Origin of the sequence: Pseudomonas sp. RC10-4-2 (assembly GCF_050433085.1) — a bacterium.
In the GTDB taxonomy this organism is placed as follows: domain Bacteria; phylum Pseudomonadota; class Gammaproteobacteria; order Pseudomonadales; family Pseudomonadaceae; genus Pseudomonas; species Pseudomonas aeruginosa.
Genome location: NZ_JBNPXX010000002.1, coordinates 571417 through 783018, shown reverse-complemented (window position 1 = coordinate 783018; position 211602 = coordinate 571417). Strand labels below are relative to the sequence as shown.

Here is a 211602-nt window from a genome sequence, read left to right as displayed (position 1 = left end):
TGGATGGTGGAGCCAAGGAGGATCGAACTCCTGACCTCCTGCGTGCAAAGCAGGCGCTCTCCCAGCTGAGCTATGGCCCCGTATCGGATCACGCAGCACACCAACAATTGGTGGGTCTGGGCAGATTCGAACTGCCGACCTCACCCTTATCAGGGGTGCGCTCTAACCAACTGAGCTACAGACCCAATCGTCTAACCAGTGAATCAAGCAATTCGTGTGGGAGCTTATGAAGAAGCTGAGATCTTCGATTAAGGAGGTGATCCAGCCGCAGGTTCCCCTACGGCTACCTTGTTACGACTTCACCCCAGTCATGAATCACTCCGTGGTAACCGTCCCCCTTGCGGTTAGACTAGCTACTTCTGGAGCAACCCACTCCCATGGTGTGACGGGCGGTGTGTACAAGGCCCGGGAACGTATTCACCGTGACATTCTGATTCACGATTACTAGCGATTCCGACTTCACGCAGTCGAGTTGCAGACTGCGATCCGGACTACGATCGGTTTTATGGGATTAGCTCCACCTCGCGGCTTGGCAACCCTTTGTACCGACCATTGTAGCACGTGTGTAGCCCTGGCCGTAAGGGCCATGATGACTTGACGTCATCCCCACCTTCCTCCGGTTTGTCACCGGCAGTCTCCTTAGAGTGCCCACCCGAGGTGCTGGTAACTAAGGACAAGGGTTGCGCTCGTTACGGGACTTAACCCAACATCTCACGACACGAGCTGACGACAGCCATGCAGCACCTGTGTCTGAGTTCCCGAAGGCACCAATCCATCTCTGGAAAGTTCTCAGCATGTCAAGGCCAGGTAAGGTTCTTCGCGTTGCTTCGAATTAAACCACATGCTCCACCGCTTGTGCGGGCCCCCGTCAATTCATTTGAGTTTTAACCTTGCGGCCGTACTCCCCAGGCGGTCGACTTATCGCGTTAGCTGCGCCACTAAGATCTCAAGGATCCCAACGGCTAGTCGACATCGTTTACGGCGTGGACTACCAGGGTATCTAATCCTGTTTGCTCCCCACGCTTTCGCACCTCAGTGTCAGTATCAGTCCAGGTGGTCGCCTTCGCCACTGGTGTTCCTTCCTATATCTACGCATTTCACCGCTACACAGGAAATTCCACCACCCTCTACCGTACTCTAGCTCAGTAGTTTTGGATGCAGTTCCCAGGTTGAGCCCGGGGATTTCACATCCAACTTGCTGAACCACCTACGCGCGCTTTACGCCCAGTAATTCCGATTAACGCTTGCACCCTTCGTATTACCGCGGCTGCTGGCACGAAGTTAGCCGGTGCTTATTCTGTTGGTAACGTCAAAACAGCAAGGTATTAACTTACTGCCCTTCCTCCCAACTTAAAGTGCTTTACAATCCGAAGACCTTCTTCACACACGCGGCATGGCTGGATCAGGCTTTCGCCCATTGTCCAATATTCCCCACTGCTGCCTCCCGTAGGAGTCTGGACCGTGTCTCAGTTCCAGTGTGACTGATCATCCTCTCAGACCAGTTACGGATCGTCGCCTTGGTAGGCCTTTACCCCACCAACTAGCTAATCCGACCTAGGCTCATCTGATAGCGTGAGGTCCGAAGATCCCCCACTTTCTCCCTCAGGACGTATGCGGTATTAGCGCCCGTTTCCGGACGTTATCCCCCACTACCAGGCAGATTCCTAGGCATTACTCACCCGTCCGCCGCTGAATCCAGGAGCAAGCTCCCTTCATCCGCTCGACTTGCATGTGTTAGGCCTGCCGCCAGCGTTCAATCTGAGCCATGATCAAACTCTTCAGTTCAATACTGCTTGGGTTTTGAGAAAACCCTAAACTTGGCTCAGCAATCGCATTCTCTTAAAAAGAGATAAAACTCTCGAATTCACGAGTGTTACTTGCGTTGCTGATAATCTTGCGATCACCAGTCTTACATCACAAGCACCCACACGAATTGCTTGATTCGACTTGTTAAAGAGCAGTTGGTCAAGGCTTTCGTCTCAACCGAGGCCGCGCATTCTACAGCAACCTCTCGTTCCGTCAAGCGTTATTTTCGAAAATTTTCTTTTCTACTCAACCGCTTGCGCCGACCTTCAAACCATCTTCCGATCAGCGGGAGGCGCATTCTACAGCGTTCAAATTCGCTGTCAAGCACCTCGGCGAAGCTTCGTTTCGAGCCCCTTTCGGGACCGAACCGCTGCGGCGAACAACCTGCCTAAGCGCTTCACCACCCCTGGGAGAGAATCCATAAATCCTTGATTTACAAGCATTTACTCTTCGTCGTCGCCGGGAGTGGTGCGCATTATAGGGAGATAGAAACTGGCGTCAACACTTATTTGAAACTTTTATTACGAAACACCGTGACGAGTTCGAAGCCTGGGCAGGCGGCGAGCGATCGAGGGTAGCCGCAGCAGCATGAGCGACGCACCAACCACAGCGTACAGGGTCCACTCCTCCAGGTCTGCCCGCACCACCCAGAGCATGTGCAACAAGCCGAGCCCAAGGGTCAGGTAGACCAGGCGATGCAGCTTCTTCCAGCGGCTACCGAGCTTGCGCATGGCGAAGCGGTTGGAAGTGATCGCCAACAGGAACAGGCAGACGAATCCAAGCATTCCCACGATGATGTAGGGACGCTTGCTCAACTCGATGCCCAACTGCCCCCAGTCCAACCCCAGGATGAACACGCAGTAAGCGCTCAGGTGCAGCAGCACATAGGTGAAGCACCACAACCCCAACTGGCGGCGCACGGCGATCCAGCCCGGCCAGCCGCTCAGCTTCTGCAGTGGCGTCATCGCCAGGGTGAGTAGCAGCAATACCAAGGCGCCCAGCCCCAGTCGATCGACCAGGGTCTTGCCCGGGTCAGGTCCGAGGGCAAAGATCCAGGCTTGGTACAACCACCAGGCCGGCACCGCCAACGCCCCCAGGAATACCGCAAGGCGCAGATACCAGTAGCGCATCAGTAGTACTTCCTCAGATCCATGCCGCTATAAAGGGAAGCGACCTCACTCCCGTAGCCATTGAACATCTGCGTATCCCGCACATTGGGACTGAACAACCCACTGGGCAGGCGCCGCTCGCGGGCCTGGGACCACCGCGGGTGGTCGACCTGCGGATTGACGTTGGCATAGAACCCGTACTCGTTGGCGGCAATGCTTTCCCAGGTGGTCTTCGGCTGCTCGCGGACCAGACTGATACGCACGATAGACTTGATGCTCTTGAAGCCATACTTCCACGGCACCACCAGGCGCAACGGCGCGCCATTCTGGTTGGGCAACAGCCGCCCGTACATGCCCACCGCCAGAATTGCCAGGGGATGCATCGCCTCGTCCATGCGCAAGCCTTCCATATAAGGCCAGTCGATCACCGAGAAACCGGAGCGTTGGCCGACCATCTGTTCCGGACGCTGCAGGGTTTCGAAACGGACGAACTTCGCCTGCCCATTGGGTTCGACCCGCTTGAGCAGGTCCGCCAAGGGAAAGCCCAGCCAAGGGATCACCATCGACCAGGCTTCCACGCAGCGCAGCCGATAGATGCGCTCTTCCAGTTGGTAGGGTTTGACGAAATCCTCGAGGGCATAGGTACCCGGCTTGCCGACCTCGCCGTCGATCACCACCGACCAGGGCTCGGTCTTCAGGGCCGAGGCGTTTTCCGCCGGGTCGCCCTTGTTCGGCCCGAACTCGTAGAAATTGTTGTAGTGGGTGGCGTCCTTGAATGGCGTGATCGCCTCCCCCTGGACATTCACCGCCTGCCAGCGGGTCTGCGGTAGCTTTTCGGCGAACCAGCCCGGCGCCGGTACCGACTCGACGCCGGCATAGCGCTGCTCGTCGGCAAAGCCCAGGCGTGGCAGGCCGCTGGCCAGCGCCAATCCGGCGAGGGAAGCGCCGAGCAGGCGCCGACGGGACAGGTAGAGGGTTTCGGACGTGACTTCCGACTCGGAACAGTCGGAACGGGAGGGAATCTTGATCAGCATGACGGGCTCCGCAATGACCAGCTTTGTGCCAGTAGACTACGGAGCCCGTTGGAAATTACATCAGCTCGGCTGCTTCCGGCGACGCAGTTGCAGCAGGTATTGCACAGGACCGGAGGCCGCGTAGGCAAGGAACAGCAACAGGAGGATGCGCGGCGGGTCGGTAAAGACCACGGCGAAGGCCAGCACCACGATAAGGATCGCCACGAACGGCACCCGGCCGCGCAGGTCGAGATCCTTGAAGCTGTGGTACTTGATGTTGCTGACCATCAGCACACCAGCGGCGGCGACCAGCAGGGCGACGAGGAAGGCAACCTTGGCGCCCTGGATCTCGAAATCGCTGAACGCCCATACCGTGCCCGCCACCAGCGCCGCGGCGGCCGGACTGGCCAGGCCGATGAAATAGCGCTTATCGGCCTTGCCGACCTGGGTGTTGAAACGAGCCAGACGCAGGGCTGCGCCCGCAACGTAGATGAAGGCGACCATCCAGCCGACCTTGCCGAGGCTGCCAAGCGCCCATTCGAAGGCGACCAGCGCCGGCGCCACACCGAAGGCGACCATGTCCGACAGCGAGTCGTACTCGGCGCCGAAGGCGCTCTGGGTGTTGGTCAGGCGAGCCACGCGGCCGTCCAGTCCATCGAGGACCATGGCCACGAAGATAGCGATGGCGGCGTTGGCGAACTGGCCGCTCATGCCATTGATGATGGCGTAGAAGCCGGAAAACAGGGCCGCCGTGGTGAACAGGTTGGGCAGCAGGTAGATACCGCGGTGACGAACCTTCCGCCCTTCGGCGTCGTGCCCTTCTTCTATATGTTCGTCGATGGGCAGCAGGCTTTCTTCGTCGGAGGCCTTGTTCGGCTCCTCGGGACGTTCACTCATGGACAATTCCTTGGGAACTGATGGGGTACGAATATGCCGACAGCACTTCTGACTAGGAAGACAACTCCGCCGGCCCAGGCTTTATACCAGATCGCCAGGCAAGAACGAAAAAACGCGGCCGGGGCCGCGTTTCTTCGTCTGTCGCCGGAGCCGCTTAGTTCTTGCTCTTGTCGACGATCTTGTTGGCTGCGATCCACGGCATCATCGCGCGCAGCTTCTCGCCGATCTGCTCGATCGGGTGAGCGGCGTTGTTGCGGCGGTAGGCAGTCATCGACGGGTAGTTGGCCGCACCTTCGGTAATGAACATCTTCGCGTACTCGCCGTCCTGGATGCGCTTCAGGGCGTTGCGCATGGCAGCACGGGACTCGGCGTTGATCACCTCCGGACCGGTTACGTACTCACCGTATTCGGCATTGTTGGAGATGGAGTAGTTCATGTTGGCGATGCCGCCTTCGTACATCAGGTCGACGATCAGCTTCAGCTCGTGCAGGCACTCGAAGTAGGCCATTTCCGGCGCGTAACCGGCTTCGACCAGGGTTTCGAAACCGGCCTTGACCAGCTCGACGCAACCACCGCAGAGAACGGCCTGCTCACCGAACAGGTCGGTTTCGGTCTCGTCCTTGAAGGTGGTTTCGATGATACCGGTACGACCGCCGCCGACGCCGCAGGCGTAGGACAGGGCGACGTTCTTGGCGTTGCCGGAAGCGTCCTGGTAGATGGCGATCAGGTCAGGGATGCCACCGCCCTTGACGAACTCGGAACGCACGGTGTGACCCGGGGCCTTCGGCGCGATCATGATCACGTCGAGGTCGGCGCGCGGGACGACCTGGTTGTAGTGGATGGAGAAGCCGTGAGCGAAGGCCAGGGTGGCGCCCTTCTTCAGGTTCGGCTCGATCTCTTCCTTGTACAGGCGGCCCTGGAACTCGTCCGGGGTGAGGATCATGACCACGTCGGCTGCGGCGACGGCGGTCTTCACGTCGGCAACCTTCAGACCGTGCGCTTCGGCCTTGGCCACGGTGGCGGAGCCGCTACGCAGGCCCACGGTGACGTCGACGCCGGAGTCCTTCAGGTTGCAGGCATGGGCGTGGCCCTGGGAGCCGTAGCCGATGATGGCAACTTTCTTGCCCTGGATGATCGAGAGGTCACAGTCTTTATCGTAGAAAACGCGCATGGGAATTCCCCTTCAGTAAGGCCTCGCGGGCCTGCTTTCAGTTCAGATGCTCAGAGTCTTGTCGCCACGGGCGATGCCGGTGACGCCACTGCGGACCACTTCCAGGATCGACGCAGTGCCGATGGCCTGGATGAAGCTGTCCAGTTTGTCGCTGGTACCCGCCAGTTGCACGGTATAGACGCTACTGGTGACGTCGACGATCTGCCCACGGAAGATATCGGTGGTGCGCTTGACCTCGGCGCGCTGGGCGCCCGTGGCCTTGACCTTCACCAGCATCAGCTCGCGCTCGATATGGGCGCTTTCCGACAGATCCACCAGCTTGACCACTTCGATCAGCTTGTTGAGGTTCTTGGTGATCTGCTCGATCACCTCATCGTGCCCCACGGTGGTCAGCGTCAGACGCGACAGGGTCGGGTCCTCGGTCGGCGCCACGGTAAGGCTTTCGATGTTGTAGTTGCGTTGGGAGAACAGGCCGACCACGCGGGACAATGCGCCTGGCTCGTTTTCCAGCAGCAGGGAAATGATGTGTCGCATGATCAGGTACGCTCCGTCTTGCTCAGCCACATGTCGCGCATCGCGCCGTCACGGATCTGCATCGGATAGACGTGTTCGCTGGCGTCCACCTGGATGTCGAGGAAGACCAGGCGATTCTTCATGGCGAACGCCTCCTCCATCTTCGGCTTCAGATCCTTCAGGTCGGTGATGCGCATGCCGACATGCCCGTAGGCTTCGGCAAGCTTGACGAAGTCCGGCAGGGATTCCATGTAGGAATGCGAATAACGGCTGTTGTACTGCATGTCCTGCCACTGGCGGACCATGCCCAGGGCACCATTGTTCAGGTTGACGATCTTCACCGGCAGGTCGTACTGCAGGCAGGTAGACAGTTCCTGGATATTCATCTGGATACTGCCCTCGCCGGTCACGCAGGCGACATCGTCGTCCGGGAAGTTGAGCTTGATGCCCATCGCCGCCGGGAAGCCGAAGCCCATGGTGCCGAGACCGCCGGAGTTGATCCAGCGATTGGGCTTGTTGAACTTGTAGTACTGCGAGGCGAACATCTGGTGCTGGCCGACATCGGAGGTGATGAAGGCATCGCCATGGGTAACCTCGTAGAGCGTCTCGATGACGGTCTGCGGCTTGATGATGCTGCCGTCGCCCTTGTCGTACGGGAACAACCCACGGTTACCACGCCACTCGTCGATCTGCTTCCACCAGGCAGCCTGGGCATCCTGGTTCGGGGTCTCGCCGATTTCCCTGACGATCGCGACCATTTCGGTGAGAACGCTGTCCACCGGGCCGACGATCGGGATGTCGGCCTTGATGGTCTTGGAAATCGACGCCGGATCGATGTCGATGTGGATGATCTTGGCGTTCGGGCAGAACTTCGCCGCACCGTTGATGACCCGGTCGTCGAAACGCGCGCCGACCGCGAGGATCACGTCGCTGTGATGCATCGCCAGGTTGGCGGTGAAGCTGCCATGCATCCCGAGCATGCCGAGGAACTGGCGGTCCGCGCCGGGATACCCGCCGAGGCCCATCAGGGTGTTGGTCACCGGCAGGTTGAGCATCTGCGCCAGCTCGGTCAGCGGCGCCGCGGCATTGCCCATGATCACGCCGCCGCCGGAATAGACCACCGGGCGCTTGGCGGCCAGGAGCATCTCGGCGGCCTTGCGGATCTGTCCCGAGTGACCGCGAACGGCCGGGCTGTACGAACGCAACTTGACCTTCTTCGGATAGGAATATTCGAATTTCTGCGTCGGGTCGCCCATGTCCTTCGGAATATCCACGACCACCGGCCCCGGACGACCGGACTGCGCCAGGTAGAAGGCCTTCTTGATCACCTCGGGAATTTCCGAGGGATGCTTGATGATGAAGCTGTGCTTCACGATCGGCCGGGAGATCCCGACCATGTCGGTTTCCTGGAACGCATCGGTACCGACCATGTTGCTCGGCACCTGGCCCGACAGGATCACCATCGGGATGGAGTCCATGTATGCGGTGGCGATACCGGTGATGGCGTTGGTCGCGCCCGGGCCGGAAGTCACCAGCACGACACCGGGCTTGCCGGTGGCGCGGGCGTAGCCGTCGGCCATATGGGTAGCCGCCTGTTCGTGGCGCACCAGGATGTGGGTCACGTCGTGCTCCTTGAAGAGCGCGTCGTAGATATGCAGGAGGGCACCACCCGGGTACCCGTAGATGTACTTAACGCCTTCGTCGCGCAACGAGCGGACGACCATTTCAGCGCCAGATAAAAGCTCCACGTTTTCACCTCTAGAACGCTATACGGCCACCCAGGGGCGGGCGACCGAAATTCGGTTGGCTGCCCGGCAGAGCATGGGTGACGGTAGTCACCGGCTACGTCAACTGCCGATTGAGCAAACTTGGAAGGGCGCCTGGTGTTACGGAGCTCTTCCACCCAGCGCGAGGTAACGCGAAGCAGGGTGTAACTTTCGGCGCGGGTAGGCACCTCATGGTCTGCCGGAGAGGGGACTGGGTTGCAGACGGCCCGCTACAGCGAGCTTGGATTCTTCGCATTCGTCGAACGCAAGTCAAGCTTTATTCTGAAAATTATCAAAAAAAATTCCAAGGAAGCTGCCATACCCTTCCATAAAAAAGCTGATCAATGACCAAAAACAGATTTTATGGCTAGAAAATTCCGATTTAGAGCAAACTTTTCCAAAATGCCCATGATTCCCGCGAGGACTTGCCACGGCGAGGCCGTCTCCGGCGGCGGTTGTGATGCCGTGCAGCATGCCGCGCTGGCGGATTTGGTTATAGTTAGCCGCAGTTAGCGCATTCCAAGGACTCCGCATGCGACGCATGATCCTCCCGGCCAGCTTGTTGCTCGCCCTTTCCTCTTTCGCCATGGCCGCCCCGATCTACAAATGGGTCGACGCCGAGGGCGTCACCCACTTCGGCGCACAACCGCCGCAAGGTGCGCAAGCGACCACGGTGAATACCCAGACCGCCCCGCCGCCGGACAACTTCCCCCTGCCCCCCTCGACCCCGGCACCGACCATCCAGCAGAAACCGGCCGATCCCGAGCAGAAGGCGATCGACGACAAGGTGAAGCAGCAAGTGGCGAAGGAAGAGGCCGAGCGCAAGCAGTTCTGCGAAGAGACCCGCAACAACCTCGCGCAACTGAAGAACAACCCGCGCGTAAGGGTCGACGAAGGCAAGGGCGAACTCCGTCGCCTCGGCGAGGAAGAACGCCAGGAGCGAATCGCCAAGGCCGAAAAGGCGATCCAGGAGAATTGCCGCTGAGGCGAACACAGCCCCGTCCCGCAGCTGGGGGCTGACCCGGCTCTCCGCCTTGCTTGAAGCAAAGAAAAACCCGGCCTGTAGCCGGGTTTTTCTTTACTGCCGAAGCTTCATGACGGCCCGCCGATCAGCCGGTCGAACTCGCCAAGCGCCGCCAGCAGACCGGCGACTTCCTCGCCACGCTGCGCATAGGCCACCTCGGCCATGGCCAGGATACCCGAGGCCTGCGGCAAGGCGCTGTCGCTTTCGAGAATCAGCTTCATCCGCGGCAGGAAGATCCATTGCAGCCATTGCTCGAGCGCCAGCGTATCCACGCAGAACGGCTCGGGGCTGGCCAGCGCTTCCGGGGCGGGGCGGCTTTCGCTCCACCAGCCGAGGGCACGCAACTCACGCTCGATCAGCAACAACTGGTCGGCCAGCGCATAGACCCGTCGATCCATCAGGAGCTGACCTTTGCCTTCTGCCGGGCCAGCGCAGCGCCGGCGGAGTCTCCCTGCTTCTCCCGCGCCTGGGCGATCAGTTCCCAGAGCCCGGCCTGCAAGGTCGGCCGGCCATTGGCGTAGCTCAAGCCACGGCGCGCGACCTGCTCGGCCTGAGCCGCATCGCCCTGGGCCAGGCGCACCTGGGCCAGGCGATAGAGCACCTGAGGCTCGCGCGGAGCGATGCGCTGGGCTCGCTCGAGGCTGGCGGCGGCACTGTTCAGGTCGCCGCTGCCCTGCTGTTGCTGGGCGGTTGTGAGCATCGCCAGGACCGGCCCGTCCAACTGCTCGTCGGCTGCCAGGCTGCCGGCCGAGCCGGAGGCCGGAATGCCGGTGGGCGCGGAACGACTGGCGCCGCTGGGCGGCATGTTGTAGCTGTCGCCCAGCGGTGGCGTGGAGGCGCTGCTGGGCGGAGCCTGGTACTGGGTGCCGGTGCCGAGCGGAGCGCTGCTGATCGGCGCGGCGCCGGACTGCGCCGGGAAAGTCTGGATCGGTGCGGAATTGGCGCCCTGCGGCACCATCACCACCACGCCGGAGTCGCCGCCCTGGGGAATGCCCTGGGTGGCGGCGCCTTGCTGGGTACGCGGTACCTGGGTACGGGTGATGCGGAAACCGCCGCTTTCCTGGTTGGAAACCGGAGTGCCGGAATCCACCACCGGGATCGCCCCATGCTGCGGGCTGGCACAGCCCGCGAGCAGGGCACTGCCGGCAAGCGCGGCGAATACGAAAATCTTCTTCACGTCAGGTCCTCTCGGATCAATTCAGCCAGCCACGTACCCAGTCCATCACCTCGCCGGCGGGGTTCTGGCTCCCGCAGCCTGGGCCCTGGGCGGGCTCGCTGCCACGAATATAGGGCATCTGTACGGCATTCGGGCAATCCGCCGCCGAGCCCTGCCCGGTCTGCGCGTCGACCCAGGCCATCACCACGTTCTCCGGCATCGGCATTTCCAGCGATTGCGGATGCGCCTTGCGCATGAAGCTGGCCCACACCTGCAAGGCACCGGTGGCGCCGGTAAGCGGCGTCTTGCCGTTGTCGTCGCGACCGAGCCAGACCACAGCCTGGAGGTCGCCGCCGAAACCGGAGAACCAGCTATCGCGCGAGTCGTTGCTGGTGCCGGTCTTGCCGGCGAGGGTCAGCGACGACGGCAATTGACTGTACACCGAACGCCCGGTGCCTTCGCGCATGACCCGTTGCATGGCGTTCTGCACCAGGTAGACGGCGCCCGAGTCGAAGCGCTGTTCGACCTGGAACGGATAGCGCTTGAGCGGCTGGCCGTCGGCAGTGAGGACGCTGCGGATCCCCCGCAACGGCGTGTTGAAGCCGCCGCTGGCGATGGTCTGGTACATGGTGGCGACCTCCATCGGACTGAGCGAACCGGCGCCCAGCAGCATCGAAGGATAGGCCGGCCAGTCACGGTTGATACCCAGCCGGGCGACGGTCTGCAGCACGTTGGGCACACCGACGTCGAGGCCGAGCTTGGCGGTGGACAGGTTGTAGGAGTTTGCCAGGCCCTGGTACAGGAAGATCGTGCCATGCGAGCGCCGGTCGTAGTTCTGCGGTCGCCAGACCTGGCCGTCCTGGCCTTTCACCGCGAAGGGCTCGTCCTGTACCCAGGTGGTCAGGGTGTACTTGCTCGGCCGCTCGAGAGCGGTCAGGTAGACCGCCGGCTTGATCAGCGAACCGATCGGCCGCACCGCGTCCAGGGCCCGGTTGAAGCCGGCGAAGCGCGGGTCGCGACTGCCGATCAGGGCCTGGATCTCACCGGTTTCCGGATTGGTCACGACCATCGCCGCCTCGACCTGGTCGACCCCCTTGCGCCCACTGAGACGCTTGAGCGTTTCGTTGACGGAGGTCTCGGCCTTCTCCTGCAGGATCGGATCGAAGCTGGTGAAGATGCGCAGCCCTTCCTCGGTCAGGTCCTCGTCGCGGTAGTCCTGGCGCAACTGGCGCTTGACCAGGTCGAGGAAGGCCGGATAGGAGCTGTCGGCCATGCTGCCCTGCCGGGTCACGCCGAGCGGGCGCTGCTTGGCGGCGTCGACTTCCTGCTGGGTCGCCACGCCCTGCTCGGCGAGCACGTCGAGCACCAGGTTGCGCCGCGCCAGCGCACGATCCGGGTAACGCCGCGGGTTGAAGTAGGACGGTCCCTTGACCATGCCGACCAGCAGCGCCACCTGGTCGAGCTTGAGCTCGGCCAGCGGCTGGCTGAAGAAATACTGGCTGGCCAGGCCGAAGCCATGGATCGCTCGTTGCCCATCCTGGCCGAGGAACACCTCGTTGAGATAGGACTCGAGGATGTCGCGCTTGTCGTAGTGCAGCTCCAGCAGCACCGCCATCATCGCTTCGTTGATCTTGCGGCTCAGGCTGCGTTCGTTGCTCAGGAAGAAGTTCTTCACCAACTGCTGGGTCAGGGTGCTGCCGCCCTGGCGCAACTGGCCGGCCGTGGTGTTGACCCACACCGCCCGCGCCACGGACTTCAGCGACACACCATGGTGGTTCCAGAAGTCGCGATCCTCGACCGCGACCAGGGTGTCGATCAGGTAGGTCGGCACCTGGTCGAGCTTGACCAGGATGCGATCCTCATGGTGCGCCGGATACAAGCCGCCGATCAGCAGCGGCTCAAGGCGCGCCACCGCCAGTTCCTTGCCGTTGGCCTGGCTCAGCCCGCTGACGTAGTTGCCGTTGAAGCGCACGCGCACGCGCTGGGCCGGTTCCGCGCCTTCGTAGAACTGGAAGCCACGGGTATTGAGTTCGACCGCGCTGGCCGCCACCGATACGGTTCCAGGGCCGCTCACGCTGGGCTCGCGACGGTAGCCGAGGGCGTCGAGTTCGCGCAGGAAGTCTTCCCTGCTCAGCTTCAGGCCGTTGAACAGCTCCAGCGGGCGGGCATAGACCTTCGCCGGGATGGTCCAGCGCCGGCCGGAGAATTTCTCCTGCACCACCGCATCAAGATAGATGGCGAAGCCGGCGAGGAGCACCAGGCCGACGAGGCCGAGCTTGAGAGCCCAGCTGAGCCATTTGTTCAGGCCGGGTGCCGGGCGTGCTTTGCTGTTACGGGAACGGGGGGATCGGGGACGCGTCATGGCGGCGCATTATACGTACTTTATCCACAGCGGACAGACACCGCATCGGCGGCATCCACGGTCTGCGCGGCCCCGGTGGATAGACGCGGCGGCAGCGCGGCGCATTCGACCGGCGATCCGGCAAATGGTTGCTATCCGCCAGCGAGGTTTGCACTGTCACCCCTTCCCGCCATAATGCGGGTTTTCGCATATTTCAGAGGCAAGGATATCCCGTGAGCCAGACCCTGATCGCCGCCCTGCAGAACCCGGCCCTCTACCCCCACCCGGTGGAGCGCTTCGAGGTCATCGAGACGCACATCTCCTGGGTCCTGTTGACCGGTCCCTACGCCTACAAGATCAAGAAGCCGATGGATTTCGGCTTTCTCGATTTCACCAGCCTGGACAAGCGCCGCTTCTATTGCAACGAAGAGCTGCGCCTGAACCAGCGCCTCACCGACGATCTCTACCTGGAGGTCCTGCCGATCACCGGCAGCGAAGAGGCGCCGCGGATCGGCGGCGACGGCGAGGCAATCGAATACCTGCTGAAGATGCGCCAGTTCCCGCAGGACAACCTGCTGGCGGCAATCCAGGGCCGCGGCGAACTGTCCAACCAGCATATTGACGAACTGGCCGAGCAGATCGCGCACTTCCACCAGAACACTCCGAAGGTGCCGCTGGAGCACCCGCTGGGCACCGCCGAGTCCTGCATGGCGCCGGTGCGGCAGAATTTCGAGCAGGTTCGCCCGCTGCTCAAGGACAAGGCCGACCTGCAACAGCTGGATGCCCTCGAAGCCTGGGCGGAAAGCAGCTTCGAACGCCTGCTGCCGGTGCTCCAGGAGCGCAAGGCGAAGGGCTTCATCCGCGAATGCCACGGCGACATCCACCTGGGCAACGCCGCGCTGATCGACGGCAGGGTAGTGCTGTTCGACTGCATCGAATTCAACGAACCGTTCCGCTTCACCGATGTCTGCGCCGACTTCGCCTTCCTCGCGATGGACCTGGAAGATCGCGGCCTGAAGTGCCACGCTCGACGCTTCGTCAGCCTCTATCTGGAACACACCGGCGACTACCAGGCCCTGGAACTGCTGAACTTCTACAAGGCCTACCGCGCCATGGTCCGCGCCAAGGTCGCGCTGTTCAGCCTCGGCTACCAGACCGATGCCGTGCAGCGCGCCGCGACCCTGCGCCAGTACCGCAACTACGCCAACCTGGCGGAAAGCTACAGCGCCATTCCCTCGCGCTTCCTGGCGGTCACCCATGGTGTCTCCGCGGTCGGCAAGAGCCAGGTGGCCATGCGTCTGGTGGAGGCTCTGGGCGCCGTGCGCCTGCGCTCGGATATCGAACGCAAGCGTCTGTTCGGCGAGCAGCCGGAACACGACAGGGGCCAGTTCGCCGCCGGCATCTATAGCAGCCAGGCCAGCGAAGCGACCTATGCGCACCTTCACCAGTTGGCCGCGAAGATCCTCCAGGCCGGCTATCCGGTGGTGATCGATGCCGCCTACCTGAAGCAGAATCAGCGCCAGGCCGCTTGCCACATCGCGGAAGAAACCGGCGTGCCGTTCCTGATCCTCGACTGCCAGGCGCCCGAAGCGGTGATCGCCGGCTGGCTTGCGCAACGCCAGGCGGAAGGCAAGGATCCGTCCGACGCGACTCTCGACGTGATCCGCACCCAGCAGGCTACCCGCGAGCCGCTGACAGCGGCGGAGACGGTCCAGAGCAAGCGCGTAGACACCCACGACGCGGCCAGCCTCGACGGGCTGGTCGACGGCATTCGCCAGCGCCTGCCCGGTCTCTGAACGAACTGCCATGGCGCCCGCCCCTCCAGGGCGGGCGCCGTGCCGCTGCTCTTCTATACTCACGGCGAGCCTTCTGCACAGGACGCCGCCCATGAACTCGCCCCGTCAGCTCGACTCGCCGCTCTACCAACTGCTCCACGCCGAAGACATCGAAGGCTTCAACCGACAGAAGCCGGCCAACGGCTGGATCGACCTGGCCGGCGGCGACTTCCGCGGCCTCGACCTGCGTCTGCTGGATGCCGCCCGCGTCGACTTCAGCGATGCCTATTTCCGCGGCGCCGACCTGCGCGGCGTGGATCTGCGCGAGGCGCGCCTGGAGGGCGCCAGCCTGGCCCATGCGCAGATATCCGGTACGTATTTCCCGTTGCGCCTGGCGCCGGACGAGATCCGCATGTCGGTGAACTTCGGCACCCGCCTGCGCTACCTGCCGGAGCCCTGAGAAGCGGAAGGACCACGCCAGGCCACGTTTTGCCGGGAGGCCGCTACACTTCTGGCAGGTACCCGGCCGGCTGAGGATCGGTCCCGGACCGCCTACGCCGGATCGTAAGGGCGAAGGCCGCTCGCGTCGGCCATCTCGCTCCATCGCGCCGGCCCTGTCGGCTCCGGACCGGTTCCAGGCAGTTCCGCGCCATCACGCTTCTGAGCGGCATCGCAAGGACCGACGATGAACGACGAACTGCTGAACCTGAAAAACCTCGGGAAAACCTCGACCCAATGGTTGCATGCCGTGGGTATCCACAGCGCCACCGATCTGCGTCGGCTCGGCTCGGTGGGAGCCTATCGCGCGGTCCGCGCGCGCGGCTTCCGAGCCTCGAAAGTCTTGCTCTATGCCATCGAAGGCGCACTCCTCGACGTTCACTGGAACGAGCTGTCCCCAGACCACAAGGCCGCACTGCTCGGCGAGCTGGAGACTTTCCCCGTGCGAAACAAGAGCTAGCTCACACCTGCCACGGGAAGATATTTACTCCCCCCGGGCGCCCACCTATCGTCTCGTGGACGTTCGTACCTCCTCTCCCGACCAGGCAGCTCAAGGAAATGGCCATGTATCTACTCGGCGAGCAACCGGCTTATGCCGACCAATTGATCAATCGCCTGCAGGGGATCCCTCACCGCTTGCTCGAAGGCCTGGCACCCAGCGGCCCCGCCCTGGAACTGGAACGTAGCGACGACCTGGAACGCGAGCTGCCCGCCGACCAGGTATTCCTGGTGGAAAGCGGCCTGCTGCATGCGCTGGTCGACGAACGCCCACTGTTCTACCTCCAGGAAGGCGACCTCCTCGGCCTTCGACGCGGACTCGAGCTCCCCGCCTGCCGGCATGCCAACGAAGAACCGATCCGCCTGCTGCCCTATTCGCGCGATGCGCTGCTCCAGCACATCCATGCTGACCAGGAACGTCAGGAACTGCTATTGCAGTACCTGATCGGACAGACTGCCCTGCTCGGCGATGCGCTGGCGCACCTGAAGCAGCCGGAAGTCCACCCGGCCACCGGCTTCCGCCACTTCGCCGCGGGCGAGGCGCTGATCCGCCAGGGCGACGATGCGGATCATGTGTTCATCATCATCGAGGGGCATGCCGAAGCGCTGGTGGACGGCCAGAAAGTCGGCGATGTGCAGAAGGACGAGATCTTCGGCGCCATGGCCGTGTTCACTCGCGAGAAACGCAGCGCCACGGTGGTCGCCAGCGAACCCTGCACGGTGATGGTGATTCCCAAGGAGCAGTTCCTCGGCCTTATGCAGAACAACCCGCGAATCGCCCATAGCCTGATCGAAGGCATGGCCCGGCGGATAGCCCTGCTTAACCGGGAAGTGACCCAGCTGCGCCTGCGCCGCAGCGCCTGAGGCCCATTCCAGAGGGCTCGCGACTAGCTAGCAGAAAAGTTTGGCGAAAGCGTTTGACATGGAAATGAGAATCATTATTATGTCACTCAACTGGTCGCGAGATCAGCCGGTAAGCTGAGAGACCCACGCAGTCGGACTCTTCAGATTATCTCCTCATCAGGCTAATCACGGTTTTTGACCCGGCACTTTGCCGGGTCTTTTTTTGCCTGCGATTCGGCCGGAGACGACCGTTCATCGGCTGGCGATGGAATGAATGAGAACCGGCTTGACCTGATAATGAGAATAGTTATTATTACAACAACTGGTCGCGAGGCCAGCAGGTAAGCTGAGAGACCAAGCAGTCGGACTCTTCAGATTATCTCCTCATCAGGCTAATCACGGTTTCGACCCGGCACTTTGCCGGGTCTTTTTTTGCCCGCGAAAACGTAGCGCGATACACGGCTCCAGGCCTCGCGCCCTTCCTTCAACGTGCCTTCTTCATCTCCGCGCAATAGTCCTTGTCCGGCTGTGCCGGCGTGTACCAGGCGTAGTCGGCCTCACGCGTCGTTACCGCCTGCCCGGCCTCGACCAGCATCAGTACCTGCGCACCCTTCTCCGCACCAAGGTCGCGCAGGTGGACCGGTACGCCGAGGTCGCGCCGGGCGTGGAAGCTGCCGGCGACGAGCATCGCCGGCAGTGGCGCATCGCGAAAACGCTCGGCCATACGGCGGTCACGTTGCTGCTGGACGGCGAGCATCGCCGGCAATTGATCGTCGGGAAGCATGCCGCAGTGGGATTCGCGAATCTGCGCAAGCAGCGGCAGGCGCACGCTGTCACGCCTGGAGGCCGTTCCGGGAAGCGGCGGACGCTCCCTGTAGATGCGCATGATCTCGCTCCGCTGGAGGTTCGCCGCCAGCAACGGCGCGGGTTGCGCAACCGCCCAGGACACCAGGGGTCCGTACTGCGTCCAGTCCCAACCTTTCTGCCAGTCCAGGGCCTGCTCCAGGTTCGCCATCGGCTTGCCGGTCCCGAGTTGTGCGCGGACCGCATCCACCCGTGGTTGCTGGCCGGGATCGAGCATTTCCAGCAGCAGGCTGCCCTGCGCCCGGTATTCGCCCAGGGCCTGCGCCAGCCACAGTTCCACGGCATGATGATCGGGATTGTCGTGCTTCTCGCCGACGATCACTCGCGGCGCGGCCGCCAGGCGTGCGACTAGTTGCTGCGGGCTCAGCATCACGCCGCTGCGCAATTCGACTATTCGTCCCGTCTGCGGATCGTCGCGCCCTTCCGCGCTCTGCCAATCAGGCAGCGGCGGCAGTTGGGACTGGCAGCCGCCCAGCAGCAGACAGAAAGCGAACAGGCGAATGCGCATGGCGACTCCTTCAACGGGCGACGATCAGCGGATGACCTCGCTCGGGATGACGCTGGACCAGGACCTCGAGGCCGAACACCGCGCGCAACGGCTCGGGGCGCAGGACTTCCTCGGGCGTACCGAGCAGGTGCGGGCGACCATTCTGCAACAGCAGCAGGCGGTCGCAATAGCGCGCGGCCAGGTTGAGATCGTGGAGGATCACCAGCACCGAGGCACCGCGGCGGGCGAAATCATGCACCGCCTGCAGGGTGGTGTGCTGGTGCAGCGGGTCGAGCGCCGAGGTCGGTTCGTCGAGCAGCAGCACCTGCCCCGGCTCGCCCGGCCACAGCTGCGCCAGCACCCGCGCCAGGTGCACGCGCTGGCGTTCGCCGCCGGACAGCGCCAGGTAGCTGCGCCCGGCCAGATGGCTGGCGTCGGCCGCCGCCAAGGCCTCGGCGACGATCTGCACATCGCGCTCGCGGCCGCTGGAATGGGGCAGCCGACCGAAGCCGACCACCGCCTCCACCGGAAAGGCGAAGCCCAGCGACGAACTCTGCGGCAGCACCGCCAGGCGCTGCGCGCGAGCGACGCCCGGCCAGTCGTCGAGGCCGCGCTCGTCGAGCAGCACCAGCCCTTCGGCCGGCTCCAGTTCGCCACAGAGAGCGCCAAGCAAGGTGCTCTTGCCAGCGCCGTTGGGGCCGAGTACGCCGAGCATCTCGCCAGGCCGCAGCTCCAGTTCGAGGCCTTCCAGTACAGTCTTTCCGCCACGGCGGATGGACAGGTTCTCCACGCGCAGCATCAGGCCCGCCCCCGCAATAGCAGATAAAGGAAGAACGGCGCGCCGATCAGTGCCGTGACGATGCCGATCGGCAACTCCGCCGGAGCCAGCGCCAGGCGCGCCAGCAGGTCGGCAAGCAGCAGGAGAATGGCGCCGGCCATCATCGAGGCCGGCAGCAACGTCCGATGATCCGGACCGGCAACCAGACGGATCAGGTGCGGCACCACCAGGCCGATGAAGCCGATCATCCCCGCCGCCGCCACTGCGGCGCCGACGCCGAGGGCAGTGCAAAGCACCAGTTCGGCCTTCAATCGCTCGACGTCGAAGCCCAGGTGACGGGCCTCGGACTCGCCGAGCAGCAGTGCGTTCAGCGCATCTGCCCGGCGCGGTAGCCAGCAGGCCACCAGCAGCGCCACCAGCAGCAGCGACCAGAGTCGTGGGTAGCTGGCGCCGTTCAGGCTGCCCAGGTTCCAGAAGGTCAGGGTACGCAAGGTGGCGTCATCGGCGAGATAGGTAAACAGTCCGATCACCGCGCCGGACAGCGCGGTCAAGGCGATCCCTGCCAACAACATGGTGGCCACGCTGGTCTGGCCATCGCGGCGGCCAAGTCGATAGACCAGCCAGGTCACCCCCAGGCCGCCGCCGAAGGCGCACAGCGACAGCAGGTAGGGCGCTAGGAACGCCGGCAAGCCACCCAGCGAGGCGCCGAACACGATGGCCAGCGCCGCGCCGAGGGCCGCGCCGCTGGACACCCCGACCAGCCCTGGATCGGCCAGCGGGTTGCGGAACAGGCCCTGCATCGCCACCCCGGACAGCGCCAGCACCGCGCCCACGGCCAGGCCGAGCAGGGTCCGCGGCAGGCGGATCTGGCCGAGGATCATTTCCGCCTGGGCCAGGCCCGTTCCATCGAGCGGCAGCCCGGCCAGGCGCAGCGCGGCGCGCAGGGTATCGCCCAGCGGCAGGCTGACGGGACCGAGGGCGAGGGACAACCAGAGGACCAACACGAGCGAAATCCCCAGCGCACCGAACAGTGCGCGGGGGCGAACAACCGATTTCAATGGGCGGCTTCCGTACTCAGCGGTTTCGCGGAAGGATAAAAGGCTGCGGAGAGAGCCGCCAGGCCATCCGGCAGGCGCGGACCGAGGCCGCCCACCAGGAGCGTCGGGTCAAGCACCAGCAGACGTCCGTCACGCGCCGCGCGAGTCGCGGCGAGGCCGGGGTTCTGCTTGAGCAGCGCGGCACGCGCCGCATCACCTTCGAGGCTGCGGTCGGCGATCACCACCGCGACCGGATCGAGCGCTGCCAGGGCTTCCACCGAGATCGGCTTGTAACCCTCATGGGTAGCCAGGTTGCGTGCTCCGGCTCGGTTCAGGACCCAATCGCCGCCGGTATTGCGCCCGGCTACCAGCAACTGACCCCCGGCGTTGCCGATCACCAGCAGGACGCCCGGGGCCGGCTGACTCTTCTGCGCGGCCGCGATCCAGTCCGCCTGGCGCCGCAGCCGCTGACGATAGTCAAGTTCGGCGGCCTCGGCGCGCTGGGGCACGCCGAGCCAGTCGCCGAGCTTCTTCAGATTGCTTTCCAGTGCCTCCAGATCCGGCTTGGCGGAGAGGGTCTCGACCCGCACGCCGGCGCCTTCGAGCTGCTTGAGTACCGGCGGAGGCCCCATTTCCTCGGTGCCGATGAGGATATCCGGGCGTAACGCCAGCACGCCCTCGGCAGCCAGTTGGCGCTGGTAGCCGACGCTCGGCAACTGTTTCAGCGCCTGCGGATGCTGGCTGGTGGTGTCCACCCCGACCAGCTTGCTCTCGCCGCCCAGCGCCACCACCCATTCGCTCAGCGAGCCGCCCGCGCTCACCCAGCGTTGCGGCAGCTCGGCGGCCTGGGCCATGCCGGTGCCGAGCAGGATGCCCAGCGCCAACCCGTTGAATAGTCGATCGATACGCATGATCTCTCCTCAGAGCGCCTTGAAGGATTCGGCCAGTTCGCGCCAGTCGTCGCGCTCGGGCTCGCCGGGCTTGCGTGCGCCGAACAGTTGCACGATCAGTTCGCCGTCGGCGTCGAAGGCCTCCCAGCTGGTTACGATGCCATCGGTGCTCGGCTTGCGCACCCGCCAAAGCTCGGCGATGCCGGTGGTCTTCAGGTGCAGGTTGAATTCCGGATCGAGCACGTTGAACCAGTCGTCCAGCCACTTCAGGTTGCACACAGGCCCGGTATGGATCTGGATGCAGTGGGCGTTGCCGACGAACACCATGATCGGCAATCCGCTTTCGGCCGCCGCTTCGAAGAGTTTCGCCAGGTCGCCCTTGTCTAGGCGCTCGGCCCATTCGCCGCCAGCCAGGCGCAGCGCCTGGGTGCGCTGCGCGCCATGCTTCTTCAGCAGGGCGTGGAAATGATGGGTGTCCTTCAACGCGGCCCAGCCTTCGCGCAAGGCGGCGGCATCGATCTGCGCATCGACGAGCGCCGCAGCCGGTGCGCGGGGTTCGTGCAGCGCCAGCACGGCATCCTGCTCGGCAGCCCGCAGGCGCTCGACCAGCGGTTCCCAGGCGCGGACGTCGCTGGCCTCGGTAAGGAACACCTTGTGCACCGCCACGCCCTGCTGGTCGAACACCTGGATGCTGCGCTGGGTACCCCGCGCTGTCTCCTCGGCAATGGCGAAGACGGCGTTCCACCCCCCCAGGAACAGGCGCAGGTCGATATCCGGCGAGACCACCAGGCCCATCTGCCCATTGGCAGAGACCGTCACTTCGCGATACGGCCCCTTGCGTTCGTGGACGCAATGCTCGTTGCGGGTCAGCGCCATGATCGGCCCCAGTTCGCCGAGCGCCGGCAGCAAGGCGGCCCAGTCCGGCCGCAGGCGCACGGCATCGATGCCGACCCGGCTGGCGACCAGCTCGCCTTCGCTGACCTGCAACAGCGCGGCGGCGTCGCGCGCGCGTAGCTGCGGTCGCTCGGCGCGCAGGTCCTGCCAGGCGCGGTAAAGCTCGGCAGGGGAATGGGAAAGGCTGGGAGTGCTGCTCATCGACGGTTCCTCGGGCATATCCGGTTCGGTCGCGCTACGCGCAAAAACAGGTGAACTTTGCCACAAAACGCATATCTGAATCCATTTGATAATTATTTGCATTAGCGTTTTTCTGGCAGTACCTTGTGCGCCCGACGTCCCCCTGGCTATTCGCCACCGGCCCGACCCAAGGAGTCCCACATGCCGCTCTCCCCGCCCTTCGCCCTGCGCCCCTGCCTGGCCCTGCTGTTGCTCAGCCCTTCCCTGGCCCTGGCGGGGAACGCCGTCCCGCTGACCCCGACCACCATCACCGCCACCCGTACCGAGCAGGCAGTGGATTCGGTGCCAAGCACCGTCAGCGTGCAGACCCGCGAACAACTGGACCGGCAGAACGTCAACAACATCAAGGAACTGGTGCGCTACGAACCGGGAGTCTCGGTCGGCGGCGCCGGCCAGCGTGCCGGGATCACCGGCTACAACATCCGCGGCATCGACGGGAACCGCATCCTTACGCAGATCGACGGGGTCGAACTGCCCAACGACTTCTTCAGCGGCCCCTACGCGCAGACCCACCGCAACTACGTCGATCCGGACATCGTAAAGCGCGTGGAAATCCTTCGCGGCCCGGCCTCGGCGCTGTACGGCAGCAACGCCATCGGCGGCGCGGTGAGCTACTTCACCCTCGACCCGTCGGACATCATCAAGGACGGCAAGGACGTCGGCGCCCGGCTGAAGGCCGGCTACGAGTCGGCCAGCCACTCCTGGTTGACCTCGGCCACCGTCGCCGGCCGCGCCGACGACTTCGACGGCCTGCTGCATTATGGCTACCGCCAGGGCCACGAGACCGAATCCAACGGCGGCCACGGCGGCACCGGGCTCTCGCGCAGCGAAGCCAACCCGGAAGACGCCGACAGCTACAGCCTGCTCGGCAAGCTGGGCTGGAACTACGCCGAGGGCAGCCGCTTCGGGCTGGTCTTCGAGAAGTACAAGAGCGACGTCGATACCGACCAGAAGAGCGCCTATGGCGGCCCGTACGACAAGGGCAAGCCGGCCATCCCGCCGAGCATGCTGCCGGGCGGCATGTACCAGTGGCGCAAGGGCAACGACACCCTGACTCGCGAGCGCTACGGCCTGGAGCACCATTTCCTGCTCGACAGCCCGGTCGCCGATCGCATCCAGTGGAGCCTGAACTACCAGTTGGCGAAGACCGACCAGGCGACCCGCGAGTTCTACTACCCGATCACCCGCAAGGTCCTGCGTACCCGCGACACTACCTACAAGGAACGCCTGTGGGTCTTCGACAGCCAGTTGGACAAGAGCTTCGCCATCGGCGAGACCGAGCACCTGCTGAGCTACGGGATCAATCTCAAGCACCAGAAGGTCACCGGCATGCGCAGCGGCACCGGCACCAACCTGGACACCGGCGCGGACAGCCCGCGCGATGCCCTGGAACGCAGCAGCGACTTTCCCGATCCGACGGTGAAGACCTACGCCCTGTTCGCCCAGGACAGCATCAGCTGGAACGACTGGACCTTCACTCCCGGCCTGCGTTACGACTACACGCGCATGGAGCCGCACATCACCGACGAGTTCCTGCGCACCATGAAGCAGAGCCAGAACACCGCGGTCGACGAGTCGGACAAGAAATGGCACCGGGTTTCGCCCAAGTTCGGCGTGACCTACGACTTCGCCCAGCACTACACCTGGTACGGCCAATACGCCCAGGGCTTCCGCACGCCCACCGCCAAGGCGCTGTACGGTCGATTCGAGAACCTGCAGGCGGGCTACCACATCGAGCCTAACCCCGACCTCAAGCCGGAAAAGAGCCAGAGCTTCGAGACCGGGTTGCGCGGCAAGTTCGACGAAGGCAGCTTCGGCGTAGCAGTGTTCTACAACAAATATCGCGACTTCATCGACGAAGACGCCCTGAATACCGATAGCACCGGCGGCAACGGCCAGACCTTCCAGTCCAACAACATCGAGCGGGCGGTGATCAAGGGCGTCGAGCTCAAGGGCCGCCTGGAGCTGGGCGCCTTCGGCGCGCCGCAGGGACTCTACACCCAGGGCAGCGTGGCCTACGCCTACGGTCGCAACAAGGACAACGGCGAGCCGATCAACAGCGTCAACCCACTTACCGGAGTGTTCGGCCTGGGCTACGACGAAGCAGACGGCAACTACGGCGGGCTGCTCAGCTGGACCCTGGTCAAACGCAAGGATCGCGTCGACGACAGCACCTTCCACACCCCGGATGGCACCGCCAGCCAGTTCAAGACCCCGGGCTTCGGCGCCCTCGACCTCAGCGCCTACTACAGGCTGAGCAAGGACCTGACCCTCAACGCCGGTCTCTACAACCTGACCGACAAGAAATACTGGCTGTGGGATGACGTGCGCGGCTACGACAGCGTCGGCGAGGCTTCGGCGCTGGCCCCGGCCAACATCGACCGACTGTCCCAGCCAGGCCGCAATTTCGCGGTCAACCTGGTCTGGGACATCTGACCCGTTACCCCTTCGCACACGGAAGTGCCCCCATACCCAGCGCCTGGCCATGCCGGGCGCTTTCCATGCCACAGGTGAAAGCCGTCCTCCGGATCAGGGATAATGATCCCGGCAAACGGAGCGCCCATGATCCACCTGTGCCCCTCTTCCCATCTCGCCGAAGGCAACAGCCGCGGCTTCCTCGTCGATGAGCGGCGGCTGTTCGCGGTGCGTCGCGACGGCCGCGCCTACATCTACCTGAACCGCTGCCCGCATCGCGGCATCCCGTTGGAGTGGCAGCCCGATGCCTTCCTCGACGACAGCGCCAGCCTGATCCGTTGCGCCAGCCACGGCGCGCTGTTCCTCATCGAGTCCGGCGAGTGCGTCGCCGGCCCCTGCGCTGGCGAGCGCTTGCGCGCCCTGCCCTGCCGGGAAGACGCCGAAGGCCTCTGGGTGGAGCTGGACGACTGACCCAACGGGGAATGGGCGGCAAGCCGCGAGGCAACGGCTAGGCTTGCGGCACAAAGATAAAAAAGAGGAAGGAACGCGCCATGCGCCGATTCAGCCTGCGCTTCGTCCTGCTGCTCCTGTTCGGCCTGCTGCTCTATGCCTGCCGCAATGAACCGGGCCCCGTACGGCTCGCCCCTGGCGTAACAGCGGCGGATTACCGGACTTTCTTCATCCAGGCGGTACGCGCCGAGGGGCACCGCATCGACTTCGAGGAGCGTTTCGATACGGCCGTGCGCCGCGCCCTGGAGGCCAAGGGCTATCGCTACCACGCGGAACACGGCGACCTGCGGGTGATCTACGCCCTCGGCCTGCAACGCCAGCCGGGCCTGGAAATGCGCCCGGTGATCACCCAGGATGGCGTCTTCACCCAGACCCAACTGACCGAAGACACCGAGGCCAGGCTGGCGCTGCGCATCCTTGACGAAAGCAACGGCAGGGTCCTTCTGGAAAGCGTGCTGAGCCGCCAACTGCACGATCCGGCGCTGACCCAGGAAGCGTTCGACCGCGGCGTCGCGCAGTTGCTGAAGGACTTCCCGAGTCGCAGTCAACCTTGAATGTCACAGGCCGTCGAAGTCGTCCTCGCGACGCTCGGCGCTCTCGCCGGGTGCCGACAGCCGGGGCGGCCGCCGTTGCAGCCACCACAGGGCGGCGATCCCCAGGGCAGCCATTGCGCCGCGGAACAGCAGGCCGAACAGGTTGCCGTCGGCCTCCATCCCGCCCTCGATCCAGGCAATCAATAGCCGCGACAGGGTCAGGATCGATTGCAGCAGCACTACCAGGATCAACGCCGGCTGCACCAGAGAAGCCCGGCGCAGGGCGAACAGCAGGAACAACGCCAGGGCGAACTGATGGCCGCCATAGAACACACGCGCATCGCTGACCGCCGAAGGCTCCATCAGCAGCATGCCACTGAGATTGGCCATCTCGTAGGGACGCACCCAGTACAGCACTCCCAGCGCGCCCCATACCAGCGCCTGAACCAGCAAAACCAAACGGGCGAAGAGCATCCCCTTTCTCCTCGGGCCTGTTGCCCCCAGCGGTCAGTTCGACACCGGCGGCGAACGCCCCGGCAACCCTAAGGACAGCAGACCCAAACCGCGCCGACGAGTTCGCTGCGACAATCCGTCCCTGCCCAACGGCAACCCGGCGCGGCGGGCAGCGCATCGCTTCGTCACAAGTGGATACAGCTCACCGGCTGGGTGGCGGCGGGTGCCAGCGGTATGCTCCCGGCATTCGCTCGCAGCAAGGAGAATCCCATGCGCCGCTTCGCACCCCTGGCCGTCCTGGCCGCCACCCTGCTCCACGGTTCCCTGGTCCAGGCCGCCGAACCGCTGGCCATCGACGTCCACCGCGACGCCAACTGCGGCTGCTGCAAGGACTGGATCAAGCACCTCGAAGCCAACGGTTTCGAGGTCACCGACCATGTGGAAGCAGACATGAGCGCAGTCAAGAGCCGTCTCGGCGTGCCCTACAGCATGGGCTCCTGTCATACCGGAGTGATCGACGGCAAGTTCGTCGAAGGCCACGTGCCGGCAGCCGACATCCTCAAGCTGCGCGAACGCGCCGACCTGGTCGGCGCCGCCGTACCGGGCATGCCGGTCGGCTCGCCGGGCATGGATATGGGCGACCGCCAGGACGCCTACCAGGTCGTCGGCCTGACCAGGAGCGGCCAGGCCTCGGTACTGGCGGAGTACCCGGGACGCTAACGAAAACGCCGTTTTCCCCAGGGAAAACGGCGTTTTTCCTTGTAGCAGGACGTGAGGATCACTCCGCCAGGCTATCGACCTTCCTCTGCGGCGACAGCAGCCCGTCGGCGCGGAACATCGCCTTGATCCCGCGCACCGCCTGGCGCAGGCGGTCGCGGTTCTCGATCAGGGCGAAACGCACATGATCGTCGCCGTAGTCGCCGAAGCCGATCCCCGGCGACACCGAGACCTTGGCGTCCTGCAACAGCTTCTTGGCGAACTCCAGCGAGCCCAGATGCGCGTAGGGCTCGGGGATCTTCGCCCAGACGTACATCGAGGCCTTCGGGTTCTCCACCATCCAGCCGGCCTCGCGCAGCCCCTTCACCAGGACGTCGCGGCGCTGCTGGTACTGCCGGGCGATATCGCGGACGCACTGCTGGTCGCCTTCCAGAGCGGCAATGGCCGCCACCTGCAGGGGCGTGAAGGTGCCGTAGTCGTGATAGCTCTTGATCCGCGCCAGGGCCGAGACCAGCTCGGGATTGCCGACCATGAAGCCGATCCGCCAGCCGGCCATGTTGTAGCTCTTCGACAGGGTGAAGAACTCCACGGCGATATCCTTGGCACCCGGTACCTGCATGATTGACGGCGCTTTCCAGCCGTCGTAGACGATGTCTGCATAGGCCAGGTCGTGCACGACCATCACGTCGTACTGCTTGGCCAGCGCCACCACGCGCTCGAAGAAGTCCAGCTCGACGCACTGCGCGGTAGGGTTGGAGGGGAAGCCGAGAATCATCATGCGCGGCTTGGGAATCGATTCGCGGATCGCCCGTTCCAGCTCGTTGAAGAAATCGATGCCCGGCACCAGCGGCACCGAGCGCACCTGAGCGCCGGCGATCACCGCACCGTAGATGTGGATCGGATAGCTCGGGTTGGGCACGAGGATGGTGTCGCCATGGTCGAGGGTCGCCAGCATCAGGTGCGCGAGGCCTTCCTTGGAGCCGATGGTGACGATGGCTTCGCTTTCCGGGTCGATCTGCACGTCGTAGCGGTCACGGTACCAGTGCGAGATGGCCCGGCGCAGGCGCGGGATGCCACGCGAGGTGGAGTAGCCATGGGTGTCTTCGCGCTGGGCGACGGTGCAGAGCTTCTCGACGATATGCGGCGGGGTCGGCCCGTCGGGATTGCCCATGCTCAGGTCGATGATGTCCTCGCCACGGCGACGAGCGGCCATCTTCAGTTCGGCGGTGATATTGAAAACGTAGGGGGGAAGGCGGTCGATGCGCGCGAAACGGCGCGCAGGGCGTGATTCAGCCATGCTGTCCTCGGAGTAACGTAAGCGCCCGGAACCGTCCGAGCGACGCCGACCGCTGCGGCGGCCTGGAAAGCGCCAGCCAGGCGCTTTCTTGTCGGCGAACATAAAGGCCGATAGGCTGCTTGTCGAGTCCCCCCTCGCGTTTTTCATTCCATTTCACAGGAAAAGGCCCATGTCCCGACGCTACTGGCAACTCGATGTGTTCGCCGAGCGTCCGCTCACCGGCAACGGCCTGGCCGTATTCGACGACGCCAGCGCCCTCGATGACGCCGCCATGCAGGCCTGGACCCGCGAACTGCGCCAGTTCGAGTCGATCTTCCTGCTGCCGGGCGACGACCCACGGGCCTTCCGCGCACGGATCTTCACCCTGGAGGAAGAACTGCCGTTCGCCGGCCACCCGCTGCTCGGCGCCGCCGCCCTGCTCCATCACCTGCGCGGCGGCGACAACGAACAGCACTGGACGCTGCACCTGGCCAGCAAGTCGGTGGCCCTGCGCAGCGTGCGGGCGGGCAGCGGTTTCTACGCCGAGATGGACCAGGGCCGCGCCGAATTCGGCGCCACCCCGGACGCCGGGACCTGCCGCTGGTTCGCCGAAGCCTTCTCGCTATCGGCCAACGACCTGTCCGGGCATCCGCCGCGGGTGGTGAGCACCGGCCTGCCCTACCTGCTCCTGCCGGTGACAGCCGAGGCACTGGGTCGAGCCCGTCAGGTCAACGATTTGCAAGAAGCCCTGGATAAACTCGGCGCGGCGTTTGTCTATCTGCTCGACGTCGACGGGCGCGAGGGCCGCACCTGGGACAACCTGGGGCTGGTGGAAGACGTGGCTACCGGCAGCGCTGCCGGTCCGGTCGCCGCCTACCTGGTGGAATACGGGCTTGCCGCGCGCGGCGAACCCTTCGTCCTGCACCAGGGACGCTTCCTCGACCGGCCGAGCCGGCTCGACGTCCAGGTCGCGACAGACGGCGGCGTCAGGGTCGGCGGCCACGTCCAACTGCTCGCCCGCGCCGAGCTGCTGACCTCGGCCTGACGGTCGGGGTGGCGCTGGCGGCGGACGACGACAACACTGAAGAAGCGAAACGTACAGGAGAACCGCCATGCTCTGGCGCAAAGGACGACGCAGTGACAACGTGATTGATGCCCGGGGCGAAGGAGGCGCAGGCGGCGGTGGCGGCATGCGCATCGGCGGCAAGGGCCTCAGCCTGGGTGGGGTGGCCATCGTGGTGGTGGTCGGCCTGCTGATGGGCCAGGACCCGATGCAGATCCTCGGGTCGCTGCTCGGCCAGATGGACAGCCCGGCGCCGGCCACCCAGCAGCAGGCCGGCGGTCGGGCCCCGGCGGCCAATGACGAGCAGAGCGAGTTCGTCCGCTCGATCCTCGGCGACACCGAGGACACCTGGGAACAGATCTTCGCCAGCGGCCAGGCACAATACCAACAGCCCAAGCTGGTGCTGTTCAGCAATGGGGTGAATTCCGCCTGCGGCTTCGCCTCGTCGGCCACCGGGCCGTTCTACTGTCCGGCCGACCGCCGAGTCTACCTCGACCTGGAGTTCTTCCGCGAGATGGAACAGCGCTTCTCCGCCGCCGGCGACTTCGCCCAGGCCTATGTGATCGCCCACGAGGTCGGCCACCACGTGCAGAACCTGATGGGCATCTCGGCCAAGATCAACGCAGCCCGCCAGCGCGGCGCGCGCATGGAGGGCGCCAACGGCCTGTTGGTACGCCAGGAACTGCAGGCGGACTGCTTCGCCGGGGTCTGGGCCAACCGTGCACAGCAGCGGCTGAACTGGCTGGAGCCGGGCGACATCGAGGAAGCCCTGAACGCCGCCAACGCCATCGGCGACGATCGCCTGCAACGCCAGGGCCGCGGCATGGTGGTGCCGGATTCCTTCACCCATGGCTCCTCGGCGCAACGCATGCGCTGGTTCAAGACCGGCTTCGAGAGCGGCTCGCCGGCCAGTTGCGATACCTTCAAGGCCCAGACGCTCTGAGCCTCGCCGCCAGCCGGGCGCTTAGCGCCCCGGCTGGCTTCCCAGCGCATTCAACTGATCGGCCAGTTCCCTGGCCTCGTAGACCGAAGCCAACCCGTCGAGATAGACCTTGCCGTTGCGGATCGGCTCGCGCACCCGCGGCGCCAGGCGCAGGCGCCCGTCCACCAGTACCGCGAGAGTGCGCCCCCGGGCCTCGCCGGTCAGCGCGGCCAGGCGGCGGGCGGCCGGTTCGGTGAAGGTGACTTCGACGCCGGGTCGACCGTTCTGGTCGTACAGGACCTCGGCGCGGAGTACGTCAGCCTGGGTCAGGCTGGGCTTCAGCGCCACCAGCATGGCCTTGCCCTGCGGGTCGGCCAGGGTGCGGAACGCCGCGGAAGGCGTGCTGGCGGTGGCATAGACCCCGAAGCTGTGCTGCGGGATCGGCAGCGGATCGCTGGCGCAGGCGGCCAGCAGCAGCGCCAGGCCCAGCGGAAGGAGTGCGAGTTTCGAGCGTTTCATGATGAGGTACTGCAGAAAACCTGGGCGGAGCGTCCGTCCGGACGCCAACGCCTATGTTAACGCCGACCGCGCCGGGCGGGCGAGCAGGCCCTTCCGCGAGGCGACGATCGACTAGACTGGCGGAAATTCACCCCTCTCCCGCGAACTGGTATGATGCGCGCCTTTTCGAGCCGTATGAACCCCACGCAGGCCGCCGCGAGGCCCCTGGCGTGCGTGGGTCGTTTCATGCGGCTCGCGCATTTTCGGGACTCAGCCGTCTGCCGGGATCGTTCGCGATACCGCGCCGACGAGACAGCGATGCAACGCCCGCCACGCGGAAATTCGGTTTTCCCTGGTCGGCGGCCGGCTCCGCGGCCGGCCACTTCTGCTGGCGCCATGGGGATCGTTGCAGAGCACATTCAGGGGAATCCAACATGCTGGAAAAGCTGTTTCAACTAAAGGCGCACAACACCACGGTGCGCACCGAGATCCTGGCGGGGATCACCACCTTCCTGACCATGGCCTACATCCTCTTCGTCAACCCGAGCATCCTCGGCGAGACCGGCATGGACAAGGGCGCGGTGTTCGTCGCCACCTGCCTGGCAGCGGCCATCGGCTCGACCATCATGGGCCTGATCGCCAACTACCCGATCGCCCTGGCCCCCGGCATGGGCCTCAACGCCTTCTTCACCTACACCGTGGTGCTGCACATGGGCCACAGCTGGCAGGTCGCGCTGGGCGCAGTGTTCATTTCCGCCACCATGTTCTTCCTGCTGTCGATCTTCCGCATCCGCGAATGGATCATCAACAGCATCCCCCTGCCGCTGCGCTCGGCGATCGCCGCCGGCATCGGCCTGTTCCTCGCACTGATCGCCCTGCAGAACGCCGGCATCGTGGTGGACAACCCGGCAACCCTGATCGGCATGGGCGACCTGACCAAGCCGGCGCCGATCCTCGCCACCCTCGGCTTCATCCTGATCGTCGCCCTGGAGGCGCGTAGCGTCACCGGCGCGGTGCTGATCGGTATCCTGGTGGTCACCGCCATCGCCATCCTGCTCGGCGTGACCCAGTTCGGCGGCGTGGTCTCGATGCCGCCGTCGCTGGCGCCGACCTTCCTCCAACTGGACATCAAGGGCGCGCTGGACATCGGTCTGGTCAGCGTGATCTTCGCCTTCCTCTTCGTCGACCTGTTCGACAACTCCGGCACCCTGATCGGCGTCGCCAAGCGCGCCGGACTGATGGGCAAGGACGGCCACATGCCGAAGATGGGCCGCGCGCTGATCGCCGACAGTACCGCCGCCATGGGCGGCTCGCTGCTGGGCACCTCGACCACCACCAGCTACATCGAGTCCGCCGCGGGCGTCAGCGCCGGCGGCCGCACCGGCCTGACCGCCATCGTCGTCGCCATCCTGTTCCTTCTCGCGCTGTTCTTCGCCCCGCTGGCCGGCAGCGTACCGGCCTTCGCCACCGCCCCGGCGCTGCTCTTCGTCGCCGTACTGATGGCCTCGGGCCTGGCAGAGATCGACTGGGAAGACATCACCGTCGCCGCGCCGGTGGTCGTCACCGCGCTGGCCATGCCGTTCACCTATTCGATCGCTACCGGCATCGCCTTCGGCTTCATTTCCTGGACCGCGATCAAGGTGCTGTCCGGGCGCTGGCGCGAACTGAACCCGGCGCTGGTGATCCTCTCCGTGCTGTTCGTGATCAAGCTGGGCTTCTTCAACGCATGAGCCGTCCACAGTTCGACCCCAGCGCCTACGCCGCGCAACTGGAAGACAAGAAGTCCCGCCTCGCCGGATTGCTGGCCCCGTTCGCGGCACCCGCGCCGGAGGTCTTCGAGTCGCCGCGCGAGCATTACCGGCTGCGCGCCGAATTCCGCCTGTGGCGGGAAACCGGCAACGAGAAGCGTCACTACGCGATGTTCGAGCAGGGCGACAAGCACACGCCGATCCTGATCGAGGATTTCCCCATCGCCAGCCGCCGCATCAACGAACTGATGCCGCGCCTGAAGGCGGCCTGGGCCGACCCGGCGCTGGGCTTCAAGCTGTTCCAGGTGGAGTTTCTCACCACCCTGGCCGGCGACGCGCTGATCACCCTCTGCTACCACCGGCCGATCGACGACGCCTGGCGACAGGCAGCGGAAAAGCTCGCGGCGGAACTGGGCGTGAACCTGGTGGGGCGTTCGCGCGGCAAGCGCATCGTCGTCGGACGCGACTATGTGGAGGAGGAACTGTCGGTCGCCGGCCGGCGCTTCCGCTACCGCCAGCCCGAGGGGGCTTTCACCCAGCCCAACGGCGAGGTCAACCAGAAGATGCTCGGCTGGGCCTACGAGGCGCTCGGCCAGCGCGACGACGACCTGCTCGAACTGTACTGCGGCAACGGCAACTTCACCCTGCCCCTGGCCACCCGGGTACGCAAGGTGCTGGCCACCGAGATCAGCAAGTCCTCGGTCAATGCGGCGCTGGCCAACCTGGCCGACAACGCGGTGGACAACGTCAGCCTGGTGCGCCTGTCGGCCGAAGAGCTGACCCAGGCGCTGAACGAGGTTCGCCCGTTCCGCCGCCTGGCCGACATCGACCTGAAGAGCTACGCCTTCGGCAGTGTCTTCGTCGATCCGCCACGAGCCGGCATGGATCCGGACACCTGCGAGCTGGCCCGACGCTTCGAGCGCATCCTGTACATTTCGTGCAACCCGGAAACCCTGGCGCAGAACATCGCCCAACTGCACGACACGCACCGGATCAGCCGCTGCGCGCTGTTCGACCAGTTCCCCTACACCCACCACATGGAAAGCGGCGTCCTGCTCGAACGCCGCTGAGAGTGGCCGCGCCCCACGGCGCGGCCGTGCCTCAGAGTCGCACCGGGAGGCGCCGCGCCAGGTGCAATCCTTCCGTCGTCACCTCGGCGCCATAGGCCAGCACCTCGACGCCCGCTTGCGCCGCCTCGCGCAACGCCTTGCCATAGGCTGGATCGATCTCGTCGGCGGGGCGCACCGCCTCGACCCCGGAAAGGTTCACGCAGTACAGCTGCACCGCGCGGATCCCCTCCCGCGCCAGCGCCGCCAGTTCGCGCAGGTGCTTGGCGCCGCGCAGCGTCACCGCGTCGGGAAAGGCCGCCACGGCGGTTTCGTCGAAGCCCAGGGTGACGCTCTTCACCTCGATGAACAGTGCGCCCGTGGGGTATTCCAGGCGAAAGTCGGCGCGACTGTTCTCCACGCCGTAGGCCACTTCCCGGCGCAGAGCGGTGAAACCGGCAAGCTCCGCGATGTCCCCGGCCAGCAGCGCCTCCTCTACCAGGCGGTTGGCCCGCGCCGTGTTGACGCAGGCCAGGCGGCCCTGCGGAGTCTCGCTCAGCTCCCAGGTCCCCGGCAGCTTGCGCTTGGGGTCGTTGGAGCGGCTGAACCAGACCCGGCAACCTTCGCTCATGCAATTGAGCATCGAACCGGTATTCGGACAGTGGATAGTCAGGCGCTCGCCGCCGGCGCTCTCGATATCGGCGAGGAAACGCTTGTAGCGACGCAGCAGGCGGCCTTCTTCCAGTGGCTGCTCGAAACGCATCAGGGCCGCCAGTTCTTCAGGCCGCGGGCGATCCGCTCCACCGCTTCCTGCAGGCGCGGCAGGTTCTGGGTATAGGCGAAACGCACGTGGTGGCCGGCCTGGTGGCGGCCGAAATCCAGCCCCGGAGTGAAGGCCACGTGCTCGGTCTCGATGAAGTGCTTGCAGAAGGCGTAGGCATCGCCGCCGAACGCACTGATATCGGCGTAGAGATAGAAGGCGCCTTCCGGCTCCACGGCGATTCCGAAACCCAGCTCGCGCAGGGCCGGCAGGAGGAAGTCGCGACGGCGGGCGAACTCTTCGCGACGCTCTTCGAGAATGGCGATGGTGGTCGGCGCGAAACAGGCCAGCGCGGCCTGCTGGGCCATGCTCGGCGCGCTGATGTAGAGGTTCTGAGCCAGCTTCTCCAGCTCAGGCACCGCCGCTGCCGGCGCCACCAGCCAGCCCAGGCGCCAGCCGGTCATGCCGAAATACTTGGAAAAACTATTCAGGACGAAAGCGTCGTCGTCGACTTCCAGCACCGACGCGGCGTCCACGCCATAGGTCAGCCCGTGATAGATCTCGTCCACCACCAGGTGCCCGCCGCGGGCCTTCAAGGCGCCCGACAGGCCGGCCAGTTCGTCGCGATCGAGCAGGGTCCCGGTCGGATTCGCCGGCGTCGCCACCAGAGCGCCTACACTGTCTGAATCCCAGTGCCGCTCGATGAGATCCGGTGTCAGTTGGTAACGGCTGTCCGGCCCCACCGGCACCAGTTGCGCGGCGCCTTCCACCAGGCGCAGGAAATGCCTGTTGCACGGGTAGCCCGGGTCGGCGAGCAACCAGTGGCGGCCGGGGTCGACCAGCAAGCTGCTGGCCAGCAGCAGGGCTCCGGAACCGCCCGGAGTGACCAGCACGCGCTGTGGGTCGAGGTCGACCCCGTAGCGTTCGCCGTAGAATTTCGCGATCGCCTCGCGCAGCGCCGGCAGGCCGCGGGCGGCGGTGTAGCGGGTATGCCCGGCGGCCAGGGCGGCGCGCCCGGCCTCGACGATCGGCTCGGCCGTGGTGAAGTCCGGCTCGCCGATCTCCAGGTGGATCACATCGTGGCCGGCGGCCTGCAACTCGTTGGCCCGCGCCAGCAGGGCCATGACATGGAAAGGCTCGATGGCCCGACTGCGCGCGCTATAGGAGGTAGCCATGGATATTCCGAACTTTGCGAGGAAAAACCGATTCTAACCAAGCCATTACGCGGGCGACACCAGCCTCGACAACCGGGAGTAGCGCCAAGGTTATCGTTCTGGTAAGTTCGCCCGCTTGCGACCGCGGGGCCGGAGAGCCGGCGAGGGAACCCTGCCGCGGACAGGATTAGCGAAAGTGAGAGGCGGCCATTCATGTCCACCAAAGCAAAACAACAGAGCAGCCAGCAGATGACCCGCGGCTTCGAACCCTATCAGGAAACCAAGGGCGAGGAGTACATGAGCGAGCGCATGCGCGCGCACTTCACCGCGATCCTGAACAAATGGAAACAGGAGCTGATGGAAGAAGTCGACCGTACCGTGCATCACATGCAGGACGAAGCGGCCAACTTCCCCGATCCGGCCGACCGCGCCAGCCAGGAAGAAGAATTCAGCCTGGAACTGCGCGCCCGCGACCGCGAGCGCAAGCTGATCAAGAAGATCGACGAGACCCTGCAACTGATCGAAGACGAAGAGTACGGCTGGTGCGACTCCTGCGGCGTCGAGATCGGCATCCGTCGCCTGGAGGCGCGCCCCACCGCGACCCTCTGCATCGACTGCAAGACCCTCGCGGAAATCCGCGAGAAGCAACTCGGCTCCTGAGCCGGACCGACGGGGCGCCAAGGCGCCCCGTTTCGTTTCCGCCGTTCCCCGCCGCACCGCCCGCGCCATGACCTTTTCCTATGTAGGCCGCTTCGCCCCGACGCCCAGCGGCTACCTGCACTTCGGTTCCCTGGTGGCGGCCGTCGCCTCCTACCTGGACGCACGTGCCGTCGGCGGCCGCTGGCTGGTGCGCATGGAGGACCTCGACCCGCCCCGCGAAGTCCCGGGCGCCCAGCAGGCGATCCTGGAAACCCTGGAGCGCTACGGCTTCGAATGGGACGGCGCGGTGGAGCGGCAGAGCGAACGCTTCCCGGACTACGCCGCAGTGGTCGAGCAACTGCTGCGCAGCGGCCTGGCCTACGCCTGCACTTGCTCGCGCAAGCAGCTTGAGGGATTCGCCGGGATCTACCCGGGCTTCTGCCGCGACGCCGGGCACGCCCGCGAGGATGCGGCGATCCGCCTGCGCGTGCCGGAGCTGGAATATCGCTTCGTCGACCGCGTGCAGGGCGAAGTCCACCAGCATCTCGGCCGCGAGGTCGGCGATTTCGTCATCCAGCGCCGCGATGGCTTCTACGCCTACCAACTGGCGGTGGTGCTGGACGACGCCTGGCAGGGCATCACCGACATCGTCCGCGGCGCCGACCTGCTCGACTCGACCCCGCGCCAGCTTTACCTCCAGGAATTGCTGGGGTTGAGCCAGCCGCGCTACCTGCACGTGCCGCTGATCGTCCAGCCGGACGGGCACAAGCTCGGCAAGTCCTACCGCTCCCCGCCACTGCCCGCCGAGCAGGCCGCCGCGCCGCTGACCCGCGCCCTGCGCGCGCTCGGCCAGCGGCCGCCGGCCGAACTGGCCCAGGCCAGCGCCAGCGAGGCGCTGGCCTGGGGCGTCGCGCACTGGGACGCCACGCGCATCCCGCGCTGCGCTACCCTTCCCGAGGAACGCCTGTAGCCCGCCCGGCGGCTTGCCGGCACCCACCCGCAGCCTGTAGCCTGCCGGCCCAAGCATGAGGGAAGCGGCATGTACATCTACCGACTGGTCCTGCTCCTGGTCGTGGGCATCTATCTCTTTTCCCCCGCCATCATGGACTGGTGGATCGACCCCAACGGCGCCTGGTACCGCCCGTACCTGCTGTGGCTGATCCTCATCGTGGTCACTTTCATCCTGCAGAGCCAGCGCGATGCTGACGAGCTTTAGCCTGACCCAGCTGATCCTGATCAGCGTCGCCTACCTCTCCACCCTCTTCGGCATCGCCTGGATCACCGAGCGCGGCTACGTGCCGCGCCGGCTGGTACGCCACCCGCTGGTCTACACCCTGTCGCTGGGCGTCTACGCCAGTGCCTGGGCGTTCTACGGCACGGTAGGCCTGGCCTACCAGTACGGCTACGGGTTCCTCGCCATCTACCTGGGGATTTCCGGGGCCTTCCTGCTCGCCCCAGTGCTGCTCTATCCGATCCTCAGGGTGACACGCGCCTACCAGCTGTCCTCGCTGGCCGACCTCTTCGCCTTCCGTTTCCGCAGTACCTGGGCCGGCGCCCTGACCACGCTGTTCATGCTGATCGGCGTGCTGCCGATGCTGGCCCTGCAGATCCAGGCGGTCACCGATTCGATCAGCATTCTCACCCGCGACCCGGCCCAGGAGCGGGTCGCGTTCGTCTTCTGCACCCTGATCACCCTGTTCGCGATCCTCTTCGGCGCTCGCCACATCGCCACCCGCGAACGCCACGAGGGACTGGTGTTCGCCATCGCCTTCGAGTCGCTGGTCAAGCTGGTGATGCTCGGCAGTATCGGCCTCTACGCCCTGTACGGCGTCTTCGGCGGGCCGGAAGGCCTGGAAGTCTGGCTGCTGCAGAACCAGACCGCGCTGACCACCCTGCACACGCCGCTGGCCGAGGGTCCATGGCGAACGCTGCTGCTGGTGTTCTTCGCCGCGGCCATCGTGATGCCGCACATGTTCCACATGATCTTCACCGAGAACCTCAACCCGCGCGCGCTGATTTCCGCCAGTTGGGGCCTGCCGCTGTTCCTGCTGCTGATGAGCCTTGCGGTACCGCCGATCCTCTGGGCCGGGCTGCGCCTCGGCGCCTCGACCACACCGGAGTACTACACCATCGGCCTCGGCCTGGCGGTGGACAGCCCGGCCCTGGCCCTGGCCGCCTTCATCGGCGGCATCTCCGCCGCCAGCGGGCTGACTATTGTGATGACCCTGGCGCTCTCGGGAATGGTCCTCAACCACCTGGTGCTGCCGCTCTACCAGCCGCCGGCGCAGGGCAACATCTACCGCTGGCTGAAATGGACCCGGCGCCTGCTGATCGTCGCCATCATCATGGCCAGCTACGCCTTCTACCTGCTGCTGGGCGCCGAACAGGACCTCTCCAACCTGGGCATAGTGTCCTTCGTCGCCACCCTGCAATTCCTTCCCGGCGCCCTCTCGGTGCTGTACTGGCCGACCGCCAACCGCCGTGGCTTCATCTCCGGGCTGATCGCCGGCATGCTGGTCTGGGCGATCACCATGCTGCTGCCCCTGATGGGGAACGTACAGGGCCTGTACCTGCCGCTGTTCGACGTGATCTACGTGCTGGACGATTCGAACTGGCACCTGGCGGCGCTGTCCTCGCTGGCGGCCAACGTGCTGGTATTCACCCTGGTGTCGCTGTTCACCGAGGCCAGCGACGAGGAAAAAGGCGCCGCCGAGGCCTGCGCGGTGGACAACGTACGCCGTCCGCAACGCCGCGAACTGTTCGCCGGTTCGCCGCAGGAGTTCGCCAGCCAGTTGGCCAAGCCGCTGGGCGCCAAGACCGCGCAGAAGGAGGTCGAGCAGGCCCTGCGCGATCTCCACCTGCCCTTCGACGAACGTCGCCCCTATGCCCTGCGTCGCTTGCGCGACCGCATCGAGGCGAACCTTTCCGGGCTGATGGGACCCAGTGTCGCCCAGGACATCGTGGAGACCTTCCTTCCCTACAAGACCAGCGAAGAAAGCTACGTCACCGAGGACATCCACTTCATCGAGAGCCGCCTGGAGGACTATCACTCCCGGCTGACTGGCCTGGCTGCCGAACTCGACACCTTGCGCCGCTACCACCGGCAGACCCTGCAAGACCTGCCGATGGGCGTCTGCTCCCTGGCCAAGGACCAGGAAGTGCTGATGTGGAACCGCGCCATCGAGGAACTCACCGGGGTCGGCGCGCAGAAGGTCGTCGGTTCGCGCCTGTCGGCCTTGCCCGAACCCTGGAAGGGCCTGCTGGAACGTTTCATCGACGCCCCCGACGAGCACCTGCACAAGCAGCGCCTGGTCTACGACGGCCACACCCGCTGGCTGAACCTGCACAAGGCGGCCATCGAGGAACCCCTGGCGCCGGGCAACAGCGGCCTGGTGCTACTGGTGGAAGACCTCACCGAAACCCAACTGTTGGAAGACAAGCTGGTCCACTCCGAGCGCCTGGCTTCCATCGGCCGCCTTGCCGCCGGGGTGGCCCACGAGATCGGCAATCCGATCACCGGCATCGCCTGCCTGGCGCAGAACCTGCGCGAGGAACGCGAAGGCGATGGCGAGCTGACCGAAATCAGCGAGCAGATCCTCGACCAGACCAAGCGCGTATCGCGCATCGTCCAGTCGTTGATGAGCTTCGCCCACTCCGGCAGCCACCTGCAGGCCCTGGAACCGGTGTGCCTGAGCGAAGTCGCCCAGGAGGCCATCGGACTGCTGTCGCTGAACCGGCGTAGCGTCGAAGTAGAGTTCTTCAACCTCTGCGATCCGGCGCACTGGGTCGAGGGAGACTCGCAGCGCCTGGCCCAGGTGCTGATCAACCTGCTCTCCAATGCTCGCGACGCCAGCCCGCCGGGCGGCGCGATCCGGGTCCGCAGCGAAGCCTCGGAACATACCGTGGACCTGGTCGTCGAGGACGAGGGCAGCGGCATTCCGAAGGCGATCATGGACCAGTTGTTCGAACCGTTCTTCACCACCAAGGACCCCGGCAAGGGGACCGGGCTCGGCCTCGCACTGGTCTATTCGATCGTGGAAGAGCATTATGGACAGATAACCATCGAGAGCCCGACGGATCACCAGCGAGAAGGCGGCACCCGCTTCCGCGTGACCCTGCCGCGGCACCCTGGCCCGACGGCCGAGCTGTAGACGAGCACGTCGAGAGAGCTGAATACATGGCACATATTCTGATCGTCGAAGACGAAACCATTATCCGATCTGCATTGCGACGCCTGCTGGAGCGCAACCAGTACCAGGTCAGCGAAGCCGGCTCGGTGCAGGAAGCCCAGGAGCGCTACACCATCCCCTCCTTCGACATGGTGGTCAGCGACCTGCGCCTGCCGGGCGCCCCCGGCACCGAACTGATCAAGCTCGCCGAAGGCATTCCGGTTCTGATCATGACCAGCTACGCCAGCCTGCGTTCGGCGGTGGATTCGATGAAGATGGGCGCGGTGGACTACATCGCCAAGCCTTTCGACCACGACGAAATGCTCCAGGCCGTGGCGCGCATCCTCAAGGACCGCCAGGAGAACCGCAGCGCGGCCCCGGTCTCCGCCAACGGCGGCAAGGCCGGCGGCGAGCGCGGCGCCAGCCCGGCGGCAGCCGACGGCGAGATAGGCATCATCGGCTCCTGTGCGCCGATGCAAGAGCTGTACAGCAAGATTCGCAAGGTCGCGCCGACCGACTCCACGGTACTGATCCAGGGCGAGTCCGGCACCGGCAAGGAACTGGTCGCCCGCGCCCTGCACAACCTGTCGAAGCGCGCCAAGGCGCCGCTGATCTCGGTGAACTGTGCGGCGATTCCGGAAACCCTGATCGAATCCGAGCTGTTCGGCCATGAAAAAGGCGCCTTCACCGGTGCCAGCGCCGGGCGCGCCGGGCTGGTCGAAGCGGCCGACGGCGGCACCCTGTTCCTCGACGAGATCGGCGAACTGCCGCTGGAGGCCCAGGCCCGCCTGCTGCGCGTATTGCAGGAAGGCGAGATCCGCCGGGTCGGCTCGGTGCAATCGCAGAAGGTCGACGTGCGCCTGATCGCCGCCACCCACCGCGACCTGAAAACCCTGGCCAAGACCGGGCAATTCCGCGAAGACCTCTATTACCGCCTGCATGTGATCTCGCTGAAGCTGCCCGCCCTGCGCGAGCGTGGCAACGACGTGATGGAGATCGCCCGCGCCTTTCTGGCTCGCCAGTGCACCCGGATGGGGCGCGCGCCGCTCAGCTTCGCCCACGACGCCGAACAGGCGATCCGCCATTACCCATGGCCGGGCAACGTGCGCGAACTGGAAAACGCCATCGAGCGGGCGGTGATCCTCAGCGAGAGCCAGGAAATCCACGCCGACCTGCTGGGTATCGACATCGAGCTGGACGACCTCGAGGACGACTTCGCCGCCGACCTCGGCCTCGGCCCGGCGGGCGCCGCGGCCAGCAACCACGAGCCCACCGAGGACCTTTCGCTGGAAGACTACTTCCAGCACTTCGTCCTCGAGCACCAGGACCACATGACCGAGACCGAGCTGGCCCGCAAGCTGGGCATCAGCCGCAAATGCCTGTGGGAACGCCGCCAGCGCCTGGGCATTCCGCGGCGTAAATCAGGGGCCTCGGCCGACTCGTAACACCCTGCAACCTGTTACCGCGGACGTACCGCGTAACAGAAACCGGGTTCATCGGTAACGGGAACCCGGTTTTTTTGTGCCCTCCGCCGACCCACCGAAAACCTCAACCCCTTGATTTTACTGGGTTTCGAAAAACTGGCACGGCATCTGCTTATGTATTGGCACAACAACAATAACAAGCAACGACGAAGACAATAAAAACAACACGTAACGACTCCAGCACAACAAAAACAAAATCGCGGAGGCGCAGCTAACTGATTCTTTTGGAGAGGAGTTGCTGTCGGGACCCGTCCCGCAGCCAGTCGGAAGAAGAATAAAACTGCCTCGAGGCAGCGCACAGACTGGTTGGATCGCTCGACGATCATGGCAGCATCAGCGACCAAAGCAATCCGTTTGCTATTGAACTCCCAGCCTGGGAGATATCCCTGAAGCGACTGGCTCAAGGGACGGGTCGACAAACAAAAACAACAAGCCCGAAATCATAATAAAAACAAAGCACGCACCTACTTGGGGGGGAGCTTCGGCTCCCCCAGTAGCTTCACCCCCTCCCTCCGTTTTCCCCGTTTTTCCTTCGCCTTACACCATTTCCCCATCCAATGCTAGAATCCGCGCAGACTATGCGGCCATCCGCATGCCTTGCCAGATTCACCGCAGCCTTCCCGGCCCTCTCCCGCTTCGCGGGAACAGGATGTACGGCCCCTGTTCGTTTCTGTCAGGATGCATGGCGCAGTCGGTTCCGGCGCCCGGGACGCCCTGTGCGTCGCGGGGCCAAACATTCAACGGGTACAGAACACGCCTCGCCCGAGAGGTCCTGATAATGCCGCAGCATTACCCGACGTCCGTCCTGTTTGAGCAACGCAGGCGTGCAATCACCCACATCGTGCTCCCGATAACACATCCATGCTGAAAAAGCTGATCCAGACCATTCGTTCCCCCCTGCGCCGTCCGCGCGCCGTCCGTACAACCCCGGAAGTCATCGGTAACAACCAGCACTCCCTGCGCCGGGACCAGTTCAGCCGGAACGCCGTCAAGGTCGTCGAGATTCTCCAGCGTGCCGGCTACCAGGCCTACGTGGTCGGGGGCTGCGTACGCGACCAGATGCTCGGCATCGCTCCCAAGGACTTCGATGTCGCCACCAGCGCCACGCCGGAGCAGGTCCGCGCCGAATTCCGCAACGCGCGGATCATCGGCCGCCGCTTCAAACTGGTACACGTGCACTTCGGCCGCGAGATCATCGAGGTCGCCACCTTCCGCGCCCATCATCCGGAAGGCCAGGACGATGGCGATAGCCGCGCGTCCAGCAACGAAAGCGGCCGCATCCTGCGCGACAACGTCTATGGCAGCCTGGAAGACGACGCCCAGCGCCGTGACTTCACCATCAATGCCCTGTACTTCGACGTCACCAGCGAGCGGCTGCTGGACTACGCCAATGGCGTTCACGACATCCGCAATCGCCTGATCCGCCTGATCGGCGATCCGGAGCAGCGTTATCTGGAAGACCCGGTGCGGATGCTGCGGGCGGTACGTTTCGCCGCCAAGCTCGACTTCGAGATCGAGAAGCACAGCGCCGCGCCGATTCGCCGGCTGGCCCCGCTGCTGCGGGAAATCCCTTCGGCGCGCCTGTTCGACGAGGTGCTCAAGCTGTTCCTCGCCGGCCGGGCCGAGCGCACTTTCGAACTGCTGGTCGAGTACGAACTGTTCGCGCCGCTGTTCCCGGCCAGCGCCAAGGCACTGCAGGCCAACCCCGACTACACCGGCAAGCTGATCCGCCAGGCCCTGGCCAATACCGATGCGCGCATTCGCCAGGGCAAGCCGGTAACCCCGGCCTTCCTCTTCGCCGCGCTGCTCTGGCCGGCCCTGCCGGCGCGCGTCGCGCAGTTGCAGGAGAAAGGCATGCCGGCTATCCCGGCGATGCAGGAAGCCGCCCACGAACTGATCAGCGAACAGTGCCAGCGGATTGCCATTCCCAAGCGTTTCACCCTGCCGATCCGCGAGATCTGGGATATGCAGGAACGTCTGCCGCGACGCCAGGGCAAGCGCGCCGACCTGCTCCTGGAAAACCCGCGCTTCCGCGCCGGCTACGACTTCCTCCTGCTGCGCGAAAGTGCCGGCGAGGAAACCGAAGGACTCGGCCAATGGTGGACCGATTACCAGGAAGTCAGCGACAGCGAGCGGCGCAACATGATCCGCGACCTGGTCAGCCAGGAAGACGGCAGCGCCCCGCGCAAGCGTCGCCGCGGCGGCAACAGCGGCCGTCGGCGCCGCGGGCCGCGCAAGGAAGGCAGCGGCGGAAGCGGCGAATGATCCAGCGCGTCTACGTGGCGCTGGGCAGCAACCTGGCCGAACCGCGCGAGCAGATCCAGGCTGCCCTCGATGCCTTCGAGCGGCTTCCCGAGACCCGCCTGGTCGCCGTCTCGCCGCTCTATATCAGCGACCCGCTCGGCCCCGCCGACCAGCCGCGCTTCGTCAACGGCGTGGCGGCCCTCGACACCAACCTGGCGCCGCTCGACCTGCTCGACGCCCTGCAGGCCATCGAACTGGAACAGGGGCGCGTCCGCGACCTGCGCTGGGGTCCGCGCACGCTCGACCTGGACATCCTGCTGTTCGGCGAACAATTGCTCGACCTGCCGCGCCTGAAGGTGCCGCACTACCACATGCAGGCGCGCGCTTTCGTGCTCTATCCCCTCGCCGATCTCGCCCCCGACCTGCGCCTGCCCGATGGCCGCCACCTGCCGGAGCTGCTCGCGGCCTGTCCGTTCGAGGGCATCGAACGCCTTCCGGGCGCCTGACCCTGCTTGCCCGCCGCTGCGCGGATACCTCGCGGCGGGCTCTTCACACTGTTACCGAAAAGCTGACGAAGGACGCCGCGGATGGGCGTACACTGCGCGCGCAACCGCAGGCGGCGCGGCGTTCGGCAGTGGCAGTAACGCCGTAACAATGCGGTAACACCTGCAATTGACTTCGAGCCACCCCATCCGGACTATAAGTGGCCGTTTGCCCCGCGCCGGCTCATCACCGGCCCAACGAGGAGCCTTTCCATGCCTGATGTAACCCTGACCACCCTGCAAGGGTTGAAGCAGAGCGGCGAGAAGATCGCCATGCTGACCTGCTACGACGCCACCTTCGCCCACACCGCCAGCCAGGCCGGCGTGGACGTGCTTCTGGTCGGAGATTCGCTCGGAATGGTATTGCAGGGTCACGACAGCACCCTGCCGGTCAGCAACGAGGAAATGGCCTATCACACGGCCTGCGTGAAACGCGGTAACAAAGGTTCCCTGATCGTCACCGACCTGGCCTTCGAATCCAGCCATTCCGTGGCCCAGACCCTTGCCGACGCGGTCCGCCTGATGCAGGCCGGCGCACACATGGTCAAGCTGGAGGGTGGGGCCTGGCTGGCGGAGCCGATCGCCCGCCTGGCACAGATGGGCGTGCCGGTCTGCGCGCATCTCGGCCTGACCCCGCAGGCGGTCAACCTGTTCGGCGGCTTCAAGGTCCAGGGCCGCCAGGAAACCCAGGCGCGCCAGTTGCGCGCCGATGCCATCGCCCTGGAGCAGGCCGGCGCCGCCATGCTGCTGCTGGAGTGCGTGCCCAGCGTGCTGGCCGAAGAGATCACCCAGGCGGTGAAGATCCCGGTGATCGGGATTGGCGCCGGTGCGGCGACCGATGGCCAGGTGCTGGTCATGCACGACATGCTCGGTCTCTCGCTGACCGGCCGCTCGCCCAAGTTCGTCAAGGATTTCATGCAAGGCCAGGAGAGCATCCCGGCCGCCATCGCGGCCTATGTCCGCGCCGTCAAGGACGTGTCCTTCCCCGCCGCCGAACACGGATTCAACGCATGAACACCGTCAAGACCGTCCGTGAACTGCGCGCCGCGGTGGCGCGCGCCCGCAGCGAAGGCAAGCGCATCGGCTTCGTGCCGACCATGGGCAACCTCCACGCCGGCCATGCCGCGCTGGTAAAGAAAGCCGGCGAACGCGCCGACTTCGTGGTCGTCAGCATCTTCGTCAACCCGCTGCAATTCGGCCCCAGCGAAGACCTCGACACATACCCGCGAACCCTCGCAGCCGACCAGGAACGCCTGCTCGAAGCCGGCTGCCACCTGCTGTTCACCCCGACCGTCGAGGAAATGTACCCCGACGGCATGGACGGGCAGACCCGCATCCATGTTCCCGGCGTCTCCGAAGGTCTTTGCGGCGCCAGTCGTCCCGGCCATTTCGAAGGCGTGGCGACCGTGGTCAGCAAGCTGCTGAACATGGTCCAGCCGGACCTCGCGCTGTTCGGCGAAAAGGATTTCCAGCAGTTGGCGGTGATCCGCAAGCTGGTCCGCGACCTCAACCTGCCGGTGCAGATCTTCGGCGAGCCGACGGTGCGCGCCGCCGATGGCCTCGCGTTGTCCTCGCGCAACGGTTACCTCGACGAGCAGCAGCGCGCCGCCGCCCCGGCGATCTACCGCACCCTGCGGCAGCTCGGCGAACGCATCCGCGCCGGCGCCGAGGACTTCCCGGCATTGCTCGCCGACGCCCGCCAGGCCCTGGAACAGGCCGGGCTGCGCCCCGACTACCTGGAAATCCGCGAGCCGATCAGCCTGCGCCCCGGGGTACCCGGCGACCGCCAACTGGTGATCCTGGTCGCCGCCTACCTGGGCAGTACGCGGCTGATCGACAACCTCTCAGTCCACCTCGATTGACGCATGCCGAGCCCCCGGTTCCCGGGGGCTTGAGCGCTCACCACGGACTCGCCATACTCTGCCGCCCCCCGCGGACCCGATAGGAGTCGCCCCATGCACGCCATCATGCTCAAAGCCAAGTTGCATCGCGCCGAAGTCACCCATGCCGTCCTCGACTACGAAGGCTCCTGCGCCATCGACGGCGATTGGCTGGACCTCTCCGGAATCCGCGAGTACGAACAGATCCAGATCTACAACGTCGACAACGGCGAGCGCTTCACCACCTATGCGATCCGCGCCGAGAACGGCTCGAAGATGATCTCGGTGAACGGCGCCGCGGCACACAAGGCCAAGGTCGGCGACCGCGTGATCATCTGCGCCTACGCACACTACAGCGAAGCCGAACTGGCCAGCCACAAGCCGCGCATGCTGTACATGGCGCCGGGCAACCAGCTCAGCCATACCAGCGAGGCGATTCCTATACAGGTCGCCTGACCTCGCCCCCTCTGGATAAAGCCCGGTTTCATCCGGGCTTTTTCATGTTCAAATAAGTGCGCCATCGAATTCCAACCAGAAGGTCAGCCATGAAGCACCACCTCACTCCGCTGGATGCCACGCAACTCGACAGTTGGCGCGCCCTGGCCGCCCATCGCCAGGAACTGCAGGACTTCAGGATGCGCCAGGCGTTCATCGACGATCCGGAGCGCTTCAAGCGGTTTTCCTTCAGCGCCTGTGGGCTGTTCCTCGACTTCTCGAAGAACCTGATTCGCCAGGACACCATCGACCTGCTGGTGAAGCTGGCCGAGGAAGCACGGCTGAGCGACGCGATCCGGGCGATGTTCGACGGCGAGGCGATCAATGCCTCCGAGCGCCGGCCGGTACTGCATACCGCGCTGCGTCGACCGATCGGCGACAAGGTGCTGGTCGATGGCGTCGACGTGATGCCGGAAGTCCACCGCGTCCTGCACCAGATGACCGAGCTGGTGGGCTACGTGCACAACGGCCTGTGGCGCGGCTATACCGAAAAGCCGATCACCGACGTGGTGAACATCGGCATCGGCGGCTCCTTCCTCGGCCCGCAACTGGTATCCGAAGCCTTGCTGCCGTTCGCCCAGAAAGGCGTGCGCTGCCACTACCTGGCGAACATCGACGGTAGCGAGTTCCATGAACTGGCCAGCCGCCTGAACGCCGAGACCACCCTGTTCATCGTTTCCTCCAAGTCCTTCGGGACCCTGGAAACCCTGAAGAACGCCCAGGCCGCACGCGCCTGGTACCTGGCCCAGGGCGGCACCGAGGAAGAGCTTTACCGCCATTTCATCGCCGTCTCCAGCAACAAGGAGGCCGCGATCGCCTTTGGCATCCGCGAGGAAAACATCTTCCCCATGTGGGACTGGGTCGGCGGCCGCTACTCGCTGTGGTCGGCCATCGGCCTGCCGATCGCCATGTCCATCGGCATCTCCAACTTCAAGGAGTTGCTGTCCGGTGCCTACAACATGGACCAGCACTTCCAGACCGCGCCGTTCGAACGCAACATCCCGGTGCTGCTCGGCCTGCTCGGCGTCTGGTACGGCGACTTCTGGGGCGCGAACAGCCACGCGATCCTGCCCTACGACTACTATCTGCGGAATATCACCGACCACCTGCAACAACTGGACATGGAATCCAACGGCAAGAGCGTGCGCCAGGACGGCACGCCGGTCACCAGCGGCACCGGGCCGGTGATCTGGGGTGGTGTCGGCTGCAACGGCCAGCACGCCTACCATCAGTTGCTGCACCAAGGCACCCAGTTGATCCCGGCGGACTTCATCGTCCCGGTGAGCAGCTACAACCCGGTGGCCGACCATCACCAGTGGCTGTACGCCAACTGCCTGTCGCAGAGCCAGGCGCTGATGCTCGGCAAGAGCCGCGAGGAGGCCGAGGCCGAACTGCGCGCCAAGGGCCTGCCGGAAGCCGAAGTGCAGCGCCTGGCGCCGCACAAGGTGATTCCGGGCAACCGACCGAGCAACACCCTGGTGGTCGAGCGCATCAGCGCCCGCCGCCTCGGCGCGCTGATCGCCATGTACGAGCACAAGGTCTACGTACAGAGCATCCTCTGGGGCATCAACGCCTTCGACCAATGGGGCGTGGAGCTTGGCAAGGAACTCGGCAAGGGTGTCTATTCGCGCCTGGTCGGCAGCGAGGAAACCCCGGCCGAGGACGCCTCGACCCAAGGCCTGATCGACTTCTTCCGCGGCCGCCATCGCGGCTGATCCGCCTCTCCCCAAAGCCCGGCCCTAGGCCGGGCTTTTTCATTCCGTCCGGCGATTGACCCCGGCGCCTTCCCCGCTCCCGCCTTTGGCACTTGAACATGGCTCTCGCCTGGCCCACCCTTGGTCGAACCTGGAGAGGGGCCGCGTGCGGTCTCTCGACACCTTGCGGAGCAGAAAAACAAAGGAAACCGCCATGTTCGAGATCAGCGTCCACCCGGTGCCGGACGCCGTCCGCCAGCGTGCCTACCTGAACGACGACGACTACCAGCGCCTGTACCGCCAATCCGTCGAGAACCCCGACGAGTTCTGGGGCGAGCAGGCCAAGGCCTTCCTCGATTGGTTCAAGCCCTGGCACAGCGTCCACCACGGCGACCTGAGGAAAGGCCAGGCCACCTGGTTCAAGGGCGGCCAGTTGAACGTCGCCTACAACTGCATCGATCGCCACCTGGAACGCCGCGGCGAACAGATCGCGATCGTCTGGGAAGGCGACAACCCCAGCGAATCCGCGCACATCACCTACCGCAAGCTGCACCACAACGTCTGCCGCCTGGCTAACGTGCTGAAGAGCCGCGGCGTGGAAAAGGGCGACCGGGTCTGCATCTACATGCCGATGATTCCCGAGGCCGCCTACGCCATGCTCGCCTGCGCCCGTATCGGGGCGGTGCACTCGGTGGTGTTCGGCGGCTTCTCGCCGGACTCGCTGCGCGACCGCATCCTCGATGCCGACTGCCGCACTGTGATCACCGCCGACGAGGGCGTGCGCGGCGGCAAGTACATCCCGCTGAAGCAGAATGTGGAAAAGGCACTGAAGGACTGCCCGGACGTCTCTACCGTGGTGGTGGTCGAGCGCACCCAGGGCGACATACCCTGGGTCGAAGGCCGCGACATCTGGTACCACGAGGCGCTCCACGCGGCCTCAGCCGACTGCCCGGCGGAAGCGATGGACGCCGAGGACCCGCTGTTCATCCTCTATACCTCCGGCAGCACCGGCAAGCCGAAGGGCGTGTTGCACACCACCGGGGGCTACCTGCTCGGCGCGGCGATGACCCACAAGTACGTGTTCGACTACCACGATGGCGACGTCTACTGGTGCACCGCCGACGTCGGCTGGGTCACCGGACACAGCTATATCGTCTACGGCCCGCTGGCCAACGGTGCCACCACCCTCATGTTCGAGGGCGTGCCCAACTACCCGGACGCCTCGCGCTTCTGGCAGGTGATCGACAAGCACCAGGTGAATATCTTCTACACCGCGCCGACCGCGATCCGCGCGCTGATGCGCGAAGGCGACGCCCCGGTCCGCCAGACCTCGCGCAGCAGCCTGCGCCTGCTCGGCTCGGTGGGCGAGCCGATCAACCCGGAGGCTTGGGAGTGGTACTACCAGGTGGTCGGCGAGAAGCGCTGCCCCATCGTCGATACCTGGTGGCAGACCGAGACCGGCAGCATCCTGATCACCCCGTTGCCCGGCGCCACTGCGCTAAAGCCAGGCTCGGCTACCCGCCCGTTCTTCGGCGTGCAACCCGTGCTGCTCGACGAGAAAGGCAAGGAAATCGACGGCGCGGGCAGCGGCGTACTGGCGATCAAGGCCAGTTGGCCGAGTCAGATCCGCAGCGTCTACGGCGACCACCAGCGGATGATCGACACCTACTTCAAGCCCTACCCCGGGTATTACTTCAGCGGCGACGGCGCGCGCCGCGACGAGGACGGCTACTACTGGATCACCGGCCGGGTCGACGACGTGATCAATGTCTCCGGACACCGGATCGGCACCGCCGAGGTCGAGAGCGCGCTGGTCCTGCACGATGCGGTGGCCGAGGCGGCAGTGGTCGGCTGCCCGCATGACGTGAAGGGCCAGGCCATCTACGCGTTCGTCACCCTGATGGCCGGCAGTCAGCCCAGCGAGGCGCTACAACAGGAATTGCTGGCCCTGGTCGGCAAGGAGATCGGCAGCTTCGCCAAGCCGGATCACCTGCAATGGGCGCCCAGCCTGCCGAAGACCCGCTCCGGCAAGATCATGCGGCGTATCCTGCGCAAGATCGCCTGCAACGAGCTGGACAGTCTCGGCGATACCTCGACCCTGGCCGATCCGGGAGTGGTGCAGGGGTTGATCGACAACCGCCTCAACCGCTGACCCGCGCAACCGTCCCGCCGCCCTGCGGCGCGGGACGGTTCCAGTCTCTCCGGCGCCTGGGTTAAGCTCGTGCCTGCCCTGTCGTAGCGAGCCCCCCATGGAAAGCGTCCGTCGCCATATCGAAAGCCAGGTGCTGAGCCTTACCGGGCTCGCCGTCGGCGGTGTCGACTTCGAGTCGCCGAAAGGCGATCCGGGCCTGTTCGGCCCCGATGCCGCCTGCTGGAAGGTCCACGGCGACTTCAGCAGCATGATGATCGGCGGCATCGGCGCGCTGCTCCTGCAGATGCTCCATCCGCTGGCCCTGGCGGGGGTGTGGGACCACTCCAATTTCCGCGACGACCTGCTCGGGCGCCTGCGTCGCACCGGTCAGTTCATCTCGGCCACCACCTACGGCCCGCTGGCCGATGCCGAGCGACTGATCGAGCGGGTCCGGCGCATCCACGAAAGCGTCATCGGCCAGTTGCCCGACGGCACGCCCTACTCCGCCAGCGACCCGGACCTGCTGACCTGGGTGCATGTCGCCGAGGTCAGCAGCTTTCTCAAGTCCTACCTGCGCTATCTCAATCCCGACCTGCCGGGCAGCGAGCAGGACCGTTACTACTCGGAAATCGCCCTGGTCGCCGAACGCCTCGGCGCCCGCGCGGTACCGCGCGACCGCCAGCAGATCGCCGCCTACCTGGAGGCGATGCGTCCACGCCTGCGTTGCGACGAACGCACCCACGAAGTGGTGCGGATTCTCTTCAACGCACCAGCGCCCAGCACCCTGGCCAGGCCGTTCGGCGCGCTGATGCTGCGCGCAGGCGCCGAGCTGTTGCCGGAATGGGCCGGATCGATGCTCGACCTCCCGTTCAGTCCGCTACAACGCCGCCTGATCCGCGGCAGCGTCAGGCGCAGCGTACCCTTGCTGCGCTGGGCGGTGCGCAACGCTTCGATGCATCGAGCCTGCCGGCGCATGGGTCTGCCGCCGGTGAGCCACTGAACTTTCGTGCCGTGACAGCAAGAATACCCGTCCAAAGGCTCTGAAACGGCGCGAATCACGGTCGGAACCTTGAGGCCGTGCCATACTCCAACGCACCGCTTAGAACGGAAAACGAAAGAGAGCCATGCCCAAAGGACTGAAACGCGCTGTCAGCGCCCTGCTGATCACCTTCCTCGTCTATTGCCTGCTGGGCTTTCTGCTCATACCCGGCATCGGGCTGCGCGTCGCCAACCAGCAACTGGCGCAATACGCCACCGTCCCCGCACGTCTCGAACGTATCGAATTCAACCCCTTCAGCCTGGAATTGACCCTCTGGGGTCTGCGCCTGGGCGAGGAGAAGAACCCCCAGCTCGCCTTCCGCCGGCTGTACGCCAACCTGCAGCTGGACAGCCTGTGGAAACGCCAGCTGCACCTGGCCGACGTCGAGCTGGAAGGTCCGCATACCGAACTGCTGTTCGACGAGAAGGGCCAGCTCAACCTGGCCAGCCTGTTCAGGATCCCGCCGAGCGAATCGCCCGAGCCTGAACAGCCGAGCGACCCGTTCCCGCTGCGCATCGACCGCATCCAACTGGCCGAGGGCAGCCTGCACTTCCAGGACCTGCGACCGAGCGAGCCGGTGGACTTCAGCTTCGATCCGCTGGGCTTCGAGCTGCACAACCTCAGCACCCTGCCCGACGACGGCGCGAAGATGACCCTGGTCGCCACCGGCCCGAACGGCGGCCGCCTCGACTGGGAAGGCGACCTGACCCTGGTGCCGATCACGTCCAGGGGCCACCTGAGCGTCAAGGATATCCAGCTCAAGGCCTGGTGGCCCTATGTCCGCGACAATGCCCCGCTGGTGCTGGAGAACGGCGTGGTCAGCCTCTCCAGCGACTATCGCCTGGACCTGTCCAAGGACACCCAACTGCTGCTCGACAAGGCCGCGCTGAAACTCGCCGACTTCAGCATCAATTCGCCCCAGGGCAAGCCGCTGGCCAAGCTCGCCAGCCTCGACGTGGCCGCTACCACCCTGGACCTGGCCAAGCAGGAAGTGGTGCTCGGCGAAGTCCGCAGCCAGGGCCTGGAGGCCTGGGCCGCGCGCGAGAAGGACGGCCAGCTCGACTGGCAGAAACTGTTCGCCGACTTCACGCCGCCGCCACGCAAGGCGCCTGCACCCAAGCCGGCGGAAAACACCGATCCCGCCGCTGCCCCGACCGACACGGCGAAGACCACCCGCGAACCGGCAACCGACGGTGCCGCCAAGGCAGCCGCGATAGCCTCGGGCGAAGCGAGCAAGGACAGGCCGGCGGAGAAGGACGCCAGCGTCGCCGAGACGGAAAGGGCAACGGACGACAAAGAGTCCGCCAAGGCCGCGGAAGGCGCTGCCGACAAGGTAGCCAAGCAAGAGACGAGCAAGGCTCCGAAGACCGGCAAGGCAACCGGGCAGGAAACGGCCAAGACTGCGGAGATCGACAAGGCGGCCAACGACAAGCCGCAACAGCTCGCCGGCACTGCAAAGACGCCTCCGCCGGAAAGTACGAAAGCCGCCGCGGAGACGCCTGCCAAGCCCTGGCACATCGTCCTGCGCGACGCCCAGTTGCGCGGCTACAAGGCGCACCTGGTGGATCGCCAGCCGGCCACCGAGGTCCCGCTGGAAGTCGGCCCGCTGGACCTCGACCTGCAGAACGTCGACAGCCTCGGCAAGACCCCCTTCGACCTCAAGCTCAAGACCGGCCTCGGCAACCGCGGCCAGGTCCAGGCCAGCGGCCAGGTGGTGCTCGACCCGGTCAGCGCCAGGCTCAAGGTCAGTACCCGCGACATCGACCTGCGCGTGGCCCAGGCCTACATCTCGCCGTTCATCCGCCTGGAACTGCGCAGCGGCTTCCTTGGCAGCGAGCTGGCGGTCGACCTGAAGAGCGTCGAGCCGCTGGCTTTCAGCGTCGACGGCAGCGCCGAAGTCAGCCAGTTGCATACCCTGGATACCATCAGGGACCGCGACTTCGTCAAATGGACCAAACTGACCCTCAACGGCCTCGCCTACCGGCACGAGGACAGCCTGTCGATCCAGAGCGTGTCCTTCGAGGAGCCCTACGCCCGCTTCATCATCAACGAAGATCGCAGCACCAACGTCAGCGAGCTGATCATCCCGCAACCGGCTAGTTCGTCCGGCAAGACCGCCGCCGAAAGCAAGAATGCGCCGGCGAGCAAGCCGCTGGGCATTCACATCGGCGGCGTACGGATCAACAACGGCTCGGCGAACTTCGCCGACCTGACCCTGATGCCGCCGTTCGGTACCGCCATCCAGCAGCTCAGCGGCGAAGTCGGCACCCTCGACACGCGCAACTCGCAGCCGGCCAAGGTGGACATCAAGGGCAAGGTCGACAAGTACGCACCGGTGACCATCGCCGGCGAACTGGACCCATTCGACCCGCTGAAGAAGCTCGACATCACCACCAGCTTCAAGCGCGTCGAGCTGACCACCCTGACGCCCTATTCCGGCAAGTTCGCCGGCTACCGCATCCGTAAGGGGCGACTCAACCTGGACCTGCACTACCAGATCGAACGTAGCCAACTGAAGGCGGAAAACAAGGTCCTGCTGGAAGGCCTGCAACTCGGCGAGAAGGTCGACAGCCCGGATGCCGTAGACCTGCCGGTGAAGCTGGCGGTAGCCCTGCTCAAGGACACCAAGGGCAACATCGATATCCAGTTGCCGGTGGCCGGTGATCTGAACAACCCGGAGTTCAGCGTCATGCCGATCGTCTGGCAGACCCTGCGCAACCTGGTCCTGCGCGCCGTGCAGGCGCCGTTCAAGTTCATCGCCGGCCTCGCCGCCGGCGGTAACGAGGATCTCGGCACGGTACCCTTCGCCGCGGGCAGCGACGAGCTGACGCCAGAAGCCCAGGCCAACCTCGACAAGCTCGCCGATGCGCTCAAGGAGCGGCCGGCGCTGCGCCTGGAAGTGGAAGGCGTGGCCTCCGCCGCGGCTGACGGTCCCTCGATCGGCGCCAAGCGTCTCGAACTGGAATACCAGAACACCTACTACCGCATGCTCCAGCGTCGCGGCGACAAGGTACCGAGCGACGCCAAGCAGCTCGAGGTGCCGGAGAACATGCAGGCACCGCTGCTCGAAGGCATCTACCGGACCCGCCTGAAGCAGCAGCCACCGGCCGAGTGGAAGGAACTGGACAGCGACGAACGCACCGCGAAGATGCGCGAAGCGGTGATCGCTTCCTGGGCCAAGAGCCAGGTGCTGCTGCGCCAGATTGGCCAGGCCCGGGCCACCCGGATCAAGGATTACCTGGTGGAGAAAGGCCAGTTGCCGGACGATCGCATCTACTTGATCGACGTCAGTTTCGCCGAAGGCGAAGACAAGGGTAATGTCGACACCCAATTGCACCTGGATAGCGAGTGATACCTTGCACAAGCGATTCGCCGCCCTCGCGGCCCCTCTGCTCCTCCTCGCCTGCGCTAGCGCGCAGGCCGACACCATGCGTTGCGGCAGCGCGCTGGTCAGCGTCGGCGACCGGGCCTTCGAAGTACAGCAAAAGTGCGGCGATCCGGATCACCGCGACGACGTCGGCTATACCCTGGGCAGCTACGATCGCCGGGAATTCAAGGTCGAGGAGTGGGTGTACGGCCCGCGCAACGGCGTGACCTACATCCTGACCTTCGAAGCCAACAAGCTGAAACGCATCGAGTTCAAGCGTTGAATCGCTCGCTTCCGCGTACCGGCCTGGTGGCGCTGCTGTCCCTGCTGCCATTGGCACATGCGCAGGCCGATTCGCTGCGTTGCGGCAGCCGCCTGGTCAGCACCGGCGACAGCAGCGCCGACGTCCTTGCGCGCTGCGGTGAGCCACGCAGCCGCGACAGCCTGGGTTATCGCGAGGTCGTCGGGGAATGGGGCAAGCGCTACGAGGTCGAGGTCCAGGAATGGATCTATGGCCCATGGAACGGCATGCTGTATTTCGTCCGTTTCGAGGGCAACCGTCTCAGCGCCATCCAGAGCCGGCGCGGCGACTGAATCCAGCGCCCATGAAAAAGCCCCGCCGGGCAATCCCGGCGGGGCTTCTTTCTACCTGCTCACAGGCGGTCGCTGAAGTCGCGAACTTCCTGTTCAGCCCTTTCCTTGGACCAGCCATAGCGTTCCTGCAGCTTGCCGACCAGGTATTCGGCATGTCCGTCGGCAGCCTGGAGATCGTCGTCGGTCAGATCGCCCCAACGCTCCTTGATCTTGCCGGTGAGTTGCTTCCACTTACCTTTGATCACATCGGAATTCATCGGTCTTCCTCCTGGTGACGAGGGAAAAGGGGTCGTTCGGCCCGGGCGCTTACTCGACCGACTTCAGGCCATCGGCGGAAACGGCTTTCACGCCCTTGATGCCCTTGGCGGTCTCGATCGCCAGGTCACGCTCGGCATCGCTCTTCACGTTGCCGGAAAGGGAAACCACACCTTTGTTGGTCTCGACCTTGATATCGACGCCACTGACATTCTTGTTGGCGATCAGGCTGGATTTCACCTTGCTGGTGATCCAGGTATCGGAAACCGCTTCTTCGGTTTTCTGCATAGTGTCGTTGGCCGCCAGGCTGATGGGCTGGGCAGCGAACGCATTGGCCATCGAGAAGCTCAGAGCAGTGGCAGTAGCAGCGGCAATAGCGAGTTTGCTGAATTTCATTGCGGTTTCTCCTATGGATTTCGAAAAACTGCAGCCATTCCTGGCGTCAGTTGCATAGTAGATATCGCAAGCGCTGTGCCAGTTTTCCTCTAAAATAAAATCCTTTAAAAACAATAAGTTAAAAAATAAGCTGGAAGCGAGACGGTTGCAGAATGCCGAATTGGCGATGACAGGGCTTGCAAAATGCAAGGATTCGCCCCCTTCGCCGAGAAGCGTGTCGCGGAAACGAAAACAGGGCCCGAGGGCCCTGTTTTCATCGATCACGACTCGACTTACACGCCGGAAGCTTCGGCGGCAGCCACGTCCTTGATCGACAGCTTGATGCGGCCACGGTTGTCCACGTCGAGCACCAGGACCTTCACTTCCTGGCCTTCCTGCAGCACGTCGGTGACCTTGTCGATGCGCTTGTCGCTGATCTGCGAGATGTGCACCAGGCCGTCCTTGCCCGGCAGGATGTTGACGAAGGCACCGAAGTCGACGATGCGCTCCACCTTGCCGACGTAGATCTTGCCGATCTCGGCTTCCGCGGTGATCGCCAGGACGCGCAGCTTGGCGGCCTCGGCGGCTTCCTTGGTTTCGCCGTAGATCTTCACGCTGCCATCGTCCTCGATGTCGATCGAGGCCTTGGTCTCTTCGCAGATACCACGGATGGTCGCGCCGCCCTTGCCGATGACGTCGCGGATCTTGTCCGAGTCGATCTTCATCTGCAGCATGGTCGGGGCGTTCTCGGACAGCTCGGCGCGCGGCTTGGCGATGACCTGGTTCATCTGGCCGAGGATGTTCAGGCGAGCTTCCAGGGCCTGGCCCAGGGCGATCTCCATGATCTCTTCGGTGATACCGTTGATCTTGATGTCCATCTGCAGGGCGGTGACGCCCTTGTCGGTACCGGCAACCTTGAAGTCCATGTCGCCCAGGTGGTCTTCATCACCGAGGATGTCGGTCAGGACGGCGAACTTCTCGCCTTCCTTGACCAGACCCATGGCGATACCGGCGACCGGCGCCTTGACCGGCACACCGGCATCCATCAGCGCCAGGGAGGCGCCGCACACGGAGGCCATCGAGCTGGAACCGTTGGACTCGGTGATCTCGGAAACCACGCGAATGGTGTAGGGGAACTCGTCCTGGGTCGGCAGCATGGCAGCGACGCCACGACGGGCCAGACGGCCATGGCCGATTTCACGACGACCCGGGCTGCCCATGCGGCCGCACTCGCCTACCGAGAAGGGCGGGAAGTTGTAGTGCAGCATGAAGGCGTCCTTGCGCTCGCCTTCCAGGGTATCCAGCAACTGGGCATCGCGCGCGGTGCCGAGGGTCGCAACGACCAGGGCCTGGGTTTCGCCACGGGTGAACAGCGCGGAACCGTGGGTCTTGCCGAGCACGCCGACTTCGATGCGCAGCGGACGCACGGTACGGGTGTCACGACCGTCGATACGCGGCTTGCCGTTGACGATGTTCTCGCGAACGGTGCGGTATTCCAGCAGGCCGAATACGTCCTTGACCTCGGAAGCCGGGAACTTGCCCTCTTCCTCGCCGGCGAACAGGGCCACGGCCTGGTCGCGCAGCTCGCCCAGACGGTTGTAGCGGTCCTGCTTGATGGTGATGGTATAGGCCTGGGAGATCGCTTCGCCCAGCTCTGCCTTGATGGCGTTGACCAGCACGGTGTTTTCCGCCGGGGCTTTCCAGTCCCAGGCCGGCTTGCCAGCTTCGGCGGCCAGCTCCTTGACGGCACGGATCACCGCCTGGAACTCGTCGTGGGCGAACAGCACGGCACCGAGCATCTGGTCTTCGGTCAGTTCGTCGGCCTCGGACTCCACCATCAGCACGGCGTCTTCGGTACCGGCCACGACCATGTCGAGACTGGAACTCTGCAGTTGCTCGTAGGTGGGGTTGAGGATGTAGCCGATTTCCGGATGGAAACCGACGCGGGCGGCGCCGATCGGGCCGGCGAACGGAATGCCGGAGATCGCCAGGGCGGCGGAGGTACCGATCATCGCGGCGATGTCCGGATCGGACTTCTTGTTGGTGGAAACGACGGTGCAGACGACCTGCACTTCATTCATGAAACCTTCGGGGAACAGCGGACGGATCGGACGGTCGATCAGGCGCGAGGTCAGGGTTTCCTTCTCGGAAGGACGTCCTTCACGCTTGAAGAAACCGCCGGGGATACGGCCTGCGGCGTAGGTCTTTTCCTGGTAGTGCACGGACAGCGGGAAGAAGTCGCGGCCTTCGGCCGGCGACTTGGCGCCGACCACGGTGACCAGCACGATGACGTCGTCCATGGTGACCAGTACGGCGCCGGTGGCCTGGCGAGCGATACGGCCGGTCTCGAGAGTGACGGTCGACTGACCGAACTGGAATTGCTTGGTTACCGGGTTCACGGTGTCTTTACCTTCTATGTTGCCTTGGGGGAAATCGGTGGAATGCCGGGAGTCGGACCCGAATCGATTCCTAGAAAGCGCGAAGCTGGAAGCCCGACGCCGATACCCGCCTCGTGTGCGGGTATCGACGCCAGACTTCCAGCTTCTTGCTTCAAGCTGCCGACCGGCGTCGCTTAGCGACGCAGACCCAGACGGCCGATCAGGGCAGTGTAGCGAGACACGTCTTTGCCCTTCAGGTAGTCCAGCAGCTTACGGCGCTGGTTAACCATACGGATCAGACCACGGCGGGAATGGTGATCCTTGCCGTTGGCCTTGAAGTGATCCTGCAGCTTGTTGATGTTGGCGGACAGCAGGGCTACCTGCACTTCCGGGGAACCGGTGTCGCCTTCAGCTTGCTTGTATTCGTTAACGATCTGCGCTTTTTCTTCAACGCTCAGTGCCATGATGGGCTTCCTCTGAGTGAACAGGCCGGGAATCGCTTCCCGTGTTTTAAAAGGAGGAATGACCGTGCCTGCTGACAGCCACCCTCGTATCGGTCTTATGACCGAATCAGTCGACGCGGGGCGATACGCCCGTCGTCGGTCACTTCACCGATACCGATGAAACGACCTGTGTGATCCTGCACCCGCAACCAGCCGAACTTCGGCGCTTCCGGGGCCCGCACCGGCTGCCCGTGCAGCCAGTAGTACGCACTGTGCTCGGACAACTGCAACACCGGCCAATGCAACAGGCCGCTGTCTTCCGGCATCAGGAATTGGTCCAGCGCTTCCGGACCACCTTCGGCATGCACGCGTTCGAGCGTCTCGAGGGTGATCGCCTGGGCCAGGGCGAACGGCCCGGCCTGGGTCCGCCGCAGTGCCGCGACGTGCGCGCCGCAGCCCAGGACCTGGCCAAGATCTTCCACCAGCGTACGCACGTAGGTGCCTTTGCTGCAGGAAACGGCCAGGGTCGCACAGGGCGGCTCGAAGGAGAGCAAATCCAGGCGCGTAATAGTAACAGAACGCGCCTCGCGCTCCACTACCTCTCCTGCACGGGCGAGCTTGTACAGCGGCTGTCCGTCTTTCTTCAGCGCCGAGTACATCGGCGGTACCTGCTCTATGTCGCCACGGAAGCGCGGCAGGGCCTGTTCGAGATCGTCCCGACCGACGGTCACGTCCCGCTCGGCGAGCAGTTCGCCCTCGGCGTCGCCGGTGGTGGTGGTGATGCCCATGCGCATCACCGTCTCGTAACCCTTGTCGGCATCGAGAAGATACTGGGAGAACTTGGTCGCCTCGCCGAAGCACAGCGGCAGCACCCCGGTGGCCAGCGGGTCGAGGCTGCCGGTGTGGCCGGCCTTCTCGGCATTGAGCAGCCAGCGGACTTTCTGCAGTGCCTGGTTGGAACTCATGCCGCGAGGCTTGTCGAGCACCAGGATGCCGCTGATGGAGCGGCGGATACGCTTCACCTGGGCCACGCTCAGTCCTCGGTCTCGTCGCCGTGGCGGCGGCCGTCTTCGGCCACCGCACGTTCGATCAGCGCGGACAGCTCGGCGCCGCGGCGGATGCTTTCGTCGTAGTGGAAATGCAGTTGCGGCACGCTGCGCAGCTTCATCGACTTGCCCAGCAACATGCGCAGGTAGCCGGCGGCGTCGTTGAGGATTTCCATGTTCAGGGCGATCTTGCCGGCATCGTCCTGGCCCATGACGGTGATGAACACCTTGGCGTGCGCCACGTCGCGGCTGACCTCGACACCGGTGATGGTGACCAGGCCCAGGCGCGGGTCCTTGATCTCGCGCTGGATCAGTTGAGCCAGTTCGCGTTGCATCTGATCGCCGATACGCTGGGTACGGCTGTAGTCTTTTGCCATTTTTCAACCTGCCTCCAGCGACACCCGGCCACTGGAAAAAAAAGCGACAAACGCCCGGGACAGCTGGAAGCCGGCCCGGGCGCTGTGGTTACGCACTCGCCATCAAAGGCTGCGTGCGACTTCGACCTTCTCGAACACTTCGATCTTGTCGCCGACCTTGACGTCGTTGTAGCTCTTCACGCCGATGCCGCACTCCATGCCGGCACGCACTTCGGCGACGTCGTCCTTGAAGCGACGGAGAGACTCCAGCTCGCCTTCGAAGATGACCACATCGTCCCGCAGCACGCGGATCGGACGGTTGCGGTGCACCATGCCCTCGGTGACCATGCAGCCGGCGATCGCGCCGAACTTCGGCGAGCGGAACACGTCGCGCACCTCGGCGATGCCCAGGATGTTCTCCCGCAGATCGCTGCCGAGCATGCCGGTCAGGGCCTTCTTGACGTCCTCGATGATGTCGTAGATCACGTTGTAGTAACGCATATCCAGACCTTCGGCTTCGACGATCTTGCGCGCGCCGGCGTCGGCGCGCACGTTGAAGCCGAACAGCACCGCGTTGGAAGCCAGCGCCAGGTTGGCGTCGGACTCGGTGATGCCACCGACGCCGCCACCGACCACGCGGACCTGCACTTCGTCGTTGCCCAGGCCGCTGAGCGAGCCTTGCAGAGCCTCGAGCGAACCGCGCACATCGGCCTTGAGGACGATGTTCAGGGTCTTCTTCTCTTCCTGGCCCATGTTCTCGAAGATGTTTTCCAGCTTGCCGGCATGGGCACGCGCCAGTTTCACCTCACGGAACTTGCCTTGACGGAACAGGGCGACTTCGCGGGCCTTCTTCTCGTCGGCGACCACGGTCATCTCGTCACCGGCATCCGGCGTACCGTCCAGGCCGAGGATCTCGACCGGGATCGACGGGCCGGCTTCCTTGATCGGCTTGCCGTTCTCGTCGAGCATGGCGCGGACACGACCGTAGTTGATGCCGACCAGCACCATGTCGCCCTGGCGCAGGGTACCGTCCTGGACCAGCACGGTGGCCACCGGGCCGCGTCCCTTGTCCAGGCGCGACTCGACCACCACGCCACGGCCCGGGGCCGACGGAGTGGCTTTCAGTTCGAGCACTTCCGCCTGCAGCAGGACCGCTTCGAGCAGTTCATCGACGCCAGTACCGAGCTTCGCCGAAACCGGGACGAAGGGAGCGTCGCCGCCCCACTCTTCCGGGATCACGTCGAGAGCGGCCAGGCCGTTCTTGATGTTGTCCGGGTTGGCCTCGGGCTTGTCGATCTTGTTCACCGCGACCACGATCGGCACGCCCGCCGCTTTCGCGTGCTGCACGGCTTCCTGGGTCTGCGGCATGACGCCGTCGTCGGCCGCGACCACCAGGATCACGATATCGGTCGCCCGGGCGCCACGGGCACGCATCGCGGTGAACGCGGCGTGGCCGGGGGTATCCAGGAAGGTCACCATGCCACGCTCGGTTTCGACGTGGTAGGCACCGATATGCTGGGTGATGCCACCGGCCTCGCCCGCGGCGACCTTGGCGCGACGGATGTAGTCGAGCAGCGAGGTCTTGCCGTGGTCGACGTGGCCCATGACGGTGACGACCGGCGCGCGGGTGACCGCCTCGCCTTCGAACTTCAGGGACTCGGCCAGTTGTTCTTCCAGCGCGTTCTCGCTGACCAGCTTGACCTTGTGGCCCAGCTCTTCGGCGACCAGTTGGGCGGTCTCCTGGTCCAGGACCTGGTTGATGGTCACCGGGGAGCCCATCTTGAACATGAACTTGACGACTTCGGCGCCCTTGACCGACATCTGGGCGGCCAACTCGGCTACGGTGATGGTCTCACCGATGTTCACTTCACGCACGATCGGTCCTGTCGGGTTCTGGAACCCGTGCTGGTTGCGCTTCTTCAGCTTCGACTTGCCACCACGACCGCCGCGACGGTAACCATCGCTTTCCTCGTCGGTGCTGCGTGGAGCCACGCGCGGAGCAGGAACCTTTTCCTTCTCCTTGACCGAGGGACGGTGCTGGGTGTGCTTGCGGTCGCGGCGGTCATCGTCCTCGTCACGCTTGGGCGCGCGGCGCGGCTCTTCCTTCTTGCGTTCTTCCACGGCGGCAGGCTTGGCCACCGGTTCGGCAGCCGCGACATCCGCCACCACGGCAGGCTCGGCACCGGCAGTAGCCGCTGCTTCCTGGGCAGCCTTGGCACGCGCAGCTTCCTCGGCCTTGCGCGCTTCCTCTTCGGCACGCTGGCGGGCAGCGGCCTCTTCGGCCTTCAGACGCTCCGCCTCTTCCGCCGCGCGCTGCTCCTCGAGTTCGCGCTGGCGCTCGGCCTCGATCTCGTCGGGGCTGCGCTTGACATAGGTTTTCTTCTTGCGAACTTCGACGCTCACCGTCTTGCTGCCACCCACTTTCAGCGTGGTAGTGGTCTTGCGTTGCAGGGTGATCTTGCGCGGCTCGCTGGCGCGATCGCCATGGCTGCCTTTCAGGTGGGTCAGCAGGGCTTGCTTCTCGCTATCCGTTACAACTTGTTCGGCACTGGTGTGCGGCAGACCTGCGTCACGCATCTGCAGCAGCAGGCGCTCCACCGGTGTGTCGACCACCTGGGCCAGTTCTTTCACCGTGACTTGCGTCATGCACTTCTCTCCTCAGGCCGCGACTGCTTACTCGAACCAATGGGCCCGGGCGGCCATGATCAACTTGCCGGCACGCTCTTCGTCCATGCCGTCGATGTCGAGCAGATCGTCGATCGATTGCTCGGCCAGATCTTCACGGGTGGTTACGCCACGCAGCGCCAGGTCCAGGGCCAGCTCCTTGCTCATGCCATCGAGGCTGAGCAGGTCTTCTGCCGGTTGTGCGTCGGCGAGCTTCTCTTCGGTCGCAATGGCCTTGGTCAGCAGGCGATCCTTGGCACGGGAGCGCAGCTCGTTGACGATGTCTTCGTCGAAGCCATCGATGCTGAGCATCTCTTCCATCGGTACGTAGGCGATTTCCTCAAGAGTCGTGAAGCCCTCTTCCACCAGTACCTGGGCCAGTTCCTCGTCGACATCCAGCTCGTCGACGAAGCGCTGCAGGATATCCCCGGTCTCGGCCTGTTGCTTGGCCTGGATATCCGCCTCGGTCATCACATTCAGGGTCCAGCCGGTCAACTGGCTGGCCAGACGGACGTTCTGGCCACTGCGGCCGATAGCCTGCGCCAGATTGTCCTCGGCGACGGCGATATCCATGGTATGGGTATCCTCGTCGACGATGATCGCCGCCACCTCGGCCGGAGCCATGGCGTTGATCACGAATTGCGCCGGGTTGTCGTCCCACAGGACGATATCCACCCGCTCTCCACCGATCTCGCCGGATACCGCCTGGACCCGCGAACCGCGCATGCCGATGCAGGCGCCCTGCGGGTCGATGCGCTTGTCCTTGGAACGAACGGCGATCTTGGCGCGCGAGCCCGGGTCACGGGCGGCTGCCATCACGTCGATCAACTGCTCGGCGATTTCCGGCACTTCGATGCGGAACAGCTCGATCAGCATTTCCGGCGCGGTACGCGACAGGACCAGTTGAGGACCGCGGTTCTCGGTCCGGATCTCCTTCAGCAGGGCACGCACGCGGGTGCCAACGCGGAAGGTCTCGCGCGGAATGATCTGGTCGCGGGCCAGCAGCGCCTCGGCGTTGTTGCCGAGATCGACGATGACGTTGTCGCGGGTGACCTTCTTCACGGTACCGGAAATGATCTCGCCGACCTTCTCGCGGTAGGCATCGACCACCTGGGCGCGCTCGGCCTCGCGGACCTTTTGCACGATGACCTGCTTGGCAGTCTGCGCAGCGATGCGGCCGAACTCGATGGATTCGATCTTTTCTTCGATGACCTCGCCGACCTTCGCGCCCGGCTTCTGCTCCTGGACGTCCTCGACGGTGATCTCGGTGGCGGGGTCCTGGTAGTCCTCGTCGGCGACGACGTGCCAACGACGGAAAGTCTCGTAGCTGCCGTTATGACGATTGATCTCGACGCGCAGGTCGACCTCGTCCTCGAAACGTTTCTTGGTGGCGGTCGCCAGAGCCAGCTCCAGCGCCTCGAAAATCACGCCGGCCGGTACGCCCTTTTCGTTGGATACCGACTCAACAACCAGCAGTACTTCTTTGCTCATTGTACGCCTCGCCTTTCAATCCATTGGATCCGCGGATTCGCGTCTCAATCAAAACGGGGAATGATGTTGGCCTTGTCGATCGAATCGATCGGCAGCAGGTACTCGTGATCGTCCACCAGGACCACCACATCCTGCTCCTCCACACCACGGAGAATGCCTTGGTAGTTACGCCGCCCCTCATAGGGCGAACGCAGCCTGATCTTCACTTGCTCGCCGGCATGCTTGGCGAACTGTTCGAGGGTGAACAGCGGCCGATCCATGCCCGGAGAGGACACCTCCAGGGTGTACTCGCCGCTGATCGGGTCTTCGACGTCGAGAATACCGCTGACCTGCCGACTGACGGCTTCACAGTCATCGATGAGGATGCCTTCGGGGCGGTCGATATAGACGCGCAACACCGAATGACGACCCTGGGAAATGAACTCGACGCCCCAGCACTCATAGCCGAGCGCCTCGACCACAGGGGCCAGCAAGGCCTGCAACTGTTCTAGCTTGCTCGACACCTGATCGCCTCGCGTATGTCGTAGAAACAAAAAATGGGCGAAACGCCCATCCCTAAATTGCCACTCGGAACCGTGGCATGGACTGTCCAGCTAACAAAAAGCCCCTAAAAAGGGGCCCTGAAAAACTGGTTGCGGGGGCTGGATTTGAACCAACGACCTTCGGGTTATGAGCCCGACGAGCTACCAGACTGCTCCACCCCGCGTCAAAGCTGGTGCAAGATTATACGACCGACACCCTGATGGGTCAACCGAACCTTGCGGAGACAAACCCCGCAGGACGGGGCTTGCTTATATGGTACCGAGGAGGGGACTCGAACCCCTACAGCCTATGGCCACTACCACCTCAAGGTAGCGTGTCTACCAATTCCACCACCTCGGCAGAAACCTTTCTCTTACTTCTGTTCAGGAGCCGCCGGTACATCGCCTGCACTTTCCGCAGGCTTGGACTGCTCCTGAAGAACCGGCACATCGTCAGCGGCCGGTGCTTTCTCTTGCTTCTGCTCCAGAACTGCCGGATCCGGCAGCCCGATGTGTTGCAGAGCATCAGACTTTTCTTTAGCGAAGTACGCTAAGCCAAGGCTGGTCAAGAAAAAAACCGCTGCCAGTATACCAGTAATCCGACTCAAAAAGGTAGCGGAACCTTGGCTTCCGAAAACAGTTGCCGAAGCACCTGCACCGAAAGAAGCCCCTGCATCCGCACCCTTGCCATGCTGAACGAGGATCAGGCCAACAAGACCCAATGCCATCAGCAGATGCACGACAATTACGACCTTTTCCAGCATCTTCAGCTTCCCGCGGCACGACAGATCGCGCCGAACTCATCCGCATTGAGGGAGGCTCCACCTACCAGCCCCCCATCGATATCCGGCATGCCGAACAACTCGGCTGCACTTGCCGCCTTTACACTGCCGCCGTAAAGGAGTCGCACACCTTTTGCGACCTCGGCATTTTCCGCTGCCAGTTGCGCGCGGATCGCCGCGTGCACTTCCTGGGCTTGCGCGGGGGACGCGGTCAACCCGGTCCCGATCGCCCAGACCGGCTCGTAAGCCACGACTGCGCGAGCAAAAGCTCCAACACCCAACTCGTCGATCACGCTTCCCAGCTGCCTTGCGACAACCTCCAGCGTCTTGCCCGCCTCGCGCTCCGCCCGGGTTTCCCCGACACACAGCACCGGCACCAGGCCGCACGACTGAGCCGCGGCAAACTTGCGACTCACAACCTCGTCACTCTCGCCGAGAATCAGGCGACGCTCTGAGTGGCCCACAAGGACCATGCTACAACCGACATCCGCCAACTGACTGGGAGCAGTCTCACCGGTCAGCGCGCCTTGCATCGGCTCGACGGCGCTGTTCTGCGCACCTACATCGATCGCCTTGCCGGCCAGGCCCTGGATGACCTGGCTGATGAACAAGCAAGGCGGCATCACAGCTACATCGACTCCGCTCGGCAACGCCAGCTGACGCAAGCCTTTGATCAACTCGGCCACACTGGAATGCGTACCGTGCATTTTCCAGTTACCGGCCACCAAGGGTCGACGCATGCTGTACCTCGCGGGGCAAAGTGGGCGCAGATGTTACTCAACAGTTTCCAGACTGGCAAGCAAAATCAAGCACATACCTCAGAAACAATTTTTGCCAGCTGTTCGGCGTGGGCACGAACGCTAGCTTCCTCGTCGCCCTCGACCATCACCCGGACCAACGGCTCTGTGCCGGATTTGCGCAGCAGGACACGGCCGCGCCCGCCCATTTGCTCGGTGACGCGGACGCTGGCCTCCTTCACCGACGGGTGCTCGAGCGGATCGCTTTCGCCCTTGAAGCGCACATTGATCAGCACCTGGGGGCACTTGCGAATCCCCTGGCGCGCCTCGGCCAGGGTCTGGCCGCGATGCTTGAGCGCCATCAGCACCTGTAGCGCCGCGATGATGGCATCGCCCGTCGTGGTGTTCTGGCAGCAGACGATATGTCCCGAATTCTCCCCTCCCAGCATCCAGTTCCGAGCCAGCAGTTCGGCCATCACATAGCGATCGCCGACCTTCGCCCGCACGAACGGGATATGCAGCTCCTGCAAAGCCAGCTCCAGGCCGAGGTTGCTCATCAGGGTGCCGACCACACCGCCTTGCAGGCGCCCGCTTTCCTGCAGGTCGCGCGCGATGAGGAAAAGCAGTTCGTCGCCATCCACGACCGCACCGGTATGGTCGACCATCATCACCCGGTCGCCGTCGCCGTCGAAGGCGATGCCGAGGTCGGCATGGTGCTCGACCACCGCAGCCTGCAGGCCATCCAGGTGAGTGGAACCGCACTTGTCGTTGATGTTCAGGCCATTCGGGCTGGCCGCCAGCACCGTCACTTCCGCGCCCAGTTCCCGGAAGACGCTGGGAGCGATCTTGTAGGTAGCGCCGTTGGCGCAGTCGAGCACGACCTTGAGACCGTTGAAGTCGGTGCTGGTCGGCACGCTGCTCTTACAGAATTCGATGTAGCGCCCCGCCGCGTCATTGATCCGCGAAACCTTGCCGAGACGGGCGGACTCCACCACGGTCATCGGCGCATCGAGCAGTTCCTCGATCATCAGCTCGACGTCATCCGGCAGCTTGGTCCCCTGCCCGGAGAAGAACTTGATGCCGTTGTCGTCGTGGGGATTGTGCGAAGCGCTGATCACCACCCCGGCCTCGGCGTGGAAAGTCCGCGTCAGGTAGGCGATGCCGGGGGTAGGCATCGGTCCCAGCAACAGGGTATCGGCGCCGGAAGCGGAGAGCCCCGCCTCGAAGGCCGACTCGAACATGTAACCCGAGCTGCGCGTGTCCTTGCCGATCAGGACCCGGCAGTTGCCCTGCCGGCGGAAGGCCATGCCCACCGCCCAGCCCAGCTTGAGAACGAAGTCCGGAGTAATCGGAAACTCGCCAACACGACCACGGATACCGTCAGTCCCGAAGTATTTTCTGCTCATCTTTTGTCTTCCGTGCTCAATCCGCCATTTCAACGGCGGAGATCATTCGCATCACGTCGACGGTCGCCGCCACGTCATGCACTCGAATTATCCGTGCGCCCTTGGCCAGCGCCAGGGCCGCCAGAGCTAGGCTGCCGTAGAGGCGTTCGTCCACCTCCCGCCCCAGTACCTTGCCGATCATGCTCTTGCGCGAAACGCCGACCAACAACGGCAAGCCCAGGCCATGGAGTGCCTGCAGATGCCTGAACAGCACCAGGTTGTGCTCCAGTGTCTTGGCAAAACCGAAACCCGGATCCAGCAACAGCCGCTCGCGGTCGATTCCGGCCGCCACGCAGGCATTCACACGCTCCTGCAGGAACGCGCCGACTTCCGCCACCACATCCTGGTAGGCAGGCGCATCCTGCATGGTCTGCGGTTCTCCACGCATGTGCATGAGGCAGACCGCCAGGCCGCTATCCACCGCAGCATCCAGCGCACCGTCGCGCTGCAGCGAACGGACGTCGTTGATCAGACCCGCTCCGAGACGCGCAGTTTCGCGCATGACCGCGGGCGTGGAGGTATCCACCGAAATCACGACGTCCAGCTCGCGAGCGATGCGTTCGACTACCGGAGCGACCCGCTCCAGCTCCTCCGTCGGAGAAACGCTGCGCGCACCGGGACGGGTCGACTCGCCGCCGACGTCGATGAGCGTTGCGCCTTCCCGCACCATGCGCTCGGCATGCCGCAGGGCATCGTCCAGCCGGTCGTAACGGCCGCCATCGGAAAAGGAATCGGGGGTGACATTGAGGATGCCCATGACATGTGGGCGGGCCAAATCAAGAACCCGACTGCCGCAAGGCAGTCGGGTCGGGTATTGCGGATTGCTCATTCAGGGCTCTCAGTGCTCGCCGGCCGGCCCACCGATAGGAGGGGTGTTCTCGCGGCGGCCCGACTCTTCCAGGTTGGCCGGCGGGGTGCCGGTACCCGAACCACCCTGCCAGTCACGCGGCTCGCGCGGCACGCGACCGGCCATGATGTCGTCGATCTGGTCGGAGTCGATGGTTTCGTACTTCATCAGTGCGTCGGCCATCATCTCCAGCTTGTCGCGGTTCTCGTCGAGCAGTCGCTTGGCGGTACCGTAGCAGTCGTCGATGATGCGCCGGACTTCCTGGTCGATCATCTTGGCGGTCTCGCCCGACACATTGGCGTGCTGGCTGCCGGCGCTACGGCCGAGGAACACCTCGCCCTCCTCCTCCGCGTACATCAGCGGGCCGAGCTTCTCGGACAGACCCCACTTGGTCACCATGTTCCGCGCCAACTGGGTAGCACGCATGATGTCGTTGGAAGCGCCAGTGGTGACGCCTTCGAAGCCGAGGGTCATCTCTTCCGCGATACGGCCGCCGAACAGCGAGCAGATCTGGCTTTCCAGCGCGCGCTTGGACAGGCTGTAGCGATCTTCCTCGGGGAGGAACATGGTCACGCCCAGGGCGCGTCCGCGCGGAATGATGGACACCTTGTAGACCGGGTCATGCTCCGGCACCAGGCGACCGACGATGGCGTGGCCGGCTTCGTGGTAGGCGGTGTTGCGCTTCTCCTTCTCGGACATGACCATGGTCTTGCGCTCGGCGCCCATCATGATCTTGTCCTTGGCCAGCTCGAACTCGCGCATGTCGACGATGCGCTTGTTGGAGCGCGCGGCGAACAGCGAAGCCTCGTTGACCAGGTTGGCCAGGTCGGCGCCGGAGAAACCGGGCGTACCGCGGGCGATGACGGCAGGATCGACATGGTCGCCCAGCGGCACCTTGCGCATGTGCACCTTGAGGATCTGTTCGCGCCCGCGGATATCCGGCAAGCCGACCACCACCTGGCGGTCGAAGCGGCCCGGACGCAGCAGCGCCGGGTCCAGAACGTCCGGACGGTTGGTGGCAGCGATGACGATGATGCCATCGTTCATCTCGAAGCCATCCATCTCCACCAGCAACTGGTTGAGGGTCTGCTCGCGCTCGTCGTGACCACCGCCCAGGCCGGCGCCGCGATGGCGGCCGACGGCGTCGATCTCGTCGATGAAGATGATGCACGGCGCATGCTTCTTGGCCTGGTCGAACATGTCGCGGACACGGGAAGCGCCCACGCCGACGAACATCTCGACGAAGTCGGAACCGGAAATGGTGAAGAACGGCACCTTGGCTTCGCCGGCGATGGCCTTGGCCAGCAGGGTCTTGCCGGTGCCGGGCGGGCCGACCATCAGCACGCCGCGCGGGATACGGCCGCCCAGGCGCTGGAACTTGCCCGGATCGCGAAGGAACTCGACCAGCTCGCTGACCTCCTCCTTGGCCTCGTCGCAGCCGGCGACGTCAGCGAAGGTGGTCTTGACCTGGTCCTCGGACAGCAGGCGCGCCTTGCTCTTGCCGAAGCTCATCGGGCCGCCGCGACCGCCGCCGCCACCCTGCATCTGGCGCATGAAGAACATGAAGACGGCGATGATCACCAGGATCGGGAAGCTGGCGACCAGCAACTGGGTCCAGATGCTCTGCTGTTCGGGCTGCTTGCCCTCGACCACGACGTTGTTGTTGACCAGGTCGCCGATCAGGCCGTTGTCCTGGATCGCCGGGCGGATGGTCTTGAAGGTATCGCCGTCGCTACGCTTGCCGGTGATGACATAGCCATCCACGGTCACTCGCTCGACCTTGCCATCCTTGACCTGCTGGATGAAGTCCGAGTAGTTCAGCGTCTGTGGCTCGCTCGGGCTCGAGAAATTGTTCATCACGGTCACCAGTACCGCCGCGATGATCAGCCACAGAATCAGATTCTTTGCCATGTCGTTCAATTGACTACCCTCTGAAGCCGGCTCCGTCCTGGAAACCGCTTCACACGACGGCCAGACTCCTTCCGGCCAAAAGTACTACACAAGCGCCCGCGCACGCAGGCGTTGTCTGTAACCCTTTATGAACCCTCGCCCGTCCCGGCACAACAGGTCATCGACCAATAGACAGGCTATAGGGTCAATCATTCCAGTCTATTCCCCGCGAAAGCCGCGTGCGAGCAGATACTGTTCCCGCGAACGATCACGCGACGACAGGGGCTTGCGCATCTGTACCTTGTCGAACATTTCCCGGGCCTGCTTGTGGTACTGGTCGAAACCTTCGCCCTGGAAGATCTTGATCAGGAAATCGCCGCCCGGCCGCAGCACACGGCCGGCCAGGTCCAGCGCCAGTTCGCAGAGATACATGGCGCGCGGCTGGTCGGAGGCCCGCACTCCACTCATATTGGGGGCCATATCGGAAATCACAAGGTCTACCGGATGGTCGCCGATCGCCTCGAGGATCCGCGCGAACACCGCGTCCTCGGTGAAGTCGCCCTGGATAAAGGTGACGTCGGGGATGCTGTCCATCTCGAGGATGTCCGAAGCGATCAGCCGGCCGCGGTCGCCGATCACCCGGCTGGTGACCTGCGACCACCCGCCCGGCGCGGCGCCCAGGTCGACCACGGTCATGCCCGGACGCAGGATGCGGTCCTTCTCCTGGATCTCCAGCAGCTTGTAGCTGGCGCGCGAGCGATAGCCATCGCGCTGGGCCATCTTCACGTAGGGATCGTCGAAATGTTCTTTCAGCCAACGCTGGCTGGTTTTGGAGCGGGCCACGGAATACCTCTTCGGGCACCCCCGGTCGGCGGGGGCAGCATCACTTGGACTAAAACTGGGGTAAAATAGACGACTTTTTCCCAGGGGTCTGATTATGGCGCTCACTCAAGAGCAGAAGAAACAGTTCAAATCTATCGGTCACCACCTGAAACCGGTATTGATCGTAGCCGAGAACGGCTTGACCGAAGGCGTTCTCGCCGAACTCGAGCGCGCACTCAACGATCACGAACTGATCAAGGTGAAACTGGCGCTGGCCGAGCGCGACGATCGCCGCGCCCTGCTCGACGAACTCTGCGCGCAGTCGCGCAGCGACCTGGTGCAAAGCATCGGCAAGATGGCGCTGGTCTATCGGAAGAACCCGAAGCCGAACAAGAATCTCTCGAACATCAGCCGTTTCGCCGGCATCTGATGCCCCATCCAACCAAGGTCGGGAAACTTCCCGACCTGGTTCAGACGCCTTCCTCGTCCCGCCCCGGTACCGGCTGCAACACCAGCAGCAGGCCACACATCGCCACCGCCAGGTAGTTGAACAGCAGCCAGCGCACCGCCTCGGGCGCCAGCCCACGCACCAGGAAATACACCAGGCAGAGCAGCGCGACGGCGAGCAACAACTGACCGCGAAGGTCTCGCCAGAGGCTCCTCGGCCCGTGGCTCGACACCAACACCAGCGCCTGCAGCGCCGCACAGAATCCGGCGAAGCCGATCAGCAGCGGCGTCAACGCCGCGGCTACGGTTTCCACCAGCAGCGGCGCCAGTCCGGTCTTGGCCAACGCAGGCAGGACCACGAACTGCAGCAACCAGAGGCCGCCGACCCAGAACGTCTGGGCCAGCAGCCAACTGATCGCGCCTGCGCGCAACGGGGCGCGCTTAGATATGGCGAACCTCGACGATCTCGTACTCGACGTCGCCGCCCGGGGTTCTCACCAGCACGGCATCGCCTTCGGTCTTGCCGATCAGCGCACGGGCGATCGGCGAATTCACCGAGATCTTGCCACCCTTGATATCCGCCTCGTCGTCGCCGACGATCTGGTAGGTCACGGTCTCGTCGGTCTCGACATTGGCGATGTCGACGGTGGTGCCGAAGATCACCTTGCCGCTGTGCGGGATGGCGGTGACATCGATGACCTGGGCGTTGGACAGCTTGGCCTCGATGTCGCGGATACGCGCCTCGACCATGCCCTGCTGTTCGCGCGCCGCATGGTACTCGGCGTTTTCCTTGAGGTCGCCCAGTTCACGCGCTTCGGCGATGGCCTGGCTGATCTGCGGGCGCAGCACGCCCTTCAGGTGTTTCACTTCTTCTTCCAGGGCGCGGGCGCCCTGGACGGTCATGGGGAACTTGCTCATGCCTTGATTCCTGCGTGGAGATCCTGCAGACGCCGAACGGTCTTCTCGGGACCGAACTTGAGCGCCTCACAGATCGCCTGCCCACCCGCAATGGTGGTGGTGCAGCAGATCTTGTGCTGCAGGGCGTTTCGACGAATGGAGTAGGAGTCAGCGATGGACTGCCGGCCCTCGGTGGTGTTGATGATCAGGGTGACCTCGTCGTTCTTGATCATGTCCACCACGTGCGGGCGACCTTCGGTCACCTTGTTCACGCGACGCACCGGCAGGCCCGCGGCCTCGATGACACGCGCGGTACCGGCGGTGGCTACCACTTCGAAGCCCAGCGCGACCAGGTCGCCAGCCACCTGGGCGGCGAACGGCTTGTCGTCTTCGCGGACGCTGATGAAGGCGCAACCGGCGGTCGGGAGAATCTCGCTGGCCCCCAACTGAGCCTTGGCAAAGGCTTCGGCAAAGCTATCACCGACGCCCATCACTTCACCAGTGGACTTCATTTCCGGGCCGAGGATCGGATCGACGCCGGGGAACTTGGCGAACGGGAACACCGCTTCCTTGACGCTGAAGAACGGCGGGATGATTTCCTGGGTGAAGCCGACCTCGGCCAGGGTCTTGCCGGCCATGACGCGGGCGGCGACCTTGGCCAGCGACTCGCCGACGCACTTGGAGACGAACGGCACGGTACGCGAGGCGCGCGGATTGACCTCGATGACGAAGATATCCTCGCCCTGCACCGCCATCTGCACGTTCATCAGGCCGACCACGCCAAGCTCCAGGGCCATTTTCTTGACCTGCTCGCGGATCTCGTCCTGGATGTGCTGCGGCAGCGAGTACGGCGGCAGCGAACAGGCGGAGTCGCCGGAGTGAACGCCAGCCTGCTCGATATGCTGCATGATCGCGCCGATCACCACGATCTCGCCGTCGCATACCGCGTCGATGTCGACTTCGATGGCGCAGTTGAGGAAGTGGTCGAGCAGCACCGGGCTGTCGTTGGAAACCTGAACCGCCTCACGCATGTAGCGCTTGAGTTCTTCTTCCTGGTAGACGATTTCCATCGCCCGCCCGCCCAGCACGTAGGACGGGCGTACCACCAGCGGATAACCGATGGCCTTGGACGCGGCCAGGGCCTCGTCTTCGCTGCGCGCGGTGGCGTTGGCCGGCTGGCGCAGGTTCAGGCGCTGGACCATCTGCTGGAAGCGCTCGCGGTCTTCGGCACGGTCGATGGCGTCCGGACTGGTGCCGATGATCGGCACGCCGGCCTCTTCGAGGGCGCGGCAGAGCTTCAGCGGGGTCTGGCCGCCGTACTGGACGATCACGCCCTTGGGCTGCTCGACGCGGACGATCTCAAGGACGTCCTCGAGGGTCACCGGCTCGAAGTACAGGCGGTCGGAGGTGTCATAGTCGGTGGAGACGGTTTCCGGGTTGCAGTTGACCATGATGGTCTCGTAGCCGTCTTCGCGCATCGCCAGCGCCGCGTGCACGCAGCAGTAGTCGAACTCGATGCCCTGGCCGATGCGGTTCGGACCGCCGCCGAGGATCATGATCTTCTCGCGGCTCGACGGGTTGGCCTCGCACTCTTCCTCGTAGGTCGAATACATGTAGGCGGTGTCGCTGGCGAACTCGGCGGCGCAGGTATCGACACGCTTGTAGACCGGCAGCACCTTCAGCTTGTGGCGATGGCTGCGCAGGTTCTTCTCGGTGACGCCTAGCAGCTTGGCCAGGCGCGCGTCGGAGAAGCCCTTGCGCTTGAGCTTGTACATCAGCTCGCGATCGATGGAGGACAGGCCGAGGGTCTTGACCTTCTCCTCGTCCTTGACCAGGTCCTCGATCTGCACCAGGAACCATTCGTCGATGCGGGTCAGCTCGAACACTTCCTCGACGCTCTTGCCGGCGCGGAAGGCGTCGGCGACGTACCAGACACGCTCGGCGCTGGGCACGGTCAGCTCGCGCTTGAGGATGCTGTCGGCCTCCGGGTCGTTCAGGTCGAGCTTCGGATCGAAGCCGGTGGCGCCGACTTCCAGGCCGCGCAAGGCTTTCTGCACCGACTCCTGGAAGGTCCGGCCGATGGCCATGACTTCGCCGACCGACTTCATCTGGGTGGTCAGGCGGGCATCAGCTTTCGGGAACTTCTCGAAGGCGAAGCGCGGGATCTTGGTCACCACGTAGTCGATGGCCGGCTCGAACGACGCCGGGGTGCGGCCGCCGGTGATGTCGTTCTGCAGTTCGTCGAGGGTGTAGCCGACCGCCAGCTTGGCGGCGATCTTGGCGATCGGGAAACCGGTGGCCTTGGAGGCCAGGGCCGAGGAGCGGGAAACCCGCGGGTTCATCTCGATCACCACCATGCGCCCGGTGTTCGGGCAGATGCCGAACTGCACGTTGGAACCGCCGGTTTCCACGCCGATCTCGCGCAATACCGCCAGCGAGGCGTTGCGCATGATCTGGTATTCCTTGTCGGTCAGGGTCTGCGCCGGCGCCACGGTGATCGAGTCACCGGTGTGCACGCCCATCGGGTCGAAGTTCTCGATGGAGCAGACGATGATGCAGTTGTCCTTCTTGTCGCGGACCACCTCCATCTCGTATTCCTTCCAGCCGATCAGCGACTCGTCGATCAACAGCTCGTTGGTCGGCGACAGGTCGAGGCCACGGGCGCAGATCTCTTCGAACTCTTCACGGTTGTAGGCGATACCGCCGCCGGTGCCGCCCATGGTGAAGGACGGACGGATGATGCAGGGGAAGCCGACCTGCTCGAGCACGCCGTAGGCCTCCTCCATGCTGTGGGCGATGCCCGAGCGCGGACAGGCCAGGCCGATATCCTTCATCGCCTTGTCGAAGCGCGAGCGGTCCTCGGCCTTGTCGATGGTATCGGCATTGGCGCCGATCATCTCCACGCCGAACTTCTCCAGCACGCCGTGGCGCTCCAGGTCCAGGGCGCAGTTCAGCGCGGTCTGGCCGCCCATGGTCGGCAGCAGCGCGTCGGGGCGTTCCTTCTCGATGATCTTGGCCACGGTGGCCCACTTGATCGGCTCGATGTAGGTCGCGTCGGCCATCGCCGGATCGGTCATGATGGTCGCGGGGTTGGAGTTCACCAGGATGACGCGGTAGCCCTCCTCGCGCAGGGCCTTGCAGGCCTGGGCGCCGGAGTAGTCGAATTCGCAGGCCTGGCCAATCACGATGGGGCCGGCACCGAGGATCAGGATGCTCTTTATGTCTGTACGTTTTGGCATGGGACTCTCGTTGCAATAATCAGGACAGGGTTGCGGTGGCCAGCTTCACACCAAAGCCGACGAACAGGGCGCCGACGCCCGAAGTGGCGCCGGCAGCCAACCGTTGCCGCCGGCGGAACCAGGCCGCCAGCCGCACACCGGTGAAAATCAGGAAGCTCAGGTAAAGGGCGCTGACCAGTTCCAGGATCACCGCCAGCACCAGGAACGACAGCCCCGGATAGGCATAGCCGGGATCGACGAACTGGATGAAGAAGGAGATGAAGAACAGGATCGCCTTGGGATTCGACAGGCTGAGCAGCAGCGCCTTGCGGAACGGCTGGTGGACATCCACCTTTTCGGCCTGCGCCGCCGTCGCCTCGGGATTGCGCAGCTTGCGCCAGGCGCCCCGCAGCATGCCGACGCCGAGATAGAACAGGTAGGCCGCACCGAGGTACTTCAGGCCGATGAACAGCATCGGCTCGGCCTTCAGCAGGGAGGCCACACCGAGGGCCGACAGCAGCATCAGCACCGCGTCTCCGAGGAACACGCCGCAGGCGGCCCGGTAGCCGGTCGCCACGCCACGCTGGGCCGAAGTCGCGAGGACGAACAACGAGTTCGGTCCGGGCAACAGGATCACGAAAACCACACCCAGCACGTAGGTCCAGAAATCGGTTATCCCCAGGGTCGGCATGGCTCTGCTCCTCAGCGACGCTCGGCCATCGCCGAGATGAAGCGGTCGAACAGCGGGGCGACGTCATGCGGACCGGGGCTCGCCTCGGGGTGGCCCTGGAAGCTGAAAGCGACCTTGTCGGTGCGCTCGATACCCTGCAGGGTACCGTCGAACAGCGACTTGTGAGTGGCTCGCAGGTTGTCCGGCAGGGTGCTCTCGTCGACCGCGAAACCGTGGTTCTGGCTGGTGATCATCACCACGCCGCTGTCCAGGTCCTGCACCGGGTGGTTGGCGCCGTGGTGGCCGTGGCCCATCTTCAGGGTCTTGGCGCCAGAGGCCAGGGCCAGCAACTGATGGCCGAGGCAGATGCCGAACACCGGGATCTCGGTATCGAGGAATTCGCGGATCGCCTGGATCGCGTAGTCGCACGGTTCGGGGTCGCCGGGGCCGTTGGAAAGGAAGATGCCGTCAGGGTTCAGCGCCAGCACTTCGCTGGCCGGTGTCTGCGCCGGCACCACGGTCAGGCGGCAGCCGCGCGCCACCAGCATGCGCAGGATGTTCAGCTTGACGCCGTAGTCGTAGGCCACCACGTGATACGGCAGTTCACCGGCCGGGATCTCCGGGTGACTGTCGCTTTCCAGGTTCCAGACGCTGGAGCGCCACTCGTAGCGCTCGGCGGTGGTGACCTCCTTGGCCAGGTCCATGCCCTTCAGGCCGGGGAAGGCGCGAGCCAGCTCCAGCGCGCGTTCCTCGGTAGCGTCGGCACCAGCCAGGATGCAGCCGTTCTGCGAACCCTTCTCGCGGAGGATGCGGGTCAGGCGACGGGTATCGATGCCGGCGATGGCGACGGTGCCGTTGGCTTTCAGGTAGTCAGGCAGCGACTGCTTGCTGCGCCAGTTGCTGGCGATCAGCGGCAGGTCGCGGATGATCAGGCCGGCGGCCCAGACACGGTTGGCCTCGGCGTCTTCCGGGGTGGTACCGGTATTGCCGATGTGCGGGTAGGTCAGGGTGACGATCTGCTGGGCGTAGGAAGGATCGGTGAGGATTTCCTGGTAGCCGGTCATGGCGGTGTTGAACACCACCTCGCCAACGGTCTGACCGTCGGCACCGATGGCTTCACCGCGAAAAATGCTGCCGTCGGCAAGTGCAAGTATGGCTGGCTTAGTCAAGAAGACCTCCCGTAAATCAAGCCTGACTGGTCGCGCAGGTGTAAAAAAGCGGGATGACACCGTGAAGAGTCATCCCGCTTTTTTTCGATTCATGCTGCGCTGCTTTTAGTGGACACACTAAAGCTGTAGTTTACAGAATCGCGACATTCCGGTCCACCAATAAGACGACGTGCGGCAGCGCCTCAGCGTAGGCCGAGCACATCCTGCATGTCGTACAGGCCGTTCTCCTTGCCCTCCAGCCACAGCGCCGCACGCACCGCGCCACGGGCGAAGGTCATGCGACTGGAAGCCTTGTGGGTGATCTCCACGCGCTCGCCCTCGGCGGCGAACAGCACGGTGTGGTCGCCCACCACGTCACCGGCGCGCACGGTGGCGAAGCCGATGGTTTCCCGCGCCCGCGCGCCGGTCTGCCCCTCGCGTCCGTAGACCGCCACTTCCTGAAGGTCCCGGCCGAGCGCCTGGGCTACCACCTCGCCCATGCGCAAGGCGGTGCCGGACGGTGCATCGACCTTGTGCCGGTGATGGGCCTCGATGATCTCGATATCCACTTCGTCGCCCAGCACCCGTGCCGCGGTATCCAGAAGCTTCAGGCAAAGGTTCACGCCGACGCTGAAGTTGGCAGCGAAGACGATCGGGATATCCTTCGCCGCCTCGGCCAGCAGCAGCTTCTCGTCGGCGCTGAAGCCGGTGGTGCCGATGACCATCGCCCGGCGCGCCTTGCGGCACTGCTCGATGTTCTTCAGGGTTACGGAGGGATGGGTGAAGTCGATCAGGACGTCGAACTCCTCGCAGACCTTGCCCAGGTCCCCGGACAGCGGCACGCCGATCCGGCCGAGACCGGCCAGCTCGCCGGCGTCCGCCCCCACCAGGGTGCTATCCGGACGATCCACCGCCGCCGTCAGCCCGGCGGCACCGCCGGTCTGCTGAACGGCCTCGATCAGGTTCTTGCCCATGCGCCCGGCGGCGCCCACTACGGCTATACGTCGCATAAAACCACTCCACGCGGAACCCGGACGCGGCTGTCAGGCCGCGCCCATGGCTTTGTTTATAGGTCGTCGAAGAAACGCTTCATGCCTTCGAACCAGCCACTGGCCTTGGGCGAATGCGAGGTGTCGCTCTGCAACGACTTGCGGAACTCCTCGAGCAGCTCGCGCTGGCGCTTGTCCAGGTTCACCGGGGTTTCCACCACCACCTTGCACATCAGGTCGCCGGCGCCGCCGCCGCGCACCGGGGCCACGCCCTTGCCGCGCAGGCGGAACAGCTTGCCGGTCTGGGTGCTTTCCGGAATCTTCAGCTTGACCCGGCCATCCAGGGTCGGCACTTCCAGCTCGCCACCCAGCGCAGCGTCGGCGAAACTGATCGGCACTTCGCAGTACAGATGCTTGCCGTCGCGCTGGAAGATCGGGTGCTCGCGCACATTGACCACCACGTACAGGTCGCCCGCCGGACCACCCATGCTGCCGGCCTCGCCTTCGCCGGTGAGGCGGATGCGGTCGCCGGTGTCGACGCCGGCCGGCACCTTCACCGACAGGGTCTTCTGCTCTTCCACGCGCCCCTGCCCATGGCAGGAGCCACAGGGATCGGAAATCATCTTGCCGGTGCCGTGGCAGCGCGGGCAGGTCTGCTGGACCGAGAAGAAGCCCTGCTGCATGCGCACCTGGCCGATACCGCCGCAAGTGGTGCAGGTGACCGGTGTGGTGCCGGGCTTGGCGCCGCTGCCGTTGCAGGTCTTGCAACCGACCAGGGTCGGCACGCGGATGGTGACGGTGGTGCCACGTACCGCCTCCTCCAGGTCGAGGTCCAGGGTGTAGCGCAGGTCCGCGCCGCGCTGCGCGCCGCCGCGCGAGCCACCGCGGGCACCGCCGCCACCGAAGAAATCGCTGAACACATCGCCGAAGATGTCGGAGAAGCTCGCCCCGCCGAAACCGGCGCCAGCGCCCCCACCCATATTCGGATCGACGCCGGCATGGCCGTACTGGTCGTAGGCCGCCCGCTTGCTGGCATCGGAGAGGACCTCGTAGGCCTCGTTGGCCTCCTTGAACTTGTCCTCGGCTTCCTTGTCGCCAGGATTGCGGTCCGGGTGGTATTTCATCGCCAGGCGGCGGTAGGCCTTCTTCAGGTCCGCCTCGCTGGCGCCACGCTCAACCCCCAGAACCTCGTAAAAGTCTCGTTTCGCCATAACCTTTCCGTCTCAATTAAGGACCCTCCAGACACGCCAACGCGGGAGCAGGCTCCCGCGTGGCGGATCATGCGTACCGGCCTGGCCGGCACGCGGGGCAGAAGCAAGCCGGGGCTTACTTGTTGTCCTTGACCTCTTCGAACTCGGCGTCCACCACGTCGTCAGCGGCTTTCGCCTGCTCGCCCTGGGGAGCGTCTTCGCCCTGCTGGGCCTGTTCGGCGTACATCTTCTGCGCCAGCGGGGTGGAAGCCTGGGACAGAGCGTTCATCTTGACCTCGATCTCGGCCTTGTCGTCGCCCTTCACCGCCGCTTCCAGCTCGCCCAGCGCCTTCTCGATGGTCGCCTTGTCCTCGGCGGTGGCCTTGTCGCCCGCCTCGGTGATCATCTTGCGGGTCGCGTGGACCAGCGCGTCGCCCTGGTTGCGAGCGGCAGCCAGTTCCTCGAACTTGCGGTCCTCCTCGGCGTTCGCCTCGGCATCGCGGACCATCTGCTGGATCTCATCCTCGGACAGGCCGGAGGATGCCTTGATCACGATGGACTGCTGCTTGCCGGTGGCCTTGTCCTTCGCCGAGACGTGCAGGATGCCGTTGGCATCGATATCGAAGGTCACCTCGATCTGCGGCACGCCGCGCGGAGCCGGCGGAATGTCGGCCAGGTCGAACTTGCCCAGCGACTTGTTCTGCGCGGCCTGCTTGCGCTCGCCCTGCAGCACGTGGATGGTCACCGCGCCCTGGTTGTCGTCGGCGGTGGAGAACACCTGCGACTTCTTGGTCGGGATGGTGGTGTTCTTCTCGATCAGACCGGTCATCACGCCGCCCAGGGTCTCGATGCCGAGGGTCAGCGGGGTCACGTCGAGCAGCAGCACGTCCTTCACGTCGCCGGCCAGGACCGCGCCCTGGATGGCGGCACCGACAGCCACGGCTTCGTCCGGGTTGACGTCCTTGCGCGCTTCCTTGCCGAAGAACTCGGCAACGGTCTTCTGTACCAGCGGCATGCGGGTCTGGCCGCCGACCAGGATCACTTCATGGATATCGGAAACATCCAGGCCGGCATCCTTCAGCGCGGTGCGGCACGGCTCGATGGTGCGCTGCACCAGGTCTTCGACCAGGGACTCCAGCTTGGCGCGGGAAACCTTGACGTTCAGGTGCTTCGGACCGCTCGCGTCGGCAGTCACGTACGGCAGGTTGACGTCGGTCTGCTGGGTCGAGGACAGCTCGATCTTGGCTTTCTCGGCCGCTTCCTTCAGACGCTGCATGGCCAGCGGGTCGCCCTTCAGGTTGATGCCGCTTTCCTTCTTGAACTCGTCGACGAGGTAGTCGATCAGGCGGATGTCGAAGTCTTCGCCGCCGAGGAAGGTGTCGCCGTTGGTGGCCAGCACTTCGAACTGGTGCTCGCCGTCGACTTCGGCGATCTCGATCACCGACACGTCGAAGGTACCGCCGCCCAGGTCATAGACGATCACGGTGTGGTCGCCCTTGGCCTTGTCCAGGCCGTAGGCCAGCGCCGCCGCGGTCGGCTCGTTGATGATCCGCTTGACGTCGAGGCCGGCGATGCGGCCGGCGTCCTTGGTGGCCTGGCGCTGGCTGTCGTTGAAGTAGGCCGGAACGGTGATCACCGCTTCGGTGACCGGCTCGCCGAGGTAGTCTTCGGCGGTCTTCTTCATTTTCTTCAGCACTTCGGCGGAAATCTGCGGAGGCGCCATCTTCTGGCCCTTCACTTCCACCCAGGCGTCGCCGTTGTCGGCCTTGACGATGCTGTACGGCACCATCTGGATGTCTTTCTGAACCACGTTCTCTTCGAAGCGACGGCCGATCAGGCGCTTCACCGCATACAGGGTGTTCTGCGGGTTGGTGACCGCCTGGCGCTTGGCCGGCTGGCCCACCAGGGTTTCGCCATCGTTGGTGTAGGCGATGATCGAGGGGGTGGTACGCGCGCCCTCGGCGTTCTCGATGACCTTGACGTTACCGTTCTCCAGGATAGCCACGCAGGAGTTGGTGGTACCCAGGTCGATGCCAATGATTTTGCCCATATTCACTCTCCAGAAACTTTGATTCCGTGCGACCCGCCCGTGGGTCTCGTGCTCGGTTGACTACCCAGATGGGGTCGTCGCGTCGAATTTCAAGCCTGCTCGTCGATGGACGGCGGGGTTTCCGCCGGCGCCTTGCTGACTACCACCATCGCCGGACGCAGCAGGCGGCCGTTGAGCAGGTAGCCTTTCTGGAACACCTTGAGGACACTGCCCGGCTCGGCCGAAGCGCTTTCCTGCATGGCCATCGCCTGGTGCTGCTCGGGGTTGAAAGGCTCGCCTTCCGGGTTCAGCGCCTCCACCTGGTAGCGGCGCAGGGTGTCGTCGAACATCTTCAGGGTCAGTTCCATCCCTTCGCGCATCGGCTTGATCGCCTCGTCGTTGGGATCGGACATCTCCAGGCCGCGCTCGAGGGTGTCGACCACCGCCAGCAGGTCGCCGGCGAATTTCTCCAGCGCGAACTTGTGCGCCTTCTCGACATCCTGCTCCGCACGCCGGCGTACGTTCTGCAGATCCGCGACCATGCGCAGCGCCTGGTCCTGGGCGGCAGCCAGCTGCTCCTCCAGTTCCTGCACGCGGGCGGTCAGGTCCTCGGCGGCGCCGGTGGGCTGCTCGGGGGTCTGTTGATCCAGGGTCTGCTGTTCGTCAGCCATGCCACTCTCCTTCAAAAATAAGCTGGCAAATACAAGGCGAACGCATAAGTTCGCAACGTTGCCGGCTATATGGGGACGGCTTTCCACGGTTCAAGGGGCGAGCAGCAATTGCCAGCCGGAAAAAATACTGTATAAATAACCAGACAAAACCCACGGAGCCGCCCGCCATGCTGGTTCACCTGTCCGTTCACAACTACGCCATCGTCGAGCACCTGGATCTCGAACTCGCTACCGGCATGAGCGTGATCACCGGCGAAACCGGCGCGGGCAAGTCGATCATGCTCGACGCCCTCGGCCTTACCCTCGGCGACCGCGCCGACAGCGGCGCGGTACGTCCCGGAGCGGACAAGGCCGACATTCTCGCCAGCTTCGACGTCAGTGCCATCGCCGAGGCCCGCGACTGGCTCGCCGAGCGCGACCTGGAACAGGACGGTCCGTGCATCCTGCGCCGGGTGATCACTGCCGAAGGTCGCTCGCGTGCCTACATCAACGGCACGCCTTGCCCGCTAGGCGACCTGAAGAGCCTGGGCGAACTGCTGATCGACATCCATAGCCAGCACGAGCACCAGTCGCTGCTGAAGAGCGAGACCCACCGGCGCCTGCTCGACGAGTATGCCGGCTGCCAGGAGCTGGCGCGCCAGGTGCAGCTCGCCGCGCAACGCTGGAAGCAGACCAGCCAGGAACTCGAACGCCTGTCGCGTAGCGGCGACGAACAGCGCGCCCGCCACCAGTTGCTCAGCTACCAGCTGGAAGAACTGGAAAACCTGTCCCTCGGCGAAAACGAACTGGAAAGCCTGGAGCAGGAGCAGAAGACCCTGAGCAACGCCGAAAGCCTGCTCGCCGCCTGCCGCCAAGTCGTGGAAATGTGCAGCGAGAGCGATGCCGGCAACGTCCTTTCCGCGCTCAATGCCAGCCTCAACCGCCTGACCTCGTTCAGCGGCCAGCCCGCCGCTCTCGGCGAAGCGGTCAATCTGTTGTCCAGCGCGCAGATCCAGGTCGAGGAGGCGATCGGCGAACTGAACCGCTTCGTCGACCACTTCGATGCCGATCCCAATCGCCAGCAGCAGGTCGAGGAGCGCCTGGACGTCATTTACTCCCTGGCGCGCAAGCACCGGGTCCAGCCCGCCGAACTGGCCGACCTGCAGCAGCGCCTGTTCGACGAGCTCGAGGCGCTGAACGCCGACGACGAAGCGGTCGGACGCCTGGGCGACGAGCTGGCCGCCTACGCCCGGCATTACCAGGAAAAAGCCGAAGAACTGAGCCGCCTGCGCCAGGCCGCGGCCGCACCTCTTGCCGCCAGCGTGGAGCAGGAAATGCAGCGCCTGGGCATGCCCGGGGGGCGCTTCGCCATCGTCCTGCATCCCGGCGACAGCGCCGAGCCGCAGGCCAACGGACTGGAAAGCGTGGAGTTCCTGGTCAGCGCCAACCCCGGGCAGCCGCTGAAAGGGCTGGCCAAGGTCGCCTCGGGCGGCGAACTGTCGCGGATCAGCCTGGCGATCCAGGTGATCACGGCACAGACCTCGCGCATCCCCACCCTGGTCTTCGACGAAGTCGACGTCGGCATCGGCGGCCCCACCGCCGAAGTGGTCGGACAGTTGCTGCGCCGCCTCGGCGAACGCGGCCAGGTCCTCACCGTGACCCACTTGCCGCAGGTCGCCGCCCAGGGCCACCAGCACCTGTTCGTGCACAAGGAACGCGGCAGCAGCGAAACCCGTACGGCGGTCGCCACCCTGAACAAGGCCCAGCGGATCGAGGAGATCGCCCGCATGCTCGGCGGCGTCGACCTGACCAAGGAATCCCTGGCCCACGCGAAGAAACTGGTCAACCTGGCCGCCCAGAACTGAACGTTCCTTCAATGGAAAATGAAAACGGCGACCCCAGGGTCGCCGTTTTCGCATGGAACCGTTGCGCGACTACTTCTTCTTGCGCACGTAGAGCACCAGATTGTGATCGACCAGCTCGAAGCCGCGCTCGCGGACGATTTCCTTCTGGCGCTTCTCGATTTCCGCATCCATGAACTCGATCACCTCGCCGGTATCGACGCAGACCATGTGGTCGTGGTGGCCGCTATCGGCGAGCTCGAACACGGCATGGCCGCCATCGAAGTTGTGACGCACCACCAGGCCGGCGGCCTCGAACTGGGTCAGCACCCGATAGACGGTTGCCAGGCCCACGTCCTCGCCTGCTTCCATCAGCGCCTTGTACACGTCTTCGGCGCTCATGTGGCGTTGCTCGGCCGAGTCGAGCATCTGCAGGATCTTGACCCGCGGCAGGGTCACTTTAAGGCCGGCTTTTCGAAGTTCGCTATTTTCAACCATGTCTGCTTTCTCAGCGCGGGATGTTTCGCAGTATCCCGGAATACGGGTATGATCGGGCTTTTATTTGCCCAGCCAAGATAGTGGAAGTCGCTCACCGATGCAAAACGCCAAGCTCATGCTGACCTGTCTCGCTTTCGCGGGGCTTGCCGCACTCGCCGGTTGCTCGTTTCCTGGCGTCTATAAAATCGACATCCAGCAAGGCAACGTCGTAACGCAGGACATGATAGACCAGTTGCGTCCCGGAATGACCCGACGCCAAGTGCGGTTTATCATGGGCAACCCGCTCATCGTCGATACCTTCCACGCCAATCGTTGGGACTACCTCTACAGCATCCAGCCGGGCGGCGGTCGTCGCCAGCAGGAGCGCGTCAGCCTGTTCTTCAACGACAGCGACCAGCTGGCCGGCCTGAACGGCGACTTCATGCCCGGCGTCAGCCGCGACGAAGCGATCCTCGGCAAGGAAGGCAGCACCACCGTCACCCAGCCGGCCGACCAGCAGAAACCGGAAGCGCAGAAAGAAGAGCCGCCGAAACCGGGCTCCACCCTGGAACAGCTCCAGCGCGAAGTGGACGAAGCCCAGCCGGTACCGGTTCCGACTCCCGAACCTCTGGATCCCAGCCCGCAATGACGGCTGGCGTTCCACGAAAAAGCCCGGCATTCGCCGGGCTTTTTCATTTCCGCAGGAAACCCCGCGGCTAACCGCCTTCGCGCTCGCTCCGGGCACGTGCGGCACGCTGCTTGCGCACCTCCTTGGGATCGGCGATCAGCGGACGGTAGATCTCCACCCGCTCGCCAGCCTCCAGCATCCGCTCCTCCGGGCGTGCCAGGAGCTTGCCGAAGATACCCAGCGGACAACCTTGCACATCCAGGCCTGGAAAGGCCTCGCCGATGCCGGAGAGCAGCACGGCCTCGCGTGCGCTGGTACCTGCCGGCACGCTCAGGCGCAGTAACGCCTGTCGCTCCGGCAGCGCGTAGACCACCTCGACGGCGATCTCAGCCATAGAGTTGCTTGGCGCGCTGGCAGAACGCGTCGACCATGGTGTTGGCGGCCTGGGTGAACAGCGGCCCGAGGGTCGCCTTGACCAGCGGCCCGGCGTAATCGAAGGTCAGGTCGAGGGTGATCTTGCAGGCCTTCTCGCCCAGCGCCTTGAACTGCCAGACGCCATGCAGTTCGGTGAACGGTCCGTTTTCCAGGTTCATCTCGATGGAAGCTCCCGGCACCAACACGTTGCGGGTGGTGAAGCGCTGGCTGAGGCTACCCTTGGCCACGGTCAGCTCGGCGCGCATCAGGCTTTCGCTCTCCTCCAGGACCTGGCTGGCCGAACACCAGGGCAGGAACTCCGGATAGCGCTTCACGTCGTTCACCAGATCGAACAGCGCGCGGGCGGGATAAGGCAACAGCGCCGAACGCTGGATATGGGTGCTCATAGAACTCTCACTTCTGCTGTCGAGCGGGCGACTCCCCAAGCATAGCCGGCGGGACGGCGGCATCCGCCACGGCGGCGCGCTGCGCCCGTCGACCGGGGCCAGGGTTCGGCAGAAAAAACGCTCAGCGCAGCCTGACGCCACTTGAAGACTTTTCTTACAAAACCTTGGCCAGCGGCCAGGAAAAGAGTGGGCATTGTCCGAAATTCGCCTCTATCCCTCAAGCGCGACGCCGCCCCATAGCGGTGAAGCCGGCGACTCCCTATAATGCGCCGCCTATGGCTAAGCAGAAGAAACACCCTTCGGGGACCATCGCGCAGAACAAGAAGGCTCTGCACGACTATTTCATCGAACAACGCTTCGAGGCGGGCGTCGCCCTGGCGGGCTGGGAAGTGAAAAGCCTGCGCGCCGGCAAGGCCCAGCTGGTCGACAGCTACGTGCTGCTCAAGGATGGCGAGGCCTGGCTGCTCGGCAGCCACATCACGCCCCTGACCACCGCCAGCACGCACGTGATCGCCGACCCGGTGCGCACGCGCAAGCTGCTGCTGCACAAGCGCGAACTGGGCAAGCTGTTCGGCGCCGTGCAACAGAAGGGCTACGCCTGCGTCGCCCTGTCGATGTACTGGAAGAAGCACCTGGTCAAGTGCGAGATCGCCCTGGCCAAGGGCAAGAAGGACTTCGACAAGCGCCACACCGAGAAGGAGCGCGACTCCGATCGGGAGATCCAGCGCGCCATGCGCCACGGCAAGGACGACTGAACGCGTCCCTGCCCGCGCCTCGCTAGTCTTCCTGCACGCTGCGACGGCGCTGCGAGCGCTTCATCCTGCGTGCCTCTTCCTGGACCTCCGCCAGGACCTCCTGCACATAGTGGATGTGCTGGTTGGACACCTCCCGGGCCAGCTCCGCCTGACCGCTGATGATCGCGTCGTATAGGCGCTGGTGCTGCTCCATCAGTTGCGCGCGGGTTTCCGTGCGCTGCGCGTACATCCCGCCGATATTGGTCACCACGTTGCGCCGCAGCAAGTCGAACAGGCCCTTGATGGTGTGCAGCAGCACGGTGTTGTGGCTGGCCTCGGCGATCGCCAGGTGGAAGCGCGCGTCGGCGGCGCCCTCTTCCGCGCTGACCTGGTCGTTGCGCGCATAGCAGGCCTGGAGCGCCTCGAAGGCCTCGGTCAGGCGCTGGTGATCGAGGGAGGTCGCACGCAGCGCCGCGTAGTAGGCACAGGACCCTTCCAGCGTGTGGCGAAACTCCAGCAGGTCGCGCTGGGCCTCCGGGTTACCTTCCAGCAGGTGCAGCAGCGGATCGCTGAAAGTCGCGCCCAGCGATTCGGTCACATAGTTGCCGCCACCCTGGCGGCTGACCAGCAGCCCCTTCGCCACCAGTTTCTGGATCGCCTCGCGCAGCGACGGCCGGGAAACCCCGAACTGCTCGGCAAGCACGCGCTCGGCGGGCAGCCGCTCGCCGGACTTCAGCGTGCCCTCCAGGATCATCGCCTCCAGTTGCGCAACGATGTCATCCGACAGACGGCGCTGCCTGACCTGACCAAATTCCATATCCCGACACCCTTACCCGAAGTTTCGTCGCAAAGCCTCTGCCATGCGCCCAGCGCGAAAAAGAGAGGAAGCGTACCGAGCCGCTCCCCGCACCACAAGCGAGGCGCCACGAGCCCCGCACGAGCATCCTTAGACAAAAGTCGTAGACGGGCAAATTGACACGCCGAACGCTCGACTCTTAACCTGAGCGCTCGCTTTTGTAAATTGGTCTTACCAATTATGCGAGCTTTGCCAGGTTCGGCTGCCCAGCGCCCTTGCACACACAGGTCTTGGCGCGTATCCGATCTGGTCACAGGCAAACCCAACAACAATTAGGGAGCCAACCCCCATGCAAGCCTGGCAACAACTCTATACCCCCCTGGGCAGTCTCGGCCTGTCGGCCGCCGCGGCCGTCATCCCGATCGTGTTCTTCTTCCTCGCCCTGGCGGTATTCCGCCTCAAGGGCCACATCGCCGGCAGCATCACCCTGGCGCTGGCCATCGCGGTGGCCATCTTCGCCTTCCACATGCCCGCCGACATGGCCTTCGCCGCCGCCGGCTACGGCTTCCTCTACGGTCTCTGGCCGATCGCCTGGATCATCGTCGCCGCGGTCTTCCTCTACAAACTGACGGTGAAGAGCGGCCAGTTCGAGGTGATCCGCAGCTCGGTGCTGTCGATTACCGGCGACCAGCGCCTGCAGGTACTGCTGATCGGCTTCTCCTTCGGGGCCTTCCTCGAAGGCGCCGCCGGTTTCGGCGCGCCGGTGGCGATCACCGCCGCCCTGCTCGTCGGCCTCGGCTTCAATCCGCTCTACGCCGCCGGCCTGTGCCTGATCGCCAACACTGCGCCGGTGGCCTTCGGCGCACTGGGCATCCCGATCATCGTCGCCGGCCAGGTGACCGGCATCGACGCCTTCAAGATCGGCGCCATGACCGGCCGCCAACTGCCGTTCCTGTCGATCCTGGTACCGTTCTGGCTGGTGTTCATGATGGACGGCTGGCGCGGCATCCGCGAAACCTGGCCGGCCGCCATCGTCGCCGGCGGCAGCTTCGCCATCACCCAGTACCTGACGTCCAACTTCATCGGCCCGGAGTTGCCGGACATCACCTCGGCACTGGTCAGCCTGGTCTCCCTGACCCTGTTCCTCAAGGTCTGGCAGCCGCAGGGCGCCAGCGAAGCGCTCGCCGCAGGCGGCGGCGCGGCCGTGGCCGGTGGCGGCTTCGGCGGGCAACGCAGCGTCGAACCGTCCGCCTACAGCTTCGGCGAGATCCTCAAGGCCTGGTCGCCGTTCCTGGTGCTCACCGTACTGGTGACCATCTGGACCCTGAAACCTTTCAAGGCCCTGTTCGCCCCGGGCGGCGAGCTCTACTGGCTGGTGTTCAACTTCGCCATCCCGCACCTCGACCAACTGGTGGTCAAGGGCGCGCCGATCGCCACCAGCGCCACGCCGATCGCGGCGGTATTCAAGTTCGACCCGATCTCCGCCACCGGCACGGCGATCTTCCTCTCGGCGTTGGTATCGATGTTCATTCTGCGCATCGGAGCAAAAATTGGTATTACCACTTTCAAGGAAGTCCTGGTAGAGCTGAAGTGGCCGATCCTGTCCATCGGCATGGTCCTGGCCTTCGCCTTCGTCACCAACTACTCGGGCATGTCCACCACCCTGGCCCTGGTCCTGGCCGGTACCGGCGCGGCGTTCCCGTTCTTCTCGCCGTTCCTCGGCTGGCTGGGGGTATTCCTGACCGGTTCGGATACGTCCTCCAACGCCCTGTTCAGCTCCCTGCAGTCGACCACCGCGCACCAGATCGGGGTCAGCGACACCCTGCTGGTGGCCGCCAATACCAGCGGCGGCGTGACCGGCAAGATGATCTCCCCGCAATCCATCGCCGTGGCCTGCGCCGCGACCGGGATGGTCGGCAAGGAATCCGACCTGTTCCGCTTCACCCTGAAGCACAGCCTGATCTTCGCCGCGCTGGTCGGACTGATCACCCTGGCCCAGGCATACCTATTCACCGGCATGCTGGTGCACTGACCGCGCCCTGATCGGCCGCGCGTCGGCGATACTGCGCAGGAAATGGCCCGGGGAGGCTCGCCTACGATCGTAGGCCCGGCTCCCTTGGCCATTTCCGCCGTGTCCCGCTCCACTGCGCTCGATGCAAAACCTTTCGACACAACGGAAGAGCCCAATGATCATTTCCGCTTCCACCGACTACCGCGCCGCCGCCCAACGCAAGCTGCCGCCGTTCCTCTTCCACTACATCGACGGCGGCGCCTACGCCGAGTACACCCTGCGCCGCAACGTCGAGGACCTGTCGGCCATCGCCCTGCGTCAGCGGGTGCTGAAGAACATGTCCGAGCTGAGCCTGGAAACCCGCCTGTTCGACGAGACCCTGGCGATGCCGGTGGCGCTCGCCCCGGTCGGTCTCACCGGCATGTACGCCCGCCGCGGCGAGGTCCAGGCGGCGCGCGCGGCGGCGGCGAAGGGCGTGCCCTTCACCCTGTCGACGGTATCGGTGTGCCCGATCGAGGAGGTCGCCCCGGCCATCGACCGGCCGATGTGGTTCCAGCTCTACGTGCTGAAGGACCGCGGCTTCATGCGCAACGCCCTGGAGCGGGCCAAGGCCGCCGGCGTCACCACCCTGGTGTTCACCGTCGACATGCCGGTCCCCGGCGCCCGCTACCGCGACGCCCATTCCGGCATGAGCGGCCCCTACGCCGCGCCGCGCCGCATCCTGCAAGCCATGACCCACCCGGCCTGGGCCTGGGACGTCGGCCTGCTGGGCAAGCCCCACGACCTCGGCAACATTTCCGCCTACCGCGGCAACCCGACCGGACTGGAGGACTACATCGGCTGGCTGGGCGCCAACTTCGACCCGTCGATTTCCTGGAAGGACCTGGAGTGGATCCGCGAGTTCTGGGACGGCCCGATGGTGATCAAGGGCATCCTCGACCCGGAGGATGCCAGGGATGCGGTGAAGTTCGGCGCCGACGGCATCGTCGTCTCCAACCACGGCGGGCGCCAGCTCGACGGCGTGCTGTCCAGCGCCCGCGCGCTGCCGGCGATCGCCGATGCGGTGAAGGGCGAACTGGCGATCCTTGCCGACTCCGGCATCCGCACCGGTCTCGACGTGGTGCGGATGATCGCCCTCGGCGCCGACAGCGTGCTGCTCGGCCGCGCCTTCGTCTACGCCCTGGCCGCCGCCGGCGAGGCCGGGGTGCGCAACCTGCTCGAACTGATCGAAAAGGAAATGCGCGTGGCCATGGTCCTCACCGGGGCCAAGTCGATCGGCGAGATCAGCGCTGACTCGCTGGTCCGCGAACTGGGCGCCTGAGACGCCCGCCAGAAAAGCCTGAAAACGCCCGGGGCGTGACCGTCGTCCCAGGGCCGAGGAAAGCCGATGAGCCTGCCGATTCCCTTTCTCGAGACCGTCGAGCGGCTGATACCGCGCGAACGCCGCTTCGACGACCCGCTGTCGACCCTGGCCTTCGGCACCGACGCCAGTTTCTACCGGTTGATTCCCAAGCTGGTGCTGCGCGTCGAAAGCGAGGACGAGGTCGCCGCGATCCTATCCGCCGCCTACCGCGAGCAGGTCCCGGTGACCTTCCGCGCCGCCGGCACCAGCCTCTCCGGCCAGGCCATCAGCGACTCGGTGCTGCTCGTCCTCGGCGACAACTGGAACGGCCGGGAAATCCGCGCCGACGGCGCGCAGATCCGCCTGCAGCCGGGTGTCATCGGCGCCCAGGCGAACGCCTGGCTGGCGCCGTTCGGCCGCAAGATCGGTCCCGACCCGGCCTCGATCAACGCCTGCAAGATCGGCGGCATCGTCGCCAACAACGCCAGCGGCATGTGCTGCGGCACCGCGCAGAACAGCTACCACACCCTCGCCGGCCTGCGCCTGCTGCTGGCCGACGGCACCCGCCTGGACAGCGAGGACCCGGCCAGCGTCGCGGCCTTCCGCGCCAGCCACGGCGAGCTGCTGGAACGGCTCGCCGAACTCGGCCGCGAGACCCGCGCCAACGCCGAACTGGCCGCGAAGATCCGCCACAAGTACCGGCTGAAGAACACCACCGGCCTGTCGCTTAACGCGCTGGTCGACTACGACGAGCCGCTGGACATCCTCACCCACCTGATGGTCGGCTCCGAGGGCACCCTCGGCTTCATCAGCGCGGTGACCTACGACACCGTCCCGGAACACCCGCACAAGGCCTCGGCGCTGCTGGTTTTCCCCACGGTGGAAACCTGCTGCACGGCGGTCGCGGTGCTCAAGCGCCAGCCGGTCTCGGCGGTGGAACTGCTCGATCGGCGCAGCCTGCGCTCGGTGGAGAACATGCAGGGCATGCCGGAATGGGTGAAGAGTCTTTCCGCCGGTGCCTGCGCCCTGCTCATCGAGTCCCGCGCGGCGAGCCGCACGCTGCTGCACGAACAGCTCGGGCGGATCATGGCCTCCATCGCCGAATATCCGCTGGAGAAGCAGGTCGACTTCAGCGAAGACCCGGCGGTCTACAACCAGCTCTGGCGCATCCGCAAGGACACCTTCCCGGCTGTCGGCGCGGTGCGCGAGACCGGCACCACGGTGATCATCGAGGACGTCACCTTCCCCGTCGAACGACTGGCCGAGGGAGTCAACCGCCTGATCGAGCTGTTCGACAAGCACCGCTACGATGAGGCGATCCTCTTCGGCCACGCGCTGGAGGGCAACCTGCACTTCGTCTTCACCCAGGGCTTCGACTCGCCCGAGCAGATCGCCCGCTACTCGGCGTTCATGGACGACGTGGCGCACCTGGTGGCGGTGGAGTACGGCGGCTCCCTGAAGGCCGAGCATGGCACCGGGCGCAACATGGCGCCGTTCGTCGAGCTGGAGTGGGGCGAGGACGCCTATCGCTTGATGTGGCAGCTCAAGCGCCTGCTCGACCCGCGCGGCATCCTCAACCCGGGTGTGGTCCTCAGCGACGACCCGCAGAGCCACCTGAAGAACCTCAAGCCGCTGCCGGCTGCCGACGAGATCGTCGACAAGTGCATCGAGTGCGGTTTCTGCGAACCAGTCTGCCCGTCGCGCGGACTGACCCTCACGCCACGCCAGCGCATCGTCCTGTGGCGCGACATCCAGGCGAAGAAGCGCGCCGGCGTCGACACCACGGCGCTGGAGCGCGACTACCGCTACCAGGGCATCGACACCTGCGCCGCCACCGGCCTATGCGCCCAGCGCTGTCCTGTGAACATCAACACCGGCGAGCTGATCCGCAAGCTGCGCGGCGCCGACGCCCGCCACGCCGAAGGCGCCACCTGGCTGGCGCGCAACTTTGCCGGAGCCATGCGTGCTGCGCGCTTCGCCCTGCTCGCTGCCGACGGCGCCCGGCGCCTGCTTGGCGCGCCCCTGCTGGCCAGGGCCAGCCGCGGCCTCAGCCAGGCCAGCGGCGGCCGCGTGCCGCAATGGACGCCGGCGCTGCCGCAGCCGGTACGCCTGGCGCCGCCGACCGCCCCGCTCGACGACGAGCGGCCGAGGGTGGTCTATCTCGCCGCCTGCGTCTCGCGTGCCATGGGCCCGGCCTTCGGCGACGAAGAGCGCGAGCCGCTGCTGGACAAGACCCGCCGTCTACTGGAAAAGGCCGGCTACCAGGTGGTGTTCCCGGATAACCTGGACAACCTCTGCTGCGGCCAGCCGTTCGCGTCCAAGGGGTATGCGAAGCAGGCCGACGACAAGCGCGACGAGCTGCTCGCCGCCCTGCTCCAGGCCAGCCGCGGCGGCCTCGACCCGATCTACTGCGACACCAGTCCCTGCACCCTGCGCCTGGTCCAGGGTCTGGACGATCCGCGGCTGCAGATCCACGACCCGGTGAAATTCATCCGCAGTCACCTGCTCGATCGCCTGGAGTTCATCCCGCAGGACAAACCGGTAGCGGTGCACGTCACCTGCAGCACCCAGCACCTCGGCGAGAGCCAGGCGCTGATCGACCTGGTCGGCCGCTGCACCCGCAAGGTGGTGATCCCGGAAGGCATCCACTGCTGCGGCTTCGCCGGCGACAAGGGCTTCACCACGCCGGAACTGAACGCTCACTCCCTGCGCAGCCTGAAGGATGCCGTGCAGTTCTGCGAGGAAGGCGTATCCACCAGCCGTACCTGCGAGATCGGCCTCAGCGAGCACGGCGGGATCGACTACCGCGGGGTGGTCTACCTGGTGGACCGGGTGACGCAGGCGAAGGGCGCGCCTCGGTAGGGCGAATAACCACTCGCGGTTATCCGCCGGGCCATGCTCCGCAGAAGCAGCGGATAGCGCCGCTGGCGCTATTCGCCCTACCTCACGACTCCCACCGGTAGGGCGAATAACCGCTCGCGGTTATCCGCCGGGCCATGCTCCGCAGAAGCGGCGGATAGCGCCGCTGGCGCTATTCGCCCTACGTCAGGCGAAATGGCTGCTCCGGCGTCGTCGGCCCGCGCCGGGTCGGGCAAAAAATCCGTCGTTAAGCACCTCTTAAGTCAGCCGCGCCTATCGTGCCTTCCACCGCGAGGACATCCCTCGCCGAAACGGAAGCAGGAGGCCTTCATGGCAATTCAACCGTTGCGACTCGATCCGATCACCGTGCTCGGCAAGCAACTGGTCATCGAGCTGTTCGACTGCGTCGACCAGCGCTTCGACGATATCCAGTGGATCGAGGAAAGCATGCTCGAGGCCGCCCGCCAGGCCAACGCCACCATCATCACCTCGGCGTTCCACAAGTTCAGCCCGATCGGCATCTCCGGCGTGGTGGTGATCGCCGAATCGCACCTGGCGATCCATACCTGGCCGGAGTACGGCTATGCCGCGGTCGACGTGTTCACCTGCGGCGACGTGCTCGATGGCGCCCAGGCCGTGCGCGTGCTCAGCGAACGCCTGGGCAGCCGTCGGCACCTGATCTCGAGCATGGACCGCGGCCTCGGCGGCCATCGCCTGGGGCTGCTCAGCCGCAGCCTGGCCGGCAATGGCCCGGTCGACGAAGACAGCCCGACCCTGCGCTGGGCGCTGGGCCAGGGCACGGGGGTGGCCTGATGGATACGCCGATCGAACGCGCCCCGCTGGCTCCCGACCTGAGCCAGGCCCGTTACGCCGTCGACCTCACCGGCCTGGTGCCGGCGGAGGTCGCCGCCGGGCTGCCGCCGCTGCCGCCGAACCACTTCTATTTCTATCCGCCGGACCCGCTGCTGGAAGGCGACGGCGCGATCACCGCGATCGAGGACAGCGACCCCTTCGACCAGTACGTCTACCGCCTGCGCCGGGTGCTCTACCAGGGCCGCACGCGCTGGCAGAACGTGCTGATCGCCGACACCTACAACTACGACCGCGTGCTGATGCTCGACGGCGCGATCCAGAGCGCCGAGAGCGATGAGTCGCTGTACCACGAGCTGCTGGTGCAGCCGGCCATGCTCGCCCACGACGAGCCGCGCGACGTACTGATCATCGGCGGCGGCGAAGGCGCCACCCTGCGCGAGGTGCTGTCCCATGCCAGCGTGCGGCGGGCGGTGATGGTCGATCTCGACCGGGAGTTGGTGGAACTGTGTCGCGAACACCTGTTCCAGTGGCACCAGGGCGCCTTCGACGACCCACGCTGCGAACTGCTCGCCGAGGACGGCCGGGCCTATCTCGAGCGCGACCCGTCGCTCTATGACGTGGTCATCATCGACGTCGTCGACATGCTCGACAACGGCCCGGCCCAGGCTCTCTATACCCGCCAGTTCTACGAGCTGCTGCATTCGCGCCTGCGACCGGGCGGGGTGGTCGCGGTGCAGGGGCTGGAGTTCTCCCACAGCGACGACAAGCCCCACGCGGCCCTCGCCCGCACCCTGCGCAGTGTCTTCTCCCAGGTCCACAGCTACCGCGCCACGGTGCCCTCGTTCCTCTCCTCCTGGGGCTTCCTGCTGGCTTCCGACTGGCTCGACACGAACCACTGGCAGGCCGAGGACATCGACCGACGCATCGAACGCAAGCTCGGCCCGCTGTGGCTCGACCACCTCGACGGCGACTACCTCAAGGCCTGCTTCGTGATGGACCGGGAAACCCGCTTCCTGCTCGCCCAACCGGGACCGGTACTGGAAGACGGCGTACCCTTCGTCGCACCGCCGGATATCGAGGAGATCGAGTTCGGCCCGGCACAATTGCCGGCCCTGGCGAGGACCTGAAGATGTCCGCCGCTCCCCTGGCCAGCGTACCGCTGGCCGTCAACGGCGCGCCCTGCCTGCTGCACCGGGTACGCTTCCGCTCCGCCGCGGACGGCGGCGGCCTGCCGCTGCTGGCCACCCTGCGCGATCCGCAGCCGGCGCTGGCCGTCCTGGCGCAACGCATCGAGCTGAGCGAAGACGCGGAACTGCCGGAGACCGCCGTCGACGACGAGCTGCTGGTGATCTTCGCCAACGCCGGGCTACAGACCGGGCACGCCTGGCGCCAGCGCCTGGAAGCCTGGATGGCCGCCGGCGAGGACGAGCGCCAGCCGACCCTGGAAGCGCCCTCGTTCGGCGAGCGGGTGCTGTGGCGCCCCGGCCGCGCGCTGGTCATCGGCAACCCCGAGCGCTGCCGGGAGCTGCTCGAAGGCCTGGCCGTCTTCGCCTGGCACGAAGGTCACCTGCGCCGCCTGGAAGGCGAGACCGCGGCCGCCTGGGAACCGGCCCAGGCCGATGTCGAACTGACCCAGCTACCGCGCCGTGCCGCCCTGCGGCGCCAGGAACATGTGAACCGGCAGGTGCGACGCACTACACTCTGGCGCATGGCCTATGCCCGCCTGGAGTCGCACCTGGAGAAGCCGCCGCTGCAACTGAACGGCGCTGTGCGCCGGCTCTACAACGAACTGGCCATGCAGGCCGAAGTGCACGATCGCCTGGCGACCCTGGACGACCGCATCGAAGTGCTGCAGGACCTCTACGAACTGGCCGCCGACCGCCTCGGCGAATACCGCTACTTCCGGGGCGAACTGCGGGTCGAATGGCTGATCGTCGCCATCCTCCTGCTGGAGGCCGGCCTGAGCCTGTGGGAATTGTGGAATCACTGAAACGAGGCTGCCATGAGAATACTGCTGGCCGAGGACGACCTGCTGCTCGGCGACGGCATCCGCGCCGGGCTGCGCCTGGAAGGCGATACCGTGGAATGGGTGACCGACGGCGTGGCCGCGGAGAACGCGCTGGTCACCGACGAGTTCGACCTGCTGGTGCTCGACATCGGACTGCCGCGCCGCAGCGGCCTGGACATCCTGCGTAACCTGCGCCACCAGGGCCGGCTCACCCCGGTGCTGCTGCTCACCGCGCGGGACAAGGTGGCCGACCGGGTCGCCGGGCTCGACAGCGGTGCCGACGACTACCTGACCAAGCCCTTCGATCTCGACGAACTGCAGGCACGGGTGCGCGCCCTGACCCGCCGCACCACCGGTCGCGCCCTGCCGCAACTGGTGCACGGCGAGCTGCGCCTGGACCCGGCGACCCACCAGGTGACCCTGTCCGGGCAGGCGGTGGAACTGGCGCCGCGCGAATACGCACTGCTGCGCCTGCTGCTGGAGAACAGCGGCAAGGTGCTCTCGCGCAACCAACTGGAGCAGAGCCTCTACGGCTGGAGCGGCGACGTCGAGAGCAACGCCATCGAAGTCCACGTCCACCACCTGCGGCGCAAGCTCGGCAACCAGTTGATCCGCACCGTCCGCGGCATCGGCTACGGCATCGACCAGCCGGCGCCCTGAAAACCGCCTACCGGAGTCCTCCGATGCCGCGTACCGCCGTCCCCTCCGTCCGCCGGCGCCTGCTGGTCAACCTGCTGGTCGGCTTCGTGCTGTGCTGGCTGAGCGTGGCGGCGCTGACCTACCACCTCTCGCTGAAGCAGGTGAACCGCCTGTTCGACGACGACATGGTGGACTTCGGCGAAGCCGCCCTGCGCCTGCTCGACCTTGCCACCGAAGACCAGGCCGGCGAGGACGGCTCCATCACCGAGATCATCGAACGCAGCCGCGAAGCGATCCAGGGTCTGCCCCTGCTGCGCCGCGAAAGCGCCCTCGGCTACGCCCTGTGGCGCGACGGCCAGCCGCTGCTGTCGAGCCTCAACCTGCCGCCGGAGATCACGGCCCAGGGCCCCGGCTTCAGCACCGTGGAAGCCCAGGGCACCCACTGGCGGGTGCTCCAGCTGAATATCGACGGCTTCCAGATCTGGATCAGCGAAAACCTGATCTACCGCCAGCACACCATGAACCTGCTGCTGTTCTACTCGCTGTTCCCACTGCTGCTGGCGCTACCGTTGCTCGGCGGCCTGGTCTGGTTCGGCGTTGCCCGCGGCCTGGCGCCGCTACGCGAAGTGCAGGCCGAGGTCCAGCAGCGCTCCGCGCGACACCTGCAGCCGATCGCCGTGGAAGCGGTGCCGCTGGAGATCCGCGGCCTCATCGACGAACTCAACCTCCTGCTGGAGCGTCTGCGCACCGCCCTCGAGGCCGAACGCCGACTGACCAGCGACGCCGCCCATGAAATCCGCACGCCACTGGCCAGCCTGCGCACCCATGCCCAGGTCGCGCTGCGTTCGGAAGACCCCAAGGCCCACGCCCGCGGCCTGCTGCAAGTCAGTCGCAGCGTCGAGCGGATCAGCACCTTGATGGAGCAGATCCTGCTCCTCGCCCGCCTCGACGGCGACGCCCTGCTGGAGCAATTCCACCCGGTCAACCTCGCCACCCTGGCCGAAGACGTACTCTCCGAACTGGCGCGCCAGGCCATCGACAAGGACATCGAGCTGTCGTTGCACCAGGAGACCGTGCACGTGATGGGCATCGACCTGTGGCTGAAGGCGATGGTCGGCAACCTGGTGGGCAACGCCCTGCGCTACACACCGGCCGGGGGCCAGGTCGAGATCCGCGTCGAGAATCGCGCCCAGCACGCCGTGCTGCGGGTGCGCGACAACGGCCCCGGGGTCGCCCTGGAAGAGCAGCAGGCGATCTTCACCCGCTTCTACCGCAGCCCCGCCACCAGCAGCGGCGAGGGCAGCGGCCTGGGCCTGCCGATCGTCAAGCGCATCGTCGAACTGCACTTCGGCAGTATCGGCCTGGGCAAGGGACTGGAGGGCAAAGGTCTGGAAGTGCAGGTGTTCCTGCCGAAGACCCAGCCGGACGCGACGCGGCCGCCGGCCAGAGGTCCGGACAGCGGGCGGTCACATATCTGATAGCCTGCGCATTGGCCGGGAAAGGGATAGGCTAGCGGCTTCGCAACCTCCCAGGAGACCCGGATGAACATCGGTGAAGCGGCGAAGAAAAGCGGACTGACGCCGAAGATGATCCGTTACTACGAGTCCATCGAGTTGCTCCGCCCAGCCGGACGCAGCGCCAGCGGCTACCGCCACTACAACGAGAACGACCTGCATACCCTGGCGTTCATCCGCCGTTCGCGGGACCTCGGTTTCTCCCTCGACGAAGTCGGCAAGCTGCTCACCCTCTGGCAGGATCGCCAGCGTGCCAGTGCCGACGTCAAGGCCCTGGCGGCGCAGCACGTGCGCGAGCTGAATCGCAAGATCGAGGAGCTCAGCACCCTGCGCGACACCCTGCAGGACCTGGTCGAGCACTGCCAGGGCGACCACCGCCCCGACTGCCCGATCCTCAAGGACCTGGCGTCTGGCTGCTGCCACTGATATCCAGCAGCGGCCAGCGCGCCGTCCAGTTCTTCTCCCGCAGGCGCCGCCGGTAGACCTCCGGCTTGCCGGCGAAATGCGCGGTGGGCCGCACCTTCAGCGCCAGCAGGTCGTCGACGCCCAGCGGTGCCAGTAGCTCCAGGCGTTCGCCGACGAGCCGCAGCGCCACCGCCGTGCACGTTTCCGCCCAGTGGCACAGCGCATCGGCGCAATCCCGGTAGGGCCGGTCGCCGTTGCGCAGGTGCATGCGCGCCTGGTTCTTCACCGACCATGGTGCCTCGCAGCGACGGCGCAACGCGGCCTCGAAGTCGGCGTCGGCCTGCGGGTCGAGGGCCCGCGGGGCGAAATGAAGTACGTCGATGTCCGCCAGCGGCGTGGCTTCGCCGTAGCCATGCAGATGGTCCCATACCGCGTTGCGCACGAAGCCGGCGCCGATCCAGGCGCCCTCCGGGCCGACCTCGCGCAGCACGCGGAGCAGATGCAGGCGCGAGGAATCGGCGGCGATCAGCGCGAGGATGTCTTCCGCCGTTTTCATCCCAACCGCCGCACCGGCCAGGCGAAGCGTCGCAGCAGGCTGGCCGGCAACAGGGTGATGGCCAGCCCGACGAACACCAGCGCGCAGGCCAGCAGGCTGTCCAGGTCGAGGCGTTCGCCGAGCAGCAGCCAGCCGGCGAGCATGCCCGACACCGGCACCGCCAGGGCGAACGGGGTCACCAGGCTGGCCGGGTAGTGGCGCAGGAGGAAACTCCAGATGGCGAAGCCCACCGTGGTCGCGCCGAAGGCGATGTAGAGCAGCGCGCCGAAGCCGCCCCAGCTCATGTTCAGCACTGCGCGCTCGATGGCTTGCGGACCTTCGAATAGATAGGAAAGCGCCAGCAGCGGCAAAGGCGGGACCAGGCTGACCCAGCAGATCAGGCGCAGCATGTCGGTGGCCCCGGAACGCTTGGTGGCGATATTGGCGAAGGACCAGGCCAGCGCTGCGGCGACCACCAGCAGGAAGGCCAGCAGGCTGTCTCCCAGCGGCCGTTCCAGGCCGATCAGGACCAGCCCCGCCGCCGCCAGCAGGAGGCCGAACAACCCGCGCGGCGACGGCCGCTCGCCCAGCCACAGGGCGGCGATGAGGATGGTGAAGAATACCTGGCTCTGCAGCACCAGCGACGACAGCCCGGCCGGCATGCCCTGGGCCATGCCGACGAACAGCAGGCCGAACTTGACCACCCCGAGGAGCACGCCGATCAGCAGGATGCGTCCGAACGGCGCCGGCATCGGCCCGCGCAGGACCAGCAGCGGCAACGCCGCCAGGGCGAAGCGCAAGGCGCAGAACAGCAGCGGCGGGAAGTCGCCGAGGCCGACCTTGATCACGACGAAGTTCAGACCCCAGATCAGGGTCACCAGCAGGGCGAGCAGGATATGTGCAACAGGCATGGCGGCCTCCGGAAAACTTCAGGCCACGCTAGCAGTTGCGTGCGCAAGGGTCGCGATACAGTTGGCGGGAAAAAACATCCGCCAGCCGCTCACTGCAACCAGGGCGGCGGCGGTTCCTCGCGCTCGCCACGCGGCGCGTCGTCGGCCTGGCGCAGCGCCTGGCGACGCGCCTCCTCGCGCTGCGCGGCATCGATCTCGCGGAGCACCGCGCGCACGTCGGCGGCCTCTTCGGCTTCGACGAAGGTGCCGCTGAGCGGGGTTTCCGCTGTCAGCTCGCCGGCTTCGTAGAGCGCCCACATTTCCTTGGCATAGCGGGTCTGCCTGAGTTCCGGGGCGAAGCGGCCGAAGTAGGCGGCCATGTTGCCGACGTCGCGTTCGAGCATGCTGAACGCATGGTTGTTGCCGGCCGCGTCGACCGCCTGCGGCAAGTCGATGATCACCGGGCCGTCCGGACCGAGCAGGACGTTGAACTCGGAGAGGTCGCCGTGCACCAGGCCGGCGCAGAGCATGGCGACGATCTGGCGGATCAGGAAAGCGTGGTGGCGCCGTGCCTCGTCGGGCTCCAGCGTCACGTCGTTGAGACGCGGCGCAGCATCGCCGTCGGCGTCCGCCACCAGTTCCATCAGCAACACGCCATCGAGGAAATCATAGGGCTTCGGCACCCGCACACCGGCCCCGGCGAGACGGAACAGGGCCGCCACTTCGGCATTCTGCCAGGCTTCCTCCTGTTCGCGGCGGCCATACTTCGAGCCCTTGGCCATGGCCCGCGCCTGGCGGCTGTTGCGGACCTTGCGGCCCTCCTGGTACTCGGCGGCCTGGCGGAAGCTGCGCTTGTTGGCTTCCTTGTAGACCTTGGCGCAACGCAGGCTGTCGCCGCAACGCACCACATAGACCGAGGCTTCCTTGCCGCTCATCAGCGGGCGCACGACCTCGTCGATCAGACCGTCTTCGATCAACGGTTCCAGGCGTCTGGGTGTCTTCATCGGTGCTACGCGGTTCCTCGGGGCCAATGTGTAAGGCAAAGGGTCTGACGTTATACGGCAAACGCCGTGCCGAGCACAGCCGGACGCGCCGGCTTTCCGCCGGACTGCGCACCGATCGGCGTACTAGGCCGGTGGCGCGGTGAGTTCGATGCTTTCCGCCACCGCCTGTTCCAGCCGCTGCATCTCCACGTCCAGCGCCTCGGCGCTGTCGGCGTAGCGCCGGGCAACCTCGGCGAAAGCGTCGGCCACGGCGACGAAGGCCTCCACCAGCCGTGGGTCGAATTCACTGCCGGCGCCGGCCTGGATCAGCAGCACCGCCTCGGCATGCGCCAGCGGCGGACGGTAGGCGTGCCGGCTGGTCAGTTCATCGTAGCGGTCGGCCAGGGCGACGATCCGCGCCGCCAGGGGAATCCGCTCGCCCGCAAGGCCTTCCGGAAAGCCCCGGCCATCCCAGCGTTCGTGATGACTGTAGGCGATCTGCCGGGCGAAGCGGAGGAATCCGGAAGGCTGGCCGAGCCGCCGCTCGGCGCTGGCCAGGGCGTCGCGCCCGGCGCGGGTATGGCCCTGTAGCAGGGCGGTGTCGGCGGCGTCCAGTTGCCCGGGGTTGAGCAGGACCCGGTCGGGCACCGCGACCTTGCCGATGTCATGCAACAGCGCCGACTTGCTCAGCAGGTCGACAGCCTCCGGAGTCAGCTCGTCGGCGAACGCCCGCTGCGCCGCCAGGTGCTCGGCGAGCAGCCTGACATAGCGCTCGATACGCGGAAGATGGCGGCTGCGCGGGTTGTCGCGAAGATCGCCAAGGGTCGCCAGGGCTTCGATGACGGCGTCCTGCAACTGTTGCAGTTGGCGCGTGCGACGGCGCACTTCGAGTTCCAGGTATTCGCTCTTGTCGCGCAGGAAATCGGCATTGGCCTTCAATTGCAGATGGGTACGCACCCGCGCCAGGACGATCGGCGGGCTCACCGGCTTGCCCAGGTAATCCACCGCGCCCAGGGCCAGGCCCTGTTGCTCGTCGTCGCGATCGGCGCGGGCAGTGAGGAACATCAACGGGATGTCGCGGGTCAGCGGATCGGTCTTGAGCCGTCGGCAGACCTCGTAGCCGTCCATGCCCGGCATGTTCACATCGAGCAGGATCAGGTCCGGGCGCGGCTCTTCGACGGCTGCCCGCAGCCCGGCCGGGCCGCTGCCGGCGGTGCGCACGCGGTACTGCTCCTCGAGCAGCTCGCGCATCAGCAGCAGGTTGTCCGGGGTGTCGTCCACCACCAGCACGAGTTCCTGCTCGGGCCTGTCCAGCATGCTCTCCATCGCCCCTCCGGCCTTCGCTACGGGGCCGCCTGGCGGCGACCGTCATTCCGTATTGAAGACGCTGGAGACGACTTCTGCACGTCCGGTCAGGCGCCCGGGGCGACCGTTCAGGGCGTCAGGCGGAAACGCAGTGGCGAATCCTCGGCCTCGGCGCCGTTCTCGCTCTCGCCGAAGGCCCGGCGCTCGATGGGGTCCTGGCCGAAATACTCCTTGATCGGCGACTCGATGGCCTTGCCGCCGGGGCTCACGTGACTGGCGCAACCGCCAAGGAACACCAGGACCACACCGATGACCAGCGCTTTCATCTTCGTACCCCCCGTCAGCCCGGCCCATCCGGGCGCTGCGCCGCAGCATGGCGCAGCCCGCCTTAGGGATCGCTTAAGGCATTCAGGCGGCGGCGCGGCTGGCGCGCCACTGGGGCAGGCCGATGAGCACCACGGCGCTGATGATCACCGCCATCGCCAGCCCCTCGATACCGCCGATCCGCTCGCCGGCGAACAGGGTGCCGAGCAACACCGCCACCGCCGGATTGACGTAGGCATAGCTGGTGGCCGCCGCCGGCCGTACGTTGCGCAGCAGGTACTGGTAGGCGCTGAAGGCGATGATCGAGCCGAACAGGATCAGGTACACCAGCGCCAGCCAGCCGCTGGTGCTCGGCCAATGCTCCAGGCGCTCGCCGCTGGCCAGGCTGCCGACCAGCAGCACCGCGCCGCCGACCAGCATTTCCGCGGCGCTGGCCATCGGTCCGGCCGGCAGCGACAGGCGCCGGCTCCACACCGAGCCGAAGGCCCAGGACGCGGCGGCGAACAGGATCAGGCCGGCGCCGGCAGGGCTGGCCTGGAGGTTCGAACCGAGGTTGAGCAGGACGATGCCGAACAGCCCGAGCACGATGCCGCCCCATTCCAGCGTGGTGTTGCGCTGGCCGAACAACTGGCTGAACAGCAGGGTGAACAGCGGCACCGTAGCCACCGCAAGGGCCGCCACCCCGGAAGACACGCCCCAGTGCTCGGCCACCGTCACCCCGCCGTTGCCGCAACTGAGCAGGAGGATTCCGACGATCCCCGCGCCGCGCCACTCGCGCCAGGTCGGCAACGGCGCGCCGCGCCAGCGCAACCAGGCGAACATCAGGCCGCCGGCGATGACGAAGCGCACCCCGGCCATCAGCATCGGAGGCCAGGACTCGACGCCGAAGCGGATCGCCAGGTAAGTGGAGCCCCAGATGAAGTACAGGGCGAAGAACGCACCGAAAAGCAACAGCGGAAGGCGACGGGCAGGCATGGAAAGCACTCGACAGGGCAGGCGGGAGAAAGACTTCATTTTATGAGGTCGCTACCCGCCGGTTAAGGCACAGCCGCTGGTTATCGGGACGTAACACTTTTCTTTCTATGGAAATCGGCCATGCTTTCCGTCGATTCGACAACCGGGATCCATCATGGACAAATACGACCGTGCGCTCCTCGCCGCCCTGATCGACAACGGCCGCCTGACCTTCGCCGAACTGGCCCGGCGCATCAACCTGTCGCCCCCGGCGGTGGCCGACCGGGTGGCCAAGCTGGAGGCCGAAGGGGTGATCACCGGCTACCACGCCTCGGTGAACCTGGCCAAGCTCGGCCTGCCCATCGAGTGCGTGATCGAACTGCGGATCACCGAGAAGGATTGCCAGTCAGTGCTCGACGAACTGGCCCGGATCCCCCAACTGACCCTCTGCCACCGGATCACCGGCGACGCCTGCGTGCTGATGAAGGCCGCCGTGGCTTCGATGCCGGAGCTGCAGGACCTGATCGACCGGCTGATGAAGTTCGGCATCAGCAAGACCTCGATGATCCTCTCCACCCCCTTCGCCGACCGCCAGCCGGCAAGCCTGCGGGGGCAGGACGGCAATGGCGGATGTGCGGCGTGAGCCCTGCGCCGGGGTTATCCGGCAGGCGTCGGGATCCGTACTTCATCGCCGCCACGAACCCGAACCGTAGGGCGCATAACGCCAACGGCGTTATCCGCCGCAGCGGCACTCCCGGCCGATAGCGGAGCCGCCCTCACCCCAACTCTCTCCCTGAAGAGAGAGGGGATTCTCCGTACAAGCGTCGAATTCGCTGTCTCCAACGCCGCCGACGAACCCGAACCGTAGGGCACCGGCAAAAAAAAGGCGGTCCCGTTCGCACGGCACCGCCCAAGTCACGGAGTTGCTTACATCGTCGAGCGACAAGGCCGCTCGCCTTATTGGATTACCGCTCGATGATCGCGGTCACACCCTGCCCACCGGCGGCGCAGATGGAAATCAGCCCGCGTCCCTGCTCCGCCAGCGAGAGCAGCTTGGCCAGGTTGGCGACGATCCGTCCTCCCGTGGCGGCGAACGGGTGGCCGGCGGCCAGCGAGCTGCCCTTGACGTTGAGCTTGCTGCGGTCGATGGAGCCCAGCGGCTGGTCGAGGCCGAGGCGGGTCTTGCAGTACTCGGGGTCTTCCCAGGCCTTCAGGGTGCAGAGCACCTGGGCGGCGAAGGCCTCGTGGATCTCGTAGTAGTCGAAGTCCTGCAGGCTCAGGCCGTTGCGTGCCAGCAGCCGCGGCACCGCGTAGACCGGCGCCATCAGCAGGCCCTCCTGGCGATCGACGAAGTTCACCGCCGCCGCCTCGCCGTCCTTGAAATAGGCCAGGATCGGCAGGCCGCGCGCCTTCGCCCACTCCTCGCTGGCCAGCAGTACCACCGAGGCGCCGTCGGTCAGCGGCGTCGAGTTGGCCGCCGTGAGGGTGCCGCGCGAACCGCGCTCGAACACCGGCTTGAGGGTGCCGATCTTCTCCAGGTCGATATCCGGGCGCAGGTTCTGGTCGCGGGTCAGGCCGCGGAATGGCGTCATCAAGTCGTTCTGCCAGCCCTCCTCATAGGCCGCGGCCAGCTTGTGGTGGCTCTCGAAGGCCAGCCTGTCCTGCTCGTCGCGGGGAATCTGCCAGGTCTGCGCCATCAGTTCGCAGGACTCCCCCATCGACAGCCCGGTGCGCGGCTCGCCGTTGCGCGGGATGGCCGGGACCACGTGGCGCGGGCGGATCTTCAGCAGGCTCTTGAGCTTGTCCAGGTTGCTCTTGCCGCGGTTGGCCTCGAGGAGAATCTTGCGCAGGCCCTCGTTGACCCCGATCGGCGCGTCGGAAGTGGTATCGACGCCGCCGGCGATGCCGCTGTCGATCTGCCCGAGGGCGATCTTGTTGGCCACCAGGATCGCCGCCTCCAGGCCGGTACCGCAGGCCTGCTGGATATCGTAGGCCGGGGTTTCCGGGGCCAGGCGCGAACCGAGCACGCATTCGCGGGTCAGGTTGAAGTCGCGCGAATGCTTCAGCACGGCGCCGGCCACCACCTCGCCAAGGCGCTCTCCGTGCAGGTTGTAGCGCTCCACCAGGCCTTCCAGGGCGGAAGTGAGCATCTCCTGGTTGCTCGCCGTGGCGTACACGGTGTTCGAGCGGGCGAAGGGAATACGGTTGCCGCCGACAATGGCGACCCGGCGCAGCTGGGTCATGGAAGAACTCCTTGCTGGAATCGTTTACGCCGAGCCGAGGCTCGACCCGTTAACTGAGCGGTCAGTGGCGCACAGGCTAACCTTAGCCGGTCGCGTCGCATTGGCCGCCCTGCCGTTATCCCGGTCAGCGCGGTCAATTGCGGCGAACAGGTGGCTGCGTAGAGTTGTCCACACTGTTACCCGCGTTCCCTCGGCATCGTTGGCCGGCGGAATCCACCTTCAGCCTTGGAGCCTTTCCACCGGGAGCCCGTTCCATGACCGATCGTTACATCGCCTTCGCCAACTCCCCCGTCGGCCGCCGCCTGGTTGGCGCCGTCGGCCTTCCCTCCCCGCTGCGCCTGGAGCGCTGGCAGGCCGGCCGGGTGCGGCCGGTGGACGGCCCGCTGGTGATCGGCGGGAGCGGCGCGCTGGCCGAGGCCGTGCTGCCCTTCGCCGGCAAGCTGACCGACGCGGTGTTCGCCGCCGTCGACGGACAGTTCGAGCTGCCGCGCTGGACCGCCGAGCACAGCCCGCGGGCCAAGGCGGTGCTGTTCGACGCCAGCGGCCTGACCCGCTTCGAGCAGTTGGTGGCGCTGCGCGACTTCTTCCAGCCGGTGCTCAAGGGCCTCGACAAGTGCCCGAAGGTGGTGGTCCTCGGACGCCCCCCCGAGTCTCTCAAGGACCCGGTCACCGCCAGCGTGCAACGCAGCCTGGAAGGTTTCACCCGCTCCCTGGGCAAGGAAATCCGTCGCGGCGGCAACGTGCAGTTGCTGTACGTCGGCAAGGGCGCCGAGGACCAACTGGAAGGCGCGCTGCGCTTCTTCCTCTCGCCGAAGAGCGCCTACGTCTCCGGCCAGGTGATCCGTCTTGCCGCCAACAGCGCCCAGGTCCACGACTGGAGCAAGCCGCTGGCCGGCCAGCGCGCACTGGTCACCGGCGCCGCCCGCGGCATTGGCGCGGCCATCGCGGAAACCCTGGCGCGCGACGGCGCGGAAGTGGTGCTGCTCGACGTGCCGCCGGCCAGGGAGGCCCTCGAAGGCCTCGCCGCGCGCCTCGGCGGCCGTGCCGTGGCCCTCGACATCTGCGCCGCGGACGCCGGGCAGCAACTGGTGGAGGCGCTGCCGGAGGGCGTCGATATCGTCGTGCACAACGCCGGGATCACTCGCGACAAGACCCTGGCGAAGATGAGCAGCGACTTCTGGAACTCGGTGATCAACGTCAACCTCAATGCCCCGCAGGTGCTGACCCAGGCCCTGCTCGACGGCGGCAAGCTGCATGACAACGGCCGGGTGGTGTTGCTGGCGTCGATCAGCGGCATCGCCGGCAACCTCGGGCAGAGCAACTACGCGGTGAGCAAGGCCGGCCTGATCGGCCTGGCCCAGGCCTGGGCGCCGGCGCTGGGCAAGCGCGGCATCACCATCAACGCGGTGGCGCCGGGCTTCATCGAGACGCAGATGACCGCCGCCATTCCGCTGACCATCCGCGAGGCCGGCCGGCGGATGAACTCCATGAGCCAGGGCGGCCTGCCGCAGGACGTCGCCGAAACGGTGGCCTGGTTCGCCCAGCCGTCGTCCGGCGCGGTCAGCGGCCAGGTGCTGAGGGTGTGCGGGCAGAGCCTGCTGGGGGCCTGAGGCGGCCCCTGACTCCCCGGCAACAGGACGCCGACCCGGTAGGGCGGATAACGCCAACGGCGTTATCTGGCCCTGCACCGGGAAACCACCGGTAGCCCCTTCGGACAGGCCCTACCCGCGCCCCTGCTGCCCGCGCCGGCGGAACTCCACCGGCGTCTCGCCGACCCAGCGCTTGAACGCGCGATAGAAGGTGCTCGGCTCGGAAAACCCGGTGCGTTCGACGATCACTTCGATGCGCTCGTCGGTCTTCAGCAGCAGTTCCTTGGCCAGTCGGCAGCGGTAGTCGGTGACCAGGTCGTTGAAGCGCACCCCGGCCATCGCCAGGCGTTCGCGCAGACGTCGGGCCGGCATGCCGAGGCGCGCGGCGACCTGCTCCAGGGTGGCGCCTCCGTCCACCAGCAACTCGCCGATCAGTTCGCGGACCTGGCGCACCAGGTCCAGGCGCTCCACCTCGGCCAGTTGCCGGCGCGCCAGCGACTCGTGCATGCGCAGCAGTTCCGGGGCGGCGTGGCGCGAGGGTTTGTCCAGCACCGCGGCATCGAATACCAGCGCGTAGCGCGGCATGCCGAGGATCGTCGGGCAGCCGTAGACCGCACGGTAGCGCTCCATCGGCGCGCCGGTTTCGTTCATCAGTTGCACTTCCAGCGGCTTGAACTCGCCCTCGGTGAGCGCGCCGAACAGGCGGATCACCGCGCCGGCGAGCATTTCCGGGAAGTGGCGGTTGATCGCCGGCGATTCGCCCAGCGACAGCACCGCGCGCTCGCCCTCCACCTCCAGTTGCGCCTGCAGGGTGTCGGACAGCAGGCGTACGTAGCGCAGGGAATGGCGCAGGCCGGCGCCGAAGGTATCGCTGGAGAGGAACAGGTATTCCAGGAGCAGGCCGTGGAACGCCGGCAGGTGCTCGGCCAGGTGCAGGCCGACATGCTCTTCGCCGCACTCGTCGGCGGCGGCCTTCCAGAACAGGTTCTGTGCGGAATGGGGGAAACGGCCGGCCGGCAGGCCACCCGGCGGCAGCCCGACACGGACCAGGACCCGGTCCGGATCGCAGCCGCTGGCGCGCAGGGCGTCGATCACCGGGCGCATCAGCGCTACATCGTCGGTCAGATCACGCATGGTGTTTTTTCTAGTTATCCATGGGGCGGGCCCATCTTAGGCAGCTTTGCCATCCCCTCTCAAGGAGAGGCCATAGAAATAACCCATCCCGCATGACGGAAAAACCCTCAGATCGACTAGCCGCCGGCGTGGTCGAAAATCTCGATGCAGACGCATCCCGGAGCCGATTGACCGCCCTGCCAGCGGCGTCGGCCAGGCGGCCAATGCCTGCTGCGGGTGCTCGACTAAGCTGACAGCCACCTATTTCGAGGAGATGTCCAATGCCCACCGCCTGGCTCGACCTGCCCGCCCCACCCGCCCTGCCCGGCCTGTTCCTGCGCGCCGCACTGCGCCGCGGCATCCGCGGCAAGGCCCTGCCCGAGCGCGGCCTGCGCAGCCAGGTCACGGTGGACCCGAAGCACCTCGAGCGCTACCGCCAGGTCTGCGGCTTCCGCGACGACGGCCTGCTGCCGCCGACCTACCCGCACATCCTCGCCTTCCCGCTGCAGATGGCGCTGCTCACCGACAAGCGCTTCCCCTTCCCGCTGCTCGGCCTGGTCCACCTGGAGAACCGCATCGACGTGCTGCGCGCGCTCGGCGGCCTCGGCCCGTTCACCGTGAGCGTCGCGGTGGAAAACCTGCAACCGCACGACAAGGGCGCCACCTTCAGCATCGTCACCCGCCTGGAAGACCAGCTTGGCCTGCTCTGGGTCGGCGACAGCAAGGTGCTCTGCCGCGGCGTCAAGGTGCCCGGCGAAATTCCGCCGAAAGCCGAGCAGGAGCCGCTGCCGCTGGAGCCGGTCGACAACTGGAAGGCGCCCGCCGACATCGGCCGGCGCTATGCCCGTGCCGCCGGCGACTACAACCCGATCCACCTGTCGGCGCCCAGCGCCAAGCTGTTCGGCTTTCCCCGCGCCATCGCCCACGGCCTGTGGAACAAGGCTCGCAGCCTGGCCGCCCTCGGCGAGCGACTGCCAGCCTCGGGCTATCGGGTCGAGGTGCGCTTCCAGAAGCCAGTGCTGCTGCCGGCCAGCCTCACCCTCCTGGCCAGCGCGGCGGCGGCGGACGGCCAGTTCAGCCTGCGCGGCAAGGACGACCTGCCGCACATGGCCGGGCATTGGAGCCGGCTACAGGGCTGACGCCGGTCCGCCATGCCTTGAAGCTTCGGGCGCAAAGCCCGAAGCTATGCGGCTGCTTACCGCCACCGCGAAGAATCCCCCATGGACCTGCACGAACTCACCGCGCGCCTGCACGCCATCCGCGACCGCAACGACTGGCGCCAATTCCACAGCCCGAAGAACCTGGCCATGGCCGCCAGCGTCGAGATGGCCGAACTGGTGGAGATCTTCCAGTGGCTGACGGAAGACCAGTCGCGCACGCTGTCGGCCGAGCAGCTCGAACACGCTGGCCAGGAAGTTGGCGACATCGTCCTTTATCTGCTGCTGTTCTGCGGGGAAACCGGCCTCGACCTGGAACAGGTGGTGCGCGCCAAGCTGGCCGACTGCGAACGGCGCTTCCTGCCATGAGCGACCGCCATTTCGACGAACTGGCGACGCGCTTCGCCGAAAAGATCTATGGCGGCGCCAAGGGTGCGATCCGCCTCGCGGTACTCCAGGCCGACCTCGCCGAGGCCCTCCCGGAGCGACCTCTGCGGGTCCTCGACATCGGCGCCGGGCTCGGCCACATGTCGCTCTGGCTGGCCGCTCGCGGCCACCGCGTAACCCTCGCCGAGCCAGCGCAACCCATGCTCGACGGCGCCCGCCAGCGCTTCGCCGAAGCCGGGCAGGCCGCCGAATTCATCCAGGCGCCCTGGCAGGAACTGCTCGGCCAGCTCACCGAGCCCTACGACCTGGTGCTCTGCCACGCCGTGCTCGAGTGGCTGGCCGAACCCCATGCGATCCTGCCGGTGCTGCACCAACTCTGCGCACCCGGCGGCTGGCTGTCGCTGGCCTTCTACAATCGCGACGCGCTGATCTACCGCAACCTGCTCAAGGGCCACTTCCGCAAGCTGCGCAAGGAACGCTTCGCTGGCGAGGGGCAGAGCCTGACCCCGCAGCGCCCGCTCGACCCGCGCGAGCTGGAACAGGCGCTGGCAGCGCGTTGGCGCATCGAGGCGCGCAGCGGCGTGCGGGTGTTCCACGACTACATGCCGAGCGAGTTCCAGGCCAAGGCCGAACGGCTCGACCTGGTGGAAATGGAACTGGCCTACCGCCGCCACCCGGCCTTTGCCGGGCTTGGCCGCTACCTGCACTGGCTGTGCCGCCCGCAATGAAAGGCGCAGAATGCAGTCTGAGCCTGCAAGGGCCGCCGACGTAGCGCGGCCACGGAGCGTCGAGCATGCAATCGCGACTGTTGATCCTACCGTTACTCGCCAGCCTGGCCGCCCTCGGTGCCTGCCAGGGCGACAATCCCTACCGTGCCAGCTCCCTGCCCTACCCGCCGCAGCCGGCCGCCGCGGCCAATCCCGGCCTCGATCCCGGGGCCTATCCGGCGGCGCCGCGCGACTACGCCCGCTACCGTAGCTGGAGCTGGGCCGCCGCCGGGGTCAGCGGCTTTCCCCAGGGCCTGGACGACAACCAGTTGCGCGACGCCGTCAGCCAGCAGCTCGACCAGCGCGGCCTGCGCCCGGCGCGGCCGGGCAGCGCGGCCGACCTGCAGGTCAGCGCGTTCCTGCGCAACGAACTGCGCACCCGCCAGGTCACCGACTACTACGGCGGCTACTACGGCAACTACGGCGGCTGGCGCGATCCCTGGTACGGCTATGGCGCCAGCTACCCGGTGACCCGCAGCTACACCGTGCAGGTCACCGTGGTCCGCGTCGAGCTGAACGACGCCCGCAGCGGCCAGCCGGTGTGGGGCAACAGCGCCGAGTTCGACTCCGGCGACTCCGCCAGCGAACAGGCCAAGGCCCTGCGCGAAGCGGTGAAACGGGCGCTGTCGAGCTACCCGCCGGGCTGATCGGCGAGCACCCGGCGGCGGATCGCCTCCATCTTCCTGGGCGAGTTGCTCATCACCGCGTCGGCGCCCAGGGCGCGCGCGGTGCGGTAGTCCTCGGCGGTCTCGATGCCGAACATCACCACCTTCACCGGCTCGCGGCGCACGCAGTCCATCGCTTTGCGCGTCCACAACTGCGCCGCCGGCACCTTGTAGGAAGACTCGCCAAGGGTGAAGCGCTCGGTCACCGTCAGTTCGCGGCGCAGCTCGATGCCCATCCAGGTGCCGCCGGCCGGCGGTGCCTCGCAGCGCTCGCCGAAGGCCAGGCCGACCAGGCGGTTGCGCGTCGCATCGCGGCTTTCGAACTGTCGCGCGCGGTCCGCGTAGCGCTGCGTCAGGTAGTCGTTGGCGGCCTTCTCGGTGGAATAGAAACGCACCCGCGACCAGGCCTTCTGCCGCTCCAGCTCGCCGGCCACGGCATCGACCAGCGGCTCCACCGGCAGCGACTTCATGTCGAGGAACACCGGCACCTGCGGCGGGATCGCCCGCAGCGCCTGGCGCAGCGTAGGAATCCGCAGCGGCTTCTGGCGGTAGGGATAGCTGCCGTCCTCGGCCTTGAACATATAGCCGGCGTTCAAGCGCGCCAGCTCGGCCAGGCTCGACTGGCCGACCGCGCCGGCGCCCTGGGTCAGGACCGCCAGGTCAGCGGGGCGATAGAGCACCGGATGGCCATCGGCGCTCAACTGCACCGACAACCATAGCGCGTCGGCGCCGTTGTCCAGCGCCTTGCGGATCGCCAGCAGGGTGTTCTCCGGGTAGTCCGCGGTGCCGGCGCGATGGGCCACCAGCAGCGGGCCCGGGCCATCCGCCGGTACCACCGAGCGTGCCTCGACGCAGCCGGTCAGCGACAGGCCCAGCAGCAGGATCGCAATACTTCGATTCATTTCATTCTCCCGTCGCGCCCTATAGGGCGGGTGCTCGCCAACGTTACTTGTGGAGACGCTTCAAACCCGCGTTTCCTCTTGCCTTTCATCCGGCGCTGAGCTTGGATGTGAACTCTGACTGGAGAAAAACCATGATCCGCCGAATCCTGCTGCTCGGCCTGCTCCTCAGCCTCGCAGCCTGCGAAACCACCCAGCTCGACCGCGACTTCGACAGCTCCCGCGACTTCGCCGCCTACCGTAGCTGGAGCTGGTCGCAACCCGCCTTCGAATACCGCCCCGACGACCCACGCATCAAGAGCGACCTCACCGAGCAACGCATCCGCGAAGCCGTCGCCCAGCAGCTCGACCAGCGCGGCCTGCGTCCGGCCCAGGGCAACGCCAGGGGCGACGTCACGGTGCGCGCCTACCTGATCGTCGACGATCGCCAGGACCAGATCACCACCAACTACGGCGGCGGTTACTGGGGCGGCTACTGGGGAGGATACTGGGGCGGCCCGGCGATGGCCGAGACGCGCACCGTGAATTACAAGGTTGCCACCCTCCAGGTCGACCTGTTCGACGGCAAGGACGGCAAGCTGGTCTGGCGCGGCAGCGGCGAGCAGATCATGCGCACCAGCCCGCCGAGCCCGGCCGAGCGCGAGCAGGCGATCCGCGAGACGGTGCAGAAAGTCATGTCGCAATACCCGCCGCGCTGACATGCAGCTCAGCCACCGCCCGGCGGAGACCGGTGACCTGGAGACGGTCGCCGGCTTCCCCCAGGACCGCGACGAACTCTTCTATTGCTACCCCAAGGCGATCTGGCCGTTCAGCGTCGCCCAGCTGGCCGCCGCCATCGCCGAACGCCGCGGCAGCACCGTGGCCGTGCACGACGGACAGGTGCTCGGCTTCGCCAACTTCTACCAGTGGCAGCACGGCGACTTCTGCGCCCTCGGCAACATGATGGTGGCGCCCGCCGCGCGCGGTCTGGGCGTGGCCCGCTACCTGATCGGGGTCATGGAAAACCTCGCCCGCGAACAGTACAAAGCGCGCCTGATGAAGATTTCCTGCTTCAACGCCAACGCCGCCGGGCTGCTGCTCTATACCCAGCTCGGCTACCAGCCGCGCGCCATCGCCGAACGCCACGATCCGGACGGCCGGCGCGTGGCGCTGATCCAGATGGACAAGCCCCTTGAACCCTGACACCCACGCCCAGCGCGTCCTCATCATCGTCTCCAGCGGCCCGAGCACCCCGGCCCGCTGCGCCGCGCCCTTCCACACCGCCACCCTGCTGGCCTGCATGGACGCCGAGGTGACCCTGTTCCTCAGCGGCGAAGGCGTGCAGTTGGCCCGCCGCGCCGTCGCCGACCAGTTGCGCGCGCTGGACGGCGGCGAGCCGCTGCGCCACTTCATCCGCCAGGCCCGCGAGGCCGGCGCGCGCCTGCTGATGTGCCGCCAACCCGGGGTGAACATCGACGAAAGCGAACTGATCGAGGAACTCGACGAAATCTCCAGCGGCGGCGAACTGGCACGGCTGATCCTCGAATCCGAGCGGGTGCTGACCCTATGAGCGCGAACCTGCACGGCCTGGAGTTCCCCGACGGGCTGTTCTACGCCCCGGACTACAACCTGTGGTTGCGCGAGGAAGTCGACGGCAGCCTGACCCTGGGCCTGAGCGCCTACGGCTGCGCGCTGTATGGCGAAATCTTCGCCTTCACCCCCAAGCGCGACGGCTGGCACATCGAACGCGACCGCAGCTTCGGCGTGGTCGAGTTCGCCAAGGCTGCCTCCTCGGCCCGCAGCCCGTTGGCCGGGACCCTGCTGGCGAGCAACCCGGCGGTGGTCAAGCGCCCGGCGCTGATCAACCGGGATTGCTACGGCGAGGGCTGGATGGTACGGCTGCAACCGGACGACTGGGCCTCGGCGCGGAGCGCGTTTCTCCAGGGAGACGCGGCGCGGGAGGCATTCGCCGAGCGCATGCGCCTGGATGGGTTCGATCCGCAGCATCCAGGGGTGCAGGCGCTGGACGTCTGAGACTCCCGGGTTTTACCCGCACCCCGCTCGCGGAAGGCGGATAACGCCGCTGGCGTTATTCGCCCTACCCCAGCTCCCCATCGCCGCCAATCTCCCGCATATCCCCGGAGTCCGCCATGTCCTCACCCCAACCGCCCCGCTTCGACGGCCAACGCTGGAGCAACGCCGACGACGACCGCATCGAGGTGCTGCCCGCCGACCCCGCCTGGCCACAACGCTTCGCCGCCGAAGCCGAGGCCATCCGCACGGCACTGGCGCTGCCCGGGCTGGGCATCGAGCATGTCGGCAGCACCGCGGTGCCCGGGCTCGACGCCAAGCCGATCATCGACATCCTCCTGCTGCCGCCGCCCGGCCACGATCCGCAGCGGCTGGTAGCCCCGCTGGAGGGCCTCGGCTACCAGTTCTGGCGCGAGAACCCGAACACCCAGCGGATGTTCTTCGTCAAAGGCATGCCGCCCTTCGGCCATGGCCGCACCCACCATGTCCATGTCATGCCCCTGGCCCAGGCCGACCGCTACCTGCTGTTCCGCGACTGGCTGCGCAACCACCCCGACGACGCCCGCCTCTACGCCGAAACCAAGCACACTCTGGCACGCCGCTACCCCACCGACCGCGAGGCCTATACCCGTGGCAAGGACGAGGTCGTCGCAAGGATTCTCGGCCGGGCGCTGGCGGCGACGCGGCACCCAATGATACAGAGTGGCCTGGTAAGGGGAGAACGCGAAATGCACGCCAGGGAACTGCGTGAAACGCTGGTCGCCGGCGCGGAATCGACGCCAGGCGGCCCCGCCGATACAGCCTATTTCGAGTCGCTGCGCAGCCGGGTAAGCAAGCCCCAGGACTGAGGCGGATAGCGTGCTTCGCTCACTACTGCGACTGTGCGAGCACGGCTTCCACCAACCTCTCGATCACCTCCCCCACCCTCCCCGGCTCGCCAACCTCCACCCAGCGCAAATGCGCGAACCGCGGATCCTCGCGCAGGCCGGTGTATTTGCGGCGGTTGCCTGCGAAGGTGGTCCATGACCAGAGCAGGATCGAATCCCTGGAGCAGAACGCCATCCGCAGCGATTCACGGTTGCCGTGGGACAGGCGGGTGCGCAGCAGGCCCCGGGCCAGGGTGCGGCGAAGGACCCGGGAGAACACCGTCCAGCGCCCGAAATTCAGCCATACCACATGGGTGGCGCGGCCCCAGAGCAACTCGCGGACGGCGCTGTAGTTGCCGTCGGCGACCCAGCGCGGCGCCGTCGTCGCCCGCTCCACTGCGTGCTCGAAGCGTTCGTGGGGCACGGCTTGCCAGCCGGGGCCCCAGTAGAGTCGGTCGAGTTCGACATGCGTACAACCCAGCCTGGCGGCCAGCGCGGCGGAGAAGGTCGACTTCCCGGCCCCGCTGGTGCCGACCACCACCACACGCAGCGGCGCGCCTCGCCCGGCCTCGACGCAGGTCATGCCTTGACCGCGACCAGCGTGTAGCACATCGGGATCGCCAGCGGTCCGTCCTCGTAGAGGTCGTAGAGTTCCTCGCGATTCGAGTGCGGGTACTCCTTGAAGTGACTCAGGCGCAGGCCGGCGCCGAGCAGCCCGCCGAGGATGTCGCCGAGCGGGTGGACGTACCAGTAGCTGGCGATGCCGGTATCGCTGCCGCTGCCTTCGTAGACGATGGCCTCCCGGGATACGTGGGGCGTGTCGGTGAAGTAGTCGTTGCGCAGTTCGAACGGTCGCTCCGACTCGGGTTCGAGCATCTCCAGGAACGGGTGGGTTTCATAGATCGCCAATTGCCCGCCCGGCTTCAGCAGGCCGCTCACCGAGGCGAAGAAGCGCGCGATGTCGGGCATCCAGTTGAGCACACCGATGGTGATCAGCAGCAGGTCGAACTGACCGTTCAGCTCGGCCGGCAGCTCGTAGGCATTGGCTTCGACGAAACGCGGCTGATGCGGCGAGCGCTCGGCCAGTTGCCGCGCCTGGGCGAGGAAGGCGGCGGACTGGTCGATCCCCACCGCCCGCGCGACGCCGAAGGCGTACAGCGAAAGCACTTCCCGGCCGTTGTTGCAGCCGACCTGGACCGCCGCCTTGCCGGCCAGGTCCAGATTGCGCAGCACGCCAGCCAGGGTCTCGTCCAGGCAACTGAAGCCGGTTTCCTGTACCGCCAGCGACAATTCCTGCCAGCCGCTGCCACGCAGGTGACTGTCGGCGGACGCGTCCCAGGCGCGTCGGTTGCTTTCCACCGCGTGTTCAAGATCCGTCATGCGAAAACCTCAGAAGTGTTCCCAGGAAGGCCAGCCGAGTCGCGAACCCGCAGCCCACTCAATCGCGGAATTGCAGCCCGATATGGGCTCGGCAGTCGCGTCGTTCCAGGCTGCCTTCCTGGAAAGCGCCGCAGGCGCGGTTTCTCAGAGGCAGCGTCTGTTCCACCACGGTCACCCGCACCTCGTTCGCCGGTTGGCGCTGCTCGGCGGGTCGCGGCGCCTGACGCCGGCCGTTCAGGTTGTCGGCCCCGCCTGGCGGGATGCGCCGGCGCGTCGCGGCGATCCGCCTGCATGCTCAATAGAGACCGGTGGCGCTGCCCCGCTCGAACAGCGGCACCTGGTTGGCCAGGATCATGTTGTAGCTGAGCATGAACGGCACCCCGCCGCCGCTTTCGGCGATCTGGCTTACCCAGCCGATGGGGTTGTTGAACAGCGATTCGTCGGGGCTGAGCACGCCGACGGCGGCGCTGTCCGGGTCGCCGTCCCAGGTCACGTCGCCCCAGTGCCAGCCGAGGCCACGCACGTACTGCGCGCCGATCAGCGCGCCGAGGGCGAAGACCGCCTCGTCGTCGAGGCTGCGCCCCTGCTCCCTCGCATCGCGCACGTAGTCGGTGACGGCGGCGACGATCTGCGCCGGCGTCTCGTCCGCGGCGACGCCAAGCAAGGCGAGCCCCTGTGCCTGCAGCTCCGCCAGTTGCTGTTGCAGGTCCGTTGAAAGCGGATTGATCTCGGCCATCCCTGTTCTCCCGAGGCAAGCGTGCGCACCCGTCCGTCGGGCGCGCCATGAAGCGCGTTATCTTACGGCTTCGCGGCGACGAAAGCGCCCTCCCCAGCCAAACGTAGCGCAGCCGCTAATCGCCTCTTCCCGGAAATGCTGCCTTCGGCTCTACTGGCGAATTTGTGCCATCCATACCCGAGACAGCCCCATGACGCTGATCGCCGCCGCCCAGAGCTGCGCCCACCCCGCCGACCTGCCACGCAACCTCGACGACCACCTGCGCCTGATGCGTATCGCCCAGGCACGGGGCGTGCGCCTGCTGGTGTTTCCCGAACTGTCGCTCACCGGCTACGAACCCAGCGCTGCCGCCGCCCTCGCCCAGCCGGCGGACACGCCCCTGCTGCAACCGCTGCGCCAGCTCGCCGAGCAGGCACGGATGACCACGGTGGTCGGCCTGCCGCTGCGCTCGCCGAAGCATGCCAAGCCGCTGATCGCCGCCCTGATCCTCGGCGCCGACGGCAGCCTCGGCGTCTATGCCAAGCAGCACCTGCACGCGGGCGAGGAACGCCACTTCTCAGCCGGCGACGGCGGCCCCCTGCTGGAGATCGACGGCCTGCCGATGGCGTTGGCGGTCTGCGCCGACTTCAGCCAACCCAGCCACCCGGCCCACGCCGCCCGTGCCGGCGCTCGCCTCTACATCGCCAGCGCGCTGATCGGAGAAAACGGCTACCCGGCCGACTCGGCCCTACTGGCCGGTTATGCCCGCGAGCACGGAATGGGCGTGCTGCTGGCCAACCATGGCGGGCCGACGGGTGGCTGGAAGGCGGCGGGCAGGAGTGCGTTTTGGAATGAGCGGGGAGCGCTGGTCAGGGAGACGACGGGGACGGGTGAGACGCTGCTTCTGCTGGAACGGACCGAGATAGACGCTTGATCCTGTGAGACACGATGGCCGCCGAAAGCGAGCGGAGAATTGGCGGAAGGCAGTGGGAGTCGAACCCACCCAGGAACGGCTGCCGTCCCCCACCGGATTTGAAGTCCGGCCACGCCACCGGGCGTGATTGCCTTCCTCTTTGATTTGCAAGAGGTTTTCCTCGAGACGGGAGCTTATCAGGCCGGGGTCCGAAGAAGAAATGCCGGATGTCATGGAAAGTCGTTCGCATGGCCGGGCGAGCAGAGCGTAGCCCAGCCTCGGAGCACTTCACAGGCGTTTCAGGCAATGGCAGTAGACGAAGTGCTGGACCCGGCCGGCGGGAGTGACGTGGTGTTCGTCGCGGTGCTCGGTGAGCTGGAAGGCGGAGCCGAACTCGGCGTGCAGTTCGTCGGCGTCGTAGCGCATGACTGGCAGGCCGCTGCATTCGGTCGGGCCGTCGGCGGCGAAGGTGGCGACGATCACGTGGCCGCCGTGGCGGACCGCCTTCATCACCTGGCGCACGTAGGCGCGGCGGGCTTCGGCAGTGGTAAGGAAGTGGAACACGGCGCGGTCGTGCCAGACATCATAGGTGGCTTCCGGCAGGTCGACGCCGGTAATGTCGCCGGCGATCCAGCGCACCTCTTCGCCGCGCGCGCCGAGGCGGTTGCGGGCGACACGCAGGGCGGCGTCGGAAAGGTCGAGCACCGTCAGGTCGCCGAAGCCTTCGGCGAGCAGGCCGTCGACCAGGGTCGAGGCGCCGCCGCCGACATCGATGATCGCCGCCTCGCGGGGCGCGCCGATGCGTCGGATCAGGTCGAGAGACAGCGTGGCCTCGGCCTGGAACCAGCTCACCGCGTCGGACGGCTTGCTCTCGTATACCCGTTGCCAGTGCTCTCGTTCGGACATGACGACCTTCTCCGTGTTGCGCTGCGACCCATTACCCACCAAGGGCGTTAACGGCACATTAACTCCATAGGCGGTGTTGCGACAGGGCCGCTCCTCAACCGTAGGCACCGCGCAGCGACATCACGCCGCGCCTTCGCGCCGCCTGGCGGATCAGCAGTTCGCCCACGGCCAGGGCCAGCGCCACGCCGCCGACGATCTTGCCGGCGTAGGCCCAGTCCATCGGCGCGCCGGGGGTGACGACGAACAGGCAGATGCCGGCCAGCACATGCAGCGCGACGAACAGCGCCCAGAGACTGGCCAGGCGGTCGCCCAGCGGCATCCGGTAGGGCCGTGGACGCGGGTCGGCGCGGCGCAGGCGGACGAAGGCCAGGCACATCAGCACATAGGGCATCATGAAAACCATGGCGAAGATCGACAGCAGGGTCCAGAACAGTTCCTCGGCAGTGTGCGCCACCAGGCCGTAGAGCAGCAGCAGGACGATGCTCACCGCCGAGGCCAGCACCGCCGAGCCGATCGGCGTGCCGTGGCGCGAATGGACCACGCCGAACAGCGCCGGCAGCTCGCCGGCCTTGGCCGCTTCCACCGCGGCACGGTTGGTGCCCATGCTCCAGGTGACCATGTTGGTGAAGAGGGTGAACAGGACGAAGGCGCCGACCAGGTCGGCGAGCATCCCGCCGGCGCCGTCGTGGCCGTAGATGTTGTAGAGGGTATGGGCGAAGATCCGGGTGACGTCGGTTTCCTCGGCCGGTACCGCGGCCAGCACGCCGAGGGTGCCGAAGATGTTGAAGGCGCCGACGATCAGCCCGGAGATCAGCACCGCGCGCGGGATGTCGCGGCGCGCGTTGCGCATCTCCGCGGCGCTGCAACAGGCCAGCTCGGTCCCCATGATGCCATAGACCATCACTCCCAGCGCGGCCATCTGGCCCGGCGAGGACGGGACGATGGAGTCCAGGCTGAAGTCGTTGGCGAAGCCATGGTTCCAGCCGAAGTGCAGGCCGCCGACGCCCAGGGCGAGCACCGCGAGCAGCTTGAGCAGCGCGCCGAGGTTCGGCAGCCACTTGCCCAGGCGCAGCGCGACCACGTTGAACGCCGCGGTGAGCAGCGCCAGGGCGATGCCGATGGCGATCTTGCCCCAGAGGCTCAGCTCGGGGAAATAGAAGGCGCCGAGCATGCTGCCGAACAGGGTGTAGACCGAAGGCATCCACAGTGCGTTGTTGACCCAGTACATCCATGACACCCGGGCCCCCCAGCGGAAGCCGAAGGCGCTGCGCACCCAGTGGTAGACGCCGCCGTTGGCGGGGAAGGCGGTGCCCAGCTCGGAGGTCATCATGGCCATCGGCAGGAACAGCAGGACCAGCACGTAGAGCCACCAGAACAGGCTCGACGGACCGAGGGAGGAAGCCAGGGCGATCTGGTCCATGAAGAGCATCGCCGAGACCGTGTAGAGCACCACATCGCGCAACCGCAGGACCTTGTTCTTGTTGTCGTCCATTGGGATTCTCCTGAATGTTCGGGTGGGGCGCCGGCGGCGCCCCGGCGCTTACCGGTGACCGGCGCGGACAAGATCCTCCACGGTTTCCTCGATGCTCTCGCGCAGCACCCGGACCACGGTATCGACCTGTTCGCGGGTGAGGATCAGCGGCGGCGACATCACGTTCAGGTGGACGATCGGACGAACCAGCAGGCCGCGCTTCTGCGCCCGCAGGTGGACCCACTCGCCGATGTTCAGGCTTTCCGGAAACAGCGCCTTGCTCGCCTTGTCGGCGACGAACTCGACACAGGCCATGAAGCGCATCCCGCGCACGTCGCCGACGATGGGCAGGTCGCGGAGGCTTTGCAGGCGCTCCTCGAAGTAGCGGCCGACCTCGTCGGCGTGGGCGAGCAAGCCCTCGCGCTCGATGATCTCGATGTTCTTCAGCGCCGCCGCGCAGGCCACCGGGTGGCCGGAGTAGGTGAAACCATGGCTGAAGCAGCGGCCCTTGTCCGGCTCGGCGATCACCTCCCAGATGCGCCGGGAGAAGATGCACGCGCCCAGCGGCTGGTAGCCGGAGGTGAGGCCCTTGGCGGTGAGGATGATGTCCGGCTGTACGCCGAACACCGCCTGGCTGGCGAAGAAGTGGCCGAGGCGGCCGAAGGAGGTCACCACTTCGTCGGAGATGTACAGCACGTCGTAGCGCTGGCACAGCTCCCACATCCGCCTGTGGTAGCCCGCGGGCGGGACGATCACGCCGCCGGAGCCGAACACCGGCTCGGAGATGAACGCCCCCACCCGGTCGGCGCCCAGTTCGAGGATCTTGCGTTCGAACTCGTCCACCAGGCCATCGAGGAACTCGGCTTCGCCCAGCCCTTCCGGAGCGCGGTAGTAATAGGGACAGGCGAGGTGGTGGATGCGCTCGTCGAGGAAGTCGAACTCGGCCGGCCGGTCGGCGCTCTTGCCGCCCAGCGACATGCCGAGGAAGGTCGAGCCGTGGTAGGCGTTGATCCGCGTGATGACGTGCTTCTTGGCGCGCTTGCCGCGGCAGTTCTGGTAGTAGTGCATGAGGCGGATCGCGGTGTCCACGGCGGTGGAACCGCCGGTGGTGAGGAACACGTGGTCGAGGTCGCCGGGGGCCAGCTCGGCGAGCTTGCGGCAGAGTTCGATGGCGCGCGGGTTGGCCATGTCGCAGAAGGGATTGGAATAGGCCAGCAGGCGGGTCTGCTCGGCCACGGTGCGAGCCATTTCCTCGCGCCCCAGGCCGATGTTGGTGCACCACATGCCGCCCACCGCGTCGAGGTAGCGGTTGCCGGCGGTGTCGTAGATATAGGCGCCGTCGCCGGCGGCGATGTTCAGCGAGCCGTTGACGCGGTGGTCGTCGAACACGTGGTAGCCGTGCATGTAGTGGGCCTGGTCGGCACGGACCAGGTCGGCGTCGCCGAGGGGGGACGTGGCGTGCAGTCTTGCGTTCATCGGGCTGTCGCTCTTCTCGGATGGATGCTCCGAGGGTGCAAGAGCACCGCGCGGCGGGCCATACCCCATTTTGGGGTAAGCGCTGGGTGCGGCCGACGCGGCTTGCTATCCTGCGGCGACAACGACAAGAACGAGCCGTACCGTCCATGCAGGCCATCGCCCCGAACGCGCTCGACCGCTGGCACGAACACCTGGCGCTGGCGATCCGGCGCCTGCGCCAACCCGACTTCCTCGCCGCGCTGGTCGACGCCATCCACCAGTTGGTGCCGATCGAGTCGAGCATGATCAGCCTGGAACGCAAGGGCCACGCGCCCACCCTGCTCTACGAGCGCGGCATCGCCGAGCGCTTCCGCGAGGCGATCATCCGCCGCTACTTCTCCCGCGGCTACCTGCTCGACCCTTTCTGCCTGGCGGTGGAGGAAGGCCTTCCGGAAGGCTTCTACACCCTCGGCGAGATCGCCCCCGACGACTTCTTCCAGAGCGCCTACTACCAGACCTACTACCTCGGCGCCGGAGCGGTGGAGGACGTCTACTACATCCTCGACCTCGGCCCCACCGAGAAGCTCTCGATCTGTCTCTACAACGGCCTTTCGGCGAGCCGCTACAGCGACGCCCAGGTCGCCGCCCTCGCCGGCCTGGCGCCGCCGGTGCTGGAGCTGGCCCGGCAGTTCTGCGCCGGGCGCGCCAACCTCTCGCCGAACCCGCAGGCCGACCTCGCCCCGCGCCTTCAGGAAGTGCTGCGCGGCTTCGGTCGCGGCGTGCTCACCGACCGCGAACGCGAAGCCTGCCACCTGCTGCTCAGCGGCCACTCGGCGAAATCCAGCGCGCGGCTGATGGACATCTCCCCGGAGACCGTGCGCATGCACCGGAAGAATCTCTACACCAAGCTGGAAGTCGGCTCGCAGTCGGAACTGTTCGCGCTGTTCATCGAGTGCCTGAGCCAGGGGCAGCGCGTCGGCCCCTGAGACTCAGGGCGAGACGCCGCCGAGCAACTGTTCGGCCAGCGCCGAGCCCTCGCGCAGGCGACGGTCGTTGCCGATGCGGCGGGTCAGGCCGATGCGGTCGAAGTGCTCGAGGATCTGGATGCTGCGCTTGCGGCCGATGCCCAGGCGGTCGCGGAATTCCGCCGGGCGGATCAGCCCGGCGGGGTCGCGCACCTGCACAGCGATCTCGGCCAATTGACGCAGGGTGGCTTCCGGGTAGAACAGGTCGCGCACCACCTGCTGCAACTGGCCCAGGCGCGCCAGCTTGCGCAGCAGGTTGCGCATGGCGGCTTCGTCCTGGCGCAGCTCGCGGGCCAGGTCGCGAACCCAGGGCGGGTCGTAGCGGCCGGCTTCGAGCAGCGGCCAGAGGCGCGCGCGCAGTTGCTCCTCGCTATCGCTCAGGCGCACTTCGTGGCCGGGCAGGTGCAGCCAGGGCCCGCTGCTGTGCACATCGCCGCCGGCCAGGGCGGCGTCGAGCAGGGCGATGAACACCGGCCGCTCCAGCTGCGGCAGGGCGTAGCGACGCAGGCGGTCGCGGTCGGGACCGAGTTCGTCCGGTAGCTCTTCGTGGAAGCGCCGCAGGCCGGCGAGCAGTTGCTCGACCAGGGCGAACCAGCGCTCCCCGGCGAACAACCGGGGGCCGAGGCGGGTCTGCACCTCGACCACCTCTTCCGGCAGCCGCCAGTGCTCGCGCGGGCGGTTGAAGGATTGCACCAGGCGTTGCGGGTCGAGGCCGTTCTCGGCCGCGCCGAGCAAGGTCGGCAGCGCCTCCTCCAGGCTTTCCTGGCGCAGCGCCTGGAGCTGCGCCAGGCGTGCCGGCGTTCGTCGGTTGCGCGCCGGCGCGGCGCCGTCGAGCACCCGCCCGCCGCCAAGGGTGCGCTGCGCCGACTGGTCGCGCAGCACCAGGCGGTCGCCGTGCAGGGCCTGGATCGGCGCGTTCAGCACCAGTTGGGCGAAGGCGCGGTGGCCAGGCTCCAGTTGTTCGCCTTCGAGCAGGGCCAGGCGCCCGGTGACGTCCTGGGTGCCCAGGTGCAGGTGCACCGGGGTCCAGTGGGTGAAGTCGCGGAGTTCGTCGGGCAACAGGCGGAAGTCGATGTCGACCCGCGTGGTCGGCGCGTGCAGCGCGGCCTGCAGCAGCCAGTCGCCGCGCTGGATCTGTTCCAGCGCGAGGCGCTCGCCGGCGATGTTCAGGGCCACGCGCTGGCCGGCCCAGGCCTGTTGCGCGGGCCGGTTCTGCGCGTGCAGGCCGCGCACACGCACCGGCCGTCCGGCGTTGCCGAGGAGCAGTTCGTCGCCCACCGCGACCTGTCCGGAGAAGGCCGTGCCGGTGACCACGATGCCGCTGCCGGCGACGCTGAAGGCCCGGTCCACCGCCAGGCGGAAGTATCCCTCGCGGCTACGCTCGCGGACTTCGCCGGCGAGCCCGCCGAGTGCTTCGCGCAACGCCGCGACGCCCTCCCCGGTGCTGCTGGAGAGCGGGAAGATCGGCGAGCGCGCCAGCGGTCCGGAGGCCAGCAGGTGTTCGACCTGGGTCTGCACCTGTTGCACCCGCTGCGGCTCGACCCGGTCGATCTTGGTCAGCGCCACCAGCGCCCGGCGGATACCGAGCAGTTCGACGATCGCCAGGTGCTCGCGGGTCTGCGGCATCAGGCCGTCGTCGGCGGCCACCACCAGCAGCACGCAATCGATGCCGCTGGCGCCGGCCAGCATGTTGTGGACGAAGCGCTCGTGGCCGGGCACGTCGATGAAGCCGGTGGGGCTGCCGTCGCCAAGGTCGGCGTAGAGATAGCCCAGGTCGATGGTGATCCCGCGTTGGCGCTCGGCCGGGCGGCGGTCGCCCTCGATGCCGGTGAGGGCGCGCAGCAGCGAGGTCTTGCCGTGGTCGATGTGCCCGGCGGTGCCGACGATCACGACAGCTCGCTCCGCAGTCGCGGCAACTGGGCGAGGAACGCCGGCTCGTCGTCGAGCTGGCGCAGATCGAGCCAGAGGGCGTCGTCCTCGAGCCGACCGATCACCGGCAGCGGCAGCCCGCGCAGGGCTTCCTCGAGGTTGCGCAGGGCGCGTCCGCGCAGGCGCCTGGGCTGCCGCGGACGCAGGCACAGCGCGGCGCTGGCCAGCCGCGCCACCGGCTGCGCGCCGCTGCCGATCATGCCCAGGGCGTCGACCACGGCGACCTCCCAGCCCTCGCCGAGCGCCTCGCCCAACGCCGGCGCCAGACGCTCGGCCTGGGCGCGGATCTCCGCCGCCGGGCGGCTGAGCAGGCGCAGGGTGGTCAGGCGTTCGGCGAGGCGGTCCGGATCGCGGTACAGGCCGAGCACCGCCTCGAGGGCGGCGAGGGTCAGCTTGTCGACGCGCAGAGCGCGCTTGAGCGGGTTCTTCTTGATCCGCCCGATCAGTTCTCGGTTGCCGAGGATCAGCCCGGCCTGGGGCCCGCCGAGCAATTTGTCGCCGCTGAAGGTAACGATGTCGGCGCCGTCGGCCAGGGCTTCCTGCACCGTCGGTTCCTTGGGCAAGCCCCAGCGGGTCAGGTCCACCAGGGTGCCGCTGCCGAGGTCTTCCAGCAGCGGCAGGCCATGGCCATGGGCGATGGCCGCCAGTTGCGCGGTGGGCACGCTGGCGGTGAAGCCCTGGACGCTGTAGTTGCTGGTATGCACGCGCATCAGCAGGCCGCTGCGCGGGCCGATGGCGGCTTCGTAGTCCCTGGCGTGGGTGCGGTTGGTGGTGCCCACCTCGTGCAAGCGCACGCCGGCGCGGGCCATGATGTCGGGAATGCGGAAGGCACCGCCGATCTCGATCAGCTCGCCGCGCGAGATGATCCCTTCCTTGCGCGCCCCCAGGCTGTTCAGCGCCAGCAGCACCGCCGCCGCGTTGTTGTTGACCACGGTGACTGCCTCGGCGCCGGTGAGTTCGCGGATCAGCCCGGCGATCAGGTCGTCGCGGTCGCCGCGCTTGCCGCTGGCCAGGTCGAACTCCAGGTTCAGCGGGTAGCGCGCGGCCAGGGTGATCGCCTCGATGGCCTCGTCCGGCAGCAGGGCGCGGCCGAGGTTGGTATGCAACACCGTGCCGGTCAGGTTGAACACCCGCCGCACGCGGCTGGCATGCTGCGCGGCGAGGCGTTCGCCGGCGCGCCCGGCGAGCACCGCCTCGCTCAGTTCGATCTCGGCGAGGACACCGCGTCGGGCCGGCTCGCGCAGTTCGTCGAGCAGGTCGCGGAGGGTCGCCAGCAACGCCTCGCGGCCGTAGCGCTGGTGCAGGGGAGCGGCCGCCGCGCTGCGCAGCAGGCGGTCGACCGAAGGCAAGCGAACGGAACTCATGGAGAAACCTTATCCACAGGGTAGGGTCACCGACACGCCCATCATAGACGCGTCGGCGCATGCCCGCAGCGTCTTCGGCTATTCGCCGCCGGGGGCCAGCAACAGGTTCGGCGAACGCCGCAGGTAGCCGTCCTCGGCCAGGCGCATGTCCAGCGCCAGGCTGGCCAGGTCGTCGGCAAGGGCATCGGCGTGGCGGTCGAACTCCAGGTAGAACTGCTTCAGGTAGCCCTGGCAACTGGGGCAGGTCTCGGCGCGCAGCACGGCTTTTTCCGCCGGCTGCCCGTCATGCTCCAGGGACAGGTAGGCCAGGTGCTTGCTTTCCTCGCAGTGGCTGCACTTGATCCGCACGTAGTGCCATTCGCAGGCGCACAGCGAGCAGCTCAGGTAGCGCAGACCGGTTTCCTTGCCGCCCTGGCGGATCATCCCGGCCATCGGCGGCGAGCCGCAGGCGGGGCACAGGGTCCGGCTCTCGGTCTCGACCACCGCGCCCTCCTCCAGTCCCAGCAGCCAATGGCTCCAGGCTACCTGCAGGGCGGCGCCGAGGAACGGCACCAGGGCCGCCGGCAGGAGGTCGAACTGACCGCTGAGCAAGGCGATGGCCCAGGCCTTGCGCTGGCCTTCGTCGGCTTCGCGCAATTGTTCGAGTGCCGCGCCGACGGCGGCGTTGGCCGGTGCCGGGTAGCCCGCGAGCAGGGCATCCAGCCAGGGCAGCCAGGCGCCTTCGCGCACCAGCAGGTCGTAGGCCAGCGGCGGCATGCCGTGCTCGCGGCTCTTGCGCAGGCGCTCGGGGTCGAGCGGGGCCAGGGTCGGCGGGTTGTCCAGCAGCGCCTGCTGGAGCCGGCAGAGACCGGCGACCAGCCGCAGGTAGTCGCCCATCGGGTGCCCCTCGGCCAGTTGCAGCAGACGCTCGCCGCGGCGGGCGAACAGGTCGCGCGACGGCTGGTGCAGGTGCGGGGGAATGTTGGCGGCGGCTTCGATCTGCCCCGGCTGAAGAATGGTGCGTGACACGGGAACTCCTCGGGTCTGCGCCGGCGGGCCGGTGGGCCGCGCCGCAACGATCGGGCGCCCGGTGGGGCGCGGAATGAATGCAAAGGCCCCATCGCTGGGGCCTCCGGTCGGGCGATGGCGACACTATACGCGTCAGTGCTCCTCGCCCTTGCCGACTTCCTTCAGCCAGCCGTTATGGTGCTTGCGCGCCCAGGCGCGGCTGACCTTGCCGTAGAGCATCGCGCCCATCGAGCCCTTGACCCAGATGCCGGCGTAGATATGCACGATGATGCTGGCGATCAGGACGAAGGCGGCGAAGGCGTGCAGGAGCACCGACAGGCGGATCGCCTCGATGCCGAACCAGGCGCTGAAGTACTGGCGCCAGATCACGATGCCGGTGACCAGCAGGGTCAGCATGCTCAGCAGCAGCACCCAGAACAACAGCTTCTGCCCGGCGTTGTAGCGGCCGACTTCCGGGAGGTTCTCCTCGCGGTTGCTGACCACGTCGCGCCACTGCTTGAGCCACTGGATATCGCTCTTCTGCACCCGGTTGTGGTGGGCGAAGCGCACCACCAGGCCGAGGAAGAAGACGAACATCGCCAGCCCCAGGAAGGGGTGCAGGATACGCGTCCAGGGACCGCCGCCGAACAGGTTGGTCAGCCAGAACAGCGCCGGGTGGAACAGCGCCAGCCCGGACAACCCGGCCATGAAGAACAGGATCGCCACGGCCCAGTGGTTGCTGCGCTCGTTGGCGTTGTAGCGCTGGATTTCATTTTTCATTTCCGACTCCTCGAGAGCGCCGCCGCTGCCGCCGGGTCGCGGAGGACCGGCGGCAACGCCCGCGCGCAGGCTCAACGACGCTCGTGCGGGTCAAAGGTGTGTACCGACGGATCGACCTGGTGCACCGGTGCCTCGGCTTGCCCGTGGTCTTCCTCGTCGTCCGCGCGGTTGGGACCGACGCGCACATAGTGGAAGAACCCGGCGAGCACCGTGGCGCCCATGGCCAGCAGCGCCAGCGGCTTGGTCACGCCCTTCCACAGGCTGACCAGCGGGCTGACGCTCGGCTGGTCGGCCAGGCCGGCATAGAGCGACGGCTTGTCGGCGTGGTGCAGCACGTACATCACGTGGGTGCCGCCCACCCCTTCGGGGTCGTACAGGCCGGCGTTCTCGTAACCGCGGCTCTTCAGGTCGACGATGCGTTCGGCGGCGTGTTCCTTCATGTCCTCCTTGCTGCCGAAGACGATGGCGCCGGTCGGGCAGGTCTTCACGCAGGCCGGCTCCATGCCCACCGAGACGCGGTCGGAACACAGGCTGCACTTGTAGGCCTTGTGGTCCTTCTGCGAGATCCGTGGGATGTCGAACGGGCAACCGGTGATGCAGTAGCCGCAACCGATGCACTTGTCCTGGTTGAAGTCGACGATGCCGTTGGCGTACTTCACGATCGCTCCCGGGCTCGGGCAGGCCTTCAGGCAGCCCGGCTCGGCGCAGTGCATGCAGCCATCCTTGCGGATCAGCCACTCGAGGTTGCCGGCCTCGTTCTCGTGCTCGGTGAAACGCATCACCGTCCACGAGTCGGCCGTCAGGTCCATGGGGTTGTCGTAGGTGCCGTGGTTGTGGCCGACCTCGTCGCGCAGCTCGTTCCATTCCGAGCAGGCGACCTGGCAGGCCTTGCAACCGATGCACTTGGACACGTCGATCAGTTTCGCCACTTCCTCCTGGTTCCGCACCGAGGGCATCGGCGTGGTGGTCGCGGAGCGGGCGTGGATGTCCTGACTACTCATGTTTCACCTCACGCCTTTTCCACGTTGACCAGGAACGACTTGAACTCCGGCGTCTGGGTATTCCCGTCGCCCACGAAGGGGGTCAGGGTGTTGGCCAGGAAGCCGTTGCGCGCCATGCCGGCGAAGCCCCAGTGGATCGGGATGCCGACGTGGTGCACGGTCTTGCCGTCCACCTGCAGCGGGCGGATGCGCTTGGTCACCACCGCCACCGCCTTGATGTAGCCGCGGTTGGAGGAGACCTTGACCTTGTCGCCGGCATTGATGCCCAGCTCCTTGGCCAGCGCCTCGCCGATCTCGACGAACTGCTCGGGCTGGGTGATCGCATTCAGCCGGCAGTGCTTGGTCCAGTAGTGGAAGTGCTCGGTGAGCCGGTAGGTGGTCGCCGCGTAGGGGAACTCGTCGGCCGTGCCGAACAGTTCCATGTCGTTCTTGAACACCCGTGCCGCCGGGTTGCTGATCGCCTTGCGGTTGTCGCGGTGCAAGGGGTTCACCCCGATCGGCGTCTCGAACGGCTCGTAGTGCTCGGGGAACGGGCCTTCGGCCATCTTGTCGACGGCGAACAGGCGGGCCACCCCTTCGGGGTTCATGATGAACGGGTTCATCCCGGCTTCCGGCGGTACGTCGGCCTTGTAGTCGGGCACGTCGGTGCCGCCCCAGGACTTGCCGTTCCACCACACCAGGCGCTTCTTCTCCGGGTCCCACGGCTTGCCGCTGACGTCGGCCGAGGCGCGGTTGTAGAGAATCCGCCGGTTCGCCGGCCAGGCCCAGGCCCAGCCGAGGGTCTGGCCCATGCCGTAGGGGTCGCTGTTGTCGCGGCGGCCCATCTGGTTGCCCTGCTGGGTCCAGGAGCCGGCGAAGATCCAGCAGCCGCTCGCCGTGCTGCCGTCGTCGCGCAGCAGGGCAAAGCCCGGCAACTGCTCGCCGGCCTTGGCCAGGATCATGCCGTTGGCCGGGTCGACCAGGTCGCTCAGGGCCTTGCCGTTGAACTCCCGGGCCAGTTCGTCCGGGCCCGGTTCGTCGGGCTTGAGGTAGGACCAGTCGAGGCCGAGGATCGGGTCGGGGAAGGCCCCGCCGTCCTTGCGGTACATCTCGCGCAGGCGGTGGAACAGCCCGGCCATGATGGCGATGTCCGGACGCGCCTGGCCCGGCGGCTCGGCGCCCTTCCAGTGCCACTGCAACCAGCGGCCGCTGTTGACGATCGAGCCGTCTTCCTCGGCGAAGCAGGAGGTGGGCAGGCGGAACACCGTGGTCTTGATGCTGGCGGTGTCGACGTCGTTGTACTCGCCGACGTTGCGCCAGAACTCCGAGGTCTCGGTCACCAGCGGGTCCATCACCACCATCCACTTCAGGCGCGCCAGCGCGGCGCCGACCTTGGCCTTGTTGGGGAACGAGGCGATGGGGTTGAAGCCCTGGCAGAAGTAACCGTTGACCTTGCCCTGGTACATCATGTCGAAGTAGCGCAGCACGTCGTAGCCGGCGCCCGGCATGTCGAGCTTGGGCAGCCAGTCGTAGCACCAGTTGTTTTCCTTGGTCGCCGACTTGCCGAACCAGGCCTTCATCAGGCTGACGTGGAACTTGCCGTAGTTCTGCCAGTAGGACAGCTGTCCCGGGCGCAGCGGCTTGGCCGTGCGCTTGGCGATGTAGGCGTCGTAGTCCTGCTCGGCGTCCATCGCCAGGGTCAGGTAGCCCGGCAGCGAGTTGGACAGCAGGCCGAGGTCGGTCAGGCCCTGGATGTTGGAGTGGCCGCGCAGGGCGTTCATGCCGCCGCCGGGCATGCCGATGTTGCCCAGCAGCAGCTGGACCATCGCGCCGGTGCGGATCATCTGCGCGCCTACCGAGTGCTGGGTCCAGCCCAGGGCGTACATGATGGTCATGACCTTGCCCGGCTTGGAGGTCTCGGCGATTTCCGCCCAGACCCTGAGCATCATGTCCTTCGGCGTACCGCAGATGTTGCTCACCACGTCCGGGGTGTAGCGGCTGTAGTGCTGCTTGAGCAGGTTGAACACGCAGCGCGGGTGGGTCAGGGTCGGGTCGACCTTGGCATAGCCGTCCTCACCGATCTCGTAGCCCCAGGAGGACTTGTCCGGGTAGGTCCGCTTCTCGGCGTCGTAGCCGTTGAACAGGCCGTCCTCGAAGCTGAAGCCTTCCTTCACGATGAACGAGACATCGGTGTAGTTGCGCACGTATTCGTGCTGGATCTTGTCGTTTTCCAGCAGGTAGTTGATCAGGCCGCCGAGGAAGGCGATGTCGGTGCCGGTCCGGATCGGCGCGTAGTAGTCGGCGACCGAGGCGGAACGGGTGAAACGCGGATCGACCACCAGCAGCCGCGCCTTGTTGTGCGCCTTGGCTTCGGTGACCCATTTGAATCCGCACGGGTGGGCTTCGGCGGCGTTGCCGCCCATGATCAGCACCAGATCGGCATTCTTGATGTCGGTCCAGTGGTTGGTCATGGCTCCACGGCCAAACGTCGGGGCAAGACTTGCCACCGTCGGGCCGTGTCAGACACGCGCCTGGTTGTCGAATCCCAGGATGCCGAGGGAGCGCATCACCTTGTGGGTGATGTAGCCGGCCTCGTTGGACGAGGCGGACGCGGCGAGGAAGCCGGTGGTCAACCAGCGGTTGACGGTCTGGCCCTGCTCGTTCTTCTCGACGAAGTTGGCGTCGCGGTCTTCCTTCATCAGCTTGGCGATGCGCTCGAGGGCTTCGTCCCACTCGATGCGCTTCCACTCGCTGGAGCCGGCCTCGCGCACTTCCGGATACTTCAGGCGGTTCGGGCTGTGGATGTAGTCCAGCAGGCCGGCGCCTTTCGGGCAGAGGGTGCCGCGGTTGACCGGATGGTCGGCGTCGCCCTCGATATGGATGATGTTCTGCGCGACGTTCTTGGCGCCGTCGCCCTGGCTGTACATGATCAGGCCGCAACCGACCGAACAGTAGGTACAGGTGTTGCGGGTCTCGACCGTGTGCGCCAGCTTGAAGTGGCGGACCTGGTCGGCGAAGGCCTCCGTGGGGGCCATCCCGAGCGCCGCAAGGCTCGATCCTCCAAGGCCTATACCGCAGACCTTGAAGAATTGCCGACGGTTCATATCCATCGTGCATCTCCTGCATCAGGCAAAGGACACCCGGGACATGGCCGGATGTCTCTGGTTAAAAGATAGCCAGCCTGGCGAGGTACGCCAGCCGGGCATGGCTACGGGGCAGCGAACCCTACACGAACGCTGGGTTTTTCTGCCTTGACCGGAGTCATTACACGGCGGCGCAAACCTTGTCCAGCAAGGTGCGCGGAATCGGGACAGGTCCGAACGCCGCGAGGCGCGCGAACAGGAGGTGATATCCAGGTGCCATTAGACCAAAGACTAATGCCGGGTCGCCTAGGGCTGCGGCGACCCGGCGAGCGGATCAGAGTCCGACGTTCCTGAGGCGATTGGCATGCTGCCGATAGACCTGGGTCGGGTCGCTCTCGAACAGGCTGACCAGGCCGAGCAACTGGTTGACTTCGTCCAGATGGTCCATCCGGTAGTTGTCCTTCACCACGCTGCCCAGGTGGCTGGAGCATTGGCCGACCAGACCGTCGTTGGCCTCGCCGAACAGCAGCCCGGTCACCGCCAGGCCGGCGGAGCTCGGGTCGAGCGCATTGGTCAGGGAGCCGGTGCCGCTCATCGAGTAGTAGCGCACCCCGGCTACCGTCTCCGCGCCCTGGCCACAGGCGCTGGCCGGGATCGCCTGCGGGAAGCGCTGGTTGAACCGCGCGGTGCCGGGAGTGTTGAGACTGTTCAGGGCAGCCAGCGCGTCGCCCTTGACCCACTCGCCGCCGTCGACGATGTCGACCACCGAGAACAGCGCCTCCACCGCCGAGGCGATCACCTCGGTGCCGATCGGCCCGAGGAACTCGCTGAAGCCGGTCACCGCGTCGGCTACCGGCGTGCCCTTGTGCGGCGTGCCCATGGTGGTGACCGAGGCCACCAGTTGCGGCGCCACCCCGGCGACGTAGCGCACGGTCATGCCGCCCTGGCTGTGGCCGATCAGGTTGACTTTCTCCGCGCCGGTCAGGGCCAGGACTTCCTCCACCTGCGCCAGTAGCTGTTCGCCGCGCACCTCGTTGCTGTTCACCGGCGACTGCGAGGTGGCGAAGACCTTCGCGCCGTCCTTCTCCAGGGCCGGCACGATAGCGTGCCAGTAGTCCACCGGGCCGACGCTCTTGAAGCCGAACAGACCGTGGGACAGCACGATGGGATAACGCGTGCGGGTGTAGTCGGTCGCAGCGTGCACGGGAAGGCTGGCGGCCAGCGCTACCAGCGCCGCCGCGAGGAACGTCTTGTTCTTGTTCATCGTCGAGACTCCGTTCGGATTGGACAGGCAGTTGGCAAGGCACGTGCTGGGCGGGCCGGAACCCCAGCCTGACAGCGCCGCCAAAGGCGTCGAGCCGTGCTTAAGTTGGGCTCCCGGCGCACGCCATTACCCCGGGTAACAGCGCCGCCGTTCCCATTCCGCCCGCCGCGCCGCAAGTGCTGTCGGAGAGCTTTCGACGCCTGTCACCCGGGGCCACAGCGGTGCAGCGCAGCGAGCACCTATCCGATCAGCCAGTCCGCCGGCTTGACCGAAATGCCTGGCGGTTCCGGCAAGCGGGCCGCATTCGGCGGCGGCGCAACTTCCTATGGTGAAGCGTCCCTGGCTACCGGAACCGCGCCATGCGCAACCCCTACCCGCCGCTCGCCGCCGCTCCCTATCCGCACCTGCTGGCCCCGCTGGACCTGGGCTTCACCCGTCTGCGCAACCGCGTGGTGATGGGTTCGATGCACACCGGGCTGGAGGATCGCCTGTGGGACTTCGGCAAGCTCGCTGCCTACTACCGCGAGCGCGCCCGGGGCGGCGTCGGGCTGATCGTCACCGGCGGCTTCGCGCCCTGCCGCGAAGGTTGGCTGCTGCCCTTCGGCAGCAGCCTCACCAGCGCCCTGGAGGTGCCCGCCCATCGTCGCCTGACCCAGGCGGTGCATGCCGAGGGCGGCAAGATCCTGCTGCAGATCCTCCACGCCGGGCGCTATGGCTACCACCCGATGGCGGTGTCCGCCTCGCCGTTGAAGTCGCCGATCAGTTGGTTCACCCCGCGCGAACTCTCCGAGCGTGGCATCCGCAAGACCATCCGCGCCTTCGTCCGTTGCGCGCGGCTGGCCAAGGCCGCCGCCTACGACGGCGTGGAAGTGATGGGCAGCGAAGGCTACCTGCTCAACCAGTTCCTCTGCCCGCGCACCAACCGCCGCGACGACCAGTGGGGCGGCCCGCTGGAAAACCGCATGCGCCTGGCGCTGGAGATCGTCCGCGGCATCCGGCGGATCGTCGGCGAACGCTTCATCCTCTGCTATCGCCTGTCGCTGCTCGACCTGGTCGAGGGCGGCAATACCTGGGACGAAGTACGGCGCATCGCCCTGGCCCTGGAGGAAGCCGGCATCACCCTGCTCAACACCGGCATCGGCTGGCACGAGTCGCGCGTGCCGACCATCGTCACCTCGGTGCCGCGCGCGGCCTTCGCCGAGGTCAGCGCACGGCTGCGCCACGAACTGAAGGTGCCGGTGATCGCCAGCAACCGGATCAACACCCCGGAGGTCGCCGAATCCCTGCTCGCCGCCGGCAAGGCCGACCTGGTATCGATGGCCCGGCCGTTGCTGGCCGACCCGCAGTTCGTGGCCAAGGCCGGTGCCGGCCGGGCCGAGGAGATCAACACCTGCATCGCCTGCAACCAGGCCTGCCTCGATCATGCCTTCGCCAACCGCCGCGCCACCTGCCTGGTCAACCCGCGGGCGGCCTTCGAGACCGAGTTGCGCTACCGCAAGGCGCGCACGCAGAAGCGCATCGCGGTGATCGGCGCCGGCCCCGCCGGGCTCTCCGCCGCCTGCGTGGCCGCCGAGCGCGGGCATCGGGTCAGCCTGTTCGAGGCGAGCGGGGAAATCGGCGGGCAGTTCAACCTGGCCAAGCGGATTCCCGGCAAGGAAGAGTTCCGCGAAACCCTGCGCTACTTCCGCGTGCGCCTGGAACGCCTCGGCGTCGACCTGCGCCTCGGCCACCGGGTGCGCCAGGGCGAGCTGGACGGTCAGTTCGACGACGTGGTGGTGGCCACCGGCATCCAGCCACGCCGGCCAAGGATCGACGGCATCGGCGGACCGACCGTACTCAGCTACGTGGACGTGCTGCGCGGCGCGCCGGTGGGCGCGCGGGTCGCCATCGTCGGCGCCGGCGGCATCGGCTTCGACGTCGCCGCCTTCCTCGTCGCCGCGCCCAGCGACGGCCAGCCGCGGGCGCTCGGCGAATGGCTCGCGGAATGGGGCGTGGACCTCGACAACAGCCAGCCCGGCGGCCTCCGCGAACCCGCTCCGACGCAGCCGGCGCGCCAGGTCTGGCTGCTCCAGCGCAAGCCCGGCGCCCCCGGCGCGCAGCTCGGCAAGACCAGCGGCTGGGTGCACCGCGCGCACCTCAGGCACAACGCCGTGCGCATGCTCGGCGGGGTGGAGTACCTGAAGATCGACGAACGCGGCTTGTTGATCCGCGTCGACGGCGAGGAACGCTGGCTGGAGGTGGACAACGTGGTGATCTGCGCCGGCCAGGAGCCGCTGCGCGAGTTGCAGATCAGCCAGGCGGCGGAAAGCCTGCGCTTCCACCTGATCGGCGGGGCGCGAGTGGCGGGGGAACTGGATGCCAAGCGGGCGATTCGCGAGGGGGCCATGCTGGCGGCACGCTTGTAGGGGGACAACGCCGCTGGCGGCATGGCGGCCGTAGGGCGAACAACCGCTCGCGATTACCCGCCGGGCGGAATCCGAGGGCGAGCGATGGGGCCTCGCGTTTTCCTCCTCCGCCCCCGCCTGGTGCATACTGTGCGACTCCCCGTACCACTCCGGCCCGTCCCTCGCCATGCGCGGGGCGCGCTCGCCGTCATCGTTCCAGGAGTCTTGCATGCCCACTCCCCCCTGGTGGCTGTTCGTCCTGCCCCTGCTCGCCGGCGCCTGCCTGCCGCTGCAGGCGGGGATCAACGGCCAGTTGGCCAAGCAGGTGTCCAGCGTCCTCGCCGCGGCACTGATCTCGTTCTTCGTCGGCACCCTCGGGTTGCTCGCCCTGACCCTCTCGCAGCGCGAGTTTCCCGGCCTGGCGGCATTGCGCGGGCTGAGCTGGTGGCACTGGTGCGGCGGTTTCCTCGGCATGTTCTTCATCTTCATCGCCGCCTTCGCCGCACCGCGCATCGGCGCGCTGATGTTCATGGTGCTGGTGCTCGCCGGCCAGTTGGGCATGGCCATGAGCCTCGACCACTTCGGTTGGGCCGGCTTCCGCGAGGCACCGATCAGCGCGCTGAAGCTGGGCGGGTTGGCACTGATCGGCGCCGGCATCTGGATGATCCGCAAGGGCTGAGTGCGTCTTGCCGCGGACGCGTCGGCCGGCCTATAGTCGGCCTCGGCGTTCTCCACGCCTCCCGTCCGCGGAAAGGGCAGCGCCCAGGCGATCCACCCCACGCATCGCGCATGCGACTCCAGGCCTGCTGGCGGACAAGGCTGCAGAGGAGATCGTATGTCCTTTTCCCGCACTCTCGGCGACGGCCGGATCAATCTCGAACAGCAACGCAAGCGCGCCAAGGAGCTGTTGCGCCAGTGGCGCCGCGACCCGGCCAGCCGTACAGGGCTTCCGGGGCAGGAGCCGCGCCTGGCCGACGCCCAGTGGCAGGTGGCGCGCGAGCTGGGCTTCGCCAGTTGGCCGCGACTCAAGGCGCATGTCGACGCCATCGCCTTCGCCAGCCGCCACCCCGATCTGGTCGGCGGCGATGAGGCCGCGACCCTGCACCTGCGCTGCGGCAACGACATCGCCCACGGCCTGAAGCTCGCCGGCTTTCGCGGCGACTTCCGGATGTTCGCCGACCCGCTGACCATGGGACCGGTGCCGAACCTGCCGTTGCCCGAGTTCCTCGCCCTGCGCAGCGACTACCTGAGCCGCGCCTTCGACCTCGACCCGGCCGACGCCCAGGCCCGCCAGCGCCAGGAATACGCCGGGCTCGAGCGGCTCGGCGAATACTCGCGGGTGGCGCTCTGGTGCGAGGCGGATGCCTACGACCAGTTGTTCCTGGTCCGGGTGCTGGCAGGAATGCAGACGCCGCCGGAGCACCTGGAACTGATCGAGATCGACCGCGTGCCAGGCGTCGAGCGCTTCGTCGGCATCGGCCAACTGGCGCCTGAGCTGCTCGCCTGGCTATGGACTCGGCGTCGCCCGCTGGACGCCGAAGCCCTGGCGCTGGCCCGCGCGGCCTGGGACGCCTACCGCGATCCGGCGCCACTGCGCTGGGCGCAACTGGCCGCCGCGCCGACCCCGGCGCTACCGTTGCTGGGGCCGGCGCTGCGTCGGCAACTGCATGAACTGCCGGCCCTGCGCGACGGCCTGTCGCTGAGCGAACGGCTGACACTGGAGATCGTCCGCGACGGCGAGCGGCCGAGCGCCGGTCAGGTCTTCGCCGAGCTGACCGCACGGCGCGAGCCGCTGCCCTATCTCGGCGACCTGATGTTCCGCGTCCTGCTCCGCGCGCTGCTGGAAGAGCCCGGTGCGCTGCTGCGCACGCCGGCGCCGGAACTGCCCTGGGAACGCCAGCCGCTGGCGCTGACCGCTGCATGCCGCGAGGTCCTGGCCGGGCGGCGCTACCGCCTCGACCTCGGCGCCCCCGAACGCTGGGTCGGCGGCGTACGCCTGCGCGCCGGCACCGCGCACTGGGCGCTGGACGAGCAGGACCGGCCGGTATGGCGGGAGGACCCACGGCACTGACGCTCATCGCCCGGACGAGCGCAACGGGCGCGCAGCCACTATCATTGCGCGCCCGTTTTCCCCGCCCCCGCCCGCCGATGAAGAAGATCCCGCTCGCCGCCGCCGACCCCGACCGCCTGGATACCTGGGTGAAATACCGCGAAGGCCTGTGCGGCGAGTGCAACGCGACCTGCTGCACGCTGCCGGTGGAAGTGCGCATCGACGACCTGATCCGCATGCGACTGGTCGACGAGTTCGAGCGCGAGGAACCGGCCAAGCGAATCGCCAAGCGACTGGAAAAGGATGGCGTGATCGAGCACTTCAACCACAAGCGCGAGATCTTCACCCTCACCCGCATGGCCAACGGCGACTGCCTGTACCTCGACCGCAAGACCCGCCTGTGCACCATCTATGCCCGCCGCCCGGACACCTGCCGCAACCACCCGCGCATCGGCCCGCGTCCCGGCCACTGCGCCTACCGGCCGAAGTAGCCTCAGCCAGGCGGCGCCACGCTCTGGCATAGCTGGTACTGTCCCACCGGCGGCCGGCAGCGCAAGCGCTGGCGCACCTCGTCGGGCAAGGCGCCGAACGAACGCGAGCGGATCGCCAGCAGGGCGTCGCGACGCAACCAGCCGGCCAGTTCGCTGTCCTCCGCCCGTTGTGCCCGCCCGCCGCTGTAGAACACTGCCGAGTACGGCCGCTTCGGCCAGAACACCAGCGGCCGCTCGCGCCAGCCGGCGTCGCTGGCCAGCAGCGCGGCGGTGGACTTCTGCTCGGCGCGCGAGCCCAGCAGCAGGGAGCCGAGGAACAGCGCGAACAGCAACGGCGTCAGCGCCAGGCAGGCCAGCCCGCCACGGCGCAGCCAGGCGCTGCGCGCCAGCGGCGCGCGCAGCAGGTCGGCGGCGAGCAACGCCAGGGCCGGCAGGCCGGGCAGCACGTAGGTCCAGAGGACGTTGCCGGCGAAGGTGAAGAACAGGCACGGCGCCAGTCCCCAGAACAGCCAGTAGCGCCTGCGCGAGGCGACGCCATCGACCACCTCCCCGCGCTGGCGCCAGCCCAGCCAGAGCAGCAGCGGCAACCAGAGGCTCCAGGGAAACGCGGCGGCCAGCAGGAACAGCCAGACGCTGCCGTAGGGATAGGCGTGGGCATTGCCGTAGCGGTCGCCGTCCCAGCCGGCGGTGACGAAGCGCTGCCAATGCTCGCCGAGCAGGAAGTACTCGAGGAAGCCCGGCGTCTTCAACTCCGCCAGCAGGTACCAGGGCGCCGCCACCAGGAGCATCAGCAGGCTTCCGCGGATCCATGGCAGGCCCCGCCAGAGCGCGCGCCAGCGCCACTCCAGCAAGGCCCACAGGCCGATCGGCAGTCCGGCGAGGATCAGCGTCAGCGGCCCTTTCGCCAGCAGCCCGAGGCCGAGGCCGAGGAACATCAGCCAGCCCTCGCGGCGCCGGATTCCCTCCGCGCCATGCAGGCCCAGCCAGAAGCTGCGCATGGTCAGGACCAGGGCCAGGGCCAGGGCCATGTCGGTCATCACCGCCCCGGAGGCGACGAAGAACAGCGCCGAACTGCCCAGCAGGACGCAGGCGATCCGCGCCTGCCGACGATCTTCGCGAGCCTGCCAGTCCCATACCAGCCACAGCACCAGCACGCCCAGCAACCAGTGCGGCAGGCGGCTGGCGAACTCGTTGGCGCCGAGCAGAAGCTGGCCGCCGGCGCTGAGCCAGAAGGCCAGCGGCGGCTTGCCCCAGAACGGCACGCCGACGTCGTACCAGGGCGTGATCCAGTCGCCCAGTTCGGCCATCTTCCGCGCCACCTCGCCATAGCGGGCCTCAGTGGTGTCCATCAGCGGATAGCTGCCCAGGCTCAGCAGGCGGATGGCGAAGGCCAGGGCGAGCAGGAACCAGGCCAGCGGCCAGCCGCGCAGCGCCCTCACGGATTGGCCCCGCCGACCTGCGCCGGCAGGTAGCGGTCGATCAGGTAGAGCGGGCGGCGCCGCGCTTCCATGGTCATCCGCCCGAGGTATTCGCTGCATACGCCGATGGCCAGCAGTTGCAGGCCACCGATCAGGAACAGCGCGGCGATCACCGGCCAGTGCTCGTGGATCTCCTGTTGGCCGAAGATCCCGGCGAGCAGGGTCGCCAGGGCCGCCAGCAGGCTGAGCAGACCGAGGTAGCCGGCGACCTTCAGCGGCGCGGTGGAAAACCCGGTGATGCCCTCCAGGGCGAAGTTCCACAGCCGCCAGTAGCGCCACTTGCTGTGGCCGGCGACGCGAGCGGCGCGGCTATAGGCGATATCGACCTGGCGGAAACCGACCCAGGCGAACAGTCCCTTCATGAAGCGATTGCCTTCCGGCAGCTCGCAAAGGGCATCGACCACCCGCCGGTCGAGCAGGCGGAAGTCGCCGACGTCGCGCGGGATCGGCACCTCGCTGAGGCGGTTGATCAGCCGGTAGAAGGCGCTCGCCGAGGCGCGCTTCAGCCAGCTTTCACCGGCCCGGCTACGGCGGCGCATGTTGACCATTTCGGCGCCGCCGATCCAGGCGTCGAGCATCTGCGGGATCAGTTCCGGGGGATCCTGCAGGTCGGCATCGATGACGATCACCGCGGCGCCGCGCGACAGCTTGAGCCCGGCGCTCATCGCCTGTTCCTTGCCGAAGTTGCGGGTGAAGCGGGCCACGCCCACCCGGCGGTCGGCGGCCTGTAGCTGGGCGAGGATCGTCGCGCTGCGGTCGGTGCTGCCGTCGTCGACATAGAGCACCTCGCAATCGTCGCCAAGGTCGCCGAGCACGGCGCCGAGGCGCTGGTGGAAGGCTGGCAGCACCGCCTCCTCGTTGAACACCGGCACTACCACGCTGAGCAGGCAGGGGGCCTCGAGCTTCGACGCCAGGGAAGGTTCGATCATCATGAGAAGGTCCAGAGTCGATGAAGGTGATAGGTCGCCAACAGCAGTGCGCCGGTCGCGGCGAGCTGGGCCAGGCGATAGTCGAGTCCGGCGAAGTCGCCGAGCAGCAACACCAGGACGGCGTTGCCGAGTACGCAAAGCAGGCTGACGGCGAAGAAGCGCGGCAGCGAACGGAACACCGGGCCACGGTGGCGGAAAGTCTTCCGGCGATGCCCCAGGTAGGCAGCCAGAGCCCCGCAGCTTGCTCCCGTCGCGGCGGCCACGGCGGCGCCAACGGCGAAGCCCTCGACCAGGAGGGTCAGCACCAGGTAATGAACGGCGGTGGCACCGGCGCCGACCGAGACGAAACGCCCCAGGAGCATGCATGGCTTCCTCTGGAAACAACCGACGCCGGCATTCTAGGAAGGTGCGCAAAGCCCCGCGGTTAGCGCTGCGCAAGCTTCCTGACAGGTTTTCGCAGGGTTCCCCGCGGCAGGCCTGGAAGCCGCGTCGGACAAGGAATACACGGCAGGCAGAGGTCTGTTACCGGATATGAAAAACGGGTTTTCCGCAGGCCTCGCCGCCGTCGCTATACTGCCCGGCCGATCCGGAGGACCCCATGAGCCTGTTGCGCGATGCCTGGCGCCACGCCCCGACCCACCACAGGGTCTGGGCGCTGGCCGGGCCGATGATTCTGTCGAACGTTTCCGTTCCCCTGGTGCACCTGGTGGACAGCACGGTGGTCGGCCACCTGCCGCACGCCTACCAGCTCGGCGCGGTAGCCGTGGGCGGCAGCCTGTACACCCTGATGGTCGGCGTGCTCGGCTTCCTGCGCATGGGCACCACCGGCTTCGCCGCCCAGGCCGCCGGCCGCGACGATGGCGGCGCGCTGCGCCTGATCCTCGCCCAGGGCCTGGGCATGGCGCTGCTCCTGGCTTTGCTGCTCGGCGCGCTGGCCCTGCCCCTGAGCGGCTGGGCCCTGCAACTGATGCAACCGTCGGCGGAACTGACCGGCGAGGCCCGCGCCTTCTTCCATACCCGCCTGCTCGGCCTGCCGGCGGCCCTGGCCAGCTACGCGCTGGTCGGCTGGTTCCTCGGCACGCAGAACGCACGGGCGCCATTGGCGATCCTGTTGACCACCAACCTGAGCAACATCGCCCTGGTGCTCTGGTTCGTCCACGGCCTCGACTGGGGCGTGCAAGGCGCGGCCCGCGCCTCGGTGCTGGCGGAATGGAGCGGCGCCCTGCTCGGCCTGGCCCTGACCCGCCGCGACCTGGCCCGGCGCCCCGGGCGGGCGCAGTGGCAACGCCTGCGCCACTGGCTGTCCTGGCTGCCGCTGCTGATGGTCAACCGGGATATCTTTATCCGCAGCCTGGCCCTGCAACTGGTGTTCTTCCTGCTCACCGTACAGGGCACCCGCCTCGGCGACGCCACGGTAGCCGCCAACGCCCTGCTGCTCAACGGCCTGCTCCTGACGTCCTACGCCCTCGACGGTCTCGCCCACGCGGTGGAGGCGCTCTGCGGCCACGCCATCGGCGCCCGCGACCGAACTGCCCTGCGCCGCGCGCTGGTGGTGGCCGGTGGTTGGTCGCTGCTGGCAAGCCTGGCGTTCGCCGCGCTGTTCGCCCTGTTCGGCCACCTGTTCATCGACCTGCAGAGCGACATCGCCGGCGTCCGCGAAGTCGCCTACGCCTATCTGCCGTACCTGGCCTGCCTGCCGCTGCTGGGGATGTGGAGCTATCTGCTCGACGGCCTGTTCATCGGCGCCACCCGCGCCCGCGAGATGCGTAACGCGATGCTCGTCGCGGTGGCCGCCAGCCTGCCCCTCGGCTGGCTGTTGCAGGGGCTGGGCAACCACGGGCTATGGCTGGCGTTCCTCGCCTTCATGCTGCTGCGCGGGCTGGTCCTGGCCGCCTACGGCTGGCGCCTGACCCGCCGCGATGGCTGGTTCGCCGCTCAGGGCGCCGACAGCGGGCGATAGGCGAGCATCAGCGGGACGTCGGCAGCGTGCGCGACCTGTATCAGTTCGCTGGCCAGGCGCCCGCCGGGAAACACCAGCACCAGCTCCGGCGCGGCATCGCCGAGGACGGCCTCGCCATACTCGCGCAGGCCGTTGTCGCTGCCACTGCGCTCCGGATAATCGTAGGCGCACGAATCCGCGCCACGCTCGCGGCACCAGCGCTCGACCTCGTCCGGCAGGCCGCTGCCGGCATGCAGCAGGTGGCCGAGCAGCGCCACCGGTTGCAGGCCGTGGCACTGGTCGAGCGCCAGGCGCAGGCGTTCGGCGTCCTTGAAATGGCGTCCGGCGCAGATCAGGAGGCGCATGCCGATCCCTCCCCTTGCCCTGGCTCGTCCGGCCGCTTCGCCATCGGATCGATGCCGCTGCGTTCGAGCAGCGGATAGGCCAGGGCGGTGACATGATGGTGGATGCGTCGGTAGTCGCGGAGAATGCGCTGGAATACGTCACCGGACTCCACCCAGGCACCGCGATCGTCGCGCAGGCGACGGAAGCGCTCGCGACTGGCATCGGCCTCCAGTCGCTGCAGCAACTTCTTGCGCGCCACCAGGCGCAGCGCGGCGTCCAGGTCTTCGCGAAGGAACGCGCTGATCGCTAGGTGCAGGCTCTCCTCGATCGCCGCCTGCAACGGCAGCATGCGGCCCAGCTCGAACTCGCTGCCGGCGCGACTGCGCCCGGCCCAACGCATCGCCAGGGGCAGCAGGCTGTTGGCGACGAGATCGCCGATGTGCTCGATGTTGATGGCGAACAGGAGAATTTCCTGGGCACGATCGGCGTCGCTGTCGCCGAGGCCGTCCTGGCCGAGGTCTGCCAGGTAGGCGCGGATCGCCGCACTCAACTGGTCGAGGGCCTGGTCCTGGCGACGGATTTCCGCCGCCACCTTCGCCTCCGGTCGCTGCAACAGGCCGCTGGTGGCGCGCAGCATCAGACTGGCCATGTCGGCCAGCCGCAGGACTTCGCGAGTAGCGTTGGCCAGGCCGATGTTGGCCACCTCCAGCCCGGCTTCGTCGAGGTAGCGCGGCATGCCCGGCTCGTCGGACTGTGCCTCTTCCGGCAACAGGCGCGCGAGCAGCGCCGCAAGCGGTCCGGTGAAGCCGATCGTCAGCAGTGCCAGGGCCAGGTTGAAAGCACTGTGGAACCAGACCGCCGCCGCACCGCCGAGTGCGTTGGCCGGTTGCGCCAGCGCCGTCAGCCAGGGCAGCACCAGCAGGCAACCGAGCAGGCGCACCAGCAGGTTGCCCAACGGCAAGCGCCGCGCCACCCGGCTACCGGCCACCCCTAGCGCCGGCAAGGCGCCGCCGAGGTTGGCACCGAGCACCAGGGCCAGGGCGATGGGCAACGAGACCAGTCCGGCCTGGGCCAGGGACGCCACCAGCAGTACCACCGCGACACTGGAATGACAGGCCCAGGTCAGCAGCGCGGCGAGCAGCAGGGCGATCAGCGGATCGCCTTCGAGGCCGTGGATCACCGCCACAAAGGCTGGCGAGGCCTCGATCTGCTGCAGTGAATGGCCGAGCAACGCCAGCGCCAGAAGCATCAGGCCGAGTCCGATCAGGCACTGGCCAAGGCTCTCCAGGCGCGGACCGTCGCCCAGGCGGAACAGCAGCAGGCCGGACAGCAGGGCCAGCGGCGCCAGCAACGAGGTGTCGAAGCTGAGCAGTTGCACCACCAGAGTGGTGCCGACGTTGGCGCCGAGCATCACTGCCAGCGCCGGCGCCAGGCCCAGGGTGCCACTGGCGGTGAAGGACGCTGCCATCAGACTGGTGGCGGTGCTGCTCTGCAGCAGGCCGGTGATGCCGAGCCCGGCGAGCAGGGCCAGCCAGCGGTTGCCCAGATGGCGGCCGAGCCAGTTGCGCAGCGCAGTGCCGAAACCGCGCAGCACGCCGCTGGAGACCATGTGCGTGCCCCACAACAGGAGGGCCACGGCACCGGCCAGGTTGATCAGGAGGATGGTTCCCAGCATGGCGGAACTCCCGGTTCGGAATGGATCGTGAAGGGAACGGGCTCATTGACCCATGGCCAGCCTGAGCGATGCACGGTTGAGCGCGCTCGAGCAGTCCAGCAGGTATTTCACTTCGACCTGGCTCAGGCGGCCGCTGGCGTATGCGCGCACGCTGACCACCATCAGCAGGTGCGCGGCCTTCGCCAGCAGCCGTGCTGCCAGGCCACAGAGCGCGCGGCGAGACGCGCCCAGGCATTTGCGTACGACGTTCATGGCTGCTTCCTCGGTGGAGGAGCGCGCCGCAGCGCGGCACGCCCTTGGGCTCAGAAACGCAAGGTCGCTCCCGAGACCAGCCATCGCTCGCGCTCGCCGCGCAGGTGGCCGCCGACCAGCAGATCGAGGTCCAGCCGTTCGCCCAGGTGCAGCCGCGGTCCGGCCTGCCAGCCGCTGTCGCCGGCCGACTCGCCGAAGCGTTCGGCGATCAGGGTCAACGGCTGGCCGACCCGGTATTCCATGCCCACGCCCCAGTTCCAGCGATGCCGGCGCTCGCCCTCGGCGTAGGCATGCCCCAGGCCGACCCCGGCGTTCAGGCGCAGGGCCTCGAACGGCTGGTAGCTCAGCGGCAGGTTGAAGCCGGCGCCTTCGAAGGCGTGCCGGCGGTCCAGGTAGAGATCCGCCGAGAGCGCGAAGGCCAACGCCAGGCCGAGGTCGTCGCGGGCCAGCAGCGGTGTCTTCAACTCGGGGCTGAGGCGGCTGTGCCGATCGCCTGCGTCGCCCTCGCGCACCAGCGCCGCGCCGAGCTGCACCGATGGTAGGGCGGAGAAGGTGCAGGCTGGCGACAGCACCGACTGGTAGCGGTTGCCGTGGTGGCGTTCGCGCTGGTGCCAGGCGTCCAGGTTGCATTCGCCGACGGGATCGATCTCGCCGTCGTCGACCCGGTAGGCGCCGCCCGCGGCGCGAGCCTCGGACAGCAGTGCCAGCAGCAGGACGCAGGCTAGCGCGGCGGCGACGAAGCCCAGGCGCCAGGACAGGGCGCGTCGCAGCGCGGCCGGCAGCGGTTGGAAAAGGGGCGCCCGCGGGCGCCGGTCGTGCAGGGTCATGATGCGTCTCTCCATGCGTGGGTCCGGTGTGCGTTGCGCGGCGCGGCGAGGCTTGCCGACGCGCCGGGAAAGGCCGGGACGAAGCCCGGCCGATCGCTCAGAACCACTGGCCGAAGCGGCGGATGTAGAGGGTCTTCATGGTCTGCGCGGTGACGCAGTAGCAGAGCAGCGTGCCCACCAGCCAGGGGAAGTACTCCCACGGCAGCGGCTGCAGGCCGACCATCGCCCCCAGCGGCGAGAACGGCACGTAGATGCCCAGCGCCATCACCAGCCCGGTCATCAGCATCACCGGCAGCGCCGCGGTGCTCTGGATGAAGGGAATCTTCTGGGTACGCAGCATGTGCACCACCAGGGTCTGCGAGAGCAGGCCCTCGATGAACCAGCCGGACTGGAACAGCGACTGCATTTCCGGGCTGTTGGCGGCGAACACGAACCACATCAGCGCGTAGGTGGTGATGTCGAAGATCGACGAGGTCGGGCCGATCCAGACCATGAAGCGGCCGATGTTCTTCGAGTCCCACTTGCGCGGCTTGGCGAGGAACTCCTTGTCCATCTTGTCCCACGGCAGCGACAGCTGGGAGATGTCGTACATCAGGTTCTGCAGCAGCAGGTGGATCGCCAGCATCGGCAGGAAGGGGATGAAGGCGCTGGCCACCAGTACCGAGAACACGTTGCCGAAGTTGGAGCTGGCAGTCATGTTCAGGTACTTCATGATGTTGCCGAAGGTCTCGCGGCCCTTGATAACGCCCTCCTCCAGGACCATCAGGCTTTTTTCCAGGAGGATGATGTCGGCCGATTCCTTGGCGATGTCGGTGCCGCTGTCCACCGAGATGCCGACATCGGCATCTCGCAGCGCGGGGGCGTCGTTGATGCCGTCGCCGAGGAAGCCAACGGTGTGTCCGTTGCCCTGCAGGGCCTTGAGCACCCGCGACTTCTGCAGCGGCGTCAGCTTGGCGAACACCGTGCGCTCCTCGGCCAGGCGTTGCAGGGTGGCATCGTCCATCAGGTCGATGTCGCGACCGAGCAGCGGCTCGCCGACGTCCAGGCCGACCTCGCGGCAGATCTTCGCGCTGACCACCGGGTTGTCGCCGGTGAGCACCTTCACCGCCACGCCGTTCTCGCGCAACGCGGCGATGGCCGGGCCGGCGGTTTCCTTCGGTGGATCGAGGAAGGTCAGCAGGCCGGCGATCACCAGGTCGCGCTCGTCGCTGGCGCCGTACTGGGCCTGGGACTCCGTGCGCGAGAGGCTGCGGGTGCCGAGCAGGAGCACGCGGAAGCCGTCGCGGTTGTATTGCTCGGCCAGCGCCAGCAGGGCCCGGCGGCGTTCCTCGTCGAGCGGCAGGTCGACACCGTCCTGGTGCACGCGGGTGGCGATCTCGAGCATTTCCTCGACCGCGCCCTTGCACACCAGCAGCTGTTCGCCGTCCTTGCCCTCGAGGATCACCGAGAGACGCCGACGGACGAAATCGAAGGGCAGTTCGTCGACCTTGCGCCAGGCATCCGACGGCGTGATGCGCGGGTTCTGTTCGACGAAGGCGACCACCGCGCGGTCCATCAGGTTCTTCATCCCGGACTGGTGGAAGCTGTTCAGCCAGGCCATTTGCAGGACCCGGTCGCAGCGCCGGCCGGCAACGTCGACGTGATGCTCGAGGATGATCCGGTCCTGGGTCAGGGTGCCGGTCTTGTCGGTGCAGAGCACGTCCATGGCGCCGAAGTTCTGGATCGCGTTGAGGCGCTTGACCACCACCTTGCGCCGCGACATCGCCACCGCGCCCTTGGCCAGGTTGGCGCTGACGATCATCGGCAGCATTTCCGGGGTCAGGCCGACCGCCACGGCGAGAGCGAACATGAACGCCTCGGTCCAGTCGCCCTTGGTGAAACCGTTGATCAGCAGCACGATCGGCACCATCACCAGCATGAAGCGGATCAGCAGCCAACTGACGCTGTTCACCCCACGGTCGAAGGCGGTCTGCGCCCGCGAACCGACGATGGAACGGGCCAGCGAACCGAAATAGGTGCGCGCACCGGTGGCGACCACCACCGCGGTGGCCGTGCCGCTGACCACGTTGGTGCCCATGAAGCAGATGTTCGGCAGTTCGAGCAGGTCCTGCTGGTCGGCGGCGATCCGCTTGGCGGACTTCTCGCGGACCGCGCCGAGGGTGTCGTATTTCTCCACCGGTAGCGCCTCGCCGGTGAGTACGGCCTGGCTGATGAACAGGTCGCGCGATTCGATCAGGCGGATGTCGGCGGGGATCATGTCGCCGGCGGACAGGCGCACGATGTCGCCGACCACCAGTTCGCCCATGGGGATTTCCCGCAGCTCGCCGCGCATCCCGCGCTCGTCGCGGCGCAGCACGGTGGCGGTGTTCCGCACCATGGCCTTGAGCGCCTCGGCGGCCTTGCCCGAGCGGTATTCCTGCCAGAAGCGCATCAGGCCGCTGACCAGGACCATGCAGAGGACGATGATGACGCCGGTGAGATCGGTTTCCTCACCGTCCTGCAGCGGCAGCCAGAAGTCGGTGAAGAAGCTGATCGCGGAGAGCGTCATCAGCACGTAGATGAAGGGGTTGTTGAACGCTTGCAGCAGTTGCACCAGGACGTGTGGCGGACGGTCGTGGGCCACTTCGTTGGGGCCGTCGGCGTGCAGCCGGGCGGCGGCCTCGGCCTGGTCGAGGCCGTCCTGGCGACCGCGGACGTTGGTGAGGGTGGTTTCCAGGCTGTTCTGCGCTTCGCGGGCGGCGCGCATGGACAGTCGGTCGTTGCGGCGCTCGGTATCGAGCTGGGTATTGCGTTGGGTCGCTACGCTCATGACTCGGTCTCCTGTCGCGAGCTGCGCGACGGCGACACGAGTCGGTTGCCGGTCAGGTGACAGGCAAAGGCGTGCCGGGTCGCGATGTTCGCGATCGGTGGGAAGAATGTTCGGCTTGTCCGGGTGAGGCCCACTGCGCGCGGCCGCTCAGGCGGCACGCAGCAGGCCGACTTGGTGGTTCGTCCATGGCAGGCTCCTTGTGCGAAGGGTTAGGCAGGAGAAAGCGTCAGCCGCGCATCGGGCGGCGTCCGCTCACAGGGTTCTCTTCGACCTGCGTCTCCAGGCGGCGATACTCCAGGCGACCGCCGGCCGGGTCGACACGCCAGGCGAGGCTCGCGGGATGGCCGTGGCCGGGAAGGATCGCGCCGGGGGACTACGCGGCGCGCACGCGCATCTTCGCCACGAAGGCGGATACGCCGGGGGATACCGAATTCTCGAAGTTCATGACTCACCTGTACCCGGCGTGCCGGACACGGGTGAGAAGCAGTGGGTCAGCCCAGGATGCCGCTCAACCGACCGACCCGTTGCGGGTTCCGTCGTGCGTTGGTTTGGGTCATCGCACCAGCCGGCATCTGCTGGGCCGGGCGACGACTACTGGGAATACTGTCCATGGCTCTCTTCGTAGGGGGAAAGAAAGTGCCCGGCTCTGCGGGCGGGGGTTTTATAGACCTCTTGCCAGACGAGGTCAACCGAAAAAGCCGTTTCGTTCAGGCTTCTATGGAACATCGGAAAATTCCCGCAGGAGTCCGGCGAAAAGACATCGGCCAAAAGCGCTCAGACGGAGATCAGTCCCGCCAGCCGTCGCGCCAGCGCCGGCACTTCGGAGGCCGGGTCGAGGCGCAGGCGAAAACGGGTCTGCAGGATGTCCAGCAGTTCCTCGACGTCGCGCAGTTGGCGCTGCAGCGTCTTGCCGTTGCCGGCGCGCTGGCCGAACAGCCCGTCGGCCAGGGTCAGGCGCAGGTCGCCCTCGGTTATGGCGGCCTTCAGGCCCTGGCGGAACACGCTGTGCGGGTGGGTCGAGGTGTACCAGTTGCGCGGGATGTAATCGATCCACAACTGCGGGCGCAGGTCGAAGCGGTACAGCGGCAGCCAGCCGCTGCGACCGCGCACGGCGCTTTCGTAGAGACCGGCGTACGGGTCGACCAGGCGCACGCAATGCACCTGTCCGGCGTCCGCCTCGTCGCCCGGCAAAGGCAGTGCTCGCGGCGGATTGGCCGAGCCGAAGCCGACATCCACCAGGAACTCGCCCTCCGCCAGGTACAGACGCAGCATCAGATGCGATTGCTGGGTCAGCGGCGCGTCCTCCGGGAGCCCCCAGCGTACCCGTGCCACCAGCAGTTCCAGCTCGTAGCCGAGGGCCAGCAGCAGGCGGGCGAACAGCGAGTTGAGTTCGAAGCAATAACCACCGCGGCTGCCCTCGACGACCTTGGCGAAAACCTTGTCGGCGTCGATCTCGATGGGACGGTCGAGCAGCACGTCGAGGTTCTCGAAGGCGACCCGGCGCAGATGCGCGTCGATCAGTCGGTCGAGACTCGCCAGACTCGGCGGACCGGGATCGTCGATGCCGATATGGTGCAGGTAGGCATGGGTCTGCTCGGGCGTCAGCGGGGTCATGGCGGGCTCCGGAAAATGGCCAGCTCGATTCTAGACGCATTCTCGGGGAATACCGGAAGCGCCGTCAGGCACATTGGCCCGGGGTCTGCTTGACTGTGCCCATCCCACCCCGAGGAGCGCCGCCATGGCCCAGGCAATCGTCGCCTACCTGCACTACCTGTCGATCTTCCTGCTGTTCGCCCTGCTGGTGTTGCAGCACCGCCTGCTGCGCCTGCCGCTGGACCTGGAGCGCGCCCGCAGCCTGGCGGCGATCGACCGCGGCTACGGCCTCTGCGCCCTGGCGGTACTGGCCAGCGGGCTGGCGCGGGTGCTGTGGTACGGCAAGGGCGTCGACTATTACCTGCACAATGGTCTGTTCCACGCCAAGGTCGGGCTATTCGTCCTCGCGGCCCTGGTCTCGCTGTTGCCGACCGTTACCTTCCTTGGCTGGCGCGGCGCCCTCAAGGCCGGCGAAGTGCCGGCGGTGACGCCGGCCCGGGGCCGGCGGGTGGTCCTGGCGGTGCGCCTGCAACTGCTCCTGCTGCTGGTCATTCCGTTGCTGGCTACGCTGATGGCGCGCGGCTTCGGCATGCGCGGCTGAGCCCTCAGTTCTGCATGGCCCGGCCATGCACGTCCATCGCCGCCTGGCGCAGCGCCTCGGAGCGGGTCGGATGCGGATGGCAGGTCAGCGCGAGGTCCTCCGCCGAAGCGCTGAACTCCATGGCCACGCAGGCTTCGCCGATCATCTCGCTGACGCCCGGCCCGATCATGTGCACGCCGAGCACCTGGTCGCTGCGGGCATCGGAGAGGATCTTGATGAAGCCTTCGCTCTCGTGGTTGATCTTCGCCCGGCTGTTGGCGCTGAACGGGAAGCGTCCGACCTTGTACTCGCGCCTCGCCGCCTGCAGCTGCTCCTCGCCGAGGCCGACGCTGGCCACTTCCGGCTGGGTGTAGATGACCGACGGAATCACCTCGGCGTTCATCTCCGCCGCATGCCCGGCGATCCGCTCGATGCAGACGATCGCCTCTTCCTCGGCCTTGTGCGCCAGCATCGGTCCCGAGGTCACGTCGCCGATCACCCAGACGCCCGGCGCCGCGCTGCGCTGTCCCTGGTTCTCCAGCATGCCGCGACGATCGCTGGCCAGGCCGACCGTCTCCAGCCCCAGTCCTTCGGTATAGGGGCGCCGGCCGATGGCCACCAGCACGTAGTCCGCCTGCAGCGATTCCGTAGCGCCGCCGGCGGCCGGTTGCAGGTCGAGTTCGACGCCCTGCTCGCCACTGCGCGCGGCGACCACGCGGGTGCCGAGGCGAAACCGCATGCCCTGGCGGGTCAGGGCGCGCTGCAGGGTCCTTGCGGTTTCCCCATCCAGCCCCGGGCAGATCCGCTCGAGGTACTCCAGCACCGTGACCTGTGCGCCCAGCCGGCGCCAGACCGAACCAAGCTCCAGGCCGATCACGCCGGCGCCGATCACCACCAGGTGGCGAGGCACTTCGACCAACTCCAGGGCGCCGGTGGAGTCGAGGATGCGCTGGTTGTCCACAGGCACGCCGGGCAGCGGCGCCGGTTCCGAACCGGTGGCGATAACGATGTCGCGCGCCTCCAGTTGCGCGTGGCCGCCGTCGGCAAGGGCCACGCCGACCCGGCCCTCGCCTTGCAAGCGCGCCCAGCCCTTGATCCACTGCACCTTGTGCTTGCGGAAGAGGAATTCGACGCCACGGGTCAGGGCGGCGACGCTCTCGTCCTTCTGCTTCATCATCTGCGCCAGGTCCAGTTCCGGGCTGACCCGGATGCCGAGCCGGGCGAACTCGCCGCCGCTCGCCGCGGCGTATAGCTCCGAGGCGTGCAACAGGGCCTTGGACGGCATGCAGCCGACGTTCAGGCAAGTCCCGCCGAGGGTTTCGCGACCCTCCACGCAGGCCACCTTCAGGCCCAGCTGGCCGGCGCGAATGGCAGCGTTGTAGCCCCCCGGACCGGCGCCGATCACGATCACGTCATAGCTTTCCATCATCCTGCTCCTCGGTTGTCCCGCCACGGCCCCCTCAGCGTAGGCGACGCCGGCGCAAATAGAGGAAACGTCGCGTAGAGGGACCGAAAGCGATTGTATTTCGCTCGTCATGCAAAGCTTATATGATGACCGTAATTTTCCTGCAACCCTTTCCCACCACGACAGGAGCACTACCATGGAACAGCCCGGCCGCGAAGATCGCCTGAACGCCTGGATCGCCACCGAACGGGCCGCCCGCGCCCGCCTCGGCGCCAGCGGAACCCTGGAGCTGGCGCAAGTCGCCGCGCTCTCCCCGCAGGAGTTCTTCGACCGCATCGGCAGCGGCCAACTGCCCTGTCCGCCCTACGGCGAACTGGTCGACTTCGTTCCCATCGAGTGGTCCGAAGGGCGCTTCCTGTTCCAGGGCACCCCGGACCGCCGCCACTACAATCCGCTGGGTAGCGTGCACGGCGGCTACGCCGCGTCGCTGCTGGACTCCTGCATGGGCTGCGCGATCCATACCCGGCTCCAGGCCGGCCAGGGCTATACCACCACCGACCTGCGGATCAGCTACCTGCGCGCGCTGACCGACAAGGTCGGCCCGGTGCGTGCCGAAGGCCGGGTGGTGCACCTCGGCCGCTCGACGGCGGTCGCCGAGGGCCGGTTGTACGATGTCGACGACCGTCTCTACGCCGTCGGCTCGACCACCTGCCTGGTCCTGCACATGGCCGGATGAACGCGGCTTCGCCAGGGAAGGCCGCCAGGCGTTAAGATGACGACCTGCATTCCAAGGTATCGAAGCCATGCGTTATCCCGAAGACCACAAGCAGAAGACCCGCCGGCGTATCGTCGAGGAGGCTGCCCGGCTGTTCCGCCAGGACGGCGTCGGCGCCACCGGGCTGCAACCGCTGATGAAGGCCCTGGGCCTGACCCATGGCGGCTTCTACGCGCACTTCAAGTCCAAGGACGACCTGGTGGAAACCGCGTTGCGGCATGCCGCGGCGCAACTCGACGAAATCACCGCGCCCCTGGCGGAGGCGGAACGACCGCTGGCGCTGCTGATAGAGCAGTACCTGTCGCCGCGTCACCGCGATAACCCCGGCGCCGGCTGCCCGTTGCCGACCCTGTCGGCGGAACTCGGCCAGCGCGGCACGCCGAGCCCGACCACCGACAGCATCGTGCGCAAGCGCCTGGCGATGATCGAAGCGGCCCTGGAGGGCGAGGACGCAGGCGAGCGCGCCGTGCTGCTGCTCGCTTCGCTGGTCGGCGCGCTGCAACTGTCGCGCAGCGTGCAGGATGAGGCGCTGTCGCAACGGATACTGGAAGCGACGCGCAAGAAGCTGCTGGAGCAGATGGAGCGCTAGGGCCTCAGCCGAGGTAGCGCTCGGCCGGCCGCTGCCGCGACAGATTGGGCGCGAGCCTGGCCCGTGCCGTCATCAGCGCCTGCCAATCGGCCGCATCCGGCAACGACGGGATGGTCACCGCTTCACGCCGATCGAAACCGACCAGCGCCGCCTCCACCAGGTCCTCGACCTCCATCACCATCTCCGCGGGAATCCCGGCGATTCCGGTGCCGCTGCGCTCCCAGATCTCGGTACGGGTGACGCCGGGCAGCACCGCCTGGACGTAAACGCCGCTGCCGGCCAGCTCGTGCTGCAGCGACTGGCTCAGGCTCAGCACGTAGGCCTTGGTCGCGCTATAGACGGCATTGAACAACTCCGGCGCCAGCGCCACCACCGAACCGAGATTGACGATAGCGCCGCCGCCACGCTGGCGGAACCCTTCCGCCGCGCCGGCAGCCAGGCGGGTCAGGGCCACTACGTTGAGGGCGATCATCCGCTCCGCCCGGTCCATGTCGGCATCGGCCAGCGGACCGTTCATCGCCACGCCGGCGTTGTTCACCAGCAACGCGATCGAGGCGTCGTCGCGCAACCGTCGCTCGACCCGCAACCTATCGTCGCGCTCGGACAGGTCGGCGCGCAGGATCTCCACCCTGACCCCGTGGGCTTGGCGAAGGCGATCCGCCAGGGCTTCCAGGCGTTGCCGGTCGCGCGCCACCAGCAACAGGTCGTGGCCACGGCGGGCCAGGCGCTCGGCGTAGGTCGCGCCGATTCCGGAAGAGGCGCCGGTGACCAGGGCGACGCCATTGCCAATCTGTTCGTTCATGTGGGTTCTCGCTGGAAAAAAGCCTGACCGCTGACAGCGGTTATTTATATTACACACTTAATATTATGATCATAATTAAAACCGTCAAGCCTTTATCCGTTCCAACGAGCAGGGAGGGATGAGGAGAACCTTCATGCAACCGTCACGGAAAACGCCAATAAAAGGTCAGGACCCACGCCACCCCGACATGCCCTACCATGGCGTTGTCCATCGCGGGAGGATCATGCGTCATGTATCACGGTGAAAGACTCAATGCCTGGACCCACCTGATCGGTGCGGTCGCCGCCTGCACCGGCGCCGTCTGGCTGACGGTCCAGGCGAGCCTCAACGGCAGTCCGTGGAAGATCGTCGGGGTCGGCGTCTACGGCGTCACCCTGACGCTGCTCTACAGCATCTCGACCGCCTACCACAGCGTGCGCGGGCGAGCGAAGGTGGTGATGCGCAAGCTCGACCACCTGTCCATCTACCTGCTGATCGCCGGCAGCTACACGCCTTTCTGCCTGGTCACGCTGCGCGGTCCCTGGGGCTGGACGCTGTTCGGCATCGTCTGGGGCCTGGCCGTGCTCGGCATGCTCCAGGAGATCAAGCCACGCTCCGAGGCGCGGGTGCTGTCGGTGGTGATCTACGCGGTGATGGGCTGGATCGTGCTGATCGCGGTGAAACCGCTGCTCGCCGCCCTCGGCAGCGCCGGCTTCACCTGGCTGGCGGCCGGCGGCGTGCTCTATACCGTAGGGATCGTCTTCTATGCCTATGACCACCGCTTCCGCCACTGGCATGGCATCTGGCACCTGTTCGTGATCGCCGGCAGCCTCCTCCACTTCGTGGCGATCTGGCGCTACGTACTCTAGGCGCGGTCCGGCGCGAAGCAGCGGGAGCTGGTCGCGCCGGAGGCTCAGCCCTTCTTCGTCCGCGACAGCGCGATGCACGCCACCACGATCAGCACGCCGCCGGCGATGGTCAGCGCGTCCGGCACCTCGCTCCAGAACAGCCAGCCCCAGCCGGCGTTGAAGACGATGCCGATATAGCGGGTCACCGCAACGATGGTCGCGCTCTCGTGACTGAAGGCGCGGGTTAGGAACACCTGGCCGAGCAGCGACACCACCCCGATGGCCAGCAGCAGCCCCCACTCACGCAGCGTCGCCGGCACCACGAAGTCGTTCCACATCAGCGGGATGGCCACCAGGGTGGCCACCGCCAGGAAGTAGAAGACGATCTCGTAGGTATGGTGCCGCGCGCTCAGTTGGCGGATCGCCACCGAGGCACCGGCGGCGAACACCGCGCTGAGCAGGCCGACCACGGCGTATACCGAGTAGCTGGAATAGCTGAACGGCTTGACGATCATCAGCGCGCCGAGCACCACCACCAGCAACAGCCAATAGACCGCCCGGGGAATCCGCTCGCCGAGGAACAGCGCGGAGAAGAGGATGACGAAGAACGGCGACATGTGCGCCAGGATGCTCGCGTCCGCCAGCGGGATGTGGGCGATGGCGTAGAAATAGCAGACCAGGTACAGCGCCCCCATCACCCCGCGCACCAGCAGCATCGGCACGCCCTGGCGCGACAGGGCGACACCGGCCTGGCGCATCAGCAGGTAGATCAGCAGGGTACCGATGGCGCTGCGGAAGAACACGATCTCGGCAGCCGGCAGGGTGGCGCTGGCTTCCTTGACCAGGGCGTTCATCACGCTGAAGGTGAAGGACGCCAGCACCGCCAGCAGCACCCCGCTCTTCAGCAGGTCGAGCACCACTGGCGATAGATGGCGTCCGCCGCCGGACGGCTGTCGATCGGATACAGGCTTGGATGGCACTGGCTCGCTCCTTGGCAATCGATGAATCGGGACACGGCGTTCTCGTAGCTCGCCAGCAGGCTGCGCGCCTGCGGCATGGCCAGGTCGAAGTGGGCGGCCAGCGCGACGATCAGCGCCAGCTTGCGATAGTCCTCCAGCGGCACCCGCGGGAGCCGCCAGAGTCCATCCTCGTCGCGACTGACGCGGCGGAACGGCACGGCGGAAAAGTCGAAGTGGCGACCCTGCTCGTCGGCCGGAGAGAACGGATCGACCAGCAACGCCGCGTAGCGCACGAACAGCAGGTATTCCTGGCGCTCGGCGCCGGCCTCGGCGAAGCCGTCGATGGCCGCGCGCGGCAGCATCGTCTCGTGCACCGGGTAGTTGTCGTCGTTGAGGAACCGCAGCAGGTTCAACGGCTCGGCGCCCATCCGCCGCAACAGTTCGCTCAGCTCGCACCACAGCCGCCGCATGGCGCCGATGGCCCCGGGGGTGATAGGTCCCTCCGGGTAGAGCTTGTACATGAAACCGGGAGGCCCCTGCTCGGAAAGTATCCGGGCGAGGGCGAACTCGCCGAGAAAGAACGGACTGTGCACGTAGGTGGTGACGTTGCGGCCCTCCGCCGCTTCCGGCGTCGCCAGGGGTACCACCTCCACCCCGCTGCCGGCCAGGACTCGCCGCCAGGTCTCCCGCGCCGGGCAGTCCGGCCGGCTGGAACCCAGGTAGACCCTGCGCTTGACCGCCTTGGTCAGGGCCCGCAGCGGTTGTGTCTCGTCGATCACCTTGGTCGCCGCGTAGTAGCTGGACAGGCTCAGCACGGTCGCCTGGCACCCCGCCGGCAGGGCGCTGCGCACCAGCAGGTTGGCGCCGATGAAGGCGGACACCAGCAGCAGCGTGCGCACCCCGCCGAGTCGCTCCCAGGGCAACCCGCGGACCACGTCCAGGTAACTGTCGGCCGGCACGCAGAGCACCAGGGTCTGCCAATCGTCGCGAAGCTCAGCGGGGTCCTGGTGGAAGACGTCCAGCGCGGCGTTGCCGGACAGCCAGCGATGCTGCCCCTGCCCTTCCAGCTGCAGGCAGGCGCCGCGCGCCAGGGCCTCGGCGATCCGCTGGCTGCGCCGGCCGGGATGGTTCAGCGCGCCGAGGCGACCGGCACCGTGGCGGCGCAGGTCCAGCGCGACCTGGATCGCCACCGCGCCCAGACCGACCAGCAGGACGTTGCCCAGGCTCTCATCAGCGGCATTCATCGACCGGCCTTCTCCAGGATCAGGGTGTCGTATAGCGGCTGGCTGACCCGCTCCGCGCAAACCCGCCAGCCCTCCAGTTCGGCCGGTTCCACCGGGTAGTTGAACAGTCCCTTGATGCCGCTGCCGTGACGCAGCAGGACCTTGGCGTCGGCGCGCATGACCTGGCGGATCTGCGCCAGCACCGCGCTTTTCTGCTGCACCAGCGAAGCGATCAGGAAATGCGTGGCATCGCGGGAAAACGCCAGTTCCGCCGGCGGCAGCGAGGAAAACTGCATGCGCGCCTCCAGCCCCTGGCAGCGGGCGATCTCGCGGGCACAGCCCAGGGCCTCCTCGTCGATGTCCAGGCAGCACAAATGTGCGCCGACCTCCCGCGCCAGCACCAGGGCCGAGGTCGGCAGGGCACCGGAGCCGACGAACAGGACCCGTGCATCGGCATCTATCCCGGCGCTGTCGAGTTCGCCGCGGATGGATTCCAGCAGGCTACCCAGGTAGCGGCCCATCTCGCCGGGTTCATGCAGCACGCCCTGGCAAAGGTGCTTCTCCAGTTCGCAGAGGGCCTGCACCGCCGCGTCGCGCAGGCGCAGGCCGAGCGCCTGCAACGCAGGGTCGTCCGAATCGGCCTGCCACTGCGCCCGGCTGCAATCCTCCCCGATCAGTCCGCTCAGACGGTCGAGCTTGCGCCTGAGGATCTCGTAGCAGCCGCAACACTCGCGGGCATAGACGGTGAGCAGGCGAATCTCGCATTCCAGTTCGCGGAGGGTTTCCAGCAGCGGTGTGCGTCCTTGCATGGCATGGCTTCCTGGCGGCGGTAGAGGGCTCAGTAGTTCAGGGTCAGGCTCATGGTCAGGTTGCGCGGCTCGCCGGGGGCGACCCAGACGTTGTTATAGGAACGCTCGTAGTAGCGACGATCGAAGAGGTTGTTGACGTTCACCCCGAGGGTGGCATTGCTCGCCAGCGGATAGTGCGCGAGCAGGTCGACGGTGGTGTAGGCCGGCAGTTCGAAGCCGCTGTCGCTGCTGTCGCCGGCGCGCTCGCCGACATAGTTGACCGCCGCGCCGGCATCGGCGCCGTGCAGCCAGCCTTCGCGGAACTCGTAGACGCCCATCAGGCTGCCGCTGTGCTTCGGCACGTTGAGCAGGCGGCTGCCGCGAGCGATGTTCTCATCCTTGGTCACTTCGGCGTCGATATAGGCGTAGGCGCCGATCAGCCGCAACTGCTCGGTGAGCTGGCCGCTGAACTGCAGGTCGAAGCCCTGGCTGCGCGCCTCGCCGGCGGTCTGCTGGTAACCGGGATTGCTCGGGTCGGCGGTGAGCACGTTCTTCTTTTTCAGGTGGAACGCGGCGAGGGTCATGCCCAGCCGGCCATCGAGCAGGTCGAGCTTCACCCCCGCCTCGTAGCCGCGCCCCTCCTCCGGGTCGAAGGCCTTGCCGACCATGTCGGTACCGCCATTGGGCTTGAAGGATTTCGAGGCGTTGGCGAACAGGCCGACCTCCGGGGTCGCCTGGTACAGCACGCCGATGCGCGGGGTGGCGGCACGCTGGGTCTGCTGCGAGCTGGTGTCGCGGAAGCGGCCATTGTTCAGGCGCGTGGCGTTCATGTCCTGGCGGTAGCGGTCGAAGCGCACGCCGAGCAGGCCGCGCCATTTCTCGCTGAACTCGATCTGGTCCTGCAGGTTGAGGGCCATCGCGTCGACTTCCTCGTGGTTGCGGTCGTCGCGTCCGAAGGGTGGTTTCGGCTGGCCGTAGACCGGCCGGCGGATGTCGATGGCATAGGGGTTGCGCGACGGGATGCTACGCAGGATCAGTTCGTCGTTGTGGTAGCGCTCGTACTCGAGGCCCATCAGCAACTGGTGGCGGATCGAGCCGGTATGGAGGTCGCCGAGCAGGTCGAGCTGGGTGATGCTGTCGTGCCACTCGAAGTCGCGGTAGCGGTACTCCCGGCGCAGGCTGTAGCCGTCGGCGGCGAGGCTGGAGTTCTCCGAGGCGTAGCCGTCCAGGTGGCCATGTTTGTAGTGGCTGGCCAGGCGCAGGCTCCACTGCTCGTTGAAGTGATGGCGCAGGGTGGCCTGGAGGGTTTCGTTGTTGTTGTCGATCTTGCCGTCGTCCGGTTCGCCGAAGAACCGCGAGCGCGGCAGGCTGCCCAGGTGGTTGTGCGGCGCCACGGTGCCGCGGTCGAAGACCTGGCGGTTGCGCACCACCTCGGCTTCCACCAGCAACGAGGTGTCCGGGTCCAGTTGCCAGCTGAACGATGGCGCCACCAGCAGGCGCTGGCCGTCGGCGTAGTCGCGGAAGCCCTTGCTGTCCTCTACCGCCAGGTTCATCCGGTAGAGCAGGTCGCCCTCTTCGTCCAGCGGCGTGTTCAGGTCCAGGGTCGAGCGGTAGCGGTCCCAACTGCCGGCGCTGGCATGCAGGCGGGCGAAGCGCTCGGCCTGGGGCTTCTTGGTCACCAGGTTCACCGTGCCGCCGGGATCGCCGCGCCCGTACAGGCTGGAGGCCGGTCCCTTGAGGATTTCCACGCGCTCGATGGTGGCGCTGTCCGGGGCGTTCATATAGCCGCGGTTGGCGCTGAAGCCGTCGCGGTAGAACTCCGAAGTGGTGAAGCCACGGACGTTGTACTCGAACATCGTCAGGCCGCCGAAGTTGTTCTGCCGCGAGACCCCGCCGGCGAAGTCCAGCGCCCGTTCGATACGAGCGCTGTCAAGGTCGTCGAGCACCTGGCGCGGCACCACACTGATGGCTTGCGGGATGTCCTCGATACGGGTGTCGGTGCGCGTCGCGCTGGCCGACCGATTGGCCCGGTAGCCCTGCACCGGGCCTTCCGCGCGCTCCGCTTCGGCGGTGACAGTGAGGACCTCAAGCTCTGCGGGACTTTCCGTTTCCGCCCAGAGCGCCGGACTGCTGCAACCGAGGCCGACACCGAGGACAAGCGACACACTGACTCTCATGGGAAATCGCACCAGAAAAGAAATGATATACTATAACGCTACCAGTTCGATTCCGGCCTCGCAATACAATGCCCGGCTCTATCTCGCGTCTCGCCGCCAGGCTGTGATACTCATCCCTCTTTTCCGACGACCAGCCCAGACATGCCCAACTCCATCTCCAATTCCTCCCGCCTGCACAGCATCGACGCCCTGCGCGGCCTGGTGATGCTGTTCATGCTGCTCGACCATGTCCGCGAGACCTTTTTCCTGCACCGCCAGGTCGGCGACCCGATGGACGTCGCCAGCACCGAGCCGGCGCTGTTCCTCAGCCGCACCCTGGCGCACCTGTGCGCGCCGGTGTTCGTCTTCCTCACCGGCCTGTCGGCATTCCTCTACGGCGAGAAGCACCAGGGACGCCGGGCGGTCTCGGCGTTCCTGTTCAAGCGCGGGTTGTTCCTGGTGGCGCTGGAACTGACCCTGGTGAACTTCGCCTGGACCTTCCAGTTGCCGCCGACGGTGATCTACCTCCAGGTGATCTGGGCGATCGGCCTGAGCATGCTCGCCCTGGCCGCCCTGCTCTGGTTGCCGCGCCCTCTGCTCGCGGCGCTCGGCGTGCTGCTGGTGGCCGGCCACAACCTGCTCGATCCGCTGCATTTCGCTCCCGGCTCGGCCTGGCACCTGCCGTGGGCGGTGCTCCACGACCGCGGCTGGATCGAAGCGGGCGACGCCCTGCGCCTGCGCACCTCCTACCCCCTGCTGCCGTGGATCGGTGTGATCGCCCTGGGCTATGCCGCAGGCAACTGGTTCAGCGGCGCCACGCCGGCAACCACGCGCCGACGCTACCTCCTGGCGGGCGGTGGCGGGCTGCTGCTCGGCTTCATCCTGCTGCGCCTGCTCAACGGCTATGGCGAGAAACCCTGGGCCTTCGGCGAGACGCCGGCGATCACCCTGATGGGCTTCTTCAACGTCACCAAGTATCCGCCGTCGCTGCTGTTCCTCGCCCTCACCCTGGGAATCGGCCTGCTGCTCCTGGCCTGGTTCGAACGCCTGGACTGGAGCGGTCGCGGCAAGGCCCTGGTGGCGTTCGGCGGAGCGCCGATGTTCTTCTACCTGCTGCATCTCTACCTACTGAAGCTGCTGTACCTGCTGGCGCTGGCGATCTGGGGCGCCAACCGGGGCGACTACTTCGGTTTCTCCTCGGTGCCGGCGCTATGGCTGTGCAGCATCCTGCTGGCCGTGGCGCTGTACCCGGCGGTGCACTGGTTCGCCGGTTTCAAGGCGCGGCGGCGGGATATCGCCTGGTTGAAGTACTTCTGAGGCGCGGAGCATCCAGGAGCCGCTGAAAAAGTCCGGCCCTTCCCCCCACGGGTAGGACGAATGACGCGAAGCGTTATCCGCCGGACACAGCAGGCAACCACGCCGACGTCCACCGCCGGCAGGGAAGCGGAAATGAAGGGGTTGCGCGGAATTCCCACATAACGAGCAGGATCTGAAACGAAATGGCCGGCGGGCGCCTCGCGCCAGCCGGCCATTGCCTGGTTCGCTTCCCGTCGCCGACGGGCTAGCCAGTCAGGACAGGTACGCCGAGCGGGTCAGCCCCAGGCGCAGCGCATCCAGGTACTGGTTGCGCTCGCGGGCGGTGAGCTTGGCCCCGGCGACCTTGTCGCGGTAGAGGGTCATCAGTTCCTCCGGCGACAGGTGCACGTAGCGCAGCATGTCCTCGATGGTGTCGTGGGTCTCGATGCCGGCGTGATAGATGCCGCCGTCTGCGCGCTGGTAGACGTTCACCGAGTCGGTGTCGCCGAACAGGTTGTGCATGTCGCCGAGGATCTCCTGGTAGGCGCCGACCAGGAACACCCCGATCAGGTAGTCCTCGCCCTCCTTCACCTCGTGCACCGGCAGGCTGGTCTCGATGCTCTGCTCGTCGACGTACTGGGTGATCTTGCCGTCGGAGTCGCAGGTCAGGTCCTGCAGTACCGCGCGCCGATCCGGCTCCTCGCCCAGGCGGTGCAGCGGCAGGATCGGCAGCACCTGGCCGATGGCCCAGGTATCCGGCAGGCTCTGGAACACCGAGAAGTTGCAGATGTACTTGTCGGCGAGCTTGTCGTTGAGTTCGTCGAGGACCTGCCGGTGGGAGCGCTGGCGGGCCTTGAGCTGGTTGTGCAGGCGCCGGCAGATAGCGAAGTAGCACTGCTCGGCGAGGGCTTTCTGCGCCAGGCTGATCTTGCCGTCGGCATACTGCGCGGCGGCGTCGCCGATGTAGTGGGTGGCGCGCCAGTAGGTCTCGGTGACCATCTCGGCATCGGTCGGGCCGAGCAGTTCGGCCAGCCAGCGGACGATCTCCGGCTGCTCGTCGAGATCGACGATCTTCGGCACGTCGTCGTTGTGCCGCTCGACGTCGGTGACCTGGGTGATCAGCACCGCATGGTGCGCGGTCAGCGCCCGGCCGCTCTCCGAGAAGATGTGCGGATGCGGCAGGCCCTGGGCGTCGCAGAACTCCTTGAGCATGCCGACCACCACGCCGGCATAGTCATCGATGTCGTAGTTGATCGAGCTGGCGTTGCGCGAATGGGTGCCGTCGTAGTCGACGCCGAGGCCGCCGCCAACGTCGATGTGATCCACCGGCAGGCCGAGCGCGCGCAGCTCACCGTAGTAGCGGATGGCTTCCTTGAAGCCGTGCTGGTAGTCGGCCAGGTTGGCGATCTGCGAGCCCATGTGGAAATGCAGCAGGCGCACGCCCTGGTCGAGACCGGCCTGGCGGAAGCGCTCGACCACCGACAGCAGCTGGGCGGCGGAAAGGCCGAACTTGGCCTTCTCGCCACCGGTATCTGCCCACTTCGACGAAGCCAGCGAGGACAGCCGCACGCGCAGGCCGACCTGGGGCTGCACGCCGACGTTGGCGGCCTCCTCGATCACCAGCTGCACCTCGGATTCCTTCTCGATCACGATGAACACGTTGTGCCCGAGCTTCTGCCCCATCAGCGCCAGCTTGATGAACTCGCGGTCCTTGTAGCCGTTGCAGACGATGGTGCCGCCCTTCGGGGCCAGCGCCAGCACCGCCATGAGTTCCGGCTTGGAGCCTGCCTCCAGGCCGATGGAGACGTTCTCGGTGGCGATGATGTTCTCCACCACCGCTTCCTGCTGGTTGACCTTGATCGGATACAGCGCGGTATAGCGGCTCTGGTATTCGAGGCGCTCGATGTTCGCGTCGAAGGCGCCGGTGAGCTTGCGCACGCGGTCCTGCAGGATATCCGGGAAGCGCACCAGCAGCGGCAGGCTCAGGCCCGCCTCGCGCAACTGGCCGACCAGCTCGTAGAGATCGATGGGCGTCGAGTCGGCGCCCTGCGGACGCACTTCGACATTGCCGCCATCGTTGATGGCGAAATAACCCGCACCCCAGTGGCGGATGCCGTATACGCCGCGGCTGTCGGCCACGGTCCAGTTGCTGCCATCGTCTTTGCGAGTCCGTCGAGCGGCCATGCGCGGTGATCTCCTCAATGTTCGGGGTCGGGCGGGCGCCGGGATCTCCGGATGGCCCTGGGCCGGCACGCCTGTGGTGGAGGCTAGCCGGAGGATGTGACGTTGCCGTGTTGACCGCCACACTGGGCGGTAGTTTAGGAAAGCCGAGGAAATCCGCTCATGCGGGTATCCGCAGTCTCCCATCTAGGGAAAGGGCTGGTGCGGCCTTCGCGGTGCCGGACCTGCCCGCTCTCTGCAGGGGAGAACGCGGTCAGCCGCCGGACTTCTTCGCCTTGAAACCGCGCTTGAGGAGTTCGTCGATCAGCAGTTCGACATGCTCGCCCTGGATCTCCACCACGCCGTCCTTGAGACTGCCGCCGGTGCCGCAGCGCCGCTTCAGCGCGCTGGCCAGCTCCTTGAGCGCATCGCCGGCGAGCGGCAGGCCACTGATGGTGGTCACCGTCTTGCCGCCGCGGCCCTTGGTCTCGCGGCGCACGCGCGCGATCCCGTCGCCGACAGGCGCTACGGCCTGCCCGCAGATGCAGGCGTCTTTGGGTTGCTGGCAGTCCGGGCAATGCCGGCCGCCATCCGTGGAATACACCAGCCCGCCGAGGGCGGACAGGGACGAAGCTTTTTTGACCACCGGGCGTTTCCCCCAGAATGGCCTCGACGGGCCAGGTCAATAACGATGGCCGGCGGGAGCCGACCGCGACGCCCCACTCAGGCAGGGGCTGCGCAGGGGCGGCATGGGGACCGCCCGAAAAGGTCGCGCAATTTAGCAGCATTGCGAGCAAATGCTAAGAGCGAAAATGCGCCATTGATCGGTGAAATGGCGACATCCGCGGCTCAAGCATCCAGGTACAGGCGCAACGCCTGCAGGGAATCGGGGCAGTACGGCAGGCTGCGAGCCTCTTCCAGCGCCAGTTCGGGACGGATGAAGCGGGCTTCGGAGATTTCCTCCGCCTGCAGACGCAAGGGCGCATCGGAGACGGCGGAAAACACCGCGCACCAGAGCCGGTTGCCCGGTTCGTCGAAGAAGAAGCGGCCATGTTCGCGCAGAACCGCGTCGCGGATTCCCAGCTCTTCCTCCAGTTCGCGGGCGGCGGAGTCGGCGTAGGGCTCGCCGGCCTGGACCATGCCGCCGGCGGCGAGGTCCCAGTACCCCGGATAGACCGCCTTGCTCAGGGTCCGGCGCTGCACGCACAGCTCGCCGGCGGAGTTGAACAGCAGGATGAAGGTGCCGCGACCGATCAGCCCGCGCTCGCGCAGCTCCGCGCGCGGCAGGCTACCGAGCGGGCGGTCCTGCTCGTCGACCCAGGCGATGAGTTCGGCGTCGGAGGCGGCCCGGTGGGCCACCTCTTCGGCGCTGATCGGCGCGGCCATGGGTCAGCCCTGGGAAAGCAGCTGGCGCAGGTCGATCACCGCGGCGTTGGCGCGGGAAATGTAGTTGGCCATCACCAGCGAGTGGTTGGCCAGGATGCCGTAGCCGCTGCCGTTCAGCACCATCGGGCTCCACAGCGGCTCCTGCGCGGCCTCCAGCTCGCGGATGATCTGCCGCACGCTGACCGTGGCGTTCTTCTTCGCCAGCACGTCGGCGAAGTCGACCTCGATGGCGCGCAGCAGGTGCGACAGCGCCCAGGCCTGGCCACGGGCCTCGTAGAAGACGTTGTCGATCTGCAGCCAGGGGGTTTCCTGGACCACTTCTTCGACCTTGGGCGCCTCGCCCGGCTGTACCTCTTCGGGGTTCTTGATGTTGGTGTTCAGCTTGACCCGGCCGACACTCGCCGACAGGCGCTGGGACAGCGAGCCCAGGCGGGTAGCGACGTCGCCCAGCCAGTTGTTCAGGTTGTCGGCGCGGGCATAGAACTGCGCGTTGGGCTGGTTCGGGTCGGACAGGCGGGCCAGGTAGCGGTCCAGCGACTTGATGCCTTCCTGGTACTCCGACTCGGACGCCGGCAGCGCCCAGCTCTTGTTGTCGAAGTTGAAACGCGGCTCGGCGCGAGCCAGGTCGGCGTCCTCGGTGGACTGCGACTGCGAACGGGCGAAATCCTTGCGCAGCGCCCGGCTGATGTCGCGCACCTGGACCAGCACGCCATACTCCCAGCTGGGCATGTTGTCCATCCAGATGCCCGGCGGGAAGATGTCGTTGGAGATGTAGCCGCCCGGCTTGGTCAGCAGGGTGTCGACCACTTCCTTGAGGGTCTCCACCGTGGTGTAGCCGGTGACCATCTGCCGCCCGGCGCGCTCGGCGGCGGCCTGGGCGTCCTGCTGCACGGGGAACAGGTCGGGTTCCTGGCTCCAGTACCAGCCGACCAGCATCGCCACCAGCAGGTAGACGCCCAGCAGGCCTCCCACCACGCGCACCAGCCAGGGGCCGCCGAAGTAGGTACGCACATCATCCACGGAATTGTCCACGCGATCGCGCATGGTCCCACGACGCTTCTTCCAGTCCAGCATGGCAAGGGTCCTTAAAACAGCTCGATAGATGGGGGATTGGACCATGGCGAACGCGTTCCGTGCCAAGCGCCAACCCTTCCAGGACGCCGAAAACCTCGGCATCGTCGGCTTTCAGCGTAGTGGAAGCCGGTTTTGTGCCGGAATGCTCAGTGAGAATTTTCCGAAACAGGCATAAGCATGCCGTAGTCCGTCGCACAAAGGCACCCACCAACAGGTGGGGATGACATTTGGAAAAGAAAAGGCTCCTCTCGTCAGCCGCCCAACGGCCGCTGGCTTTCATGGCGATAGGTGATAGCATAGAGCCATCATTCGCAGCGACGCTCTGCCGCGAAGACCACGAAAGAAGCGCGTCATGATGACCGAGCACGATGACCCGACCCTGGACCGCCTGAAGCACCACTTCGCCCAGCGAGTGATCAACCAGGCGCGCCAGGTTCTGGAGGTCTGGCAACGCCTGACCCGCGCGGAGTGGAACAGCGACGGCATGGAAGAACTGGCCGACGCCACCCTGCGCCTGCAGCGCTACGCCGAACGCTTCGAGCAAGCCGAGCATGCCCAACTGGCCGGTGCCATCGACCGTACCCTGGACGTCGTCGAGGCCAACCGCGGCCGGCTTTCCAGCGAGTCGATCAGCGAACTCAACCAGTTGATGCAGCGCCTGTCGCGCACCGGCCTGCGGCATGGCGACCAGCTCGAGCACACCGTCCTGCCGCCATTGCGCAAACCGGTCTACCTAGCACTGAAGGACCGCGAACGCGCCGAGCGTCTGGCCCAGCAACTGGAGTTCTTCGGTCTGCAGGCGCTGAGCTGCGAGACCGCCGACGCCTTCCGCGCCAGCATGCGCGAACGCTACCCGGCGGCGATCGTCATGGAAGTCGACTTCGCCGGCCCCGACATGGGCCTGCGACTGGCCAGCGAGGCCCAGGCCGGCCTCGAACACAAGCTGCCGGTGCTGTTCTTCAGCGACAGCGAGACCGACACCCCGACCCGCCTGGCTGCAGCCCGCGCCGGCGGCCAGGAATTCTTCACCGGCACCCTGGACGCCTCCAGCGTGCTGGAAAAGATCGAGACCCTCAGCCGCCTGAGCTTCTACGAACCCTACCGGGTACTGATCGTCGACGACTCCCGGGCCCAGGCGCTGCACACCGAGATGGTCCTCAACAGCGCCGGGATCATCACCCGCGCGCTCACCGAGCCGCTGTCGGTGATGGCCGAGCTGAGCGACTTCCAGCCCGACCTGATCATCCTCGACATGTACATGCCCGAGTGCCTGGGCACCGAGTTGGCCAAGGTGATCCGCCAGCACGAACGCCACGTCAGCGTGCCGATCATCTACCTGTCCGCCGAGGACGACCTGGACAAGCAGCTGGACGCCATGAGCGAAGGCGGCGACGACTTCCTCACCAAGCCGATCCGCCCGCGCCACCTGATCGCCACCGTGCGCACCCGCGCCAGCCGCGCGCGCAGCCTGAAGGCGCGGATGGTGCGCGACAGCCTGACCGGCCTGTACAACCACACCCATACCCTGCAACTGCTCGAGGACGCCCGCCTGCGCGCGCGTCGCGATGGCCGTCCGCTGAGCTTCGCGATGCTCGACATCGACCACTTCAAGCAGGTCAACGACCGTTTCGGCCACCCCATGGGCGACCGGGTGATCAAGGGCCTGGCGCTGTTTCTCAAGCAGCGCCTGCGCAAGACCGACCACATCGGCCGCTATGGCGGCGAGGAGTTCGCCGTGGTCCTTCCGGACACCGATCTGGACGCCGCGCGCCTGGTGCTCGACGAGATTCGCCAGCGCTTCGCCGAGATCCACTACCCGGCGCAACCGACCGACCTGCGCTGCACCTTCAGTTGCGGCATCGCCGAGCTGACCCCGGACCTCGATATCAAGAGCATGGCCAAGCAGGCCGACGAAGCGCTGTACCGGGCCAAGCACGGCGGACGCAACCGGATCGAGGTATATCGTCCCGACGCCCGGTAATGGCTCTTTGTCATCACCCGGTAACCAAACGGAAATAACCTGCGGTCTCGCCGCTCCGTAGTCGGACGAGACCCGCCATGCGCCTCAAGCAACTCACCAATCTCAACACCCTGCTCCTGCTCACCGTCTGCCTCGCCCTGGGAATCACCCTGTGGTGGTCGCAACGCGCCATGGAGCGCCCGTTCCAGTTGCTCGACCAGTACCTGGAGCTGTCGCAGCGCTTCGACGAACAGGTCGCGCGCAACGTCCGCCAGTACCTCGGCAGCGGCGACGCCGTACGCCAGCAGGCCGCGCTGCAGGCCCTGGAAAGCCTCACCGAGGCCTTGCCGCAGCTACCGCCGGACCTCGCCCGGACCCTCGCGCCAAGCCTCGCGGAGTTGCACGAATTCAGCGCCGGCGACCTGCTCGCCGCCGGCAAGCTCGCCGGCGACCCGCAGGGCCTGCTGCTACAGGCCGAGCGCGACCTCGCCGGCAACCTGGAACAATGGTCCGCCTACCTGGACGCCGCGACGGAGCAGCCCCAGGCCGGCGCCTACCGCACCCCGCTGCTGCTCGCCAGCCTGCACCTGACCCGCCTCAGCCTGGCCCGCGCCAAGCTGGTGGAAAGCGCCAACCCGGCCCTGGCCGGCGACGTCGAGCGCGAATTGGCCAACCTGCGCGAGCAGGCCGGGCGGATCGAGGCCTTGCCGCTGCTCGGCGTGCTCGACGAGCAACGCTCGGCCAGCGACGACTTCGCCGCCATGATGGGGCTGGCCGGCGACGCCGAGGCTGGCGCCGGCAATGCCGAAGACCGCGGCGTGGCGCTGCGGCGCGAACTCGCCAGCCTGCTGCAACGCTATCCGGACGAGTTGCGCCGCACCCGCGACCTGATCGAGCGTCGCCAGCAACTGTCCGCCGACACCGGCGCCAGACTGGACGCGGTGCGCCAGGCCCTGGCCACCCTGGAACCGCAGGTGCGCGGCGAACGCCAGCGCCTGCAAGGCCAGGTACGCCTGATCCAGGGTGGGATGATCGCCCTGATCCTGCTCATCGCCCTCGCCATCGACAGCCTGCAAAGACGCCTGGCGCGGGTCCTCGGGCAACTGGTGCCGGCGCTCTCGGCCTGGGCCGACGGCGACTTCTCGCGCCCCATATCCCTGCGTACCCGCACCGAGGACCTGCGCAACCTGGAAGATTCGCTGAACCGCCTGCGCAGCTTCCTCGCCGAGCTGGTCGGCGCGATCCACCGCCGCGCCGAACAGGTCGCCGGCAGCAGCCAGACCCTGGCCGAGGTCAGCAGCGGCCTGCACGCCGGGGTCGAGCGCCAGGCCGGCGATACCGGGCAGATCCGCGACGCCCTCGGCGACATGGAAGCGGCGATCCAGCAGGTCGCCGGAGACGCCAGCCAGACCGCCGACGCCAGTCGCAGCGCAGGCCAGGCAGTGGAGCATGGCCAGCGGGTGATCGGCGAGAGCCTGGGCGGCCTGCGCGAGCTGGTCGACGAGGTGCAAGGCAACGCCCAGTCGATCGAGCGCCTGGCCGAGGAGTCGGCGACCATCGGCAGCGTGCTGACGGTGATCCGCTCGATCGCCGAACAGACCAACCTGCTCGCCCTCAATGCCGCCATCGAGGCCGCCCGCGCCGGCGACCAGGGCCGCGGCTTCGCCGTGGTCGCCGAGGAAGTCCGCTCGCTGGCCCAGCGCACCGCCGGCGCCACCGAGGAGATCCAGCAGCTCATCGGCCGCCTGCAACAGGCCGCGCGGCAATCGGTGGAGGCCATGCGCAGCCAGGTCGAGCATGCCGAACGCACCGCCGAACAGGCCGGCGCGGCGGAAGGCGCGCTGGACGAAGTGGTCGCCGCGATCCATACCATCGGCGTGATGGCCGAACGCATCGCCGAAGGCTCGACCCAGCAGAGCCAGGCGGTCGGCGAGATTCGCTCGCACAGCGAACGCATCCACGCCCTGGGCGGGGAAAACCTGCGGCTGATCGGCCATAGCCGCGAACAGGGCGAGCAACTGCGGCAACTGGGCGGCGACCTGCGCACCACGGTGCAGGCCTTCCGCCTGTGACCCTGCGGCGACGTGCCGCAAGGCGCCAGAGGAACCGTCTGGCTTCGGACCGGTCGGATACCGCTCAGCGGAACCGGGGCAGGACCTGATCAGCCGCACGGGGCTCGATCGGGCCCGGCTTTCCGCTATCATTCCGGCTTTTGATCCGACGAGATATCCATGCGCCGCCTGCTGACCCTGATCCTCCTGCTGGTCGCCCTGCCCGCCGGCGCGGGCCTGTTCGACAGCCGTCCCGGCGCCTCCCTCGGCGGCGGCCTCGATGGCGGCGGCTTCCTCAAGGTCGACCAGGCGTTCAAGCCCAGCGTCGAGCGCAGCGACGCGCAGCACGTGCTGCTGCGCTTCGTCAACGCCGAGGGCTACTACCTCTACCGCCACCGCTTCCAGTTCAAGGTCGAGCCAGCCCAGGTCAGCCTCGGCCAGGTGCAGCTGCCAGCGGGCAAGCAGCACCACGACGAGTACTTCGGCGATACCGAGGTCTACTACAACATCGTCGACCTGAAGATTCCCCTGAACAACCCGGCCCGGCAGCCCTATACCCTCGTGGTGACGTACCAGGGCTGCGCCGACAAGGGCCTCTGCTACCCCCCGGAAACCAGGCGCTTCGACATCGACGGCGGTGCCGCGCCGCCAGCCGAGAGCGACGCGGCCGGCAAGGGCCCGCTCGAGCACAAGGGCAAGCGCAGCCTGCTGTTCTTCTTCCTCGCCGGCCTGACCCTGACCTTCACCCCCTGCGTGCTGCCGATGCTGCCGATCCTCTCCGGAGTGGTCCTGCGCGGCCGGCCGGGCGGTGGTCGCGGCTTCGTCCTGTCGCTCGCCTACGTGCTGCCGATGGCGCTCTGCTTCGCCCTGCTCGGCGCGCTGATGGGCATGTTCGGCGCCAGCCTCAATCTCCAGGCGCAATTGCAGTCGCCCTGGGTACTGGTGCCATTCGCGGCGTTCTTCGCGCTGTTCGCCGTGGCCATGTTCGGCTTCTTCGAGCTGCGCCTGCCCGGCTTCATCCGCGAACCGCTCGACCGCCTGGCCGGCGATGCGCGCGGCGGCTCGATCCTCGGCGCCGCCACCCTCGGCGTGCTTTCCAGCCTGCTGGTCTCGCCCTGCGTCTCCGCCCCGCTGGCCGCCTCGCTGCTCTATATCAGCGCCAGCGCCGATGCCTGGGGGGGCGGCCTGCAACTGTTCGCCCTCGGCCTGGGCATGGGTACGCCGCTGGTGGTCTTCGGCGCCGGCGGCGGCGCCCTGCTGCCCAAGAGCGGAGCCTGGATGAATGGCGTGCGCAACGCCTTCGGCGTGCTGTTGCTGGCGGTCGCCGTGTGGCTGCTGGAGCGGGTGGTGTCCGGCCCGGTGGCGCTGATGCTCTGGGGCATGCTCGCCGGCGGCGCCGGCCTGGCCCTGGGCGCCCTCGAATTCACCCCGAAGAGCGCCGCACGCCGCCTGCTGCAACTGCTTGGCCTGATGTTCCTGACCTACGCGGTGGCCGCCTGGATCGGCGCCCTGCAGGGCGAGTCGGACCCGATCCATCCGCTGGGCCGCTCGGTGCCGTCGATCCATGTCGGGCCGCCGAGCACGCCCGGCGAATGGCAGAACCTGACCACCCCGGCGCAGTTGGACGCCGCCCTGGCCGAGGCACGTCAGGCCGGCAAGCCGGTGCTGCTGGACTGGTATGCGGACTGGTGCATCAGTTGCAAGGTCATCGAGCGCCAGGTTCTCACCGATCCCACGGTGCAGGCACGACTGCCGGCCTACCGCCTGCTGCGCTTCGACATCACCGAAAGCAACCCGGCCCAGCGCGGCCTGCTGGACCGCTACAACCTGTTCGGTCCGCCGGCGATTCTGTTCTTCGCCCCGGGCGGTGACGAATGGAGCGACTTGCGCGTCATCGGAGAGATCGACGCCGCCGGGCTCGCCGAACGACTGCGCCGGGCCGCTACCCGGCAGTGACATGCGCTGACATACTTCTGCCGCAATTGCCGGTCAACATGCGGCGATCTACTGCAATCTAACAGTGACTGGACAGTCATACGGAAATTCCGGCATAGTGCCCGCTTGCCGTTTGCAGCCTGTACAGGACAATCAACAAGACAATGGCGACCCTCCTCGTATTGCACGGGCCGAATCTGAACCTGCTGGGCACCCGCGAGCCCGGCACCTACGGTTCGACCACCCTCGGGCAGATCAACCAGGACCTCGAGCGCCGCGCCCGCGAAGCCGGCCACCACCTGCTGCATCTGCAAAGCAACGCCGAATACGAACTGATCGACCGGATCCATGCCGCACGCGACGAAGGCGTGGACTTCATCATCATCAATCCGGCGGCATTCACCCATACCAGCGTCGCGTTACGTGACGCGCTGCTTGCGGTGAGCATCCCATTCATCGAAGTGCACCTGTCGAACGTGCACAAACGTGAACCTTTCCGGCATCACTCCTACTTCTCCGACGTGGCGGTAGGGGTGATCTGCGGTCTCGGCGCCACAGGCTACCGCCTGGCCCTGGAATCCGCCCTTGAACAACTTCAACGCCCCTGACCTCACTGGGAGTGCTAGCGCTAATGGACATTCGTAAAGTCAAGAAACTGATCGAGCTGCTGGAAGAGTCCGGTATCGACGAACTGGAAATCCGCGAAGGCGAAGAGTCGGTACGCATCAGCCGCCACAGCAAGACCGCCGCCCAGCCGGTGTACGCACAGGCTCCGGCCTTCGCCGCTCCGGTCGCCGCGCCGGCGCCGGCAGCCGCCGCTCCGGCCGCCGCTGCCGCGGAAAGCGCCCCGGCCGCGCCGAAGCTGAACGGCAACGTGGTTCGCTCGCCGATGGTCGGCACCTTCTACCGCGCCGCCTCGCCGACCTCGGCCAACTTCGTCGAAGTCGGCCAGAGCGTGAAGAAAGGCGACATCCTGTGCATCGTCGAAGCCATGAAGATGATGAACCACATCGAAGCCGAAGTTAGCGGCACCATCGAGTCGATCCTGGTGGAGAACGGCCAGCCGGTTGAGTTCGACCAGCCGCTGTTCACCATCGTCTAAGCCGCGGGGAACCTGCGATGTTGGAAAAAGTGCTGATCGCCAACCGCGGCGAAATCGCCTTGCGCATCCTTCGCGCATGCAAGGAGCTGGGGATCAAGACGGTGGCGGTACACTCCACCGCCGACCGCGAGTTGATGCACCTGTCGCTCGCCGACGAATCGGTGTGCATCGGTCCGGCCCCGGCCACCCAGTCGTACCTGCAGATCCCGGCGATCATCGCCGCGGCCGAGGTCACCGGCGCCACCGCGATCCACCCCGGCTACGGCTTCCTCGCCGAGAACGCCGACTTCGCCGAGCAGATCGAACGCTCCGGCTTCACCTTCGTCGGCCCGACCGCCGAGGTGATCCGCCTGATGGGCGACAAGGTCTCGGCCAAGGACGCCATGAAGCGCGCCGGCGTCCCCACCGTGCCGGGCTCCGACGGCCCGCTGCCGGAAGATGAAGAAACCGCCCTGGCGATCGCCCGCGAGGTCGGCTACCCGGTGATCATCAAGGCCGCCGGCGGCGGCGGCGGGCGCGGCATGCGCGTGGTCTACGACGAATCCGAGCTGATCAAGTCGGCCAAGCTGACCCGCACCGAGGCCGGCGCGGCGTTCGGCAATCCGATGGTCTACCTGGAGAAGTTCCTGACCAACCCGCGCCACGTGGAAGTCCAGGTGCTTTCCGACGGCCAGGGCAACGCCATCCACCTCGGCGACCGCGACTGCTCCCTGCAGCGCCGCCACCAGAAGGTGATCGAAGAGGCGCCGGCCCCCGGCATCGACGAGAAGGCTCGCCAGGAAGTCTTCGCCCGCTGCGTCCAGGCCTGCATCGAGATCGGCTACCGCGGCGCCGGCACCTTCGAGTTCCTCTACGAGAACGGCCGCTTCTACTTCATCGAGATGAACACTCGCGTGCAGGTGGAGCACCCGGTATCTGAGATGGTCACCGGTGTCGACATCGTCAAGGAGATGCTGCGCATCGCCTCCGGCGAGAAGCTCTCGATCCGCCAGGAGGACGTGGTCATCCGCGGCCATGCGCTGGAATGCCGGATCAACGCCGAAGACCCGAAGACCTTCATGCCCAGCCCGGGCAAGGTCAAGCACTTCCACGCCCCCGGCGGCAACGGCGTGCGCGTCGACTCGCACCTCTACAGCGGCTACAGCGTGCCGCCGAACTACGACTCGCTGGTCGGCAAGGTCATCACCTACGGTGCCGACCGCGACGAGGCGCTGGCGCGGATGCGCAATGCCCTGGACGAGTTGATCGTCGACGGTATCAAGACCAATACCGAACTGCACAAGGACCTGGTGCGCGACGCCGCCTTCTGCAAGGGCGGGGTGAACATCCATTACCTGGAGAAGAAACTGGGTATGGACAAGCACTGATCCGTCAGTCGCTGCGCACAAGGGCTGCCTCCGGGCGGCCCTTGTCGTTTCCGCCTGCCGGCCGCCCCAACGGTGCTATCCTCGTCGCCCCTCCACCACCGGACTCCTGCATGGAACGCATCCGCCGCTGGTACCGCCAATCGCTGGCCGCCGCGACCGAGGCCGCGACCTGCTTCGCCCTGGGTTTCAGGGAAAGCCTGCAACCCGCCGCACTCTTCCGCTCCGCGAGCCTGTGCATTCTCGTCAGCGTGCTGTGCACCTGGCTGTTCGTGCATTTCTTCGAACCGATCATCCGCCTCTGCGGCTGGGCCGCGCTGTACACGGCATTCAGCGTGGCCAACTTCGCCCTGATCCCCAGCGGCTCGCTGATCGAGGCCGGCAGCGGTGGCCCGTACTTCGATCCGCTGGCGGCCTTCAACGGCCTGGCGGGACTGGCGCAACTGGCGTTCTATTTCGTCGGCTATGCCGCGCTGTTCTTCGTCGTCCTGTACGCCGCCAGCATCGTCTTCGGCATCCGCCTGGGCCTGCGCATCGGCCTGCTCGGACAACTGAAGGAACAGGTCCGCCAACGCTACCCGCGACTGGCACCTGCCTCCGGCGAAAGGATCTCGCTGTGGCGTGCCGCCGGCTTCCGCCTGGCACCCTGGCTGGGCGTTTCCGGATCGATCCTGGTCGGCCTGCTGGTTCCGCTCTACAACGGTGTACTCCTGCTGCTGGCGCTGGCCTACCTGAACATCCGCTTCCTGCTGCCCGCCACGCTGGCCGGGCTGGCCGATGCCGGCGAGCAGCTCGCCGTACTTCGTGCTCGCCGCGGCAGCCTGTTGCTGTTCGGCCTGCTGATACTGCTCCTGGCGCTGGTGCCGCTGCTCAACCTGCTGCTGCCGGCGGTGCTCGGCGGCGGTACCTGCCACCTGGCCAATCGCGGCCTGGCGCAACTGCGCGGCGAGGCCACGGCAGAGAGTGGCAGCGCCGGCTAGCCTCAAGTAAGCTTGCGCGGTGGAAAACGGGTCGCCCCTGGGCGGCCCGTTTCGTTTACAGCCGCAACAGAGGTCGCCCCATGCCCTGGTTACAAGTTCGCCTGGCCATCACCCCGGAACAGGCCGAAACCTACGAAGACGCCCTGCTCGAAGTCGGCGCCGTCTCCGTGACCTTCATGGACGCCGAAGACCAGCCGATCTTCGAGCCGGACCTCGGCACCACCCCGCTGTGGTCGCGCACCCACCTGCTGGCGCTGTTCGAAGCGGACACCGACGAGACCGCCCTGCTCGCCCACCTCGCCTTGCTTACCGGCGGCGACCTGCCCGAGCACCATGTCGAGGAAATCGCCGACCAGGATTGGGAACGCAGCTGGATGGACAACTTCCAGCCGATGCGTTTCGGCCGCCGCCTGTGGATCGTGCCGAGCTGGCACGCCGCCCCCGAGCCGGACGCGGTCAACCTGCTGCTCGATCCGGGCCTGGCCTTCGGCACCGGCACCCACCCGACCACCGCGCTGTGCCTGGAATGGCTCGACGGCCAGGAACTGGCCGGCCGGCAGGTGCTCGACTTCGGTTGCGGCTCGGGAATCCTCGCCATCGCCGCGCTGCTGCTCGGCGCCGAACGGGCGGTCGGCACCGACATCGATCCACAGGCCCTGGAAGCCTCGCGCGACAATGCCTCGCGCAACGGTATCGAGCCCGCGCGGTTCCCTGTCTACCTGCCGGCGGACCTGCCGCAGCGACAGGCCGACGTGCTGGTCGCCAATATCCTCGCCGGCCCGCTGGTTTCCCTCGCCCCGCAACTGACCGGCCTGGTACGTCCCGGCGGCCTGCTGGCGCTGTCCGGCATCCTCGCCGAGCAGGCCGCGGAGGTCCGCGCGGCCTACTCCGCACACTTCGATCTCGACCCGACCGCCGAGCGCGAAGGCTGGATCCGCATCAGCGGCCGCCGCCGCGCCGATTGATGGCGCGCCGCCAGCCACCACTGATCCCGCCCCACTGCCTTCGTGCAAGAAGCTTGGGGTAGACTAGCCGCCGGATTTTCCCTACGGATCGCCGCATGAGCGAAAGCGTCATCACCCAATGTCCCCATTGCAGCACCAGTTTCCGCGTCAACGACGCGCAACTGGGCGCCGCCAATGGCGCGGTCCGCTGCGGCACCTGCCTGAAAGTCTTCAACGCCCTGCAACACCAGGTCGGTGGCGCGCCGCGCGCGAACGCTCCTTCGGCAGCCGAAGCGAAGCCGGCCGCCGCTCCGCCACCCGCGCCCAGCGTCGCGGCCGCCACCTCGGCCGCGCCCCCGGCAGCGCGCCCGCGCGACGAAACCCTGTGGATCCATGACGACCTCGACCTGGACAGCCTCAACCTCGACGAGGAACTGGCCAAGCTCGACGAATTCGAGCTGAACCAGGAATTCTCCAGCATCGAGAAGGCCCCGCGACCGGCGGAAAGCCTGCTGGCGCGCCGCGACGACGAACGCGATCCACATGACGAACGCTGGGCCGAGGCGCTGATCGCCGATGCCGAACCGGCCCAGCCGGCGCGCGGCAATCCGCGCCAGGAACCGAGCCTCGGCGAACCGCTGGCGGAAGAGCGGGTATCCTTCGTGCCGCTGCGCCGCGCCGAGGATCCGCCGGAACTTCGCCTCAGCCTCGATGACGACAATGACGACGAGCCCAGCCTCGGCAAGCGCCGCCACGGCCTGAGCGCCCTGGATGAAGACGACGAGGAAAGCGCCGAGGAACAGTCCGTCGCGCCCCTGGGCAGCGCCCGCAAACCGGACGAGGCGCCGGTCGAGAGTCTCGACCAGTTGCGCGACGAGCCGCTGCAACTGGCCTGGGAGAAGCCCCGGCGCCAATGGCCGCGGCGTCTCGGCTGGCTGCTGCTGATCCTGCTGGCGCTGGGCGGTCTCGCCGCTCAGTACATCGCCTACCATTTCGACGAACTGGCGCGCCAGGACGCCTATCGCCCCTGGTTCGCCCAGCTCTGCCCGGAAATCGGCTGCACCCTTCCCTCCAAGGTCGACGTGGAGCAGATCAGGAGCAGCAACCTGGTGGTCCGCAGCCATCCCGAATTCAGCGGCGCGCTGGTGGTCGACGCGATCATCTACAATCGCGCCAGCTTCTCGCAGCCGTTCCCGCTGCTGGAACTGCGCTTCGCCGACCTCAACGGCCACCTCATCGCCAATCGCCGCTTCAAGCCCGGCGAGTACCTCGGCGGCGAGCTGGCCGGACGAACGGAAATGCCACCGCAGGTACCGATCCACGTGTCGCTGGACATCCTCGACCCGGGTCCGAAGGCGGTGAACTACAGCCTGAGCTTCCATTCCCCGGAGTGACCGGAAAGACCTCGCCGGTCGCCGCCGGGCCGCTACGCCCACCCGCTCGCGCGGAGCGCCAGGCGCAAGTGCCGCTCGTCTTCCAACTGTAAGAACTAAGGAATCGGCTGTTCAGAATTTATCCAAAACAGCCTTTATCCGGTCATCCAGAGCGGGTATCATGCCCTCCCTTTTTTCGCAGCACCGCAAGACAGGGAAGCCCCATGTCGGTGGTACGCATCGGCCCATATACACTGCCCAACAAACTGATCCTCGCGCCGATGGCCGGGGTGACCGATCGTCCGTTCCGTCAGCTTTGCCGTCGCCTTGGCGCCGGGATGGTGGTATCGGAGATGGTGACCAGCGACGTCCGCCTGTGGAACAGCCGCAAGTCGCGCCTGCGCCTGATCCACGATGGCGAGGACGAGCCGCGCTCGGTGCAGATCGCCGGCGGCGATCCGGCCATGCTGGCCGAGGCCGCGCAGCGCAATGTGGAACTCGGTGCGCAGATCATCGACATCAACATGGGCTGCCCGGCGAAGAAGGTATGCAACAAGGCAGCGGGGTCCGCCCTGCTGCGGGACGAGGCGCTGGTCGCCGAGATCCTCGTTGCCGTGGTCAGGGCGGTCGACGTACCGGTCACCCTGAAGATCCGGACCGGCTGGGACCGGGACAACCGTAACGGCGTCACCGTCGCGAAGCTCGCCGAACAGGCGGGGATCCAGGCTCTTGCGGTGCATGGCCGGACCCGCGCCGACCTGTACACCGGGGAGGCGGAGTACGAGACCATCGCGGCGATCAAGCAGGCCGTGTCGATACCGGTGTTCGCCAATGGCGACATCGATTCGCCGGAGAAGGCCAGGAAAGTCATCGAGCAGACCGGGGTGGATGCCCTGCTGATCGGTCGGGCCGCCCAGGGAAGACCGTGGATTTTCCGCGAGATCGACCATTACCTGCGGACCGGCGAGCACCTGCCGGCGGCGCCGCTTCCCGAAGTGCAGAGCATCCTGCTCGAACACCTCGCGGAGCTGCACCTTTTTTATGGGGAAGAAATGGGTGTGCGGATCGCCCGCAAGCATGTGGGGTGGTATCTCGCGACTCTGCCGGGCGCAAGGGAATTCCGCGCCCAGTTCAATCGTTTGCAGGACACGGATGCGCAGTGCGCCAGCGTCAGGCAGTTCTTCGCCGAGCGCCAGAACAACGGAACAGGGGTGGCCGCATGACAACGATGACGACCGAGACTTTAGTGAGTGGAACAACGCCCGTGAGCGACAACGCCAACCTGAAACAGCACCTCACCACGCCGACGCAAGAAGGGCAGACCCTGCGCGACAGCGTGGAGAAGGCATTGCACAACTACTTCGCCCACCTCGAAGGGCAGCCGGTCACGGACGTTTACAACATGGTGCTCTGCGAAGTCGAAGCGCCGCTGCTGGAAACCGTCATGAACCACGTCAAGGGGAACCAGACCAAGGCCTCCGAGCTGCTCGGCCTGAACCGCGGGACCCTGCGCAAGAAACTCAAGCAATACGACCTTCTTTAAGAGCGGCGGCGGGCTCCGGCCAAGGGCGCGCGTCCCGGCCGGCACCCGCGGCCGGAAGCCAGCCCTCAGGACCCTTGCAATGACCGACCAAACCACCCGCCTGCCCATCCGCCGCGCGCTGATCAGCGTTTCCGACAAGACCGGCGTCGTCGACTTCGCCCGTGAGCTGGTCGCCCTCGGCGTGGAAATCCTTTCCACCGGCGGCACCTACAAGCTGCTCCGGGACAACGGCATCTCTGCCGTGGAAGTGGCCGACTACACCGGCTTCCCGGAAATGATGGACGGTCGGGTGAAGACCCTGCACCCGAAGGTGCATGGCGGTATCCTCGGTCGCCGCGACCTGGACGGCGCGGTCATGGAGCAGCACGGCATCAAGCCGATCGACCTGGTGGCGGTCAACCTGTATCCCTTCGAGGCCACGGTGGCCAGGCCCGACTGCGACCTGCCTACCGCCATCGAGAACATCGATATCGGCGGGCCGACCATGGTCCGTTCGGCGGCGAAGAACCACAAGGATGTCGCCATCGTGGTCAATGCCGGCGACTACGCCGCCGTGATCGAATCCCTCAAGGCCGGCGGCCTGACCTACGCCCAGCGTTTCGACCTGGCCCTCAAGGCGTTCGAGCACACCTCCGCCTACGACGGCATGATCGCCAACTACCTGGGTACCATCGACCAGACCCGCGATACCCTAGGCACCGCCGACCGCGGCGCCTTCCCGCGCACCTTCAACAGTCAGTTCGTCAAGGCCCAGGAAATGCGCTACGGCGAGAACCCGCACCAGAGCGCGGCGTTCTACGTCGAGGCGAAGAAGGGCGAGGCCAGCGTCTCCACCGCCATCCAGTTGCAGGGCAAGGAACTGTCGTTCAACAACGTCGCCGACACCGACGCCGCCCTGGAATGCGTGAAGAGCTTCCTCAAGCCGGCCTGCGTGATCGTCAAGCATGCCAACCCCTGCGGCGTCGCCGTGGTGCCGGAAGACGAAGGCGGCATCCGCAAGGCCTACGACCTGGCCTACGCCACCGATAGCGAATCGGCGTTCGGCGGCATCATCGCCTTCAACCGCGAGCTGGACGGCGAAACCGCCAAGGCCATCGTCGAGCGCCAGTTCGTCGAGGTGATCATCGCGCCGAAGATTTCCGCCGCCGCCCGCGAGGTGGTCGCCGCCAAGGCCAACGTGCGCCTGCTCGAATGCGGCGAATGGCCAGCCGAGCGCGCCCCGGGCTGGGACTTCAAGCGGGTCAACGGCGGCCTGCTGGTACAGAGCCGCGACATCGGCATGATCAAGGCCGAGGACCTGAAGATCGTCACTCGCCGCGCGCCCACCGAGCAGGAGATCCACGACCTGATCTTCGCCTGGAAGGTGGCCAAGTTCGTCAAGTCCAACGCCATCGTCTACGCCAGGAACCGCCAGACCGTCGGCGTCGGCGCCGGCCAGATGAGCCGGGTCAACTCCGCACGGATCGCCGCGATCAAGGCCGAGCACGCTGGCCTGGAAGTGAAAGGCGCGGTGATGGCTTCCGACGCCTTCTTCCCGTTCCGCGACGGCATCGACAACGCGGCCAAGGCCGGCATCACCGCGGTGATCCAGCCGGGCGGCTCGATGCGCGACAGCGAAGTGATCGCGGCGGCCGACGAGGCGGGTATCGCGATGGTGTTCACTGGCATGCGCCATTTCCGCCATTGAGTATCACGGCGGCTGAGCGCGATGCGGTCAGCCGCCCTACCCACGAATTTCACGCAGGGCGGATAACGCGGCGCGTTACCCGCCGTTGCGCCAGGAGAACCCCATGAACGTACTCATCATCGGCAGCGGCGGTCGTGAACATGCCCTGGCCTGGAAAGTCGCCCAGGACCCGCGCGTGGCGAAGGTCTTCGTCGCCCCGGGCAACGCCGGCACCGCCACCGAAGCCAAGTGCGAGAACGTCGCCATCGACGTGCTGGCCCTGGAGCAACTGGCCGACTTCGCCGCGAAGAACGTCCAGTTGACCATCGTCGGTCCCGAGGCGCCGCTGGTGGCAGGCGTGGTCGACCTGTTCCGCGAGCGCGGCCTGGATATCTTCGGCCCGACCGCCGGCGCCGCCCAGCTGGAAGGCTCGAAGGCCTTCACCAAGGACTTCCTCGCCCGCCACCGGATCCCCACCGCCGCCTATCGCAACTTCACCGAGGTCGAGCCGGCCCTGGCCTACCTGCGCGAGCAGGGCGCGCCCATCGTCATCAAGGCCGATGGCCTGGCCGCGGGCAAGGGCGTGATCGTCGCCATGAACCTGGACGAAGCCGAAGCCGCCGTGCGCGACATGCTCGCCGGCAATGCCTTCGGCGACGCCGGCTCGCGCGTGGTGATCGAGGAGTTCCTCGATGGCGAGGAGGCCAGCTTCATCGTCATGGTCGACGGCCAGAACGTGCTGCCGATGGCCACCAGCCAGGACCACAAGCGCGTCGGCGATGGCGACAGCGGGCCGAACACCGGCGGCATGGGCGCCTACTCGCCGGCCCCGGTGGTCACCGCCGAGGTCCACCAGCGGGTGCTGGACGAAGTGATCTACCCGACCGTGCGCGGCATGGCCGAGGAAGGCAACGTCTATACCGGCTTCCTCTATGCCGGCCTGATGATCGACAAGAGCGGCGCGCCCAAGGTCATCGAATTCAACTGCCGCTTCGGCGATCCGGAAACCCAGCCGATCATGGTCCGCCTGGAGTCCTCCCTGGTCCTGCTGGTCGAGGCCGCCCTGGCCAAGGCGCTGGACAAGGTCGAGGCGACCTGGGACCCGCGTCCGACCGTGGGCGTGGTACTGGCCGCCGGCGGCTATCCGGGCGACTACGCCAAGGGCGAGGTCATCGAAGGCCTGGCCGAGGCCGCCGCGCTGGACGGCAAGGTGTTCCACGCCGGCACCGCGCTGAAGGATGGCCAGGTGGTCACCTCCGGAGGCCGCGTGCTCTGCGCCACCGCCATCGGCGAGAGCGTGTCCGCCGCCCAGCAACAGGCCTATCGCCTGGCCGAGAAGATCCGCTGGAACGGCTGCTTCTACCGCAAGGACATCGGCTACCGTGCCATCGCCCGCGAGCGCGGCGAGTCCTGACCGGGCCCGAGGCCGCGGGCGCTGCACGGCGCTTCCGCGGCCTATGCCGTTGCCACGGCCACTTGGCTATAATCCGGCCATTCACCTTCGAAGGGACTTCGCCGTGGTACGGCTTCGGATCGCCATAGGACTACTCGTCAGCTTCCTGCTGCTTCTGCTCGGTCCGATGTCGCCGGCGGTCGCGGACGACGCCGGCGTTTCCAGCGTTCCCCTGCAAACCACCGCCACCACCCCCAGCGTCAACCAGAACTGGCGCCTGCTGCGCGACGAGAGCGCGCAACTGCGGATCGCCGACGTCCTCCAGCGCAAGGAGCAGTTCCGCCCGCTGGCCAAGCGCTCCTTCATCTTCCCCGCCAGCCCCCAGGCGGTCTGGCTGCAGGTCCAGCTTCCCGCGCAGAAGGTGCCGAGCTGGCTGTGGATCTTCGCCCCGCGGGTGCAGTACCTGGACTACTACCTGGTGCAGGACGGCCAACTGGTGCGGGACCAGCACACCGGCGAGTCGCGACCGTTCCAGGAGCGCCCGCTGCCCTCGCGCTCCTACCTGTTCTCGCTGCCGGTCGACGGCAAGCCGATGACCCTGTACGTGCGGATGACCTCCAACCATCCGCTGATGGCCTGGTTCGACCAGATCGACGAAGCCGGCCTGGTCGGCCTGGAGAAGCCCGCCTACGCCTTCGGCATGCTGCTCGGCGGCATGCTCCTGCTGCTGATGTACAACCTGATCCGCTTCGCCTACTCGCGCAGCGCCAGCAGCCTGTGGCTGGCGGCGGTGCACGCGGCGCTGGCGGTCTGCGCCGCGGCGAACCTGGGGCTGGTGGCGTTCTGGCTGCCGGGACTCAAGTTCAACCAGTCGCTGACCGCCGACCTCGGCGCCCTCGGCGCCGCGGTGAGCCTGCTGTGGTTCGCCTGCAGCTTCTTCCGCGGCACTGCGGAAAGCCGCCTGAACCGCCTCCTGCAAGGCGAGGCGCTGTTGATCCTGGCGGTCGGCGCGATCATCGCCTTCACCCAGCAACTCTGGTTCAGCTGGCTGATCTACCTGCTGGTGATCCTCAGTTCGCTCAGCGTCCCGCTGATCGCGGCCTGGCACTGGTATCGCGGCTACCAGCCGGCGCGCCTGATCGTTGCCGGGATGATCGTGTTCAACGCCGGCTTCATGGTGTTCCTGCCGGTACTGTTCGGCACCAAGCAACTCGATCCGGGCTGGCTGGTGCTCGGGGTGTTCAGCTTCGCCACCCTCGCCGGGCTGGTCCTGAGCGTCTCGCTCACCGAACGCCAGCGGCTGATCCAGCAGCTCAACCTGCAACAGCGCACCAGCGAGGCGGCGCACACCGCGGAATTGCAGACCAAGGCCGAGTTCCTGGCCAAGATCAGCCACGAGATCCGCACGCCCATGAACGGCGTGCTGGGCATGACCGAACTGCTCCTCGGCACCCCGTTGTCGGCGAAGCAGCGCGACTACGTGCAGACCATCCACAGCGCCGGCAACGAGCTGCTCACGCTGATCAACGAGATACTCGACATCTCCAAGCTGGAGTCCGGGCAGATCGAGCTGGACGAAGTGCAGTTCGACCTCAACGCGCTGATCGAGGACTGCCTGGATATCTTCCGGGTCAAGGCCGAGCAGCAGCGCATCGAGCTGATCAGCTTCACCCAGCCGCAGGTGCCGCGGGTCATCGGCGGCGATCCGACGCGCCTGCGCCAGGTGGTCCTGAGCCTGCTGGACAACGCGTTCAAGCAGACCGAGGAAGGCGAGATCCTGCTGGTGGTGGCCCTCGACGACCAGGGCGAGACGCCACGCCTGCGCATCGCCGTGCAGGACAGCGGCCACCCGTTCGACGCCAAGGAGCGCGAGGCGCTGCTCACCGCCGAGCTGCACAGCGGCGACTTCCTTTCCGCCAGCAAGCTCGGCAGCCACCTCGGCCTGATCATCGCCCGCCAACTGGTGCGGCTGATGGGCGGGGAGTTCGGCATCCAGTCCGGCAGCAGCCAGGGCACCACCCTGTCGCTGACCCTGCCGCTCGACCCGCAGCAGCTGGAGAACCCCACCGCCGACCTCGACGGCCCGCTGCAGGGCGCCCGGCTGCTGGTGGTGGACGACAACGAAACCTGCCGCAAGGTGCTGGTGCAGCAGTGCAGCAGCTGGGGCCTGAACGTCAGCGCGGTGTCGTCCGGCAAGGAGGCGCTGGCCCAGTTGCGCACCAAGGCGCACCTGCGCGAGTACTTCGACGTGGTCCTGCTCGACCAGGACATGCCCGGCATGACCGGCATGCAACTGGCGGCGAAGATCAAGGAAGACCCCAACCTCAACCACGACATCCTGCTGATCATGCTCACCGGGATCAGCAACGCGCCGAGCAAGATCATCGCCCGCAACGCCGGGATCAAGCGCATCCTGGCCAAGCCGGTGGCCGGCTACACGCTGAAGGCGACCCTCGCCGACGAACTCGCCCAGCGCGGCGTCAGCGGCGTCACCAACTACCTGCAACCGGCCAAGGAAGCGCAGGCGCCGAGCCTGCCGAGCGACTTCCGGATCCTCGTCGCCGAGGACAACAGCATCTCCACCAAGGTCATCCGCGGCATGTTGAACAAGCTCAACCTCCAGCCGGACACCGCCAGCAACGGCCAGGAGGCGCTCAGCGCGATGAAGGCGACCCAGTACGACCTGGTGCTGATGGACTGCGAGATGCCGGTTCTGGACGGCTTCTCCGCCACCGAGCAGCTCCGCGCCTGGGAAGCCCACGAACAGCGCCCGCATACCCCGGTGGTGGCGCTCACCGCGCACATCCTCAGCGAACACAAGGAACGCGCGCGGCTGGTCGGCATGGACGGGCACATGGCCAAGCCGGTGGAGCTGTCGCAATTGCGTGAGCTGATCGCCTACTGGGTCGGCGAACGCGATCGCCGCCGCCAGGGCGACGCCCTGCCCTCCTGAGGGCAGCGACGTGCTCCGGCGCTGCACCCGGCCTCCGCCACGGCGGATAACCGCACGCGGTTATTCGCCCTACGCCCCGGTGGTCCCGACTCCCGTAGGGCGCATGACGCCAACGGTTATCCGCCGATACCGCCACTTCCGCCACGGCGGATAACCGCACGCGGTTATTCGCCCTACGCCCCGGTGGTCCCGCCCCTGTAGGGCGCATGACGCCAACGGCGTTATCCGCCGATACCGCCACTTCCGCCACGGCGGATAACCGCACGCGGTTATTCGCCCTACGCCCCGGCGGTCCCGGCTCCCGTAGGGCGCATGACGCCAACGGCGTTATCCGCCGACATCCGGCCTCGTTGTCACATGCCACGCGAACCGGCATATTGCCAACCCGCCGGACATCGCACCGGCCCGTCGCACGCTATGCTCATGCCCACACCCGGACCGGAAGCGCCTCCATGCATTTGCTGTTCAGCGTCTACCTGAAGATGCTGGTGCTCTATAGCCCCTTCTTCGTGCTGTCCTGCTTCATCAGCCTCAGCCGCGGCTTCGGCCCGCGCGACCGCAAGCGCATGGCCTGGCGGGTGGCCCTGGCGGCGCTGATCGCCAGCGTCGCGCTGTACCTGTTCGGCCGCTACATCTTCATCCTCTTCGGTATCACCGCCGACGCCTTCCGCATCGGCGCCGGCAGCGTGCTGTTCATCTCCGCGCTGGGCATGGCCCAGGGCCGCGCGGCGGTGCAGAGCGACAACGTGCAGCAGGACGTGACCATCGTCCCGCTGACCATTCCTCTCACCGTCGGCCCCGGCACCATCGGCGCGCTGCTGGTGATGGGCGTCGGCCAGGGCTGGGAGGCCAAGCTGATCTCCCTGGTGGCGATCTTCCTCGCCTGCCTGACCCTCGGCACCACGCTCTATCTTTCCGACCGCATCGAACGCCTGCTTGGCGACCAGGGGCTACAGATCGTCAGTCGCCTGATGGGCCTGTTCGTCTGCGCACTGGCGGCGCAGATCATCGTCACCGGCCTGAAGGGTTCGCTGTTCCCAGGCTGAGCGCACCAGCCTGAGGCGGACGCCCTGGATGCCGCGCCCTGACGCACCGCGGTGGTGCCAGGACGGAGCGACGGCGTACCCATGGACGCGCCGCCGGCGGCAAGGAGGGAGGTCAGCGCGACGCCTCCCCTTCCGGAGCCCACGGCGCCTTCTCCGTCGATATCCGGCGAAAACCCGTTGAAAACGCAGCCTTCCCCGGCATAGCCAGACCTGCTCGGCATGCTTCCCCGGCGACTCGCGGCGCCTTTTCGCCGACCGATACCGGCCAGCGCCAAGAAGAGGCACAGCCTTTGCTCTGGAGCCTCGACGAAGAGATCCAGGCCGCAGTGCGCACCCCGCCGTCCACCGGACGGATGCCCGACGACAAGCACGACGCCTCCTGAAAACTGCCGCCCCGACCGCTGGTGAATGGAGAACAACACCAATGAAACGTCGCAGTCTGCTCAAGGCCTTCACGCTGTCCGCGTCCATCGCTTCCATGGGCCTGTCCTGGTCCATCCAGGCCGCCGAAACCATCAAGGTCGGCATCCTCCACTCGCTGTCCGGGACCATGGCGATCTCCGAGACCTCGCTGAAGGACATGGCCCTGATGACCATCGACGAGATCAACGCCAAGGGCGGGGTCAACGGCAGGAAGCTGGAGGCGGTGGTGGTCGATCCCGCGTCGAACTGGCCGCTGTTCGCGGAAAAGGCCCGCCAGTTGCTGACCCAGGACAAGGTCGCGGTGGTCTTCGGTTGCTGGACCTCGGTGTCGCGCAAATCGGTGTTGCCGGTGTTCGAGGAACTCAACGGATTGCTGTTCTACCCGGTCCAGTACGAGGGCGAGGAACTCTCGCCGAACGTCTTCTATACCGGCGCGGCGCCGAACCAGCAGGCGATCCCGGCGGTGGAGTACCTGATGAGCGAGGACGGCGGCGGCGCCAGGCGCTTCTTCCTGCTCGGCACCGACTATGTCTACCCGCGCACCACCAACAAGATCCTGCGCGCCTTCCTGCACAGCAAGGGCGTGGACGACAAGGACATCCAGGAGGTCTACACGCCGTTCGGCCACAGCGACTACCAGACCATCGTCGCCGACATCAAGAAGTTCGCCGCAGGCGGCAAGACCGCGGTGGTCTCCACCGTCAATGGCGACTCCAACGTGCCCTTCTACAAGGAACTGGCCAACCAGGGCCTGGAAGCCACCGAGGTGCCGGTGGTGGCCTTCTCCGTAGGCGAGGAAGAACTGCGCGGCATCGACACCAAGCCGCTGGTCGGCAACCTCGCGGCATGGAACTACTTCGAGTCGGTGAGCAATCCGGTCAACGAGAAGTTCGTCGCCGACTGGAAAGCCTACGCCAAGGCGAAGAACCTGCCGAACTACGGCACCGCGGTGACCAACGACCCCATGGAAGCCACCTACGTCGGCATCCACATGTGGGCGCAGGCCGTGGAAAAGGCCGGCAGCACCGAGGTCGACAAGGTTCGCGAGGCGATGGCCGGGCAAAGCTTCAAGGCGCCATCCGGCTACACGCTGGTCATGGACAAGAGCAACCACCACCTGCACAAGCCGGTGATGATCGGCGAGATCCAGGACGACGGCCAGTTCGAAGTGGTCTGGAAGACCCCCGAGCCGCTTCGCGCGCAACCCTGGAGCCCGTTCATCCCGGGCAACGAGAAGAAGCCGGAGCATGCGCTGAAGAGCAACTGAGTTCTGCCGTGAAGAACCCTGCCCCCCTGACCAGGCGTTCCCATGAACGGAACGGGAACGCCCCGGTCGCGCGCCTAACGGCCCCCTCGTCCTTCAGGGAGAGGGCGGGGGACCGGCCATACCGCACGTCGCCCAGGAACCCCAGCATGCCCCTTGCCCTCCTCACCCGCCCGCTCCATGCCTGTGTCCTGGTCCTGGCCGCCCTTCTCGCGGTGACGGCCTACGCCGGACCGGCGCAGGACTTCGCCGCTGCCGACAACGGCGGTCGCGCCCACCTGCTCGAACACTGGGCGGCGACGCCCGACGCCGATCGCCTGGCCTTTCTCGAAGCGCTGCGCCACAACCGCATTGCGCTGGACAGCCGCCAGCAGCCATTCATCCTCGGCGCCGACCAGCGTTTCCAGGCCGCCGAAGGCGACGCCCTGCCGGACGGCGAGCCGAAGCCGCTGCGCCTGAACAATCGCCTGCGCGGCCTGCTCAACACCGCCCTGGCCAGCCACCAGTTGGTGGCCAACGAAGTGCCGCTGCGGCAGGCCGCCGCGCAGCAGTTGCAGAAAACCGCCAAGGCCGCGCAACGGCCGCTGCTCGAAGCGCGCCTGCGGATCGAGAGCGACGCTGGCGTGAAGGAAGCCCTCGGCCTGGCCCTGGCCAACCTGCAACTCGGCGATCCCGACCCGGCGCTACGCCTTTCCGCCGTGCGCCTGCTCGGCGAGTCCGGCGATCCGCTGGCGCGAACCCGCCTGGAGAACCTGCTCGACCCGGCGGTGGAACCGGAGGAAGGCGTGCGCATCGCCGCCGCCACCAGCCTGGCCCAGGTCAAGCGCCGACTGCTGGTCGGCGACCTGCTCGGCCAGGCCTTCAGTGGCCTGTCGCTGGGCTCGATCCTGCTGCTCGCGGCGCTCGGCCTGGCGATCACCTACGGCCTGCTCGGGGTGATCAACATGGCCCACGGCGAAATGCTCATGCTCGGCGCCTATTCCACCTACGTGGTGCAACTGCTGTTCCAGCGCCTGGCGCCGGAATGGCTGGCGCTCTACCCGTTGCTGGCGCTACCGGTGGCGTTCTGCGTCAGCGCCGCCATCGGCATGGCCCTGGAGCGCACGGTGATCCGCCATCTCTACGGCCGGCCGCTGGAAACCCTGCTCGCCACCTGGGGCATCAGCCTGGTGCTGATCCAACTGGTGCGGATGCTGTTCGGCGCGCAGAACGTCGAGGTAGCCAACCCGGCCTGGCTGTCCGGCGGCATCCAGGTGCTGCCGAACCTGGTGCTGCCGTGGAACCGCATCGTCATCATCGGCTTCGCCCTGTTCGTGCTGCTCCTCACCTGGCTGCTGCTGAACCGCACGCGGCTCGGCCTGAACGTCCGCGCGGTGACCCAGAACCGCAACATGGCGGCCTGCTGCGGGGTGCCCACAGGGCGCGTGGACATGCTCGCCTTCGGTCTCGGCTCGGGCATCGCCGGGCTCGGCGGGGTAGCCCTGTCGCAGGTCGGCAACGTCGGCCCGGACCTCGGCCAGGGCTACATCATCGACTCCTTCCTGGTGGTGGTGCTCGGCGGCGTCGGCCAGCTCGCCGGCAGCGTCCTCGCCGCCTTCGGCCTCGGCGTGGCGAACAAGATCCTCGAACCGCAGATCGGCGCGGTGCTGGGCAAGATCCTGATCCTCGCGCTGATCGTCCTGTTCATCCAGAAACGCCCGCAGGGACTGTTCGCCCTGAAAGGGAGGGTCATCGATTGAACCAGCCACTCACCGTCACCCTCGCCCGCCGGGCCGGCGGCCGCGTCACCGCTATCGCGCTCGGCGCAGCCTTCGCCACGCTGCTGGTCATGCCGCTGCTGCACCTGCTGCCGGCGGACAGCGCGCTGCACCTCTCGGCCTACAGCCTGACCCTGACCGGCAAGATCCTCTGCTACGCCATCGTCGCCCTCGCCCTCGACCTGGTCTGGGGCTACGCCGGCCTGCTGTCCCTCGGCCACGGGCTGTTCTTCGCCCTCGGCGGCTACGCCATGGGCATGTACCTGATGCGCCAGGCCTCCGGCGACAGCCTGCCGGCGTTCATGACCTTCCTTTCCTGGAACGAACTGCCCTGGTACTGGGCCGGCACCCAGCACTTCCTCTGGGCGCTGTGCCTGGTGGTGCTGGTGCCCGGCGCGCTGGCCTTCGCCTTCGGCTACTTCGCCTTCCGCTCGCGGATCCGCGGCGTGTACTTCTCGATCATGACCCAGGCCCTGACCTTCGCCGGCATGCTGCTGTTCTTCCGCAACGAGACCGGTTTCGGCGGCAACAACGGCTTCACCGACTTCCGCAGCATCCTCGGCTTCCCGATCACCGCGCCGGGCACCCGCGCCGCCCTGTTCCTCGCCACCGTCGCGCTGCTCGCGGCCAGCCTGCTGCTCGGCTGGCGCCTGGCGCGAAGCAAGTTCGGCCGGGTCCTCACCGCGCTGCGCGACGCCGAGAACCGCCTGATGTTCTGCGGCTACGACCCGCGCGGCTACAAGCTCTTCGTCTGGACCCTGAGCGCGGTGCTCTGCGGCCTCGCCGGCGCGCTGTTCGTGCCGCAGGTGGGGATCATCAACCCCAGCGAGATGTCGCCGACCAACTCCATCGAGGCCGCCGTCTGGGTCGCCCTCGGCGGACGCGGCACCCTGCTCGGCCCGCTGCTCGGCGCCGGCGTGGTGAACGGCGCGAAGAGCTGGTTCACCGTGGCCTTCCCGGAATACTGGCTGTTCTTCCTCGGCGCGCTGTTCATCGTCGTCACCCTGTACCTGCCGCGCGGCCTGCTCGGCCTGCTGCGCAAGGAGAAGGAGCAATGAGGACCACCCCGCACCTGATGCTCGAACCGGCCTTCCACCCCGGCCTCGATACCGCCGGCAGCGGCCGCGACGCCATCGGCCTGGGCGCCGCCACCAGCGGCCGGCTGGACGCGCGCCACGGCACCATCCTCAGCCTGGAAGACATCAACGTCAGCTTCGACGGCTTCAAGGCCCTGCGCGACCTGACCCTGTACATCGGCGTCGGCGAATTGCGCTGCATCATCGGCCCCAACGGCGCCGGCAAGACCACCCTGATGGACGTGATCACCGGCAAGACCCGCCCGCAGAGCGGTACCGCGTATTTCGGCGACACCCTCGACCTGACCCGCATGAGCGAGGTGCAGATCGCCCAGGCCGGGATCGGCCGCAAGTTCCAGAAGCCCACGGTGTTCGAGGCCCTGAGCGTGTTCGAGAACCTCGAACTGGCGCAGAGGGCCGACAAGTCGGTGTGGGCCAGCCTGCGCGCGCGGCTCGACGGCACGCAGAGGGAACGCATCGAGGAGGTGCTCGCCACCATCCGCCTGCTGGAGTCGCGGCAGCGTCCGGCGGGTTTGCTGTCCCACGGCCAGAAGCAGTTCCTCGAGATCGGCATGCTGCTGGTGCAGGAACCGCAGTTGCTGCTGCTCGACGAGCCGGTGGCGGGCATGACCGATGCCGAGACCGAATTCACCGCCGAGCTGTTCAAGTCCCTGGCGCGCAAGCACTCGCTGATGGTGGTGGAGCACGACATGGGTTTCGTCGGCAGCATCGCCGACCATGTCACCGTGCTGCACCAGGGCCACGTGCTGGCCGAAGGCTCGCTGGCGGAGGTACAGGCCGACGAACAGGTGATCGAGGTCTACCTCGGTCGCTGACGCCAGCCATCCGCTCGGCGGGTAGCGCCTGCCAAGTGGCGCCCGTCGCGTAGGGCGAATGACCGCTCGCGGTTATCCGCCGAGCCAGGTTGGGAATCGCAGTGAAGAACCATCACGGGACAAATGGAAGAGAACCATGCTGCAAGTCGACAAGCTCCACCAGTACTACGGCGGTAGCCATATCCTCCGTGGCCTGAGCTTCGAGGCGAAGGTGGGCGAGGTGACCTGCCTGCTCGGTCGCAACGGGGTGGGCAAGACCACCCTGCTGCGCTGCCTGATGGGCCTGGTCCCGGCCCGCGAGGGCCAGGTCGCCTGGGAAGGCCGTTCGCTCACCGGACTCAGGCCGCACCAGCGGGTCCGCGCCGGGATCGCCTACGTGCCGCAGGGACGGGAAATCTTCCCCCGGCTGACGGTGGAAGAGAACCTGCTGATGGGACTGTCCCGTTTCAGCGCCAGGGACGCCCGGGCGGTGCCGGACTTCATCTACGAGCTGTTCCCGGTCCTGCACGAAATGAAACAGCGCCGCGGCGGCGACCTCTCCGGCGGCCAGCAGCAGCAACTGGCGATCGGCCGCGCCCTGGCCAGCCAGCCGCGACTGCTGATCCTCGACGAACCCACGGAAGGCATCCAGCCTTCGGTGATCAAGGAGATCGGCACGGTCGTCCGCAGCCTGGCGGCGCGCGGCGACATGGCGATCCTGCTGGTCGAGCAGTTCTACGACTTCGCCGCCGAACTGGCCGACCAATACCTGGTGATGGCGCGCGGCGAGATCGTCCAGCAGGGCCGCGGCCGCGACATGGAGAGCGAGGGCGTGCGCGGACTGGTGGCGATTTGAACGGACTGGGACACACTGCCGCTGGCGCAACCGGGGCCTGCGCTGGCAATCTCTATGCCCTCGTCTTTCCGCAGGAGGTCGAAATGACCGTCACTCTGCGCCCGGCCGTCCAGGCCGACGCGGGCTTCGCCGCGCTCTGCGTCGCCGCCGCCTATGCCCCGTGGATCGCGGTGATCGGCCGCAAGCCCTGGCCGATGACCCAGGACTACCACGAGGTGATCGCCAGCGACCGGGTCCTCATCGCCGAGCACGACGGCCAGCCGGTCGGCCTGCTGGTGACGCGGGAAACCGCCGACGGCTTCCTCGTCGACAACCTCGCCGTGCTTCCCGAATGCAAGGGCCAGGGCATCGGCCGACAACTGCTGGAGCGTGCCGAGCGCGACGCGACGAGCCTCGGCTACCGCTCGCTGTACCTCTACACCAATGAGCGGATGACGGAAAACATCGCGCTCTACGCCAGGGTCGGCTACCTCGAATACGAACGCCGCCAGGAAGAGGGATTCCGCCGCGTGTTCATGCGCAAGGCCCTGGCCTGACCCGACCGATGACCGCCGCCCTCCCCGACCTGAGCTTCCACCCCGCCTGGCACGCCCAACTGGAGCTGGCCTACGCCCGCGCCGGCGACGCCACCCGCCCGGTGACGCGGCGCCACGCCGGACCGCTGCGGGTGCAGAAGCACCTCTACGCCGAAGGCCCGGAAGTCTGCCAGCACATCCTCGTGCATCCGCCCGGCGGCATCGCCGGCGGCGACAGCCTGGCCTTCGACGTGCGCCTCGGCGAACGCGCCTGGGCCCAGCTCACCAGCCCCGGCGCGGCCAAGTGGTACCGCGCCGCCTGCCCGGCGCGGCAGACCCTGGAGATCCACCTGGAGCCCGGCGCCACCCTGGAATGGCTGCCGCAGGAAAGCATCGTCTTCGCCGGCGCCCAGGCCGAACTGGAAACCCATATCCAGCTGCGCGGCGACGCCCGCCTGTTCTACTGGGACATGGTCGCGCTCGGCCGCCCGGCCAGCGGCGAGCGCTTCGCCAGCGGCCACTTCGTCGCGGCCCTGGACATCCGTCGCGACAACCGCCTGCTCTGGCACGAGCGCCAGCGCATCGACGGCGGCGACCGCCTGCTCGACTCGCCGATCGGCCTCGCCGGGCATCCGGTGCTGGCGACCCTGGTCGCCAGCGGCGAGATCGACACCGACCTGCTGCAACGCTGCCGCGCGCTCCCCTGCGCCGGCCGCGGCAACCTCAGCCAGTTGCCCGGCGGCCTGCTGGTGGCGCGCTGCCTGGCCGACGAGGCGCTGCACGCGCGAGCCTGGCTGATCGAACTCTGGCGCCTGCTGCGGCCGGCGCTGCTCGGCCGCGAGGCCGTTCCCCCACGCATCTGGAGTACCTGAGATGGACTTGTCCCCCCGCGAGAAAGACAAGCTGCTGATCTTCACCGCCGGCCTGCTCGCCGAGCGCCGGCTGGCACGCGGTCTCAAGCTGAACTACCCGGAGGCGGTGGCGCTGATCTCCGCCGCCCTGCTGGAGGGCGCGCGCGACGGCCGCAGCGTCGCCGAGCTGATGCACTACGGCACCACCCTGCTGAACCGCGAGCAGGTGATGGAGGGCGTGCCGGAGATGATCCCGGACATCCAGGTGGAGGCCACCTTCCCCGACGGCACCAAGCTGGTGACCGTCCACCAGCCCATCGCCTGAGGCCGGCCATGAGCGCTTCGATCCGCGACGCCGGCGTCGCCGACCTGCCCGGCATCCTCGCCATCTACAACGACGCCGTGGGCAATACCACGGCGATCTGGAACGAAACCCCGGTGGACCTGGCCAACCGCCAGGCCTGGTTCGACACCCGCGCCCGCCAGGGCTACCCGATCCTGGTGGCGAGCGACGCCGCCGGCGAAGTGCTCGGCTACGCCTCCTACGGCGACTGGCGGCCCTTCGAGGGCTTCCGCGGCACCGTCGAGCACTCCGTCTACGTGCGCGACGACCAGCGCGGCAAAGGCCTCGGCGTGCAACTGCTGCAGGCGCTGATCGAACGTGCGCGGGCCCAGGGCCTGCACGTCATGGTGGCCGCCATCGAAAGCGGCAATGCCGCCTCGATCGGCCTGCACCGGCGCCTCGGCTTCGAGATCAGCGGGCAGATGCCGCAGGTGGGCCAGAAGTTCGGCCGCTGGCTCGACCTGACCTTCATGCAACTGAACCTCGACCCGACGCGCAGCGCGCCCTGAGCCCCAAGGAGCCCCCATGATCCCCGGTGAATACGACATCCAGCCCGGCGATATCGAACTCAACGCCGGCCGCCGCACCCTCGCCCTGAGCGTGGCGAACACCGGCGACCGGCCGATCCAGGTCGGCTCGCACTACCACTTCTTCGAGGTCAACGACGCCCTCGCCTTCGACCGTCCGGCCACCCGTGGCATGCGCCTGAACATCGCCGCCGGCACCGCGGTGCGCTTCGAACCGGGGCAGAGCCGCGAGGTGGAGCTGGTGGAAATCGGCGGCGGACGGCGGGTATACGGCTTTGCCGGGCGGGTGATGGGGGACCTCTAGGGCCCCACTGGCCAGGTTCGACCAAAGACAGCGAACACCGACGATCGCCAAAGGAGCGTTCGATGAAAATCAGCAGACAAGCCTACGCCGACATGTTCGGCCCCACCGTCGGCGACCGCGTGCGCCTGGCCGACACCGACCTGTGGATCGAGGTGGAACGGGACTTCACCGTCTATGGCGAGGAAGTGAAGTTCGGCGGCGGCAAGGTCATCCGCGACGGCATGGGCCAGAGCCAGCTGGGCGCGGCGCAGGTGGTCGACACGGTGATCACCAATGCGCTGATCCTCGACCACTGGGGCGTGGTCAAGGCCGACGTCGGTCTCAAGGACGGGCGCATCCAGGCCATCGGCAAGGCCGGCAACCCGGACATCCAGCCCGGGGTGAACATCGCCATCGGCGCCGGCACCGAGGTGATCGCCGGCGAGGGCATGATCCTCACCGCCGGCGGCATCGACACGCACATCCACTTCATCTGCCCGCAGCAGATCGAAGAGGCGCTGATGAGCGGGGTCACCACCATGATCGGCGGCGGCACCGGCCCCGCCGCCGGGACCAACGCCACCACCTGCACCTCCGGTCCCTGGCACATGGCGCGGATGCTCCAGGCCGCCGACGCCTTCCCGATGAACATCGGCTTCACCGGCAAGGGCAACGCCAGCCTGCCGCTGCCGCTGGAGGAGCAGGTGCTCGCCGGCGCCATCGGCCTGAAGCTGCACGAGGACTGGGGCAGCACCCCGGCGGCGATCGACAACTGCCTGGAGGTCGCCGAGCGCCACGACATCCAGGTGGCGATCCACACCGACACCCTCAACGAATCCGGCTTCGTCGAGACCACCCTCGGCGCCTTCAAGGGCCGCACCATCCACACCTACCACACCGAGGGCGCCGGCGGCGGCCACGCACCGGACATCATCAAGGCCTGCGGCTTCGCCAACGTGCTGCCCAGCTCGACCAACCCGACACGGCCGTTCACCCGCAATACCATCGACGAGCACCTGGACATGCTGATGGTCTGCCACCACCTCGACCCGGCCATCGCCGAGGACGTGGCCTTCGCCGAGTCGCGCATCCGCCGCGAGACCATCGCCGCCGAGGACATCCTCCACGACCTCGGCGCGTTCAGCATGATCAGCTCCGACAGCCAGGCCATGGGCCGGGTCGGCGAAGTGATCACGCGCACCTGGCAGACCGCCGACAAGATGAAGCGCCAGCGCGGCCGCCTCGACGGCGACGGTGCGCGCAACGACAACTTCCGCGCCAGGCGCTACATCGCCAAGTACACCATCAACCCGGCGATCACCCACGGCATCAGCCATGAAGTGGGCTCCGTCGAAGCCGGCAAGTGGGCCGACCTGGTGCTCTGGCGCCCGGCCTTCTTCGGCGTCAAGCCGAGCCTGATCCTCAAGGGCGGGGCCATCGCCGCCAGCCTGATGGGCGACATCAACGGCTCGATCCCCACGCCGCAGCCGGTGCACTACCGACCGATGTTCGCCAGCTACGCCGGCAGCCGTCACGCGACCAGCCTGACCTTCGTCAGCCAGGCCGCCTTCGCCGCCGGCGTACCGCAGCAGCTCGGCCTGCGCAAGGCCATCGGCGTGGTCAGCGGCTGTCGCGGTGTGCAGAAGACCGACCTGATCCACAACGGCTACCTGCCGACCATCGAGGTCGACGCACAGAACTACCAGGTACGCGCCGACGGCCAGTTGCTCTGGTGCGAACCGGCGGACGTGCTGCCGATGGCGCAGCGCTATTTCCTGTTCTGATTCCCACGCGACGGGTCCCGGCGCCACGCCGGGACGTCGACCGCTCCGTTCGGACAGCTTGGCTTGTCGGCGCTAGCGGCGACAATGGCGCCTACCCGTAGCCGCCGGCAGTCCGTCCATGTCCTCCCGCCAATCGTCCCGCAACGCTTCCACCCCGTATCTGGCCAAGGCCTTCCAGGCAACGGCCATCGTCGTGGTGAGCTACTTCCTCTACTGGACCTACCAGCTCTACCAGTACGGCGAGATTCCCATCAGCAAGAAGGACGTGATGCTGCGCCAAGCCATCCTCGCGCGCTTTCCGGCGGACTACGAGGTGGAGATCAAGGGCGCCGACCTGCTCGGCTTCGGTGAGAAATTCCTGGTCGCCTACGGCAATCGGCGCTTCGTCGGCAAGGCCTTCGCCATGGACGACCAGGTCATCGAGCGCCTGGAGCGGAACCAGGGACGGACCAACCTGCCGCTGGTGAAGGTGTTCTACATCGCCGAACCCGGCCTCCTCTCCTCGCTGCTCAACCTCTCCCCGTTCCTGGATATCCAGAAGAACATGGTCGAGCTGAGCCTCCGGGAATACCGGAAGATCCAGTTGGTCCCCTTCGATCCGGACGCGAAGCGGAAACCGCGCGAGCAGTTCGAAACCGATTATGCCTTCCCCCAGCTGTTCAGCCTCAGCCAACTGGAAGTCGCCGACTACGACGGCGACGGCCGCGACGAACTGCGCCTGGGCTACCTGTCCTACGCCGGCGGTTCGGGAGGGACGCGCTGGTCGGTGATCTACGACCTGAAGGACGGCGCGCTGACCGCCCATTCCGGCTATCCGGAAATGCTCGACATCGACGTCGCCCGGTTCATCCAGGCGGTCAACCTGTACGCCGGCCTCGACGGCACCCTGCCACGCGACCAGCGTCAGCTGGAAGACGTGGTCGGCCGAGGCAGCGAGCGCTTCGCGCTGACCGCCGCGGAGCGCCAGGCACTGGTCGCCGACCCGCCGCAGCGGGACGACTACGCCAGGGTCCTGATGAGCCTTTCGCCGCGCTCGCCCTACGCCCCCGATCGCTTCATCGACCTCGGCGACGGCAGCCGACTGAGCCTAGCCCCGCGCCATACCGACGATTACTCGACCTTCCTCGACATCGGCGGGAAGAAAATCTTCGTCGAAGCCTTCTACGTCGACGACGACGCCTGCCACTGGTGCGAGCATCGCTGGCGAGTGATGGCTTTCCATTACGACGACGGTCGCTGGATCTCGGACCGCACCATCAACGGCGACAGCTTCAACGGGCAATGGCTGCGCAACGCGGAGCCGCTGGGCCTCAACGACGTTTTCGGTACCTACCGCGACCAGGGCCCGGCGGGCCTGGCCTGGTCCTTCATCGACCCGCGCTGGACCGCCTCCAGCCAGCATGACATGGACGATCCGCTGGGCGTGGGAATGCGCACCCTGTCGCCGGTGGAGCAATGGGTGAAGGAACGCTATCGGGAAAACTGAGGCAGGCCTTCAGCGCAACTGGCTGTCCTTGCTGCCGCGGCGGTTGTAGCCGCTGAACTTCGCCTGTTCCCTGTCGTGCTCGGCCTGGCAGTTGACGCACAGGCGCACGCCGGGAATCGCTCGGCGCCGCGCTTCGGGGATAGTCGCGTCGCACTCTTCGCAATGGGTCAGGCTCTCGCCACGAGGCAACTGGCTGCGCGCACGAGCGATGGCATCCTCGATCGTGCTGTCGATCTGTTCCTGCACCGCACCGTCGTTCGCCCACCCGCTGGCCATGACTGACTCCTCTGGCTGAAACCCTGGAACCTCCAGATATGGGCGTTCGCCCGCGGCTTTGCAAGGGCGGCGCGACCATCGGCCTGGCGTGGCACAATCGCCAGCCAAGCCTGGAGGTACACCGCATGATGGGACCGTTCCGCCGCCTCGCCCACCTGATCGACCAGGGCCGCCAGCTCGACGCCGCGCTCGCCGGCGATCCGTTCGCTCTGCCGGCGCCGGAGGACCGCTATAGCGTCCGGCAACTGCACGGCCTGTATCCGCGCCGTCATCCCGGTCTCTACGCACCGCTGCTCGGCAGCCTGGCGCTGCTGCTCGGTGCCGCGCCGCTGGGTCTTGCCGCGCTGCGCCTGGCATTGCCGGAGGCTCCTTTGCGGCCGCTGGGCTGGCTCTCCGCCCTGCCGCTGCTGGCGGCCTGGCTGTGGCTGATCGCCCTGCTCTCCCGTGGCGCCAGCCTCGGCCCGCGCCTGGCCCGCGACGCCAGCCTGCTGCTGGTCGCCACCGGGCTCCTGCTGCGCCTGGCCAGCGGCGAGACGTCGGGCCTGGTGGCCCTCGGCGGCGGCGCCTGTGCCTGGCTGCTGTTCAACAGCCGGGCGATGCAACGCTACATGGAACTGGTCTACGCCCAGCGCCTGTACCGCGCCCAGTCGGCCAACCGCCCCGGTTCGGCGCAGCGGCGCCTGGCCAACCAGGCCGCCTACCGCGAACGCAAGCGACGCGAGCGCTCCGGGCGATCCTGAACCAGACTGTCGCCCTGCGACCTTCTGCGCATTGGCGGGCGCCGCCGACCTGCAGGCGCGGCAGCGCAACATGGGCCTGGCCTGAGGTCGCCTACTCTTTGACTTCCATGTAGTCGCGGGCCCAGGCCTGGTATTCCTCGGGGAAGGTGTACTTCTTCGACAGCTCCGAGGCGGTCAGGTCCGAGGCCACCGCACCGCGCTCCTCGCGCAGGCAGTCGTAGGTCGCCTTGATCGCGGCGAAATAGGCGGCGTGGCCGTTGACCACGACACGCACGCCGAGCCGCGCCAGGCGGGCGTCGTCGCGCAGTTGCGGATTACCGTAGGTGACCAGCATCAGCGGGATGTGCAGGTGCTCGGCGATCGCCTCGAGGTGGGCGAAGTCGCGCACGCCGACCAGGCAGATACCATCGGCGCCGGCTTCCTGGTAGGCCAGGGTGCGCTGGATCACCGCATCGACGTCGATCAGTTCGGCGTTGGTCCGGGCAATGATGGTCAACGCCGGGTCGACCCTCGCCTCCAGGGCCGCGCGGATCTTGCCGACGCCTTCCTCGACGCAGATCAGGTCGGTGGACTTGCGCCCGAACTGCGCCGGCAGCAGGGTGTCCTCGATGGTCAGCGCGGCGATTCCGGCGCGCTCCAGTTCGACCACCGTACGCATTACGTTCAGCGCGTTGCCGTAGCCGTGGTCGGCGTCGGCGATCACCGGCAGGCGCGTCACCCGGCCGATGCGGGTGGCCTGCTCGACGAATTCGCTGAGGGTGATCAGGGCGAAGTCCGGCGCCGCCAGGACCTGCAGGGAAGCCACCGAACCGCCGAGGATGCCGCACTCGAAGCCGAGGTCGGCGGCGATGCGCGCCGACATGGGATCGAACACGGAAGCGGTGTGGTAGCAACGGGAGGAGTCCAACAGCGCGCGAAACATCGCACGCAACTCATGGTGTGAGGCTCTATGCATGACGAAATCCAGGACAACACGGCAAGACGGAGTGGGAAAGCAGCGCCAACATAGCACCATGCGCAGGCCCCTTGGCAAATCCGTATACAAAGGTCGGGGCGGCCCGCACGGACGTCCCAGGACGCTTCCTGCCGATCGCCGGCGGTGAAATCCGCGACGCTCTCGCATACACTGCGCGGCCGTTTTTTTCCCGGACCGTTTCGCGCCATGAACCCGAGCACCGCCGCCCGCGCCCTGGGCATCGATTTTGGCACCTCCAACTCCACCGTCGGCTGGTGGCGGCCGGAGGTCGAACCGCTGATCGAGCTGGAGGACGGCAAGATCACCCTGCCCTCGGTGGTGTTCTTCAACGTCGAGGAGCGCCGCCCGGTCTACGGCCGCCAGGCGCTCGGCGAGTACCTGGAGGGCTACGAGGGCCGGCTGATGCGCTCGCTGAAGAGCCTGCTGGGCTCCAAGCTGCTGAAGAGCGAGACCACCGTGCTCGGCAGCGCCCTGCCGTTCAAGGACCTGCTCGGCCTGTTCATCGGCCAGCTCAAGGCGCGCGGCGAGGCCGCCGCCGGGCAAGCCTTCGACGCGGTGGTGCTGGGTCGCCCGGTGTTCTTCGTCGACGACGACCCGGAGGCCGACCGCGAGGCCCAGGACACCCTGGTGCAGGTGGCCAACAAGCTCGGCTTCAAGGAGGTTTCCTTCCAGTACGAACCGATCGCCGCGGCCTTCGACTACGAGCGCGGCATCCAGCGCGAGGAACTGGTCCTGATCGTCGACATCGGCGGCGGCACCTCGGACTTCTCCCTGGTGCGCCTGGCGCCGGAGCGGCGCAACCTGGCCGAGCGCCAGGACGACATCCTGGCCACCGGCGGCGTGCACATCGGCGGTACCGACTTCGACAAGCAGCTCAGCCTGGAAGGCGTGATGCCGCTGTTCGGCTACGGCAGCCGGATGAAGAGCGACGCCTTCATGCCCACCAGCTACCACCTGAACCTGGCCACCTGGCACACCATCAACGCGGTGTACGCGCAGAAGTCGCAATTGGCGCTGAAGAACATGCGCTACGACATCGTCGACAGCACCGGCATCGACCGCCTCTTCAGGCTCATCGAGGAACGCGCCGGGCACTGGCTGGCGATGCAGGTGGAAGACAGCAAGATCCGCCTGACCGAAACCGAGCGCCTGCACCTCTCGCTGGAGCGCATCGAGGCCGGGCTCGGCGTGGAGCTGACCCGTGGGCTGTTCGAGAACGCCGTCGACGGACTGCTGGAGCGCGTGCGCAACAGCGTCGCGCAACTGCTGGCCTCGGCCGGGGTCGACCCGGACCGGGTCGACACGGTGTTCTTCACCGGCGGTTCGAGCGGCATTCCGGCGCTGCGCCGGAGCGTCTCGGCGATGCTGCCCAACGCCCGTCATGTCGAGGGCAACCTGTTCGGCAGCATCGGCAGTGGCCTGGCCATCGAGGCGAAGAAGCGCTACGGCTGAGCCGCCCTGGCCGCGCCCCTGCCCTATAGGGGGATAAGGTCACACCGGGCCCGCCATGGCGGATAACCGCGAGCGGTTATTCGCCCTACGCCAAGACCACGCCACACCCGTCCGCAGGGCGGATAGCGCCACAGGCGTTATCCGCCGCCACACCGAGCCCGACGAGGGTGGGGCTCACTTCTTCAGGCAGGTGCTCATGAACGCCTTGCGTTCGTCGCCCTTGAGCGCCTTGGCGGTGGCATCGGCGTTGCAGGTCTTCATCTTCTCCTGCTGGGTCGCCGCCTTGGCGCTGCCGCCGGCCTTCAGGCAACTGCTCATGAACGCCTTGCGTTCGTCGCCCTTGAGCGACTTGGCACTGGCGTCGGCGTTGCAGCTCTTCATCTTCTCCTGCTGGGCGGTGGCCTTGCCGCCGGCAGGCGCGCCGGCCTTCAGGCAGCCGCTCATGAACGCCTTGCGTTCGTCGCCCTTGAGCGCCTTGGTGGTGGCCTCGGCGTTGCAGGCGGTCATCTTCTCCTGCTGCGCGGTGGCAGCGAAACCATGGGCCGAGACGGCCATGGCCAATACGAACATCGGGATACGCAGGATATTCATCGAACTCTCCTTGAAGGGCTGCACGTTCGCATGCAGGTGCGCTGAAGTCTAGCGACTGCGGCGGGCTTTGCAGGGGCTGGGAACGCGTCCTGTGCGCTTGCGACAAGCGTCATGTTTCGCGGCTAGACTGACGCCTCGCACGAGGAGGAGTTCCATGCAACAGGTCATCGCGGTGAGCCTCTGCGCCACCCACGCGTTCAGCAAGCAGGTGCGTCCCGCCATCCGCCTCCTGAAAGGTCTCGGCGTCGAGGGCGACGCCCACCACGGCGTCACCGTGAAGCACCGCTCGCGGGTGCGGCAGGACCCGACCCAGCCGAACCTGCGCCAGGTCCACCTGATCCACGAGGAACTGCACGACGAGCTACGCGCCAGCGGCTTCGCCATCGGCCCGGGGACCATGGGCGAGAACATCACCACCCGTGGCGTCGACCTGCTCGGCCTGCCCACCGGCACCCGCCTGCGCCTGGGGGAAAGCGCCCTGGTCGAGCTGACCGGCCTGCGCAATCCCTGCTCGCAGCTGGACAACTACCAGCCCGGACTGACCGCCGCCGTGCTCGGCCGCGACGAACAGGGCAACCTGATTCGCAAGGCCGGGGTGATGGCGATCGTCCTGGAAGACGGCGAGGTTCGCCCCGGCGACGCCATCGATATCCAGCTGCCCCCCTTGCCGCACCGGGCCCTGGAGAAGGTCTGAGGCAATCCGCCGCGATTCCGGGCGAACTCTGCGCGAGGGCCTGCGTTCCAATGTTGGCAAGCACCGCTCAACCACAAGGAGTCACAGCATGTACAAGCAGTCACTGGCGGCACTGTTCGTGATGGCAACCCTGGCCGGCTGCGCGTCGACCAAGGTGCAGAACCCGGTCAACTACATCACCTTCCGCAACGAACCGCTGGTCAAGGATGTCGAGAAAGGCATGAGCCAGCAGGAAGTCCTGCGCATCGGCGGCACGCCTTCCGGCACCCAGAAGCGCCTGATGAAACCGGGGAGCTGCAACAGCTACATCCTCAACAAGGACGGCCAGCAGCAGCCGTTCTACGTCAGTTTCGACGGCAGCGGCAAGGTCGACGGCTCGGGCTTCCTGAGCTGCTCCGAGCTGGACCGCCACGAGCGCGACGCCCGCCCCTGACGGCTCGACGCCCCGCTTCCTTACGGAGGCGGGGCGTCTGCGTTCAGGCCCGGGACAGGGCCTCGATCAGTTCGGCCTTGCGCATCGTCGAACGACCGCGGATGTCGCGCTTGCGCGCCAGCTGCATCAATTCCTCGCGGGTCATCTCGCTCACCGAGGTACTGCCTTGACGTTTGCCACGGCTCGCCGAGCCGCGGTTGGCCGGTCTCCCTGAGCGGGCCTGGGCGGCGCGATGGGCCGAGTCCTTGCGGTCGGCGCGCTTGGCCGTCTCGCTCTTGGCGCGGCCGGAACCGCCCTTGCGCTCGCCGCCGCCGGACTGCTTGTTCACCGTCGCCCAGGCGCGCGCCTCGGCTTCCGATTCGCTCACACCCTTGGCCTTGTAGCTCTCCTCGATGTGCTCGGCCTTGCGCTGCTGCTTGTCGCTGTACTTGCTCTTGTCGCCACGGGGCATGGGGATATCTCCCTTTGCGATGGGTTCACTGTTGGGACCGGGAGGCGACGACGGACGTTCAGAGAAAGTGCGCACCGGCACAAACCCCTTGACCTTGCCCCAGGGGCAATCCGTAGTCTGCCGGTATCCCGCAGCAGGAACCGGAAATGCTCACCATCGGCCAACTGGCGCGAATCTTCGAGATCTCCACCAAGACGCTTCGCCACTACGATGCCATCGGCCTGTTCGTCCCCGCGCGCACCGGTAGCGACAACGGCTACCGCTACTACCAGCCGGAACAGATCGAGCAGCTCTCGCGCATACTCGCGCTGCGCCGGCTGGACGTTCCGCTGGAAGCCATCGACCGCCTGAAACGCGATGGCGCGCTGGACGACCCGCAACGCCTGCGGCATTTCCTGCAACGACACCAGCACACCCTGCGCGAAGAGATCAGCGCCCGCCAGCGCCTGCTGGCGGAACTCGACCGAACCCTGGCGACGCTCGCCCACTGGAGGATCCGCAACATGCATGCACGAATCGTCGAACGTCCCGCCTTCAGCGTGGTGGGCATGGAATACTTCGGCAGCGCCCCCGGCGACACCATCGGCCAGCTCTGGGAACGCTTCATCCCGCGCGAGCACGAGATCGCCGGCAAGCACGATCCCGAGGTCTCCTATGGCATCTGCGCGCAGCAGCCCAACGGCGAATTCCACTACGTCGCCGGCTTCGAGGTGCAGGAGGGCTGGCCGGTGCCGGAGGGCATGGTGCGCTTCCAGGTGCCAGCGCAGAAGTACGCGGTGTTCACCCACAAGGGCACGGCGCCGCAGATCGCCGAGAGCTTCCAGGCGATCTACAGCCACCTGCTCGCCGAACGCGGCCTGGAGCCCAAGGCGGGGGTCGACTTCGAATACTACGACCAGCGTTTCCGCGGACCGCTGGATCCGAACTCGCAAGTCGACCTGTATATCCCCATCTACTGAATCAGCGCTTGCCGGCCGGCACCTTGGCTGGCAAGCGCATGCGCTGCAGCAGCGCGGTGCACTGGTTGTCGTCGCTTTTGCTCGGCGCCACCAGCGCCAGCAGGCTGGCCGCCGGGCCCACCGTCACGCCGAGGGCTATCATTCCCGCGCCGCGCGCCACCAGCGGCCCGGCATGGACCCCGGCGTCGGGCTTGGCGAAGGTGCCGCGCACGTACAGCGGCGAGCGCAGCGAGAAGATCCGCAAGCCCTTGCTGTGCGGGGTGACATCGAGATCGAGCTTCTCGTTGGCGAAGTTCACCGTGCCGTCGACGTTGACCAGCGCGTTCTCGGTGTCGAAGACGAACAGCCGGCTGGTCATCAGGCCCTTCTGCAGGCCGAAGTCGGCGGCCGCGCAGTTGATCTTCACCTCGTCGTCGCCGAACAGCTTGGTCACCAGGTAGTTTCCGACATTGAGGCCGGCGATTTCGGTCAGGCCTTTGCTGATCGCACCGTCGTTGATCAGCATCTTCAGTTCGCCATCGGCGCCACCGAGGATCTTCGCCACCGAATTGCCGCTGCCGCTGAGACTGGCGTCGCCGTTCAGCTCGCCGAAGCTGGTCTGCATCGGCGCGAAGCCGGGGAACAACTGTTTCAGCTTGAAGCCCCGCGCGCTCATCTTCACTCGGCTCTGCATCGGCTGCTTGCCGCCGTCCAGGCGGATGTCCGACTCCAGCTTGCCGCCGGCCACGCCGAAGCGCAGGGGCTCCAGGCGCAGCAGGCCGTCGTTGAGCACCAGATGGGTATAGAGGTCGCTGATCGGCAACTGGTCGCTGTGGACGATACGCTTGCCGGTGAATTCCACGTCGGCGTCCATGTCGCGCCAGCGCTCGGTACGGAATTCCTCCACCGGCAGCACCTTGTCGCCCGGCTGGCGGCTGGTCTGCCCGCGCTTCTGTTTTTCGGCATTGCTGTCGGCGCCGATCAGCGGGCCGAGGTCGGCGAAGCGCAGTTGCTCGGAGGTCAGCTTGCCGGACAGCTTCGGCCTAGGCTGGCGAGCGACGAAGGTCAGGCTGCCGTGCAGGTCGCTGGCGCCGACCTTGCCGTTGAAGTTCTCGTAGCGGAACAGTGCGCCGCCCTCCTCCTTGAGCCGCGCCAGCAGGTGTCCGTCGGTGGAGTAGGCCGGAGTGTCCGGCAGGGTGATGCCGGTCAGCGGATAGAGATTGGCCATGCTGGTCCCGGACAGCTTCAGGCGCAGGTCGAGGGCGCCGAGGTTGAGCGGGTCGGTCAGGGTGCCGACCACCGCGGCACGGGTGCTGCCGGCACTGACCTCGGCCTGTAGCGGGAAGGGCTTGCTCGCATCCTGCAACGCCAGCATCCCGCCGACCTTGCCCGAGCCGGCCAGAGCCTGGCCCTTGTAGGTGCCCTTGACCTTCCAGCCGAACACATAGTCCTGGGCGTCCGCCGCATCGCCCGTGGCCAGCGCCTTGCCGGCCAACTGGCCGAACGGCACCGGCTTGCCGAGCGGGTCGACCAGCACTTCCAGGCGGGTCTTCAAACGCTGGTCGTCGAGGCTGACGCTACCCTTGTCGAAACCGATCTCGCGGATGTCCAGTTGCCAGGCGGACGGCTCGTCGCTGTCGCTGGCAGGCAGGTCGAAATCCCAGTTGGCGCGGCCGTCGGCCAGGCGCAGGAGGTCGGCGCGCGGCTGGGTCAGCTTGATCTGTGGAATGCGGATGGTCTGCCAGAGCAACGGCAACGGCGCGAGGCGGAATTCGATGCGTTCCAGGCTGGCGAACTCGCTCGCCTTGGTCTTGCCCGCCGTCCACTCCGGGTTGCCGAGGGTGATGTCCTCGGCGCTGAAGCGCGGCCAGGGGATCCAGGCGCGCCAGCCTTCCTCGCCCTCCTCGCGGCGCCAGGCCACGGCGAGGTTGCCGTTGATGGCGAACGGGCGGTTCAGCGCCGCCGAGACCTTTTCGTTGAGGGTGGGCTTGATCAGGTTCCAGTCGAAGGTGGCGATGAACACCACCAACGCCGCCAGCAGCAGGACCAGGCTGGCGAGGCTCCAGGTCAGGATCTTTCGGCCGCGCGTCATGCACAACTCCTTTTCGCCGCGTCGGTTGTCGGGCAGGCGCGGCAGCGCGCCTCGCTCAGCCCGTCAGTGTGCAGGCTGGCCCATGGACTCGCCAGCGCGAATACGCCGGCCCGTTCCGTTAGGACCGGCGAAACGCCGGCATTGCTCCCCGTCCCACGCATTTCAGGCAAAAGGCCAGTTCGGCGGCGGGTCGATAAAACTTTTTCGACCGCGCGGGACTCACACCTTAGGTAAGCAGAAAAAGCCGGCCGCAGAGCCGGCCCTTTTCACCGGATCAGCCTCAAGGAGAAAACCGATGACCACCGTTCAACTGACGGACGTCCAGACCCTTCGCGACCGTGCCCGCAAGAACATCCAGGAAGGCGCGGTCACCGAAGGCTATTCGGCCGATCGCCAGACCGTCCTGCGCCTGCTCAACGAAGCGCTCGCCACCGAGTTGGTCTGCTTCCTGCGCTACAAGCGCCACTACTTCATGGCCACCGGCCTTAAGGCGAGCATCGCCGCCGCCGAGTTCCTCGAGCACGCCAACCAGGAAATGCAGCATGCCGACCAGTTGGCCGAGCGCATCATGCAACTGGGCGGCGAGCCGGACTTCAATCCGCGCGGCCTGGAGGAGCGCTCCCATGCCGAATACGTCGAAGGCAAGACCCTGAAGGACATGGTCACCGAGAACCTGATCGCCGAGCGCATCGCCATCGACAGCTATCGCGAGATCATCACCTACCTCGGTAACGACGACCCCACCACCCGACGCATTTTCGAGGAAATCCTGGCCCAGGAAGAAGAACACGCGGACGACATGGCCGACATCCTCGACGACCTCGCCTGACTCCAGAGCAAGACCCGTCCGAGAGCCGGCGCCCGCAGCGCCGGCTTTTCTTTTCGCCTTATTTATCCAATTTATCGATTAAATAGAGAAAAGCTAACTATCCTTTAAGAAATCTTCGACATCACAAAAATAATCAACTAACTTACTGATAAATAATAAGAAAATACATAATCACCCATGTCGATAGACACTATCATCGCACTTCGTTTTTAAATCGACTTATCCGAACTGAAAATGACTCCAACGCAATCGACAACCCACTCGGAGTCACCGTCATGAAAGCTTCCCTGATCCTCGGCCTCGCCCTCGCCACCCTGACCGCCAACGCCGCCTTCGCCGCCGATGGCTCCAGCCGCACCATCGACCGGCTGCACCAGGACATGTCCAGCGTCGAACTGCGCATCGCCGACAACGGCAGCGAGCAGACCATCGACCGCCTGCACAAGGACATGACCAAGGCCGAAGCCCGCCTGGCCGACAACGGCAGCGAGCAGACCGTCGACCGCCTGCACAAGGACATGACCAAGGCCGAAGCCCGCCTGGCCGACAACGGCAGCGAACAGACCGTGGACCGCCTGCATCGCAGCATGAGCCGTTTCGACCTGCGCACCGCCTGACCGCTCGTTACGCCGCAAGGCGCGAGAAAAGCCCGGCTCGATGCCGGGCTTTCCTATTTTCCCATCCCTGTCGCGCTGGGCGCATGGCCCGAGGCAAGCCGCACTCTCCCGCCTCAGACTCCGCTGAACCAGTTGTAGCCCTGGTCCTCCCAGTAACCTCCGGGATTGCTGTTGCTGACGAAGATCTCCACCACGTGCTTGGCGTTCTTGAAGCCGAGCTTGGTGGGAATCCGCAGGCGCAGCGGATAGCCGTTCTCCTCCGGCAGCGCCTGCCCGGACATCTCCAGCGCCAGCAGGGTCTGCGGATGCAGCGCGCTGGGCATGTCGAGGCTGGAGTAGTAGCGGTCGGCGCACTTGAAGCCAACGTACTTCGCCGAGGTGTCGGCGCCGACCAGCTCCAGGAAGGTGCGCAGCGGCACTCCGCTCCACTGGCCGATCGCGCTCCAGCCCTCGATGCAGATCAGTTGCGTGACCTGGCTGGCCTGCGGCAGCCGGCGCAGTTGCTCCAGGCTCCAGGGGCGCTTGTCGCGGACCCGCCCGGAAACCTGCAGGCGGTATTCCGGCAGGTCGATCTCCGGCACGTTGTAGGCCGGGTAGAACGCGTTGAAGGGGAACGGCGAGGCCACCTGCGACGGATCGAAGGTCGGCGCCAGCCGCGTACGGCTGAACAGCCAGGCCTGGACCCGGTCGTTCCAGCGCGACATGGCCCAGAGTACCTTGTCGACCGAATCGCCATCCTGTAGCCGGCACCCCGAGAGCATCGCCAGGGCGCCCAGGGACAGGCCGCCGCGCAACAGCAGGCGGCGTTGCAAATCGACCATCTGCCGCTCGCTGGACGGGTCGACCGCGATCTTCGCGCGCTTCTTCTCCGGCCCCTTCATCCTTCGCTCCTCCGTCCGCGCCGCCACTCGCGTCCGATGATCATCGGCAGCAGGGTGCGCGGCACCAACAGCACCAGCAGCAGGTGCACGACGACGAACCCGACGACCCCGGCCATGGCCAGGAAATGCACCCAGCGCGCCCCCTGGAAGCCACCGAACAGCGCGGTCAGCCCGTGCAGTTGCACCGGTTTCCAGATCGCCAGCCCGGACAGCACCAGCAGCGCGCCGAGCGCCAGGACCAGCCAGTACAGCAGGCGCTGCACCGCGTTGTAGCGGCCCGGCTCATGGACCAGGCGCAGGCCGAGGGCGAGGCGCAGGTCGCGCCAGACGCCGGCCGCGCTCAAAGGCAGGAAGTCGCGACGAAAATGCCCGCTGGACAGTCCGTGGGCGAGGTAGCACAGGCCGTTGCCGAGCAGCAGCCACATGGCGGCAAGATGCCAGGCGATGGAACCGCCGAGCCAGCCGCCGAGGGTCGCCCAGGCGGGAAAACGGAAATCCAGCAGCGGCGAAGCGTTGTAGATGCCCCAGCCGCTGCCGACCAGGCAGGCCATGGCATAGGCATTGAGCCAGTGGCAGAGTCTCACCGGCCAGGCGTGCAACGCACGGTTCATGGCTTTTCTCCCAGGAAACCCGGCCGGGACGGACGCGCCGTCCCGGCGAAACCTCACATCGGCGGGGTCACGCCGTCCTTGCCGACCGAGATGGCCAGGGCGGTGAGGCTGCCGTCGGCGCCCTTCTGCGGGAACAGCACGACCTTGGCGCCAGGCTTGAGCAGGCTGCGCTCGCCCGGCTCCAGGCTGACGATGGGCACGTCGTCCGGCACCACCACGGTCTTCTCGCCATCGCCGTATTTCACCGTCATGCGCCGGCCCTGGCTGACCACCAGGTTGCCGACCGTACCGTTGGTCATGGTCGAGGCGCTGCCATCGGCGTTCTCCCAGGGCCGGTGGCCTTCGCCGCTGCCGCGCAGGCTGGGGGCGAAGACATGCACCTCGAGGGCCTTCAGGGTGCCGTCGGGCTGCGGCACGGCGGCGGTGCCGATGAAACTGTCGGGCTGGATGTCCTCCGGCTTCGCCAGCGACACGGCGCGGATCGCGGTCTTGTCGGTGAGCCTGACCGTCAGTTGCTGGCCGTTGCGGGCCTTCAGTTGCAGGTGGTCGTCGGCGGCCTGCTGGATGGTGCCGCGCAGCGGTTGCAGCATGCCCGCAGGCGGTTGCGCGGCGAAGCTGGCGGCACTGGCCAGGAGCAGGCCGAAGAGCAGCGCGGGGGAAGCCTTGAGTCGAAGCATCGGTCGATCCTCGGTGGGGTTGAGCCTCGATGGTCGCCCCGCCGGCGGTACCCGGAGATGACTTTCGCATGACAAAAATGTCACCGAGTCCGCGCCGCGCGCTGGCTAGAATGGCGGCGAACGAGGGGGAACGAGACATGCGCATCCTGGTGATCGAAGACGATACGAAGAC

At 66.6% G+C, this 211602-nt stretch carries 196 protein-coding genes, 5 tRNA genes, 1 rRNA gene and 1 pseudogene (1 of these 203 only partly in view); 100 read left to right on the top strand and 103 right to left on the bottom strand.

What is annotated here, in order from left to right; translation table 11 throughout:
- Positions 1 to 4: 4 nt before the first annotated feature.
- From FHW81_RS11535 to FHW81_RS11490, 10 genes are all read right to left on the bottom strand, one after another.
- Positions 5 to 80 (bottom strand) — tRNA-Ala (locus FHW81_RS11535).
- Positions 81 to 108: 28 nt separating this feature from the next.
- Positions 109 to 185 (bottom strand) — tRNA-Ile (locus FHW81_RS11530).
- A 64-nt stretch (positions 186 to 249) separates the two neighbouring features.
- Positions 250 to 1785: ribosomal RNA gene (locus FHW81_RS11525) — 16S ribosomal RNA — on the bottom strand.
- Positions 1786 to 2327: 542 nt separating this feature from the next.
- Positions 2328 to 2936: a protein-methionine-sulfoxide reductase heme-binding subunit MsrQ gene (msrQ, locus tag FHW81_RS11520; protein WP_003116064.1), complete on the bottom strand. Its 609-nt coding sequence runs from the start codon at positions 2934 to 2936 to the stop codon at positions 2328 to 2330.
- Positions 2936 to 3949 (bottom strand): protein-methionine-sulfoxide reductase catalytic subunit MsrP, encoded by a 1014-nt coding sequence (gene msrP / locus FHW81_RS11515; RefSeq protein WP_003116065.1) that lies wholly within the window; start codon positions 3947 to 3949, stop codon positions 2936 to 2938. The genes msrQ and msrP overlap by 1 nt, the downstream gene beginning before the upstream one ends.
- A gap of 60 nt (positions 3950 to 4009) precedes the next feature.
- Positions 4010 to 4825 carry a CDP-diacylglycerol--serine O-phosphatidyltransferase gene (pssA, locus tag FHW81_RS11510; protein ID WP_003095061.1) on the bottom strand — a complete coding sequence of 272 codons (816 nt, stop codon included), beginning with the start codon at positions 4823 to 4825 and terminating at the stop codon, positions 4010 to 4012.
- A gap of 154 nt (positions 4826 to 4979) precedes the next feature.
- Entirely contained in the window at positions 4980 to 5996 is a 1017-nt protein-coding gene (ilvC, locus tag FHW81_RS11505) for a ketol-acid reductoisomerase (RefSeq protein ID WP_003095066.1), read from the bottom strand.
- Between the two features lie 42 nt (positions 5997 to 6038).
- Positions 6039 to 6530: an acetolactate synthase small subunit gene (gene ilvN / locus FHW81_RS11500; protein ID WP_003095069.1), complete on the bottom strand. Its 492-nt coding sequence runs from the start codon at positions 6528 to 6530 to the stop codon at positions 6039 to 6041.
- A gap of 2 nt (positions 6531 to 6532) precedes the next feature.
- The gene (locus tag FHW81_RS11495; RefSeq protein ID WP_003095071.1) at positions 6533 to 8257 is read right to left on the bottom strand and encodes an acetolactate synthase 3 large subunit; all 1725 of its coding nucleotides are present in this window, start codon (positions 8255 to 8257) and stop codon (positions 6533 to 6535) included.
- Positions 8258 to 8545: 288 nt separating this feature from the next.
- Entirely contained in the window at positions 8546 to 8818 is a 273-nt protein-coding gene (locus FHW81_RS11490; protein ID WP_152934532.1) for a hypothetical protein, read from the bottom strand.
- Here FHW81_RS11490 and FHW81_RS11485 point away from each other — a divergent pair.
- Positions 8808 to 9260 (top strand): DUF4124 domain-containing protein, encoded by a 453-nt coding sequence (locus FHW81_RS11485; RefSeq protein WP_003095076.1) that lies wholly within the window; start codon positions 8808 to 8810, stop codon positions 9258 to 9260. The two genes, FHW81_RS11490 and FHW81_RS11485, sit on opposite strands and share 11 nt — an antisense overlap.
- A gap of 107 nt (positions 9261 to 9367) precedes the next feature.
- On the opposite strand, the gene FHW81_RS11480 is transcribed toward FHW81_RS11485, so the two are convergent.
- From FHW81_RS11480 to mrcB, 3 genes are read right to left on the bottom strand one after another with little or no spacing between them, the layout of a single operon-like run.
- A complete protein-coding gene (locus tag FHW81_RS11480; protein WP_003123490.1) occupies positions 9368 to 9697 on the bottom strand; it encodes a YqcC family protein in 330 nt (109 codons plus the stop codon).
- Positions 9697 to 10476 carry a penicillin-binding protein activator LpoP gene (gene lpoP / locus FHW81_RS11475; protein WP_010793750.1) on the bottom strand — a complete coding sequence of 260 codons (780 nt, stop codon included), beginning with the start codon at positions 10474 to 10476 and terminating at the stop codon, positions 9697 to 9699. Before lpoP ends, FHW81_RS11480 begins: the two co-directional genes overlap by 1 nt.
- A gap of 16 nt (positions 10477 to 10492) precedes the next feature.
- Positions 10493 to 12817 carry a penicillin-binding protein 1B gene (gene mrcB, locus FHW81_RS11470; protein ID WP_004352653.1) on the bottom strand — a complete coding sequence of 775 codons (2325 nt, stop codon included), beginning with the start codon at positions 12815 to 12817 and terminating at the stop codon, positions 10493 to 10495.
- A 212-nt stretch (positions 12818 to 13029) separates the two neighbouring features.
- Between mrcB and FHW81_RS11465 the strand changes: the two genes are divergently transcribed.
- The 4 genes from FHW81_RS11465 to cbpA all read left to right on the top strand — a co-directional run bounded on the left by FHW81_RS11465 (position 13030) and on the right by cbpA (position 16431).
- The gene (locus FHW81_RS11465; protein WP_003095088.1) at positions 13030 to 14592 is read left to right on the top strand and encodes a bifunctional aminoglycoside phosphotransferase/ATP-binding protein; all 1563 of its coding nucleotides are present in this window, start codon (positions 13030 to 13032) and stop codon (positions 14590 to 14592) included.
- A 91-nt stretch (positions 14593 to 14683) separates the two neighbouring features.
- The gene (locus FHW81_RS11460; protein ID WP_106120551.1) at positions 14684 to 15031 is read left to right on the top strand and encodes a pentapeptide repeat-containing protein; all 348 of its coding nucleotides are present in this window, start codon (positions 14684 to 14686) and stop codon (positions 15029 to 15031) included.
- 225 nt (positions 15032 to 15256) lie between these two features.
- Positions 15257 to 15529 (top strand): TfoX/Sxy family protein, encoded by a 273-nt coding sequence (locus tag FHW81_RS11455; RefSeq protein ID WP_003095094.1) that lies wholly within the window; start codon positions 15257 to 15259, stop codon positions 15527 to 15529.
- Between the two features lie 104 nt (positions 15530 to 15633).
- Positions 15634 to 16431, top strand: a complete 798-nt coding sequence (gene cbpA, locus FHW81_RS11450) for a cAMP-binding protein CbpA (RefSeq protein WP_033981107.1) — start codon at positions 15634 to 15636, stop codon at positions 16429 to 16431.
- Positions 16432 to 16894: 463 nt separating this feature from the next.
- Here cbpA and FHW81_RS11445 read toward each other — a convergent pair whose 3' ends face one another.
- From FHW81_RS11445 to FHW81_RS11425, 5 genes are read right to left on the bottom strand one after another with little or no spacing between them, the layout of a single operon-like run.
- Entirely contained in the window at positions 16895 to 17782 is an 888-nt protein-coding gene (locus FHW81_RS11445; protein WP_033981105.1) for a ChaN family lipoprotein, read from the bottom strand.
- 10 nt (positions 17783 to 17792) lie between these two features.
- The gene (locus tag FHW81_RS11440; protein WP_003095098.1) at positions 17793 to 18560 is read right to left on the bottom strand and encodes a heme ABC transporter ATP-binding protein; all 768 of its coding nucleotides are present in this window, start codon (positions 18558 to 18560) and stop codon (positions 17793 to 17795) included.
- Complete coding sequence (locus tag FHW81_RS11435; protein ID WP_079385704.1) at positions 18560 to 19543, bottom strand: FecCD family ABC transporter permease; 984 nt, start codon at positions 19541 to 19543, stop codon at positions 18560 to 18562. Before FHW81_RS11435 ends, FHW81_RS11440 begins: the two co-directional genes overlap by 1 nt.
- 50 nt (positions 19544 to 19593) lie before the next feature.
- Complete coding sequence (locus tag FHW81_RS11430) at positions 19594 to 20487, bottom strand: hemin ABC transporter substrate-binding protein (RefSeq protein WP_003095100.1); 894 nt, start codon at positions 20485 to 20487, stop codon at positions 19594 to 19596.
- Positions 20488 to 20496: 9 nt separating this feature from the next.
- Positions 20497 to 21561: a hemin-degrading factor gene (locus FHW81_RS11425; protein ID WP_003095101.1), complete on the bottom strand. Its 1065-nt coding sequence runs from the start codon at positions 21559 to 21561 to the stop codon at positions 20497 to 20499.
- 180 nt (positions 21562 to 21741) lie between these two features.
- Between FHW81_RS11425 and phuR the strand changes: the two genes are divergently transcribed.
- The 3 genes from phuR to FHW81_RS11410 all read left to right on the top strand — a co-directional run bounded on the left by phuR (position 21742) and on the right by FHW81_RS11410 (position 25079).
- Positions 21742 to 24036 (top strand): heme/hemoglobin uptake receptor PhuR, encoded by a 2295-nt coding sequence (gene phuR, locus FHW81_RS11420; RefSeq protein WP_033981101.1) that lies wholly within the window; start codon positions 21742 to 21744, stop codon positions 24034 to 24036.
- Between the two features lie 102 nt (positions 24037 to 24138).
- On the top strand, positions 24139 to 24486 hold the full coding sequence (locus FHW81_RS11415; protein WP_003121065.1) for a Rieske (2Fe-2S) protein: 348 nt from the start codon (positions 24139 to 24141) through the stop codon (positions 24484 to 24486).
- A gap of 80 nt (positions 24487 to 24566) precedes the next feature.
- Positions 24567 to 25079 carry a DUF4136 domain-containing protein gene (locus FHW81_RS11410; RefSeq protein ID WP_003100166.1) on the top strand — a complete coding sequence of 171 codons (513 nt, stop codon included), beginning with the start codon at positions 24567 to 24569 and terminating at the stop codon, positions 25077 to 25079.
- Positions 25080 to 25082: 3 nt separating this feature from the next.
- Here the strand turns inward: FHW81_RS11410 and FHW81_RS11405 are convergent, their stop codons facing one another.
- The gene (locus tag FHW81_RS11405; RefSeq protein ID WP_003095105.1) at positions 25083 to 25532 is read right to left on the bottom strand and encodes a DUF4345 family protein; all 450 of its coding nucleotides are present in this window, start codon (positions 25530 to 25532) and stop codon (positions 25083 to 25085) included.
- 249 nt (positions 25533 to 25781) lie between these two features.
- Here FHW81_RS11405 and FHW81_RS11400 point away from each other — a divergent pair, with 249 nt between their 5' ends.
- Positions 25782 to 26231: a DUF411 domain-containing protein gene (locus FHW81_RS11400; RefSeq protein WP_033981100.1), complete on the top strand. Its 450-nt coding sequence runs from the start codon at positions 25782 to 25784 to the stop codon at positions 26229 to 26231.
- 58 nt (positions 26232 to 26289) lie between these two features.
- Here the strand turns inward: FHW81_RS11400 and alaC are convergent, their stop codons facing one another.
- Positions 26290 to 27525, bottom strand: coding sequence for an alanine transaminase (gene alaC, locus FHW81_RS11395; protein WP_003100170.1), 1236 nt, complete (start codon positions 27523 to 27525; stop codon positions 26290 to 26292).
- A gap of 169 nt (positions 27526 to 27694) precedes the next feature.
- Here alaC and FHW81_RS11390 point away from each other — a divergent pair, with 169 nt between their 5' ends.
- Together FHW81_RS11390 and ypfJ are read left to right on the top strand one after the other, a co-directional pair.
- Entirely contained in the window at positions 27695 to 28549 is an 855-nt protein-coding gene (locus FHW81_RS11390) for a PhzF family phenazine biosynthesis protein (protein WP_003161370.1), read from the top strand.
- A gap of 67 nt (positions 28550 to 28616) precedes the next feature.
- Complete coding sequence (ypfJ, locus tag FHW81_RS11385; RefSeq protein ID WP_033981098.1) at positions 28617 to 29510, top strand: KPN_02809 family neutral zinc metallopeptidase; 894 nt, start codon at positions 28617 to 28619, stop codon at positions 29508 to 29510.
- Positions 29511 to 29531: 21 nt separating this feature from the next.
- On the opposite strand, the gene FHW81_RS11380 is transcribed toward ypfJ, so the two are convergent.
- A complete protein-coding gene (locus FHW81_RS11380; RefSeq protein WP_003100175.1) occupies positions 29532 to 30008 on the bottom strand; it encodes a SecDF P1 head subdomain-containing protein in 477 nt (158 codons plus the stop codon).
- A gap of 413 nt (positions 30009 to 30421) precedes the next feature.
- Here FHW81_RS11380 and FHW81_RS11375 point away from each other — a divergent pair, with 413 nt between their 5' ends.
- Both FHW81_RS11375 and trmA read left to right on the top strand, forming a co-directional pair.
- Positions 30422 to 31717 (top strand): NCS2 family permease, encoded by a 1296-nt coding sequence (locus FHW81_RS11375; protein ID WP_003095114.1) that lies wholly within the window; start codon positions 30422 to 30424, stop codon positions 31715 to 31717.
- Complete coding sequence (trmA, locus tag FHW81_RS11370; protein ID WP_003116071.1) at positions 31714 to 32805, top strand: tRNA (uridine(54)-C5)-methyltransferase TrmA; 1092 nt, start codon at positions 31714 to 31716, stop codon at positions 32803 to 32805. Before FHW81_RS11375 ends, trmA begins: the two co-directional genes overlap by 4 nt.
- Positions 32806 to 32836: 31 nt before the next feature.
- Here trmA and sfsA read toward each other — a convergent pair whose 3' ends face one another.
- On the bottom strand, positions 32837 to 33544 hold the full coding sequence (gene sfsA, locus FHW81_RS11365) for a DNA/RNA nuclease SfsA (RefSeq protein ID WP_003100180.1): 708 nt from the start codon (positions 33542 to 33544) through the stop codon (positions 32837 to 32839).
- A complete protein-coding gene (locus FHW81_RS11360) occupies positions 33544 to 34716 on the bottom strand; it encodes a pyridoxal phosphate-dependent aminotransferase (protein ID WP_003121068.1) in 1173 nt (390 codons plus the stop codon). Before FHW81_RS11360 ends, sfsA begins: the two co-directional genes overlap by 1 nt.
- 192 nt (positions 34717 to 34908) lie before the next feature.
- Here FHW81_RS11360 and dksA point away from each other — a divergent pair, with 192 nt between their 5' ends.
- The 16 genes from dksA (at position 34909) to FHW81_RS11280 (ending at position 54973) form a co-directional block, all read left to right on the top strand.
- Positions 34909 to 35355, top strand: coding sequence for an RNA polymerase-binding protein DksA (gene dksA / locus FHW81_RS11355; protein WP_003095122.1), 447 nt, complete (start codon positions 34909 to 34911; stop codon positions 35353 to 35355).
- Between the two features lie 67 nt (positions 35356 to 35422).
- On the top strand, positions 35423 to 36304 hold the full coding sequence (gene gluQRS / locus FHW81_RS11350) for a tRNA glutamyl-Q(34) synthetase GluQRS (protein ID WP_034054523.1): 882 nt from the start codon (positions 35423 to 35425) through the stop codon (positions 36302 to 36304).
- 69 nt (positions 36305 to 36373) lie between these two features.
- Entirely contained in the window at positions 36374 to 36550 is a 177-nt protein-coding gene (locus FHW81_RS11345) for a hypothetical protein (RefSeq protein WP_003095129.1), read from the top strand.
- The gene (gene cbrA, locus FHW81_RS11340; RefSeq protein WP_003095132.1) at positions 36534 to 39485 is read left to right on the top strand and encodes a two-component system sensor histidine kinase CbrA; all 2952 of its coding nucleotides are present in this window, start codon (positions 36534 to 36536) and stop codon (positions 39483 to 39485) included. The genes FHW81_RS11345 and cbrA overlap by 17 nt, the downstream gene beginning before the upstream one ends.
- A gap of 26 nt (positions 39486 to 39511) precedes the next feature.
- Positions 39512 to 40948 carry a two-component system response regulator CbrB gene (gene cbrB, locus FHW81_RS11335; protein WP_003095138.1) on the top strand — a complete coding sequence of 479 codons (1437 nt, stop codon included), beginning with the start codon at positions 39512 to 39514 and terminating at the stop codon, positions 40946 to 40948.
- A gap of 900 nt (positions 40949 to 41848) precedes the next feature.
- Complete coding sequence (locus tag FHW81_RS11330; RefSeq protein WP_003095142.1) at positions 41849 to 43252, top strand: polynucleotide adenylyltransferase PcnB; 1404 nt, start codon at positions 41849 to 41851, stop codon at positions 43250 to 43252.
- Complete coding sequence (gene folK / locus FHW81_RS11325; RefSeq protein WP_003095144.1) at positions 43249 to 43737, top strand: 2-amino-4-hydroxy-6-hydroxymethyldihydropteridine diphosphokinase; 489 nt, start codon at positions 43249 to 43251, stop codon at positions 43735 to 43737. The genes FHW81_RS11330 and folK overlap by 4 nt, the downstream gene beginning before the upstream one ends.
- A gap of 249 nt (positions 43738 to 43986) precedes the next feature.
- The gene (panB, locus tag FHW81_RS11320; RefSeq protein WP_003095147.1) at positions 43987 to 44787 is read left to right on the top strand and encodes a 3-methyl-2-oxobutanoate hydroxymethyltransferase; all 801 of its coding nucleotides are present in this window, start codon (positions 43987 to 43989) and stop codon (positions 44785 to 44787) included.
- A complete protein-coding gene (panC, locus tag FHW81_RS11315) occupies positions 44784 to 45635 on the top strand; it encodes a pantoate--beta-alanine ligase (protein ID WP_003457159.1) in 852 nt (283 codons plus the stop codon). The genes panB and panC overlap by 4 nt, the downstream gene beginning before the upstream one ends.
- Positions 45636 to 45728: 93 nt before the next feature.
- Positions 45729 to 46109 (top strand): aspartate 1-decarboxylase, encoded by a 381-nt coding sequence (gene panD, locus FHW81_RS11310; RefSeq protein WP_003095150.1) that lies wholly within the window; start codon positions 45729 to 45731, stop codon positions 46107 to 46109.
- 89 nt (positions 46110 to 46198) lie between these two features.
- Positions 46199 to 47863, top strand: a complete 1665-nt coding sequence (pgi, locus tag FHW81_RS11305; protein WP_003100194.1) for a glucose-6-phosphate isomerase — start codon at positions 46199 to 46201, stop codon at positions 47861 to 47863.
- Positions 47864 to 48056: 193 nt separating this feature from the next.
- A complete protein-coding gene (gene acs / locus FHW81_RS11300; RefSeq protein ID WP_003095161.1) occupies positions 48057 to 49994 on the top strand; it encodes an acetate--CoA ligase in 1938 nt (645 codons plus the stop codon).
- Between the two features lie 97 nt (positions 49995 to 50091).
- A complete protein-coding gene (locus FHW81_RS11295) occupies positions 50092 to 50973 on the top strand; it encodes an oxygenase MpaB family protein (RefSeq protein ID WP_031631245.1) in 882 nt (293 codons plus the stop codon).
- Between the two features lie 124 nt (positions 50974 to 51097).
- Positions 51098 to 54364 (top strand): DUF748 domain-containing protein, encoded by a 3267-nt coding sequence (locus FHW81_RS11290; protein WP_429478685.1) that lies wholly within the window; start codon positions 51098 to 51100, stop codon positions 54362 to 54364.
- Between the two features lie 4 nt (positions 54365 to 54368).
- Positions 54369 to 54662: a DUF2845 domain-containing protein gene (locus FHW81_RS11285; protein WP_003109317.1), complete on the top strand. Its 294-nt coding sequence runs from the start codon at positions 54369 to 54371 to the stop codon at positions 54660 to 54662.
- Positions 54659 to 54973: a DUF2845 domain-containing protein gene (locus tag FHW81_RS11280; protein ID WP_003095173.1), complete on the top strand. Its 315-nt coding sequence runs from the start codon at positions 54659 to 54661 to the stop codon at positions 54971 to 54973. The genes FHW81_RS11285 and FHW81_RS11280 overlap by 4 nt, the downstream gene beginning before the upstream one ends.
- A gap of 59 nt (positions 54974 to 55032) precedes the next feature.
- On the opposite strand, the gene FHW81_RS11275 is transcribed toward FHW81_RS11280, so the two are convergent.
- The 17 genes from FHW81_RS11275 to rlmE all read right to left on the bottom strand — a co-directional run bounded on the left by FHW81_RS11275 (position 55033) and on the right by rlmE (position 71046).
- Positions 55033 to 55230, bottom strand: a complete 198-nt coding sequence (locus FHW81_RS11275; protein ID WP_003095174.1) for a CsbD family protein — start codon at positions 55228 to 55230, stop codon at positions 55033 to 55035.
- Between the two features lie 49 nt (positions 55231 to 55279).
- Complete coding sequence (locus tag FHW81_RS11270; protein ID WP_003095177.1) at positions 55280 to 55624, bottom strand: BON domain-containing protein; 345 nt, start codon at positions 55622 to 55624, stop codon at positions 55280 to 55282.
- A 272-nt stretch (positions 55625 to 55896) separates the two neighbouring features.
- Positions 55897 to 58002 (bottom strand): polyribonucleotide nucleotidyltransferase, encoded by a 2106-nt coding sequence (gene pnp, locus FHW81_RS11265; protein ID WP_429478681.1) that lies wholly within the window; start codon positions 58000 to 58002, stop codon positions 55897 to 55899.
- Between the two features lie 173 nt (positions 58003 to 58175).
- Positions 58176 to 58445 carry a 30S ribosomal protein S15 gene (rpsO, locus tag FHW81_RS11260; RefSeq protein ID WP_003095184.1) on the bottom strand — a complete coding sequence of 90 codons (270 nt, stop codon included), beginning with the start codon at positions 58443 to 58445 and terminating at the stop codon, positions 58176 to 58178.
- A 95-nt stretch (positions 58446 to 58540) separates the two neighbouring features.
- On the bottom strand, positions 58541 to 59455 hold the full coding sequence (gene truB / locus FHW81_RS11255; RefSeq protein WP_003100522.1) for a tRNA pseudouridine(55) synthase TruB: 915 nt from the start codon (positions 59453 to 59455) through the stop codon (positions 58541 to 58543).
- 2 nt (positions 59456 to 59457) lie between these two features.
- Positions 59458 to 59847: a 30S ribosome-binding factor RbfA gene (gene rbfA / locus FHW81_RS11250; protein WP_003095188.1), complete on the bottom strand. Its 390-nt coding sequence runs from the start codon at positions 59845 to 59847 to the stop codon at positions 59458 to 59460.
- A 102-nt stretch (positions 59848 to 59949) separates the two neighbouring features.
- A complete protein-coding gene (gene infB, locus FHW81_RS11245) occupies positions 59950 to 62472 on the bottom strand; it encodes a translation initiation factor IF-2 (RefSeq protein WP_080911843.1) in 2523 nt (840 codons plus the stop codon).
- A 27-nt stretch (positions 62473 to 62499) separates the two neighbouring features.
- On the bottom strand, positions 62500 to 63981 hold the full coding sequence (gene nusA / locus FHW81_RS11240; RefSeq protein ID WP_003095192.1) for a transcription termination factor NusA: 1482 nt from the start codon (positions 63979 to 63981) through the stop codon (positions 62500 to 62502).
- A 44-nt stretch (positions 63982 to 64025) separates the two neighbouring features.
- Positions 64026 to 64484, bottom strand: coding sequence for a ribosome maturation factor RimP (gene rimP, locus FHW81_RS11235; RefSeq protein WP_003095193.1), 459 nt, complete (start codon positions 64482 to 64484; stop codon positions 64026 to 64028).
- Between the two features lie 126 nt (positions 64485 to 64610).
- A tRNA-Met gene (locus FHW81_RS11230) sits at positions 64611 to 64687 on the bottom strand.
- Between the two features lie 90 nt (positions 64688 to 64777).
- Positions 64778 to 64863: transfer RNA gene (locus FHW81_RS11225), tRNA-Leu, on the bottom strand.
- Between the two features lie 13 nt (positions 64864 to 64876).
- Complete coding sequence (gene secG, locus FHW81_RS11220) at positions 64877 to 65266, bottom strand: preprotein translocase subunit SecG (protein ID WP_003095194.1); 390 nt, start codon at positions 65264 to 65266, stop codon at positions 64877 to 64879.
- A 2-nt stretch (positions 65267 to 65268) separates the two neighbouring features.
- The gene (gene tpiA, locus FHW81_RS11215) at positions 65269 to 66024 is read right to left on the bottom strand and encodes a triose-phosphate isomerase (RefSeq protein WP_003100513.1); all 756 of its coding nucleotides are present in this window, start codon (positions 66022 to 66024) and stop codon (positions 65269 to 65271) included.
- A 65-nt stretch (positions 66025 to 66089) separates the two neighbouring features.
- Entirely contained in the window at positions 66090 to 67427 is a 1338-nt protein-coding gene (gene glmM, locus FHW81_RS11210) for a phosphoglucosamine mutase (RefSeq protein ID WP_003116076.1), read from the bottom strand.
- Between the two features lie 16 nt (positions 67428 to 67443).
- Positions 67444 to 68295, bottom strand: coding sequence for a dihydropteroate synthase (gene folP / locus FHW81_RS11205; protein WP_003121077.1), 852 nt, complete (start codon positions 68293 to 68295; stop codon positions 67444 to 67446).
- A gap of 9 nt (positions 68296 to 68304) precedes the next feature.
- Entirely contained in the window at positions 68305 to 70224 is a 1920-nt protein-coding gene (gene ftsH, locus FHW81_RS11200; protein WP_003095200.1) for an ATP-dependent zinc metalloprotease FtsH, read from the bottom strand.
- A 198-nt stretch (positions 70225 to 70422) separates the two neighbouring features.
- Positions 70423 to 71046 carry a 23S rRNA (uridine(2552)-2'-O)-methyltransferase RlmE gene (rlmE, locus tag FHW81_RS11195; RefSeq protein ID WP_003116077.1) on the bottom strand — a complete coding sequence of 208 codons (624 nt, stop codon included), beginning with the start codon at positions 71044 to 71046 and terminating at the stop codon, positions 70423 to 70425.
- 94 nt (positions 71047 to 71140) lie between these two features.
- Here rlmE and yhbY point away from each other — a divergent pair, with 94 nt between their 5' ends.
- On the top strand, positions 71141 to 71455 hold the full coding sequence (gene yhbY, locus FHW81_RS11190; RefSeq protein ID WP_003095204.1) for a ribosome assembly RNA-binding protein YhbY: 315 nt from the start codon (positions 71141 to 71143) through the stop codon (positions 71453 to 71455).
- A gap of 40 nt (positions 71456 to 71495) precedes the next feature.
- Here yhbY and FHW81_RS11185 read toward each other — a convergent pair whose 3' ends face one another.
- The 9 genes from FHW81_RS11185 to grpE all read right to left on the bottom strand — a co-directional run bounded on the left by FHW81_RS11185 (position 71496) and on the right by grpE (position 82284).
- A complete protein-coding gene (locus FHW81_RS11185; RefSeq protein WP_003113906.1) occupies positions 71496 to 71903 on the bottom strand; it encodes a hypothetical protein in 408 nt (135 codons plus the stop codon).
- A gap of 10 nt (positions 71904 to 71913) precedes the next feature.
- Positions 71914 to 72390 (bottom strand): transcription elongation factor GreA, encoded by a 477-nt coding sequence (greA, locus tag FHW81_RS11180; protein WP_003095206.1) that lies wholly within the window; start codon positions 72388 to 72390, stop codon positions 71914 to 71916.
- Positions 72387 to 75608, bottom strand: a complete 3222-nt coding sequence (carB, locus tag FHW81_RS11175) for a carbamoyl-phosphate synthase large subunit (RefSeq protein WP_033981095.1) — start codon at positions 75606 to 75608, stop codon at positions 72387 to 72389. The genes greA and carB overlap by 4 nt, the downstream gene beginning before the upstream one ends.
- 19 nt (positions 75609 to 75627) lie before the next feature.
- The gene (gene leuE / locus FHW81_RS11170) at positions 75628 to 76278 is read right to left on the bottom strand and encodes a leucine efflux protein LeuE (protein WP_003121078.1); all 651 of its coding nucleotides are present in this window, start codon (positions 76276 to 76278) and stop codon (positions 75628 to 75630) included.
- Positions 76279 to 76289: 11 nt separating this feature from the next.
- On the bottom strand, positions 76290 to 77426 hold the full coding sequence (gene carA, locus FHW81_RS11165; RefSeq protein WP_003095209.1) for a glutamine-hydrolyzing carbamoyl-phosphate synthase small subunit: 1137 nt from the start codon (positions 77424 to 77426) through the stop codon (positions 76290 to 76292).
- A 182-nt stretch (positions 77427 to 77608) separates the two neighbouring features.
- Positions 77609 to 78415: a 4-hydroxy-tetrahydrodipicolinate reductase gene (gene dapB, locus FHW81_RS11160; RefSeq protein WP_003095210.1), complete on the bottom strand. Its 807-nt coding sequence runs from the start codon at positions 78413 to 78415 to the stop codon at positions 77609 to 77611.
- Positions 78416 to 78471: 56 nt separating this feature from the next.
- Positions 78472 to 79605: a molecular chaperone DnaJ gene (gene dnaJ / locus FHW81_RS11155; RefSeq protein WP_003095211.1), complete on the bottom strand. Its 1134-nt coding sequence runs from the start codon at positions 79603 to 79605 to the stop codon at positions 78472 to 78474.
- 115 nt (positions 79606 to 79720) lie between these two features.
- Positions 79721 to 81634: a molecular chaperone DnaK gene (gene dnaK / locus FHW81_RS11150; protein ID WP_033981093.1), complete on the bottom strand. Its 1914-nt coding sequence runs from the start codon at positions 81632 to 81634 to the stop codon at positions 79721 to 79723.
- A gap of 89 nt (positions 81635 to 81723) precedes the next feature.
- Positions 81724 to 82284 (bottom strand): nucleotide exchange factor GrpE, encoded by a 561-nt coding sequence (gene grpE / locus FHW81_RS11145; protein ID WP_003095213.1) that lies wholly within the window; start codon positions 82282 to 82284, stop codon positions 81724 to 81726.
- 167 nt (positions 82285 to 82451) lie between these two features.
- Between grpE and recN the strand changes: the two genes are divergently transcribed.
- Entirely contained in the window at positions 82452 to 84128 is a 1677-nt protein-coding gene (recN, locus tag FHW81_RS11140; protein ID WP_003100507.1) for a DNA repair protein RecN, read from the top strand.
- A 69-nt stretch (positions 84129 to 84197) separates the two neighbouring features.
- Here the strand turns inward: recN and fur are convergent, their stop codons facing one another.
- Positions 84198 to 84602 carry a ferric iron uptake transcriptional regulator gene (gene fur, locus FHW81_RS11135; RefSeq protein WP_003095216.1) on the bottom strand — a complete coding sequence of 135 codons (405 nt, stop codon included), beginning with the start codon at positions 84600 to 84602 and terminating at the stop codon, positions 84198 to 84200.
- Positions 84603 to 84699: 97 nt separating this feature from the next.
- Between fur and FHW81_RS11130 the strand changes: the two genes are divergently transcribed.
- On the top strand, positions 84700 to 85230 hold the full coding sequence (locus FHW81_RS11130; RefSeq protein ID WP_003113904.1) for an outer membrane protein assembly factor BamE: 531 nt from the start codon (positions 84700 to 84702) through the stop codon (positions 85228 to 85230).
- 67 nt (positions 85231 to 85297) lie between these two features.
- Here FHW81_RS11130 and FHW81_RS11125 read toward each other — a convergent pair whose 3' ends face one another.
- Entirely contained in the window at positions 85298 to 85603 is a 306-nt protein-coding gene (locus tag FHW81_RS11125) for an RnfH family protein (RefSeq protein ID WP_003100502.1), read from the bottom strand.
- Complete coding sequence (locus FHW81_RS11120; protein ID WP_003100497.1) at positions 85596 to 86030, bottom strand: type II toxin-antitoxin system RatA family toxin; 435 nt, start codon at positions 86028 to 86030, stop codon at positions 85596 to 85598. The genes FHW81_RS11125 and FHW81_RS11120 overlap by 8 nt, the downstream gene beginning before the upstream one ends.
- Before the next feature lie 275 nt (positions 86031 to 86305).
- Between FHW81_RS11120 and smpB the strand changes: the two genes are divergently transcribed.
- Positions 86306 to 86785: an SsrA-binding protein SmpB gene (gene smpB, locus FHW81_RS11115; protein ID WP_003100496.1), complete on the top strand. Its 480-nt coding sequence runs from the start codon at positions 86306 to 86308 to the stop codon at positions 86783 to 86785.
- Positions 86786 to 86807: 22 nt separating this feature from the next.
- On the opposite strand, the gene FHW81_RS11110 is transcribed toward smpB, so the two are convergent.
- Positions 86808 to 87581 (bottom strand): FCD domain-containing protein, encoded by a 774-nt coding sequence (locus tag FHW81_RS11110; protein ID WP_003095221.1) that lies wholly within the window; start codon positions 87579 to 87581, stop codon positions 86808 to 86810.
- A 328-nt stretch (positions 87582 to 87909) separates the two neighbouring features.
- Between FHW81_RS11110 and FHW81_RS11105 the strand changes: the two genes are divergently transcribed.
- From FHW81_RS11105 to cueR, 9 genes are all read left to right on the top strand, one after another.
- Complete coding sequence (locus FHW81_RS11105; RefSeq protein WP_015647996.1) at positions 87910 to 89592, top strand: lactate permease LctP family transporter; 1683 nt, start codon at positions 87910 to 87912, stop codon at positions 89590 to 89592.
- Between the two features lie 154 nt (positions 89593 to 89746).
- Positions 89747 to 90892, top strand: coding sequence for an FMN-dependent L-lactate dehydrogenase LldD (lldD, locus tag FHW81_RS11100; RefSeq protein WP_003100494.1), 1146 nt, complete (start codon positions 89747 to 89749; stop codon positions 90890 to 90892).
- Between the two features lie 66 nt (positions 90893 to 90958).
- On the top strand, positions 90959 to 93775 hold the full coding sequence (locus FHW81_RS11095) for an FAD-binding and (Fe-S)-binding domain-containing protein (RefSeq protein ID WP_003123510.1): 2817 nt from the start codon (positions 90959 to 90961) through the stop codon (positions 93773 to 93775).
- Between the two features lie 327 nt (positions 93776 to 94102).
- Positions 94103 to 94585, top strand: a complete 483-nt coding sequence (gene speD / locus FHW81_RS11090) for an adenosylmethionine decarboxylase (RefSeq protein ID WP_003095236.1) — start codon at positions 94103 to 94105, stop codon at positions 94583 to 94585.
- On the top strand, positions 94585 to 95712 hold the full coding sequence (locus FHW81_RS11085; RefSeq protein ID WP_003102234.1) for a fused MFS/spermidine synthase: 1128 nt from the start codon (positions 94585 to 94587) through the stop codon (positions 95710 to 95712). Before speD ends, FHW81_RS11085 begins: the two co-directional genes overlap by 1 nt.
- Positions 95713 to 95714: 2 nt before the next feature.
- Positions 95715 to 96575: a hypothetical protein gene (locus FHW81_RS11080; RefSeq protein ID WP_003102235.1), complete on the top strand. Its 861-nt coding sequence runs from the start codon at positions 95715 to 95717 to the stop codon at positions 96573 to 96575.
- A 12-nt stretch (positions 96576 to 96587) separates the two neighbouring features.
- Entirely contained in the window at positions 96588 to 97253 is a 666-nt protein-coding gene (gene pmrA, locus FHW81_RS11075; RefSeq protein WP_003095244.1) for a two-component system response regulator PrmA, read from the top strand.
- A gap of 23 nt (positions 97254 to 97276) precedes the next feature.
- On the top strand, positions 97277 to 98710 hold the full coding sequence (gene pmrB / locus FHW81_RS11070; RefSeq protein ID WP_003161354.1) for a two-component system sensor histidine kinase PmrB: 1434 nt from the start codon (positions 97277 to 97279) through the stop codon (positions 98708 to 98710).
- A gap of 63 nt (positions 98711 to 98773) precedes the next feature.
- The gene (gene cueR / locus FHW81_RS11065) at positions 98774 to 99172 is read left to right on the top strand and encodes a Cu(I)-responsive transcriptional regulator (RefSeq protein ID WP_003095248.1); all 399 of its coding nucleotides are present in this window, start codon (positions 98774 to 98776) and stop codon (positions 99170 to 99172) included.
- Here the strand turns inward: cueR and FHW81_RS11060 are convergent.
- The 6 genes and pseudogenes from FHW81_RS11060 to yedA all read right to left on the bottom strand — a co-directional run bounded on the left by FHW81_RS11060 (position 99141) and on the right by yedA (position 104163).
- Positions 99141 to 99707, bottom strand: coding sequence for a nucleotidyltransferase family protein (locus tag FHW81_RS11060; protein ID WP_003102238.1), 567 nt, complete (start codon positions 99705 to 99707; stop codon positions 99141 to 99143). The genes cueR and FHW81_RS11060 overlap by 32 nt on opposite strands.
- The gene (locus tag FHW81_RS11055) at positions 99704 to 100597 is read right to left on the bottom strand and encodes an EamA family transporter (RefSeq protein WP_003161352.1); all 894 of its coding nucleotides are present in this window, start codon (positions 100595 to 100597) and stop codon (positions 99704 to 99706) included. The genes FHW81_RS11060 and FHW81_RS11055 overlap by 4 nt, the downstream gene beginning before the upstream one ends.
- 89 nt (positions 100598 to 100686) lie before the next feature.
- On the bottom strand, positions 100687 to 101580 hold the full coding sequence (locus FHW81_RS11050) for a PA4780 family RIO1-like protein kinase (RefSeq protein WP_003146153.1): 894 nt from the start codon (positions 101578 to 101580) through the stop codon (positions 100687 to 100689).
- A 123-nt stretch (positions 101581 to 101703) separates the two neighbouring features.
- Entirely contained in the window at positions 101704 to 102885 is a 1182-nt protein-coding gene (locus tag FHW81_RS11045) for a cyclic di-GMP phosphodiesterase (RefSeq protein ID WP_033981092.1), read from the bottom strand.
- Between the two features lie 107 nt (positions 102886 to 102992).
- Positions 102993 to 103239, bottom strand: a pseudogene (locus FHW81_RS11040) (hypothetical protein).
- A 33-nt stretch (positions 103240 to 103272) separates the two neighbouring features.
- The gene (yedA, locus tag FHW81_RS11035) at positions 103273 to 104163 is read right to left on the bottom strand and encodes a drug/metabolite exporter YedA (RefSeq protein WP_009877146.1); all 891 of its coding nucleotides are present in this window, start codon (positions 104161 to 104163) and stop codon (positions 103273 to 103275) included.
- Positions 104164 to 104317: 154 nt separating this feature from the next.
- On the opposite strand from yedA, the gene FHW81_RS11030 reads away from it, so the two are divergent.
- Entirely contained in the window at positions 104318 to 104785 is a 468-nt protein-coding gene (locus FHW81_RS11030; protein ID WP_003095262.1) for an Lrp/AsnC family transcriptional regulator, read from the top strand.
- A gap of 322 nt (positions 104786 to 105107) precedes the next feature.
- Here the strand turns inward: FHW81_RS11030 and FHW81_RS11025 are convergent, their stop codons facing one another.
- Positions 105108 to 106385, bottom strand: a complete 1278-nt coding sequence (locus FHW81_RS11025) for an acetyl-CoA C-acetyltransferase (RefSeq protein ID WP_003102247.1) — start codon at positions 106383 to 106385, stop codon at positions 105108 to 105110.
- Between the two features lie 254 nt (positions 106386 to 106639).
- Here FHW81_RS11025 and FHW81_RS11020 point away from each other — a divergent pair, with 254 nt between their 5' ends.
- Positions 106640 to 107995, top strand: coding sequence for a 3-oxoacyl-ACP reductase (locus tag FHW81_RS11020; RefSeq protein WP_003112919.1), 1356 nt, complete (start codon positions 106640 to 106642; stop codon positions 107993 to 107995).
- A gap of 111 nt (positions 107996 to 108106) precedes the next feature.
- Here FHW81_RS11020 and FHW81_RS11015 read toward each other — a convergent pair whose 3' ends face one another.
- A complete protein-coding gene (locus tag FHW81_RS11015; RefSeq protein WP_003095270.1) occupies positions 108107 to 109108 on the bottom strand; it encodes an AraC family transcriptional regulator in 1002 nt (333 codons plus the stop codon).
- Positions 109109 to 109368: 260 nt separating this feature from the next.
- Between FHW81_RS11015 and FHW81_RS11010 the strand changes: the two genes are divergently transcribed.
- The 4 genes from FHW81_RS11010 (at position 109369) to FHW81_RS10995 (ending at position 112045) form a co-directional block, all read left to right on the top strand.
- Positions 109369 to 110226, top strand: coding sequence for a MaoC family dehydratase (locus tag FHW81_RS11010; RefSeq protein ID WP_003095272.1), 858 nt, complete (start codon positions 109369 to 109371; stop codon positions 110224 to 110226).
- Between the two features lie 81 nt (positions 110227 to 110307).
- On the top strand, positions 110308 to 110613 hold the full coding sequence (locus FHW81_RS11005; protein WP_003102255.1) for a nucleotide pyrophosphohydrolase: 306 nt from the start codon (positions 110308 to 110310) through the stop codon (positions 110611 to 110613).
- Positions 110610 to 111359: a methyltransferase domain-containing protein gene (locus FHW81_RS11000; RefSeq protein ID WP_003111303.1), complete on the top strand. Its 750-nt coding sequence runs from the start codon at positions 110610 to 110612 to the stop codon at positions 111357 to 111359. The genes FHW81_RS11005 and FHW81_RS11000 overlap by 4 nt, the downstream gene beginning before the upstream one ends.
- A 65-nt stretch (positions 111360 to 111424) precedes the next feature.
- Complete coding sequence (locus FHW81_RS10995) at positions 111425 to 112045, top strand: DUF4136 domain-containing protein (RefSeq protein WP_019726931.1); 621 nt, start codon at positions 111425 to 111427, stop codon at positions 112043 to 112045.
- Here the strand turns inward: FHW81_RS10995 and FHW81_RS10990 are convergent.
- Positions 112030 to 112965, bottom strand: coding sequence for a glycerophosphodiester phosphodiesterase family protein (locus tag FHW81_RS10990; protein WP_003102260.1), 936 nt, complete (start codon positions 112963 to 112965; stop codon positions 112030 to 112032). The genes FHW81_RS10995 and FHW81_RS10990 overlap by 16 nt on opposite strands.
- A gap of 131 nt (positions 112966 to 113096) precedes the next feature.
- Here FHW81_RS10990 and FHW81_RS10985 point away from each other — a divergent pair, with 131 nt between their 5' ends.
- From FHW81_RS10985 to FHW81_RS10965, 5 genes are all read left to right on the top strand, one after another.
- On the top strand, positions 113097 to 113660 hold the full coding sequence (locus tag FHW81_RS10985; protein ID WP_003095282.1) for a DUF4136 domain-containing protein: 564 nt from the start codon (positions 113097 to 113099) through the stop codon (positions 113658 to 113660).
- A 1-nt stretch (position 113661) separates the two neighbouring features.
- The gene (locus tag FHW81_RS10980; protein WP_003111411.1) at positions 113662 to 114144 is read left to right on the top strand and encodes a GNAT family N-acetyltransferase; all 483 of its coding nucleotides are present in this window, start codon (positions 113662 to 113664) and stop codon (positions 114142 to 114144) included.
- Complete coding sequence (locus tag FHW81_RS10975) at positions 114134 to 114511, top strand: DsrE family protein (RefSeq protein ID WP_003095286.1); 378 nt, start codon at positions 114134 to 114136, stop codon at positions 114509 to 114511. The genes FHW81_RS10980 and FHW81_RS10975 overlap by 11 nt, the downstream gene beginning before the upstream one ends.
- Positions 114508 to 114975: a glycine cleavage system protein H gene (locus tag FHW81_RS10970; RefSeq protein ID WP_003121090.1), complete on the top strand. Its 468-nt coding sequence runs from the start codon at positions 114508 to 114510 to the stop codon at positions 114973 to 114975. The genes FHW81_RS10975 and FHW81_RS10970 overlap by 4 nt, the downstream gene beginning before the upstream one ends.
- Before the next feature lie 116 nt (positions 114976 to 115091).
- A complete protein-coding gene (locus FHW81_RS10965) occupies positions 115092 to 115820 on the top strand; it encodes a GrpB family protein (RefSeq protein WP_003457214.1) in 729 nt (242 codons plus the stop codon).
- Positions 115821 to 115842: 22 nt separating this feature from the next.
- On the opposite strand, the gene FHW81_RS10960 is transcribed toward FHW81_RS10965, so the two are convergent.
- From FHW81_RS10960 to FHW81_RS10950, 3 genes are all read right to left on the bottom strand, one after another.
- Positions 115843 to 116448, bottom strand: coding sequence for an AAA family ATPase (locus FHW81_RS10960; protein WP_196496113.1), 606 nt, complete (start codon positions 116446 to 116448; stop codon positions 115843 to 115845).
- Positions 116418 to 117218, bottom strand: coding sequence for a class I SAM-dependent methyltransferase (locus tag FHW81_RS10955; protein ID WP_003095295.1), 801 nt, complete (start codon positions 117216 to 117218; stop codon positions 116418 to 116420). The genes FHW81_RS10960 and FHW81_RS10955 overlap by 31 nt, the downstream gene beginning before the upstream one ends.
- A gap of 295 nt (positions 117219 to 117513) precedes the next feature.
- On the bottom strand, positions 117514 to 117882 hold the full coding sequence (locus FHW81_RS10950) for a hypothetical protein (RefSeq protein ID WP_003121092.1): 369 nt from the start codon (positions 117880 to 117882) through the stop codon (positions 117514 to 117516).
- 262 nt (positions 117883 to 118144) lie between these two features.
- On the opposite strand from FHW81_RS10950, the gene FHW81_RS10945 reads away from it, so the two are divergent.
- Positions 118145 to 118867: a carbon-nitrogen hydrolase family protein gene (locus FHW81_RS10945; RefSeq protein WP_003102286.1), complete on the top strand. Its 723-nt coding sequence runs from the start codon at positions 118145 to 118147 to the stop codon at positions 118865 to 118867.
- 40 nt (positions 118868 to 118907) lie between these two features.
- On the opposite strand, the gene FHW81_RS10940 is transcribed toward FHW81_RS10945, so the two are convergent.
- The 4 genes from FHW81_RS10940 to FHW81_RS10925 all read right to left on the bottom strand — a co-directional run bounded on the left by FHW81_RS10940 (position 118908) and on the right by FHW81_RS10925 (position 122699).
- Positions 118908 to 119003 (bottom strand) — tRNA-Sec (locus FHW81_RS10940).
- A 131-nt stretch (positions 119004 to 119134) separates the two neighbouring features.
- A complete protein-coding gene (locus tag FHW81_RS10935; protein WP_003095305.1) occupies positions 119135 to 119752 on the bottom strand; it encodes a class I SAM-dependent methyltransferase in 618 nt (205 codons plus the stop codon).
- Between the two features lie 94 nt (positions 119753 to 119846).
- Positions 119847 to 121244, bottom strand: a complete 1398-nt coding sequence (locus FHW81_RS10930; RefSeq protein ID WP_003102289.1) for an APC family permease — start codon at positions 121242 to 121244, stop codon at positions 119847 to 119849.
- 48 nt (positions 121245 to 121292) lie between these two features.
- Positions 121293 to 122699, bottom strand: coding sequence for an aminotransferase (locus FHW81_RS10925; protein ID WP_003114627.1), 1407 nt, complete (start codon positions 122697 to 122699; stop codon positions 121293 to 121295).
- Positions 122700 to 122980: 281 nt separating this feature from the next.
- Here FHW81_RS10925 and FHW81_RS10920 point away from each other — a divergent pair, with 281 nt between their 5' ends.
- On the top strand, positions 122981 to 123664 hold the full coding sequence (locus FHW81_RS10920; RefSeq protein WP_073650767.1) for a helix-turn-helix transcriptional regulator: 684 nt from the start codon (positions 122981 to 122983) through the stop codon (positions 123662 to 123664).
- 3 nt (positions 123665 to 123667) lie between these two features.
- Here the strand turns inward: FHW81_RS10920 and selB are convergent, their stop codons facing one another.
- From selB to lipC, 7 genes are all read right to left on the bottom strand, one after another.
- On the bottom strand, positions 123668 to 125593 hold the full coding sequence (gene selB / locus FHW81_RS10915; RefSeq protein WP_003457223.1) for a selenocysteine-specific translation elongation factor: 1926 nt from the start codon (positions 125591 to 125593) through the stop codon (positions 123668 to 123670).
- Positions 125590 to 126996 (bottom strand): L-seryl-tRNA(Sec) selenium transferase, encoded by a 1407-nt coding sequence (gene selA / locus FHW81_RS10910; protein WP_031628326.1) that lies wholly within the window; start codon positions 126994 to 126996, stop codon positions 125590 to 125592. Before selA ends, selB begins: the two co-directional genes overlap by 4 nt.
- A gap of 78 nt (positions 126997 to 127074) precedes the next feature.
- Complete coding sequence (gene fdhE / locus FHW81_RS10905) at positions 127075 to 128004, bottom strand: formate dehydrogenase accessory protein FdhE (RefSeq protein WP_023097018.1); 930 nt, start codon at positions 128002 to 128004, stop codon at positions 127075 to 127077.
- A gap of 132 nt (positions 128005 to 128136) precedes the next feature.
- Entirely contained in the window at positions 128137 to 128763 is a 627-nt protein-coding gene (locus FHW81_RS10900) for a formate dehydrogenase subunit gamma (RefSeq protein WP_023118104.1), read from the bottom strand.
- A gap of 71 nt (positions 128764 to 128834) precedes the next feature.
- Complete coding sequence (gene fdxH, locus FHW81_RS10895; RefSeq protein ID WP_003106793.1) at positions 128835 to 129764, bottom strand: formate dehydrogenase subunit beta; 930 nt, start codon at positions 129762 to 129764, stop codon at positions 128835 to 128837.
- An 8-nt stretch (positions 129765 to 129772) separates the two neighbouring features.
- Positions 129773 to 132853, bottom strand: coding sequence for a formate dehydrogenase-N subunit alpha (fdnG, locus tag FHW81_RS10890; protein ID WP_146140045.1), 3081 nt, complete (start codon positions 132851 to 132853; stop codon positions 129773 to 129775).
- A 307-nt stretch (positions 132854 to 133160) separates the two neighbouring features.
- A complete protein-coding gene (lipC, locus tag FHW81_RS10885) occupies positions 133161 to 134090 on the bottom strand; it encodes a lipase LipC (RefSeq protein WP_003095318.1) in 930 nt (309 codons plus the stop codon).
- 359 nt (positions 134091 to 134449) lie between these two features.
- Between lipC and FHW81_RS10880 the strand changes: the two genes are divergently transcribed.
- From FHW81_RS10880 to FHW81_RS10865, 4 genes are all read left to right on the top strand, one after another.
- Positions 134450 to 136495: an NADPH-dependent 2,4-dienoyl-CoA reductase gene (locus FHW81_RS10880; RefSeq protein ID WP_015503716.1), complete on the top strand. Its 2046-nt coding sequence runs from the start codon at positions 134450 to 134452 to the stop codon at positions 136493 to 136495.
- A 208-nt stretch (positions 136496 to 136703) separates the two neighbouring features.
- On the top strand, positions 136704 to 137153 hold the full coding sequence (locus tag FHW81_RS10875; RefSeq protein ID WP_003095321.1) for a DMT family transporter: 450 nt from the start codon (positions 136704 to 136706) through the stop codon (positions 137151 to 137153).
- A 156-nt stretch (positions 137154 to 137309) separates the two neighbouring features.
- Positions 137310 to 138545: a DUF1835 domain-containing protein gene (locus tag FHW81_RS10870; protein WP_034054509.1), complete on the top strand. Its 1236-nt coding sequence runs from the start codon at positions 137310 to 137312 to the stop codon at positions 138543 to 138545.
- Complete coding sequence (locus FHW81_RS10865; RefSeq protein WP_003135287.1) at positions 138521 to 139015, top strand: YkgJ family cysteine cluster protein; 495 nt, start codon at positions 138521 to 138523, stop codon at positions 139013 to 139015. Before FHW81_RS10870 ends, FHW81_RS10865 begins: the two co-directional genes overlap by 25 nt.
- Before the next feature lie 2 nt (positions 139016 to 139017).
- On the opposite strand, the gene FHW81_RS10860 is transcribed toward FHW81_RS10865, so the two are convergent.
- From FHW81_RS10860 to FHW81_RS10850, 3 genes are read right to left on the bottom strand one after another with little or no spacing between them, the layout of a single operon-like run.
- On the bottom strand, positions 139018 to 140454 hold the full coding sequence (locus FHW81_RS10860) for an ArnT family glycosyltransferase (protein ID WP_034054507.1): 1437 nt from the start codon (positions 140452 to 140454) through the stop codon (positions 139018 to 139020).
- The gene (locus FHW81_RS10855; protein ID WP_003107470.1) at positions 140451 to 141425 is read right to left on the bottom strand and encodes a glycosyltransferase family 2 protein; all 975 of its coding nucleotides are present in this window, start codon (positions 141423 to 141425) and stop codon (positions 140451 to 140453) included. Before FHW81_RS10855 ends, FHW81_RS10860 begins: the two co-directional genes overlap by 4 nt.
- On the bottom strand, positions 141422 to 141784 hold the full coding sequence (locus FHW81_RS10850; RefSeq protein WP_034054505.1) for a GtrA family protein: 363 nt from the start codon (positions 141782 to 141784) through the stop codon (positions 141422 to 141424). The genes FHW81_RS10855 and FHW81_RS10850 overlap by 4 nt, the downstream gene beginning before the upstream one ends.
- Positions 141785 to 142020: 236 nt before the next feature.
- Here FHW81_RS10850 and FHW81_RS10845 point away from each other — a divergent pair, with 236 nt between their 5' ends.
- Positions 142021 to 143382, top strand: coding sequence for an MATE family efflux transporter (locus tag FHW81_RS10845; RefSeq protein ID WP_003111808.1), 1362 nt, complete (start codon positions 142021 to 142023; stop codon positions 143380 to 143382).
- Here FHW81_RS10845 and FHW81_RS10840 read toward each other — a convergent pair.
- The 6 genes from FHW81_RS10840 to FHW81_RS10815 form a co-directional block, all read right to left on the bottom strand.
- Entirely contained in the window at positions 143358 to 143726 is a 369-nt protein-coding gene (locus FHW81_RS10840; RefSeq protein WP_060774296.1) for a transporter, read from the bottom strand. The genes FHW81_RS10845 and FHW81_RS10840 overlap by 25 nt on opposite strands.
- Positions 143714 to 145381, bottom strand: a complete 1668-nt coding sequence (locus FHW81_RS10835; RefSeq protein WP_003111810.1) for a Na/Pi cotransporter family protein — start codon at positions 145379 to 145381, stop codon at positions 143714 to 143716. Before FHW81_RS10835 ends, FHW81_RS10840 begins: the two co-directional genes overlap by 13 nt.
- Before the next feature lie 42 nt (positions 145382 to 145423).
- Positions 145424 to 145633 (bottom strand): hypothetical protein, encoded by a 210-nt coding sequence (locus tag FHW81_RS10830; protein WP_003104324.1) that lies wholly within the window; start codon positions 145631 to 145633, stop codon positions 145424 to 145426.
- A 50-nt stretch (positions 145634 to 145683) separates the two neighbouring features.
- The gene (locus FHW81_RS10825; RefSeq protein WP_003095332.1) at positions 145684 to 146460 is read right to left on the bottom strand and encodes a hypothetical protein; all 777 of its coding nucleotides are present in this window, start codon (positions 146458 to 146460) and stop codon (positions 145684 to 145686) included.
- 97 nt (positions 146461 to 146557) lie between these two features.
- Entirely contained in the window at positions 146558 to 149269 is a 2712-nt protein-coding gene (mgtA, locus tag FHW81_RS10820) for a magnesium-translocating P-type ATPase (RefSeq protein ID WP_003146209.1), read from the bottom strand.
- Between the two features lie 774 nt (positions 149270 to 150043).
- On the bottom strand, positions 150044 to 150883 hold the full coding sequence (locus tag FHW81_RS10815; RefSeq protein WP_034054499.1) for an arylamine N-acetyltransferase family protein: 840 nt from the start codon (positions 150881 to 150883) through the stop codon (positions 150044 to 150046).
- Positions 150884 to 151007: 124 nt separating this feature from the next.
- Between FHW81_RS10815 and FHW81_RS10810 the strand changes: the two genes are divergently transcribed.
- Positions 151008 to 151463, top strand: coding sequence for a DUF2214 family protein (locus FHW81_RS10810; RefSeq protein ID WP_003104329.1), 456 nt, complete (start codon positions 151008 to 151010; stop codon positions 151461 to 151463).
- Positions 151464 to 151467: 4 nt separating this feature from the next.
- Here FHW81_RS10810 and lpdA read toward each other — a convergent pair whose 3' ends face one another.
- Positions 151468 to 152871 (bottom strand): dihydrolipoyl dehydrogenase, encoded by a 1404-nt coding sequence (gene lpdA, locus FHW81_RS10805; protein ID WP_003095344.1) that lies wholly within the window; start codon positions 152869 to 152871, stop codon positions 151468 to 151470.
- Between the two features lie 172 nt (positions 152872 to 153043).
- Between lpdA and FHW81_RS10800 the strand changes: the two genes are divergently transcribed.
- Together FHW81_RS10800 and FHW81_RS10795 are read left to right on the top strand one after the other, a co-directional pair.
- Complete coding sequence (locus FHW81_RS10800) at positions 153044 to 153583, top strand: PaaI family thioesterase (protein WP_003095346.1); 540 nt, start codon at positions 153044 to 153046, stop codon at positions 153581 to 153583.
- Positions 153584 to 153650: 67 nt separating this feature from the next.
- The gene (locus FHW81_RS10795; RefSeq protein WP_003112334.1) at positions 153651 to 154211 is read left to right on the top strand and encodes a TetR/AcrR family transcriptional regulator; all 561 of its coding nucleotides are present in this window, start codon (positions 153651 to 153653) and stop codon (positions 154209 to 154211) included.
- 4 nt (positions 154212 to 154215) lie between these two features.
- On the opposite strand, the gene FHW81_RS10790 is transcribed toward FHW81_RS10795, so the two are convergent.
- Positions 154216 to 155013: an SDR family NAD(P)-dependent oxidoreductase gene (locus FHW81_RS10790; RefSeq protein WP_033980759.1), complete on the bottom strand. Its 798-nt coding sequence runs from the start codon at positions 155011 to 155013 to the stop codon at positions 154216 to 154218.
- 230 nt (positions 155014 to 155243) lie between these two features.
- On the opposite strand from FHW81_RS10790, the gene trhA reads away from it, so the two are divergent.
- Positions 155244 to 155861: a PAQR family membrane homeostasis protein TrhA gene (gene trhA, locus FHW81_RS10785; protein ID WP_003095352.1), complete on the top strand. Its 618-nt coding sequence runs from the start codon at positions 155244 to 155246 to the stop codon at positions 155859 to 155861.
- 44 nt (positions 155862 to 155905) lie between these two features.
- Here trhA and cntI read toward each other — a convergent pair whose 3' ends face one another.
- The 4 genes from cntI to cntO are packed head-to-tail and all read right to left on the bottom strand — an operon-like array spanning position 155906 to position 160987.
- Positions 155906 to 156760, bottom strand: a complete 855-nt coding sequence (gene cntI / locus FHW81_RS10780; protein ID WP_003104336.1) for a pseudopaline transport inner membrane protein CntI — start codon at positions 156758 to 156760, stop codon at positions 155906 to 155908.
- Positions 156742 to 158043: a pseudopaline biosynthesis dehydrogenase CntM gene (cntM, locus tag FHW81_RS10775; protein ID WP_003095356.1), complete on the bottom strand. Its 1302-nt coding sequence runs from the start codon at positions 158041 to 158043 to the stop codon at positions 156742 to 156744. The genes cntI and cntM overlap by 19 nt, the downstream gene beginning before the upstream one ends.
- A complete protein-coding gene (cntL, locus tag FHW81_RS10770; protein ID WP_003104339.1) occupies positions 158040 to 158831 on the bottom strand; it encodes a pseudopaline biosynthesis protein CntL in 792 nt (263 codons plus the stop codon). Before cntL ends, cntM begins: the two co-directional genes overlap by 4 nt.
- Positions 158832 to 158860: 29 nt before the next feature.
- Positions 158861 to 160987 carry a pseudopaline transport outer membrane protein CntO gene (cntO, locus tag FHW81_RS10765; RefSeq protein ID WP_033980758.1) on the bottom strand — a complete coding sequence of 709 codons (2127 nt, stop codon included), beginning with the start codon at positions 160985 to 160987 and terminating at the stop codon, positions 158861 to 158863.
- A 141-nt stretch (positions 160988 to 161128) separates the two neighbouring features.
- On the opposite strand from cntO, the gene FHW81_RS10760 reads away from it, so the two are divergent.
- Positions 161129 to 162283, top strand: coding sequence for a DUF1624 domain-containing protein (locus tag FHW81_RS10760; protein WP_003112330.1), 1155 nt, complete (start codon positions 161129 to 161131; stop codon positions 162281 to 162283).
- Positions 162284 to 162535: 252 nt separating this feature from the next.
- Here FHW81_RS10760 and speA read toward each other — a convergent pair whose 3' ends face one another.
- From speA to FHW81_RS10740, 4 genes are all read right to left on the bottom strand, one after another.
- Positions 162536 to 164446 (bottom strand): arginine decarboxylase, encoded by a 1911-nt coding sequence (gene speA / locus FHW81_RS10755; RefSeq protein ID WP_003095365.1) that lies wholly within the window; start codon positions 164444 to 164446, stop codon positions 162536 to 162538.
- Between the two features lie 250 nt (positions 164447 to 164696).
- Positions 164697 to 165068: a translation initiation factor Sui1 gene (locus FHW81_RS10750; protein WP_003106225.1), complete on the bottom strand. Its 372-nt coding sequence runs from the start codon at positions 165066 to 165068 to the stop codon at positions 164697 to 164699.
- 203 nt (positions 165069 to 165271) lie between these two features.
- On the bottom strand, positions 165272 to 165808 hold the full coding sequence (locus tag FHW81_RS10745; protein WP_003095369.1) for an NUDIX hydrolase: 537 nt from the start codon (positions 165806 to 165808) through the stop codon (positions 165272 to 165274).
- A gap of 3 nt (positions 165809 to 165811) precedes the next feature.
- Positions 165812 to 166882: a DUF2333 family protein gene (locus tag FHW81_RS10740; protein WP_003095371.1), complete on the bottom strand. Its 1071-nt coding sequence runs from the start codon at positions 166880 to 166882 to the stop codon at positions 165812 to 165814.
- Positions 166883 to 167234: 352 nt separating this feature from the next.
- Between FHW81_RS10740 and gcbA the strand changes: the two genes are divergently transcribed.
- The 27 genes from gcbA (at position 167235) to FHW81_RS10605 (ending at position 199172) form a co-directional block, all read left to right on the top strand.
- Positions 167235 to 168863 carry a diguanylate cyclase GcbA gene (gene gcbA, locus FHW81_RS10735; protein ID WP_003106227.1) on the top strand — a complete coding sequence of 543 codons (1629 nt, stop codon included), beginning with the start codon at positions 167235 to 167237 and terminating at the stop codon, positions 168861 to 168863.
- A 77-nt stretch (positions 168864 to 168940) separates the two neighbouring features.
- Positions 168941 to 170914, top strand: a complete 1974-nt coding sequence (gene ctpL, locus FHW81_RS10730) for a methyl-accepting chemotaxis protein CtpL (protein WP_033980756.1) — start codon at positions 168941 to 168943, stop codon at positions 170912 to 170914.
- A 159-nt stretch (positions 170915 to 171073) separates the two neighbouring features.
- Positions 171074 to 172849: a protein-disulfide reductase DsbD gene (locus tag FHW81_RS10725; protein ID WP_429478605.1), complete on the top strand. Its 1776-nt coding sequence runs from the start codon at positions 171074 to 171076 to the stop codon at positions 172847 to 172849.
- Positions 172850 to 172992: 143 nt separating this feature from the next.
- On the top strand, positions 172993 to 173436 hold the full coding sequence (gene aroQ / locus FHW81_RS10720; RefSeq protein WP_003095385.1) for a type II 3-dehydroquinate dehydratase: 444 nt from the start codon (positions 172993 to 172995) through the stop codon (positions 173434 to 173436).
- Between the two features lie 23 nt (positions 173437 to 173459).
- Positions 173460 to 173930 (top strand): acetyl-CoA carboxylase biotin carboxyl carrier protein, encoded by a 471-nt coding sequence (accB, locus tag FHW81_RS10715; protein WP_003110495.1) that lies wholly within the window; start codon positions 173460 to 173462, stop codon positions 173928 to 173930.
- A gap of 17 nt (positions 173931 to 173947) precedes the next feature.
- Positions 173948 to 175297, top strand: a complete 1350-nt coding sequence (gene accC, locus FHW81_RS10710; protein WP_003095391.1) for an acetyl-CoA carboxylase biotin carboxylase subunit — start codon at positions 173948 to 173950, stop codon at positions 175295 to 175297.
- Positions 175298 to 175407: 110 nt separating this feature from the next.
- Entirely contained in the window at positions 175408 to 176274 is an 867-nt protein-coding gene (locus tag FHW81_RS10705) for an EI24 domain-containing protein (RefSeq protein ID WP_004347772.1), read from the top strand.
- Between the two features lie 80 nt (positions 176275 to 176354).
- Positions 176355 to 177239 carry a 50S ribosomal protein L11 methyltransferase gene (prmA, locus tag FHW81_RS10700; protein ID WP_003107506.1) on the top strand — a complete coding sequence of 295 codons (885 nt, stop codon included), beginning with the start codon at positions 176355 to 176357 and terminating at the stop codon, positions 177237 to 177239.
- 95 nt (positions 177240 to 177334) lie between these two features.
- Positions 177335 to 178612, top strand: coding sequence for a DUF3426 domain-containing protein (locus FHW81_RS10695; protein ID WP_046638600.1), 1278 nt, complete (start codon positions 177335 to 177337; stop codon positions 178610 to 178612).
- 203 nt (positions 178613 to 178815) lie between these two features.
- Positions 178816 to 179814: a tRNA dihydrouridine synthase DusB gene (gene dusB, locus FHW81_RS10690; protein WP_106120549.1), complete on the top strand. Its 999-nt coding sequence runs from the start codon at positions 178816 to 178818 to the stop codon at positions 179812 to 179814.
- On the top strand, positions 179811 to 180134 hold the full coding sequence (gene fis, locus FHW81_RS10685) for a DNA-binding transcriptional regulator Fis (protein ID WP_003121116.1): 324 nt from the start codon (positions 179811 to 179813) through the stop codon (positions 180132 to 180134). The genes dusB and fis overlap by 4 nt, the downstream gene beginning before the upstream one ends.
- 79 nt (positions 180135 to 180213) lie before the next feature.
- Positions 180214 to 181821 (top strand): bifunctional phosphoribosylaminoimidazolecarboxamide formyltransferase/IMP cyclohydrolase, encoded by a 1608-nt coding sequence (purH, locus tag FHW81_RS10680; protein ID WP_106120548.1) that lies wholly within the window; start codon positions 180214 to 180216, stop codon positions 181819 to 181821.
- 103 nt (positions 181822 to 181924) lie between these two features.
- Positions 181925 to 183214: a phosphoribosylamine--glycine ligase gene (gene purD, locus FHW81_RS10675; RefSeq protein ID WP_003121117.1), complete on the top strand. Its 1290-nt coding sequence runs from the start codon at positions 181925 to 181927 to the stop codon at positions 183212 to 183214.
- A gap of 103 nt (positions 183215 to 183317) precedes the next feature.
- Positions 183318 to 186146 (top strand): hybrid sensor histidine kinase/response regulator RetS, encoded by a 2829-nt coding sequence (gene retS, locus FHW81_RS10670; RefSeq protein ID WP_106120547.1) that lies wholly within the window; start codon positions 183318 to 183320, stop codon positions 186144 to 186146.
- A 452-nt stretch (positions 186147 to 186598) separates the two neighbouring features.
- A complete protein-coding gene (locus FHW81_RS10665; RefSeq protein WP_003095417.1) occupies positions 186599 to 187192 on the top strand; it encodes a MarC family protein in 594 nt (197 codons plus the stop codon).
- 424 nt (positions 187193 to 187616) lie between these two features.
- Positions 187617 to 188882 carry an urea ABC transporter substrate-binding protein gene (gene urtA, locus FHW81_RS10660; RefSeq protein WP_003105144.1) on the top strand — a complete coding sequence of 422 codons (1266 nt, stop codon included), beginning with the start codon at positions 187617 to 187619 and terminating at the stop codon, positions 188880 to 188882.
- 146 nt (positions 188883 to 189028) lie between these two features.
- Positions 189029 to 190618: an urea ABC transporter permease subunit UrtB gene (gene urtB, locus FHW81_RS10655; protein ID WP_003105141.1), complete on the top strand. Its 1590-nt coding sequence runs from the start codon at positions 189029 to 189031 to the stop codon at positions 190616 to 190618.
- Entirely contained in the window at positions 190615 to 191694 is a 1080-nt protein-coding gene (gene urtC, locus FHW81_RS10650) for an urea ABC transporter permease subunit UrtC (RefSeq protein WP_003112319.1), read from the top strand. Before urtB ends, urtC begins: the two co-directional genes overlap by 4 nt.
- Entirely contained in the window at positions 191691 to 192548 is an 858-nt protein-coding gene (gene urtD / locus FHW81_RS10645; RefSeq protein WP_003105136.1) for an urea ABC transporter ATP-binding protein UrtD, read from the top strand. Before urtC ends, urtD begins: the two co-directional genes overlap by 4 nt.
- Positions 192549 to 192684: 136 nt before the next feature.
- Entirely contained in the window at positions 192685 to 193383 is a 699-nt protein-coding gene (urtE, locus tag FHW81_RS10640) for an urea ABC transporter ATP-binding subunit UrtE (protein WP_031690020.1), read from the top strand.
- A gap of 83 nt (positions 193384 to 193466) precedes the next feature.
- Positions 193467 to 193919: a GNAT family N-acetyltransferase gene (locus FHW81_RS10635; RefSeq protein ID WP_003095437.1), complete on the top strand. Its 453-nt coding sequence runs from the start codon at positions 193467 to 193469 to the stop codon at positions 193917 to 193919.
- Positions 193920 to 193927: 8 nt separating this feature from the next.
- Positions 193928 to 194770 (top strand): urease accessory protein UreD, encoded by an 843-nt coding sequence (locus FHW81_RS10630; RefSeq protein ID WP_106120546.1) that lies wholly within the window; start codon positions 193928 to 193930, stop codon positions 194768 to 194770.
- A 1-nt stretch (position 194771) separates the two neighbouring features.
- Positions 194772 to 195074, top strand: coding sequence for an urease subunit gamma (locus FHW81_RS10625; RefSeq protein WP_003099389.1), 303 nt, complete (start codon positions 194772 to 194774; stop codon positions 195072 to 195074).
- Positions 195075 to 195082: 8 nt separating this feature from the next.
- Positions 195083 to 195601 carry an L-methionine sulfoximine N-acetyltransferase gene (locus FHW81_RS10620; RefSeq protein WP_003099390.1) on the top strand — a complete coding sequence of 173 codons (519 nt, stop codon included), beginning with the start codon at positions 195083 to 195085 and terminating at the stop codon, positions 195599 to 195601.
- A gap of 16 nt (positions 195602 to 195617) precedes the next feature.
- Positions 195618 to 195923 (top strand): urease subunit beta, encoded by a 306-nt coding sequence (locus FHW81_RS10615; protein WP_003095450.1) that lies wholly within the window; start codon positions 195618 to 195620, stop codon positions 195921 to 195923.
- Between the two features lie 62 nt (positions 195924 to 195985).
- The gene (ureC, locus tag FHW81_RS10610) at positions 195986 to 197686 is read left to right on the top strand and encodes an urease subunit alpha (RefSeq protein ID WP_003099392.1); all 1701 of its coding nucleotides are present in this window, start codon (positions 195986 to 195988) and stop codon (positions 197684 to 197686) included.
- A gap of 118 nt (positions 197687 to 197804) precedes the next feature.
- Positions 197805 to 199172 carry a hypothetical protein gene (locus FHW81_RS10605; protein WP_003095457.1) on the top strand — a complete coding sequence of 456 codons (1368 nt, stop codon included), beginning with the start codon at positions 197805 to 197807 and terminating at the stop codon, positions 199170 to 199172.
- 9 nt (positions 199173 to 199181) lie between these two features.
- Here FHW81_RS10605 and FHW81_RS10600 read toward each other — a convergent pair whose 3' ends face one another.
- Positions 199182 to 199448 carry a DksA/TraR family C4-type zinc finger protein gene (locus tag FHW81_RS10600; protein WP_003099395.1) on the bottom strand — a complete coding sequence of 89 codons (267 nt, stop codon included), beginning with the start codon at positions 199446 to 199448 and terminating at the stop codon, positions 199182 to 199184.
- 125 nt (positions 199449 to 199573) lie between these two features.
- On the opposite strand from FHW81_RS10600, the gene FHW81_RS10595 reads away from it, so the two are divergent.
- Complete coding sequence (locus FHW81_RS10595) at positions 199574 to 200188, top strand: hypothetical protein (protein ID WP_003121124.1); 615 nt, start codon at positions 199574 to 199576, stop codon at positions 200186 to 200188.
- A 91-nt stretch (positions 200189 to 200279) separates the two neighbouring features.
- On the opposite strand, the gene FHW81_RS10590 is transcribed toward FHW81_RS10595, so the two are convergent.
- Entirely contained in the window at positions 200280 to 201143 is an 864-nt protein-coding gene (locus tag FHW81_RS10590; protein ID WP_003135385.1) for an isocitrate lyase/PEP mutase family protein, read from the bottom strand.
- Between the two features lie 207 nt (positions 201144 to 201350).
- Between FHW81_RS10590 and FHW81_RS10585 the strand changes: the two genes are divergently transcribed.
- Positions 201351 to 202616, top strand: coding sequence for an Hsp70 family protein (locus tag FHW81_RS10585; protein ID WP_003095476.1), 1266 nt, complete (start codon positions 201351 to 201353; stop codon positions 202614 to 202616).
- A 174-nt stretch (positions 202617 to 202790) separates the two neighbouring features.
- Here FHW81_RS10585 and FHW81_RS10580 read toward each other — a convergent pair whose 3' ends face one another.
- Entirely contained in the window at positions 202791 to 203207 is a 417-nt protein-coding gene (locus FHW81_RS10580; RefSeq protein ID WP_003095479.1) for a PsiF family protein, read from the bottom strand.
- A 154-nt stretch (positions 203208 to 203361) separates the two neighbouring features.
- Between FHW81_RS10580 and FHW81_RS10575 the strand changes: the two genes are divergently transcribed.
- Together FHW81_RS10575 and osmE are read left to right on the top strand one after the other, a co-directional pair.
- Positions 203362 to 203901 carry an MOSC domain-containing protein gene (locus FHW81_RS10575; RefSeq protein ID WP_003095483.1) on the top strand — a complete coding sequence of 180 codons (540 nt, stop codon included), beginning with the start codon at positions 203362 to 203364 and terminating at the stop codon, positions 203899 to 203901.
- A gap of 88 nt (positions 203902 to 203989) precedes the next feature.
- Complete coding sequence (osmE, locus tag FHW81_RS10570) at positions 203990 to 204334, top strand: osmotically-inducible lipoprotein OsmE (protein ID WP_003095488.1); 345 nt, start codon at positions 203990 to 203992, stop codon at positions 204332 to 204334.
- 43 nt (positions 204335 to 204377) lie between these two features.
- Here osmE and FHW81_RS10565 read toward each other — a convergent pair whose 3' ends face one another.
- Positions 204378 to 204785: a Rho termination factor N-terminal domain-containing protein gene (locus tag FHW81_RS10565; protein ID WP_003095492.1), complete on the bottom strand. Its 408-nt coding sequence runs from the start codon at positions 204783 to 204785 to the stop codon at positions 204378 to 204380.
- A gap of 146 nt (positions 204786 to 204931) precedes the next feature.
- Between FHW81_RS10565 and brlR the strand changes: the two genes are divergently transcribed.
- Positions 204932 to 205744, top strand: coding sequence for a c-di-GMP-binding multidrug transporter transcriptional regulator BrlR (brlR, locus tag FHW81_RS10560; protein WP_003095496.1), 813 nt, complete (start codon positions 204932 to 204934; stop codon positions 205742 to 205744).
- Position 205745: 1 nt separating this feature from the next.
- On the opposite strand, the gene FHW81_RS10555 is transcribed toward brlR, so the two are convergent.
- A complete protein-coding gene (locus FHW81_RS10555; RefSeq protein WP_019372213.1) occupies positions 205746 to 207815 on the bottom strand; it encodes an AsmA family protein in 2070 nt (689 codons plus the stop codon).
- 295 nt (positions 207816 to 208110) lie between these two features.
- On the opposite strand from FHW81_RS10555, the gene FHW81_RS10550 reads away from it, so the two are divergent.
- Complete coding sequence (locus tag FHW81_RS10550; protein WP_003095503.1) at positions 208111 to 208644, top strand: ferritin-like domain-containing protein; 534 nt, start codon at positions 208111 to 208113, stop codon at positions 208642 to 208644.
- Between the two features lie 275 nt (positions 208645 to 208919).
- On the top strand, positions 208920 to 209261 hold the full coding sequence (locus FHW81_RS10545) for a hypothetical protein (RefSeq protein ID WP_003095507.1): 342 nt from the start codon (positions 208920 to 208922) through the stop codon (positions 209259 to 209261).
- Between the two features lie 113 nt (positions 209262 to 209374).
- On the opposite strand, the gene FHW81_RS10540 is transcribed toward FHW81_RS10545, so the two are convergent.
- From FHW81_RS10540 to FHW81_RS10530, 3 genes are read right to left on the bottom strand one after another with little or no spacing between them, the layout of a single operon-like run.
- Positions 209375 to 210142, bottom strand: a complete 768-nt coding sequence (locus FHW81_RS10540; protein ID WP_003099511.1) for a molybdopterin-binding protein — start codon at positions 210140 to 210142, stop codon at positions 209375 to 209377.
- On the bottom strand, positions 210139 to 210753 hold the full coding sequence (locus tag FHW81_RS10535) for a cytochrome b/b6 domain-containing protein (protein ID WP_003121131.1): 615 nt from the start codon (positions 210751 to 210753) through the stop codon (positions 210139 to 210141). The genes FHW81_RS10540 and FHW81_RS10535 overlap by 4 nt, the downstream gene beginning before the upstream one ends.
- Positions 210754 to 210806: 53 nt before the next feature.
- A complete protein-coding gene (locus FHW81_RS10530) occupies positions 210807 to 211430 on the bottom strand; it encodes a hypothetical protein (protein ID WP_003095513.1) in 624 nt (207 codons plus the stop codon).
- Between the two features lie 137 nt (positions 211431 to 211567).
- Here FHW81_RS10530 and FHW81_RS10525 point away from each other — a divergent pair, with 137 nt between their 5' ends.
- Positions 211568 to 211602, top strand: partial view of a heavy metal response regulator transcription factor gene (locus FHW81_RS10525; protein ID WP_003095515.1) — the beginning only. It continues 655 nt past the right edge of the window; only the first 35 of its 690 coding nucleotides appear in the window; its start codon is at positions 211568 to 211570; the stop codon falls past the right edge of the window.

What these genes read in the sequence shown, in the direction of transcription:
- msrQ (WP_003116064.1), bottom strand. Translation starts at nt 2,936, where the DNA reads ATGCGCTACTGGTATCTGCGCCTTGCGGTATTCCTGGGGGCGTTGGCG.
- msrP (WP_003116065.1), bottom strand. Translation starts at nt 3,949, where the DNA reads ATGCTGATCAAGATTCCCTCCCGTTCCGACTGTTCCGAGTCGGAAGTC.
- pssA (WP_003095061.1), bottom strand. Translation starts at nt 4,825, where the DNA reads ATGAGTGAACGTCCCGAGGAGCCGAACAAGGCCTCCGACGAAGAAAGC.
- ilvC (WP_003095066.1), bottom strand. Translation starts at nt 5,996, where the DNA reads ATGCGCGTTTTCTACGATAAAGACTGTGACCTCTCGATCATCCAGGGC.
- ilvN (WP_003095069.1), bottom strand. Translation starts at nt 6,530, where the DNA reads ATGCGACACATCATTTCCCTGCTGCTGGAAAACGAGCCAGGCGCATTG.
- FHW81_RS11485 (WP_003095076.1), top strand. Translation starts at nt 8,808, where the DNA reads ATGCGACGCATGATCCTCCCGGCCAGCTTGTTGCTCGCCCTTTCCTCT.
- FHW81_RS11490 (WP_152934532.1), bottom strand. Translation starts at nt 8,818, where the DNA reads ATGCGTCGCATGCGGAGTCCTTGGAATGCGCTAACTGCGGCTAACTAT.
- FHW81_RS11480 (WP_003123490.1), bottom strand. Translation starts at nt 9,697, where the DNA reads ATGGATCGACGGGTCTATGCGCTGGCCGACCAGTTGTTGCTGATCGAG.
- mrcB (WP_004352653.1), bottom strand. Translation starts at nt 12,817, where the DNA reads ATGACGCGTCCCCGATCCCCCCGTTCCCGTAACAGCAAAGCACGCCCG.
- FHW81_RS11460 (WP_106120551.1), top strand. Translation starts at nt 14,684, where the DNA reads ATGAACTCGCCCCGTCAGCTCGACTCGCCGCTCTACCAACTGCTCCAC.
- FHW81_RS11455 (WP_003095094.1), top strand. Translation starts at nt 15,257, where the DNA reads ATGAACGACGAACTGCTGAACCTGAAAAACCTCGGGAAAACCTCGACC.
- cbpA (WP_033981107.1), top strand. Translation starts at nt 15,634, where the DNA reads ATGTATCTACTCGGCGAGCAACCGGCTTATGCCGACCAATTGATCAAT.
- FHW81_RS11445 (WP_033981105.1), bottom strand. Translation starts at nt 17,782, where the DNA reads ATGCGCATTCGCCTGTTCGCTTTCTGTCTGCTGCTGGGCGGCTGCCAG.
- FHW81_RS11440 (WP_003095098.1), bottom strand. Translation starts at nt 18,560, where the DNA reads ATGCTGCGCGTGGAGAACCTGTCCATCCGCCGTGGCGGAAAGACTGTA.
- FHW81_RS11430 (WP_003095100.1), bottom strand. Translation starts at nt 20,487, where the DNA reads ATGCGTATCGATCGACTATTCAACGGGTTGGCGCTGGGCATCCTGCTC.
- FHW81_RS11425 (WP_003095101.1), bottom strand. Translation starts at nt 21,561, where the DNA reads ATGAGCAGCACTCCCAGCCTTTCCCATTCCCCTGCCGAGCTTTACCGC.
- phuR (WP_033981101.1), top strand. Translation starts at nt 21,742, where the DNA reads ATGCCGCTCTCCCCGCCCTTCGCCCTGCGCCCCTGCCTGGCCCTGCTG.
- FHW81_RS11415 (WP_003121065.1), top strand. Translation starts at nt 24,139, where the DNA reads ATGATCCCGGCAAACGGAGCGCCCATGATCCACCTGTGCCCCTCTTCC.
- FHW81_RS11410 (WP_003100166.1), top strand. Translation starts at nt 24,567, where the DNA reads ATGCGCCGATTCAGCCTGCGCTTCGTCCTGCTGCTCCTGTTCGGCCTG.
- FHW81_RS11405 (WP_003095105.1), bottom strand. Translation starts at nt 25,532, where the DNA reads ATGCTCTTCGCCCGTTTGGTTTTGCTGGTTCAGGCGCTGGTATGGGGC.
- FHW81_RS11400 (WP_033981100.1), top strand. Translation starts at nt 25,782, where the DNA reads ATGCGCCGCTTCGCACCCCTGGCCGTCCTGGCCGCCACCCTGCTCCAC.
- alaC (WP_003100170.1), bottom strand. Translation starts at nt 27,525, where the DNA reads ATGGCTGAATCACGCCCTGCGCGCCGTTTCGCGCGCATCGACCGCCTT.
- FHW81_RS11390 (WP_003161370.1), top strand. Translation starts at nt 27,695, where the DNA reads ATGTCCCGACGCTACTGGCAACTCGATGTGTTCGCCGAGCGTCCGCTC.
- ypfJ (WP_033981098.1), top strand. Translation starts at nt 28,617, where the DNA reads ATGCTCTGGCGCAAAGGACGACGCAGTGACAACGTGATTGATGCCCGG.
- FHW81_RS11380 (WP_003100175.1), bottom strand. Translation starts at nt 30,008, where the DNA reads ATGAAACGCTCGAAACTCGCACTCCTTCCGCTGGGCCTGGCGCTGCTG.
- FHW81_RS11375 (WP_003095114.1), top strand. Translation starts at nt 30,422, where the DNA reads ATGCTGGAAAAGCTGTTTCAACTAAAGGCGCACAACACCACGGTGCGC.
- trmA (WP_003116071.1), top strand. Translation starts at nt 31,714, where the DNA reads ATGAGCCGTCCACAGTTCGACCCCAGCGCCTACGCCGCGCAACTGGAA.
- sfsA (WP_003100180.1), bottom strand. Translation starts at nt 33,544, where the DNA reads ATGCGTTTCGAGCAGCCACTGGAAGAAGGCCGCCTGCTGCGTCGCTAC.
- FHW81_RS11360 (WP_003121068.1), bottom strand. Translation starts at nt 34,716, where the DNA reads ATGGCTACCTCCTATAGCGCGCGCAGTCGGGCCATCGAGCCTTTCCAT.
- dksA (WP_003095122.1), top strand. Translation starts at nt 34,909, where the DNA reads ATGTCCACCAAAGCAAAACAACAGAGCAGCCAGCAGATGACCCGCGGC.
- gluQRS (WP_034054523.1), top strand. Translation starts at nt 35,423, where the DNA reads ATGACCTTTTCCTATGTAGGCCGCTTCGCCCCGACGCCCAGCGGCTAC.
- FHW81_RS11345 (WP_003095129.1), top strand. Translation starts at nt 36,374, where the DNA reads ATGTACATCTACCGACTGGTCCTGCTCCTGGTCGTGGGCATCTATCTC.
- cbrA (WP_003095132.1), top strand. Translation starts at nt 36,534, where the DNA reads ATGCTGACGAGCTTTAGCCTGACCCAGCTGATCCTGATCAGCGTCGCC.
- cbrB (WP_003095138.1), top strand. Translation starts at nt 39,512, where the DNA reads ATGGCACATATTCTGATCGTCGAAGACGAAACCATTATCCGATCTGCA.
- FHW81_RS11330 (WP_003095142.1), top strand. Translation starts at nt 41,849, where the DNA reads ATGCTGAAAAAGCTGATCCAGACCATTCGTTCCCCCCTGCGCCGTCCG.
- folK (WP_003095144.1), top strand. Translation starts at nt 43,249, where the DNA reads ATGATCCAGCGCGTCTACGTGGCGCTGGGCAGCAACCTGGCCGAACCG.
- panB (WP_003095147.1), top strand. Translation starts at nt 43,987, where the DNA reads ATGCCTGATGTAACCCTGACCACCCTGCAAGGGTTGAAGCAGAGCGGC.
- panC (WP_003457159.1), top strand. Translation starts at nt 44,784, where the DNA reads ATGAACACCGTCAAGACCGTCCGTGAACTGCGCGCCGCGGTGGCGCGC.
- panD (WP_003095150.1), top strand. Translation starts at nt 45,729, where the DNA reads ATGCACGCCATCATGCTCAAAGCCAAGTTGCATCGCGCCGAAGTCACC.
- pgi (WP_003100194.1), top strand. Translation starts at nt 46,199, where the DNA reads ATGAAGCACCACCTCACTCCGCTGGATGCCACGCAACTCGACAGTTGG.
- acs (WP_003095161.1), top strand. Translation starts at nt 48,057, where the DNA reads ATGTTCGAGATCAGCGTCCACCCGGTGCCGGACGCCGTCCGCCAGCGT.
- FHW81_RS11295 (WP_031631245.1), top strand. Translation starts at nt 50,092, where the DNA reads ATGGAAAGCGTCCGTCGCCATATCGAAAGCCAGGTGCTGAGCCTTACC.
- FHW81_RS11290 (WP_429478685.1), top strand. Translation starts at nt 51,098, where the DNA reads ATGCCCAAAGGACTGAAACGCGCTGTCAGCGCCCTGCTGATCACCTTC.
- FHW81_RS11275 (WP_003095174.1), bottom strand. Translation starts at nt 55,230, where the DNA reads ATGAATTCCGATGTGATCAAAGGTAAGTGGAAGCAACTCACCGGCAAG.
- FHW81_RS11270 (WP_003095177.1), bottom strand. Translation starts at nt 55,624, where the DNA reads ATGAAATTCAGCAAACTCGCTATTGCCGCTGCTACTGCCACTGCTCTG.
- rpsO (WP_003095184.1), bottom strand. Translation starts at nt 58,445, where the DNA reads ATGGCACTGAGCGTTGAAGAAAAAGCGCAGATCGTTAACGAATACAAG.
- rbfA (WP_003095188.1), bottom strand. Translation starts at nt 59,847, where the DNA reads ATGGCAAAAGACTACAGCCGTACCCAGCGTATCGGCGATCAGATGCAA.
- infB (WP_080911843.1), bottom strand. Translation starts at nt 62,472, where the DNA reads ATGACGCAAGTCACGGTGAAAGAACTGGCCCAGGTGGTCGACACACCG.
- nusA (WP_003095192.1), bottom strand. Translation starts at nt 63,981, where the DNA reads ATGAGCAAAGAAGTACTGCTGGTTGTTGAGTCGGTATCCAACGAAAAG.
- secG (WP_003095194.1), bottom strand. Translation starts at nt 65,266, where the DNA reads ATGCTGGAAAAGGTCGTAATTGTCGTGCATCTGCTGATGGCATTGGGT.
- tpiA (WP_003100513.1), bottom strand. Translation starts at nt 66,024, where the DNA reads ATGCGTCGACCCTTGGTGGCCGGTAACTGGAAAATGCACGGTACGCAT.
- glmM (WP_003116076.1), bottom strand. Translation starts at nt 67,427, where the DNA reads ATGAGCAGAAAATACTTCGGGACTGACGGTATCCGTGGTCGTGTTGGC.
- folP (WP_003121077.1), bottom strand. Translation starts at nt 68,295, where the DNA reads ATGAGCAATCCGCAATACCCGACCCGACTGCCTTGCGGCAGTCGGGTT.
- ftsH (WP_003095200.1), bottom strand. Translation starts at nt 70,224, where the DNA reads ATGGCAAAGAATCTGATTCTGTGGCTGATCATCGCGGCGGTACTGGTG.
- yhbY (WP_003095204.1), top strand. Translation starts at nt 71,141, where the DNA reads ATGGCGCTCACTCAAGAGCAGAAGAAACAGTTCAAATCTATCGGTCAC.
- greA (WP_003095206.1), bottom strand. Translation starts at nt 72,390, where the DNA reads ATGAGCAAGTTCCCCATGACCGTCCAGGGCGCCCGCGCCCTGGAAGAA.
- carB (WP_033981095.1), bottom strand. Translation starts at nt 75,608, where the DNA reads ATGCCAAAACGTACAGACATAAAGAGCATCCTGATCCTCGGTGCCGGC.
- leuE (WP_003121078.1), bottom strand. Translation starts at nt 76,278, where the DNA reads ATGCCGACCCTGGGGATAACCGATTTCTGGACCTACGTGCTGGGTGTG.
- dapB (WP_003095210.1), bottom strand. Translation starts at nt 78,415, where the DNA reads ATGCGACGTATAGCCGTAGTGGGCGCCGCCGGGCGCATGGGCAAGAAC.
- dnaJ (WP_003095211.1), bottom strand. Translation starts at nt 79,605, where the DNA reads ATGGCGAAACGAGACTTTTACGAGGTTCTGGGGGTTGAGCGTGGCGCC.
- dnaK (WP_033981093.1), bottom strand. Translation starts at nt 81,634, where the DNA reads ATGGGCAAAATCATTGGCATCGACCTGGGTACCACCAACTCCTGCGTG.
- grpE (WP_003095213.1), bottom strand. Translation starts at nt 82,284, where the DNA reads ATGGCTGACGAACAGCAGACCCTGGATCAACAGACCCCCGAGCAGCCC.
- recN (WP_003100507.1), top strand. Translation starts at nt 82,452, where the DNA reads ATGCTGGTTCACCTGTCCGTTCACAACTACGCCATCGTCGAGCACCTG.
- fur (WP_003095216.1), bottom strand. Translation starts at nt 84,602, where the DNA reads ATGGTTGAAAATAGCGAACTTCGAAAAGCCGGCCTTAAAGTGACCCTG.
- FHW81_RS11130 (WP_003113904.1), top strand. Translation starts at nt 84,700, where the DNA reads ATGCAAAACGCCAAGCTCATGCTGACCTGTCTCGCTTTCGCGGGGCTT.
- FHW81_RS11125 (WP_003100502.1), bottom strand. Translation starts at nt 85,603, where the DNA reads ATGGCTGAGATCGCCGTCGAGGTGGTCTACGCGCTGCCGGAGCGACAG.
- FHW81_RS11120 (WP_003100497.1), bottom strand. Translation starts at nt 86,030, where the DNA reads ATGAGCACCCATATCCAGCGTTCGGCGCTGTTGCCTTATCCCGCCCGC.
- smpB (WP_003100496.1), top strand. Translation starts at nt 86,306, where the DNA reads ATGGCTAAGCAGAAGAAACACCCTTCGGGGACCATCGCGCAGAACAAG.
- FHW81_RS11110 (WP_003095221.1), bottom strand. Translation starts at nt 87,581, where the DNA reads ATGGAATTTGGTCAGGTCAGGCAGCGCCGTCTGTCGGATGACATCGTT.
- FHW81_RS11105 (WP_015647996.1), top strand. Translation starts at nt 87,910, where the DNA reads ATGCAAGCCTGGCAACAACTCTATACCCCCCTGGGCAGTCTCGGCCTG.
- lldD (WP_003100494.1), top strand. Translation starts at nt 89,747, where the DNA reads ATGATCATTTCCGCTTCCACCGACTACCGCGCCGCCGCCCAACGCAAG.
- FHW81_RS11095 (WP_003123510.1), top strand. Translation starts at nt 90,959, where the DNA reads ATGAGCCTGCCGATTCCCTTTCTCGAGACCGTCGAGCGGCTGATACCG.
- speD (WP_003095236.1), top strand. Translation starts at nt 94,103, where the DNA reads ATGGCAATTCAACCGTTGCGACTCGATCCGATCACCGTGCTCGGCAAG.
- FHW81_RS11085 (WP_003102234.1), top strand. Translation starts at nt 94,585, where the DNA reads ATGGATACGCCGATCGAACGCGCCCCGCTGGCTCCCGACCTGAGCCAG.
- FHW81_RS11080 (WP_003102235.1), top strand. Translation starts at nt 95,715, where the DNA reads ATGTCCGCCGCTCCCCTGGCCAGCGTACCGCTGGCCGTCAACGGCGCG.
- pmrA (WP_003095244.1), top strand. Translation starts at nt 96,588, where the DNA reads ATGAGAATACTGCTGGCCGAGGACGACCTGCTGCTCGGCGACGGCATC.
- pmrB (WP_003161354.1), top strand. Translation starts at nt 97,277, where the DNA reads ATGCCGCGTACCGCCGTCCCCTCCGTCCGCCGGCGCCTGCTGGTCAAC.
- cueR (WP_003095248.1), top strand. Translation starts at nt 98,774, where the DNA reads ATGAACATCGGTGAAGCGGCGAAGAAAAGCGGACTGACGCCGAAGATG.
- FHW81_RS11060 (WP_003102238.1), bottom strand. Translation starts at nt 99,707, where the DNA reads ATGAAAACGGCGGAAGACATCCTCGCGCTGATCGCCGCCGATTCCTCG.
- FHW81_RS11055 (WP_003161352.1), bottom strand. Translation starts at nt 100,597, where the DNA reads ATGCCTGTTGCACATATCCTGCTCGCCCTGCTGGTGACCCTGATCTGG.
- FHW81_RS11050 (WP_003146153.1), bottom strand. Translation starts at nt 101,580, where the DNA reads ATGAAGACACCCAGACGCCTGGAACCGTTGATCGAAGACGGTCTGATC.
- FHW81_RS11045 (WP_033981092.1), bottom strand. Translation starts at nt 102,885, where the DNA reads ATGGAGAGCATGCTGGACAGGCCCGAGCAGGAACTCGTGCTGGTGGTG.
- yedA (WP_009877146.1), bottom strand. Translation starts at nt 104,163, where the DNA reads ATGCCTGCCCGTCGCCTTCCGCTGTTGCTTTTCGGTGCGTTCTTCGCC.
- FHW81_RS11030 (WP_003095262.1), top strand. Translation starts at nt 104,318, where the DNA reads ATGGACAAATACGACCGTGCGCTCCTCGCCGCCCTGATCGACAACGGC.
- FHW81_RS11025 (WP_003102247.1), bottom strand. Translation starts at nt 106,385, where the DNA reads ATGACCCAGCTGCGCCGGGTCGCCATTGTCGGCGGCAACCGTATTCCC.
- FHW81_RS11020 (WP_003112919.1), top strand. Translation starts at nt 106,640, where the DNA reads ATGACCGATCGTTACATCGCCTTCGCCAACTCCCCCGTCGGCCGCCGC.
- FHW81_RS11015 (WP_003095270.1), bottom strand. Translation starts at nt 109,108, where the DNA reads ATGCGTGATCTGACCGACGATGTAGCGCTGATGCGCCCGGTGATCGAC.
- FHW81_RS11010 (WP_003095272.1), top strand. Translation starts at nt 109,369, where the DNA reads ATGCCCACCGCCTGGCTCGACCTGCCCGCCCCACCCGCCCTGCCCGGC.
- FHW81_RS11005 (WP_003102255.1), top strand. Translation starts at nt 110,308, where the DNA reads ATGGACCTGCACGAACTCACCGCGCGCCTGCACGCCATCCGCGACCGC.
- FHW81_RS11000 (WP_003111303.1), top strand. Translation starts at nt 110,610, where the DNA reads ATGAGCGACCGCCATTTCGACGAACTGGCGACGCGCTTCGCCGAAAAG.
- FHW81_RS10995 (WP_019726931.1), top strand. Translation starts at nt 111,425, where the DNA reads ATGCAATCGCGACTGTTGATCCTACCGTTACTCGCCAGCCTGGCCGCC.
- FHW81_RS10990 (WP_003102260.1), bottom strand. Translation starts at nt 112,965, where the DNA reads ATGAATCGAAGTATTGCGATCCTGCTGCTGGGCCTGTCGCTGACCGGC.
- FHW81_RS10985 (WP_003095282.1), top strand. Translation starts at nt 113,097, where the DNA reads ATGATCCGCCGAATCCTGCTGCTCGGCCTGCTCCTCAGCCTCGCAGCC.
- FHW81_RS10980 (WP_003111411.1), top strand. Translation starts at nt 113,662, where the DNA reads ATGCAGCTCAGCCACCGCCCGGCGGAGACCGGTGACCTGGAGACGGTC.
- FHW81_RS10970 (WP_003121090.1), top strand. Translation starts at nt 114,508, where the DNA reads ATGAGCGCGAACCTGCACGGCCTGGAGTTCCCCGACGGGCTGTTCTAC.
- FHW81_RS10965 (WP_003457214.1), top strand. Translation starts at nt 115,092, where the DNA reads ATGTCCTCACCCCAACCGCCCCGCTTCGACGGCCAACGCTGGAGCAAC.
- FHW81_RS10955 (WP_003095295.1), bottom strand. Translation starts at nt 117,218, where the DNA reads ATGACGGATCTTGAACACGCGGTGGAAAGCAACCGACGCGCCTGGGAC.
- FHW81_RS10945 (WP_003102286.1), top strand. Translation starts at nt 118,145, where the DNA reads ATGACGCTGATCGCCGCCGCCCAGAGCTGCGCCCACCCCGCCGACCTG.
- FHW81_RS10935 (WP_003095305.1), bottom strand. Translation starts at nt 119,752, where the DNA reads ATGTCCGAACGAGAGCACTGGCAACGGGTATACGAGAGCAAGCCGTCC.
- FHW81_RS10930 (WP_003102289.1), bottom strand. Translation starts at nt 121,244, where the DNA reads ATGGACGACAACAAGAACAAGGTCCTGCGGTTGCGCGATGTGGTGCTC.
- FHW81_RS10925 (WP_003114627.1), bottom strand. Translation starts at nt 122,699, where the DNA reads ATGAACGCAAGACTGCACGCCACGTCCCCCCTCGGCGACGCCGACCTG.
- FHW81_RS10920 (WP_073650767.1), top strand. Translation starts at nt 122,981, where the DNA reads ATGATCAGCCTGGAACGCAAGGGCCACGCGCCCACCCTGCTCTACGAG.
- selA (WP_031628326.1), bottom strand. Translation starts at nt 126,996, where the DNA reads ATGAGTTCCGTTCGCTTGCCTTCGGTCGACCGCCTGCTGCGCAGCGCG.
- FHW81_RS10900 (WP_023118104.1), bottom strand. Translation starts at nt 128,763, where the DNA reads ATGAAAAATGAAATCCAGCGCTACAACGCCAACGAGCGCAGCAACCAC.
- fdxH (WP_003106793.1), bottom strand. Translation starts at nt 129,764, where the DNA reads ATGAGTAGTCAGGACATCCACGCCCGCTCCGCGACCACCACGCCGATG.
- lipC (WP_003095318.1), bottom strand. Translation starts at nt 134,090, where the DNA reads ATGAACAAGAACAAGACGTTCCTCGCGGCGGCGCTGGTAGCGCTGGCC.
- FHW81_RS10880 (WP_015503716.1), top strand. Translation starts at nt 134,450, where the DNA reads ATGCGCAACCCCTACCCGCCGCTCGCCGCCGCTCCCTATCCGCACCTG.
- FHW81_RS10875 (WP_003095321.1), top strand. Translation starts at nt 136,704, where the DNA reads ATGCCCACTCCCCCCTGGTGGCTGTTCGTCCTGCCCCTGCTCGCCGGC.
- FHW81_RS10870 (WP_034054509.1), top strand. Translation starts at nt 137,310, where the DNA reads ATGTCCTTTTCCCGCACTCTCGGCGACGGCCGGATCAATCTCGAACAG.
- FHW81_RS10865 (WP_003135287.1), top strand. Translation starts at nt 138,521, where the DNA reads ATGGCGGGAGGACCCACGGCACTGACGCTCATCGCCCGGACGAGCGCA.
- FHW81_RS10855 (WP_003107470.1), bottom strand. Translation starts at nt 141,425, where the DNA reads ATGATGATCGAACCTTCCCTGGCGTCGAAGCTCGAGGCCCCCTGCCTG.
- FHW81_RS10850 (WP_034054505.1), bottom strand. Translation starts at nt 141,784, where the DNA reads ATGCTCCTGGGGCGTTTCGTCTCGGTCGGCGCCGGTGCCACCGCCGTT.
- FHW81_RS10845 (WP_003111808.1), top strand. Translation starts at nt 142,021, where the DNA reads ATGAGCCTGTTGCGCGATGCCTGGCGCCACGCCCCGACCCACCACAGG.
- FHW81_RS10840 (WP_060774296.1), bottom strand. Translation starts at nt 143,726, where the DNA reads ATGCGCCTCCTGATCTGCGCCGGACGCCATTTCAAGGACGCCGAACGC.
- FHW81_RS10835 (WP_003111810.1), bottom strand. Translation starts at nt 145,381, where the DNA reads ATGCTGGGAACCATCCTCCTGATCAACCTGGCCGGTGCCGTGGCCCTC.
- FHW81_RS10830 (WP_003104324.1), bottom strand. Translation starts at nt 145,633, where the DNA reads ATGAACGTCGTACGCAAATGCCTGGGCGCGTCTCGCCGCGCGCTCTGT.
- FHW81_RS10825 (WP_003095332.1), bottom strand. Translation starts at nt 146,460, where the DNA reads ATGACCCTGCACGACCGGCGCCCGCGGGCGCCCCTTTTCCAACCGCTG.
- mgtA (WP_003146209.1), bottom strand. Translation starts at nt 149,269, where the DNA reads ATGAGCGTAGCGACCCAACGCAATACCCAGCTCGATACCGAGCGCCGC.
- FHW81_RS10815 (WP_034054499.1), bottom strand. Translation starts at nt 150,883, where the DNA reads ATGACCCCGCTGACGCCCGAGCAGACCCATGCCTACCTGCACCATATC.
- FHW81_RS10810 (WP_003104329.1), top strand. Translation starts at nt 151,008, where the DNA reads ATGGCCCAGGCAATCGTCGCCTACCTGCACTACCTGTCGATCTTCCTG.
- lpdA (WP_003095344.1), bottom strand. Translation starts at nt 152,871, where the DNA reads ATGATGGAAAGCTATGACGTGATCGTGATCGGCGCCGGTCCGGGGGGC.
- FHW81_RS10800 (WP_003095346.1), top strand. Translation starts at nt 153,044, where the DNA reads ATGGAACAGCCCGGCCGCGAAGATCGCCTGAACGCCTGGATCGCCACC.
- FHW81_RS10795 (WP_003112334.1), top strand. Translation starts at nt 153,651, where the DNA reads ATGCGTTATCCCGAAGACCACAAGCAGAAGACCCGCCGGCGTATCGTC.
- FHW81_RS10790 (WP_033980759.1), bottom strand. Translation starts at nt 155,013, where the DNA reads ATGAACGAACAGATTGGCAATGGCGTCGCCCTGGTCACCGGCGCCTCT.
- trhA (WP_003095352.1), top strand. Translation starts at nt 155,244, where the DNA reads ATGTATCACGGTGAAAGACTCAATGCCTGGACCCACCTGATCGGTGCG.
- cntM (WP_003095356.1), bottom strand. Translation starts at nt 158,043, where the DNA reads ATGAATGCCGCTGATGAGAGCCTGGGCAACGTCCTGCTGGTCGGTCTG.
- cntL (WP_003104339.1), bottom strand. Translation starts at nt 158,831, where the DNA reads ATGCAAGGACGCACACCGCTGCTGGAAACCCTCCGCGAACTGGAATGC.
- cntO (WP_033980758.1), bottom strand. Translation starts at nt 160,987, where the DNA reads ATGAGAGTCAGTGTGTCGCTTGTCCTCGGTGTCGGCCTCGGTTGCAGC.
- FHW81_RS10760 (WP_003112330.1), top strand. Translation starts at nt 161,129, where the DNA reads ATGCCCAACTCCATCTCCAATTCCTCCCGCCTGCACAGCATCGACGCC.
- speA (WP_003095365.1), bottom strand. Translation starts at nt 164,446, where the DNA reads ATGGCCGCTCGACGGACTCGCAAAGACGATGGCAGCAACTGGACCGTG.
- FHW81_RS10745 (WP_003095369.1), bottom strand. Translation starts at nt 165,808, where the DNA reads ATGGCCGCGCCGATCAGCGCCGAAGAGGTGGCCCACCGGGCCGCCTCC.
- FHW81_RS10740 (WP_003095371.1), bottom strand. Translation starts at nt 166,882, where the DNA reads ATGCTGGACTGGAAGAAGCGTCGTGGGACCATGCGCGATCGCGTGGAC.
- gcbA (WP_003106227.1), top strand. Translation starts at nt 167,235, where the DNA reads ATGATGACCGAGCACGATGACCCGACCCTGGACCGCCTGAAGCACCAC.
- ctpL (WP_033980756.1), top strand. Translation starts at nt 168,941, where the DNA reads ATGCGCCTCAAGCAACTCACCAATCTCAACACCCTGCTCCTGCTCACC.
- FHW81_RS10725 (WP_429478605.1), top strand. Translation starts at nt 171,074, where the DNA reads ATGCGCCGCCTGCTGACCCTGATCCTCCTGCTGGTCGCCCTGCCCGCC.
- aroQ (WP_003095385.1), top strand. Translation starts at nt 172,993, where the DNA reads ATGGCGACCCTCCTCGTATTGCACGGGCCGAATCTGAACCTGCTGGGC.
- accB (WP_003110495.1), top strand. Translation starts at nt 173,460, where the DNA reads ATGGACATTCGTAAAGTCAAGAAACTGATCGAGCTGCTGGAAGAGTCC.
- accC (WP_003095391.1), top strand. Translation starts at nt 173,948, where the DNA reads ATGTTGGAAAAAGTGCTGATCGCCAACCGCGGCGAAATCGCCTTGCGC.
- FHW81_RS10705 (WP_004347772.1), top strand. Translation starts at nt 175,408, where the DNA reads ATGGAACGCATCCGCCGCTGGTACCGCCAATCGCTGGCCGCCGCGACC.
- prmA (WP_003107506.1), top strand. Translation starts at nt 176,355, where the DNA reads ATGCCCTGGTTACAAGTTCGCCTGGCCATCACCCCGGAACAGGCCGAA.
- FHW81_RS10695 (WP_046638600.1), top strand. Translation starts at nt 177,335, where the DNA reads ATGAGCGAAAGCGTCATCACCCAATGTCCCCATTGCAGCACCAGTTTC.
- dusB (WP_106120549.1), top strand. Translation starts at nt 178,816, where the DNA reads ATGTCGGTGGTACGCATCGGCCCATATACACTGCCCAACAAACTGATC.
- fis (WP_003121116.1), top strand. Translation starts at nt 179,811, where the DNA reads ATGACAACGATGACGACCGAGACTTTAGTGAGTGGAACAACGCCCGTG.
- purH (WP_106120548.1), top strand. Translation starts at nt 180,214, where the DNA reads ATGACCGACCAAACCACCCGCCTGCCCATCCGCCGCGCGCTGATCAGC.
- purD (WP_003121117.1), top strand. Translation starts at nt 181,925, where the DNA reads ATGAACGTACTCATCATCGGCAGCGGCGGTCGTGAACATGCCCTGGCC.
- FHW81_RS10665 (WP_003095417.1), top strand. Translation starts at nt 186,599, where the DNA reads ATGCATTTGCTGTTCAGCGTCTACCTGAAGATGCTGGTGCTCTATAGC.
- urtA (WP_003105144.1), top strand. Translation starts at nt 187,617, where the DNA reads ATGAAACGTCGCAGTCTGCTCAAGGCCTTCACGCTGTCCGCGTCCATC.
- urtB (WP_003105141.1), top strand. Translation starts at nt 189,029, where the DNA reads ATGCCCCTTGCCCTCCTCACCCGCCCGCTCCATGCCTGTGTCCTGGTC.
- urtD (WP_003105136.1), top strand. Translation starts at nt 191,691, where the DNA reads ATGAGGACCACCCCGCACCTGATGCTCGAACCGGCCTTCCACCCCGGC.
- urtE (WP_031690020.1), top strand. Translation starts at nt 192,685, where the DNA reads ATGCTGCAAGTCGACAAGCTCCACCAGTACTACGGCGGTAGCCATATC.
- FHW81_RS10635 (WP_003095437.1), top strand. Translation starts at nt 193,467, where the DNA reads ATGACCGTCACTCTGCGCCCGGCCGTCCAGGCCGACGCGGGCTTCGCC.
- FHW81_RS10630 (WP_106120546.1), top strand. Translation starts at nt 193,928, where the DNA reads ATGACCGCCGCCCTCCCCGACCTGAGCTTCCACCCCGCCTGGCACGCC.
- FHW81_RS10625 (WP_003099389.1), top strand. Translation starts at nt 194,772, where the DNA reads ATGGACTTGTCCCCCCGCGAGAAAGACAAGCTGCTGATCTTCACCGCC.
- FHW81_RS10620 (WP_003099390.1), top strand. Translation starts at nt 195,083, where the DNA reads ATGAGCGCTTCGATCCGCGACGCCGGCGTCGCCGACCTGCCCGGCATC.
- FHW81_RS10615 (WP_003095450.1), top strand. Translation starts at nt 195,618, where the DNA reads ATGATCCCCGGTGAATACGACATCCAGCCCGGCGATATCGAACTCAAC.
- ureC (WP_003099392.1), top strand. Translation starts at nt 195,986, where the DNA reads ATGAAAATCAGCAGACAAGCCTACGCCGACATGTTCGGCCCCACCGTC.
- FHW81_RS10605 (WP_003095457.1), top strand. Translation starts at nt 197,805, where the DNA reads ATGTCCTCCCGCCAATCGTCCCGCAACGCTTCCACCCCGTATCTGGCC.
- FHW81_RS10600 (WP_003099395.1), bottom strand. Translation starts at nt 199,448, where the DNA reads ATGGCCAGCGGGTGGGCGAACGACGGTGCGGTGCAGGAACAGATCGAC.
- FHW81_RS10595 (WP_003121124.1), top strand. Translation starts at nt 199,574, where the DNA reads ATGATGGGACCGTTCCGCCGCCTCGCCCACCTGATCGACCAGGGCCGC.
- FHW81_RS10590 (WP_003135385.1), bottom strand. Translation starts at nt 201,143, where the DNA reads ATGCATAGAGCCTCACACCATGAGTTGCGTGCGATGTTTCGCGCGCTG.
- FHW81_RS10585 (WP_003095476.1), top strand. Translation starts at nt 201,351, where the DNA reads ATGAACCCGAGCACCGCCGCCCGCGCCCTGGGCATCGATTTTGGCACC.
- FHW81_RS10580 (WP_003095479.1), bottom strand. Translation starts at nt 203,207, where the DNA reads ATGAATATCCTGCGTATCCCGATGTTCGTATTGGCCATGGCCGTCTCG.
- FHW81_RS10575 (WP_003095483.1), top strand. Translation starts at nt 203,362, where the DNA reads ATGCAACAGGTCATCGCGGTGAGCCTCTGCGCCACCCACGCGTTCAGC.
- osmE (WP_003095488.1), top strand. Translation starts at nt 203,990, where the DNA reads ATGTACAAGCAGTCACTGGCGGCACTGTTCGTGATGGCAACCCTGGCC.
- FHW81_RS10565 (WP_003095492.1), bottom strand. Translation starts at nt 204,785, where the DNA reads ATGCCCCGTGGCGACAAGAGCAAGTACAGCGACAAGCAGCAGCGCAAG.
- brlR (WP_003095496.1), top strand. Translation starts at nt 204,932, where the DNA reads ATGCTCACCATCGGCCAACTGGCGCGAATCTTCGAGATCTCCACCAAG.
- FHW81_RS10555 (WP_019372213.1), bottom strand. Translation starts at nt 207,815, where the DNA reads ATGACGCGCGGCCGAAAGATCCTGACCTGGAGCCTCGCCAGCCTGGTC.
- FHW81_RS10550 (WP_003095503.1), top strand. Translation starts at nt 208,111, where the DNA reads ATGACCACCGTTCAACTGACGGACGTCCAGACCCTTCGCGACCGTGCC.
- FHW81_RS10545 (WP_003095507.1), top strand. Translation starts at nt 208,920, where the DNA reads ATGAAAGCTTCCCTGATCCTCGGCCTCGCCCTCGCCACCCTGACCGCC.
- FHW81_RS10540 (WP_003099511.1), bottom strand. Translation starts at nt 210,142, where the DNA reads ATGAAGGGGCCGGAGAAGAAGCGCGCGAAGATCGCGGTCGACCCGTCC.
- FHW81_RS10535 (WP_003121131.1), bottom strand. Translation starts at nt 210,753, where the DNA reads ATGAACCGTGCGTTGCACGCCTGGCCGGTGAGACTCTGCCACTGGCTC.
- FHW81_RS10530 (WP_003095513.1), bottom strand. Translation starts at nt 211,430, where the DNA reads ATGCTTCGACTCAAGGCTTCCCCCGCGCTGCTCTTCGGCCTGCTCCTG.